The following is a 226,241-nucleotide window of genomic DNA, read 5'->3' as shown; positions in this document are numbered from 1 at the left end:
GAGAACGGGTCGTCGAGCCCGAGCTCGCGCGCCGCCCAGACCGGCCAGTGCGGGTTGGCCAGGGCCGGGCGTCCGAGCAGCACGACGTCCAGGGCGCCGGAGCGCACGGCGTCGTCGGCGGTGGCCGGGATCCCGAGGTTCCAGCTGGCCGCCACCGGGATGCCGACCTCCCGCTTGAGCCGCGCCGCGCGCTCCACCCACGCGGCCTCGTCGCCGTGGATGCCGTCGCGCACGTCGGGGGTGTTGCCGCCGAAGCTGATGTCGGCCAGGTCCAGGCCGTGCTCGCGCATCCAGCCGATCGCGGTGACCGCCTCGTCGAAGTGCGTGCCGTCGGGGTGGAAGTCGTCCGAGCCCAGGCGCATCGTCAGCGGCAGGTCGTCGGGCCAGACCTCGCGGACGGCGTCGATCGCCTCCAGCAGGAACCGTGCCCGGTTCTCCAGGCTGCCGCCGTAGGCGTCGGTGCGGCGGTTGGCCAGCGGTGAGAAGAAGCTCGCCCCGAGGTAGCCGTGCGCGAAGTGCAGCTCCAGCCACCGGTACCCGGCCTCGGCGGAGCGGCGCGCGGCGTCGGCGTAGGCACGGTGCAGGCCGTGGATCTCGTCGACGGTCAGCTCCCGCACCGGGTACGGGTGCTTGCCGTCGTCGAAGGAGACCTCCGACGGCCCGACGACCTGCCAGCCGTCGGGGTCGTCCGGGGCGATCTGCGCCTTGCCCTCCCACGGCCGCAGCTCGCTGCCCTTGCGCCCGGTGTGCCCGAGCTGGATCGCGGCGACAGCACCCATGTCCTCGATCATCGACGTGACGCGGGCGTGCCCCTCGATCTGCGCGTCGTCGTAGATGCCGGCGCAGTGCGTGCTGGTCCGGCCCTCGGGGGCGATCGCGACCTGCTCCGGGAACACCAGCCCGAAGCCGCCCGCGGCCCGGGCACCGAGGTACATCTGGTGGTAGGCGTCCATCCTCCCGTCGACCGAGCGGTACATCGTCATCGGCGACATCGCGATGCGGTTGCGCAGGGTCACGCTCTTGAGCGTGTACGGGCTGAACAGGTGCGGCATGAGTCCGGTGTACCCGCTCCGGGCTCCGGATGATCACCCCCGGGAGGAGACCTCAGCCGCAGTGGTTCTCGTGACCCACGTGCGCTCCGTGCTCGACCTGCAACGTGCTGTGCGCCAGGCCGAACCGCTCGCGCAGCAGGTCACCGGCGCGGTCCAGCACCGAGGCGTCGCCACAGTGGGTCTCGGAGGCCTCGTCGACGACCAGGTGCGCCGACATCGCCGGGGTGCGGTCGTTGATCGCCCACACGTGCAGGTCGTGCACCGCGTGCACGTCCGGGATCTCCAGCAGCGCCGCCTGCACGGCCTGCGGGTCGATGTCGCGCGGGGCACCTTCGAGCAGGACGTGCGCGACCTCGCGCAGCAGACCCACCGCCCGCGGCAGGATCAGCGCCACGATCAGCAGCGAGGCGATCGTGTCCGCGTACGGCCAGCCGGTGGTCAGCAGCACCACGGCCGCGGCGAGCACGCCGACCGAGCCGAGCGCGTCGCCGAGCACGTGCAGCATCGCGCCGCGCATGTTCATGTTCGCCCGGTCGCCGCCGGCGAGCACCACCAACGACACGACGTTGCCGACGAGCCCGAACGCACCGATCACCAGCAGCGGCAGGCCCGGGATCTCGGCCGGGTCGAACAGCCGGGACACGCCCTCGACCGCCACCCAGATCACGACCGCGACCAGCGTCAGCGCGTTGACCCCGGCGACGAGCACCTCGGCCCGGCCGAACCCGTAGGTGCGTCGCCAGCTGCTCGGACGCGCCGCGAGGTAGGACGCGAACACGGCGGCGGCCAGCGCCCCGGCGTCGGTGAGCAGGTGCCCGAGGTCGGCCAGCAGCGCCAGCGACCCGGTCAGCACCGCCCCCACCGCCCCGAGCACGGCGGTCGCCAGCGTGACCACGAGGGCGATCAGCAGCCGGCGGCGGTCCGCCCCCGCACCACCGTGCCCGTGACCCTGCCCGTGTCCGTGGCCCTGCCCCATGTGCCCTCCCGACGTCTCCTCGCATCGTACTCATGCGTACTTCTGCATGTCTAACGCGGCGACGCTTGACGCCGGACACCCTCCGGTGTCGACTGATCGCCGCCGGGACCGACCATCCCGGCGCGGACACGACCCGGGGGCGGGCATGGCGCAGGAGCCGCACGAGGTGACCACGCGGCCGGGACCTCCGCCTGACCAGGGCCCGCCGCCCGGACCGTCGCGCGGGTCGGGCGGGCAGTCGATGCGCGGGTTCGCCGTCCTCGCGACGGTGCTGGTCCTCGCCGTCGTGACCCTGGTCGTCGTGCTGGGGGTCGGTCTCGACGGGCTGATCCGCACCGTCGCCGCGGGTCCGCCGGAGGACCCCTCCCCCACCACGCAGCCCGCGGCCCCGTCGCCCGCCCCGGCGTCGCCCGGCGCGGTGTCTCCCGGTACGGCGTCTCCCAGCACGGCGGCACCGCTCCCGGCGGGCGCGGTGCGGGTCGGCCCCGGACCGGTCGACGTCGAGGGCGACGCCACCACGCTCTGGACCGCCGACCGCGCCGGCGCCTCGGTGACCCGGGTCCTGCCCGGGATCGGCGCGACCATCACGTTCCCGGTGGGCGGTGAACCGGCCCAGCTCGTCGTCGCCGACGGCCGGGTGTGGGTCTGGAACTACTCCTCGGCGATCACGCCGGTGGACGTGCGGACCGGGCGGGCCGGCGACCTGGTCCGCACCGAGCTCGGCATCTCCGCGATCGCCGCCGGCGACGGCGGCGTGTGGTTCACGGTGCCCTCGCGCGGTCTGCTCGGGCGGATCGACACCCGGACCGGGCGATTCGACCCACAGACCGTCCCCCTCGGCGGACGGCCCGACCATCTGGCCTACGACGCGGGCCGGCTCACCGTCCTGGACTCGGCCGCGCACACCGTGCGCACGGTCGACACCCGGACCCGCGCCGTCGGGGCCCCGCGCCCGGTGCCGGCCGAGGTCACCACCGTCGCGGCCGGTTCCGGGCGTCGCTACGTCGTGAGCGAGACGGCGCTGGCCCCGCTGGGCGACGGCCCGGTCCGCGACGACCAGCTGGTGCGCGTGGGGCCGATCGCCGCCTACGCGACGGCTCCCACCGGCGTCTGGGTCCTGGACACGGCCGGCGCGCTGCGCCGGTGGCCGGCGGACCTGCGCGACCCGGCCGTGCCGATCCGCGGGCAGGCCACCGGCGGCGACGTGCTGGCCCTGCCCGACGGCCGGGTCTGGGTCCTCGACACCGCCGCGGCCACCCTGCGGCCCGCCGCCACGCGGTGAGGGAAAGGCCCGGGGACGTCATGCCCCCGGGCCCCGTCTCCTCGGACCGCGCCTCAGACCGCGGCGGGCTCCGCGGCGCCGATCACCAGCTCGCCGTCGGCGGCGTCGACGCGGACGGTGCGCCCGGGCCCGATGTCCCCGCTGAGCAGCATCTGCGACAGCGGGTTGTCCAGCTCGCGGCGGATGGTGCGGCGCAGCGGGCGGGCCCCGAAGTCGGGCTGGAACCCGTGCTCGGCGAGCAGCTGCACCGCCGCCGGCGTCACCTCCAGGCCGATCTCGCGCTTCGCGAGACGGGCCCGGGTGTCGACCAGCAGCAGCTCGGTGATGCGGCCGAGCTGGTCGGTGTCCAGGCGCCGGAAGACGATGGTCTCGTCGATCCGGTTCAGGAACTCCGGCCGGAACACCTCGCGCAGGCGCGGCATCAGCCGCTCGCGCAGCACCGCGTCCTCGCGCTCCTCGGCGTTCGCAGTGTGCTCGGCCGCGGAGCCGAAGCCCAGCGTCAGGCCCCGTCCGGTGATCAGCTCCGACCCGACGTTGGACGTCATGATGATCACCGTGTTACGGAAGTCGACGGTGCGGCCCTGCCCGTCGGTGAGCCGGCCGTCGTCGAGCACCTGCAGCAGCGTGTTGAACACGTCCGGGTGCGCCTTCTCGATCTCGTCGAGCAGCAGCACCGAGTACGGACGACGGCGCACGGCCTCGGTCAGCTCGCCGGACTCGCCGTAGCCGACGTAGCCGGGAGGCGCCCCGACCATCCGGGCCACCGTGTGCTTCTCGCTGTACTCGCTCATGTCGAGCCGGACCATCCGGTCGGAGTCGCCGAACAGCGACACCGCCAGGGATCGGGCCAGCTCGGTCTTGCCGACGCCGGTCGGCCCGAGGAACAGGAAGCTGCCGACGGGGCGGTCCTCGTCACCCAGCCCGGAGCGCGACCGGCGGATGGCCTCGGCCACCGCCGTCACCGCGGCGTCCTGCCCGATGACGCGCTCGTGCAGCTCGTCCTCCAGGCGCAGCAGCCGGTCCCGCTCGGCCTCGGTGAGCTGCGAGACCGGAATGCCGGTGGAGCGCGACACGACGTCGGCGATCTCGGCCACCCCGACCTGCGGCGCCTTGCCGTTGGGCCCGCCGGTGTCGGTCAGCTCGGCCCGCGCGGCGCGCACCTCGTCGCGCAGCGCGCTGGCCTTCTCGTACTCCTCGTGCGCGACGGCCTGGTCCTTGTCCCGCTCGAGCCGCTCGATGCGCTGCTCCACCTCGCGGTGGTCCACCGACGGAGTGCGGGTGCGCAGGCGCACCCGTGCGCCGGCCTGGTCGAGCAGGTCGATCGCCTTGTCCGGGAGGAACCGGTCGGTGACGTAGCGGTCGGAGAGCTCGACGGCGGCGCGCAGCGCGTCCGGGGTGTAGCTGACCTGGTGGTGCGCCTCGTACCGGTCGGCGAGCCCGCGCAGGATCGCCACCGTGTCCTCGATGCTCGGCTCGGGCACCAGGACGGACTGGAACCGCCGGGCCAGGGCCGCGTCGGACTCGATGTGGCGGCGGTACTCGTCGAGCGTCGTCGCGCCGATGACGTGCAGCTCGCCGCGGGCCAGGGCCGGCTTGAGCATCTGGCCGGCGTCCATCGTGCCGCCGCTCTCGCCGCCACCGGACCCGGCGCCGACCATCGTGTGCAGCTCGTCGATGAACACGATCAGCTCGGTCGAGTGGTCGCGGATCTCGGCGATGATCGCGCGCATCCGCTCCTCGAAGTCGCCGCGGAACTTGGTACCGGCGACGACGCCGGCGAGGTCGAGCTGCACCAGCCGCCGCCCGCGCAGGGTGTCGGGCACGTCGCCGTCGGCGATGCGCTGGGCGATGCCCTCGACGACGGCGGTCTTGCCGACACCGGCCTCACCGATCAGCACCGGGTTGTTCTTGGTGCGGCGCGAGAGCACCTCGATCGTCTGCTCGATCTCGTCGTCGCGCCCGATCACCGGGTCGAGCCTCCCGCCGCGTGCGGCCGCGACGAGGTCCTGCCCGAACTGGTCCAGCGTCGGCGTCGCGCTCTCCGTCTCCTGCGCGGGCGCACCCGCCGGACCGGGGGCACCCTGCGGGCCGGGCGTCATCGACCCGGGGGTGAACCGGGAGCGGGCCAGCAGCCGTCCGGCCGCGGACTCCTCGTTCGCGGCCAGCGCCAGCAGCAGGTGCTCCGGGCCGATGTAGCTCGAGCCCAGCGACCGCGAGATCTGGTGCGAGTCCAGCAACGCCCGCTTCGCCGACGGCGTCAGCGCCGGGTGCCGCCCCTCGTCGGGCTCGTGGCGGGGCAGCCGCTCCTCGAGCGTCCGCACGATGACGTCCGGGTCCGATCCGGCGCGGGTGATCCATCCCCGGGTCGTCTCGGCCCGGGCGCACGCCAGCAGGATGTGCGCCGCGTCCAGATCGGTGTCACCCCGCGTCATCGCCTCCTGCGCGGCGCCGGACATGATCTCCCGTGCACCTGCGCTCATCAGGCGGCTCAGGTCGATCCGGTGCATGGGGCCGCGGGGGTCGCCGGGACCCGTCCGCGGGACGTCGCCGGGGCCACCCGGCCCGAAGAAGCCGGTCATCGCAGTACACACCTCTCGTCGGGAACAGCGCTGGAGGCGTTCCCGACGATCCGGGGCCCGAAACGGACGGCGGGCGGGCGGGTCCGGGCGGTGCGACGCCCCGCCGGAGGGAGGGTCAGCCGCGCATCGCCGTCAGGACGTCGGCGGTGACGTCGCGGCAGACCCCCCACCCGTAGGACTCGGGACGCTCCGCCGGGAAGCGGGTCATCACCGCGAGCGCGTAGTCGTCGAACGCCACGACGCAGTTGACGTTCCAGCCGGTGTCGGAGTGCAGCGTCCAGCCGTTCTTCTCCGCGACCGGGGTGTCGCCGCCGAGCAGCTCGCGGATGCCGAACGAGCCGCTCTCGTCGACGTTGCGCAGGTCGGCGACGAGCTCGGCCCCGCCCGGGTAGGACGGCGCGCGGTCCAGCACGCAGGTCAGGATCCGGGTGGCGTCGACGGCGGTGAGCTGGGCGTAGGACCAGTACCCGCGCCGAGACGTCGAGACGTCGACCCCGCACACCGGCTCCAGGTGCGCCAGCACCCGGTCTCCCCCGAGCCCGCGGTAGAGCCGCTCGGCGGCCTGGTCGTCGCTGCTGCGCACGGAGCGCCGGATCAGGTCGCGCTCGGACGCGCTGACCGTCCGCCCGGCGTCCCGGGCGACCCGCAGGTGGTCCGCGGCGATCCAGGCCTTGATCGCGGACTCGGCGTTCGTGCGCTCGGTCGCGGCGTTCGACGACCCGGTGCGACGGCCGGACGTGGTGTCGGTCAGCGACCAGGACAACCAGAGCCCGTCCTCGCCGTCACGCCCCACCGTCACCCCGTCCCGGAAGACGTCCGGCGTGACGACGGGCACGGCGGGGACGGCGGTGTCGGCCTCGGCGTGGCCCACCGGGACCGGCGCGGACGCACACCCCATCAGCGCCAGCAGGGCTCCGAGGAACACCAGACACCGTGCGACGAGCGGGCGACGCAGCACTCCAGTGGCCCCTCGGGCGGGCCGGTGACCGGCACCGGACGTGAAGAACGAACAGGACGAACCACGTCCGACGGTACGGACGTTCACCCGATCGCGCCCGTCACCGCGAAGGTGTTCACCTGGACATCACATGCCGGGGAGGGTCACGATTCGCCCTCGCCCGCGTGGAGGACGTGCGCACCACCGTGTCACGGCATAACGTGCGCCGATGGCGGTGACGCGGACGATCTCGGTCGAGCACGTTCTGGAACGCGGCGAGAAGAACGACCTCAAACGCACGTTGCGGGCCCGCGACCTCGTCGGGTTCGGCGTCGGCATCATCATCGGCACCGGGATCTTCACCCTGGCCGGGGTGGAGGCCAAGGAGCACGCCGGGCCCGCGGTCACGCTGTCGTTCCTGATCGGCGCCGTCGTCGCCGGGCTGGCCGCGCTCTGCTACGCCGAGCTCGCCTCGTCGGTCCCGACGGCCGGCTCGGCCTACACCTACGCGTTCGCCACGCTCGGTGAGATCTTCGCCTGGATCATCGGCTGGGACCTGCTGCTGGAGTTCGGGCTGGGGCTCGCCACCGTCGCCCGCAGCTGGTCGGGCTACCTGTCGAACCTGTTCGGGCTGCCGTCGAGCCTGTTCGGGGAGGACGCGACGGTGAACGTCGGCGCGGTGGTGATCATCGCCCTGCTGACGGTGGTCGCGGTCGCGGGCATCCAGCAGTCCTCGCGCCTGACGAACATCCTGGTCGCGGTCAAGCTCGCCGTCTGCGTGCTGATCCTGGTCGTCGGCTTCTTCTACATCGACACCGACAACCTGACGCCGTTCATCCCGCCGGCCCAGCCCGCCGAGGGCGGCGGTTCGGTGCTGACCCAGCCGGTCGTGTCCGGGGTGTTCGGGCTCGAACCGACCGTCTACGGCGTCGGCGGCATGCTCACCGCCGCCGCGATCGTGTTCTTCGCCTACACCGGCTTCGAGGCCCTGGCCAACCTCGGCGAGGAGACCAAGCGGCCCCCGCGCGACATGAAGATCGGCCTGCTCGGTGCTCTGGCGATCTGCGCGGTGCTCTACGTCGGGGTCTCGTTCGTGCTCACCGCGATGATCCCCTACACCCAGATCGACGTCGCCGCGCCGCTCGCCGCCGCGTTCACCGACGTCGGGGCCCGCTGGGTCGCGATCCTGATCGCGATCGGCGCCGTCACCGGCCTGACCTCGGTGATGATGGTCGAGCTGGTCACGATCGGCCGGATCGGCTACGCCATGGGACGCGACGGGCTGCTGCCGAAGCCGATCGGCACGGTGCACCCGAAGTGGGGCACCCCGCACCGGATGACGATCATCGGCGGCGTCGTGTGCGCGGTGATCGCCGCGTTCACCCCGATCACCGAGCTGGCCGACATGGTCTCGATCGGCGCGCTGGCCGCGATGATCGTCGTCGCGATCGCGGTGCCGGTGCTGCGCCGGACCCGCCCGGACCTCAAGCGTCCGTTCCGGGTACCGCTGTCGCCCATCGTCCCGGCGGTCACGGCCGTGGCCTGCCTCTACCTGATGCTCAACCTCGACCTGCTCACCTGGCTGCGGTTCCTGCTCTGGCTGGTGATCGGCGTCGTCGTCTACCTCTTCTACGGCCGCAAGCACTCGTTCCTGGCCAAGGGCAGCACGTCCGACGGGATGTGAGCCGCCGGGTCCGACGCCGCCGGGCCCGCGTCAGGCCGAGCCGGTGAGGAGCTGGGCGCGGGTGATCTCGCCGCGGCTCAGGGCGCGGCGGTAGCGCCGCGCGGAGGTCAGGCGGCGGCGCACCTGGCGGACCGGCTCGATCTGGGTGGCCCGGTGCAGCTGGTAGTGCAGCGGGCCCTGGTCGCCCCGGCGGTCGAGCAGCGACCAGGCGAAGCGCACCGGGTCGTCCTCGAGCCGGGCGTCGATGTCCTCGAACCACTCCATGCTGCGGCGCGCCATGTCCTGGATCGGGCGCATCACCGCGCGGCGGCGCGCGTCGTAGGCGGCCAGCGCGGACGGGAGGTCGGCCGCCGCCGGGACGTCGGCGCCGTCGCCGTAGAGCGCGTCGGCCAGGCCGATCGAGTCGGCGACGGCGAGCACCGTGCCGGAGCCGATCGCGAAGTGCGTGGTGTGCGCGGCGTCGCCCATCAGCACGACGTTGTCGCGGCGCCAGGTCGAGTTGCGGACCTCGCGGAACCGCAGCCACGGCGACGCGCCCATCCCGGGCGGGGCGATCAGGGTGTGGCCGTCCAGGGCGCGGGCGAAGCGGCGCTCCAGCATCTGCATCGCCTCGTCCGGGTCCATCCTGTCCAGGCCCAGGCCGGTCCACGTCTGCGGCGAGCACTCGACGATGCACGTGCTCACGCAGTCCGCGGCCGGGTAGGCGTGGAACCAGATCCAGCCGGCCTCGGTCGGCTCGAACGCGAACGTGAACGCGGTGAAGGCCTTCGACGTGCCGAACCAGACGTAGCGGTTGGTGCCGTGGCTGACGTCGGTGCCGAAGTGGTCGGTGTGCCGGTTCCGGATCGGGGAGTTGATCCCGTCCGCGGCGACCACGAGGTCGGCGTCGGCGGTCAGCGGGTCGACGGCCGGGTCGTCGGTCAGCTCGGTCTCGAACCGGACGTCCACGCCGACCTGCCGCGCCCGCTCGGTGAGCACCTCGAGCAGCCGCGCACGGCCGATCGAGTAGCCGTAGCGCCCGCCCAGGTGCACCGGCGAGGGGCCGACCTCGACGACCTGCTCACCCCACACGTGCGCGGCCGCGCGGACGGCGTGCGCGCCGACCGGGTCGGTCCGGAAGAGCCCGTCGAGGATGTCCTCGCCCAGGGTGACCGCGAAGCCCTGCGCGGTGCCGAAGCCGTTGCGCTCCAGGACGGTGACCTCGTCGCGGCCGCCCGACCGCAGCCGGGCCAGGATCGAGAAGTACAGCCCCGACGGCCCACCGCCCACGCACACGATCTTCACGAGCACATCCTCCCGGCCCGCCCCGACGGCCGGCGCCGGGCACAACGGTACGAGAGCGACTACTCCGAATGATCACGGGGAGTGCCCGCCCGGTGGATCAGCCGGTCGGCGCCGCCGAGTGGCCGCTCTCCCCGCGCCGCGCCGCCCTGCGCACCCGGCGAGCGGTCGTCGCCAGCGAGCGGGCCCGGCGCACCGGCCCGATCTGGGTGGCCCGGTGCAGGCCGTAGTGCACCTTTCCCATGTCCCCGCGCCGGTCGAGCAGCGCCCAGGCGAAGCGCACCGGGTCCTCGTCGGCGTCGAGTCGCTGCCCGGCCCGCTCGAACCACTCCATGTTGCGCCGGGCCATGTCCTGGATCGGGCCGAGCTCGGCGCGACGGCGGGCGTCGTAGGCGGCCAGTGCCGCGCGCCGGCCCTCCGCGCCGGACCTCTGCCCGGCCCGGTCGTAGAGCGCGTCGGCCAGGGCCACGGCGTCCTGCACCGCGAGCACGGTGCCGGAGCCGATGCCGAAGTGGGTGGTGTGCGCGGCGTCTCCGGCGAGCACCAGGTCGTCGTCGCGCCAGGTCCGGTTGCGCACCTCGCGGAAGCGCAGCCACGGCTGCTCCCCCAGGCCGCCCTGCGGTGTGAGGAACCGGTGACCGTCGAGGGCGTCGGCGAACACCGACTCCAGCAGCGCCAGCCCGTCGGCGGCCGGGAGCGTGTCCAGCCCGAGCCCGGACCACGTCTGCGGCGAGCACTCGACGATGCAGGTACTGGCCCCGTCGGCCGAGGGGTAGGCGTAGAACCACACCCACCCGGCCGGCGTGTGCTCGAACGCGAACGAGAACGAGTCCACGCAGCGCTCGGTGCCGAGCCAGACGTAGCGGTTGGCCCCCGGCTCGACGGTGGTCCCGAAGTGCTCGGCGCGCGCGGTGCGCAGACGGCTGCCCGCACCGTCCGCGGCCACGACGACGTCGGCGTCGATCTCCTCGCGGGAGGTCACCGCGGTGCCGTGGCGCACCCGCACCCCGACCTGCTCGGCCCGCCGCGTGAGCAGCTCGAGCATCGTGACCCGGCCCATGCTGTAGCCGTACTTGCCGCCCAGGTGCACCGGGCGCCGGTCGCCGATCCGCACGGTCTGCTCACACCACAGCCGGGACGCGGCGCGCAGCGCGGGCGCGCCCTCGGGGTCGGTGCGGAAGAGGTCGTCGAGCAGGTCCTCGCCGAAGGTGACGCCGAACCCGTGCGTGCGTCCGGGCGCGTTGCGCTCCAGGACCGTCACCTCGTCGCGGCCTCCGGACCGCAGCCGGGCCAGGATCGCCAGGTAGAGACCCGTCGGACCACCGCCGACGCAGACCATTCGCACGAGACGCCCCTCCGGTTCGGTCGTTCATCCGATCGGATGCACGGTAGACCAGCGGCGGAGACGTGGGACACCGGCCCACAAACGCGGCCGCGACCCGGGAGCCCCGGTGCCGGGCCGCCGGGATAGCGTCCTCGCCGTGTTCGCCCGCAGCGTTGCCGTCATCGGTACCGGGTACGTCGGTCTCACCACCGGGGCCTGTCTGGCGTCCCTCGGACACCGGGTGGTCTGTGCCGACATCGACGAGGCCAAGGTCGCCCGCCTGACCTCCGGCGAGGTCGACATCCGGGAACCCGGCCTGGCCGAACTCGTCCGCGAGGGGATCGCCGCCGGACGCCTGACGTTCGTCGTCGGCGCGGCCGCCGCGGTCGCCGAGTTCACCGCCCGCGACCAGCCCGCCGAGGTGATGTTCCTCTGCGTGCCGACCCCGATGGGTGTGGGCGGCACGGCCGACCTGGCCGCGGTGGAGTCGGTCGTCGAGGAGACCCGCGCGGTGCTCCCGTCCGGCTGCGTGGTCGTCAACAAGTCGACGGTCCCGGTCGGCACCGCGGACCGGACGTCGGAGCTGCTCGAACGCGCCGACGTCGCCGTCGTGTCCAATCCCGAGTTCCTCCGCGAGGGCTCGGCCGTGCACGACTTCCTCAACCCCGACCGGATCGTCGTCGGGTCCAACACCTCCCAGGACGCCGCCGAGCGCGTCGCGACGCTCTACGCCCGCCTCGGCGCGCCGACCGTGCTCACCGACGCGGCCAGCGCCGAGATGATCAAGTACGCGGCGAACTGCTTCCTGGCCATGAAGCTGTCCTACGTCAACGCCCTGGCCGAGCTGTGCGAGCGGCTCGACGCCGACGTCACCGACGTCACCGAGGGGATGGGCTACGACAAGCGGATCGGCCAGGCCTTCCTCAACCCCGGTCCCGGCTGGGGCGGCTCGTGCCTGCCCAAGGACGTGCACGCCCTGCTGCAGGTCGCCGACTCCGCGGACTTCGAGTTCCGGCTCCTGCGCGCCACGATCGACACCAACACCCGCCAGTTCCAGCGGATGGTGGACAAGATCCGGGTCGCGATCACCGGCAGCAAGCGTGGCTCGGTGACGCGCAAGCGGATCGCCCTGTTCGGCCTGACGTTCAAGGCCGGCACCGACGACCTGCGCGACTCCCCCGCCCTCGGCGTCGCGGCGCTGCTGCGCCAGGCCGGGGCCGAGCTCGTCGGCTACGACCCGGGCATCCCGGCCGCGACGACGCCGATCGAGTCCAACCTGCTCGAGACCGTCGACTCGCCGGAGAAGGCCGCCGAGGGCGCGGACGCGATCGTCGTCCTCACCGACTGGCCGGAGTTCCGCACCCTGGACTGGTCCGCACTGGCCGGTGTCGTGGCGCACCGGACGGTCGTCGACACCCGCAACCTGCTCGACCCCGCGGTCCTCGGCCGCGCCGGGTTCGACTGGACCGGCGTGGGCCGGGTGCTGCACGACGTCCCGGCCAACCTCCCGGCCACCCCCACCCCGTCGGCGCCGTGAGCCCCGCCGGGCCCGGGCTCTCCGCCACGGTCGCCGGGAAGGTCCGTGCACTGCGCACGGAGATGACCGTCCCGCTCTACCGCAACGCCTACGCCCTGATGCTGAACACCGTCGTCAACTCGGGGTTCGGGCTGCTCTACTGGATCTTCGCGGCGCGCACGTTCGACGCCGACGAGGTCGGCCGCGGCAGCGCACTCGTCTCGCTGATGATGCTGGTGTCGATCCTGACCCAGCTCAACTTCGGGCAGGCGCTGATCCGGTTCCTGCCGCGCGGCGGGATGTCCTCGGCGGCGCTGGTGCGGACCGCCTACGGGCTCTCGGCCGGGCTCGCGGTGCTCGGCGCGGCGCTGGTGATGGCCTACTGCCACTTCCTGCGCACCCCCGACGACCCGCTCTACGTCTCGGGCGGGTTCGCGGTCTGGTTCGTCGTCTCGACCGTCGCCTGGTCGATCTTCAACCTGCAGGACGCGGTGCTGACCGGGCTGCGCTCGGCGATGTGGATCGTGCTGGAGAACGGCGTCTACGGCGTCATCAAGCTGGTGCTGCTCATCGTCGTGGCCCAGACCTCGCTCGCCGACGGCGTGTTCACGTCCTGGACGCTGCCGGTGATCGCGCTGCTGGTCCCGTTCAGCATCCTGATCTTCCGGCGCCTGCTGCCGTGGCACGCCCGGGAGTCCGCGGCCGACGCCCGCGTCCCGGACCGCCGGACGCTGACGCAGTACATGGCCGGCGACTACGCCGGGCAGGTGTTCAACCAGGCCACGTCGTCGTTCCTGCCGGTCCTGATCGTGCACCTGCTCGGGCCGGCCCAGGCGGCGTTCCTGCTGCCCGCGCAGACCGTGTTCATCGCGATGAACCTGCTGCAGACCTCGATCACGTCCTCGCTGGTCGTGGAGGGGTCGCGGGACGAGGGTCGGGCGCACCGGTTCGCCGCGTCGATCCTGAAACGGATCGCGGTCACCGTGCTGCCCGGATCGGTGCTGGTCGCGCTCGCGTCGCCACTGCTGCTGCAGCTCTACGGCACCGAGTACCGGGAGAACGCCACCTGGCTGATGGTGCTGCTGATGGTCTCGATGTTCCCACGGGTGATCGTCACGCTGTACATGACGATGTCGCGCCTGCAGAACCGGACGCTCCCGCTGGCGGTGCTGCAGTTCGTGCACGCCGTGCTCATGCTCGGCGGCACGATCGCGCTGGCCTCGCCGCTCGGGCTCGACGCCGTCGGCTGGTCCTGGCTCGCGGCCGAGGTCGTCCTCGCCGTGGCGCTCGGCCCCAAGGTCCTGCGCTGGCTGCGACCGGAGCGCTCCGCCCCGGTCGCGGCCTGACCCCCCGGGGTCACGGCCTGGCCACACGGGTCGCGGACCGGCCGCCCGGTCTCAGCCGACCGGACGGCGGACGAAGCGCTCCGGGATCGGGGTGCCGAGACGCCACAGGTCACCCAGCGCGCGGTCGAACTCGCGCGGCTGCAGCCGGACCAGGCCGCCGCCGGGGTTGTGCGTGATCTCGCCGAAGTAGACGTGCCCGTCGACGTCGTAGAGGTCGATCCGGGCGAAGGTGAAGTCGGCGGCGAGCTTGCGCGCGATGTCGATCATCTCGTCGTAGGCGGCCGGCTTCTCCGGGAGCGCGACCTGGGCGAACCGCCCGGAGATCGCGTACTCGCACCAGTCCGGGTGCAGCATCGTCGACGTGTGGTCGGTGAACCGGTCCTGGTCGACCACGACCATTCCGGGCTCGCCGTGGAACATGAAGAACTTGTAGTCCGCGGGCGGCTTCGTCCCGTCCCCGATGAACCTCTCCACGACGACGCGGCGCGGCAGCCCGCGGTAGGGCGCCTCCCGCCAGCCGTGCTTGTAGAAGTCGGTGTCGAGCCAGCGGGCGACCGACGCCCGGATCGCGGCGTGGTCGGCCGAGGCCGGCTCCCGGACCAGGATCGTCATGTCGCAGCCGTGCGCACCCTTGACGACGTAGGGCTCGTGGAGGGACTCCAGGTCCAGGTCCTCGGCCCGGTCCACCACCTGCAGCAGCGGGATCAGGTGCTGCTCACCGATCCGTTCCGCGACGTGCGACCGCACGGCGTACTTGTCCGCCGTCCGGTGGACCAGCTCCGACTGTTCACCCAGATTCTTCTTGGCCGACAACTGTGAATACGTCCTGGGACGCCGAAAAGTCGTCAACTCACCCTGGAACAATGCGTGATGGGCCATCGCGAACAACGGCTGTGGCAGGAATCGCAGTCGTCGGGAGATCATGACCCGAGCCGGGAACGACATTCGGCGAAGGATAGTGCAGGCGCCCGGACGGGAGCCTCCGAGCCCTCCGGCGCCCATCGTGGACCCCCCACAGGTAGTCCGATCGGCGCAGCGTCGATCACTGTGCCGCGCACCGCCGGTGGTCGCACTCACCCGGACAGACCACTCGTGGTGCCGGGCAGCCCGTTTGACGCAACCGATCCCCCTCCCGGCCGTCCTGCGCAGGTCTGGTCATGCCACCCCAATGGTCGCTTGATAACGTCTCTGTCCGTGAGGGATGAATCCGCTCTCGTGACGGTGATCACGCCGGCCTACAACGTGGGTCCGTGGATCGGTGACGCCATTGATTCCGTTCTCGCGCAGACGGAATCCCGCTTCGAGTACCTCGTCGTCGACGACGGCTCGACCGATGACACCGCCGACGTCGTGCGGTCCCGTGCCGCGCTCGACCCCCGGGTCCGGCTCGTGTCGGCACCCAACGGCGGCTCCGGCGCGGCGCGCAACCTGGCGCTGGCGCAGAGCTCCGCCCCGTTCGTCGCGTTCCTCGACGGCGACGACCGCTGGCACCCCGAGTTCCTGCGCCACATGCTCACCGTCATGCACGACGCGCCCCGTGACGTCGGCATCGTCTACTGCCACACGCGGGTCATGCTCGAGAGCGGGCAGGTCGTGGCGCTGCGCTGGCAGCCGACGGGCCGCTGTGACCTCGACCGTCTGCTGGTCGAGAACAACCCCCCGCACAACGGCAGCTCGCTGCTGATCCGCCGCAGCTGTTTCGACGAGGTCGGGGTCTTCGACACCTCGCTGGCCAGCGCCGTCGACTTCGAGATGTGGCTGCGGATCGCGTCGGCGTCGACCACGCCGCTGCTCTGGGGCACCCGGCGCTACCTGCTCGACATGCGCCTGATGCGCACCGGGAGCATCAGCTCCAACCGCGGCGCGCGCTTCGAGTGCCTGGACAAGGTCATCGCCGACTACGCGCCGCTGATGACGCGCCTGCACCCGGGCATGGCCTGGATCCGGCCGGCCGTGTTCGCCTACCGCGACGGGTTCGACGAGATCGGCGACCGCTGGGCGATGGCGGCCCGCGAGGCCGGGCCGGCCGCGCTGGCCCGCGACCCCTGGGGACGCTCGCTGCTCGCCTGGAGCTCGGCCGGACGCACCCGGCGGGCACGGATCCGCGCGCTGCGCGACGGTGCGCGCTCGGGCGCCTACCAGGGCCTGTCCCGGGCCAAGCAGATCAGCGGCCGGATCAACGCCGCGCGCATCCGCTGACCGTCCGCAGCGCACGGCGCCGGCGCCCACTGCACCGGCCCGAGCGGGGCCGACCCACGCGGCGTCGACACGGCGTCCGCGGGTCGTGCATGCTTGTTCCGTGACGGAACAAACCACGTCGGCGACCGGGCCGGGGCGCACCGAACGACGGGCCCGGATCGGCGTCGCCCTGGTGTTCGGCACCAACGGCCTGGTGTTCGCGAACCTGCTCCCCCGCTACCCGCAGATCAAGGACTCGCTGGGGCTGTCGAACACCGCGATGGGCATCGCGGTCGCGGCGTTCCCGCTCGGCGCGCTGCTGGCCGGGCTCGCCGCGGGCGTGCTGGTGGCGCGGTTCCGGTCCTCGCGGGTGTCGACGTTCGGCATGGCCGGCATCGGGGTCGGTGTCGTCCTGGTCGCGGTGTCGCCGACGTGGGCGCTGCTCACCGCGGCGATGTTCCTGGCCGGGGCCGCGGACGCGATCGTCGACGTCGCCCAGAACGCGCACGGCCTGCGCGTGCAGCGCCGCTACGGACGCTCGATCCTGAACTCGTTCCACGCCGTGTGGAGCATCGGCGCCGTGCTCGGCGGGCTGATGGGCTCCGCCGCGGCGGGACTGGCGATCCCGCTGCCGGTGCACCTGGGGGTGTCGTCGGCGATCGCGGTGGTGGTCGCGCTGGCGGTCTACCCGTTGCTGCTGCCCGGGCCGGAGGATGGCGAGCGCACCGGGCCCGCCCCGGCGGGCCGCCGTCCGTGGTCCGGGCTGTCCCCCCGCGTGCTCGTGCTCATCCTGGCGTTCGGCCTGGTCGCGATCTGCGGCACGCTCGTCGAGGACTCCGGCCAGACGTGGGCGGCGATCTACCTGCAGGGCTCGCTCGGTGCGGCGGCCGCCGTCGCCGGGCTCGGGTTCGTGGCCCTGCAGGGGTGCCAGTTCGTCGGTCGCCTGCTCGGCGACCGGATGGTGGACCGGTTCGGCCAGCGCGCGATGGCCCGCACCGGCGGGGTGCTCGTCGCCGGCGGGATGGGCCTGGCGCTGGCGTTCCCGACCGTGCTCGGCACCATCGCCGGCTTCGGTGTCGCCGGCTTCGGCGTGGCCACCCTGGTGCCGGGCGCGATGACGGCCGCCGACGAGCTCCCCGGCCTGGCGCCGGGCACCGGGCTGACGCTGGTCACCTGGCTGATGCGGGTCGGGTTCCTGGTCTCCCCGCCGGTCGTGGGGATCGTCGCGGACGCCGTCGGCCTGCGCGTCGGGCTGCTGGTGGTGCCGCTGGCCGGGGTGGTCGTGTTCGTCCTGGCCGGGGTGCTGGCCCGGCGCCGACGGGCCGCCGCGGTCTGACCCGCCCTCCCCGACCGGACCGGCGAATCGCGCATATCGACACGAACCCGGCGTGACCCGTACCGTCGCGGCACCCCGGGCCGCACCGTCGCGGCGACCGCGCGCCGGCATCGTGGCCGTCGCCGCGGCCGGGCGAGAGGGGGACGCGTGTCCGAGACCGCCGCACCGGCCGCGAGGTCGTCCCGACGGGTGGCCGCGGCCAGCCTCGTCGGCACGACGATCGAGTGGTACGACTTCTTCCTGTTCGGCACCGCCTCCGCGCTGGTGTTCAACACCGTCTTCTTCCCCTCGTTCGACCCGCTGACCGGCACCCTCGCCGCGTTCGGGACGTTCGCCGTGGGCTTCATCGCGCGGCCGTTCGGCGGGGCGCTGTTCGCCCACTACGGCGACAAGATCGGCCGCAAGCCGATGCTGGTGTACTCGCTGCTGCTGATGGGCGCCGCGACGGTGCTGATGGGCGCCCTGCCCGGCTACGACACGCTCGGGGTCTGGGCCCCGATCCTGCTGGTGCTGCTGCGCTTCGCCCAGGGCTTCGGCGTCGGCGGGGAGTGGGGCGGTGCGGCGCTGATGGCCGTCGAGCACGCGCCGTCGCACCGTCGTGGGTTCTACGGCAGCTGGCCGCAGGTGGGCGTCCCGCTCGGTCTGGTGCTGGGCACGACGACGTTCGCGGTGCTCTCGGCGCTGCTCACCGACGAGCAGTTCCTGGCCTGGGGCTGGCGGCTGCCGTTCCTGGGCAGCGTCGTGCTGATCGGGGTCGGCATGTGGATCCGGCTGGGCCTGCACGAGAGCCCGGTGTTCCAGAAGACGCTCGACGAGAAGGCCGCGGCGCGGATGCCGGTGCTCGACGCGATCCGCACCTACCCGAAGGAGATCGCGCTCGCGGCGGGGTCGTTCCTGGCCACGAACTCGACGTTCTACGTCGGCTCGGTGTGGCTGGTCGCCTACGCCACCCAGGAGCTGGCCTACGAGCGCACGACGATTCTCACCGCGAACGCGTTCCTGTCGCTGTCCGACATCCCGATGATCCTGTTCTTCGGGCTGCTGTCGGACCGGCTCGGCCGCCGACCGCTGTTCCTGGCCGGGATGGGGCTGCTGGCGCTGTTCGCCGTGCCCTACTTCTGGCTGGTCAGCACGAGCAACGTCTGGCTGTTCATCCTGGGCGGACTCGTGGTGCAGGCGTGCCGCAGCGCCGTCTACGGGCCGCAGTCGGCCTTCTTCGCCGAGCAGTTCTCCACCCGGATGCGGTACTCGGGCAGCTCGCTGGCCTACCAGATCGCCTCGATCCTGGGCGGGCTCGCGCCGCTGACCTGCACCGCACTCGTCGCGGCGACCGGGAGCATCTACGCCGTGGCCGGGTTCGTGGTCGTGATCGCGCTGATCTCGCTGGGCTGCTCGTACGCGATGACCGAGACGCTGCGCTCGGGCCTGCGGGAGAACACGGACTCCCCCGGTGACGCCCCCGACATGGCGGAGTCCGACCGCACGCGGTGAACTGGGGATCATGACGACGACGCCCGAGCACGGAGCCCGCGGAGCTGCGCATCGATACCGCATCGCCCTGATTCCCGGCGACGGGATCGGCCGCGAGGTGATCCCGCCGGCGACCGCCGTCCTCGACGCCGTCGGCAGGCGCCACGGCGTGACGTTCGCCTACGACGGGTTCGACTGGTCGTGCGAGCGCTACGCCGCCGAGGGCTCGATGATGCCCGCCGACGGCCTGGACCGGATCCGGCGCCACGACGCGATCCTGCTCGGCGCCGTCGGCTGGCAGGGCGTGCCCGACCACGTGTCGCTGTGGCAGCTGCTGATCCCGATCCGCCGCGAGTTCGCCCAGTACGTCAACCTGCGCCCGATCACGGTGTTCGAGGGCGTGCCCGGGCCCCTGCGCGCGGCGCGGCCCGGCGACACCGACGGCGGCGTGGACCTGGTCGTGGTCCGGGAGAACTCCGAGGGCGAGTACTCCGAGGTCGGCGGCCGCTTCGGACGCGGGACGGCGGGCGAGCTGGCCCTGCAGGAGGCGGTGTTCACCCGCGCCGGGGTCTCCCGGATCGCCGACTACGCCTTCGACCTCGCGACCCGGCGGCGCGGGCACGTCACGTCGGCGACGAAGTCGAACGGGATCGTGCACACCATGCCGTTCTGGGACGAGGTCGTCGCCTCGCGCGCGGAGGCGTTCCCGGGTGTGCGCTGGCGCTCCGAGCACATCGACGCGCTCGCGGCCAAGGTCGTGCTCGACCCGTCGTCGTTCGACGTGATCGTGGCGTCGAACCTCATGGGCGACATCCTCTCGGACCTGGCCGCGGCCGTCGCCGGGTCGATCGGCATCGCCCCGTCCGGGAACCTCAACCCCGAGCGCGAGTACCCGTCGATGTTCGAGCCGGTGCACGGGTCGGCCCCCGACATCGCCGGGAAGGGCGTGGCGAACCCGCTGGGCGCTATCTGGTCGGCCGGGCTGATGCTCACCCACCTCGGCCACCCGGAGGCGGGCGACGAGGTGCTGGCCGCGATCCGCGACACCGTCCGCTCCGGCAAGACCCTCACCCGCGACCTGGGCGGCACGGCGGGCACCGACGAGCTCACCCGCGCCGTCCTCGAGCGCCTGTCGTGATGCCCTCCTGATCGAGCTCCTGAGCCGGCGACCGGCACTCTCGTCACGATCTTTGCGACGACGGTGCCGGTCGCTGCGGGTCGGTAGCTGCGGCCGGACCCGGGATCCGGCTTGACCTGAAGCCCGGTGCAGGGGGCAGAGTCACGGCAATGAACGACGCCGCCGGTCACCCGCCGTCGAGCACCCCTCCGTCGAGCGGCCCGCCCTCGAGTACGCAGCAGGTCGAGGCCGGGCGGTCCGAGCTCTGGGCCCGCAACCGCCGCGCGACGACCGTCGGGATGCTGCTGCTGATCAGCCTGACCGCGTTCGAGTCGATGGGTGTCGGGACGGCGATGCCGGCCGTCGTCGCCGACCTGGGCGGGGTCGCGCTGTACTCCTGGCCGTTCGTGGTCTTCATGGCCGCGGCGGTGTTCGGCACGGCGCTGGGCGGGTGGTGGTGCGACGCGCGCGGGCCGCGGGTGGCGCTCGTCGCGGCGCCGGCGTTGTTCGGGTTCGGGCTGATCGTCGCCGGCACCGCCGAGGGCATGGGACAGCTGTTGCTCGGGCGGCTGCTGCAGGGTCTGGGCGCCGGTGTGCAGGGCGTCGCGGTGTACGTGCTGATCGCCGCCGTCTACCCGGAACGGGCACGGCCGGCCGTGTTCGGCGCGGTGTCGTCGGCGTGGGTGGTCCCGTCGCTGGTCGGGCCGCCGCTGGCGGGCCTGGTCACCGACCGTCTGTCCTGGCACTGGGTGTTCCTCGGTCTGGTTCCGATCGTGTTCGTCGCCGTCGCGCTGGTGCTGCCGGCCGTGCGTGACCTGGGCCCGCCCGACCCGGACACCGCGGCCGCGCGCGGTGGCGCCGGGCTGGTGCTCGCCGCGTTCGGGGCGGCCGCGGGCGTGGCCGGGCTGAGCTGGGCGCTCGGGCGTCTCGGGCTCCTCGGCGGGATCGTCGGCGTCGTCGCGGTGGTCGTGCTGGTGCCGTCGCTGCGCCGGCTGCTCCCGTCCGGGGTGTTCCGGGCGCGGCGGGGCATCGCGGCGTCGGTCGCGGCCCGCGGGCTGGTGGCCGGGGCGTTCTTCACCGTCGGCTCGTTCCTGCCGCTGGTGCTCACCGCGACGCACGGCTGGTCGCTCACCGCGGCCGGGCTCCCGCTGATCGTCGCCTCGCTGGGCTGGTCCGGTGCCGCGGCGTGGCAGGGGCGACGTCCGGAGATCTCGCGGTCGGCGATGTTGCGGAACGGGTTCCTGCTGATCGCGGCCGGGATCGTCGGGCTGTGGGTGGTCGCCGCCGGGCTCGGGTACGGCTGGCTCGCGCTGCCGTTCTGGGGCGTGTCCGGCGTCGGGATGGGACTGGCGTTCTCGGCGATCTCCTACCTGGTCCTGGCGCACTCCCGGACCGCCGACGTCGGGTCGCACTCCTCGGCGGCGCAGTTGCTCGACCAGCTCTCGACGGCCGGGTTCATCGGCCTCGGCGGCGCTCTGCTGTCGCTGCTGGTCTCCCCCACCGTCGCGATGCCGGTGCTGCTGGTCGTTCTCGTGGTGCTGGCCCTGACGGGTGCGGCGACGGCCGGGCGGACGGCGGTCACGGCCTGAGAGCCGATCGACCGGAGCCGAGCCGACGCTCCTGCGTGCCGGGCATCAGAACGGCGGCGGGTCATCGTCCGCCGTCTCCGCAGCATCGTCCGGTACGGCGTCGCCCGATGCGGCGTCATCGACCAACTCGGTCGGTGGCTCCGGAGTCTCGACGTCCGGTCCGTCGGTGAAGGGTCGGTAGTCATAGGGTTCGCTGGTGTAGCGGTGTCCGGTCGGGGTGATCCAGGTCAGGGTGCCGTCGGGGTGGGCGAGGACGTTCCAGTCGCGGTGTTCCTTGAGCAGGTGGTGGACCGGACACAGGGCGTTGAGGTTGTCGTCGCCGGTGATGCCGTGGTGTTCGAAGCGGCGTAGGTGGTCCTGGTCGCTGTCGCGGGCGCGGCGGGTGCAGGTGGGGAAACGGCAGTACTGGTCGCGGGCGTCGACGTGGTCGGCCAGCGCGACGGGTGGCCGGTAGGTGGTACGGCCGTGGTCGAGCAGGTTCCCCGAGCGCGGGTCGGTGACCAGGCGTTTCCAGACGCCGTCGGCGGCCAGGGCGCGGGCGGTGGTGGCGGGGATGGGGCCGTGCCCGATCAGCTCGGCGGGGTTGTCGTCGGCGCCGATCAGGGTGTCGAGTCCGATCACGACCTGGATCAACGGCTTGCGCACGGTGTCGTGTACCTGCGGACGCAACGCGAGCGCCGCGGCGACGGCGTCGACGAGTGCCGCCTCCGGGATCGTGGTGTCGGGGTCCGTGGACCGGGTCCCCGATGATCCGGGCGGTGGCGGTGAGTCGTCCGGCTCCGGACACTCCGGCCTCGCATGTGCGGCGTCGGAGTCAGCGGATCCCGGGTCAGGCAGGTCCGGGTCGACGACGGGGAGAGCGGCGTCGGGATCGGCGGGTTCTGGGTCGACGGCATCGAGGGCCGAGGCCTCGACATCAGCGGCGGGAGCGTCGGCCCTGGGGGCGGCCCGTTGTTCCCTTGTGCCCGCGGCGTCGAAGCCATCGCCCCCGTCGGGACGGTCGACCCCGGCACCGGACTCGGCCCCCGTCTCGGACTTGGACTCGGCCCCGGTCTCGGACTCGGCCCCGGTCCCGGTCCCGGTCCCGGTCGTCGCATCGCCGGCCGGTCGATCCCGGTCGAGGTCGGCCGCCGTCGGTGTCGTCGTTGCCGCGTCGTCGGCCTGCGTCGTCGCCACTGCGGTGGCGACGTCGGCGAGGTCGGTCACCGTCAGGCGACCCTGCATGGTCTGCATGGCCAGATCGAAACGACGCTGATCCTTCGTCCGCGGATCCCCGGCACCCAGGCTCTCGGCCAGCCGGGTCAACATCGTGAACGAGGCCTCCACCTCGACACCGGGCCCGTGCAACCACATCGCCGACATCCCGTTCTCCCGCGGCTGCACACTCACCCGCCGCTCCACCCGCGCCTCCTTGTGACGCCGGAACTCCCCCTCGGGATCGACCCGGTGCACCGCCCGGTAGAGCCGCTCCCGGACCTGACGCACCGTCCGCCCCGGCGCGGCGGGCAGCACGATCGCCTCCACCCGACGCGCCATCTCCACCGGCAGCTGCAGGGTCGCGCTGCACACCGCCTCGGCGCGGCGCTCGTCGATCACACCGTTGCGCAACGCGAGCAGCGTGTCGGGCAACACCGTGGCCAGACGCACCGACTGCCCGATCAACGCCTTCGCGCTCAACCGCGTCAGATCCAGAGCCAGACCCAACTCGTCCGGAGCCCACCGCGACCCGAGCTCGACCCGGTCCGAACACACCAACGTCGCCTCGTCTCCCGGGCGGCGCCGCGCGAACTCCGCCACCAACTCGGCACGAGCCCCGGCGGCGAAACGGGCCAGACGCTCGGCGTCGATGATCCGATCGGTCAACGACACGTCCTCGACACCACGAACATCGGCCAGGGCATCACTGACCAGGGAGGCGACCGCGACGCCGTCGAGTCCACCGATCCCGTACTCCCCGACCGCCGGCTCATCGACCTCGGCATCAGCTCCGAGGGAGCTTCCGGCTCGCTCGGCGTCGGACGGGGAACACATCGTGAGGGCGGCAAGACGACGACGGGCGTGGCCGGGGCGGCGCAGCTCGGGGATCGGCTCCTCGGTCAGGACGGGGTTGCAGCGCCACACCCCGCCGCCGAGGTCGGTCCACACCGACCGGGCGAGGCTCGGCCTCTCGGCCGCCCTCACACCCGTCGTCGACGTAGCGAACATACGTTCGATTCTATCGCTGTGGCCAGCACCAATCCAGCCCTGATTCTGAGAACCTCTCAGTTGAACGAGACTGTGTGGACCTCGATCTTCGCTCACCGGCAGCGGAACACATGGACTCGATGAGCTCTCGTCGTCGCATACGAGGTATCCCGCCCCACCCTGCGGAGCGCATCGTTCCGACTGGCTATGGTCGTCGGGACGTTCCGGGGCCGCGGAGTGAGCACTCGGGTTCCTGGTTGCTCGGCGTGGTCTCGGGCCAGGACCGGCCGACGGGGAACGAGGCGAATGTTCGCCCGGACGTCATCGGTACGGACGACGGACCGTCCTACGCTCGACGGGTGAGATCCCGGATCGTCGCGGCCGCGCTGGTCGTCACCGTCGCAGCCGTGACCGCCGCGGCGGCACCGGCCACCGCCACGCCGACGTCCGCGGCCGCCGCCACAGGTCCCGGGCCGACGACCGCTGGCGGCGCATGTTCACCAGCGGTCCGGATGCTCGCCTTCTCCGACCGCCTGGACAAGACGACGTTCGACGGACGGGTCGTCGGCAACTTCTCCGCGCTCGCCACGCAGCGCGACGGCTCGGTCCTGGCGTTGTCCGACCGCTCGGTCCTGTTCACGCTCGACCGCTCCGCGGACCGTCCGCTCGCCGCGCAGCCCCTCGCCGACGGGGCCGGGGCGCCGCTGGACTCCGAGGCCCTGGTCGTCGACCGGGACCGGACGCGGTTCGTCACCTCGGAGACCGAGCCCTCGATCCGCCGCTTCGCCCCCGACGGCCGCGTGCTCGGTGAGCTCCCGGTACCGACCGAGCTGCGGGTCGCGCCCGCCGGCCGCGCGACGACCAACGCCACGTTCGAGGGCCTGGCCCTTCAGCCCGGCGGCCGCACGCTCGTCGCGTCGATGGAGGGACCGTTGACCGGCGACGATCCCGGCCTCGTGCGGTTCCCGACCTGGACCCGTCCGCGCCCGGGAGCCCCGTTCGTCCCGTCCGCCCAGTACGCGTTCCGCCCCGCGCCGGGACTGGGCGTGTCCGACATCGCCCCCACCGGCGACGGGCGGCTGCTCGTCCTCGAACGCAGCTTCACCGCCGGCGTCGGCAACACGGTGCGACTGGTCCTGACCGACCCGCGTGGCACGGCCGACGTCCGTGGCGTCGCCCGCCTCCCCGCCGATACCTCGACCATGACGACGGTCCCCCTCGCCGATCTCGGTGACTGCCCGACCCTGGGCGCCACCGCACGGCAGCCGCAGCGCAACCCGCTGCTCGACAACATCGAGGGGATGACGGTCACCGGCCGCGGCCCGCACGGGACCCTGCAGGTGCTGCTGATCAGCGACGACAACGAGAACGCGTCGCAGATCACCCGCACCTACCGCGCCGAGGTCACGCTCCCCCGCCGGTAGTCTCGCGGCCGGCCTCGTAGGCCAGGATCGCGAGCTGCACCCGGTTGGTCAGGTCCAGACGCGTCGTCGCCGAGGACAGCACGGCCTTCACGCTGGAGACCGACAGGTGCAGGCGGTCCGCGATCTCGGCGTTGGTCAGCCCGTCGGCCACCGCGGCGGCGACGTCGCGTTCACGGTCGCTGAGCTGCTCGAACCGCCGTACCGCCGCCGCCGTGCGCGAGGAGGTGCCGGGCTCGCGGGCGACCATGGTCATCAACCGGCGCGTGACGACGGGCGAGAGCACCGGGTCCCCGGCCGCCGCGCGACGCACCGCGTCGACGATCTCGGCCGGTGGGGTGTGCTTGACGAGGAACCCGGCCGCACCGGCGCGGAGCGCCGCGAGCACCGTCTCCCCCGCGTCGAACGTGGTCAGCACGACGACGGCGGGCACAGGCGCGTCGCCCGAGGTCCCCGCACCCGAGGTCAGGGCCCGTGTGGCGGCGATCCCGTCGAGCACCGGCATGCGGACGTCCATCAGCACGACGTGCGGCGCGGTCCGGGCGACCGCGTCGGCCACCTCGCCACCGTCGGAGACCTCGGCGACCACCTCGATGTCCCCGGCGCCCCCGAGCATCATCCGCAGACCCGTCCGGACCAGCGGGTCGTCGTCGGCGAGCAGGACCCGCACGGGCGGCGCGCTCACGCCGGCCACGGGATCCGGGCGACGAGCCGGAAGCGGCCCGCGTCGACGCCGTGGGTCAACGTCCCTCCGTGCAGGGTGACCCGCTCGGCGACGCCGGTCAGACCGGTCCCCGCGCCCGGGATCTCGCGCCCGGTCACCCCGACCGGCACCGCGTTGACGATCTCGACGACCAGCTCGTCGCCGTGCCCGCCGCCGACCCGGACCCGGACCTCCGCGCCCGGCGCGTGCTTGCGGGCGTTGGTCAGACCCTCCTGCACGATCCGGTACACCGAGCGCTGCAGCACCTCCGGCAGTTCGTGGACGGCGTCGGCGAGATCGTCGCGGACCGGCTGCCCGCCGGACCGGGCCTCCGCCAGCAGCGCCGGGAGACGGTCGGCCGACGGCGGCGGTGACCACGACTCGTCCCCCGACGCCGGGTCGCGCAGGACGTGCAGCACCTCCTGCAGGTCCTCCAGCGCCCGGTGTGCGTTGTCGCGGACGACGGCGGCGGCGTCGCGGAGCTCGCCGGGTGGCAGCGCCGCGGCGGTCCCGTCCGCGGCCGCGGCACTGCGGTACTCCAGCGCGCCGGCGTGCACCGACAGCAGCGAGATCCGGTGCGCGAGCACGTCGTGCATCTCGCGGGCGATCCGGGCCCGCTCGTCGCGGCGGGCGTCGGCGAGGTCGCGGACGTGGGTGCGGGCCAGGTTCTCGGCGTGCCGGCGCAGGCTCAGCACCAGCTCGCGGCGGGCCCGGACGGCCAGCCCGGCCGTCGCGACCAGCGCCAGCATCAGCCCGAGCAGCACCGTCCACAGCAGCGGGTCGCCGATCGTGCCCGGGAAGTAGAGCACCACGTACGGCACCGACAGCAGCCACGCCAGCGCGGTGACCGGCACCGCGTGCCTCCACCCCCGGTGCAGGGCCAGCGAGAACAGCAGCACCAGCGCCGCACCGAGAGCCAGGTTGGACACCGCCAGGAGACCGGCCGCGAGCAGGCCGAGCGCGGTCGGGAACCGGCGCCGCCACCACAGCGACAGGCAGGCCACGGCCGCGAGGAACGGCTCGGCCGTCCGGATCCACTCCGGCAGGCCGTAGTGGTCGGCGGCCACGGTGAGCGGGTACTCCGCGACCGCCACCGCGCAGGCGACGACGAACACGGCGACGTCCACACCCAGGTCCCGCGCGGTACGACGGCCGGGCGGGAGGAGCCCGGGCCCGCGCGTCGACGGCAGGGACCGCGCCGCCGGCACCACCCCCGGAGCGCTCGACATGGACGCCAGACTACGGAGGATCGTCCGTTTCGTCCCCGTCCGGACGGCCACGCACCGATGGCCGATCGGTCATCGGTCCCGGCCCGGAGTCGGCAGCGGTCCGGCCCCCGGACCAGCGAACCTCGCGGTCATGACCATCGATCGAACCCTCGCGCCACCGCGCACGGCCCTCCGGCTGGACGGCCTGACCAAGTCCTTCTCCGGCACCGTCGCCGCCGACCGGGTCACCCTGGACGTCCCGGCGGCGTCGGTCACCGGGCTCGTGGGGCCCAACGGTGCCGGCAAGACCACCTCGCTGGCCATGACCGTCGGGCTGCTGCGCCCGGACTCGGGCACCGCGTCCGTGCACGGCGTCGACGTGTGGGCCGACCCGGTGCGGGCGAAGACCCTTCTCGGTGTCCTGCCCGACGGGCTGGCCCTGCCGGAGCGGCTCACCGGCGGCGAGCTGCTGACTTACTGGGGCCTGCTGCGCGGGATGGACGCCCGCGTCGTCGCCGCCCGGGCCACCGAACTGCTGCGGATCCTGGAGCTCGACGACGCCGACGCCGACGGCCGCCTGGTCCTGGAGTACTCGACCGGCATGCGGAAGAAGATCGGTCTGGCCACGGCGCTGCTGCACGCCCCGCGGGTGCTGGTGCTCGACGAGCCCTTCGAGGCCGTCGACCCGGTGTCGGCGCGGGTGCTGCGCGCGATCCTGCGCCGGTTCGTCGCCGCCGGCGGGTCCGTGGTGATCTCCTCGCACGTGATGTCGCTGGTCGAGGACCTGTGCGACCGGGTCGCGGTGATCGCCGGGGGCACCGTGCTGACCGCCGGGACGCTGGCCGAGGTGCGCGGCGACACGACGCTCGAGGACACGTTCGTCCGGCTCGTCGGCGAGCGCCGGATCTCCGAGGAGGAGCTGTCGTGGTTGGCGACCTGATCCGTCTGACGTTCGCGGTCCGGCGGCACACGCCGAGCTGGAAGCGCTGGGCCGGGTTCGGCTTGGGTGTGGCGGCGGCGGCCGCCACCTGGGCCGCGACGCTGCTCGCCGACGCGCCCGTGCGGGCCGACGTCCTCGGGCTGCTGCTGGCCGTCTGGCTCGCCGGGTGGGTCGTCGGCCCGATCCTGGCCCCGGCCGCGGCGGTGCTGCGCCCGGAGTACTTCACGGTGCTGCCGCTGGGCCGGCGACGCCTCGGCGCCGGGCTGCTCGCGTCGGCGTTCGTCGGGGTCGGTGCGGTGGTGACGGCGGCGGCGCTGCTCGCCCTCGTCGGGTACGCCGCCGTGGGCGAGGGGCCGGTGGCGGCGTCGGTCGCCGTCGCGCTGACGTCCGCGGTGCTGCTGCTCGTGCTGGTGGTCGCCCTGGCCCGGACGGCGTACGCGCTGCTCGGGGCCGCGATGCGGACACGGGTGGGGGTCGAGATCGCGGCGATCCAGTACGGCTTCCTGATCTCGACGATGCTGGCGGGCTGGTTCGTGGTGTACCCCGTCGTCTCGGTCGTCCCGGTCTTCCTGCGCGACGGGCTGCCCGGCGCGGCGTCGTCGGTGGTGTCGTGGCTGCCCACGGCGTGGCCGATCCGGGCGGTGGACGCGGTCGCCGCCGGGGACCTGACGACGGCGCTGGCCTGGCTCGCCGTCGCCGCCGGCGTCGCCACGGCCGCCGCGACGGCACTGCTCACCCCGCACGTCGGCTCCCGCACGGCGCGGCGGAGGTCGCGCCCGATCGGGAGCCGCGCCCTGACCGGGACGCGGATCCTGCCGGCGACGCCGACCGGCGCCGTCCTCGGCAAGGAGCTGCGCGCCTGGTGGCGCGACCCGTGGCGGAGCCTGGAGGTGCGGACCGCCGTCTGGTTCGGGATCTTCGTCGCCGTCTGGGGAGCCGTCCTCGGCGTGCCGGAGGTGGGCGCCGCGGCGGGCATCGCGGTCGCGCTGATGGCCGCGTTGAGCGGGTCGAACCTCTACGGCCAGGACGGGACCGCGCTGTGGCTGCTCGTCGCGGGCCAGAGCCCGGAGGCGGTGCGGGCGGACGTCCGCGGGCGCCGGCTCGGTCTGGTGCTCGCGATGGGGCCGGCCGCGTTCGCGCTGTCCGCGGTGCTCGTGGCGCTGACCGGCGCGTGGGACCTCGCGGCCGGAGTCGCCGCGGTGATCGCCGCGACGCTCGGGGCGGGCAGCGGGGTCGCCGTCCTGATGTCGGTGCTCGGCGCGACGCCCGGCGTCGACCCGCACCGCCGGGTGAACGCCACCGACGCCGGGGAGAACCCCTTCGCGCTGCAGGTCTCCTTCTGGGCGACGCTGCTGCTCGTCGCCCCGACGGCTGCGTTCGCGGTGCCGGCCGTCCTCGGTGCGCCGTGGCCGCCGGGGTGGTTCGTGCTCGCGGTCGGGGTCGTCAACGGCGTGGTCGCCGGACACGTCCTGGGCCGTATCGCGCAGGACCGCCTCGCCGCGCGACTGCCCGAGACGTTCGCCCGCATCCGGTACCCCGGGTCGACCGGGGTCCGCACGGGCGACGGCCTGCTCGACCGGCTGACCGAGAAGGCCGACGAGGCGGCGGCCGCACGCACCCCGGCCTGATGAGCCGTGCGGCTACTCGTCGTCCTCCAGATCGCCCTCGGACTCCAGGTAGGCCTGGCGCAGGGCGGCCAGCGTCTCCGGCTCCGGGGCCTCCCAGAGTCCGCGGTCGACAGCCTCGAGGAGACGCTCGGCCATCCCGTGCAGGGCCCACGGGTTGGACTCGGTCAGGAACTTGCGGTTGTCCGGGTCGAGGACGTACTCGTCGGTCAGCTTCTCGTACTGCCAGTCCGCGACGACGCCGGTGGTGGCGTCCCAGCCGAAGAGGTAGTCGACCGTCGCGGCCATCTCGAAGGCGCCCTTGTAGCCGTGACGGCGCATCGCGGCGATCCAGCGCGGGTTGATCACCCGGGCGCGGAACACCCGGGCGGTCTCCTCGTGCAGGGTCCGGGTCCGGACGGCCTCGGGCATCGTCGAGTCGCCGACGTAGGCCTCCGGCGCGGTGCCCGTCAGCGCGCGGACCGTGGCGACCATGCCACCGTGGTACTGGTAGTAGTCGTCGGAGTCGGCGATGTCGTGCTCGCGGGTGTCGATGTTCTTCGCCGCGACCGTGATCCGCCGGTAGGCCTGCTCCATGTCGTCGCGGGCCGGGACGCCGTCGAGGCCGCGGCCGTAGGCGTAGCCGCCCCACGTCGTGTAGACCTCGGCGAGGTCGGCGTCGTCGCGCCAGTTGCGCGAGTCGACCAGCTGCAGCAGCCCGGCGCCGTAGGTGCCCGGTGCGGAGCCGAAGATCCGGGTACGGGCGCGGCGCTCGTCGCCGGTGCGCTCCCGGTCCGCCGCGACGTGGGTGCGCACGTAGTTCTGCTCGGGGGTCTCGTCGAGCTCGGAGACCATCTTGACAGCGTCGTCCAGCAGCCCGAGGACGTGCGGGAACGCGTCGCGGAAGAACCCGGAGATGCGGACGGTGACGTCGATCCGCGGGCGGCCCAGCTCGTCGAGGTCGATCACCTCGAGGTCGCGGACGCGACGGCTCGCCTCGTCCCACACCGGGCGGACGCCGAGCAGCGCGAACACCTCGGCGATGTCGTCACCGGAGTTGCGCATCGCCGACGTGCCCCACACCGACAACCCCACCGATCGCGGGTACTCGCCGTCGTGGTCGGCCCGGTAGCGGTCGACGAGCGACTCGGCCATCGACTGCCCGGTCTCCCAGGACAGCTTCGACGGCACGGCCTTCGGGTCGACGGAGTAGAAGTTCCGCCCGGTCGGCAGCACGTTGATCAGCCCGCGCAGCGGCGAGCCGGACGGCCCGGACGGGATGAACCCGCCGTCGAGGGCGTGCAGCACCCGGTCCAGCTCGTGGCTGGTCGCGTTCAGCCGGGGCACCACCTCGTCGGCGGCGAAACGCATGATCGTCTCCACCATCGCGGGGTCCACCCCCGGCGCACGAGAGGAGCTCCCGTCCTGCCCGGGCGCACGAACGGCGCTCTCGTCCAACGCCGACAGGCGGGCGGCGACGATGCGGGGGGCTGCTTCGGCGTCCCAGCCGGCGGCCTCCATGTCCTCGACGAGGCTGTGCGCCAGGTGCTCGATCTCGTCGGTGCGGGCCCCGGTCTCGGTGCCGCCCTCGACCAGACCGAGCGCCTCCCGCAGACCGGGGACGGTCTTCTCGCCGCCCCACATCTGACGGGCGCGCAGCATCGCCAGGACCAGCTCGACCCGCGGCCCGCCCTCCGGCGCGGCGGCGAGCACGTGCAGCCCGTCGCGGATCTGGACGTCCTTGATCTCGCAGAGCCAGCCGTCGACGTTGAGGAGGAAGTCGTCGAACTCGGCCTCGTGCGGGCGCTCCTCCAGGCCGAGGTCGTGGTCGAGCTTCGCCGCCTGCATCAGCGTCCAGATCTGCTGGCGGATCGCGGGCAGCTTCACCGGGTCGAGCGCGGAGATGTTCGCGTGCTCGTCGAGGAGCTGCTCGAGCCGGGAGATGTCGCCGTAGGCCTCGGCGCGGGCCATCGGCGGGATCAGGTGGTCGATCAGCGTGGCGTGCGCGCGACGCTTGGCCTGGGTGCCCTCGCCGGGGTCGTTGACCAGGAACGGGTAGATCAGCGGCAGGTCGCCGAGCGCGGCGTCGGTCCCGCAGGATGCGGACATGCCCAGCGTCTTGCCCGGCAGCCACTCCAGGTTGCCGTGCTTGCCGATGTGCACCACGGCGTCGGCGCCGAAGCCGCCGTCGGCGACGGGGGCGGCCAGCCAGCGGTAGGCGCCCAGGTAGTGGTGCGACGGCGCCAGGGCCGGGTCGTGGTAGATCGCGATCGGGTTCTCGCCGAACCCGCGCGGGGGCTGCACGATCAGCGTCACGTTGCCCGAACGCAGGGCCGCGACGACGATCTCGCCCTCGGGGTCGTGGCTGCGGTCGACGTACTGGTCGCCGGGAGCCGGGCCCCACGCCTCCTCGACGCCCGCGCGGAAGTCGTCGGGCAGCGTGTCGAACCAGCGCCGGTAGGACGCCGCGGAGATCCGGACCGGGTTGTGGGCCAGCTTCTGCTCGGTCAGCCAGTCCGGGTCCTGCCCGCCGGCCTCGATCAGCGCGTGCACCAGCGCGTCGCCGTCGCCGTTCTCGACGCCGGGGAAGTCGCCGATGTCGTAGCCGGCGGCGTCCATGGCGCGGAGCAGTGCGACGGTGCTGGCCGGGGTGTCGAGGCCGACCGCGTTGCCGATCCGCGCGTGCTTCGTCGGGTACGCAGAGAGCATCAGCACGATCTTCTTGTCCGCGTTCGGGATCCGCCGCAGGTTCGCGTGCCGCACGGCGATCCCGGCGACGCGGGCGGCGCGCTCGGGGTCGGGCACGTAGGTGGCGAGCCCGTCGGCGTCGATCTCCTTGAACGAGAACGGGACGGTGATCAGCCGGCCGTCGAACTCGGGCACCGCGACCTGGGTGGCGACGTCGAGCGGGGACAGGCCGTCATCGTTCTCCGACCACATCGCCCGCGACGACGTCAGGCACAGCCCCTGCAGGATCGGGACGTCGAGCGCGGCGAGCTCGGCGACGTCCCACTCCTCGTCGTCGCCTCCGGCCTGTGCGGCGGCGGGTCGGGTGCCGCCGGCCGCGAGCACGGTGACGACCATGGCGTCGGCCTCGCGCAGCCGCTCCAGCAGCGCGCCGGGGGCCTGGCGCAGCGACGCGCAGAAGATCGGCAGCGGGTTCGCGCCGGCGTTCTCGATCGCGTCGCACAGCGCGGCGACGTAGTGGGTGTTCCCGGCCAGCTGCTGGGCGCGGTAGTAGAGGACGGCGACGGTCGGCCCGTCCTGCCGGGTCGCCTCCCGCTCGAGGAGCCCCCACTGCGGCAGCTCCTCCGGCGGGGCGAAGCCCTCACCGGTGAGCAGCACGGTGTCGGAGAGGAACGCGTGCAGCTGGGCGAGGTTCGCCGGCCCGCCCTGCGCGAGGTAGGTGTGCGACTCCGCCGCGACGCCGGCCGGGACGCTGGAGAGCTCCATCATCTCCGCGTCCGGGGCCATCTCCCCGCCGAGCGCGACCAGCGGGGTGTCGAGCCCGCGGAGCATGTCCAGGCCCTGCTCGAAGTACCGGTAGCCGCCGAGCACCCGGATCACGACGACGTCGGCGTCGGTCGCCATCGTCCGCAGGTCGTCGAGCGGCACGAAGTTCGGGTTCTTGGGCAGGTAGTCCGCGCCGGAGGCCCGCGCCGAGAGGAGGTCGGTGTCCGAGGTCGAGAGCAGCAGGATCATGCGGCTGCTCCCCCGGTGACGGCAGGGCAGGACAGGGCGAGGCGCACGGCGGTGAGCCTTCCTCGGGATCCGCGTCCCGGGTCGGTCGGCCCGAGCGCAGGTGAGCGCACGGGCGGCGGGCAGGGCAGTGTCCTGGCTCCCGGATCGGCGCTCGCCCCGGCCTTCCGGACCCGTGGGTCCGTGGCCGTGAGGTGGGGTCCGCTCCCCGGTGACAGTGGCGGGACCGCGCCGGATTCGCACCGGCTTCCTGTTCCCGCCCGCCGTATGAAGGTGTGGCAACACTGTCCGCAACGCGGGCGCACCGCGTCAAGCGAGGGTGGGAGAGGTCGCCGTCGTCACGCGTTCGGTCGGGTGGTCCGTCTTGTCCGGATCGCTCGTGATCGCCGACGATCGGGGTCTCCCCCGCGAAGGACGTTCCGTGCTCCGATCTCTGCGTTCCGTGGCGTCCGTGCTGGCGCCGGCCCTGGCCCTGGCCCTGATCCCGGTGACGACCGCCGAGGCGTCCGTCCCGACGTCACCGCCGTCGTCCTCCACCGTCGTCGACGTCGCGGTGGCCACCGTCTGGACCTCGCCGGACTCCCCGCGCCCGGTCGACCGGCCCGCGCTGGCGAACCCGTCCGACGTACCGGGCTGGCTCGCCGCGATGACCACCGCCCAGAAGCTCGACCTGACGTCGTCGAACCGCACCCAGACCCAGGCGCTCTACGGCCGGCACGTCGAGGTGCTCGACCGCCGCGGCGGCTGGACGCAGGTCGCGGTGCCCGGCCAGCCCACCCCGAAGAACGCGGCCGGCTACCCCGGCTGGATCCCCGACGCCCAGCTCACCGACTCCGCCGGGTTCGCCGCGCTGACCGCGGACAGACCGACCGCCGTCGTGTCGGCGCCGCTCACCTGGCTCCACGAGGATCTTGCGCTGACCCGGCGGGCGACCGAGGTCAGCGCGAACACCCGCCTGCCCGTCCTCGACTCCCGGGACGGCGCGGTGCTCGTCGCGACGCCGTCGGACGGGGTGCGCTGGGTCGCCGCGAGCGCGGTGACGGTCGTCGCCGACGGCGAGGCCGCTCCGTCACCGACCGGCGCGGACCTGGTCGCCACCGCGCGCGGTTTCCTCGGACGGCCGTACCTGTGGGGCGGTCGCGCCGGGTACGGCCTGGACTGCTCCGGGCTCGCCGGCACCGTCTACGGCGTGCACGGGATCACCGTCCCGCGCGACGCCTCGGCCCAGGCCACCGGCGGGCGGACGGTGGAGAAGAACCGGCTCCAGCCCGGCGACCTGCTGTTCTACGGCCGCCAGGGTGGGAAGGGCGCGATCCACCACGTCGCGATGTACACCGGTGACGGAAAGATGATCGAGGCCTTCGACGCCGCGACGCCGGTCCGGATCACCGCCGCGCGTCTCGACGGCGAGTACGCGGGCGCCCGCCGCTACCTACCGTGAGCCGCGGTCTCGATCGCGCAACGTAGGCGCACGAGCCGTACCTCATGATCACTTCACCCGTTTGCCGCACATGCGCAACGGAGCGAAGACGAAGGCGGCGCTGATCGCGCCGAAGGGCCCGGCCACCTGCGTCGACGTCCGCGGCAACACCGCCGGGTTCCTCTACCCGCTCGAGGAGGGCAGCCGCCCCGCGCCGCTGGTCGGGCAGAACATCCTGATCACGGTCGTCGACGGCGGCCCGGGGGGCCAGGACGCCATCGGGTTCCTGCCGACCGGCATCGACCCGGGCAGCTGCGCCCCGAACGTCGCGACCCTGCCGCTGACCTAGGGCGACATCGTCGTCTCGGACGACTGACGCCGCTCCTGCGGACCGCGGCGGGCTCCCGTGTGACCGAGCCCGCCGCGTCCGGAACGGTCGGGGCGGCGCACCGTGTGCCTACAGTGACCCGGTGCCGACCCCCGTCCGTTCCCGCGCCGACGCCTGCCCGGGCGTGCTGTCGCCGCACGACGCCGCGGACGGTGCGCTGGCCCGGATCCGTCTGCCCGGCGGGGTGGTGACGGCCGCACAGCTGCACGCCGTCGCCGACGTCGCGGACTCTCTCGGCGACGGCGCGGTGCACCTGACCTCGCGCGGCAACCTGCAGCTCAGAGGTCTGGACCGGGACGACCCGGCGCTCGTCCGCGCGCTGGCCGGGGCCGGGCTGCTGCCCTCGTTCGCGCACGAGAAGGTACGCAACGTCCTGGCCTCCCCGGCGAGCGGGATCACCGGCGGGCTCGCCGACGTCCGCGGTCTGGCCGGTGCGCTGGACCGTGCGCTCTGCGCGCGACCCGGGCTCGCGCAGCTGCCCGGTCGGTTCCTCTTCGCGATCGACGACGGTCGCGGCGACGTCGCCGCCGAACGTCCGGACCTGTGCTGGGCCGCCACCGGCGCCGACGCCGGGTCGCTCGTCGTCGCCGGGACGGACACCGGCCTGCGCTGTGCCCCGGCGAACGCCCCCGGCCTGCTGCTCGACGCCGCCGAGGCGTTCCTGGACCTGCGCGCCGAGCACGCCGACGACCCGGGGACCCGCGCCTGGCGGACGGCCGAGCTCCCCGACGCCGCGGCCCGCATCGCCGCGGTGTTGCGGGACCGGTCGACCCACTCCCCGCGCGTGGAGCCGGTCGACCCGTCCACCGCGTCACTCCCGCGAACGTCACGACATGACGGGCCCCCCGACCAGAACGTGACGCCCGACGACGCGCCCGCCGGACTTCCGCGGCGAGCGTCACGAGATGGCGGGGCACACGACCGGAACGTGACGCCCGATGCGGCCCGGACCGGACCACTTCGGCGAGCGTCACGATGTGGCGGGTCACCCGATCCGAACGTGACGCCCGACGGCGACGCGGCGCGATGGGCGCGGGCCGGCGCGGGCCCGGGAGCGGTCGGCGCCCTGGGAGTGGGCGCGGTCGGTGCGGCTCCTGTTCTCGGTGAGCTCTCCGCCGCCGACGCGCGGCTGCTCGCCGACCTCGCACCGGATGCGGTCGTCACGCCGTGGCGCACGATCCTGCTCCCGGACCCCCACGACGCCGCCGACGCGCTCGACCGTCTGCGGACCGCCGGGCTCGTCGTCGACCCCGGCTCCCCCGCGCTGCGGGTCAGCGCCTGCGCCGGACGTCCGGGCTGCGCGAAGTCGCTCTCCGACGTCCGCACCCACGCCCGCGGCCTGGTCGCCGCCGGAGCGGTGGGGCCGGTGCACGTGGTCGGGTGCGACCGCCGCTGCGGCGCCCCGCACACCCCGCACGCCGACGCCGTGGCCGTCGACGACGCGCACTACACCGTCGACGGCGTCACGGTCCCCGTGTCGGCCCTCGCCGCGTCCCTGCACACCGACGATCTCGAGGAGAGCACCCGATGAGCCCCGCCGACGTCCTTCCCACCGCGGAGGCGGCATGACACACGGCCACGAGTACATCCGCGACGGGGCGGAGATCTACCGCCGCTCGTTCGCCACGATCCGGTCCGAGGCGGACCTGTCGCGGTTCGACGCGGACATGGCCGACGTCGCCGTGCGGATGATCCACGCCTGCGGGCAGGTCGACCTCGTCGACGACATCGCGGCCTCCGCCGGTGTCGTCGGCGCGGCCCGGACGGCCCTGCGCGGCGGCGCCCCGATCCTGTGCGACGCGATGATGGTCGCCTCCGGGGTCACCGCGGCCCGGCTACCGGCCGCCAACGACGTCGTCTGCACGCTGCGCGACGCCCAGGTCCCGCGCCTGGCCGACGAGCTCGGCACGACGCGCTCGGCCGCGGCGCTGGAGCTGTGGCGCGCGCGGATGGGCGGGGCCGTCGTCGCGATCGGCAACGCCCCGACCGCGCTGTTCCACCTGCTCGACATGCTCGACGCCGGCGCGCCCCGCCCGGCCGCGGTGATCGGGATCCCGGTCGGTTTCGTCGGGGCGATCGAGTCCAAGGAGGCTCTCGCGCAGCGTCACGACCTGGAGTTCCTCGTCGTGCACGGCCGCCGCGGCGGGTCCGCGATCACCGCCGCCGCCCTGAACGCGCTGGCCCACGAGCAGGAGATCATGGCGTGAGTTCCGGAGACGGCACGGGCACCCTGTACGGCGTCGGTCTCGGCCCCGGCGACCCGGAGCTGACCACGATCAAGGCCGCCCGCCTCGTCCGCGATGCGGACGTGATCGCGTACCACTCCGCCCGCCACGGACGCTCGATCGCGCGGCGGATCGCCGAGCCGCACCTGAGCGGCACCGCGATCGAGGAGGCGCTGGTCTACCCGGTCACCACCGAGACCACCGACCACCCCGGCGGCTACCAGGGAGCGATCGACGAGTTCTACGCCGAGGCCGCCGCCCGCCTGGCCGCACACCTCGACGCCGGGCGCGACGTCGTCCTCCTCGCCGAGGGCGACCCGCTGTTCTACGGCTCCTACATGCACATGCACAAGCGCCTGGCCGACCGCTACCGGACCGAGGTCGTACCGGGTGTGACCTCGATCAGCGCGGCGTCCGCGGCCCTGGGCGCGCCCCTGGTCGAGCGCGACGAGGTGCTCACCGTGCTGCCCGGGACGCTGCCCCGGGAGGAGCTGGCGCGCCGACTGTCCGACACGGACTCCGCGGCGGTGATGAAGCTGGGGCGCACGTTCTCCGCCGTCCGCGGGGCGATGGCCGACGCAGGCCGTCTCGACGACGCGCGCTACGTCGAGCGGGCCACGATGGACGGTCAGCGCGTCGGCGCGCTGTCCGACGTGGACCCGGACTCGGTGCCCTACTTCGCGATCGCGCTGGCCCCCGGAGCCCTCGCCTCCTCGGGCCGCGCCGCACCCACCACGGCGGGCGCACGACCGGAGCTCTCGTCCGGCGAAGCCGCACGGGCGGAGCTCTCGTCCAGCGGGACGGGGACGGGCGGCGAGGTGGTGGTGGTCGGGACCGGGCCGGCCGGGCGGGACTGGCTGACCCCGCAGGTCGCCGCGGCACTGTCCACGTCGGACGATCTCGTCGGCTACGGGCCCTACCTGGACCGGGTGCCGCCGAACCCGCGCCAGACCCGGCACGCCTCGGACAACCGCGTCGAGGCCGAGCGGGCCGCGCACGCGCTGGACCTGGCCGCGTCCGGACGCCGGGTCGCCGTCGTCTCGGCCGGGGACCCGGGCGTGTTCGCGATGGCGGCCGCCGTCCTGGAGGTGGCCTCGGAGCCGAAGTACCGCGACGTCCCGGTGCGGATCCTGCCCGGGCTCTCGGCGGCGCAGGCCGTGTCGGCGTCGGTGGGTGCCCCACTCGGGCACGACCACGCGATGATCTCGCTGTCGGACCGGCTCAAGCCGTGGGACGTCGTCGCCGGGCGCCTCGCCGCCGCGGCCGCGGCCGACCTGGCGATCGCGATCTACAACCCGCGCTCGAAGGCCCGTCCGTGGCAGGTCGGCGCGGCCCGCGACGTACTGCTCGAGCACCGAGCGCCGGAGACGCCGGTCGTCCTCGGGCGCGACGTCGGCGGGTCCGGCGAGCGGGTCACGGTGACGACGCTGGGCGAGCTGGACCCGGAGCAGGTCGACATGCGCACACTGGTGATCGTCGGGTCGTCGACGACGCGGGTCGTCGAGCGCGCGGGCGGCACGACGGTGTTCACCCCGCGGCACTACCGGCGCGAGGACACCTGAGCCTCGCCCGGGCTCACCGGCCCGTTCCGGGCTCACCCGGGACGGTCGAGGAACCGGGCGAGGTCGCCGAGGTCTCCCAGGCGCAGGTCGCCGTCGAGACCGCGCAGGGCGGCGGTGGCCATCCCGGCCGCGCGCCCGGCGTCGAGCCCGGCCGGGGCGTCCTCGACGACCAGGCAGTCCCGCGGGGCGACACCCAGCCGGGACGCGCCCAGCAGGAACGGCTCCGGGTCGGGTTTGCCGTGCGTGACGTCCTCCACCGTGACCAGCTCCGGCGGGTCGATCCCGGCCGCACCGAGCCGTGCCGCCGCGAGCCTCCGGTCGGCGCTGGTCACGACGGCCCACGGGATCTTCCGGCGACCGAGGACGGCGAGGAGCTCGTCCGCGCCGCGGGCCGCGACGACGTCGGACAGGTCGGTGTACTGCAGCTCCAGCTGGCGGTCCGCGGCGACGGCGACCGCGGCCTCGTCGAGGTCGGGGCGCAGGATCCGGACGGTGCCGTCGGCCGGGCGCCCGTGCGCGACGGCGTCCGCGTCGCGCGGGTCGACGCCGTACTCGTGTGACCAGGTCGTCCAGGCCCGGTCGACGGCGGCGTCGGAGTCCACCAGCGTGCCGTCCATGTCCAGCAGTACCGCGGCGACCGCGCGCATCCGTCCACCCCCCGTGTCGTGATCCCCGGGCGAGGATAGGCACGATCGTCGCGTGAGCGCCGCGCCCGACACCCCGTTCCTCGCCGTCGACCCCGACGTCCTGGAACGCAACCTCACCGCGAGCGCGACCCGCGCCGCGGAGCGCGGCCTGGCCTGGCGCCCGCACGCGAAGACCCACAAGTGCGTCGAGATCGCGCGCCGCCAGCTCGCCCACGGCGCCGCCGGACTCACGGTGGCGACGGTCGGCGAGGCGGAGACCTTCGCCGACGCCGGGTGCACGGACCTGTTCGTCGCCTACCCGGTGTGGGCGTCCGGGGCCCGGGCGGCGCGGATCCGGGCGCTGGCGCAGCGGACCGCGCTGCGGATCGGGGTCACCTCGGTCGAGGGCGTCCGTGCCCTGGCCACGGCCCTGGACGGGGTCCCGGCGCAGGTGCTCGTCGAGGTCGACAGCGGGCACCACCGCACCGGGGTCGCCCCGGCGGACGCGGGTGCGCTCGCCCGCGGCGCCGCCGACGCGGGGCTCGACGTGATCGGGATCTTCACGTTCCCCGGCCACTCCTACGGGCCCGGCAGACGGGAGGCGGTCACGGCCGAGGAGTCGGCGGCGCTCGCCGAGGCGGCGGAGTCGCTGCGGGCGGCGGGCCTGGACCCGGTGGTGCGGAGCGGAGGTTCGACGCCGACCGAGGCGCTGTCGGACGGGCCGGGGAAGGCGACCGGGTCCACGGCCACCGGGCCGGGTGTCACCGCACCGGGCGACATCGCACCGGGCGACACTGCACCGGGCGGCGCCGGGCCGGCGACCCCCGCCACACCTGCGCTCACCGAGATCCGGCCCGGAGTGTCGGTGTTCCACGACGCGCAGCAGGTCGAGCTCGGCGTGGCCGGGTTCGGCGACGTCGCGCTCACCGCCGTCGCCACCGTCGTGCACCGCGACGGCGACCGCATCGTGCTCGACGCCGGCAGCAAGACCCTCGGCGCCGACCAGCCGGGGTGGATCAGCGGCGGCGGGCGCCTGCCCGGGCACCCCGACGCCCGGATCGTCGCGCTGTCCGAGCACCACGCGACGGCGGTGCTCCCCGCGGGCTCCGCGGTCCCGGCTCCCGGCGAGCGGGTCGGGGTGGTGCCCAACCACGTCTGCGCCGCCGTCAACCTCGCCGACGAGCTGATCGTCGTCTCCGGCGGTGAGGTCGTCGACCTCTGGCCGGTCGCCGCCCGCGGCGCCAACACCTGACCCCGGAGGAACCATGCGTGCGGTCCTGATCGAGTCCTTCGGCGTGACGCCGGTCGTCACCGACGTCCCGGAGCCGACGCCGACCCGGGACGGCGTCGTCGTGCGGGTGCAGGCGACCGGCCTGTGCCGCAGCGACTTCCACGCCTTCTCCGGGCACGACGACGGCGTCACGCTGCCGCACGTCCCCGGGCACGAGCTGGTCGGCGTCGTCACCGAGGTCGGCCCCGACGTCCGGCGGGTCCGCGTCGGGGACCGGATCACGACACCGTTCGTCTGCGGCTGCGGCGCCTGCGACGAGTGCCGCGCCGGCAACGCGCAGGTCTGCCCGAACCAGGAACAGCCCGGGTTCACCCACGCCGGGTCGTTCGCCGAGCTGGTCGAGGTGCGCCACGCCGACGTCAACGCCGTGACGGTGCCGGGCTCCGCCGACGCCGCCGGGGCGGCACTGCTCGGGTGCCGGCTGGCCACGTCGTTCCGCGCGCTCGCCCAGGCCGGGACCGGCCCGGGCGACACGGTGCTGGTGATCGGCTGCGGCGGGGTGGGCCTCTCCGCCGTGATGATCGCCCGCGCGCTCGGTGCCGAGGTGGTCGCCGTCGACCTCGACGCCGCGGCCCTGCGCCGGGCCACCGAGCTGGGCGCCGGTCACGCGGTCGGCATCGCCGGCCTGTCCCCCGACGACGCCCGCGACGCCGTCCGGGCGGCCACCGGCGGCGACGGGGCGTCGGTCGCGGTGGAGGGGATCGGGAACGAGTCCGCGCTCGCGCTGGGCCTCCGGTCGCTGCGACGCCGGGGCACCCTGGTGCAGGTCGGGCTGTTCGCCGCCGAGCCGCGGGTACCGGTCCCGGACATGATCGCCCGCGAGCTGCGCCTGATCGGCAGCCACGGGATGGCCGCCGCGGACTACCCCGCGATGATGGCGATGGTCGCCGACGGGCGCCTGCACCCCGAGCGCCTGGTGTCCCGGCGGATCACCCTGGACGAGGCCCCGGCCGCGCTCGCCGGTCTCGACGGGCACGCCGCGGACGGCGTCGCCGTCATCACGTTCTGAGGCCCGGGCCCGCCGACCGGCCGAGGCCGTCCAGCCGGTGCACCGCGTCCGCCACCGTCGCGACCGGCGTGACGCCGCCGGGCAGGGGCGGGCGGTCGATCATCACGACCGGCACGCCCAGGGTGCGGGCGGCGGTCAGCTTGGCCGCGGTCGCGTCGCCGCCGCTGTCCTTGGTCACCAGCACCCGGGCGTCGAAGCCGCGCATCACCGCGAGCTCGTCGTCGAGGGTGAACGGGCCGCGGTCGAGCAGGATCTCGCGCTCCCGCGGCAGCGGCGGGTCGGGCGCGTCGACCGAGCGGATCAGGAAAGCGGCGTCGACGTGCGCGAACGCGGCCAGGTCGCCGCGCCCGGTCGTCAGGAACACCCGGTCCCCCAGCATCGGCGCGAGCGCGGCGGCTCCGGCGGCGGAGGCGACGCGGTGCCAGCGGTCACCGGGCCCCGCGGTCCAGCCCGGGCGGCGCAGCACGACCAGCTCCACGCCGGCGTCGGCGCAGGCGGTCGCGGCGTTCGCCGTCATCGCGGAGGCGAACGGATGCGTGGCGTCCACGACGACGTCGACCCGCTCGTCGCGCAGCCACTGCGCCAGGCCCGCCGCTCCGCCGAACCCGCCGATCCGCACCTGCCCCGACGGCAGCGACGGGTTCCCGACCCGTCCGGCCAGCGACGACACGACCCGCAGACCGGTGCGCCCGTCCAGCGCCGCGGCGACGGCACGGCCCTCCGTCGTCCCCCCGAGCACCAGCACCACCGTCACGGGAGACGACCCTAGGCGTCGCGGGAGCAAGCCCCGGGTCAGACCGCCCCCAGCACCGGCTCGAACGCCAGCTCCGCGGCCCCGACGAGCTTGCCGTCGCGGCCCAGCGGGGAGACCTCCATCCGGGTCCCGCCGACCGCGCGGCTGACCAGGCTGCGCCGCTGCACCTCGTCACGGACCCGGGCGACGACCGACGGCGGCAGCGCCGCGAACAGGTCACCGAGCACGACCAGCTCCGGGGCCAGCATGTTCACCACCGTGACCAGGCCGGCCACCATCCACCCGGCGTAGTCGTCGAGCAGCAGGTCGGCCCGCCCCGGCACGGCCGCGAGCGAGCGCAGCTCGGCGACCAGCACCCCGCGCGGGGTGTCCTCGGCCAGCCCGAGCGCCCGGCACAGCGCGGGCTCGCCGACCTCGGTCTCCCAGCAACCCTGCGCGCCGCAGAAGCAGTCCCGCCCGTCCGGGCGCACCAGCAGGTGACCGAGCTCGCCGACGTAGCCGCCGGTCCCCCGCAGCGGACGACCGCCGGCGATCACGCCACCGCCGACGCCGACGTCGGCGGAGAGGTAGACCAGGTCGGAGGCGTCGCGGGCGACCCCGCGCAGGTGCTCGGCCAGCGCGCCCAGCTCGGCGTCGTTGCCGACCTGGGCCTGCTTGCCCAGCACGGCAGTCAGCCGCGAGCCGAGCGCGACCTCGCGCCAGCCGAGGTTCGGCGCCTCGTGCACCAGTCCGTCGCGACGGCGGACCACGCCGGGCACCGACACCCCGACACCCTGCTCGACGACGCCCAGCTCCTCGCGCAGCAGCTGCGCGGACTCCGCGACGTGGGTGATCACCTCGCCGGGCAGGCGCGTCGTGCGGTGCAGGTTCCAGCTGTGGCGGCCCAGGATCTGCCCGCCGATCCCGACCATCGCCATGCCCACCTGGTCCACCCGGATGTCCACGGCGAGCACCACCGCCGATTGCGGCTCCGGCAGCACCAGCAGCGACGGCCGCCCCGCCCCGGAACGCCGGGTCGGGACGGCCTCGGTCACCACACCCGCCTCGGCCAGCCCGTCGACGACCGCCTTGATCGTGGAGCGGTTGAGGCCGAGCTCGGTGGCCAGGGTCGCGCGGGTGCACGGCCCGTCGACGTGCAAGCGGCGCAGCAGGGCCGCGCGGTTGTGCCGCCGGGCGTCGTCCGGGCGGGTGCCCGAGGTGGGTGCGGTCACCGGCCGGTGGCCGCCGAGCGCCGCCGCGACAGCACGTCCACCGCGGCGGCCAGGAGCAGCACCAGCCCGGTCACCACGAACACCACCGCCGCCGGCTGCTTGAGCAGTCCCAGCCCGTTCTGCACGGTGGCCAGCACCGTGCCACCGATCACCGCGTTGCTGATCCGGCCACGCCCGCCGAACAGCGACGTCCCGCCGATCACCGCCGCGCCGACGGCGAACAGCAGCGTGTTGCCGCCACCGGCCGCCGGGTTCACCGACCCGATCTTCGACGAGTAGACGATCGCGCCGACCGCCGCGAACGCCGACGCGATCACGAACACCGACGCCCGGATCCGCACGACGTCGATACCGGCCCGGCGCGCGGCCTCCCGGTTGCCGCCGACGGCGTAGACGTGACGGCCGAACCGGGTCCGGTCCAGCACGTAGGTCCCGAGCACGAGCAGCACCAGCACGACCGGCACCACGTAGGGCACCCCGGAGATCGCGATCACGCCGGGCGAGCGGTCCTGCACCAGCGCGAACGTCGCCAGCGCCCCGAGCACCACCACCGCGCCGATCTTGATCAGGACGAGCCCGGTCGGCTGGGCGACCAGCCCGGTGCTCAGGCGCCGGCGCTGCCGGAGCAGCAGCACCGCCGCGTACCCGCCCGCCGCCAGGACGAACAGGGCCCACGAACCGAGCGTGGACAGGTTGCCGTTGGCCACGGCGTTGATCACCGGGTCGCGCAGGGCGAGCGTGCCGCCGTCGCCGATCAGCTGCAGGATCACGCCCTGCCAGGTGATGAACAGGGCCAGGGTGACGACGAACGAGGGCATCCCGACCCGCGCGACCAGGAACCCGGTCAGGCAGCCGATCACCACGCCGACGCCGACCGCGAGCAGCATCTCCAGCCAGGGGTTCGCCGGGACGCCGACCACCAGCACCACGGCGGTGAGCACGCTGACGACGGCGCCGGCCCACACCCGGACCAGCGCCGCGAGCCCCGCCGCGACGAGCATCACGACGACCAGGATGACGAACACGACCGAGCCGGTCGCACCCAGCATGTTCCCGCCGCTGGTCAGATGCAGCGCCATCAGCGCGGCGGCCAGCCCGGACGCGGTGCCCGCGGCCAGGTCGATCTCGCCGGTGAGCAGGACGAACACCAGGCCCATCGCGATGATGGTCGGGCCGGCACCCTGCTGGAGGAGGTTCGCCAGGTTCAGCAGGCTGGGGAACGTGCCGCCCGAGTCCAGGACCGTGAACAGCACGAACAGCGCCGCCAGGCCGAGCAGCGCGGGCAGCGACCCGAGCTCGCCGGAGCGCAGGCCGCGCAGGTAGCCGCGGACCGCCTCGCCGGTCGTGCGCGCGGTGGTGTCGATGCCGAAGTCGGCGGCGCGGTTGCCGGGGTTCGCCCGTTCCGCCGCGCTGGTGGGGGCACCCCCGGGAGCCGGGGGCTGCGGCTCGTGGTCGGGCCGGGCCGGAGCCGTCCCGGCGGGTCGACGCTCGGTCACGGTCTCTCCTTCGGTGGATGCGGTCGTGGCGTTCCGGTCGGAACCGAGGTGGCGGGCCATCTAGACCCCCGCCGACTCGGGCCGGGCCAGGCCGAGGTCGCCGGAACGCCCCGCGGTGATCAGCTCGACGACCTGGCCGTGGGTGACGTCGCGGGTCGGCACCTCGGCCACCATCCGGCCCAGGTAGAGCGTGGCGATCCGGTCCGACACCTCGAACACGTCGGACATGTTGTGGCTGATCAGCACGACGGCCAGGCCCTGCTCGGCGAGGCGGCGCACCAGGTCGAGCACCTGCCGGGTCTGGGCCACGCCCAGCGCCGCGGTCGGCTCGTCCAGCAGCACGACCCGCGAGTCCCACAGCACCGCCTTCGCGATGGCCACGGTCTGTCGCTGACCTCCCGACAGCGACGCGACCGGGGCCCGCACCGACGTCACGGTGCGTACCGACAGCGACGCGAGGGTGCGCCGCGCGGCCTGCTCCATGTCCGACTCGTCGAGCATCCACGGCCGTCCGCGCTCGCGGCCGAGGAACATGTTCTGCACGATGTCGAGGTTGTCGGCCAGCGCGAGATCCTGGTAGACGACCTCGATGCCCAGCCGCGCGGCGTCGGCCGGGCTGTTCAGCGCGACCGGCTCCCCCTCGAAGGCGATCTCCCCGCCGTCGATGGGGTGGATGCCGGCGACGCACTTGACCAGCGTCGACTTGCCGGCGCCGTTGTCGCCGACGAGCGCGGTGACCTCGCCCGCGCGCACGGTCAGGTCCACGTCGTGCAGGACCTGCACGGCGCCGAAGCTCTTGGTGATCTTGCGCAGGGACAGGATCGGTTCGGACATGGGGCTCCCGCCGGTCACGGTGCGCGGCGGTCGGCCCGATACCGAAGGGACCGGCCGCCGCGCACCGGGGTTCACTTGATGCCGAGCTGACCGCAGGTCGCGGCGTTGGCGCCGGTGCAGATCTCCGAGGCCTTGATGTAGCCGGCGTCGGTCACCGTCTTCACGTTGTCCTTGGTGATCAGCTGCGGCTGCAGCAGGACCGACTTGACCTTGCGGTTGCCCTTCGGGTCGTCGACGGTCTGGGTCGCGACCGCATCGGCCCCGGCGGTGTCGCCCTTGGCGAGGGCTCCGGCGAGCTTCGCCGCGGCGTCGGCCTCCTCCTGGATGGGCTTGAACACCGTCATGTACATGTCGCCGCGCAGGATGGCCGCGAGGCCGTCCGCGGTCGCGTCCTGGCCGGTGACCGGCACCTTGCCGTTGAGGCCGTACTTGGTCAGGACGGTGACGACGGAGCCCGCCATCCCGTCGTTGGCGACCGCGACGCCGTCGACCTTGCCGCCGTTGCCGGTGAGGATCTGCTCGAACGTGGTGCCGGCGACCTGGTTGTCCCACTTGTCGATCGCCTGGTTCTGCACCAGCTTGTAGGCGCCCGAGTCGTACTTGGGCTGCAGCACCGAGAGCTGCCCGTTGGTGTAGAGCGTGGCGTTGTTGTCGGTCGGCGCGCCCTCGATCTGGATGATCTGCGCGCCCGGCTTGTTCCCGACGCCCTGCACGAGGCCCTGCCCCTGCAGCGCGCCGACCTTCTCGTTGTCGAACGAGACGTAGTAGTCGCTCGTGCCGCCGAGGTTGAGCCGGTCGTAGTCGATCACCGGGATGCCCTGGGCCTTGGCCTTCGCCGCCACCGAGCTGCCGCCGTCACCGCTGATCGAGGCGATGACCAGCGCCTTGACGCCGCTGGAGATCATGCCGTCGGCCAGGGTGGAGAACTTCTGCTCGTCGCCCTGGGCGTTCTGGATGTCCGGGTCGAGCCCCTGTGCCCGCATCGCCTTGTCCAGCATGGGCTTGTCGAAGCCCTCCCAGCGGGCCGAGGTGTCGGTCTCGGGAAGGATCACGCCGACCTTGATCCCGCCCGCCGCCTGGCCGGACCCGCCGGCCTGCTCCCCGCCGCCGGCACTGTTCTGCCCGCAGGCCGACAGCGCGAGCACCATGCCCAGGCTCGCCGCCATCCCGGCGCGCACTACCGCTCTCCGCGTTCGCATCGGATGTCCCCTCCACGTCACTGTGGATCTGTCGCTGTGGATCGCACCGGCAGACTCACCGGACGCGTGAATGTTGCGAGCGACAACGTATGGCGTGACATACGTCCTTCAGAAGGCTGCTGGATCGATCAACCTCGATGTCGATCATCACAATTCGGTCACGGAGACCGATGTTTGTTGTTCCCGGTTCGATTCCGCGACCGTTCTCGACACCGCCTCAGGGAGCGGCCGGGACGGCGTCCTTCTCGTCGTAGCCGGACACCACGCGGGCCTGCATCGGGAACCGCACCGGGGTGTCGCCGAAGAGCCGCCGACCGGCCGTCGCCGCGGCGGCGTGCACGGTCTCGGCGGCGTCGTCGGCCACCTCGGCGGGGACGTGCAGCAGCACCTCGTCGTGCTGGAAGAACACCAGCTGTGCCGGGCTCTGCTTGCGGCGCAACGCATGTCGGAGCTCGGCGAGCAGCACGAGCGCCCATTCCGCAGCCGTGGCCTGGACGACGAAGTTGCGGGTGAACCGGCCGCGGGCGCGGGCCGGGACGTCCGCCTCGTCGCCGGGACGCGCCGGTGGGCAGGTCCGGCCGAGGTGCGACCGGACGAGGCGTCCCTCCTCCCCCGCCCGCGCCGCGTCCTCCAGCAAAGCCATCGCCGACGGGAACCGGCGCCGCAGCGTCGCCAGCGCCGGTGCCGCGCCACCCGAGGTCTGCCCGTACATCGCCCCGAGCAGGCCCAGCTTGGCCTTCGCGCGGTCGCCGCCGAACTCGGCCGCGGCGAGCGCGGAGTACAGGTCGTCGACGTCCGGGGCCAGGGCCGGCTCGCGGGCCATCGCGGCCAGCACGCGGGGCTCGAGCTGCGCGGCGTCGGCGACGACCAGCCGCCACCCCGGATCCGCGCGCACGGCCGCCCGCACCGCCCGCGGGATCTGCAGCGCGCCGCCGCCGCGGGTGGCCCACCGCCCGGACACCACGCCGCCGACGACGTACTCGGGGTGGAACCGGTTCCCGCGCACCCAGGTGTCGAGCCACGACCAGCCGTGCGCGGCGTGCAGCCGGGCCAGCTCCTTGTAGGCCAGCAACGGCGCGACCGCCGGGTGGTCGACCTTGCGGATCTCCCACGCGCGGGTGGTGCGCAGCTCGTACCCGGCCCGGGCGAACGCACGCAGCAGGTCGGCCGGGGAGTCCGGGTTCACCGCCCGCCCGCCGAACGCGTCGGTGATCTCCCGGGCCAGCCCGGCCAGGCGCGGCGGCCGCCCGCCGAGCACCGGGCGCGGGCCGAGGACGTCGGTGAGCAGCCGGTCGTGCACGTCGGCGCGCCAGGGCAGGCCGTCGCGGCGCATCTCCTCCGCGACCAGCGCCCCGGTCGACTCGGCCGCGACCAGCATCCGCATCCCCGCCGGACCGGCCGCGAGCCGCCGCTGCTGGGCGGCGTGCACGGCGACGACGTCGGCCAGCTCCTCGGAGCGTGAGCCGTTCCCGAACACCCCGGCGCCGGACGAGGCCGCGGAGTCCGGGCCCGCGCCCGCCGGCCCCGGGGCGAGCGGGCCGGCATCGAACAGGCCGGGGTCGAACAGGCCGGGCGGGCCGTCGTCCACCGGTGACGGGTCCGGCCGGGGCCGCCTCCCGTCCAGGCGGGCCACCGCGGCGGCGAGGCCGTGCGGCTCGCCGAACCCGCCGTCCGCGCCGACCAGCAGCCCCTCGGTCAGCTCGACGTCGTGCGCGCGGCCGAGCGGGACCCCGGCGTCGAGCAGGCGGCGGTAGGAGCGGGACCGCGCCAGTACCCAGCGGGGCGACAGCTCGCGTTCCAGCGCGACGACCGCGTCCGGGCCGGGCAGGGCCTCGGCCTCCCCCAGGGGCGCACCGTCCTCGGCGAGCCGCCGGACCCGGATCGGGGCGCCGTCGGAGCCGGGGTCGAGCGCAACCCGCGGCGTCGCGTCCGGTCCCGTCCCCACGCCGCGAGTCTAGGTTCGCCCCCTGACAGTTCCCCTCGCCGCGGCACGGACCCGGTCTCACGGCCGTCCTGCCCGCCGGACGGGCCGGTGTGCGCGGCGGTACGGGTTCGCGGACTCGGGCCGCGGAGTCGGGGTGATCACCGATAGCGTCGCTCCCGCAGCACCACCGACCCCGGGAGGTACCGATGGCCGACGTGACCACCGTCGTGTTCGACGTCAACGAGACGCTCTCGGACATGACGCCGATGGCGCGGCGCTTCTCCGACCTGGGCGCCCCGGAGTCGCTGGGCCCGCTGTGGTTCGCCGCGACCCTGCGCGAGGGCATCGGCCTGGCCGCGTCCGGGGACTCCCGCACGTTCGCCGAGATCGGCCGGGAGACCGCGAAGGCGGTGCTGCGCGGCCACCCGATCGACCGCTCGCCCGACGACGCCGCCACCCACGTCCTGGACGGGTTCCTCGGACTCCCGCTGCATCCGGACGTCGCCGACGGCATCCGCACCCTGCGCCGGGCCGGGCTGCGCCTGATCACCCTGAGCAACGGCGGGGTGCCGGTGGCCGAGAAGCTGCTCGGCGACGCCGGTCTTCGCGACGAGGTCGAGCACGTCCTGTCGGTCGACGACGCCGGGATCTGGAAGCCCGCGACCGCCGCCTACACCTACGCGGCGCGGGTCTGCGGGACGTCGCCGGAGGAGATGGTGATGGTCGCGGTGCACCCCTGGGACCTGCACGGCGCGCACCGGGCCGGCCTGCGCACCGCGTTCGTCAACCGCGACGGCGCCACCTACCCGACCCACCTCACCCCGCCGGACCACACCGTCACCGCGCTCCCCGACCTGGCGCCCCTGCTCCGCTGACACTCGTGCGTCACGACGTGCGTCCAGCGCTCGTCGTGGTTCACGAGTCCGCTGTCGAGCTCCCGAGGAGCAGCGAGACCCACCGGTCGTGCGCGGATATCGTCGCCATGGCAGCGTTTTCCGCGCACGGGTCAGGTGGGGGCTCGCAGGGTGGCCAGGAGCTCCGCCTCGGCGGCGGCGAAGCGGGGGTCGGTGATCACCGCGGCGTCGCGGGGGCGGGGCAGGTCGATCGTCACCTCGGCCACGATCCGGCCCGGGCGCGGGGAGAGCACGAGGACCCGGTCCGAGAGGAACACGGCCTCCCGGACGTCGTGGGTGATCAGCAGCGCGGTCCAGCCGTAGCGGGCGCGAACGCCCTCCAGCCACTCCTGCATCCCGGTCCGGGTGAGCGCGTCGAGCGCGCCGAACGGCTCGTCGAGCAGCAGCACCTCCCGCCCCGCGACGACGGTGCGCAGCAGCGCGGCACGCTGGCGCATGCCCCCGGACAGCTCGGCCGGCCGGGCCCCCTCGAACCCGGCCAGGCCGAACGGTGCGAACAGCGGACGCGCCCGCTCCCGCGCCTCCCGTCGTGGCGTGCCCGCGACCTCGAGGCCGAGCGTGGTGTTGTCGAGCACCGTGCGCCACGGGAACAGCAGGTCCTTCTGCGGCATGTAGCCGAACGTCGTGTCACCGGCGGGCCGGCCGTCGACGGTCACCTGCCCGCGGTCGGGCTCGACGAGCCCCGCCAGGGCGTTGAACAGCGTGGACTTGCCGCTGCCGGACGGCCCGATCACCGACACGAACTCCCCCGGCGCGACGGCGAGCGAGACGTCGTCGAGCACCGCGAGGTCGCCGAAGGAGACCGACAGCCCGGAGACGCCGACCTTCGCCGCCGTCACGAGGTGCCCCGGTCCGGGCGGTACCAGGGCACGAGCACCCGTTGCACGAGGTAGGTCAGGCCGAACAACGCGACCGACAACAGGGCCGTCACGAGCACCGCGGCCAGGACGAGGTCGGTGCGGAACGAGTTCTTCTGCAGCTGCATGAAGATCCCCAGCCCGGACCTCGCACCCACGTACTCGGCGAAGATCGCACCGGTGACGGCGTAGGTGATCCCGATCCGCAGCGCCGTGAAGAACGACGGCATCGCCCCGGGCAGCCGCACGTAGCGGAACTGCTGCCAGCGGCTCGCGCCCATGCTGCGCAGCAACGACGTCGCGTCCCGGTCGGTGGCGGCGAACCCCTCGATCAGCCCGACCGCGATCGGGAAGAACGTCACCAGCGCGATCACCAGCACCTTGGGCAGCAGCCCGAACCCGAACCAGATGATCAACAACGGTGCGATCGCGATGATCGGCAACGTCTGCGACGCCACCAGCAGCGGCACCAGGGCCCGGCGCAGCCACGGCGAGAAGTCGACGACGACCGCCAGCGTCCACGCCACCGCCAGCGACACCGCGAACCCGACGGCGGTGACCTGCACGGTCGGCACCGTGTTCGTCCACAGCGCGTCGCGGAACGCCCATCCCTGCTCCAGCACCCGCAGCGGCGACGGCAGGACCTGCGGCTGCGTCCCCAGCACGGTGACGGCCACCTGCCACACCACCAGCAGCGCGAGCACGATCACCGCCGCCGGCACCACCCGCCCGAGCACCGACGCCGCTCCCACCGAGCCCCCGCGACCCGACCCCGGCGCCACCACCACGGTGTCCCGGGGGGTCCCTTCGCGCCGCGGAGCGTCCCCGAGGATCCCCTCGGGACCCCGGGCGTCGCCCAGCGAGGTGTCGCGGGACGTCGCTTCCGGGGGCGAGCCTCCTCGGGACACGGTCAGGCCGCCGGGGTCAGGTAGTCGTTGGTGAACCAGGTGGAGAAGTCCGGCCGCGTGGTGACCGGCGCGCCGTCCTGGCCGACGACGGAGCCGGAGTCGTAGACGAACCCGGAGAACCCGGCCCACTGCGCGAGCGTCTGCGGACCGACCCTCCCCTGCGCGTCCTTCAGGTACCGCTCGGCGAGCATCTGCTGGCTGCGGTCGACGAGAGCGGGCTCGGTGAACGCGCCCGGGTTGGCGTCCTTCAGCAGCTGCGCGCCCTTCGCCGGGTCGTCGGCGCCGAGCTTATAGCCGCGCTGGGCGGCCTGGACGAACCTCCGGGCCTGGTCGGGGTGGTCACGCAGCCACGTGGAGTTGCCCATGAGCAGGACGTTGTAGGCGTCCGGGAAGCCGTAGTCGGTGTAGGCGAAGGTCTTGAGCGGCTCGCCGCGCAGCTGGGCCTCGATCCCCTCCCACGCCACGAACGGCTCGGTGAAGTCGGCCTGCCCGGCGTAGAGCGCCTCGTAGGCCGACGTGCCGAGCGTGACGGTGGAGAAGTCCCCACGTCCCCCCGCGCCCCGGATGATCGCGCGCATCTTCTCCTGCTCGCCCGGCCCGCCGAACCCGGCGTAGGTCTTGCCGTCGAGGTCCTTCGGGGAGGTGATGTCGGCCCGGTCGGCCTTCACCGCGACCTCGGTGGCCCAGTGCTGCAGCACCGCCATCACCGAGGTGATGTCCGCCCCGGAGCCCTTGGAGTAGGTGAAGGAGTCCTGGAAGCTGACGCCGAACTCGGCCGCGCCCGACCCGACGAGCGTGTCCGGCGACGTCTGGTTGTAGGGCAGCAGCTCGACGTTCAGGCCCGCGTCGCGGAACCAGCCCATCTGCTGTGCCACGAAGAGCCCGGTGTGGTTCGTGTTCGGGGTCCAGTCGAGCGCGACCCGGATCGTGGCCGGGTCCCCGGAACCGCCGGCCCCGCCGCCGGACCCCGAGGACGCCCCGCACCCGGCGAGGACGAGGGACAGCGCACCCAGCACCGCCACCATCACGGTGGAACGCGAGGAACGGGCTGAGAACAGGTGACGACGCACGTCGGCCTCCCTACGCCGGTGTGACCCGGATCAGGTTCGAACGGTCGACGGCCGCCTGCCGCCCTCTCAGCCTCGGTACGTGGGCTCCCGCGGTACGACACCGACCCTACGTCGCCCCCGGCACCCCGGCCAGCGAGGACGCGCCCGTCCCGATCGCCGGGCGTGATCATGGGCCGGGGCCCTCTGCCACGTTCGGCCTAGCCGCTGTGCGGTCGAACCGGCGAGTTCGTTATCGTCCGCCGCAACGCGACGACGCTCGGTGATGGGCTGTGCGTCAAGGGCCGGCCCGTCTCGGGCCGGTGGGAAGGACGACGATGGCGGCATCGCTGATGACCTCGGGATCGCTCGGGCGAGGAGATCCGTCGGGTGCCCTGATCCGGATCGCCCTGCAGCTCGGGGCCACCTCGGTGGCCCACGTCGACGTCGCGGCCATGCTGTCCGGGGTGTGCGTGGCGCTGCCGCCCGCGGCCGGCGTCTCCGGTGCGGTCCTGATGCTCGACGACCCGGCCGACCCCCGTGACCCCGACGAGCAGCGGATCTTCACCTCCGACACCGCCGCCGACCGGATGGCCCTGATCCAGCGGCGCGCCGGGAACGGCCCGGTCCCGGCCGCCGTCCGCGGCGACCGCACGCTCGTCACCCCCGACCTGACCCGCAACGGTCCGCCCGAGCTCGCCGCCGCCGCGGCCGACTGCGGGCTGGTGCGCTCGCTCGTCGTCCCCGTCCCGATCGCCGGACGCACGGCGGGCGGGCTGCAGCTGCTGGGCCGCGCCGACGCGGTCCTCGACGAGAACCTGGCGACGCTGCTGCGGCCGGTCGTGACGATGCTGGCCGCCCGTCTGGCCGACGTCCGCGAGCTGGCCCGGCTGGAGTCGCTCGTGACGGCCCGGGCCGAGGAGCCCCCGGCCGCGGCGTCACCGCCCGTACAGGCCGAGCACCCCGCGCCACCGACCGACGACGCCGAGCCGCACACGACGGCGATCCCCCGGATCCCCTCACCTCACGGGGAGGCTCGGCACATCCCGTCGCCGCAGGCGCCCACGCAGCGGATCCCGGGGCTGACGGTCCCGGCGCCGCGCGCCGAGGTCCGGATGCCCCCGCCCGGCGCCCCGCCGCAGGGCCCGCTGCGCCGGCCGCGGCACCGCCGCGACGAGGACTGATCCCGCACCGCGGGACCGGACACGCGAAACGGGCGGGAACCCGCAGGTTCCCGCCCGTTCGTCTAGCAAAGTCTGAGTCGGCGTGTCACTCGCCGCCCTGCTGCACCTCCACGCCGGACTCACGCAGCTTCTCTGCGTGGGCGCGGCCGTGGTGGCCACAGAACAGAAGCTCCCCACCGGAGGGAAGGACAGCTCGGACCTTGGCCGCCGCACCGCAGCGGTCGCAGCGGTCGGCGAGAGTCAACTCGGGCCGGGTCAGCGTTTCTGGCTGCATAGCGGTCTCCCTCCGTCTCGGCTCCGGGGCCGCCCCCGGTGCCGCATCACTGTGACGACCGCTCTCGCGTGTCGTCCACACTCTTACAGACGCTTCGAGCCCCTGCACGTGTTCCCGGGGCGAGTCGCGACACGCATCACGTTTGATCTCCAAGCGTCGATGCGGTGACGTCGCGATGTACCCGCGGTGACCGGATTCGTATGAAGTTGACTACGGATGAATCATGCGGGGCGGGTGGTCACCCGTGCAACCTCAGGCCTGTTAACTCGGCGTGTCGCGACTACGGTCAGCAACCATGGGGCACACACCGGGATCACCCTCGATCGCCGATCGCATCCCCGCTCCGGTGCTGTTCCTGCTCGGCGGGACGTCGATGTACGTCGGCGCGGCGCTGGCCGTCGGCCTGTTCGACCGGCTCGCCCCATCCGCGGTCGCCGAGCTGCGGCTGATCGGCGCGGCGCTGGTGCTGCTGGCCTGGCGACGCCCCGGACGGGCCGCGTGGGCACCCCGGCGCCTGCTGCGCTCGGCCGCGTTCGGCCTGGCCACGGCGCTGATGAACGTCGCCTACTACGAGGCGATCGCCCGTCTCCCGCTCGGCACCGCGGTGGCGATCGAGTTCTGCGGCCCGGTCGCGGTGGCGGCGCTGGCCTCGCGGCGGCCGCGCGACGTCGCGGCGGTCGTCCTGGCCGCCGCCGGGGTGCTGCTCATCGCCGATGTGCGCTGGTCGGGCAGCCCGTCGGGGGTGGCGTGGGCGCTCGCCGCGGCGGCGATGTGGGCGCTCTACATCGTGCTCGGCAAGCGGGTCGCGCGCGGCGGGAACGGCATCGACGACCTGGCCGTCGGGTTCGCCGCGGCGGCCGTCGTGCTCTCCCCGCTGCTGCTGACCGCCGGGAGCGGCGGCGGGCCCGAGGCCGGCACGCGGGACGGCCTGGTGGCGCTGGCCGAGCCGGGGATCCTGCTGCTCGCGGTCGGCCTGGGCGTGCTGTCCTCGGTCGTGCCCTACGTGCTCGACCAGGTCGTGCTGCGACGGGTCGGGCAGGCCCGTTTCGCGGTCCTCCTGGCGCTGTTGCCGGCCACCGCGACGCTGGTCGGACTGATCGGCCTCGGACAGCGTCCGGGGCTGCTGGAGGCGGTCGGGATCGCCGCCGTCATCGTCGCCGTGACGCTCCGCTCGCGTGACGGAGACGAACCGCCGTCCGGGCCCGGTTCGTCACGCAGCGTCACCGAGAGCCGTTCGGCGCAGGACCGATCGAGTGGATGGGACGTGGCTCACGAACCACCCGGAACGACCAGTGCGCCACGCACCGATCCGTCGTGATCGACGGCGTCCACCCGTTCCGGTGACGTCAGCGCCAGGACCGAAGGGTGGCGATCCGTTCCTCCAACTGGTCCATGTTGGCCATGGCGGTCGGCGGACCACCGCAGTGCCGGCGCAGCTCGTTGTGGATCACGCCGTGCGGCTTGTTCGTCTTGTGGTTGTGCAGCGCGACGAGGGTGTTGAGCTCCTTGCGCAGGGTCTGCAACCGCTCCCGGGTGCTCTGCGGGGCGCGTTCGGCGGGCGGCGGCGGGGTCGGCTCGGTGGCCGGGGTGGCGCGGGCCTGGGCGCCGGTGCGCGGTGAGCCCTTGGCGATCCAGTCCTGCTGGCGCTTGGACAGCAGCGTGCGCACCTGGTCGGGCTCGAGCAGGCCGGGCAGTCCGAGGTAGTCCTCCTCGTCGGCGGAGAACGACGTGCCCTCGTAGATCAGCTGGTCGAGCTCGGCGTCGGCACCGAGCGAGGTGAACGCCTTCTCCTGCTCGCCGGGCTCGTCCTTCTGTTTGTTCGCGTCGTTGAGCTCCTCGTCGTTCCACACCTCCTCGGCCTTGTGCGGCTTGCCGAGGACGTGGTCGCGCTGCGCCTCCAGCTCGCTGGCCAGCGCGAGCAGCACCGGCACGCTGGGCACGAACACCGACGCCGTCTCGCCGGGCCGCCGCGACCGCACGAACCGGCCGATGGCCTGGGCGAAGTAGAGCGGCGTGGACGCCGACGTCGCATAGACCCCGACGGCCAGCCGCGGCACGTCGACGCCCTCGGAGACCATCCGGACCGCGACCATCCAGCGCTCCTCCGAGCGGGAGAAGTCCGCGATCCGGTCCGAGGAGCCGGCCTCGTCGGAGAGCACGACCGTGGGCATTACGCCGGTGACGGTGCGCAGGATCGCCGCGTACGACCTCGCCGCCGCCTGGTCGGAGGCGATCACCAGCCCGCCGGCGTCGGGCATGCCGCCGTCGCGGTGGCTCTGCAGGCGACGGTCCGCGGCGGCGAGCACCGCGGGCATCCACTCCCCGGCCGGGTCCAGCGCGGTGCGCCAGGCCATGCCGGTCTGCTCCTTCGTCATCGGCTCGCCGAGGCGCGCCGAGATCTCCTCGCCCGCGCTGGTGCGCCAGTTCGACGTGCCGGAGTAGGCGAGGAAGACCACGGGCCGGACCACGTTGTCGGCGAGCGCCTCGGCGTAGCCGTACTGGTGGTCGGCACGGCTGCGCGGCGCGCCCTCGGCGTCGGGGACGTACTCGACGAACGGGATCGGGTTGTCGTCGGAGCGGAACGGGGTCCCGGTCAGCGCCAGGCGCCGGACGGCCGGGTCGAACGCCTCGGACACCGCCTCGCCCCAGGACCGGGCGTCGCCGGCGTGGTGGATCTCGTCGAGGATGACGAGCATCCGGCGGTTCTCCGACCGGGCCCGGTGCAGCATCGGGTGCGCCGCGACACCGGCGTAGGTGACGGCGATGCCGTGGTAGTCGCTCGACGTGCCGCCCGCGGAGTTGCGGAACTCCGGGTCGATCGCGATCCCGGCGTAGGTGGCCGACTCGGCCCACTGGTACTTCAGGTGCTCGGTCGGCGTGACGACCGTGACCGCGTCGATCGTCCGGTCCGCGAGCAGCTCACCGGCCACCCGCAGCGCGAACGTCGTCTTGCCGGCGCCGGGCGTCGCGACCGCCAGGAAGTCCTTCGGCTGCGTGGCCAGATAGCGCGCCAGCGCACTGCGCTGCCACGCGCGCAGCGGCCGGGTCTCCGGCGAGGCGAGTTGGGCCTGCGACACACGTCTCCCCTGGTCCGCGGTCTCTTCCGCCCCGTCCGAACGCCTGCGCGGGGAGGAACCGTACGTCCCGGCGACGCTGCCGGGCGGGTGGAGATCGACTTCCACCCCGCCCCGCCGAGTGGACCGGCGAACCGGCTTCCGGGGCGTCGATCAGGGTAGCCGCGCGCCCGGCGCCCGCCGGTCGTGGCCCACCGCCTGGGGGCGTCGTGCCAGGTAGACCAGGGCCGGGGGCAGGTTGGGCCAGATCGTCCGGCTCGCCACGACCTCCTCGAACGCGTCGTGCAGCCAGCGGTGCTGACGGCGGGCCGGCGGCGCCCACCGCGACCAGACGTAGGTGAACTGGGTGAAGGCACCGTCCGGGCGCAGCGACCCGGCGATCAGGTCGGTCAGGCGGGGGCCGGTGGTCGGGTAGGCCGCCCACGGCAGTCCGGAGACCACCACGTCCGCACCGCCCAGTCCCCGCTGCGCCAGCAGGGCCGGCAGCTCCGCGGCCCCGGCGACCGCCACGTCGATCGCGGGGTGACGGCGGCGCAGCATCCCGGCCAGCCGCGGGTTCAGCTCGACGGCCAGGTGGTGCCCGCGCCCGCCCAGGCGCTCCTGCACGAGGTCGCTGAACGCCCCCGTCCCCGGCCCGAGCTCGACGACGACCGGGTCCCCGGTGCCCGGCACCGGCGCGCAGACGACCTCGGCCAGTGCCCGCGAGCTCGGCGCCGGGGCCGCCGTGCGGGCCGGGTCGCGCAGGAACTCGCCGAGGAACCGCGCCCGCTCCGCCGTGCCGCCACCGCGGTCGGTCCTGGTCGCCATGATCCACCTCTCGCCGGGTCGCCGGGGTGTCCGGCGAGGTCACGTCGCCGCCACGATGTCCGACCCGGCTGACCGCGCGCGGGCCGCGGGGTGAACGGCGCCCGTCGCGACCGGGGAGGGAAGATGGACCGGTCGCGGGTGGTCGCGGCGACGGGCAGGGTGGGGACGTGGGCGGGATGACCCTCCACGGGAGGGATCGTCGATGAGCGGGCGGGACGACACGGGCTCGACGGGTGGCCTGCGCCGCCTCCTCGCCCCGCGCGCCACGGCACGGCTCGCCGTGAGCATGGCCGGGCGCCCGCTGTCGGTGCTCCGCCGCGGCGCCGGCCTGGTGGCCGACCTCGGGGCCGTCGGGCTCGGCACGTCGACGGTCGCCCCGCACCGCGCCGACGAGCGGTTCGCCGAACCGGGCTGGCTCACCGACCCGATGCGGCGCCGGGCGATGCAGACCTACCTGGTCACCGCCGGAGCGCTCGCCGGGCTGCTCGACGACGCCACCGCACGGGACGACGGCGCGGGAGCCTGCACCCCGGGCCTGGGCGCCGACGACGAGGCCCGCATGCGGGAGATCCTCACGATCGTCTCGGACCTGATCTGCCCGGCCCGTCCGGCGGAGGCACCCGCCCCGGCGCCGCCACCGGCCGTCGACGCTCCGGTGTTCACCCCACCGGACCCGGCCGGGCCGTCCACCCCGTTCGACACCGGCACCCGGCGCCACGACGTCGCCGGCCCCGTCCCCGGCCGCGACATCGCCGCCACCCCGGGCGCGGTCGTGCTGCGCACGCCGATGTGCGAGCTGCTGCAGTACCTGCCGCAGACCGATCAGGTGCACGACGTGGCCGTCCTCGTCGTCCCACCGCTCGTGCACCGCTACTACCTGGCCGACCTCGCGCCGCGGCACTCGCTCGTCGAGCACCTGGTCAGGTCGCGGCACCAGGTGTTCGCGCTGTCCTGGCCCGACCCCGGCCCGGCCGAGCGTGGGCGCGACCTCGACGCCTACGTCGCGGCCGTGCTCGACGCCGTCGACGCCTGCACCCGGATCACCCGGCGTCCGCGGATCGCGCTGCTCGGCGTCCGCACCGGAGGTCTGCTCGCCGCGGCCGTGCAGTCGCACCTGACCGCGATCGGGTCCGACGACCGGATCGCCGCGTCGGTGTACCTGGCCACGGTGCTCGACCAGTCCGCGGCGCTGCCCGGTTTCCGGCTCGACCCGGGAGCGACCCGCGCCGCCACCGACCTCGCCGCCCGCGACGGCGTGCTGGAGGGCCCGGTCGCGGCCCGTTCCTGGACCTGGCGCAACGGCGGCGAGCAGGTCCGGCCCTACGAGGTCACCCCCGCCTGCGCCCACGGCCAGATCTCGGAGTCCGCGCGTGGGGCGCTGCAACACTGGTCGGCGGACCTGCTGCGGATGCCCGCGGCTCTGCACGCCGACCTCGTCGCGCTCGCCTCCGCCGACGCCGACCACCCGGGCACGACGGTCCTGGGCACGCCGGTCGAGCCGCGCCTGCTGACCCGCGACGCCTACCTCGTCGCCGCCGCGGACGACCCGGTGCAGCGCTGGACGGCCGGCTACCGCACCGCGGAGCTGCTCGGCGGCCCCTGCCGGATGGTGCTGGCCGGCGGTGACCAGGCGGGCGCACTGCTCGTCCCGCCGGACCGCGCGTCCGCGGCGTCCTTCCGGGTCGGCACCGAGCCGGTCACCACCGGCGCGTACTCCGGGCCGGACGACTGGCTCGAGCGCAGCCGCGAGCGGCCCGGCTCCTGGTGGGACGACCTCACCGAATGGCTGGGCGCCCGATCCGGCACCCTGCGCGACGCGCCTCCGGAGCTCGGCGGACGACGGCTGCACCCCCTGTTCCCGGCCCCCGGGACGTACCTGACCCGCTGAGCGACGCCCCGTCCGAATGTGGGCGGATGCACGTGCACGCGTCCGCGCCGCTGGTCACCACGCCGCCACCGCGACGTCTCCGGCGGATCTCCGATCGCCCCCGCTGTCCCCGCCGCGGATCGCGACCTACCCTCCTCCTCGATGGCTTCTCCGCTCGAGCACCGACCCGCCGCGCCCCGCCACGTCGAGAAGCACGACGTCGTGGTGGGCGGGCGCAGCCTGCGTGTCGTCGTCCGGCCGGCGTCCGGGCCCGGGCCGCGCCGCACGCCGCTGCTGATCTGCAACGGCATCGGGGCGGCGACCGACGTCCTGGACCCCCTGGTCCACGAGCTGCCGGCGAACCTGGACGTGATCCGCTTCGACCCGCCGGGGATCGGCGGCTCGGCGATGCCGTCGCTGCCCTACCACCTGACGTGGATGGCGCACCGCCTCGGCCAGGTCCTGACCCGGCTGGGTGTGCGCGAGGTCGACGTCATGGGGTTCTCCTGGGGCGGCATGCTCGCCCAGCAGTTCGCCCTGTCCCGCCGACGCCGGCTGCGCCGTCTGGTGCTGGCCGCGACCGGCACCGGTGCGCTGATGATCCCGGCCTCGCCGCGGGTGATGAGCGCGATGTCGACGCCGCGCCGGCACCAGGACCCCGGCTACGTCGACGCCGTCGCGTCCACGATCTACGGCGGCACCATGCGCGAGCACCCGGAGCTGGCCTCGCAGGTACTGGGCTCCGGAGCGCGCCGCGGGCCGATGCGCGGCTACTACTACCAGCTGCTCGCGCTCTACGGCTGGACGAGCCTGCCGCTGCTCGGCTCGATCCGCGCGCCCACGCTGATCCTGGCCGGCGACGACGACCCGATCGTCCCGAACGGCAACGCGAAGCTGCTGTCGCGCGGCATCCGCGACTCCCGGCTGGAGACCTACCGCGGCGGTCACCTGGAGCTGCTGGTCTCCCCGGAGCGCTTCGCCCCGATCATCGACGGCTTCCTGACCGGATGACCGGCCCGGTCCCGGAGGTGGTCCTGCGCCGCACCGGGGCCGGCGACCTGGACCGGGTGCTGGAGATCGAGACGGCGCCGGACACGGCCGTGTGGCTCGGCGAGTCCTCGCGGCACTGGCACGCGGGCGCGCTCGAGGACCCGGACCGGGAGCACCTGGTCGTCGTGGACAGAGGTGCGGTGGGCGGGGGCGTCGTCGCCGGGTTCGTCGTGCTGGCCGCCCCGCGCGGGACCGAGTACGGCGTCGAGCTGCGACGGATCGTGGTCGCGCCGGAGCACCGGGGCCGCGGTCTGGGCCGGGCGGCGCTGCGGGCGGCCGTCGACCGGGCGTTCGCCATGGCCGGACGGGTGTGGCTCGACGTCAAGCCGGGCAACACGAGGGCCCTCGCCCTCTACGCGAGCGAGGGCTTCGTGCGCGAGCAGGAACTCCCGGCGTCGCCCGGGAACCCGGACGGCGCCGTCGCGCTCGTCATCCTCGCCCGGCACCGCGGCTGACGGCGCCGGGCCGGGTGCTCACTCGCCCGGCGGTTCCTTGGGCAGGCCCTCGAAGATCTCCTTGCACTCCGGGCAGACCGGGGAGCCGGGCTTCGGGGACTTGGTGACCGGGAACGTCTCGCCGCACAGCGCCACCACCATGTTGCCCAGGACCGCGCTCTCGGCGATCTTGGACTTCTGGACGTAGTGGAACATCTTCGGCGTGTCGTCGCCGGTGCTCTCGGTCTCCTCCGGCCGGGTGAGGACCTCGGGCAGCGTCTGGGTGGACATGTCCCCATGATGCCCCATCGGACCGGTGCGGGCGCCGGACATGCCGCGGGCCCGGCCGGTGGGTACCGGCCGGGCCCGTGACGTGCGGTTCCGGGGAGTCTCAGCTCTCGATGACCGGGTGCTCTTTCGCCTCGAGCTCCTTGTGCTCGCCGCGGTAGCGGTTGACCTTCTCCGACTTGCGCGGCAGACGGTCGTTCGCGATGAGCACGGCGATCCACGGCAGCGGGATCGAGATGATCAACAGGGTGACCGCCACCCACGGGATCTGGTAGAAGACCACGGCCAGGATCATGCAGGGGATGCGCATCCCCATCATGACCTTGTACCGCCGCTTGCGGACCGCCAGTTCCTCTTCGTAGGACATCGGCGCGTCCGTGATCAGAACGGGGTCCGGCTCTCGCCGTGGGTCGGTCACGGATCCATCGTGTCATCCCGGGACCGGAGGCGCGCCCCGACCTGGGACCCGGAGGCGATGCGCTCAGGGCGAATCGGGCGTGGCACCGAGCAACGGCTCGTCGGACGAGCGGAGGTCGTGCCCCGGTAGCCCGCCCGGGTGCTCGCGGCGCACCCGGTCCAGCGCCTCCAGCGCGATCCCGAGGTGACGGCGCTTGCTGGCCTCGTAGAAGTCCCGAGCCCCGCCGGCCAGCTTCGGTGCCGCGTGCAACGGCTTGTCCGACACGCACAGCAGGGTCGCGTTCGGGATCCGGTACCGGAAGCCGTTGGCTGCGATCGTCGCCGACTCCATGTCCACCGCGACGCTGCGCGAGGCCTCCATCCGCGCCAGCGTCCTCGTCTGGTTGAGCTCCCAGTTGCGGTTGTCGGTGGTGTGCACGACGCCGAGCCGGTAGCTCGACCCGCTCTGCTCCAGCGCGTCGAGCAGGTAGGTGTTGAGGCGGTGGTTCGGGATCACCGGGACGTCGGCGGGCAGCACCTCGTCGAGCACGTGGTCGGCGCGCTGGTAGGCGGTGGCGAGCACGAAGTCGCCCAGCTCCTGGCGGTTCCGCAGGCCCCCGCAGTGCCCGATCATGATCATCGTGTCCGGCCGCAGGACGGCCAGGTGGTCGGTGACCGTCTTCGCGTTCGCCGGTCCGACGCCGATGTTGACCAGGCTCACGCCGTCGCCGTCGGGGCGCCGGTGGTGCCACGCCGGCATCTGCACGCCGTCGCGGTCCGGGCCGTCGGCGTCCGGGAAGCGCTCCCGGAACGACTCGACGTGCATCGCGTAGTTGGTGAACAGCACGTGCCGCTCGAACGACTCGGCGGGCGTGCCGGTGTAGTGCGAGAGCCGGTCCAGCGAGAGCGCCATCCGCTCCGGGCCGAACAGGAACAGTTTCTTCACCCGCAGGTCGAAGCGGTCCTCGTCGAGGGCGGCGAAGAAGTCCGGGTCGTCGAACGCGACCGCGGGACGCGACGCGCGGACGGTGACCGTCGCCCCGGCCCGGATCAGGGCCACGAGCTCGCGCTGCAGGTAGCGGCGGACAGCGCACGGCCGGGCGAACTCGCCGCTGATCCGCGGGTTGTGCCGTGACCAGGGCCGCAGCACGTCGACAGCGGGGTACCAGCCGTCGGCGTAGACGGCGTCGAGCCCGTCGAGCAGGCGCGCCACGGCCTCGTCGACGTCACCCCCGGTCAAGGTCCCCGGGGCCTGCTCGACGACCGAGCCGCCCGCCGGGCCGACGAGTCGCTGCTCGGTCATGACGCCACCGGCGCGGGAGAGGACACGCGGGCGGTCACGACGCCGCCTTCACGAGGTCAAGCACGTCGGCGGTCACGCGTCGGGGGCGTCGTCGTGCCCGTGCACGTGCAGCGAGCCCGCGGACACCGCCTCGGCGGAGACGACCTCCAGCAGCCGCTGCCCGAGCCCGCCCGCCACGCGGTAGCGCACGAGACGGCCCTCGCGGTGCGCGGTGACCATGCCGTGCGCGCGCAGGAGCCGCAGCGCGTGCGAGACGGCGCTGTCGCTCATCCCGACGGCGACGGCCAGGTCGGAGACGCACAGGTCCCCGGCGTGCTGCAGCGAGAGCAGGATGGAGAGCCGGTTGGCCTCCCCCAGCACGTCGAGGATCGTCGCGGCGTGGGCGACCTTGTCGACGTCGGACAGCACCGCGACGGCGTCGCAGACCTGGTCCGGGTCGATGACGCGCGCCCCACTGAGGGCCTCCGGGACCTTGTGCACGACACCGATGCTAGCCCTGTCGTGCGGGATCTAGCCGGAGGAGGCGGCCTTCGCCTCCGCCTTCTTGGCCTTCTTGGTGTTGCGGACCTCGATCAACGACGTCGCGTCGACGACGTCCGCGGCCGAGAGCCGGGTGTTCTCCTTGCCGTAGTCCCCCGCCGCCTTGCGCCAGCCGTAGGGCTTGACGTCGCGCTGCTTGCCCAGCAGGGCCAGGAAGATCTTCGCCTTCTGCTCGCCGTAGCCGGGCAGGGCCTTGAGCCGCTTGAGCACCTCGGCGCCGGTCGGCTTGTCGCGGGTCCAGATCGCCTCGACGTCGCCGTCGTACTCCTCGACGAGGTACTGGCACAGCGCCTGGACGCGCTTGGCCATCGACCCGCCGTAGCGATGGATCGCCGGCGGCGTGGTGGCCAGCGTCGCGAACTCGTCGGGGTCGTAGTCGGCGATCACCCGGACGTCCAGGCCGCCGAGGCGCTCGTAGAGCTTCTGCGGGCCCTTGAACGCGATCTCCATCTGGATCTGCTGGTCGAGCAGCATCCCGAGCAGCAACGCCAGGGGCTCGCGCTCGAGCAGGGCGTCGGCATCGGGGTCCTGGGCGATGCACAGGCTGGTCATGGTGAACAGGATGGCACAGCCTCCTCTCACCTTCCGCTCAGCTCAGGAGGGCAGTATCTGACGAAACGGAGAGGAACCCGATCATGGTCGCTTCCCTGCTCGGCCTGCTGCTGGTGCTGTTCCAGTTCGTCCTGATCGCCCGCGTGGTCGTCGACTGGATCGAGGTCCTGGGGTCCGGTCGCGGCGGCACCGCGCTGGTCACCGCGCGGCGCGTCACGCACACCCTCACCGAACCCGTCGTGGCCCCGGTCCGCCGGGTGATGGGGACGGTGCGGATGGGCAACGTCGGCCTCGACCTCTCGGTCGTGGTCGTCTTCCTGATCATCCTGGTCCTGCGCGTGGTCGTCGTGCCGCTCATCCCGTTCTGAGGTCGGGCGGTCCTTCTCGTGGCCCCTCATCGCGGGCCGTGTCCAGCGCCCCGCATCACGGGCCGTGTCCCGCGCCCCGCACAACGGGCCATGTCCCGCGCCCCGCATCACGGGCCGAGTCCCGCGCCCCGCACAACAGGCGCCCCGCACGCAGTGCGCGGCGCCACGGGGCGGCGGCCCGCACCATGGGGCCGCGGCCCCTCGGCTCCAGCTCGATCGAACGGACCGTTCGTACAGACCCGACGCACGAACGGTCCATTCGTCCAGTACGCGCAAGGTGATCGAGGAGAGCACGGACCGTCCCGGCAGGCCGGGCCGTGCCGGGGTGCGGCGTGATCGTCTCGGACGTGGTGCGGGACGGATGAGGTGCACCGCTCGGATCCGTGTCGCTCTCCGCTGAGCCGGCAACCGCCCCACAGACGGCTCGATTTCCTGCCGGATCGCCTAGATCTGCCCAGCACAGTGCGGTATTATCGAACGTATGTTCGCAGTCGTCGAGGATCCCCCCACGGTCGAGGACCCGTGTCCGCACGGCATCCCCGCCTGGCTCTGCGGCGACCTGTGCCCCGAGAACGAAACCCTCGACGACGACCCCGCCACCGCGGTGGTCGACCTCGAACAGATACCGGGGGCGCGGCTGGCGTTGCAATGCCAGTCCGCCGGATCCGTGCCCGAGCTCCTCTCCGACGGCGAGGTCCTCGACGTCGTGCAGGCACCGACGCCATCCTGCGATGGGCAGCCGGACTCCGGACGCGAATGCTCGCGACCTTCGCCGACCGCCACCCCGCCGGCACCACCGCCGCCCCACCCGGAGCGGACCCCGTCCTCGGCCTCGCCCCGGTGCAGCGGTGGCTACCCGACGAGGTCGGACTCACCCTGAGCATCCCGCGCCTCGAAGCCTCCTCGGAGATCGCCCGCGCCCGACGGTTCACCCACGTCCTGTCCGACACCCTCTCCGCCCTCGAACAGGGCCGCATCGACGAACGCCGCGCCGACGCCATCGCCCGCGCCACCGCCGTCCTACCCGACGACAAAGCCCGCGAGGTCGAAGCCGCGGTCCTGCCCAAGGCCTCCGATGCGACCCTGCGCCAACTCCGCGACCGGATCCGCCGCGCGATCGCGAAGATCGACCCCGACGGGGAGTACCGCCGCCACACGACCGCGAACACCGAACGACGGGTGTCGATCCGGTCCCTCGACGAGGGTATGGCGTCGCTGTGGTTCTACGGCTCCGCCGAGCAGATCGAAGCGGCATGGCAGATGGCTGACCGCCTCGCCCGCGCTCTGGGCCCCGAGGATCCGCGCACCCTCGACCAGCGCCGTTTCGACCTGGCCATGCAGGTCCTGCAGGGCCGGCTCACCGTCACCGACCTCGCCGACGTCGACACCGCGGTCACCGACATCCTCACCACCGAGAACGACAGCGGCACCGGCGACGACGGCGGCGGTGGCGGTGGTGGTGCCGGTGGCGACAGCGGAACCGACGAAGGCTGCACCGGCGGTGGCGGTGGCACCGGTAGTGGCGGTGCCACCGGCGGTGGCGCAATGACCGGCCACCAGGACGACACCCACGACCCGGAGGCCGGTGTCGGCTCCAGCGGCGCCGACACACGTCCCGAACCCGGAGCCGATCCCGCCGATCCCGCTGACCGGCCCGCGACCCCGTCGCGGCACGACCCACCCGCCGACCCGACCGCCGACCGACCACCGGCCGGACCACAGGTCGACCCCGCAACACTTGCCAACGCCGTAGCCCAAGCCCTCACCCGACGCCCCGACCTGAACGCCACCGTGCGCACACCACTGATTCACGTCGTAGTCGGCCTCGACACCCTCCTACTCGGCAGCGACGGACCCGCCGAACTCGTCGGTCACGGCCCGATCGACGCCGACGCCGCACGAGCCCTGGCCGCGGACGGACTCTGGAAACGCCTGATCACCGACCCGCTCTCGGGCACCCTGCTCGATCTGGGCCGCACCACCTACACCCCGTCGGCCGGACTACGTGATCACGTCCTGGCCCGCGACCAGATCTGCCGCGGACCCCACTGTGGACGCCGCATCCGGGACCTCGACCACCACCAAGAATGGACCGCCCAACACGGCCCCACCGCCGAACACAACCTCTACGGCTACTGCCAACACCACCACCAGCTCAAGGACGCACCCGGCTGGCAGGTCATCGCCCACCCCGACCGGTCACTGACCTGGATCAGCCCCACCGGCCGCCGACACACCACCGAGCCCTGCGACTACCGGCCCTTCACCGATAGACCGACAACCGACGGACTACCGGACGGCGGGCCGCCGACGCCGACCGTGGCCGAGCCGACCGGTCCGCCCTCCACCGACGTCGATCAGGACGCTCCCCCGCCGTTCTGACGGCGGTACGAACCGACGCGCTCGTGAACCGGCAGGAGGTGGGCCGGGCGGCGTGATCGTGTGGGTACCCGGGCGTGGGGGTTCACGGTGATGCCCCCGCGCCGACATCCGAGGCGATCGCTGCGCACGAGACCGTCGAGTTCGTCGTCGGCACCGGCGTGCCGCACTCCTCGACCCGCCCTGGGCTCCACATGATTCGATCATGGTCTTCGGGGCCTGCTGTCTCCTGCCGGAGGCAGCGAACCGTCCAACGGGAAGAGGGCAGATGAGCACGATCGCCGTCGTCGGAGCGGGACCACAGCTGGGACGGGCGATCGCGTGGCGGTTCGCCCGCGAAGGCTATGACGTCGCCCTCGTCGCCAGAGACCGGGAGCGGCTCGCCGACATGGCCGCCGAGCTCGGCACGTCCGGGGTGTCCGCGGCGGCGTTCCCGGCCGACGTGACCGACCGTGCGGGCCTCCGGGCGGCACTGGCCGCCGCCGAGGAGCACTTCGGCTCGATCGACGTCCTCGAGTTCTCACCCGGCCCCACGGCGTCGGACTTCGCCGAGCGGCCGGCGGTCGACGCGTCGGTGTTGACCGTGGAGTCGATCGTCCCCGAGATCGAGATGACCCTCTACGGCGGAGTGACCGCCATCGGGCAGGTGCTGCCGGGGATGCTGGAGCGGGGATCGGGCACGATCCTGGTCTCGGCGGGCTCCGGAGCCGGACCGATGGTCATCCCCGGTGTGGCGAACTACAACGTGGCCACGGCGGGGCTGCGCAACCTCGTGCTCGGCCTGAACGCGTCCGTCGCCGCCCGCGGGGTGTACGCCGCGCACGTCAGCATCGCCGCCTTCATCGGCCAGGGCCGGCCCGGCTCGGAGCCCGACGTGATCGCCGACGCCTACTGGCGGTTGCACACCGAACGCACCGAACCCGAGCTGTTCTACAACGACCTGCCCGAGGACTTCGTGTTCGAGAAGGTCTCGACGCAGTTCACCGACAGCTGACGACACGACACGCGCCGGTCACGCCGGGACGAGGGTCGAGAGGGCAACGCCGGATGTGAGCCGGCCCCGGTAGCGTCGGGCCGGTGCCCGCGTCTCACGGTGCGCGGACGTCGAGGAGGCCGGTGATGCGACGCATGATCGCCGCGGGACTGGCCCTCGTCCTGCTCTCGGGCTGTGGCGCCCCCGCCGCACCGCCGGCCGGCGACCCCACGGCGGCGGCCGAGGTCCTGGCGCAGGTCAACGCCCACAACGACGCCGACGTGACGTACGTCCGGGACATGATCGGCCACCACGCGCAGGGGGTGGAGCTGGCCGACCTCGTCCCGGCCCGGACCGCGACCCCGGCCGTCCGCGACGTCGCCGCACTGATCGACCGGCAGCAGGGCGTCGAGATCGACCAGCTCCGCGGGCAGCTGAGGAGCTGGAACCTCGAACCGGCGGGATCCACGATGAGCGCGGGCATGGCGGGCATGGCCTCGCCGGACACACTGGCCCGGCTGCGCGACACCCGCGGCGCGGCGTTCGACCGGCTCTGGCTCCAGGCGATGATCACGCACCACGAGGGCGCCGTGGCGATGGCCCGGACCGAGCTCGACGCCGGTGTCCAGCGCGGGGCCCGGAACTCGGCCCAGAACGTGATCGCGGTCCAGCAGGCCCAGATCGACACCATGAACGGCCTCCTGCGCGCTCCCTGACGGCGGCCCGGATCCGGGTGCCGCGAGAATGGACCGGTGCTCCCCCACCTGTCACCCGCACACGCGTCCGCGCTGCGCGACCGCTTCCGCGAGACCGGCTACACCCCCGACGGCGTCCGGGCGCTGCTCGGCGGCTCCGCCCACGACGCCCTGACCCGCGGCGAGCCCGAGCCCGCGGCCCGGGCCACCCGCGACGGCGGTGAGCTGGGCACGCTCGTGCGCCTGCTGCTGCTCGAGAGCACCGAGCCGGAGACGGCGGTGGAGGCCGCGCTCGGCGACCTCGGCCCGCTCGTCGACGGTGGCCTGCTGACCCGCACCCCGGACGGCGTCCGCGCCGCCCTGGACATCCGCCCCTACGGCGAGTCCGACGGGGAGGACGGTCCGGGCGCGGACTGGTGGGTCGTCTCCGACCTCGACACCCCGGCCGCACGGCAGGACCGCGACCACGTCACCGGCGTCGGCGGGGCGTCGCTGAGCCTGGCCGCGGCGATGGTGCGGCGCCCGACGGGCTCGGTGCTCGACCTCGGCACCGGCTGCGGGGTGCAGGCGCTGCACGCCTCCCGGTACGCACGGCACGTCGTCGCGACCGACCTGGCGCCGCGTGCGCTGGCGCTGGCCCGGATGTCGTGCTTGATCTCGGGCGTCGAGGTGGACCTGCGCGAGGGACCGTGGTTCTCCCCCGTCGCCGGAGAGCGGTTCGACCAGATCGTGTCGAACCCACCGTTCGTGCCCGGCCCCGCACGCGTCGACTACGTTTACCGCGACTCCGGCCAGGCCGGCGACACCGCGCTCGCCGCCCTGCTCGCCGACCTGCCGGACCTGCTCAACCCGGGCGGCATCGCGCAGATGCTCGGGTCGTGGTTACACGTGCGCGGCCAGGACTGGCCGGACCGGGTGCGCGCCTGGGTCCCGCCCGGCTGCGACGCGTGGATCCTGCAGCGCGAGACCGTCGACCCGGCCATGCACGTCGGGACCTGGCAGCGCGACGCCGGACTCGTCCCCTCCTCCCCCGAGGCCCGTGCGCAGGCGACGGCGTGGCTGGACTGGATGGAGTCGGAGGACGTCGAGGGCGTCGGCTTCGGGTTCCTTCTGCTGCGCCGCCACGACCGTCCCGGCCTGACGCCGACCGTCGTCGTCGAGGACCTGCCCGGCGAGCTGACCGACGGCCTCGGCGCGGAGATGGCCGGCTGGCTCGACCGCACCGCCTGGCTGCGCGACAACCCCGGCGACGACGACCTGCTGGGCACGCGCCTGCGCCTGGCCCCCGAGGCGCTGCTGGAGCGGGCGTCGGTGGCGAACGACCCGGACGTCGACGGCTGGGCGGCCATCCAGACGACCGTGCGGCGCTGGGGCACGCCGTCCTGGGAGCACGACGTGGACGACGTCGCGGCGTCCCTGCTCGCCGGATGCCGCGGGGACCTGCCGCTCTCCGAGCTGGTCGCGCTGATCTCGTTCGCCCACGACCTCCCGGAGAACGCGCTGGTCACCGCTATGCTCCCGGCCGTGCGCGAGCTGATCCGGCACGGTCTCCTGCTCCCCGTCGACGGCTGGGCGGCCGCAGCGGGTCCCGTCGGATGAGAGCGGTGGTCGCGCGCGTCCGCCGCGCGTCGGTGACCGTGGAACGCACCGACGGCACGTCGGAGGTGGCCGGCGAGATCGGCGCCGGGCTCCTGGTCCTGCTCGGCGTGCACGCCGACGACGTCACCGACCCGGCGGAGACCGCGCGCCGCGTCGACACGATGGCGCGCAAGCTCCACGAGCTGCGGCTGCTGCGCGACGAGCGTTCCTGCGCCGAGACCGGTGACCCGCTGCTGGTCGTCAGCCAGTTCACGCTCTACGGCGACACCCGCAAGGGACGCCGCCCGTCGTGGTCCGCCGCCGCACGCCCGGAGGCCGCGGCACCCGTCGTCGACGCGGTGGTGGCCGGGCTGCGCGGGCGTGGCGCGACCGTGGGCACCGGCGAGTTCGGCGCGATGATGGCCGTCGAGTCGGTCAACGACGGCCCGTTCACCGTCCTGGTCGAGGTCCCGTCGACCTGACGCCGAGGCGGGTCGAGGTCGCCCGCGACACGACGACGGCCCCGGCCGGACGTGGTGTCCGGACGGGGCCGTGGGTGGTGCGGTGCGTTCCTACTTGCTCGCCGCACGGGTGGAGCGGGCGGCGCCGGCGGCCTTCTCGGCCGCGTCCTTCGTCGCCTGGTCGGCGGTCCCGGCGGCGTGCGAGACGTGCTCGGTGACCGACTCGGCGGCCTTCGCGGCCTGCTCGGTCATGGTCTCGACGGCGTTCCGGCTCGCGCCGACGACCGTCTTGGTCAGCTCACGCTGCTGCGCGAGCATCTGCTCGGCGAAGTCGAACACGCGGTCCACGGCGACGGTGGTGTCGGGCAGCTGCGGGCGGGTGCCGCCGGTGAACTGGCCGGCGAAGCCCTGCACGGTCTCGGTCCAGGTGCGCAGCGAGTCCGTCACGGCCTCCTGCGAACGCTTGGCGATGTCGACGAACTGGTCGGTGGAGGCGGTCATCGGCCATCCCCTTTCGGAAGTCTCCCGGCGACGGACGGTGGTCCGCGCCGCTTGACTGAAAAACTACGCACGACTGATAAGTATGTCAAGCAAGCGGCCGGTGGGCCGCCTCACGCACGGTCGACGAAGCTGCGGTACACCCCGATCAACGCGGTCCGCTGCTCCTCGGACAGTCGCGGATCGGCACGGATCACGGCTTCGGTGTCCACAGCGGACGACGAGGTGGCCGGCTCCACGTCTTCCTCGGACTCGTCGTCGGCGGTGGACCAGCCCGCCTGCCTCAACATCTGGTCGGTGTTGAGGTGCAGGGCGTCCGCGATCGACCGCAGGACCTTCAGCGACGGCTGGTGCAGCCCCCGCTCGACCTGGCTCAGGTAGGCGTTCGACACGCTCGTCATCGCGGCCATCTCGCGCAGCGACAGCTTGGCCATCTGCCGCTGCGCGCGGATGAACCCGCCCAGCGCGTTGACCTGGGCGTTCCAGGCCTGCTCGGCCGCCCCGCGCGCACCACCCCGCGGCGGCTCGTCCTCGGTGCCGCCGCCGGGGCCCGCGCCGTTGCGGGTCGACGTGCTCATGACCGGCGGCCCGAGATCGACCGGACACGCGTGCGAGTGCTCATGGAGCCGCATTGTCCTGCCCCGGGCAAGTCCGTGCCGGACAGGTGGTCCCTCGTGCGCGGGTATCGCCGCCGGAGCAGCGATGCCGCGCACGAGCCCGAAGGGCCTAGTCGTTACGGACGTAGCGCCCCGGCGACGGCTCGAGCGGCGGGTTCGCGGTGCTGCCGAGCTGCTTCGGCGGGGCGATCTTCTTGCCCGCGTGCTCCTCGATCCACGGCGACCAGTCCTCCCACCAGCTGGCCTTGTGCTCGCCGGCGTCGTCGCGCCAGTCCTCGGCGTTCGCCGGGAGCTCCTCGGCCTCGCCGAACCAGTGCCGCGACTTGGGCGAGGGCGGGTTCACCACGCCGGCGATGTGGCCGGAGTTCGAGAGCACGAACCGCACCTTCCCACCGAGCTTGGCGGCGCCGGTGTAGACGCCCTTCCACGGCGCGATGTGGTCGGACTCGGCGGTGATGACGTAGGCGTCCTGGCGGACGTCGGAGATGTCGAGCCGCTCGCCGGCCAGCTCCAGCTTGCCCTCGGAGAACTTGTTCTCCAGGTAGAGGTCACGCAGGTACTCGACCTGCATGGCCGCGGGCATCCGCGTGGAGTCGGCGTTCCAGCTGAGCATGTCGAACGGCTTGGGGTCCTCGCCGAGCATCCAGTCGTTGACGACGTAGTTCCACACCAGGTCGGTAGCGCGCAGCAGGTCGAACGTGGTCTTCATGCTCGAGGCCGGCAGGTAGCCGTCCTTGCGCATGGAGCGCTCCATCCGGTTCACCGTCTTCTCGTCGGTGAACACCCCGAGCTGGCCGGGGCCGGTGAAGTCGAGCAGCGTGTTCATCAGCGTCAGCGAGTTGACCCGGGTGTCGCCGCGGGCCGTGAGCCAGGCCGTCGTCGCGGCGGCGAGCGTGCCACCCAGGCACAGCCCGGCGAGGTTGACCTTCTCCGCGCCGGTGATCTCCTGCACGGTGTCGAGCGCCGCGAGCGGGCCCTCCTGCAGGTAGTCGCTCATCGTGACGTCGCGCAGCGACGAGTCCGGGTTGCGGTAGCTCATCATGAAGACCGTGTGGCCGTGCTGCACGGCCCACTCCACCAGCGACTTCTGCGGCGCGAGGTCCATGATGTAGTACTTGTTGATCCACGGCGGCGACATCAGCAGCGGGATCTCGTGGACCTTCTCGGTCTGCGGCTCGTACTGGATGAGCTCGATCAGACGGTTCCGGTAGACCACCTGGCCCGGCGTGATGCCCAGGTCCTTGCCGACGACGTACTGCCCCGGCGTGGTCTGGCGCGGCATCCCCCGGTTCTGCACCGTGTCCCGCAGCGCGTTGCGCGCCCCACGCACGACGTTCAGCCCGCCGGTCTCGACGATCTTCTTCGCCCATGCCGGGTTGGTCAGCATGGTGTTCGTCGGGGCCAGCGCCTCGGTGACCTGCTTGACGAGGAAGTCGAGCTTGCGACGCGCGACCGGCGAGACCTTGGCCGCGGCCGAGAGCTCCTCGAGGCGGTCGGCGACGAGACGGTGCTCCTGGCGGCACAGGTAGTACCAGGCGTTGCTCTCCCAGGCCGGGTCGGCGTAGCGCTTGTCGTTCTCCGGCAGGGAGGCCGGTCCGGCCGTGGTGCCGCCGACGGCGCGCGAGGCGGCGGCCAGCACGGCTCGGGCGGAGTCGACACCGAGGCCGAGGCCGCTGCGCAGCACCGAGCCGGGACTGGAGACCAGCGCCCGCGCGGCTTCGCCGAGGGCGTCGCCGAAGCCGACCGGGTCCACCTTCGCACCGACGCCGGCGGGGCTGGCCAGCTCCCGCAGGTCGGCGACGAGACTCAGGGCCTGGCGGCGCAGGGTCTCGGTCGCCTGGGCCGGATCGAGGGACGGGGTGGTCGGGGTGGGCTCGCTGGACACTGTCGGAACTCTCCTGATGTCGGCCGGTCGGTTGTCCGTGCCTGGCGGCGGGGCCCGGTCCGGGCGCACGCCGCGCGTGGTTCACCCATCGTGACGGTGTACTCGCCGGTAGGCAGCGTCTGAAGGAGTTCGGTCTCTGTAAGCCCTCTCACCTGCGCTTGGTCGAGCAAGCACTACTCGTGGGTAGGACCGAGGTTGCTTGACATACCGAACAGCGCTTACCGTTCGGTAACCGGGTCGTTCCGGTGCATCAACGTCGATGGGAGTACGGCTATGAGTACGGCGATCGGCTCGAGCCCCAGTACCGGTTCCACCCGCGGCCCCCGTGCCGTGGACGCCCCGGCCACCACCACGGAGACGCCCCAGGCCCAGCCGGACCCGCTGCGCTACCTGCTCTCCTACAACGCACGCAACATCGGCAAGGTCGTCTCCGAGGTCGGACGCGCGACCCGCACCGCGTGGATCGACTCGATCCAGCGGATCGCCAGCCCCGCGGACGCCGCCCGTCGCAACCTGCTGTGGTGGTCGACGATGGCCGACCGCCGCGAGCCGGCCTGGCACCTGAAGAACGAGGTCGTCCTCTCGACGCCGTTCGCGGCACTGCGCGACTTCACCGAGGACGGCCACCGCGACGACGACGTCATCCCGACGATCGTGCTGCCGCCGCAGGCCGGGCACTCGTCGACGGTGATCGACTACTCGCCACAGCAGAGCCAGCTGGCGATGATCCGCGCGGCCGGGCTGACCCGGGTCTACGCGCTGGAGTGGAAGCCGGCGACGTCGGCGACCCGCAACGTCTCGATCGAGGACTACCTCACCGTCATCGACCGCTCGATCCGACGCATGGGCGGCAAGGCGAACGTGGTCGGCGACTGCCAGGGCGGCTGGCTGGCCACCATCTTCGCCGCGCTGTACCCGGAGCGGGTGAACACGCTCACGCTGGCCGGGGCCCCGATCGACTTCCACGCCGGCGAGTCGGTGATCTCGGCGTCGACGAAGCTGATGGCCGGGACGATGGGGCTCGCGCCGTACAAGGCGCTCGTCGCGATGGGTGGCGGGAACATGCCCGGCCGCGCGGTGCTGAGCAACTTCATCTCGATCCAGCCGCAGTCGGAGGTCTCGCGGCAGCTGCAGCTGCTGGAGAACATCGACGACCCGATGCACGTCGAGCGCTACCGCGTGTTCGAGGACTGGTTCAAGCACACCCAGGACATCCCGGGTGCCTTCTACCTGTGGCTGGTGGAGAACCTGTTCTGGAAGAACAAGCTCATCGCCGGTGACCTGGAGATCGGCGGCCGGAAGGTCGACATGGCCGAGATCACCTGCCCGCTGCTGCTGCTGGCCGGCTCCACCGACCACATCACGCCGCCGCCGCAGCTGTTCGCGGCCGCGGACGCCGTCGGCACGCCGGAGCGCGACATCACCCGGCGCGTGGCCACCGGCGGTCACCTCGGCCTGTTCATGGGCCGCGACGCCCTGCGCCAGGACTGGCCGCCGCTGATGGAGGAGGTCTACGCGCACTCCACCCCGAAGCCGGCCGGCAAGTCGTCCGGGCGTCGTCGCAGCACCGTGCGCGCGGTGGCCGACCCGGCCGGGACCCCGCGGGTGCCCGCGCCCTGACCGTTCCCCGGTCACCTCGACGTGACCGACGTCACCCCCTCCGGCCGTGGCCCGACGCCGGTCGGAGGGGGTAGGCGGGAACGATCGCCGACTCCGAGGCGTTGACCCCTCAGTAGGGCACGGCGAACGGCACGCAACTGGTGCCGCTCGCGCCCGAGTAGGGGAGGAACGCAGATGACGGTGACCATGACCGCCCCGGCCGATACCCAGGCCGACACCCCGACCACCGACGTGGCCGCGGCGACCCGGGCCATCCCCGGACCGCGGGCGACGACCGAACGCTCCCGCCGCGCAGCCGCAGCGTCCGGGGACTCGGAGGGCTTCGAGACCACCGTACCGGGTGCGCTCGCGGCGGTGGCGGAAGATCTCGACGCCCAGAGCCCGGCCGCGGACCTGGTCCGGGTCTACCTCAACGGCATCGGGAAGCGCGCGCTGCTGACCGCCGCCGAGGAGGTCGAGCTGGCCAAGCGCATCGAGGCCGGCGTCTTCGCGCAGCACCGCCTGGACACCGCGGACGCCGAGGGCACGAAGCTGGAGCCCGACTACCGCCGCGACCTGCGTGCGGTCGTACGGGACGGTGCGCGGGCCAAGAACCACCTGCTGGAGGCGAACCTCCGCCTGGTGGTCTCGCTGGCCAAGCGCTACACCGGACGCGGGATGCCGCTGCTGGACCTGATCCAGGAGGGCAACCTGGGTCTGATCCGCGCGGTCGAGAAGTTCGACTACGCCAAGGGCTTCAAGTTCTCCACCTACGCCACGTGGTGGATCCGGCAGGCGATCACGCGCGGGATGGCCGACCAGGCCCGCACGATCCGCCTCCCCGTCCACCTGGTGGAGCAGGTCAACAAGCTGGCCCGGATCAAGCGCGACCTGCACCAGCGTCTGGGCCGCGAGCCCGTCGACGCCGAGCTGGCCGAGGAGTCGGGCATCCCGGAGCACAAGATCTCCGACCTGCTCGACCACGCGCGTGACCCGGTGAGCCTGGACATGCCGGTCGGCTCCGAGGAGGAGGCCCCGCTCGGGGACTTCATCGAGGACGCCGAGGCGACCGACGCCGAGAACACGGTGATCTCGCACCTGCTGCACGACGACCTGCGCCGGGTCCTGGGCACGCTGGAGGACCGCGAGCAGGCGGTGATCCGGATGCGCTTCGGTCTCGACGACGGGCAGCCGCGCACGCTGGACCAGATCGGCAAGCGCTTCGGGCTCTCCCGCGAGCGGGTGCGCCAGATCGAGCGCGAGGTGATGGCGAAGCTGCGGGTCGGCGAGCGTGCCGACAAGCTGCGCGCCTACGCCAGCTGACGCCGGCGCCTCCCCACCGCAGGGCCAGGGCCGTGCGGGGTGACCATCGGGTCACTCCGCACGGCCCTGTTCTCGTCCCGGGGCTCCCCACGAGTTCGGGACGCGTTGCGCAGATGAGTTCCTACCGGATCACGGTCCGGTCACCGCGCTGCGACGCGCCGCCGGCGGCGTGTCGTGCGCCGTCCGGTCGCCCGGGCAGGTCACCGGGAGAGGGCGGACACGTCCCACCCTGTGATCTCCCATGGCCCGTATCGCGTTCGATGCCTAGGGTCGGGACATGACCGGTTCCACCGCGCACACCGACGCCCCGTTCGGCCCGGTCACCCCGCAGACGATGCGCGAGGTGCTCGGGCAGTTCGCCACCGGGGTGGTCGTCATCACCGCGATCGGGCCGGACGGCCCCGTCGGTTTCACCTGTCAGTCGTTCTCCTCGTTGTCGCTGGAGCCGCCGCTGGTGTCGTTCTCGCCCAGCCGGACGTCGTCGACGTGGCCGAAGATCCGCGACATCGGCACCTTCGTCGTGAACGTGCTGGCCGAGGACCACGAGCACCACAGCAACGGGTTCGCCCGCTCCGGCGTGGACAAGTTCGCCGGCGTCGACTGGTCCCCCTCGCGCTCGGGCGCCCCGGTGCTGCCGGGCGTCAGCGCGTGGATCGACTGCACGCTCTGGGAGGAGTACGACGGCGGCGACCACACGATCGTCGCGGCGCGGGTGAACGACCTCGGTGCGGACGCCGAGCGCCTGCCGTTGCTGTTCCACCGCGGCCGTTACGGACGCACCTCTCCCCCCACGCAGGAGTCCGCATGAGCACGCTGACCGTCGTCGGGATCGTCGCCGGGCCGGAGGCCGGTGGCCGCACCGCGACCGCCGTCGCCGGGGTGCTGGAGGGCACCGGCGCCACGACGTCGCTGCTGGAGCTGAGCCAGACCTCCGAGGCCGACGTCGTCGCCGCGATCGAGGCCGCCGACGCCGTCGTGTTCGGCAGCCCGGTCTACCGGGCGTCGCACACCGCGTCGCTGAAGGCCCTGCTGGAGGGCACCGAGCGCGGCAAGTGGGGCGAGAAGACCGCACCACTGCAGGGCAAGGCGGCCGCGACCGTCCTGACCGGCGCGAGCGGGCACCACTTCCTCGCCCAGAACGAGCTCCGCGCGGTGCTGTCCGGGTTCTTCGCCGTGCAGGTCCTCTCCCCCGGCCTGTACTTCGACCACGGTGGCTACGTCGACCGCAACACCCTCACCGAGACCTCGACGGCCCTGGCCCGCTCGCACGGCGCGGCCCTGGCCGACCTGACCACGGCCGTCCGCGGTTCGAAGGCCCTCCGGGATCTCACCCCGATCGTCTGACAGGACGGCCGGTCTCGGCGATCCGTGGGGTGCGCCCGCCGGTCGCCGTTCAGGTCCGGTGCACCCCGATCTCGCCGAGCAGGTGCTCGTCGTGGCTCGCGACGACCAGCGCTCCGCGGTAGCCCGAGAGGGCGTCGACCAGGGCGGTGATGCTGTCCAGGTCGAGGTTGTTCGTCGGCTCGTCGAGCAGGAGCAGCTGCGGGGCCGGGTCGGCGAGCAGCACGCACGCCAGGTGCAGGCGGAACCGTTCCCCGCCGGACAGGCTCCCGGCCGCACGGGCGACCTCGTCGCCGCGGAGCAGGAAGCGCGCCAACCCGGCCCGGACCGCCTGCGGGTCGGCCGACGGCGCCGCGGCGCGCACGGTGTCGAGCACCGACCTCTCCGGCCGCGCGAGTACGAGACGCTGCGGCAGGTACCCGACCGGGACGGGTCCACGCACCACGCGCGGTCCCTGTTCCGTCCGACCGGGGTCCGGCGCACCGGCGATCGCCCGGAGCAGGGTCGTCTTGCCGGAACCGTTGCGGCCGACGAGCGCGATCCGTTCCGGGCCGCGGACCGTCAGCCCGTCGCCGGGCAGCTCCAGCACCGTCCGCCCGGCCGGGACCTCGGTGTCGGGCAGGTCGATCCGGATCCGGTCGTCGTCACGCACCCGCTCCTCGGCCGCGGACAGGGCGTCGCGGGCGTCGGAGAGCCTGCCCTCGTGCAGGAGGCGGTGCTTGCCGGCCGAGACCTGGGCCTCCTGCCGGCGCATGTTCATGACGATCTTCGGCCTCCGCTTGTTCGCATGGTCGTTCGCGGCGTAGCGCTCGCGGCGGGCGAGCTTCGTGCGGGCCTCGACGAGCTGGCGCTTCTCCCGTCGCAGGTCCTCCTCGGCGACCCGCACGCCGCGCTCGGCCGCCTCCTGCTCCGCGGCCAGCACCCGGGCGAACTCGCTCCAGCCCCCGCCCACGGTGCGCATCCTCCCCTCACGGAGCTCGGCGATCCGGTCGACGTGCTCGAGCAGCTCACGGTCGTGGCTGACCAGGACCAGGACGCCCGGCCAGGCGTCGACGGCGTCGTACAACCGCTGCCGGGCGTAGCGGTCGAGGTTGTTGGTCGGCTCGTCGAGCAGGGCGACGTCCGGCGGGTCGACCAGCAGCGCGGCCAGCGCGGTGAGCACGGCCTCGCCGCCGGAGAGGGTCTCGACGGTCCGGTCGAGGTCGGCCGGCAGGCCGAGCCTGTCGAGCTGGGCGCGGGCCCGGTCCTCGACGTCCCAGTCGTCGGCCAGGGCCGTCCAGTCGTCGGGACCGGCGGTGCCACCCTCGACCGCGGCGAGCGCGGTCCGCCGCGCGGTGATGCCCAGCAGGTCGGCGACCGTGTTGATGCTCGTTCCGCATCCGCTGCTCTCGGTGTCGCCGGTGCGCAACGCCAGGTCCTGGCGCAGCAGCACCGGGGTCCCGGCGACGGAGACCGTCCCCGCGTCGGGCGTCAGCTCCCCGGCGATGAGCCGGAGCAGCGTGGACTTGCCGCAGCCGTTGGCGCCGACGAGCCCGGTCCGCCCGGGCCCGAACGCGGCGTCGAGGTCGTGCAGCACCGGTGTGCCGTCCGGCCAGGAGAAGCTCAGCCCGGCCGCGGTGACGGCGTGGGTGGGGTTCGCTGATGACAAGGAGACCTCCCGCGGGGTTCGGCGATGCCCCGGCGGGAAGCGAAGAACGACAGGATCCGGCCGCGGGCGCTGGTGGGGGCGAGGCTCGCGGGCGAGATACACCGGTGGAGCGGCGTCGCGGCGAGCGTGCTCAGCGGCGGATCAGCATGATGCGGGGAGGATAGCCCCGTCCGGGGCCCGCAGCGCCAGCGATTAACCGGAGAACCCCCCTGACGGGTTCAGGCGGGACGGATCAGGCGGGGCGGGATCGGGCAGGACCGGTCGCGATGCGGGCGAAGGCGCGGGCGGTGGCGCTGGGCTGGACCGTGCGGGAACGGGCCAGGACGATGCCCAGTGGCGCCGGGTCGTCGGCCAGGTCGATCTCGACGACGCGGTCCCCCGCCGCCGTCCGCGTACCGGGGGCCCGCTGGGCCAGCACGGTGTAGCCCAGACCGGCCCCGACCAGCGACCGCGTCAGTTCCACGGTGGCCGTCCGGTGCGCGACCGACGGCGAGACCCCGGCCGCACGGCACACCGTCATCAGGTGGTCCGAGGCCGGCGGCAGGTCGAACAGCACCATCGGCTCGTCCGCGACCTCGCGCAGGTGCACCGACGACCGTCCGGCCAGCCGGTGCCCGGACGGCAGCACGAGATACGGCGTGTTCGACGACAGCGGGGCGAGCTCCAGACCGGGGTCGAGGCCGTGGTCGTAGAGCAGGGCCAGGTCCAGCTCCCCGTCGCGGAGGCGCCGGGACAGCACGTCCTGCGGCCCCTCGGCGAACTCCACCCGGGCCCGCGGGTGCGCGGCGGCGAACCGGGCCAGCAGCGCGGGCAGCTCGGCCGGCGCCAGCGTCGGGTAGCAGCCGAGCAGGACAGTCCCCGCGACGTCGCCACCGGCGCCGTCGGTCGCCGCGGCCAGCTCCCCGGCGTCGCGCAGCAGGCGACGGGCCCGGCGCAGGGTGTCGGTACCGGCCGCGGTCAGCCGGACGCCGTGGGCGCGACGCCGCACCGTGAGCTGGACGCCCAGGGTGCGCTCGAGCTCGTCGAGGGCCAGCGACAACGCCGACGCGGAGACGTGCAGCCGCACCGCGGCACCGGCGAACGTCCCTGCCTCGGCGACCGCGACGAAGTAGGACAGCTGACGCAGCGAGAAGCCGGGCATCTCATGAGTCGAGCTCACGATGAACACGATATACGTGAACTTTACAAGGGAATGATCGCGGCCCACGCTGGAGCGCGTGACCACCACCACAGACTCTCCGCGCGCCGTCGACGTCGCCGGGTCCGACGAGATACCCGAACGCGGCCGGTTGGTCGTGGAGATCGGGAACACCACGCTGGGAATCTTCCGGTTCCGCGGCGAGCTGCGCGCCTACGAGAACGTGTGCGCCCACCAGGGCGGACCGGCGTGCCAGGGCCGGATCGTGCAGCGGGTGCGCGAGAAGCTCGACGCGTCGCGCCGCAGCCAGGGCCTGGTGTTCGACGAGGACTCGATGCACGTCGTGTGCCCGTGGCACGGGTTCGAGTACGAGGTCGCGACCGGCCGTCACCCGGGGCGTCCGGACTACGCGCTGCGCTCGTTCCCGGTCGAGGAGAGCGGGGGCCGGATCCGTGTCACCGTCTGAGCGCGAAGCTCGCGGAGCGCGCATCCACACGGAGCGGGCACGCCGGATCGAGGCGCTCGTCGCCGAGCTGGCCACCGAGGTCGACGCCGGACTCGGCGACGGCGCGATCGCCGCCCTGGCCCCGGACACCGCACGGTCGCTGGTGGCCACCGCCGGGCGTCTCTACGCGGTCGCCGCGGAGGAGGGCGCGCAGGCCCCGACCGGTACCGACATGACCCCGACCGACGCCGTCGTGCTGGCCACCGCCGCACTGCGCGCGCACGACCTGAACCCGTTCGACCTGGCACTGTGGTTCTCGAGGAGCAGCTCATGACCGCGACCGACCCTGCACCGACTCCCCCGGCGGTCCGCCGTCTGCCGACGCAGGAGATCACCACCCGCACGGACAGCCGGGAGATCCTGGCCAACGCCCGTCGCGACACCGAGCGCTACGGCCTCGACGACTACTTCATCGTCGACGTCGACTCCCACCACGTGGAGCTCGACTCCTGGCCGGAGATCCTGACCTACCTGGACTCGCCGGTCATGCGCGACACCGCCGAGCAGATGATGCGCAACTGGCCCAACGCCGCGCGGCTGGCCCTGCACAACCACTCCCCCGGCCTGACCATGCAGGACGTCTCCGGGCGGATCCCGCACCAGGCGTCACTGGCCGAGGACACCCCGGACACGACGTCCGGCGCGCACCGCGACGTCACGCTCGTGCAGCGGGCGATGAACGCGATGAGCATCGACGTCCAGGTCGTGTTCCCGCAGCCGATGCTCGAGACCGGGCTGCATCCGCAGCCGGAGGTCGCGACCGCGCTGCTGCAGGCCTACAACCGCTGGTTCGCCGCCGAGGTCCTGCCCCGCGAGCCGCGGATCAAGACGATGCTCGGGCTGCCGTTCGAGAACCCGGACGCCTGCCTGGAGACGATCCGCGAGTTCGCCGACCACCCGGGCGTCATCGGGTTCCTGGTCACCAGCCAGCGCCACGCCGGGGTGCACCGCAACGCCTACATGCCGGTCTACAGGGAGCTCGAGGACCGCGGGCTGCCGATCGGGTTCCACGCCGGGCCGAACCAGTCCGACACGATGACGTCGACGATGAACAAGTTCCTCTCGGCGCACGCGATGAGCTTCGTGACCTGCAACATGACGCACATGACGAACTGGGTGATCAACGGGATCCCGGAGCGTTTCCCCGGCCTGAAGACCATCTGGATCGAGTCCGGCCTGGCCTGGGTGCCGTTCATGATGCAGCGCCTCGACCACGAGTACTACATGCGCCAGTCCGACGCCCCGCTGCTGACGAAGCCGCCGTCGCACTACATGCGGGAGATGTACTACACCTCGCAGCCGATGGAGTGGACCGACGACGCGCTGCTGGAGTCGACGCTGCGCGCGATCGACGCGCCGAACACGCTGATGTACTCCTCGGACTGGCCGCACTGGGACTTCGACGTCCCGGGCCGGATCGCGTCGCTGCCGTTCCTCGACTCCCACGCCAAGCGCAACATCCTCGGCGAGACCGCCCGCAAGGTCTTCAACCTGGGCTGACCCCCACGTGCACGGGTCAGGAGGGCAGGCCGAGCAGGGCGGGGAGGTCGGTGACGGAGTCGATGACGGCGTCGGCGCCGGCCGCGCGCAGGCGGGGTTCGGAGTGGGCTCCGCCGCGGACCCCGACGGCGAGCGCGGCCCCGGCGCGGACGGCGCCCTCGATGTCGGCGGTCGAGTCCCCGGCCACGGCGACCTGCTCGGCCGGGACGTCGCAGATCCGCGCCGCCGCGTGCACGACGGCCGGGTCGGGCAGCCCCTGGCCGGCGACGTCGGCCGGCGAGAGCACGACGTCGACGCGCTCGCGCCAGTCGAGCGCGTCGACCAACCGGTCCCGCAGCGACGGGCCGAACCCGCAGATCAGCGCCACCGCCAGCCCGGCGTCACGGATGGCGCTCATCGCCGCGCCCGCCCCCGGTATCTCGCGGACGCGCCCGTTGCGGACCGCCTCGCAGACACACTCCTCGAACGCGTCGTTCGCGCGCCGGGCCCGGTACATGTCGCCGTCGAGCAGCTCGCCGAACACCGTGATCGTGGAGCGGTCCATGGTCGCGCGGGCCTGGCGGTCCAGCGCCGGGTAGCGCGGCCCGTCGACGCTCACGCGGGCCGCGCGCAGCCCGGTACGGACCGCGTCGAGGACCAGACCGTCGTCGGCCATCGTCGTACCGGCGAGATCGAGAACGGCCAATCGCACAGGGAGCAGCACAGTGCGTCCGGATGGCCGAAGGGCGACGGGCGGGCGACGGGCGGGTGAACCCGTCCGGTCACTCCGGGGTCGTGACCACCAACCCCCGGTGGACGGCCTCGCACGGAGGGATCACCACACGTCGCCGTCACGCCAGTCGCAGGTCAGGTCACCGTCGAGGTCCAGTGGGACGTCGAGCGGCAGCACGTGGATGCCGCCGCGCTCGTCCGGGGTCTCGACGATCCCGGACGGGGTGAGCGCGAACAGCGGCCCGCGCCAGAGCCGCCAGCCGCGGGCGGCGTAGAACGACAGCGCCATCTCGCTGGACCCGAGCGCACCGACGTCGTACCCGCCGCGGGCCAGGCGTTCCACCGGGTCCATCACGGCTCCCGCGATCCCCCGGCGCCGGTGCTCCGGGTGCACGGCGACGGCCTCGACGTACCCGGCCCGCAGCGCCCGGCCCCCGTGCAGCAGGTGCCGGGCGACGAGCGCCGCGTGCCCGACGAGCGTGCCGTCGTCGTCGCGGGCCAGGGCGTGCATTCCACCGAGCGCGTGCTCCCAGTCCGCGGGCTCGAAGTCCCCGGCGTAGGAGAGGTCGAGCAGGTCGCGGAGCTCCCCACGTCCGTCCGGTCCGAGATCGGCGGTGTGCACGACGGTCACGTCCATGCCGGGCAGTCTGCCCCGCGCCACCCGCCCGCGCCGGGAAGCCCCAGGACACGGGCGGCCTCGACATGGCCTGCGGCGCAGGCCCGGACGGGATCGGCGCCGGCCAGGACGGCCGCGAGGTGGCCGCCGGCGAACGCGTCGCCCGCGCCGGTGGTGTCGCGGACCCCGGGCACCGGCGCGACCGCGACGTCCACCGGTGCCGCCCCGGGGACGTGGACCCGGGCCGGACGGGCGCCGTCCTTGACCACGACGGTGCATCCGGGCGGGACGCCCGCCGGGAGCCCCAGCAGGTCGGACTCGTCCCGGTTGGCCAGCAGGTGCGACGGCCGGAGATCCCCGAGGAGGGAGCGGAACCGCGGGACGCCGAACCCGCTCAGCGCCCCGGTGGACGACGCGTCGACCGACACGCTCCCGCCGCCCCGGACCACCGTGTCCGCCGCCGCCCGCGCCGCCGTCCCGATCGGCTCGGCGACCAGCGAGTACGCGGGCAGGTGCAGCAGGGTCACGCCGTCGAGCCAGAACGGATCGAGGCCGGTCAGCTCCGCGGCGGAGCCCCGGTCGGGGAGCATCGTGCGTTCGCCGTCCGGATCGACCAGCACCACGACCGCGCCGGTGGTCCCGGACCGCTGCACCCGGACGTCGACGCCGCACGCAGCCAGCGCATCGGTGAGCGCACGTCCCGCGGCGTCGTCGCCGACGCGTCCGAGGAACCGCACCGGTCCGTGCCGCGCGGCCGCCACGGCGACGTTCGCGGCGCTGCCCCCGCGGCGGCGGAACACCCGCGACGCGGTGTCGGTCCGCGGGCGGATCGGGCCCGACGGCCAGACCACGACGTCCTCGACGAGGTCGCCGAGCACCGCCAGCATCTAGCGGCCGGCGATCGCGGCGGCGATCTTCACGCCGAGGGCGACGTTGTTGCGGTAGACCGCGACGTTGACCTCCAGACTCGCCCCGCCGGTGGCGTCGCGGATGAACTCCAGCAGGAACGGCGTCGCGTCCTGCCCGCCGATACCGCGTTCGACGAGCGCCGCGGTCGCCCGGGCCAGGGCGTCGTCGTGCACGTCCGGGGGCAGCTGCTCGTCGGCCGGGACCGGGTTCGCGACCAGCAGCGCCGCGTCGAGACCGAGGTCGTCGGCGGCCGCGCGGGCGAGCGCGACCTGCTCCGGCGAGTCGACGGCGTGGGTGACCCGGTACCCGGAGTCGGCGACGTAGAAGCCGGGGAACGCGAGCGTCCGGTAGCCGAGCACTCCGATCCCGAGCGTCTCCAGCCGCTCCAGGGTGGCCGGGACGTCGAGCACCGACTTCACCCCGGCCGAGACGACGACGATCGGCAGCCGCGCCAGCGCCGGCAGGTCCGCGGACTCGTCGAACGTCCCCGACGCGCCGCGGTGCACCCCGCCGAGACCGCCGGTGGAGAACACGCGGATCCCGGCCCGGTGCGCCAGATGCGCCGTCGCGGCCACGGTGGTGCCACCGGAGACACCGGTGGCCGCGGCGACCGGCAGGTCGCGGGAGCTGAGCTTGACCACGTCCGGGTCCGACGCCAGGCGCTCCAGCTCGTCGCCGGAGAGCCCGACGCGGGCGACGCCGTCGAGCACCCCGATCGTCGCCGGGACCGCGCCCGCCGCCCGGACCTGCGCCTCGGCGTCGCGGGCGACGTCGAGGTTGCGCGGGCGCGGCAGGCCGTGGGTCAGGATCGTCGACTCCAGCGCCAGCACCGGGACGCCGGCCGCCAGCGCGTCGGCGACCTCGGGCGCGATCCTCACCGGCACGGTCCGTTCTCGATCACCCGCAGGACGGTACGCGGGACCGGCGCCGGGGACGACCGTGCCGGTGCCCCACGCGGGTCGCCGGAAACCGGGCAGAACCGCTGTTACGGTGCGCCGATGGAGTCCGAGGCCGCCCGGCCGCTGCGCGCCGACGCCGCGCGCAACCACCGCCGGATCCTCGACGCCGCGGCCGCGGCGTTCGAGGAGGACGGCCCGGAGTCGTCGTTGGAGGAGATCGCGGCCCGGGCCGGGGTCGGGGTCGCCACCCTCTACCGCCGCTTCCGCACGCGCGAGCAGCTGATCCGCGCGGTGTTCGAGGACGTCTTCAGCGCCGAGATCGAGCCGACGGCCTGGTCCGCCGGTGACGACCCGTGGGCCGACCTGACCGGCGCCCTGGCCCGGGCGATCGACGCGATCAGCGCGCGGCAGGTGATCCTCGGGCTGGCCCGGGAGACCTCGGCCTATGACGTGGAGACCGTGCACCGGTACGGGCGCGCCCTGGAACGCCTGCTGGACCGGGCCCGCGACGCCGGGGTCGTGCGGCCCGAGCTGACCGTGCGCGACCTGTCCGCGGTGCTGGTGATGGTGATGGCCACCGTGCACGCGGGCGACCCGGCCGGCGACGACCGTCGCCGGTACCTGGCCCTGGTCCTCGACGGGCTGCGTCCGGGACGGGAACGGCTCCCGGCCGGGTCGGTGACGGAGCCGGCCGCGGACTCCGCTTAACCAATAGGTCACTGCCACTTCGGTGGTACCGTCGATCATCGAGGCCCGCGACGCGAGGAGTCCCGATGACCGACACCCAGGCCCGTCCCGACGCCCCGGTGATGCCGCTGCACATGCAGCGCAACCGGTTCGACCCGAACCCGGAGATCTCGCGCTACCGCGAGGACGGCGAGGTCCCCTACCTGAACGCGGCGTTCGGCCTGGACGCCTTCGTCGTCACGCACTACGACGACGTCCGCGAGGTCCTCGGCGACGCGGCCACGTTCGGCAACACCGCCGACATCGCCCGCCGCCGCGGCGACACCGTCCACATGAGCGAGGAGGAGGCGGCCCGGATGCGGGCCGGTCAGCTCCTCGCCCAGGACCCGCCGGAGCACACGCGGCTGCGCCGGATGCTCACCCGCGAGTTCACCCAGGCCCGGATGCGGCGCCTGCAGCCCCGCATCGACGAGATCGTCGAGTCGCACCTCGACGCGATGGAGGCGGCCGGCCCGCCCGCCGACCTGGTCGCCGACTTCGCGCTGCCGATCCCGTCGCTGGTGATCTGCGAGCTGCTCGGTGTGCCCTACGCCGACCGCGCCGAGTTCCAGACCCGCTCCAACCGGCTGCTCGACATGACGCTCGAGCCGAAGGAGCGGATGGAGGTCGCGCGGGAGAACCGCGCGTACATGTCGAAGCTGGTCACCGGCGCGCAGGCCGACCCGGGCGAGGACATCCTCGGGATGCTGGTGCGCGACCACGGCGACGAGCTGACCCACGACGAGCTCACCGGCATCGCGAGCCTGCTGCTGATCGCCGGGCACGAGACGACGTCGAACATGCTCGGCCTGGGCACGCTGGCCCTGCTGGAGAACCCGGAGCAGCTGGCGCTGGTCCGCGACGAGCCGGACCTGGCCCGGGCGAGCGTGGAGGAGCTGCTGCGGTGGCTGTCCATCGTGCACTCCGGGGTCCCGCGCCTGGTGATGGCCGACACCGAGATCCGTGGCGTCGCGATCCCGGAGGGCTCGCTGGTCGTCTGCTCGCTGCCGGCGGCGAACCGGGACAGTGCCCAGATCGAGGACCCGGACCGGCTCGACGTCCGCCGCGGCGCGGCCGGGCACGTCGCGTTCGGGCACGGCATCCACCACTGCCTGGGCGCGCCGCTGGCCCGGATGGAGATGGAGACCGCGTTCCCGGCCCTGCTGCGCCGGTTCCCGACGCTGGCCCGCGCCGAGACGACCGAGGAGGTCCCGTTCCGGGCCTACAGCTTCATCTACGGCCTGGCCGCGCTGCCCGTCACCTGGTGACCCTCGGCCGTCGAAACCTCAGCGCGCGACCCGGACGACCTTCAGCTCGACGAGGTCGCTGACGTAGCGGCCGCCCTTGACGTCCCCCGGGACGACGAGGCGCGGCCGTTCCAGCGGCTTCCCGTCCTCGCTGGTGGCGATCATGGTGCCGCGGTCGCCGAAGTCCGGTGAGTACTCCCCGTAGGCGACGAGCGCGGTGTAGCCGTCGGCCCCGACCCCGAGGACGGCGAAGGACAGCGCCGGGTTCTTCCCCGGTGCCTCGGCGAACGCCGTGGCCGGGACCGCGTCGGCCAGCAGCACCCCGGTCTCGGTGCGCTTCTCGGGCCCCTTGCCCGTCCGGTAGCCCACCGTCACGGTGCGCTGCGGGAGACGGGCGAGCGACGCCGTCGTCAGCTCCCCCGGCGCCCGGAGGTCACCGGTCAGCGCGACCGTCCCCGGAGCGGGCAGCGCGGGGGCGCTCGACGACGCGGCGGCCGGTTCCGGTGGGGCCGTCGCCGGTGCTCCGGCTCCGCACCCGGCCAGAAGACCGCAGAGCAGGATCGACGACGCGATATTACGACGCAGGTGCGGCATGTCGGCATCCTGGCCCGGGCGACGGAGCGTTATCAAGGCTTGCGTCTCATTCACCCGAAAGCTGTTCGAGCGCACGGATTCCGGTTACGTTCTGCGGCAACCGTCGTGGCAATGGAGCCGCGACGGCCCGGACGGAGGCCTGCCCATGACCGACCTCGGCACGGAAGTCGACGACAACCCCGCATCGGAGTCCACGCTGCGCCGGGTCGCGGTGGCCGCACTGTCGGCCAGCACCCTGGAGTGGTTCGACTTCTACATCTACGGCACCGCGGCCGCGCTGGTGTTCAACGAGGTGTTCTTCCCCGAGGTCGACCCGACCGTCGGCACGCTGGCCGCGTTCGCCACGTTCGGCGTCGGGTTCATGTTCCGGCCCGTCGGCGGCATCCTGTTCGGCCACTTCGGTGACCGGCTCGGCCGCAAGAAGCTGCTGGTCATCGCCATGGTGATGATGGGCGCGGCGACCGCGCTGATCGGCGCGCTGCCCACCTACGCCCAGGTCGGCATCCTGGCGCCGATCCTGCTGGTGGTGCTGCGCAGCGTCCAGGGCATCGCGGTCGGCGGGCAGTACGGCGGCGCGATGCTGATGGTCACCGAGAACGCGCCACCACACCGTCGCGGCTTCTACGGCAGCTTCGCCCAGATCGGGCCGACGCTGGCGGTCATCCTGTCGAACCTGACGTTCCTGATCCTGGTCGCGGTGATGCCGTCGGAGTCGTTCGCCTCGTGGGGCTGGCGGATCCCGTTCCTGCTCAGCGTGATCGTGATCGCCCTGGGTCTGTGGGTCCAGGTCAAGCTCGAGGACACCCCGGCGTTCAAGGCGCTCGAGCAGAAGGCCGCCGCCCAGGCGAGCGGCCCGGTCGTGAAGAAGCGCTCCCCGATCCTCGAGGCGATCCGCACGCACCCGGGGCCGATCCTGAAGTCGGCCGGGATCCTGCTGGTCATCCAGGTGTACTTCTACACCCAGATCGTGTTCATGGTGTCCTACATGCCCACGCTCGGGGTGCCACGCACGACCATCCTGACGATCATCATGATCTCCAGCGCGGTCGTGGTGTTCGCGTTCCCGGTCTTCGCGGGACTCTCGGACAGGCTGGGCCGCAAGAAGGTGGTCCTCCCGGCCGCGATCGCGACCCTCGTCTCGGTCTTCCCGTTCTTCCTGCTGATGGAGACGGCGACGATCCCCGGGATGATGGCCGCCGCCCTGATCGGCGGCCTGGTGCTCGGGGCGCTCTACGGACCGCTCGCCGCCTACATGACGGAGATGTTCTCGGCCGAGATCCGCTACTCCGGCGCCTCGATCGGCTACCAGCTCGCGGCCGTCGTCGGCGGCGGGTTCGCCCCCCTGATCGCGGCGTCGCTGCTGGCCGCGACCGGGACGATCCTCTCCGTCGCCGCCTACATCACCGTGGCCGCCGTCATCACCCTGGTCGCGGTGCTGGTCACGAAGGAGACCTACCGCCCGGGGCACGTCACGAAGATCTGACCGGTGCTGCACCCGGGGCGACTCAGAACCGCTCCGGGTGCAGCTGCCGGGCCAGGTTCTCCAGCGCGTCGGCGTTGCGCACGCCGGGGGTGACCTCGGCGAACGTCGACGGGTAGACCCGTCCGTCACGTACCGCCGGAACCTGGGCCAGGGCCGGGTTCGCGCGCAGCTCGTCGATCAGCTCCCGCGCCCCCTCCGGCCCGATGTCCGCACCGCAGCACGCCGGCACGACGATCACGTCCGGACGCGCGGTGACCAGCCCCTCCAGCGAGATGCGCCGCTGCCGCCCGTCGAGCTCGGGGAAGGCCTGTACGCCGCCGGCCGCCTCGATCAGCGTCGTGGCCATGTCGCCGGTGCCGAACACCCGCAGCTCGCCCGCACCGCCCGGCCTGTTGATCATCGCCACCCGGGGACGCGTGGTCACGCCGTCGAGCCTCGCCCGGGTCCCGTCGATGCTCGTGCGCATCCGGTCCACCAGCGCCTGGGCACGGTCCGGCGCGCCGAGCAGCCGGCCGAGGTCGGTGAGGTCGGCGTAGACTCCGTCGAAGGAGACGTCGTTGACGGCCAGTGACGTCTGCCCCGCTCCGTCGGAGCTCGGGCAGTACTGCCGGAACAGGTACGTCCCGGTCCCGGCCCGCGCCAGCTCGGCCCGGGTGCCCAGGCCCTCGCGGGTGAACGCGCCGGTGAACCCGGAGACGACGAGGTCGGGCGCCAGCCGCAGCACCTCCTCGCGGCTCGGGTACTCCTCCGGGAAGTAGACCGGCCGCTGCTGCTCCGGCCGGAACTGCGCCGTGACCTCGGGGATCGGCACGTTGTCCAGGTACGCCGCGCCGACGACCCGGTCGCCCGCGCCGAGCGCGTAGACCGCCTCGATCCCGTTCTGGAACGCCGCGAAGATCTTCGTCGGAGTCCTCAGCGGGACGTCGACGCCGCAGTTCTCCAGACCCGCCGCGGCGGGTGCCGGCGCCTCCGCCGCACCCCCGCATCCGGCCAGCAGGGCGGTCGCCGCCACCAGCGCGGCGGCGACACGGACGGGACGTCGGGGTCCGGGCACGGGCGGTCTCCAGTTCTGCACGGGCACGCCCGTACGCACCCGGGACGGCCCCGTCCTGCGGGGTGATCGACTCGGGAGAAACCTACGGCAGACATACCCGACGAGCCACCATATGTTCAGTCGCTCATATTTCTGCGCAAGAGCCAGTGCGCGGATATCGCTGCCAGGGCGGCGATATCCGCGCACGACCCACCTACAGCGTGCGCTCCAACCGTCCGGCCAGGAGCGAGACGAAGCGCGACGGGTCGGACAGCTCCCCGCCCTCGGCCAGCAGGGCCATGCCGTAGAGCAGCTCCGCGGTCTCGCCCAGACCCGCGTCGTCCGGCGTCTCCGACTGCTTGGACTTCAGCCCGGCGACCAGCGGGTGCGACGGGTTGAGCTCCAGGATGCGCTTGACCGTCGGCATCTCCTGGCCCATCGCCCGGTACATCTTCTCCAGGGTCGGGCTCATGTCGTTCTCGTCGTTGACCAGGCACGCCGCCGAGGTGGTCAGCCGCGAGGACAGGCGGACCTCCTTGACGTCGTCGGCCAGCGTGGTGCCCATCCAGTCCAGCAACCCGGCGAACTCCTCGCGCTGCTCACCGGCCTTCTCCTTCTGCTCCTCGGTCTCCAGGTCCACCTGGCCCTTGGCGATCGAGCGCAGCTCCTTGTCGTCGAAGCCGGGCACCTGGTCGACCCAGACCTCGTCGATCGGGTCGGTCAGCAGCAGGACCTCGTAGCCGCGGTCACGCAACGCCTCCATGTGCGGCGAGGACTCGATCGACGACCGGGAGTCGCCGGTCATGTAGTAGATGTGCTCCTGGCCGTCCTTCATCCGCTCGACGTACTGCGCCAGCGTCGTGGGCTTCTCCGCGTCGTGGGTGGAGGCGAAGGAGCTGATCTCCAGGATCGCGTCGAGGTTGTCGTGGTCGGAGATCAGGCCTTCCTTGACCGCGCGCCCGAACTGGTCCCAGAACGTCGTGTACTTCTCCGGCTCCTCGGTCATCATCGTCCTGACCGTGGACAGCACCTTCTTGACCAGACGACGGCGGATCGCCGAGATCTGACGGTCCTGCTGCAGGATCTCGCGCGACACGTTGAGCGAGAGGTCCGCGGCGTCGACGACGCCCTTGACGAACCGCAGGTACTCCGGGACCAGCGCCTCGCAGTCGTCCATGATGAACACGCGCCGGACGTAGAGCTGCACGCCGCGGCGGGAGTCGCGCATGTAGAGGTCCATCGGTGCGACCTGCGGCAGGAACAGCAGCGCCTGGTACTCGAAGGTGCCCTCGGCGGCGAGCCGGATCGTCTCCAGCGGCTCCTGCCAGTCGTGCGAGACGTGCCGGTAGAACTCGTTGTATTCCTCGGGCGTGACGTCCTTCTGGGCCCGCGCCCAGAGCGCCTTCATCGAGTTGACGGTCTCCGGCTGCGGCTCCGCGGGCTCCTCGCCCTCCTCGGTCGCCGCGGCCTTCTCCGGGGTCATCCGGATCGGCCAGGTGATGAAGTCGGAGTACTTCTTGACGATGCGACGGACGGTGGCCGGGTTCGCGTAGTCGTGCAGGCTGTCCTCGGCGTCCTCCGCCTTGAGCGCCAGCGTGACGGCGGTGCCCTGCGGCGCGTCGTCGACGGGCTCGATCGTGTACGAGCCCTCGCCCGCGGACTCCCAGCGCACGCCCGCGCTCTCACCGGCCTTGCGCGTCACCAGCGTGACCGTGTCGGCGACCATGAAGCTGGAGTAGAAGCCGACGCCGAACTGGCCGATCAGCTCCTGCGACGCCGCCGGGTCGGTCTCCTTGAGCTTGGCCAGCAGCTCGGCGGTGCCGGACTTGGCGATCGTGCCGATGAGGTCGACGACCTCGTCGCGGCTCATGCCGATGCCGTTGTCCCGCACGGTCAGGGTGCGGTTCTCCTTGTCGATGACCAGCTCGAGGTGCAGGTCGGACGTGTCGACGTCCAGGTCCTTGTCCTGCAGGCTCTCGAGCCGGAGCTTGTCCAGCGCGTCGGAGGCGTTGGAGATCAGCTCGCGCAGGAAGATGTCCTTGTTCGAGTAGATCGAGTGGATCATCAGCTGCAGCAGCTGTCGGGACTCGGCCTGGAACTCGATCGTCTCGGTCGCGGTGCTCACGTCACTCCTTCTCTCACAGATGCCACTCACCCGGTGTCGTCACGGGCAACGCCGCGATTCTGCCGCAACGCCCCGACACCGATTCGCCCCGTGCGTCCGTTCGGCTCGTTGACGCCGCCACACCGGTGGGTGAGGCTCCTCACAGGCGAACGACTCGACGAGGAGTGTGCGCATGAGCACCGACACCGCCCCCGACGCATCCGTCACGCACCGGCCCCCGGGCCGGCTCGGCGACCCCGCGCTGACGATGGCCGACGACCCGCGCTGCGACCCGCGGATGATGGCGGTGTTCAACGCGCTGGGTCTGGGCCCGCACGCCGACGGCGCCCCGATGGGCCCGGACGCCGGCCGGGAGGCACTCCTGGAGTTCACCACGGCCGTCGAGGTCGGGTTCGAGGGTCTGTTCACCGCTCTGGCCGACGGCGCTCCCCGCGTCGACGGCGTGAGCCACGAGGCACGGACGATCGACGGCCCGGACGGCAACGAGATCACGCTGCACGTCCACCGGCCGACCGGTGTCGACGGCCCGTTGCCCTGCATCTACCAGGTGCACGGCGGCGGCATGGTGATGCTCTCGACCGAGGGCCCGATCTACCGGAACTGGCGCGAGGAGCTCGCCGCGGCGGGCGCGGTCGTCGTCGGCGTGCAGTACCGCAACGGCGGCGGCGTTCTCGGCCCCCACCCGTTCCCGGCCGGAATCGACGACTGCGCCGCCGGTCTGAAGTGGGTGCACGCGCACCGCGACGAGCTCGGGGTCACCGGGACCACCGTCGTCACCGGGGACTCCGGCGGGGCCAACCTCGCCGTCGCGTTGCCGATCAAGGCCAAGCGCGAGGGCTGGCTGGACGCGATCTCCGGCGTGTACGCCCAGTGCCCCTACATCCTCGGCGACGGCTGGGCCGAGGGGCGCCCCGAACTGCCGTCGCTGCACGAGAACAACCAGTACTGGCTCAACCGCAGCCTGTTCCCGCTGCTCGCCGAGGTCTACGACCCGGGTGCCGCCAACGCGAACGACCCCACCTGCTGGCCCTACCGCGCCACCGACGCCGACCTGCAGGGACTTCCCCCGCACGTGATCTCCGTCGACGAGGTCGACCCGCTGCGCGACGAGGGTCTGCAGTACCACCGCAAGCTCCTCGCCGCGGGCGTCCCGTCGGTCGGGAAGGTCAACCTGGGCCTGTGCCACGTCGGGGAGATCCTGTTCCGCTCCGCGATGCCGGACGTCTACGCCAACGCCGTCCGCGACGTCACCGGCTTCGCCCGCTCGCTGGCCTGACCCGCACCCCGGGCGCGTCCTACGAGGGCGTGCCCGGGGTCGCGCGGCCCCGATCCAGCGCCCGCTCCCGCAGCAGGAGGAACAGCGGGAAGGCGAACGCGAACGCGACCAGCAGCCCGACCACCGGGAACACCCAGGCCAGGCGCATGCCGACCCGTCGCCCCTCGGCCACCATGAACACCGCACCCGCGACGAACGCGACGATCAGGTCCACCGCCGCCGACGAGGACGCGGCGGTGGTGAACCAGTCCGGGACGTAGGTGGAGAGGTCGCTGCCGTGGGCCAGGTTGAAGTACCAGGTGCCGACCAGACCGACGACGGCGAGGACCCCGTAGACGATCTGTCGCAGGTCGGTGGGTCGCACGCTTCTTCCCTTCTCGAGGCCCCGGGCCTGCCGTGACCTGCGTCGCCGAGGATGTGCGACGGCCCGGGGCGGGGTACTTTCGACGGACGCTGTCCTCGGACGGCAACGACGCCCTGGACCGGACGGCTACGCCCGGCCCCAGGGAGAGATCATGAACCGTCCGCACACCATCGCCGTCGTCCGGTCCTTCACCTGCACGTGCTGCTCGCGACGCGGGGCCCGGACCATGATCCGCCTGGGCGAGGTGGACCGGCCGAACTTCATCGCCGTCTGCCCGGCCTGCGACACGCGCCCGAGCGACATCACCGCCGAGGACGTGACCGGCGCCGACGCGGGCTGACCGGTCCCCCGGCACGTCAGGACACGTCCGCACTGCCCTCGCGGTAGATCGTCGCCGACCGGATCCGGCCGTCCTGGAGCTCGTAGAACCCGGCGATCGCGTAGGTCCGCTCAGTGCCGTCGACGCGCAGGGTCTCGACCATCTGGGCCGCCACGCGGTCGGCGTCGGCCACGAGGTCCTGGATCGTCAGGGTCGGGAGCAGCTCGGACATCGCCGCGGAGAACAGGTCGCGCAGCGCGTCCCGTCCGTGGACGGTGTCCGACCCGGTGCTCCACACCGGGTCCTCGGTGAACCCGGCCATCAGCTCGTCGACGTCACGGGCGTTGAAGGCGACGACGTGGCGTCGAAGAATCTGTCCGGCATCCGACTCGGTCACGGGTCGATCCTGGCCGTCGCCCGCCGTCGGCGCGCCCTCCGGTCGCCGGTCGGTGCCGCCGCTACGCCGTGCGGCGACGGCGCAGGAACGGGTCGGACAGGGCCGGCGGGACGTACCCCTCGTCGTTCCGGGTGATGGTCACGCCGGGCGGGACGATCTCGTCGACGGCGTCGAGCTTGGCCTGGTTGCCCGGCAGCGACATGTCGGACCGTCCGCGCGTGGACATCGACTGCCGGCGGTGCGAGACGGGCAGCTCGGCGTCCTTGCGGTAACGACCGGTCAGCCAGCCCCCGCCCAGCGGGCTCCACGGCAGCACGCCCATCCCGTAGCGCTCGGCGACCGGCAGGAGGTCGTGCTCGACGCCACGGGTGAGCAGCGAGTAAGGCGGCTGCTCGGCGACGAACCGGCCCAGGCCCCGTCGCTCGGAGACCCACTGAGCCTCGACGACCTCGTGCGCCGGGAACGTCGAGCACCCGAACGCGCGGATCTTGCCCTGGCGCTGCAGGTCGGTCAGGGCGGACAGCGTCTCCTCGACGTCGGTGTCCCGCTCGGGGCGGTGCACCTGGTAGAGGTCGATCCAGTCGGTCTGCAGCCGGCGCAGGCTGTTCTCGACCTCCGTCACGATCCAGCGGCGGGAGTTACCACGCTGGTTCGGGTCCCCGCCCTGCTCCCCCTTGGCGACGTCCATCGGCGCGTGGAACTTCGTGGCCAGGACGACGTCGTCGCGTCGCCCGCCGGCCAGCGCCTTCCCGACGATGGTCTCCGACTCGCCCTGGCTGTAGACGTCGGCGGTGTCGATGAAGTTGATGCCCGCGTCGAGGGCGTGGTGGATGATCCCGACCGAGGTGTCGTGGTCGGACTCGCCCCACGCGCCGAACATCATGGCCCCAGGCGGAGCGGGCTGACCTGCATGCCGGTGCGTCCGAGACTGCGATACTCCATGCCGTCGACGCGAGGCGCGATCCGCGGAGCCCGCCCGGTCGTCGACGCCCGTTCGACAGGGAGGCGGCAGGCGCAGGTGCGACTCAACCCCACGATCGTCCGCGGCATCGACTCCCCGATGGGTGCCGCGCAGGCGTTGCTCGCATTGCGCGACGACGACCGGCCGGTCCTGAACCTCTCCCAGGCCGCCCCGGTCTACCCGCCCGCGCCCGCCGTCGTCGAGCGGGTCGTGGAGGTCGCCCGGGACCCCGACGGCGGGACGTACGCGCCGGTGCCCGGCGTCCCCGCCCTGCGTCAGGCCTTCGCCGAGGAACTGACACGGGACTACGCCGGTTCTGTGGACGCGTCCGACGTCGTCGTCACGGCGGGGTGCAACCAGGCGTTCAGCCTGGTCGCGACCGCCCTCGCCGGGCCGGGCGACGAGATGATCACGCCGCTGCCCTCCTACTTCAACCACGACATGTGGCTGCGGATGCACGGCGTCGCGCCAAAATACCTGGAGCCCGGCCCGGACCTCGTGCCCCGCGCCGCGGACGCCGAGGCCCTGATCGGCCCGCGCACCCGCGCGATCGTGCTGATCACACCGGGCAACCCGAGCGGCGTGACGATCCCGCCCGCGGAGATCGAGGCCTTCGCTCACCTGGCCCGCCGCCACGACCTGCCGCTGATCCTCGACGAGACCTACCGCTCGTTCCGGGACGACATCACCACGCCCGCGCATCGCCTGTTCGCCGACCCGGACTGGCGTCGGACCGTCATCAGCCTGCACTCGTTCTCGAAGGAGCTGGCGATTCCCGGCTACCGCGTCGGCGCGGTCGTCGGGACGCCGGAGCTGACCCGTGAGGTGCTCAAGCTGATGGACTGCGTCGCGATCTGCGCGCCGCGGATCGGTCAGGAGGCGGCATGGGCCGGCCTGACCCGGGCCGGGGAGTGGCGAGCCGAGCGGGTCGCCGAGATCGCACAGCGACGGGCGTGGCTGGGCGACGCGCTGGCGTCGCGTCCGGGCGGGTTCGAGGTCGTGACGCTCGGCGGGTTCTTCGCCTGGGTCCGGCACCCGTTCACCGACCGCACCTGCGACGACGTCGTGCGCGAGCTGCTGTTCACCCACGACACGCTCGTGCTGCCCGGCACGGCGTTCCTGCCCGAGGACCGCCGGATGCTGCGGATCAGCGTCGGTCGCGTCGACGCCGACGCGGCCGCGTTGCTGGCCGAACGCCTCACCGCGTTCGGCCGCTGACCCGGGAACGGGGCGGACGAGCCGGTCTGTAAGCCGGATCCTGTTCCCGGACGTCTCACGACGTTCCGTTCGGCGACCATCCATCTCGGCCTGCCGTCGCCGGCAGGCTCTTGCGGTCTACCCGCAGGCTCGGGCGGGCCGCCCTCGAACACCTGCGCAGCCACACTCTCGTGCGACCTCTTGACCTTGCTCCGGGTGGGGTTTACCTAGCCACCCCGGTCACCCGGGGTGCTGGTGGTCTCTTACACCACCGTTTCACCCTTACCCCCGGTCCCGGGAAAACCCGAGGCCGAAGGCGGTCTGTTCTCTGTGGCACTGTCCCGCGGGTCGCCCCGGGTTGCCGTTGACAACCACCCTGCCCTGTGGAGTCCGGACTTTCCTCGACGGGACCCGAGGATCCCGACGCGGTCGCCCGACCGACTCGTCCGCACGCGCAGTGTAGCGACGCCGCTCCGGTCAGAGGATCTCCAGGGCCTGCTTGCGCTGCGGCGGCGGGAACGCCCGGTCCAGCTCGGCCCGCTGGGCGTCGGTGAGCCGCAGCCCGACCGCGTCCCGGTTCTCCTCGACGTGGTCGAGGCTGCTCGCCTTCGGGATCGCCAGGACGTCGCCGGCGTCGAGCACCCAGGCCAGCGCGATCTGGGCGACGGTGGCGTCGTGCTCGGCGGCGACCGCGGCCAGTGCGGGATGGCCGAGAAGGCGTCCCTGCTCGATCGGCGAGTACGCCATGATCGGCAGGCCGCGCCCGCGCAGCCACGGCAGCAGGTCCCACTCCGGGCCGCGGCGGGTCGGGTTGTAGAGCACCTGGTCGGTGACGAGCCCGTCGGAGGCGCCGAGCTCGACCAGCTCGTCCAGGTCGTCGACGTCGAGGTTGCTGACGCCCCAGTGCCGGATCTTCCCCTGGTCCTGCAGCTCCCGGAACGCCTCGACGGTGTCGGCGAGCGGGTGCCGGCCGCGCCAGTGCAGCAGGTAGAGGTCGATCCGGTCGGTGCCCAACCGGCGCAGAGCGCGTTCTGCGGCCTCGACCGTGCCCCGCCGGGACGCGTCCCCGGGGAGGACCTTGTCGACCAGGAACACCTCGTCGCGACGGCCGGCGATCGCCTCCCCGACCAGAGTCTGGGCGTCGCCGTCGGCGTACATCTCGGCGGTGTCGATCACGGTCATGCCCAGGTCGAGCCCGTGCCGCAGAGTGGCGATCTCGTCGGCGCGACGGGCCGGATCCTCGGCCATCCCCCACGTGCCCTGGCCCAGCGCCACGACCTTCTCGCCGCCCGGGAGCGTCACGGTGGGTATCTCGGTTCGGGTCATACGCAGGGGTTGTCCGCTCAGCGCCGCGCCGAAACAGCCGGAGGCTCGCCGACGGCCCCGGACGCGCGCTCACCACCCTCCCGCGCGCCGGGTGTCGCGACGCGACCGCGGCCGCGAGCGCGGAGCGAAGCCGAGCCCGCGGGAGAACGGCCACCACGCGCAGGGCTGACCCCAGGAGGGCCCCGGGCCGGCCGGCCGCGCACCGGATCAGTGGACGCGCACCGAGCCGGCCGACGCGACCTCCGCGGAGTGCGCGTTCACCGGCTCGGCGCGCGGCTACCGGTCCGATGCGCGTCCCGGTCCGTGTGCGTCTGCCGGTCGGGTGCGTGTCGGTCGGGAACGCGCGTCCGGCGTCGTCACGCGGGTGCGGGCGCACGCGCGGAGCGACGACGAGCGCGCGAGGGAGGGCGACCCGCGGTGCGGCGGACGGTCGGGCCGGGTGGGGAACGGGGTGGCGGGGTTAGGGTCCCGTCGTGATCGACACGTCGCGGCCGTGGGCGCTGGTGTTCCTGCTCGTGGCGGGCTTGTTCGCCGGGGCGATCAACGCGATCGCCGGTGGCGGTTCGTTGCTGGTGTTCCCGGCGTTGCTGGCGGTCGGGTTCCCGCCGCTGGCGGCGAACGTCACGAACTCGGTCGCGCAGTGGCCCGGCTACGTCGGGCTCGTGATCGGCGCGCGGAAGGACCTGCCCGGGCAGGGGCGGCGGATCCTGCTGACGTCGATCGTCGCGGTCCTCGGGTCCGGGATCGGGTCGGTCCTGCTGCTGATCCTGCCCGGGCAGGTGTTCGACGCGATCGTGCCGATCCTGGTGATCCTGGCCAGCCTCACGATGGCGGTCGGGCCGTGGATCAAGCGCAAGATCGGCACCCCGGGCGGGGGCGAGGCGCGGGACCGGACCCCGCTGCTGCTGACGGCGGTGTTCCTGGCCGCGATCTACGGCGGCTACTTCGGCGGCGCGCTCGGCGTCATCCTGATCTCCACGCTGAGCCTGTTCGCGCACGACTCGCTGCGCCGGCTCAACGCGCTCAAGGGCGTCCTGTCGCTGACCGTCGCCTCGGTCACGGTGGTCGTCTTCGCGATCGGGGCTCCGGTCGACTGGCTGGCGGTCGCCCTGCTCGCCCCGACCACCCTGGTCGGCGGACTGCTCGGGGCGAAGATCGCCCAGCGGATGCCGGAGAAGGCGCTGCGCTGGGCCGTCGTCGTACTGGGTCTCGCGGTCGGCATCTACCTGTTCTTCGAATGATCCCCCTGCTGGCGGCCGTGGGGCTGCTCGTGGTGGTGCTCCTCGCGGCGACGCTGCGCCCGTTCGGTCTCGCCGAGGCCGTGACGGCGGTCCCCGCGGCCGCGATCGCCGTCGTCACCGGGTTGATCTCCCCCGCCGCCGCGTGGCGGGAGATCGTCGAGCTCGGGCCGACCGTCGGGTTCCTGGCCGCGATCCTCCTGCTCGGGCACCTAGCCGACGTCGAGGGCGTGTTCTCCTGGCTCGGCGGGCGCCTGGCCGGGGCGTCGCGCGGGAGTTCTCAGCGGCTGCTCGGACTGGTGTTCGTCACCGCCGCCGGCACGACCGCGGTGCTCAGCCTGGACGCGACGGTCGTGCTGCTGACGCCGGTCGTTTTGCTCACCGCGGCCCGTCTGCGACTCCCGGCACGGCCGCACAGCTACGCGTGCGCGCACCTGTCGAACTCCGCGTCCGGTCTGCTGCCGGTGTCGAACCTGACCAACCTGCTCGCGTTCTCCGCGTCCGGGCTGACGTTCCTCGGCTTCGCCGGGCTGATGGTGGCGCCGTGGCTCGTGGTCATCGCGGTCGAGTACGTGGTCATGCGGAGGTTCTTCGCCACCGACCTCGCCTCCCCGCTCGTCCGCCCCGGCCCCGGGGCGGTGGCGACCACGGGGTCCGACCCGGTCGTGAGCGGAAATCACTGCCAGGGCGACGATATCCGCGCACGGCCGGACTTCGCGCTGGCCGTCCTGGCGCTGACGCTGGTCGGGTTCGGGGCGTCGTCGGCGATCGGGGTGGAGCCGGCGTGGGTCGCGGCGGGCGGGGCGGTGGTGCTCGCGGTGCGGGTGATGGTCCGCCGCGAGATCGGGCCGGTCGGGATCGTGCGGGCGTTGTCGCTGCCGTTCTGCCTGTTCGTGCTGGCGCTGGGCGTCGTCGTGGCGGCGGTGAGCTCGCGCGGGCTCGCCGACGGCCTGGCCGCCCTCCTGCCCTCGACGCCGTCGCTGCTCGGACTGCTCGCGGTGGCCGGGATCGCGGCGGTGCTGGCGAACCTGGTGAACAACCTGCCCGCGACGCTGGTGCTGCTCACCGCCGTCGGCGCGACGGCACACCCGGCGATCGTGCTGGCGGTGCTGCTCGGGGTGAACATCGGCCCGAACCTGACCTACACCGGGTCACTGGCCACCCTGCTGTGGCGACGGGTGGCCGGCGACCGCGGGGAACCACCCCGGCTCGGGACGTTCCTCGCCCTCGGAGCCCTGACGGTCCCGCTCGGCCTGGCCGCCGCGACGGTCGCGCTCTGGGCCGTCGTCACCCTGACCGGGGTGTCCTGAGAGCACCGGGACACGAACGAGCGGCACGGTCGTCGGAAAGGTTCCGACGACCGTGCCGCTCGCTGGGAAGGGTGAGGGGGTTACAGCTCGTGGGCCTGGTCGTGGCCGAAGTCGGTGTCGGGGTCCAGGTCGCGCTTGGCCAGGCCCCGGATGACCGGACGGGACGTGCCGCGGCGCTGCTGCGGCATCCTCGCGATGGTCTTCATCTCGTGCGCCATGTCGTATCCGTAGTCATGGATGTGCTCGATCGACATCGTTGTCCCACCGCTCCCCGCGAACGCCCGGCTGTGCCCGATCTCAACGCTCCGTGACCGGAACCCTCCGGACGGTGCACGAGAATCATCGCCCGTGCGGGGACGGACGGACAAGGGTCGTCCACCGTCCGGAGTCACACCGACCCCGGACGGGTAATAGAAGATCGATTCAGAGACCCGCGAGATAGGACGTGTCGTTGACGAGCCGGACCGACGCTCCGCCATCCGGGTAGAACTCGGCCACGTTCACCGACGCCAGGTCCAGGTGCAGCCGGTAGAGGATGGACGGCCCGGCACCCAGCGCGTCGCGCAGCAGCATCTTGATCGGGGTCACGTGGGAGACCAGAACGACGGTCTGCCCGGGGAACTCGGTGAGGATCGCGTCCTTCTCCGCGAGCACCCGTTCCCCCACCGCGGTGAAGCTCTCCCCGCCGGGCGGCTCGACGTCGGAGCTGCTCAGCCAGCGCGCGTGCAGCTCCGGATCCCGCTCGCGCGCCTCGGAGAACGTGAGGCCCTCCCAGCCGCCGAAGTCGGTCTCGATCAGCCGGTCCCGGACCTCCAGCTCCGCCGACGTCGTCTCCGCGAGCGCGGCCGCGGTCTGGCGGGCCCGGCGCAGCGGCGAGGACAGGATCGCCGCGATCTCGATCTCCTGGGCGGCGAAGCGCTCGGCCAGCGCGCGGGCGGCCGCGGCGGCCTGGGCCTGGCCCAGCTCGGTCAGCTCGGGGTCGCCGTGCCCGGAGTAGCGCCGGTGCACCGAGAGCTCGGTCTGGCCGTGGCGCAGCAGGATCAGCCGGGTCGGCACGCCGACCTGGCCGGTCCACGCCGTCGCCGCGACGTCGGCCGACGCCGTGGTGGGCGCGACCGCGGGCCCGGCCACCGCCTCGACGACGTCGGCGCGCGAGATCGCCTCGGTCGTGGCCCCCGTCGGGTCGGCGCGCTCGGAGGCGCCGCCCAGTGGAGCCGAGGCCACGGTCGGGCTCGACCCGCCGTCCATCGCCTTGTTCGCCAGCGCGTCGGCACGGGAGTTGCGCGCCCGCGGGATCCATTCGTAGTCGACGCGGTCGAAGTCCGAGGCCAGGTCACGGGCACGCTCGGCGAGCGGCTGCATCGCCGGGTGCTTGACCTTCCAGCGCCCGCACATCTGCTCGACGACGAGCTTGGAGTCCATCCGGACGTCGACCTCGGTCGCACCCAGCTCGAGCGCCGCGGACAGCCCGGCGATCAGTCCGTTGTACTCGGCGACGTTGTTCGTGGCCCGACCCAGCCCGTCGAAGACCTCGGCCAGGACGGTCTCCCCGTCGGCGTCGAGCACCACCGCGCCGTACCCGGCCGGACCGGGGTTGCCGCGCGAGCCGCCGTCCGCCTCGATGACCAGCTTCACAGTGCCATCCTCACAGGCCCGACTCCTTGGTGCGCACCAGGATCGCGCCGCACTCCTCGCAGTGCACGACCTCGTCGGCGGGCTTGCCGCGGACCTGGGACAGGAACGTGCGGTCCAGCTCGAGACGGCACGCCCCGCAGCGGGCCTCGCGCAGCAGGCCGGCGCCGACCTTGCCGCCCTCGCGGCGGCGCTGGTAGTCGGCCAGCAGGTCCTCGGGCACCATCGGCAGCAGGCCCTCGCGGGCCCGGTCGCGCCCGGCACGGGCGGCGTCGAGGTCGGCGACGGCGGTGTCGCGGCGCTCGGTGACGGCGGCGACGGCCCCCTCGGCCTCGTCCAGGGTGCGCTGGGCGTGCTGCAGGTCCATGCCGACCGCCTCGCGCTGCTCCATGATGTCGAGCTGCTCGTCCTCCAGGACGCCCTGACGGCGGGCGAGGGTGTCGAGCTCGTGCTGCAGCTCACTGGCCTGCCTGGCGCCGATCCCGGACCCGGCGAGCAGCGCCTGGTCCTTCTCGGTGCGGGCGCGCACACCCTCGACGTCGCGCTCGATCCGGCGGATGTCGCGGTCGAGGTCACCGGCCTGTGTCTCGGCCTTCACGACGGCGTCCTTCGCGGACTGCACGCTCTTCTCGGCCTCGGCCAGCTCAGCGTGCTCGGGCAGGGTGCGCCGCTGGTGGTCCAGGCGCCCGATCTCGGCGTCGACCCCGGCCAGCTCCAGCAGCCGGGTCTGCGCTGCGACGTCGGCCTTCACAGGATCGCCACCTTCGTCTTCATGATCGGGTCTGCCTCGTTCTCGTCAGTCGTGCGGCGGGGAGGCCGCGGTCGTCGTCGCAGTGGGGGCGGTGGGGGCGGAAGGGTGCGCGGCGGTCGTCCACGGGTCGGTGCGGATCCGGGAGACGCGGACCTCGACGCTACCGCCGAGTGCTCCTGCGACGACATCCGCGGCCTGCGCGCACCACGGCCACTCCGAGGCCCAGTGCGCGACGTCGACCAGCGCCGGCGTCGTCGTGCCCGGGCCGGTCCCGGCCAGCACGTGCTCCGAGGCCGGGTGGTGGCGCAGGTCGGCGGTGACGTAGGCGTCCACACCGGCGGCGATCGCGGAGTCCATCGCGGAGTCGCCCGCTCCACCGCAGACCGCGACCCGGCGGATCTCCCGGTCCGGGTCGCCCGCGCCGCGCACGCCCCAGACGGTGGCCGGCAGCCCGGCCGCGACCCGCTCGGTGAACGCCGCGAACGACTCCGGGTGCTCCAGCTCGCCGACCCGACCGAGGCCGCACGCCGAGGGCAGCTCGGCCATCTCCAGGACGTCGAACGCGGGCTCCTCGTAGGGGTGCGCGGCCCGCAGCGCCTCGACGACGGCGCGCCGCCTGGCGCGCGGGAGCACCATCTCGATCCGCGTCTCGGCGACCCGTTCCAGCTTCCCGACCTCGCCGATCGCCGGGTTCGCGCCGGGGTGCGGCAGGAACTGCCCGGTCCCGGCGGTGGCGAACGAGCAGTGGCTGTAGTCGCCGACCTGCCCGGCACCGGCCGCCGACAGCGCCGCGTGCACCGCGCTGATCGCGGGCCCCACCGGCACGAACGTGACGATCTTGTCCAGCGGCGGGGCCGGAGCGGGCTGCAACGGCCCGTCGACCCTCACCCCGATCGCCGCGGCGAGGGCGTCGGACACGCCGGGGTCGGCCGAGTCGGCGTTGGTGTGCGCGGTGAACAGGCCCGCGCCACCGCGGATCAGGCGGTGCAGGAGCGTGCCCTTGGGGGTGTCCGCGCCGACCCCGTGCACCCCGCGCAGCAGCAGCGGGTGGTGGGTGACGAGCAGCTGGGACTCCCCCGTCAGCGTCTCCTCGACCGTCTCGACGACGGGGTCGACGGCGAAGAGCACCCGGGAGACCTTGTCGTCGGGGTCGCCGCAGACCAGCCCGACGGCGTCCCAGTCGTGCGCGAGCCCGGGCGGGTACGCCGCCTCCAGCGCCTCGACGACGTCGCGGAGCCGGGCGGTCATGACTGCGCCTCCGCGGGAGGGAGTACGTCGGCGCTCACGCGGCCACCGCCAGATCCCGCAACGCGGTGTCGAGGGCCTCGACGAGGACGCGGGCCGTGCGCGGCGGGCGGACCGCCACCCGCAGGTGATCGGGCCCCAGACCGGGGAACGTGTCGCAGCGGCGCACCGCGATGCCCTCGGCGCGCAGGCGGGCCCGGACGGCCTCGCCCCGGCCGTCGGGCAGGTGCAGCAGCAGGTAGGGCGCCGACCCGGGCAGCACCTCGATGCCCTCGATCCCGGCCAGCGCGGCGGCCTGCTCGACGCGGTGCCCGGCCAGCTCGCGGGCGCGCTGGTCGGCCGCGGACAGCGCCGCCGGCTCACAACACGCCACGATCGCCTCCAGCGCGAGCGTCGAGACCGGCCAGTGCGGGCGCGGCGCGGCGAGACGGGCGAGCAGGACCGGGTCGCCGAGGGCGTAGCCGGCGCGCAGCCCGGCCAGGGCCCAGGTCTTGGTCAGCGAGCGGAACACGAGCAGCCCCGGCAGCGACGCGTCGCCCGCGACCGACTCCGGCTCCCCGGGGACGGCGTCGGCGAAGGCCTCGTCGACCAGCAGGACGCGACCGGGCCGGGCCAGCGACCGGATCGTCTCGGCGGGGTGCAGCACCCCGGTCGGGTTCGTCGGGTTCCCGACGACGACCAGGTCGGCCTCGGCCGGGACGGCGGCCGGATCGAGCGCGTGGCCCTCCCGGGCGTCGGTGAGCACCCGGGTGACGTCGATCCCGGCGTCGCGCAGCGCGGCCTCGGGCTCGGTGAACCCCGGGTGCACGACGACGGCGCGGCGCGGGGCCAGCCACGGCAGCAGCGCGAAGCCCTCGGCGCTTCCGGCCAGGGTCAGGACCTGCTCCGGCGGGCGTCCGTGCCGGGCCCCGGCGGCGGCCCTGGCCTGCGCGTCGTGCGCGGCCCCGGGGTAGCGGCCGAGGTCGTCGAGGGTCGCGGCGAGCCGGTCGCGCAGCCACCGCGGCGGACCGTCACCCTGCACGTTGACCGCGAAGTCGACCAGCCCCTCGGCCGCGTCGACGTCGCCGTGGTGGTGCAGGTCGTGCCCGGGCGGTCCTGCCGTTCCGCCGGACGGAGGTCCGAACGCCATCGCACCACCCTACGACCGGGCGGAACCGGCCACGACCGGGCCGTCACGGCGGACCGTGCGGCACCCGGCCGCACAGCCCGCATACGGTATGGACGTGCATGTCTCCTTCGTCTGTAGTGGCAACATCTGTCGGTCCCCGATCGCGGAGAAGGTGCTGGCCGCCGAGGTGGAGGCACTCGGACTCTCCGACCGCGTGCGCGTGACCAGCGCCGGGACCGGGAACTGGCACGTCGGCTCGCCGATGGACGAGCGCTCGGCGCAGATCCTGGCCGAGCACGGGTTCGACACCGCCCACTCCGCCCGCCAGGTCGACTCCGAGATCCTGTCGGCGGACCTGCTCGTCGCCCTGGACGAGGGGCACCTGCGGTCGCTGCAGTGCTCGGCACCGGAGCCGGAGCGGGTGCGCCTGCTCCGCTCGTTCGACCCGGGCGCCGGCAGCGGCGCCGAGGTGCCGGATCCGTACTACGGCGGCCCGGACGGGTTCTCCGAGGTCCTGGACATGATCCGGGCCGCGATGCCCGGCCTGGTCGAGCACGTCAAGCGCAACGCGTGAGCCGTCCCGCCCAGGTCGTCGAGCGCCTCACCGGGGCCCGGGTGCGGCGCGAGCGGGGCGCGTCCCGCTTCGAGCTCGACGACGGGCGGGTCGCGGTCCTCAAGAACGGCGCGTCCGACCCCGGGTCGGTCGCGGCCGAGGCGGCCGGGCTGGCCTGGATCGCCGTCCCGGGCGGTCCGCCGGTGCCCGACGTGCTCGGCGCCGACGACGAGTGGCTGGTCACGACGCTGGTCGAGACCGGTCGTCCGACGCGGGAGCACGCCGCCGAGCTGGGCCGGCGCCTGGCCGTCCTGCACGACACCGGCGCGGACGGGTTCGGTGCCGCACCGCCCGGCGGACCGGAGCTCGCCTGGATCGGGCACACCCGGATGCGCAACGGCGCGGACGCGGCGAGCTGGCCGCAGTGGTACGCCGAACACCGGGTCGAGCCCTACGTCCGCGCCGCCCGCGACGCCGGCGACCTCGACGACACGACGGTGTTCGAGCAGGTCTTCGCCCGTCTGCCGGAGCTGGCCGGCCCGCCCGAGCCGCCGGCGCGCCTGCACGGGGACCTGTGGTCGGGCAACGTCCTGTGGGGCCCGCACTACGCCTGGCTGATCGACCCGGCCGCGCACGGCGGGCACCGTGAGACCGATCTCGCCATGCTCGACCTGTTCGGCCTCCCCCACCTCGACGCCGTGCGCGACGGGTACCGGGAGACCTCGCCGCTCGCGGACGGCTGGGAGGCGCGGATCCCGTTGCACCAGCTGTTCCCGCTGCTCGTGCACACGGTGCTGTTCGGCGGCGGCTACGCCGGTCAGGCCGTCGCGGCCGCCCGGGCGGCACTGCGCGTCTGACGGCCCCGGGCGTCACCCGGGAGAAAGATCGTGCCGTCCTGAACGGCGCCGCCCCGCCCGACGTAGGCATAGTGGATGGTCACCGCAACGCTCCGGACAGCACCACGGCGATGCACCGTTCACGCGCCCGGCCACTCCCGCACGGGAACGGCCGGGACGAAGGGGGAGACCGGGTTGGACGAACGTTCTCCGACCGTGCTCGACGGGCGGACCGACCTGCGCCGGGAGTCCGATCTGGAAGCGGCCTACCGGGCGCACGGCGCGGAGCTGCACCGGTTCGCCGCCCGGGCGCTGCGCGACGACGGCGCCGCCGGGGACGTGGTGCAGGAGGTGTTCGTCCGGGCCTGGCGCAACGCCGAGCGCTACGACCCGTCGATCGCCTCGATGCGGGTGTGGCTGTTCGGCATCGCCCGCAACGCCGTGATCGACCACGTCCGCCGCGCCCGCAGCCGTCCCGGTGACCGGTCGCCCACCGACCCCGGTGACCTCGCCGAGCTGGCCGACAACGCGGGCGCCGGGCACGCGGGGAACGCGTTCGACGACAGCCTGGTCACCACCTGGCTGCTCGAGGACGCCCTGGGCCGGCTCGGGCACGAACAGCGCAGCGCGGTCGTCGAGACCCATCTGCGCGGGCGGCCCTACGCCGAGGTCGCGACGGAGCAGTCGGTGCCCGTCGGAACGCTGCGGAGCCGGGTGTTCTACGGCCTGAAGAACCTGCGGCAGATCATGGACGACATGGGAGCAGCGCTGTGAACACCCCGATCCCGGACGAGCTCCACCGCGAGCTCCGTGAACGGCTCGGCGCCTATGTCCTCGACGCCCTCGACGCCGACGAGCGGGCCGAGGTCGACGCGCACCTCGCGGTGTGCCCGGAGTGCCGCACCGAGGTCGACGACCTGCTCCCGCTGGTGGGCCCGTTGTCCGCCGTCGACGCGGACGCCGTCGGCCCGGACTCCGCCGAAGCGGAGTCGTCGCCCGCCGCGACCGGCGGGTTCGCGGCGATCCTCGACCGCATCCGCGCGGAGGAGGCAGGCGGGGACAGGAGGAACGGCACCGGGCCGACGGTCGGGGACGCCGGGACCGGGGACGCTCCCCCGCCCGACAACGTCCGCCCGCTGCGGCGTACGCGGTCGTCGTCGGTGCGCCTGGCCGCGGCGGCCGCGGTGATCGCCCTGGCCGGGATCGGCATCGGGACGGTCCTCGCACCCGGGGAGTCCGACGGCCCGCTGGAGAGCGTGGGCGTGCAGGCCCTGCGCCCGGGCATCGACGCCGAGGCCGGCGTCGTCCCGCACACCTGGGGCGTGGAGGTGAAGCTGACCGCCAGCGGCTTCGACGCCGGGCGGACCTACCGCGCGGCCGTCCTGGACTCGACGGGCCGCCCGGTCGGCGCCGGCGAGTTCGTCGGCACCGGTGGCGACGAGATGGTGTGCAACCTCAACTCGTCGGTGCTGCGGGACCGGGCCACCGGCTTCGTCGTCACCGACGCCGCCGGCAACCCGGTCCTCGTGTCGGACTTCAGCACGTAGGAGGGCTCGGTACGGGGAAGGGCTCAGTACGGGGAAGGGGTCAGTACGCCCCGTGCTCGCCGCGCAGCGGGAACGCCGACGACCCGTTGTCGCCCAGCTTCACACCCAGCACCTGGTGGAGCTGGATGTTGTCCAGGTCGAACCCGAGACGGCAGGCCGCCATGTAGAGCCGCCACACCCGGGCCCGGCCGAGCCCGACCTCGGCGACGCCGTCGTTCCAGTTGCGCTCGAGGTTCGCGCCCCAGTCGCGCAGCGTCATGGCGTAGTGCTCGCGCAGGTTCTCCGAGTGCCGGATCTCGAACCCGGCGTCGTTCATGGCGGTGACCAGGTTGCCGATCGTCGTCAGCTCGCCGTCCGGGAAGACGTAGCGGCTGATGAACGGGTCGGTGTGACGCTTGGTCGGCCGGTGCGGCTGGGTGATGCAGTGGTTGAGCATCCGGCCCTCGGGGCGGAGCTTGGCGTACATCGAGGAGAAGTAGGAGTCGATGTTCGCCTTGCCGATGTGCTCGGTGAGCCCGATCGAGCTGACGGCGTCGTAGACGCCGTCCGGCACGTCGCGGTAGTCGAGGTGGCGGACCTCGGCCAGGTGCGACAGGCCACGCTTCGCGATCGCCTCCTGCGCCCAGGCGGCCTGCTCGCGGGACAGCGTCACGCCGAGGCCGCGCACCCCGTGCTCGGCCGCGGCGTGCATGACCATGCCGCCCCAGCCGCACCCGACGTCGAGCAGGCGCATCCCCGGCTTCAGCGCGAGCTTGGCCGAGACCAGCTCGTACTTGGCGGCCTGGGCCTCCTCCAGCGTGGAGTCCACGTCCGGGTAGGCCGCGCAGGTGTAGGTCATCGACGGGCCGAGGACGTACTCGTAGAACGTGTTCGACACGTCGTAGTGGTGCGAGATCGCCTGGGAGTCACGGCGCTTGGAGTGCAGCAGGCCCTTCGGCTTGGCCTCCAGGTCCGGCGGCGGGACGTGGTGCTCGCGCCAGTAGGGCAGCAGCTGGCGCGCGAGGCGGAGCTGCTCGCGTCGCGGGATCGAGTGCAGCGTGACCTCCGACAGCGCGTGCAGCGCCGCGTAGAGGTCGCCGTCGACGTCGATGTCGGAGGTGACGTAGGCCCGGGCGAGCCCGAGCGACCCCGGCGCCGAGGCCAGCCGCGCCAGCGCCCGCGGGGTGCGGACGTGCAGCGTGATGTCGGCGTCCGGCGGCCCCGTCGTCGAGCCGTCGAAGGCCTCCACCCGGATGGGCGAGTTCGGCCCGAGCACGCTGGTCAGTAGTTCGGCCACCGGCGCCGACGTCGCCTGTGTCCGTTCGATCAACCCTGTCATCGTCGAAACGCCCCCACTCCTCGTGTGCGGATCCCGGTCCGGGTCAGCGGCCGGTCACCTTGCTGAACAGGTCCTTGGCGCGCCCGGCCGGGTCGTAGCGGTCCTTGACCGCCCGGTAGGCCGGGCCGTTGTAGCGCGCCCAGAACTCGTCCTCGTCGTAATGAACAGTCGAGTACAGCGACTTGTGCCCGCCGAGCTCCGCGACGAGATCCTCGACGAGCCGGTTGTGCGCGTCGGGCTTCCCGGGCACCCGGGGAACCGACGACCAGAATCCGACGTTGACGTAGAGCTCGCCGGGGTCCATCGGGTACAGCGGCCACGTCCGCTGCCCGCGCAGCCGCACCGGACACAACCAGACCGGCTCGATCCGCACGTCGCGGTGGAACACCTTCAGGAACTCCGGGATCCGTGCCACCGGGATCTCGACGTCCTGGACGACCATCTCCTCCTCCGGCGCACCGAATGCACGACGGACATGGTTGCTGGCCTGATAGCGCTGGTCCAGAGCCACGAGCCTGCGGTACACGTCCGAGCGGCGCAGGTGACGGGGCCAGAAACGCCGCACCCACGGCTGCTGGACCCCGAATGCCCGCGAGCACCAGAACCAGTCCGGATCCCAGCGCCAGATGTAGTCGTGCACCGAGAGGTGGTCCACCGGCCGGCGCTGCAGCGACCGGTAGAAGACCTCCTGGCCGGTGTAGTCGGAGACCCGCGCGCCGGGCATCGGCTCGTCGACGAACTCCCCCACCGTCAGGTACTGCTCCCCCGGCGAGAACACCGTCCCGTCCAGGAAGTCGACGTGCCCGGGACGCGAGAGGTCGCAGAAGTCGACGATCGCCGCCGTCGCGGCCTTCGCGTCCGGGTAGCGGTGATGCGTCAGCTTCACGTACGGCTTGACCGGCATCAGCTCGATGACCAGGCGCAACGCGTAGCCCAGCGTCCCGTAGGAGTTCGGGAACGCGTGGAACAGGTCCGCGTACTCGCCCTCAGGGGTCACCGTGAGCAGCTCGCCGGAGGGGGTGAGGACGTCCATCTCCAGCACCGACTCGTGCGGCAGGCCGTGGCGGAACGACGTCGACTCGATGCCCAGCCCGGTCACCGCCCCGCCCAGGGTGATCGTCTTGAGCTGCGGGACGACCAGCGGCATCAGCCCGTGCGCCAGCGTGGCGTCGACGAGCGTCTCGTAGGTGGTCATGCCCTGGACCTCGGCGGTCCGCGCGACCGGGTCGACGCCGATCACACCGTTCAGGGCGGAGGTGTCCAGCCGCACGACGGTCGGGGCCGGCCGGTCGCGGTCACCGAAGCGGAACAGGTTCGACGTCCGCTTGCCCAGCTGCACCGACGGCCCGGACGCGGCGCGGGCCCGTCTCAGGTCGGCGACCGCCGCGTCGTGCGCGGCGCGGGAACCGGACACGTCCAAGGTGGTCATGGGGGCAGACGGTAATCCCCGGTCGTTGGTAACGCTAACTCTTTTCGTCCGAAGGGGACGTCTCGCCGGTCACACCTGCGGCGACGCCCCGCAGCCGTCGGGCGGGCGTGGTGCGACCGTGATCTGATCGGGAGCGATGTCCGATCACAGCAACGAGAACCCGATCCAGAACGTCACGTTCCCGAGCAACGGCGGGACCGCGCACGGCTACCTCAAGCTCCCCGAGTCCGGTTCCGGGCCCGGCGTCGTCGTGATCCAGGAGTGGTGGGGTCTGACCGACCACATCGCCGACGTCACGAACCGCCTCGCCGCGCAGGGCTTCGTCGCCCTGGCCCCCGACCTCTACGGCGGGCGCACCACGCACGACTCCGACGAGGCCGGTGAGCTGATGAGCAAGCTCCCGGTGAACGACGCCGCCACCGACCTGGGCGGGGCCGTCGACTTCCTGCTCGGCCACGACGCCGTCACCTCGTCCACCGTCGGGGCCGTCGGCTTCTGCATGGGCGGCGGGTTCGTGCTGGTCCTGGCCGCACAGCAGGGCGACAAGATCGGCGCCGCGGTGCCGTTCTACGGCGTGCTGAAGGAGGACTACCCGAGCTTCGCCGGCCTGACCGCGCCGCTGCAGGGCCACTTCGGCCGCGACGACACGATGGCCGACCCGGACGCCGTCGCCGCCCTGGCGAAGCGGATCGAGTCCGAGTCCGGCGTCCACCCGGAGTTCCACCAGTACCCCGCAGGGCACGCGTTCTTCAACGACGAGAACCTGATGGGCACCTACGACCCCGAGCAGGCCGAGATCGCCTGGGACCGCACCCTGCAGTTCCTGCGCGCGAACCTCACCTGATCCCCGCAGCGCACGACGACGCCCGCCCCGGATCCCGGAGCGGGCGTCGTCGCACGTCGGGAGCTACCGGCCGAGCTTGTCCGCGACCAGGCGGGGCAGGGCCGGGATGCCGGTGCGCGGGCGGTAGGCCTGCGCGGCGGCGGTGAGCCCGGCGTGCTCGCCGTCGGTCAGCGTGATGTCGGCGGCCGCGGCGTTGCTCTCCACCTGCCGGACGCTCGACGCGCCCGGGATCGCCACCACGTTCGGGAAGTGCAGCACCCAGGCCAGCGCGATCTGGGCCGGTGACGCGTCGTGGGCCGAGGCGACGTCGCGCAGCGTGTCGAGCAGGGGGCGCGCCGCGTCGAGGTTCTCCGGCAGCCACACCGAGGTCTGGCGCACCGTGTTCGACGGCCGGTGGTCGGCGTCGTAACGCCCGGTCAGCAGGCCCTGCGCCAGCGGGCTCCAGGCCATCACCAGGTGCCCGGTGCGCTGGGCCCACGGGATCAGCTCGTCCATCGGCTCCCGGGCGACGAGGCTGAACTGCACCTGGTTCGACAGCAGCCGAGAGCCCAGCGCGGTCTCCGCGGCCCGCCAGCGGTCGGGCGAGTAGTTCGACACCCCGACCTCGTCGACGATCCCGACGTCGCGCAGTGCACGCATGCCGCGCATGGTCGTGGCGTCACCGACGAGCGGGTTCGGCTGGTGCACCTGGTAGAGGTCGATCGTCCGGACGCCCAGGCGCTGGGCCGAGGCGACGCCGCGCTGCTGCACGACCGGGGCCGTGGGCAGGATCGGGAAGATCTTCGAGGCGACGACCGTGTCGCCGGTCCCGCCGGTGGAGGCGAGCGCGTCGCCCAGGATCCGCTCGCTGCGCCCGAAGCCGTAGGCCTCGGCCGTGTCGAACACCGTGATGCCCAGCTCGCGCGCCCGCGCGACGATCTTCGCCGACTCCCCTCCGGCGTAGTCGTCGCCGTATCCCCACTCCTTCGAGCCGAACTGCCAGGTTCCGAGGCCGATGACCGAGTACCGCTTGGCCGTGCCGAGTTGCTCGAGGTAACGCATGGCCCCCATTGTGCCGAGAGCACCGCCGCCGCGCCGCGAGCCCGCTCCCCTGCCCCAGCCCGCGCCGCCGCCCAGGCAAGCCCCGAGGGCTCCCCTCGAGACCTCCGGCGTCCCGAAGGCTCCCCTCGGGACCCTCCCGGGACGGGGCGCCGCCGGGTCCATCCGGACCACGGCCTGTCCCACGGGGTCCCCTCGGGGCGCGTGACGTCCTGAAGGATTCCCTCGGGACGTGGGCCCGGGGCCGCGCCGGGCCACCCGGGCCGCAGCGAGTCCCGTGGGGCCCCCTCGAGACGTGGGCCCGGGTGGGGCGGTGCGCGTCGATGAGCGGCGGGCGCCCCGTGCGCGGGGCCAGGGCGCCGGAGGCTCGGTCAGGCGCCGGAGGCCGCCGCGTCGGTGGAACCGGCGTGGTCGTCGAGCATCCGGTCGATCTCCGACCAGGTGGTGTCGCGGGCGCGGCGGCCGGTGAGCACGCCGAGATGCCCGCCCGGGGCGGTGACGAACCGGACCTCCGGCGAGCCGGTGAGCAGGTCCACCGTGCGGCGGACCGAGCGCATCGGCGCGATCACGTCGTCCTCGCCCGCCACCACCAGCACCGGGACGTCGATCGCGGCCAGCTCGACCCGCCGTCCGGCCAGCGTGAGCCCTCCGCCGGCGAGGTCGTTGCCGCGCACGAGCAGGTGGAACAGCTGCCCGAAGGCCCGGCCGGGGTAGCCGTGCATGTTGTTCATCAGGTGGTCGACGGCCTCGATCTGGGCCAGGCAGTCCCGGTCGTCGAGGCGTGAGGCGATCGCCAGCGGCCGGGTGATCAGCTTGTCGACCGCGGTCAGGTGGAACGCCCAGCTCACCACGGGCGCCGGGAAGCTGCCGATCACGTGGTAGATCGAGGAGACCAGCCGTCCGCCGGTGATCTGGGCCAGGGGCCGGATCGGGGCGACGAGCGGGACCTTGGAGATGTCCACCGGGGTGGCGATCGCGGTCACCGTGCTCACCGGGAGCGGCTCGCCGTCCTGGGCCGCGGAGGCCACCGCGAGCAGCGCGAAGATCCCGCCGAGCGACCACGCCATCAGCGCGACGTCCTCGCCGGTCTCCGCCGCGACCTCGCGGACCATCCGGGGCACCAGGTCGTCGACCCAGTCCTCGATGCCCAGGCCCCGGTCGTCGAACGACATCGGGCCGTAGTCGACGAGGTACACCGTCCGGCCGGCGTGCAGCAGGTGCTGCACCAGCGAGCAGCCGCGGCGCAGGTCGTAGGCGAAGTCCGGGGCGCCCAGCGGCGGGACCAGCAGCACCGGCGGTCCGCCGACCTGGTCGACGCCCGAACGCGGCAGGTAGCGGTAGAGGATCCCCGAGGGTGAGCCGACGACGGCCTCGCGCGGCATCCGGTGCAGGTTCGCCACGTGCCCGGTCACCGTCTTGTCCCAGACGTTCGCCGCGGCATCCAGAAGGTTCATGCGCCCCGCCCCATGCGGGCACCCTATAGGCCCGGGCGGGTCATCGACGGCCCGCGGGACCGGCTGAAGTTACCGATGGGTATGTGACACTGCTTTCCATGCAGCGCGACATCTTCACCGACGAACACGACGCGTTCCGTGACCTGTGCCGGACGTTCATGGCCAAGGAGGTCATGCCCTTCCACGAGCAGTGGGAGTCCGACGGTCAGGTCAGCCGCGAGGTCTGGAAGGCCGCCGGCGCGGCCGGGCTGCTGGGCATGGCCGTGCCCGAGGAGTACGGCGGTGGCGGGGTCGACGACTTCCGCTACAACGCGATCCTCACCGAGGAGATCTCCTCGGCCGGCGCGAGCGGCATCGGCTTCCCGCTGCAGAACGACGTCGTCGCGCCCTATCTCCTGCGCCTGGGCACCGACGAGCAGAAGAAGCGCTGGCTGCCCGGCTTCTGCTCCGGCGAGATCATCACCGCGATCGCGATGACCGAGCCCGGCACCGGGTCGGACCTGCAGGGCATCGCCACCAACGCCCGCCGCGACGGTGACGACTGGATCCTCAACGGCTCCAAGACCTTCATCACCAACGGGATCATGGCCGACCTCGTGATCGTGGTCGCCAAGACCGACCCCGAGGCCAAGCACCAGGGCTTCTCGCTGCTCGTCGTCGAGAGCGGGATGGAGGGCTTCGAGCGCGGGCGCCGCCTGAAGAAGGTCGGCATGAAGGCCCAGGACACCGCCGAGCTGTCGTTCACCGACGTCCGGGTGCCGGCCGCGAACGTGCTCGGCGAGCTGGGGCAGGGCTTCATCTACCTGATGCAGAACCTGGCCCAGGAGCGCCTGTCGATCGCCGTCGGCTCCGCGGCCGGTGCGGCCACCGCGCTGCACCAGACCCTGGAGTACACCAAGGACCGCAAGGCGTTCGGCCGTCCGGTGTCGAACTTCCAGAACACCCGCTTCGAGCTGGCCGAGATGGACACCGAGGTCACGATCGCGCAGGTGTTCGTGGACCGGTGCATCCGCGAGCACGTCGAGGGCGAGCTGTCGGTGCCCGACGCCGCCAAGGCCAAGTGGTGGACCTCGGACCTGCTCAAGCGCGTCGTCGACCGTTGCGTGCAGCTGCACGGCGGCTACGGCTACATGCTGGAGTACCCGATCGCCAAGGCGTTCGTGGACTCGCGGGTGCAGGCCATCTACGGCGGCACCAACGAGATCATGAAGGAGATCATCGGGCGGTCGTTGATCGGCTGACCCGGCCACCGCGGTGGATCACCCACCGTGTACGAACGGCGCATGGCCTTCCGGTTGACGCCACATGAACGCGGGTTCTACCCGCTGTTCACCCGTGCGGCGGAGAACATCGTCGTCGCCGCGGACGAGCTCGCGAAGCTCGTCGCGGCCGAGCCGGGGGCCCGCCCGGAGATCGCGAGGCGGGTCAAGGACGCCGAGAACGCCGGCGACGAGCTGACCCACGAGATCATGGTCAAGCTCAACAAGGTGTTCGTGACCCCGTTCGACCGGGAGGACATCTACCGGCTGGCCTCCTCCCTCGACGACGTCTGCGACGCGATCGAGGAGGCGGCCGACCGGATCGTGCTCTACCGGCTCGGACCGCTGCCCCCGGGCGTCGACGCGCAGGTCGACGTCCTGCAGCGGGCCGCCGCACGGACCGTGCTCGCGATGCCGGGGCTGGAGAAGATGGCCCAGCTCCAGGAGTACTGGATCGACGTCAACTCCCTGGAGAACGAGGCCGACGAGATCTACCACCGGGTGCTCGCCGGGATCCTCTCCCCCGCCGAGCCGATCACCGACCCGGCGGCGGTGCTGGAGGCGATCAAGCTCAAGGAGGTCGTCGACACCCTCGAGGAGGCGGCGGACGCGTTCGAGACGGTGGCCAACACCGTCGAGTCGATCGCGGTCAAGGAAGCCTGAGTGGAGATCGCCGTCGTCCTGGTGATCCTCGTGGCCCTGGGCTTCGACTACACCAACGGCTTCCACGACGCCGCGAACGCGATCGCGACCTCGGTGGCCACCCGCGCGCTCACCCCGCGGGTCGCGCTGGCGATGGCCGCGCTGATGAACCTGCTCGGCGCGTTCCTGGGCACCGAGGTGGCCTCGACCGTCGGCAGCGGCATCATCGACGCGCCGCAGGGCATCTCCGGGCTGATGGTGGTGCTCTCCGCGCTGATCGGGGCGATCGTCTGGAACCTGGTCACCTGGTGGTTCGGGCTGCCGTCGTCGTCGTCGCACGCGCTGATCGGCGGACTGGTCGGGGCCGCGCTCGCCTCGTCCGGCGGGGTGCAGTGGTCCGGCGTGCTGGAGAAGGTGATCATCCCGATGGTCGTCTCCCCGATCGTCGGGTTCGTGCTGGCCGGCCTGCTGATGATCGCCATCCTGTGGATCTTCCGGCGCGGCCGCCCGTCGAAGCTGACCCGCGGGTTCCGGCACGCCCAGACCGTCTCGGCCGCGGCGATGGCGCTCGGCCACGGGCTGCAGGACGCCCAGAAGACGATGGGCGTGATCGTGCTCGCGCTCGTCGTGGGTGGCTTCCACCAGGGCTTCGACGTCCCGTGGTGGGTCGTGCTGATCTCCGCCGGTGCGCTGTCGGCGGGTACCTACGCCGGCGGCTGGCGGATCATGCGCACGCTCGGCCGTCGCATGATCGACCTCGACCCGCCGCGCGGGTTCGCCGCCGAGGCGACGGCGTCGGCGGTGCTCTACACCTCGGCGTTCGTGTTCGCGGCGCCGATCTCGACGACCCAGACGATCACGTCGTCGATCCTCGGGGTGGGCGCGACGAAGCGTCTGAGTGCGGTGCGCTGGGGTGTGGCCGGCAACATCGCGGTGGCCTGGGTGCTGACCATCCCGGCGGCCGCGCTGAGCGCCGCGTGCGCGTTCTGGCTGATCCACCCGCTGGTGAGCTGAGTCCTAGCGCGGGAGCACCGCGTCCAGCGCCTGTGACAGGTCGGTGACGAGGTCGCGCGGGTCCTCCAGGCCGACCGACAGGCGCAGGTGCCCGTAGCGGCGGAACGGCTCCGGGAAGTGCGCCGCCCGGCCCTTCTCCCCCGCCGCGACGTGCACGATCAGCGTCTCGTCGTGGCCCAGCGACACCGCCGAGACGACGATCCGCAGCGCGGCGACGAAGCGGTTCTGCAGGTCGGTGTCCCCGTCCAGGGCGAACGCCAGCATGCCGCCGAAACCGCCGTCGAGCGTCCGGGCGGCCAGCTCGTGCTGCGGGTGCGAGGCCAGACCCGGGTAGGCGACGTAGGCGATCCGAGGGTCGGACTCCAGGAACTCGGCCACGACCTGGGCGCCTCCGCAGTGGGCGCGCATCCGCATCGGCAGCGTCACCGCGCCGCGCATGATCAGCCAGGCGTTGAACGGGCTGATCACGCCGCCGACGTCGACCATCGCGTCCGCGCGGATCCGCTCGACGAGCCCGGTGCGCCCGAGCACGGCGCCGCCCATCGCGTCGCCGTGGCCGTTGACGTACTTGGTCAGCGAGTGCACCACCAGGTCCGCCCCCAGCTCCAGCGGCCGTTGCAGGACCGGTGTGGCGAACGTGGCGTCCACCGAGCACAGGGCCCCGGCCTCCCGGGCGATCGCGGCGACGGCGGCGACGTCGGTGATCCGGGTGGTCGGGTTCGCCGGGGTCTCGACGTGCACGAGCCGGGTCTCCGGGCGGATCGCGGCCCGCACGGCCCCGGGGTCGGAGGAGTCGACGAGGGTGGCCGTGATGCCGTAGCGGTCCGGAAGGAGCTCGGTCAGCAGCCGGTGGGTGGCGACGTAGGTGACGTCGGAGGAGACGACGTGGTCGCCGGAGCGCAGGAACGTGAAGAACACCGCGTGCAGCGCCGCCACACCGGAGGCGAGCGCCACCGCCGCGGTGTCGGTGCCGGCGGGGTCCTCCAGGGCGACGAGCTTGCGCTCCAGCCAGCGCTGGTTGGACCCTCCGTTGCGGGTGTAGAGCGCGGTGCCGGTGCCCGACCAGTCCAGCTCCGAGGGGTCCTCGGGCAGCGCGTAGGAGTTGGCCGTGACCAGAGGACGCCGGATCGCGCCGGTGCCGGGGTCGATGTCGTTGCCGGCGTGCACGGCCCGGGTCGCGAGGTGGTCCACGGGGGTAGTTCTACCCCGCCGCTGCTACCCCGCCGCGCGGCCGCCGATCGGGACGACCATCGGGGTGCCGGTGACCGGGTCCGGGATGACGTGGGCGCGCAGGCCGAACACGTCGGCCAGCATCGGCGCGGTGATCACGTCCGACGGGTCGCCCGCGGCGACGATCCTCCCGTCGCGCATGGCGACGAGGTGGTCGGCGTAGCGCGCGGCCAGGTTCAGGTCGTGCAGCACCATCACCACGGTCCGCCCGGCCTCGGTGTGCAGCCGCCGGACGAGCTCGAGGACGTCGACCTGGTGGGCCAGGTCGAGGAACGTGGTCGGCTCGTCGAGCAACAGCAGGTCGGTGCCCTGGGCCAGCGCCATCGAGATCCACGCGCGCTGGCGCTGCCCGCCGGAGAGCTCGTCGACCGGGCGGTCGGCGAGGTCGCCGATCCCGGTCCAGTCCAGGGCCTCCGCCACGGCCTCCTCGTCGTCGGAGGACCACTGCCGGTACCAGGCCTGGTGCGGGTGACGCCCGCGCGAGACCAGGTCGCCGACGGTCAGTCCCTCCGGCGCGAGCGGGGACTGCGGCAGGATCCCCAGCACCTTCGCGACCTCGCGGGTCGGGGTCTTGTCGATCCGCTTGCCGTCGAGCAGGACCTGGCCCGAGAGCGGCGAGAGCAGGCGGCCCAGCGCGCGCAGCAGGGTCGACTTGCCGCAGCCGTTCGGGCCGATCACCGCGGTCACCGTGCCGGGCAGGACGTCGAAGTCCAGCCCGTCGACGACGACGTGGTCGCCGTAGCCGAGCCGGACGTCCTCGGCACGCAGCCGGACCGGTGCCGCGTGCGCGGAGCCGGTCAGCAGGTCGGCGCCCTGGGCGCTCTGGAGGGTCATGAACGTGCCTCCCGGCGGTGACGTGCGAGCAGGAACATCAGGTAGGGGGCCCCGAGGACGGCCGTGACGATGCCGACCGGCAGCTCGGTGCCGCCGAACGCGGTCCGGGCGATCACGTCCGAGACCACGACGAGTGCGGCCCCGAGGACCAGCGACACCCCGAGCGGCGGCGACGGCGTCCGGCACAGGCGCTGGGCGAGCTGCGGGCTGACCAGCGCGACGAAGGCGATCGGCCCGGCCGCGGCGGTGGCCACCGACGCCAGTCCGACCGAGACCAGCAGCAGCGCGGTCCGCGCGCCGTTGACCCGGATCCCCAGGCCGCGGGCGGTGTCGTCGCCGTACTGCAGACCGCCGAGGACGAACGCCAGGATCATCGCCAGCGGCACCAGGACGACCAGCGCGATCGAGACCGGGATGACGTCGTCCCAGCTCCGGGCGTTGAGGCTGCCGTTGAGCCAGACCTGGGCCTGGGCGGCCTGGTAGATCTGCGCGACGGTCAGCAGCCAGTTCACGGCCGCGACGAGGACCGCGTTGATCCCGATCCCGACCAGCACGAGCCGGTAGCCCTGGACGCCGCGGCGCCAGGCCAGCGCGTAGATCGCGGTGGCGCTGACGAGCCCGCCGGCCAGGGCCGCGATCGGGAGGCCGACCGCGGCGAAGCTGCCGCCGACGGCGCTGACGCCGCCGCCGAGCACGATCACGAACACGGCCGCGGCGCTCGCGCCCCACGAGATGCCGATGATGTCGGGGCTGGCCAGCGGGTTGCGGGCGATCGACTGCAGGATCGCGCCGGACACGGCCAGCGCGCCGCCGACCAGCGCCCCGGTCAGGGACCGGGGCAGCCGCAGCTCCAGGACGATGAACTGCTGCGACGGGTCGCCGGCTCCGAACAGGGTCGCGAGCACGTCGCCCAGCCCGATCGGGAAGTCGCCGCGGCCCAGGTTCACCGCCGAGGCGAACAGCAGCACGGCCGCGCAGGCCAGCAGCACGAGCAGGGTCCGCGGGCGGCGGACACCGGAGAAGACGCGGAACCGCCACGGGACCCGTCCGGGGACGAGCGGTGCGGCCGCCGTCGTCGGACGGTCTTCGGTCGTCGTCATACCTGGGCCAGCTTCTTCCGGCGGATCAGTGCGATGAAGAACGGCGCCCCGATCAGGGCGACCACGATGCCGACCTGCAGCTCACCGGGGCGGGCCACGACTCGGCCGATCACGTCGGCCCCCAGCAGCAGGACGGCCCCGGACAGCGCCGAGGCGGGCAGCAGCCAGCGGTAGTCGGGCCCGGTGAACGCACGCACCACGTGCGGCACGATCAGGCCGAGGAAGACGATCGGCCCGCAGGCGGCGGTGGCCGCGCCGGCGAGCAGGGTGATCGCCAGGATGCCGACCGTCCGGGTCCGGCGCACCGAGTGTCCGAGCGACGCGGCGACGTCCTCACCGAGGGACAGGGCGTTGAGCGCCGGGGCGCTGAACAACGCGAGCAGGGCGCCGACCACGATGAACCAGACGACCTGCCCGGCCACCGCGGCGTCGCGCCCGGCCAGCGACCCGACGTTCCAGAACCGGTAGGCGTCCAGCGTCGCGGAGTCGATCAGGATGATCGACGACGTCAGCGCGCCGAGCAGGAAGGCGACCGCGGCGCCGGAGAGCGCCAGCGTCACCGGGGTGGCGCCGCCGCGGCCCCGGGCACCGAGCGAGAACACGACCACGCTGGCCACCAGCGCACCGGCGAAGGCGAACCAGACGTAGCCCAGCAGGCTGGTCACGCCGAAGATGTAGATGCCGACGACGACGAAGAACGCGGCCCCGGCGTTCACCCCGAGCAGGCCCGGGTCGCCCAGCGGGTTCCGGGTGAAGCCCTGCACCAGCGCGCCGGCCAGACCCAGCGCGGCCCCGACGAGCACGCCGAGCACGGTCCGCGGGATCCGCAGCGAGTTGACGACGATGTCGTTCTCGGTGCCGGTGGGCGAGAACAGCGCGCTCCAGACCTCGCCGAACGGGATCACCTTGGTACCGATGGCGATGCTGGCCAGCACGGCCAGGACGAGCGAGGCGAACAGCGCGGCCAGGCCGACCAGCCGTCGCCGCCGCATCGTCGGGCGCGGACGGCCCGACGGGGGTACATCGGTCGACGCCGGTCCGGACGCCGGATCCGCCGTCGCGGTCACGTGCCCGTCCTCATGCGCCCGGTCCCATGCGTCTCCCTCGGTCGTGGTCTCCCAGACCTCACCATAAGTGAGGCAACCCTGTCGGAACACCACCCGGTCCTCCCCGATCGACTCCGCGCCGCCGGCACCCGGGCGGCGTGCTGGGATGCGCGGTGTGCGCGACCTGACCCCCACCCCCCGGACCGGCCCGTCGACACCCGACGACGGGTCCGACGCCTGGCTCGTCGCCCGGTACCCCGACCCGTCCCCGGCGGACACGCGGGAGCGGCCGTGGGTCCGCGCGAACATGGTGAGCTCGCTGGACGGGGCGGTGGAGGTCGACGGTGTCTCCGACGGGCTCGCCTCGACCGGTGACCGTCGCGTGTTCGGCCTGCTGCGCCGGCGCGCCGACGTGATCCTGGTCGGGGCCGGGACCGCCCGCGCCGAGGACTACCGGGGTGCCCGCCGGGGCCGGTCCGACCGAAGCGGGGGTGACGGTCCGCCGCCGGTCGCCGTCGTCACCGGGTCCGCGGACCTCGACCCCGGCGCACGGCTGTTCACCGACACCCGCACTGCTCCGATCGTGATCACCACCGCCGGCGCGTCGCCCGACCGGCGCAGCGCCCTGACCAGGGCCGGGGCCGACGTCGCGGTCCTGGCCGACCTGCGTCCGGAGACCCTGCTCGCCGAGCTCGGACGCCGGGGGCTGCGCCGGGTGCTCTGCGAGGGCGGGCCGACCCTGCTCGGCGCGCTGGTCGCCGCGGACGTCCTGGACGAGCTCTGCCTGACGCTGAGCCCGCTGCTCGCGGCCGGACGGGCCGGGCGCACGGCCGTCTCCGATCCGGGCCCTCCGCGGGCGATGGACCTCGTCGGAGCACTCGAGGAGAAGGGCTCACTCCTGCTGCGATACACCCGTCGGAGTGACAGATCGGGCGTCGAGCCTCCGAACGGGTGAACATGCGTGAGGAAACCGCCGCATCGGGCATCACACCCCTGTACGCCCCGAATACGAAGGAGAAGGAGCGGGACATGACCTCCAGCACCTCCAGCACCACCCCGGCGACCTCGGGCGGGGCCTCCCCGGCCCGCCTCGGCGACGACACCACCCAGGGCAAGACCAGCATCGCCGCCTCGGTCGTCCAGAAGATCAGCGGCATCGCCGCGCGTGAGGTCTCCGGCGTCTACTCCATGGGCAGCGGCGCCTCGCGCGCGTTCGGCGCCATCCGTGAGCGCATCCCCGGCGGCAGCTCGACCGGCGCGTCCAGCGTCGCGGGCGTGCAGGTCGAGGTCGGCGAGAAGCAGGCCGCGATCGACCTCGACGTGGTCGTCGAGTACGGCGCCTCGATCGTCGAGCTGGCCCGCGCGGTCCGTCGCAACGTGATCGGCGCCGTCGAGCGGATGACCGGTCTCGAGGTCATCGAGGTCAACATCTCGGTGAACGACATCCACTTCGCCGAGGACGACGACGACGCCCAGGAGACCCCGGCGCCCGCCTCCACGGCCCGCGTCGAGTGACCGGACCGAACACGGTGACCGTCACGCCCACTCCCCCGGTCGCACCGGCCGCGGACCCGGCCGAGCTCGCGCAGCTCGTCGCGGACGCGGTCACCGCGCACCCGGCGGTGGCCAGGCTCGACGGCGGCGCGTTCGGTGCGGTGGCCACCTTCCTGCCCGGTCGGCGACTGGTCGGAGTGCACGTCGGGCGGCCGGGCGAACCGGTCGAGCTCGCCGTCGTCCTCCGGCTGGACCGTCCGATCCCCGGCGTCGTCGCGACGCTGAGGACGACCGTCTCGGCACTCTGCGGCGGGGCACCGGTGGACATCACCGTCTCCGACGTCGAGGTTCCCGGCCAGGAGTCGGACGACCCCGCCGACCCGGAGGGCACCGCACCGCCGGCGCCTCCCGGCACCGCGGGGGTCCGCCGACCGGCCGGGATCACCCCCGGTACGTCGGTCGAGATCGGGCCCTGAGCCGGACACCGGCACGACCACGGGGCGACCCAGCACGGAACGGCCGGTCCGGCGCCGCCCACACGGGCGGCGCGGGACCGGAAATCGGTGGAGGCGGATGAACGAGCAGGCGAACGGCGCGGCCGGCGGGCCGGGAGGCCCGCGGGGCCTGACCCCCGAGCAGCGCGCTGCGTACCGCTCGTTCGTCCGCACCCACCATCCCGACCGTGGCGGTGACCCCGAGGTCTTCGTCGCCGGTCTCGCGCACTACCGCGACCTCGCCGCCGGAGCGTCACGTCCGGCCCCCGACGCGGGGCCGGACCGCTACGACGCCCCGGTCGAGATCGTCCGGGACCTGCCGCTGCCGACCCGGGTCCTCGTCGCCCTCATCCGCACCATCCACCGCCGCCGCCACCCGCGGGTCGAGTAGACCCGCGCGGCCCGGCACCCCATCGCAGGTCCCACGTGGGACCCCTCTTCTCTAGGAGAACCAGATGAACGCCACCCAGACCGGCCTGCTGGCAGGTCTCCTGCTCGGCGTCGCCGGCGCCTCCGGCGGATTCGTCGCCTTCATCATCGCGCTCGTGCTCGGCGCCATCGGCGTCGTCGTCGGCCGCGTGCTCGACGGCGAGCTCGACGTCAGCGGCGTGCTCGGCCGGGGCAAGGACCGATGAGCAGCGAGCTCGCCGACGCCGGCGAGCGCGGGACGCTCGACATCGACCAGTCGGTGTTGCGCAAGATCGTCGAGCACGCCGCGGATCAGGCGCCGGGCACCCGGCACCGGTCGCGCACCGTGGCCGGCCTGGGTGTCGGCGGCGACGCCGGTCCCAGCGCCAAGATCAGCTCCGGGTCCGGTGGGCTCGATGTCCGCCTGAATCTCGCGCTCAGCTACCCCTCCCCGATCCGCTCGACCGTCGCCGACGTGCGTGAGCGGATCACCCGGGACCTGGACCGGCTCACCGGTCAGCAGGTCCGCTCCCTCTCGGTCGACGTCGACGCCCTGCAGGGCGACCGCGTCCCCGACTCCCCGCGCGTGCAGTAGCACCCACACCAACCCCTACGGAGGAATGCGATGCGGGTCCTGCTCCGCGTACTCGCGCCACTGCTCAGCCTCGTGGTGGCTGCGCTCGGCGTGCTCGTCGTCGTCGAGGTCGTCGCGGCGTGGGTCAACCCCGCGTCCACCGGCCTGCTCGTCCCCTGGTCGACCTGGCGCCAGACGCTGGAGACCACGCTCTGGTCGGCCGGCCCGGTGCTCTGGATCGCGATCGGCGTCGCCGTCGTCGGTCTGATCCTGCTGCTGGTCGGGCTGCTCGCCCGCCGGCACGACATCACGCTCCGTTCGCCGTCGGAGGGCATCACCGTCACCACCGCCCCCCGGGTGCTCGCCCGGCTCGTCGGCCGGCGGGTCCGCGCCGCCGACTCGGTCGCCGGCGCCACCGTCACGGCGTCCGCCCGCAAGGTCACGGTCCGGGCCCAGACCCGGGACACGGGTGGCGACGCCCGCTCGGAGGTCCGCTCGCGGGTCGACGAGGTGCTGGGCGAGCTGCCCCTGACCCGGACCCCGCGGGTGTCCGTGTCCACCACCGGATCGAAGGGACCCCAGTGAGCACCCCAGTGAGCGCCACGACCGGGAGCACCGCTGCCGACGCCCCCACCGAGAACCTCCCGCCGCGGTCCGGCCCCGCTCCGCGCAAGGCGGGCAAGACCGCCCAGCGCGCGGTCGCCCGCTCCGCCGGCGGCAGCCGCTGGGGTCTGACCCTGCTCGGGCTGGTCCTGCTGGCCGCGGGCGTGCTGACGATCCTGCTGATCCTCGGCGTGTTCGGGCAGAACCGCCCGGAGCGCCCGATCCTGGACCCGATGGTGCTCGGGGTGCTCAACTCCCAGCTGCTGATCGCCCGGATCGTCGCGATCGTCGTCGGCGTCCTGCTCGTCGTGTTCGGCCTGATCTGGACGGTCCGGGCCCTGCGCCCGGAGAGCAAGCCCGACCTGGTCATCGACGGCGGCCCGGGCACCGACATCCGGGTCAGCTCCTCGGCGGCGGCCAACGCCGTCGCGGACGGCGCCTCGGCCCTGCCGGGTGTGGGCCGCGCCCGCGCCCGGATGGTCGGCTCCTCCACGGCCCCGGCCGTGCGGGCCACGGTCTGGGTCACCGACGAGGCCGACGTGGCGGAGATCTGCCGCCGCCTCGACTCCGAGGTGCTCACCGAGGTGCGCGACTCGCTGGGGCTGCGCGCCCTGCCGGTCGCGGTGCGCCTGGAGCTGGAGTCGTCGGGGAAGACCTCGCGGGTCTCCTGAGCACTCCCCACCGCAGTACGTCCCGGGCCGGGCACCTCACGAGGTGCCCGGCCCGACGTGTGTCCGACGGATCCCGCACACGGCGCTGCGACCCGCGTCACAGTCCGATCACCGCGGGCCGCCGCGTAGCGTCGCGGCCATGAGCGATCGGTCGACCGGACCCCTGGCAGGACGTACCGCACTGGTGACCGGGGCGGGCAGCGGCATCGGCGCCGCGGTGACCCGCCGCCTGGCCGCGGACGGCGCCGAGGTGCACGCCGTCGACATCGACCTCGACCGGGTCAAGGCCCTGGCCGACGAGCACCCGGGCGTCTCCCCCGTGCAGTGCGACCTGTCCGACCTCGCCGCGGTCGACACCCTGCCCGCCGACGTCGACGTCCTGGTCAACAACGCCGGCCGCCAGCACGTCAGCCCGCTGCCGGACTTCGACCCGGAGATCTTCTCCCAGATCCTGCGGATCATGCTCGAGGCCCCGTTCCGGCTGATCCGGCGCTCGCTGCCGCACATGTACGACCGCGGCTGGGGCCGGGTCATCAACATCTCCAGCGCGCACGGCCTGCGCGCCAGCCCGTTCAAGTCGGCCTACGTCAGCGCCAAGCACGGTCTGGAGGGGCTGTCCAAGGTGACCGCCCTGGAGGGCGCCGCCCACGGCGTCACCAGCAACTGCATCAACCCGGCCTACGTCCGCACGCCGCTGGTGGAGAAGCAGCTCGCCGACCAGGCCCGCACCCACGGCATCAGCGAGGACGAGGTCATCGAGAAGATCATGCTGACCCCGGTCGCGGTGAAGCGCCTGATCGAGCCGGACGAGGTGGCCGAGCTCGCCGCGCTGCTCTACGGCCCGGCCTCGGCCTCGATCACCGGCAGCTCGCTCACCCAGGACGGCGGCTGGTCGGCGCACTAGACGCCGCCCGGCTCACCGGGTCCTCACTCCCTGCCGTGCACACTCTTCCGGTGTCCGTGTCACCGGCGGGCGGTGACGAAGGGACGTCTGGCGTGGCCCGAGGAACGCGGCGGGCCCGGATGCTGTCCGCGGTCGCGATGCTGGCCGCGTCGGCCGTGCTCGCCGGGTGCAGTGTCGGGCCGTCCGAGCGTCCCCCGGTGGCGGTGCGCGGCGACGCGCTCTCCGCGCCGGCACCTCCCCCGGCGGCGGCCGAACCGCCCGCGGACCCGAACGCCCTGCCGGACCCGGAGCCCGCGTCGTCGGCACTGTCGTTCACCGACTGCACCGCGGACACGACGGCCGAGCTGGCCGCCCAGGGCACACCGCCCCGGGCGGGCCGGACGCTGAGCATCGGCTGCGGGCAGCTCCCGGTCCCGATCGACGTGGCCCAGCCCGACCTCGGGCCCACCCGTCTCGGGCTGACCCGCGCCACCACCCCCGGCGCCCCGGAGGACCGCCCGCCGCTGCTGGTGGTCGGCGACCTCGGGACCGACGGGTCCGCGCGGCACGCCGCCGCGCTGGCCGGCCAGGTCTCCGACCGGGTCCTCGCGACGTACCAGCTGATCGGCATGGACCGGCGCGGCAGCGGGGCCAACCTGCTCGGGTGCGCGCCCGCCGACGCCCGCGCCGCCCTGATCGACGCGGACCCGGCGCGCACCGACGAGGCCGGTCTCTCGGCCCTGCTGGAGCGCTCGCGGGCGATCGTGCAGGACTGCTACCTGCTGCTCTCCGGTGCCGTGAGCAGCTACCGCGCGGCCGCGACCGCGGACGACGTCGAGGCCGCGCGGGTGGCGCTGGGCGTGACCCGGCTGAACGTGATCGGCGTCGGCGACGGCGCGGACGCGGTCGCGCTGTGGGCCGGCGCGCACCCCCGGTCGGTCGGCCGGGTGCTGCTCGACGGCCCCGCCGACCCGGCCCTGGACGAGCCGGCCCGGTCCGAGGCCGCGACCCGCGCGGCCGAGGCCACCTTCGACGCGTACGCGACCGCCTGCCGGTCCGGACCCGCCTGCCCGCTCGGCGCGGACCCCCGGGCCACGGTCACGTCCCTGCTCGCCCGGATCGCGAGCCGGCCGCTGCCGACGCCGGACGGCGACCGGGTGACCGCCGGTGCCGCGACCCTGGCGGTGCGCACCGCACTCGCCCAGCCACGCCTGTGGCCGGCGCTGACCGCGGCCCTGACCACGGCCGGCACCGGCAACCCGGCCGGCCTGGTGGCGCTGCTGCTCCCGGTCGCCGGGCCCCAGGGACGCGCCGATGCCGTGCTCGCCACACGGTGCAACGACAGCCGGGCCCGGCTCACGCCGCCGGAGGTCTCCCAGCTGGCGCAGCGCTGGCGCACCGACTATCCGCTCTTCGGCGCCGCGGCGGCCCAGCAGCTGATCACCTGCGCGCCGTGGCCCGCGACCGGCGGGGGGCCGGGCGCCACCGCGCTCGGGCCGGAGGCGCCGCCGGTGCTCGTCCTGGGCACCGCGAAGGACCCCCGCACGCCGCCGGCCGGGGCCCAGCGGACGGCGGAGCTGCTCGGTGACGCCCGGCTGGTCCGCTGGGAGGGTTCGGGCACCGGGGCCTACCCGGGTACCCCGTGCGTCTCGTCGGTCGTCGACCGGGCCCTCACCGGAGGAACCGCGCCGTCCCAGGATGTGGTCTGCCCACCCTGAGCCCACCGCCGGACACCCATCGTGATCAAACCCCTGGGCCGATCGGATCAAGCGGCTGGGCCATACAGGTGGCCAGGTCGAATCGTGACCATCGGAAAAGGTCACGATTCCGTCTCCACTCCGATGTGACGATTCCGTGAAGGGGCAGCCGAAACCCCTCTGAGCTGCGGATACGGACACAATTATGGGATCCGGAATGGACTCTCGACCGGACATTCGCCGAACTGTGGACCTCCACGAGCCTTAACATCGCGAACGTCCACGGCTAGGCTCCGTTCGGCGATTCGGACGATCCTCGTCGACTCCGGTTCACCCGGCCGGGCACGGTCCGGGTGTAACGCGGGGACCGGCATCCGACGAGGAACGTCCGGCGGGGAGGTCGTTCGGAGGCCGCTGCGCAGCAACGTTGTCCGAGCGGGGGAGCACGTGGGTTTCCAGTCAAGATCGATCCACGGTTTCCCGTGCGATTGTTCGGCGATCCCCGGCTCATTCCGCGGCCACGAATCCGGAGACCTCCGGATCTCGCGGATGCGGTACCCCGGCACCCAGAATCAGACACCACGGGGGGTAGTCCGTCCCGGGACCACCCGGGACTCCCCCGGTACGACACGAGTGGTCGCGGCCGGAGCACGAACCGGCCACGACGGTGCGGGACGTCATCCCGGCACTGATCGGCCCCAGGCCGATCGCCACGACAGGAGGAACATCGTGATGCGGTTCGAACCCGCCGGACGCGGCACGCACAACGACGGGGGGCTCCGATGACGGAGGCCCACAGCCAGCGCCCCGGCGTCGAGATCGAGTTCCGCTCGGTCACGAAGAAGTACCCCGGGCAGGACACACCGGCGATCGACAACCTGTCGCTGACCGTCCCGGCCGGCGACATCTGCTGCCTGGTCGGCCCGTCCGGCGGCGGCAAGACGACCGCGATGAAGCTGATCAACCGGCTGATCGACTTCAACGAGGGCGAGATCCTGATCGGCGGCAACGGCGTCCGCGACGTCGACATCACCACGCTGCGCCGCGACATCGGCTACGTCATCCAGCAGGTGGGCCTGTTCCCGCACATGACGATCGAGTCGAACATCGGCGTCGTCCCCCGCCTGCTCGGCTGGTCGGCCGACCGCATCAAGGCCCGCGCCGTCGAGCTCCTCGACCTCGTGCGGCTGGACCAGAACTTCGCCAAGCGCTACCCGTCGCAGCTCTCCGGCGGCCAGCAGCAGCGCGTCGGGCTCGCCCGTGCGCTCGCGGTCGACCCGCCCGTCATGCTGATGGACGAGCCGTTCGGCGCCCTGGACCCGATCACGCGCAACGAGATCCAGGACGAGTTCCTCAAGCTCCAGAGCGAGATCGCCAAGACCGTCATCTTCGTCACCCACGACATCGACGAGGCGATCAAGATGGGCGACAAGATCGCGGTGCTGCGCCAGGGCGGCGTGCTCGCCCAGTACGGCACGGCCGACGAGCTCCTCGGCTCCCCCGCCGACGAGTACGTCGCCGACTTCGTCGGCGCCGACCGCGGCCTCAAGCGCCTGTCGCTGCGCCTGATGCGGGACCTGGTCGAGGTCACCGGCACCGACAACGCCCCGTCCGACGCCCCGACGGTCAAGGGCAGCGCCACGCTGCGGACCGGGCTGTCGGTGCTGTTCGCCTCCGGCTCGCGGATCCTGAAGGTGACCCACGACGACGACACGGCCACCGTGATCGGCACCGTCACCCTGGACCAGCTGCAGGACGCGGTCTACGAGACCTCGCCGAAGGCACCGACCGACGTCGTCGTCGCGGGCGAGGCGTGATGTCGGTACCCACCCAGGTCATCCCCAACTTCTCCGGGCCGAACTGCGCCGGGCAGTTCTTCTGCTGGGACTGGGTCGGCGCGAACTGGAGCAGCGTCCTGGCGCCCGCCCTGATCCAGCACATCTGGATCAGTGCGCTCGCCGTGCTGTTCGGCCTCGTGATCTCGATCGCGGCAGCGCTGTACGCGGTGCGCAACAGCTGGTTCGAGAAGGGGTTCTCGGCGTTCGCGACGTTCCTCTACACGGTGCCGGCGCTGGCGTTCTTCCTGCTGATGGTGCCGATCACCGGCCTGAACGTGGGCACGGTGCTGATCGGCCTCACCGGCTACACGCTGCTGCTGCTCTTCGCCAACGCGGTGACCGGCCTGCGCGCCGCGCCGCCGGAGACCATCGCGGCCGCCGACGGGATGGGCCTGACCCGCAACCAGGTGCTGTTCAAGGTCCAGCTGCCGCTGGCCCTGCCGTCGATCATGGCCGGGGTCCGGATCGCCGTGGTCACCGTGATCTCGCTGGAGACGGTCGCCGCCCAGGTGGTCCAGGCCGGCCTCGGCACCCCGCTGTTCAACGCCCAGCGCAACGTGTTCACGACCGGCCTGATCACGACCGGTCTGCTCGCGATCGCCCTGGCCCTGGTGGCCGACGCCCTGGTCGTGCAGCTGCAGAAGCTGGTCACGCCGTGGGCCCGGGCCAGTCGATGAGGGAGAGGCGATAACCATGTTCCAGTACCTCAGCGACAACTTCACCCGCCTGCTGACGCTCACGCTCGGGCACCTCCTGCTGTCCCTGGTCGCGCTCGTCATCTCGGTCCTCATCGGCGTCTCGATCGGGGCCTACGTCGGCCACCTGCACAAGTACTCGTTCCTGGCCATCAACCTGGGCAACGTGCTGCGCGCGCTGCCGACCCTGGCGCTGATCGCGGTCATGATCGCGCTGATCGGGTTCGGCTTCGTCAACATCACGATCGCCCTGGTGGTGCTCGCCCTGCCGCTGATCCTGACCAACGCCTACACGGCCGTGGCCGGGGTGGACCGCGGGATGGTCGAGGCCGCCCGCGGGATGGGCATGACCGACTCGCAGATCCTGTTCCGGGTCGAGCTGCCCAACGCCATCCCGCTGATCATGACCGGCGTGCGGACCGCCTGGGTCTACACGGTCGCGACGGCCTACCTGGCGATCTTCGCCGGGTACGCCACGCGGCCGGGCCAGATCGGGACCCTGGGCGACATCATCGGCAACCCCTCCGGGGAGAGCACCCCCGGCATCCTCGTGGCGGCCGCCTTCGCGATCGTCCTCGCGTTCGTCGGCGCAGGCCTGCTCTCGCTCGCCGAGCGCGCCGTGACCCCGGCCGGGATCAAGCTCGCCCGTTCCGCAGCGATGGCTCCGGCGTGAGTCCGGCCTCCGCTCCCACCACGTTCGAAGCACGTCTGGAAGAAAGGGAAGTACCCATGGGCAAGTCGTCATCCACCAGGACCGTGAGGTCCTGGACGCGCCGGGGAGCCCTCGGGGGCTTCCTCGCCGCCACACTCCTCGCGGCCGCCTGTGGTGGCGGCGGTGGCGGAGAGGCCGCGGCCCCGTCCTCGGGCGGCGGCGCACCCGCGGCCGAGGGCATCCCGGCCGACGCCGTCTCGATCACCGCGACCCCGCAGAACAGCCCGCTCCCCCAGGGCACCCCGGGCCAGGGCAAGCCGGCCATCGTCATCGGGTCGAAGAACTTCGCCGAGCAGACCGTGCTCGGCGAGCTCTACACCCAGGCGCTCAAGGCCAAGGGCTACAACGCCACGCTCAAGGCGAGCATCGGCGGCTCCGAGCTGATCGACAAGTCGCTCGAGTCGAACCAGATCCAGATGTTCCCCGAGTACCTCGGTGAGACCGTCACCAGTGTCGCGAAGCTGCCGGCCCCGACCTCGGCCTCGGACACCTACAACAAGGCCAAGGCCTGGCTCGAGGCCAACCGCGGCTCGACGGTCCTGCTGCAGACCGCGTTCGAGGACACCGACGGCATCGTCGTTTCGACCCAGTACGCGCAGGAGAAGGGCCTGGAGACCATCTCCGACCTGAGCAAGGTCGGCCCCGGCGGCCAGGGCGTCACCGTCTCCGGCCCGCCGGAGTTCCAGAACCGGGAGACCGGTCTGGTCGGCATGAAGAAGACCTACAACCTGCCGAACGTCGGCTACCTGCCCGCCCCGGCCGGTAGCCAGTACACCGCCGTGGACCAGGGCGCCGCACAGGCGGCCAACGCGTTCACGACCGACTACCAGCTCACCACCGGCAAGTACAAGCTGCTGACCGACCCCGAGGCGGTCTTCGGTTACCAGTACGTCGCGCCGATCGTGAAGCAGGACGTCGTCGCGGCCCAGGGCCCGGAGTTCACCGCGACCCTGAACTGGGTGAGCGGTCTGCTCAGCAACGAGGCCATCCAGGCCCTCAACCAGCAGGTACAGGGCAACAACCAGCCGGCCGGCCAGGTCGCGCAGCAGTTCCTGGCGGCCAACGGCCTGAAGTAGGTCCGTCGGCACCACCGGTTCCACCCACCCGGGGCAGGGCGAGGATTCCTCGTCCTGCCCCGAGTGGTATCACCACCCTCGTACCACCGACTCGGAGACGACGAACGGGAGGACCGTGCAGCCGTCCGGCCGCCCCGCGGGGCGCGACCCGCACAACCGCCGGCCGACCGTGATCGCCGTGGCGGTCGCGCTCGTGGTCGTCGTGGCGGCCCTGGCCGTGGTGTTCGTGCTCGACCCCGGCTCCGGCGACGCGCGGTCCCGGCCGCCGCTCTCGGCCGCGGCCGACCTGAGCGGCCGGACCTACACCGTCGGCGGCAAGGACATCTCCGAGGAGCAGAGCATCCTCTGCGAGATCACCGCCGCGGCGCTGCGGGAGGCCCGCGCCACCGTGACGAGCCGGTGCGACATCGGCGGCACCGAGGCCACCCGTCAGGCACTGCTCGACGGGGAGATCGACGTCTACTGGGAGTACACCGGCACGGCCTGGGAGGTCTTCCTGCGCCAGTCGCAGAAGATCCTCGACGCGGGCCGGCTCCACGATCTGGTGAGGCAGCGCGACCTGCAGGAGAACGACGTCGTCTGGACCGACCGCGCCGACGTCGACGACACCTACGCGTTCGCGACGGCCGGCGGCGCCCTGCCCGGTGTCGGCACGCTGTCGGAGATGGCCGCCCACGTCCGTTCCGGGGCTCCCGGCGACGTCTGTGTGGAGCGCGAGTACGCGACCCGCCCGGACGGGCTGGTGAACCTGCAGCGCGCCTACGGCTTCACGGTCCCGCGCGACCGGCTCCGGGTCCTCGACGGCGGCGACATCTACCAGGCCACCGCCCGCGGTGACTGCCTGTTCGGCGAGGTCTACTCCACCGACGGCCGGATCCCCGGCCTGGGCCTGCGCGTCCTGACCGACGACAAGACGTTCCACACGATCTACAACCCGGCGCCGACCATCCGGAGGACCACGTTCGACCACGCACCGGACGTGGCGAAGGTGCTGGACCCGATCGCCGGTGCGCTCGACCAGGCGACCATGGTCGCGCTCAACCGCCAGGTCTCCGGACAGGGACGCGACCCGCGCGACGTCGCCGCGGCGTGGCTCGCCGACGAGGGTTTCGTCCCCGCCGCTCGCTGACCGGGATCAGCGCGTCTGCTCGGTCGGCCGGATCAGGATCTCGTTGACCGCGACGCGGGCCGGGCGGGTGACCGCGTAGACGATCGCGTCGGCGATGTCGGAGGCCTCCATCACGGCGTAGCCGTTGTCACGGATCTCCGCGGTGCCCGACGTCGGGTCCTGCGTCAGCTCGGTGCGCACCAGCCCGGGCTCGACGAGCCCGACCCGCACGTGCTGCTCCGCGAGCTCCTGGCGCAGGCCCTCGCTGAACGCGCCCACGGCGTGCTTGGTCGCGGCGTAGACGTTGGTGCCCTTGACGACCTTGCGCCCGGCCACCGAGCTCACGGTGATCATGTCGGCGACGCCGCGCGGGCCGTCGGCGGCCTTGACCAGGTGCGGGACGGCGGCCATCGCCGCGGCGAACACGCCGAGCACGTTGACGTCGACCATGGTCCGCCAGTTCGACCACTCGGCGTCGGCGACCGGTTCGATCTTGCCGTACCCGGCGTTGTTGACCAGCACGTCGATGCCGCCGTGGGCCGCGACGACGGCCTCCAGCGACGCCCGGACGGCGGCCTCGTCGGCGACGTCGGTCTCGTGCACCGAGGTGCGCTCCCCCAGCTCGGCGGCCAGCTCCTCGAGCCGGTCGCGGCGGCGCGCCAGCAGCGCCACGGTGGCGCCCTCGGCGGCCAGGGCGCGCGCGGTGGCGGCACCGATCCCGCTCGATGCGCCGGTCACCACGGCGGTCGTGCCGTCCAGTCGTCCCGTCACCGGGTCCTCCTCGGGTCGTCGGTCGTTCGATCACCGGATACCCGCGCGGCCCGGTCCGGACGCGTCGTCCCGATCACCCCGCGCGCCCGCACCCCGCGTCTGCGGCACAGTGATCACCCATGAGGATCGGACTGGTCGGTGGCGCGTTCCCGGACGTGCGCCGGATGCTGCGCGACGCCCTGCCCGGCGCCGAGCTGATCGAGATCGCCGAGGACGGGAACGACGCCCCCGCGGTGGACGTGCTGGTCCCGCTCGGGGCCCGGGTGGACGCCACGCTCCTGGACGCCACCGGAGCGCGGATGGTGCAGCAGTTCGGCGTCGGCGTGCAGGGCGTCGACCTCGACGCCGCGCGCGAGCGCGGGATCCCGGTGACGAACGTCCCCGGCTCGCAGGGCAACGCCGTCGCCGTCGCGGAGCTGGCCGTGTTCCACCTGCTCGCCCTGCGGCGGCGCTACCCGCAGGCCCGGGCGGCGGTGGCGGAGCGGCACGTCGGCGGCCCGATCGGGCGGACGCTGTCCGGGTCGACGGTGACCGTGCTCGGGGTCGGCGCGAGCGGAACGGCGCTGGTCGAGCGGCTGCACGCGTTCCGTGTCGACGTCTGGGGCGCCGGTCGGCGGGACCGCGCCGACTACCCCGACGCCGACGCCCTCCTCGCGCCCGGCCGCTACGTCCCCGTCGCCCGGCTGCACGAGGCGCTGGCGCACTCCGACGCGCTGGTGGTGTGCGTACCGCTGACCGACGACACCCTCGGCCTGGTCGGCACCGACGTCCTGGCCGCGATGCCGGCGGGCGGCCTGCTGGTCAACGTCGGGCGGGGCCCGGTCGTCGACCGCGACGCGCTGCTCACCGCCCTGCGCTCCGGGCACCTGGCCGGCGCCGGGCTCGACGTCGCCTGGACCGAGCCGATCGACCCCGCCGACGAGCTCTTCGACCACGACGTCGTCGTCACCCCGCACGTCGCGGGCGTCACCGAGGACTCCTACCGGACGATGGCCGACACGTTCGCCGCCAACGTGCACCGTCTGGAGCGGGGCGAGCCCCTCGAGAACGTGGTCACCTGACCCCCTCCTCCACGCCGGACGGGAGCTCCGCTCGTCCAGCAGGGGTGGACGGGAGCTCCGTTCGTGCGGTGCCACCGGGCCCCGCGGGTGGTAGAAGTGCGCGATGAGCAGGCGCGGAGTCGACGACGTCCGGGACGGCGTCGAGCTGACCAACCTCGACCAGCCGGTGTTCGACGGTGCGGAGGCGACCAAGCGGGACCTCGTCGACTACCTCGACGCCGTCGCCGGCCGGATCCTCCCCGGTCTCGCCGGCCGTCCGCTGTCGGTGATCCGAGCACGGCCGGGCGCGGCGCCGTTCATGCAGAAGAACCTGCCCAAGCACGCCCCGGACTGGATCGCCTCCACCGCGTCCTGGGCCGAGACGTCGCAGCGCGAGGTCCGCTACGCGCTCTGCGACGACCGTCGCACCCTGCTGTGGTTCGCCAACCAGCGGGCGATCGAGTACCACCCGACGCTGATCCCCGACGGCGCCACGCGGAGCACCGAGCTGATCCTGGACCTCGACCCGCCCGAGGACGGCCCGTTCTCCCAGGTCGTCGCCGCGGCGCACCTCGTCCGGGAGGCGCTGGCCGCGGCCGGGCTGCAGGCCGCGGTGAAGACGAGCGGGGCGAAGGGGCTGCACCTGTTCGTGCCGCTGGACGAGCCGGTCGAGATCGTCGACGCGTTCGCCGCCACCCGCGCGCTCGCCGCCCGCGCCGCGGCGCTCGGCCCGGACGTCGCGACGACGGCGTTCATCCGCGCCGACCGCGGCGAGCGGGTGTTCCTGGACCCGACCCGCGCCGGCGGCGCCACCCTCGTCGCGGCCTACAGCCCGCGCGCCCGGCCGGGGCTGCCGGTGTCGTTCCCGGTCTCCTGGGACGAGCTCGACACCGTCGCGCCGGGCGACTTCACGGTGCGCACCGCGCCGGAGCGCCTCGGCGACGCCGACCCGTGGCGGGAGCGGATGCCCGAGCCCCGCCCGATGCCCGGCGGCCTGGTCGAGGAGGGCCACACCATCCCGGTCCCCCGGGTGCAGGCCATGCACGAGGGCAAACGCCGCAAGCGCGCCGCGGCGAAGGCGGAGAAGGACGCCGGCGCCTAGGACCCGGGTCGTGCCCTGCGGTAGATCCACCACTCGTCGTTCTGGTGCGGGCCCAGCAGCAGGTAGGTGACGGGCCCGAACTCCGGCGCCGCGGGATCGGCGAGCTCGATCTCCCGGGGCGGGGCACCGCCCCGCTCGGCCGTGATCCGCAACGTCTCGCCCTTGTGCGGGCCGTCGTCCAGGAACGCGTACACAGGCGGTGAGTCTGCCACCGCTCCGGGGGCGGGTGGACCCGTCGATGCGGCGATCATCCGGGACAGCGGCTCGTTGGGCCGTTCGGCCGTACCCACTTCTGGGGATCCGGCGCGACAGGTGCAACGGACGTGACCCGGACCACCGACACAGAGCACATGACCGCTCCGAGGAACCTCCGCCGCACCGCCCGCCGTCGAAACACCGTGGCCCGCCTGATCGTCGCGGCGACCGTCGTCGCCGCAGCCGGCGCGGGCGTGCTGAGCGGGTCGGCGGGCGCCGACGACGTCCCGCGCCCGGCCGTTCTGGTCGGCCCGGCCGTCTCCCGCTGAGGCGCTACCCGCCGTCGGTGTTCCGCGCCCGCGAGGGCTGCACCCGCATCGGCTCGCCGGGCATCTTCGGGTACTCCGGCGGGTAGGGCATCTCCCCCAGGCCGTGGTCGCGCTCGTCGGCGGCGTACCACTCCAGGGCCGTCTCGCAGCCTCCGACGGCGTCGTCCATCGCCTCGTGCGGGTCACCGCGCTCGGCCAGCAGCCCGGGCACGGTGCGCAGGGTGAAGTCGTCGGGCTCCACGTCGGGTACGGCGTCCCAGGTCAGGGGCATCGACACCGTCGCCGACGGCAGGCCGCGCACCGACCACGCCGAGGCGATCGTGCGGTCCCGCGCGGCCTGGTTGAAGTCGAGGAAGACGCGTTCGCCGCGCTCCTCCTTCCACCAGTCCACCGTCGCCCGGTCCGGGATCCGGGCCGCGACCCGTCGCGCGATCGCGATCACCGCGTGCCGCACCTCGATGAAGTCCCACTCCGGCCGGATCCGCGCGAACACGTGCAGACCGCGCCCGCCGGACGTCTTCGGCCAGCCCACGAGACCGGCCTCGTCGAGGACCTCGCGCAGCACCATGGCCACGGCCGCGGCGTCGGCGAAGTCAGTACCGGGCTGCGGGTCGAGGTCGATGCGCAGCTCGTCGGGGTGGTCGGTGTCCGGGCAGCGGACGGGCCAGGGGTGGAAGTCGAGCGTGTTCAGGTTCGCGGCCCAGGCGATCGTGGCCGGCTCGCTGATCGACACCGACTGCGCGGTGCGGCCGCTGGGAAACGTCACGGTGCACGTCCGCACCCAGTCCGGAGCACCCTTGGGCACCCGCTTGACGAAGAACGGCTCGCCGTCGACGCCGTCATTGAACCGCTTGAGGTTGGTGGGACGGTCGCGCAGCGCGCGGGCCATCGGCTCGCCGACGGCGAGGTAGTACTCGACCACCTCGCGCTTGGTGATCCCGAGCGCCGGGAACGCGACCTTGTCCGGGCTGGTCAGCCGGACGTCGCGGTCCCCGTCGGGTCCCGGCACCTGCAGTATCACGACATCCTTGCTGGCCACGGCGGAACGGTATTCCCCTCCCCCGATCCGCGTCACCCCGACACACGTCGGTCACCTGCGCGGGGCGCCGGAGCGGATATCCTCTCCCCATGTCCGCAGGCATCCCCGGGGTCCCGGACCGCTCCCCGCGGTTCGACGACGACCTGATCGGACTCGACCCCGACGACCCGGAGGCCCGGGCGTTCGCCGCCCACCTCGACAAGATGGAACGCGTGACGACCTGCACCGTCGAGGGCTACCTGCAGAGCGTCGGCGACTTCGCCGACTCCGCGAACCGGGCGGAGGGCGCACGCCGCCTCGCCGCGGTCCTGGTGGTGAGCGCGCTCCTGCTCGGAGCGGCGTGGATCATCTGGGACGTCCTGGTCCTGGTGCTCACGACCTGGATCTGACCCCGGCCGACGTCACGGCGGGAGGGCACGCAGCTCGGCGGCACGGGCGCCCGGAACGGGTTAGCGTGGACGCATGGGATTGTTCAGCCGAGGTAGCGGCTCCGAAAACTCCACCGACACCGAGCCCGCCCCCACCGTCGTCAAGACCGACGACGAGTGGCGCGCGCAGCTGAACCCGGCCGAGTACCAGGTCCTGCGCAAGGCGGGCACCGAGCGCCCGTTCACCGGTGAGTACACCGACACGAAGACCACCGGCGTCTACCGGTGCCGGGCGTGCGACGCCGAGCTGTTCCGCAGCGACTCCAAGTTCGAGTCGCACTGCGGGTGGCCGTCGTTCTTCACCCCGCTCGCCGGCGAGGCGGTCATCGAGCGGGTCGACAGCTCGATGGGCATGCGCCGGGTCGAGGTGCTGTGCGCGACCTGCCACAGCCACCTCGGGCACGTGTTCGAGGGCGAGGGCTACGGCACCCCGACCGACCTGCGCTACTGCATCAACTCGGTCTCGCTCAAGCTGGAGCCGGCCGAGAGCTGACGCCCACGCACGACGACGGCGCCGGTCCCCGTGGTGGGGACCGGCGCCGTTCTCGTCGTGGCGGAGCGCTCAGGGCAGGGTCGCGACCAGGTCGCCGACCTGGACCTGCGGCCCGGTGTAGAACGGGACCTCCTCGCGCACGTGCAGGCGCGCCTCGGTGGCCCGCAGGTGACGCATCAGGTCGACGATCCGGTACAGCTCGTCGGCCTCGAACGCGAGGATCCACTCGTAGTCGCCGAGTGCGAACGCCGGCACGGTGTTGGCGCGCACGTCGGCGTAGCCGCGGGCCTCCTTGCCGTGGTCGGCGAGCATCTTGCGGCGCTCGTCGTCGGGCAGCAGGTACCACTCGTAGGACCGGACGAACGGGTAGACGCACACGTAGCGCTTGGGCTCCTCGCCGGCCATGAACGCCGGCACGTGGCTCTTGTTGAACTCCGCCGGGCGGTGCAGCGCGGTCTGGCTCCACACCGGGACCGACGCCCGGCCGAGCGCGGTGGTGCGGCGCAGGTCGGAGTAGGCGGCCTGCAGGGCCTCGATGTTGTCCGCGTGCCACCAGATCATGTAGTCGGCGTCGGCGCGGACACCGGCCAGGTCGTACACGCCGCGGACGATGACGCCCTTGTTGTCGAGCGAGTCCAGGAACTCCGACGCCTGCTGCGCGGCCGAGGAACGGTCGTCCCCGAGGCGTCCGGGTTCGACCCGGAACACCGACCACATGGTGTAGCGGATGGAGTCGTTGATGGCGTGGTAGTCGACGCGGGCCATGGCTCCATGTTGCCACGTCGTGTCCCACCCCTCCCCGCTCAGTCCGGCCGCGTACGGGTGTGCGGCCCCACACGGGTCGGAGAAGCTCGGTGCCGCGACCGGGGCCGTCGACCCGCTCCCTTGCGGCCTCGTGCCACGGCTCGTGCCCCCGACACCCGCGGCCGGTCGCCCCGGGGACGTGATCGCGAGACGGGTCCCGATCGGCGCCACCGGTGGCCTCGACCGGGACCGGGCCGACGATCACCGCGCCGGTGGGGCCGGTCCGTCGCCGCGGGGACGCCCGGTCACGGTCGCGCAGCGGTGCCCGTCGCCGTCAGCCCGGCCGCGATCCGCTCCGCCGCCGAGCGGGCCGTGCCCACGCACGCCGGGACGCCGACCCCGTGCAGGGCCGACCCGGCCACCGCGAGCCCCGGCACCCCGGCGACGGCGGACTCCAGCGCGGCGACCCGGTCCAGGTGCCCGACGCCGTACTGCGGCAGTCCCCCACCCCAGCGCTGCACGTGCACCGCGACCGGTTCGGCGTCGATCCCGTCGAGGATCCTCAGGTCGGCGCGGGCGCGGCGGACGAGCTCGTCGTCGTCGACCTGCAGCGTCGCGGCCTCGCCGAAGCGGCCCATCGACACCCGCAGGCGGACGAGGTCGTCGGTCGCGTCCGGGGCGAGGTGGCCCCACTTCGTCGACGAGTGGGTGACGCCCTTGACCGACAGCGGCTCGTCGGCCGCGATCAGGCACCCCGACGTCGGCGGCATCGCGGTGACGTCCGCGGCGCGGTAGGCCAGCGCGACGACGACCGAGGACGCCAGCTCGACCCCCGCCACCGCCGACGCCCCGGCCGGGACGACCGGTTCCAGCAGCCGCCGCAGCGCCGGCGCCGGGACGGCGAGCACGACGGCGTCGGCGTCGAGCACCTCCGGCTCCGGGACGGGCCCGAGCACCAGGCGCCAGCCGTCCGGACGTCGTTCCAGCGAGCGCACGGTCGTACCCGGGCGGATCTCGGCACCCGCGGCGTCGGCCAGGGCGGAGAGCAGCACCCGGTACCCGCCGCGCACGGCGCCGAACACCGGCCCGGCGGCGACCTGCGGCGGAGCGGCACCGCCGGAGACACGGCCGGGCGGGCCGTCCGGCGATGTCAGGCTCGGCGGCACGCCGTCGGCCGGGGTCCCCGCCGGTGGCCGGGGCGGGGCGGGCGTGGCGTCCGCACCGGCGGTGGCCGCGGCCGTGAGCGACTCCGCGCCGGCGTCCAGGGCGGCGGCCAGAGCAGGCACGGTCGCGCGCAGGCCGAGCGTGTCCACCCGGCCCGCGTAGACGCCGCCCAGGAGCGGGTCGGCGACGCGGTCGGCCACCTCGTCGCCGAAGCGCTCGCGCAGCAGTCCCCCGAGGGCGACGTCGGACCCGGGCTCCCAGCGCAGCGCACGGGAGGGTTCGGCGCGGACCGCGTCGAGACCGGTGGCGGACAGGACGTCGTCGAGGCGGGCACGGGAGGTCGGGACGCCGAGCAGCGTCCCGGCCGGCAGCCCGACGGTGCGGCCACCGGCGCGGATCGTGGCCGTCGCCCGGCCCGGGTGCACGCGCAGGCCGGCCAGGCCCAGCTCGTCGAGCAGGGCCGGGACCTCGGGGCGGCGGGCCAGGAACGCCTCGGCCCCGACGTCGAACGGCGTCCCCGCCAGGTCGACCGTGCGCAACACCCCGCCGAGACGGTCGCGCTGCTCGAGCACGGTGATCCGCGCGGACGGCCCGAGCAGCGTGCGCAGGCGGTGTGCCGCGGCGAGCCCGGAGACCCCGCCGCCGACGACCGCGACGTGCGGCGCGCGACGGTCCGGAGAGCTCACCGGACGGGCTGCGCGTGCACCGTCTCGACGGTCCGGGTGATCACGTCCGGATCGGTGTCGGGCAGCACGCCGTGCCCGAGGTTGAACACGTGCCCCGGGGTGCGCGTCCCCTCGCCCGCGATCCGGACGACCTCGGCGTCGATCGCGTCCTGGCCGGCGAACAGCACGGCGGGGTCGAGGTTGCCCTGGACCGGGTGCGTCCCCCCGGCCCGCGCCGCGGCGACGTCGAGCGGCGTGCGCCAGTCCACCCCGACGACGTCGGCACCGGCCTCGGCCATCGCGCCGAAGAGCTCGGCGGTGCCGACCCCGAAGTGGATCCGTGGGACGCCCGCCCCGGCCAGCGACGACAGCACCGCCGACGAGTGCGGCAGCACGAACTCGCGGTAGTCCCGCTCGGACAGCGCCCCGGCCCAGGAGTCGAACAGCTGCACCGCGTCCACCCCGGCCGCGGCCTGGCGGCGCAGGAACAGCCCGGTCAGATCGGACAGCCGCCCCATCAGGCGGTGCCACACCTCGGGCTGCGAGCGCATCAGCGCCTTGGTCTTCTCGTGGTTGCGGCTCGGGCCGCCCTCGATCAGGTAGGACGCCAGCGTGAACGGCGCGCCGGCGAAGCCGATCAGCGGCGTGTCCCCCAGCTCCGGGAGCAGCAGCGCGATCGCGTCGGTGACCGGGTCGACCTGCCCGGGCTCGAGCATCGGCATCCGCTCGACGTCGGCGGCGGTCCGGATCGGGTGCCCGACCACCGGCCCGGTGCCGGGCACGATGTCCACACCGATGCCGGCGAGGTAGAGCGGCACCACGATGTCGGAGAACAGGATCGCCGCGTCGACGCCGTGCCGGCGGATGGGCTGCAGCGTGATCTCGCAGGTCAGGTCCGGGGTCAGGCAGGCCTGCAGCATCCCGGACCCCGACCGCAGGGCCCGGTACTCGGGCAGCGACCGGCCGGCCTGGCGCATGAACCAGACGGGCAGGTGCGCCGGACGGCGGCCGTGCGCGGCCTCCAGGAACGGGGCGCCGGCCAGGTCCCGGCGCGACGGCGACGGGAGCTCGTCGCCACGTGAGGGCGCGGGGATGCCGGGCGCGGGTGCGGAGATGCCGTTCGCGGAAGTCATGAGGACCGGATTCTCCCACGGCACATGCGGCCCGTGCTCACCACCTGCGCGATCATCACGGCGCGCCTGACGGCCGGGGCACCGGAAGCCGCCTAGAGTCCCGGCCCGTGCCGGAAGCGATCATCACACCCCCGCTGTTCCGCCGCGCGGCGGCCTCGCTCGCCGCCGTCCGGCCCCGGCCCGAGCTCGTGGTCCGGGACCTGGACGCGCCGCCGAGGCTCGCGTCCTACAGCTGGGCGACCAGCGTCGAGGCCGACATCGTGCACCGCGGCGACGGCACCGACGACCTCGACGAGCCCGACACGTCGGGACGGCTGATCCTGCTGCACGACCCCGAGGGGCAGGAGAAGTGGGAGGGCACGTTCCGCCTCGTCTGCTTCGTCCAGGCGCGGATGGAGCCCGAGCAGCTCGGCGACGAGATGCTGCCGCAGGTCGGGTGGTCGTGGCTGACGGACGCGTTCGCCGAGTCCGGCGCGGAGTTCACCGCACTGGGCGGGACCGTGACCCAGACGTCGTCGGTGCGCTTCGGCGGCATGGAGGCGGCCCCCCGGGAGGACGACGTGGAGCTGCGGGCCTCCTGGTCCCCTACGGAGAGCGACGGCGACTTCGCGCGACACGCCGCCGCGTTCTGCGCCCTCGTCGCTTCGGCTGCGGGGCTGCCGCCACTCGGCGTACGGGCGCTGAGCCGAACGTCCGGCTAGTTGTCGCTGGTCACAGCGCTGTGCGATAAAAGTGTCACCCACCGGAGTGGGACCCACGCCACAAGGCTGTAACTTTGAACAGCACAAGTTCGATTGGATACAGGACGTTAGGCCGCATGGAGGGATACCATCTCCCGCATGACACCCCCCCGGGCGGTTGAGCGCCACTCTCCGTCCGCCGGGAACCGGTGTTGGTCGGGGGCAAGCGACCGACTCCATGGAAGGTTGACGACGTGGCTGTTGTAGGCCAGGGCGCTCCAGTACAAGGTCCCGCACACGGGGCAGTGCTGTCGCCCTCGATGGTTCCGCATCCTCGGGAAGAGCTCTTCACCGTGATGGTGGTCGACGACCACCCGCTGTTGCGCGAGGCCATCGCCGGACGGCTGCGTGCGATGGGGGCAGGCACGGTGCACGAGGCGGCTTCGGTCACCGAGGCACGTGCTCGCGCCCACGCGGCAGGCCCGTGTGATCTCGCGATTCTCGATCTGACGCTGCCCGACGGCAGCGGGCTGGATCTGGTCAGCGAGCTCCGCTCGCTCGGCTGGAACCGGCTCGTCGTGCTCGCCTCCTCGGACGACCCGTACGCGGTGCGGTCGGCGTTCCAGGCCGGTGCGCAGGCGTACCTGCTCAAGTCCGCCTCCCCGTCGGTGGTCACCGACGGCGTGAAGCGGGTGCTCGACGGCGGCGTCTACGCCGACCCGACGGTCGCCCCGCTGCTCGCCACCGGGAGCCGGGTGCCGGGCACCGACAACACGCCGCGCGAGCTCTCCGCCCGCGAGGTCGAGGTGCTGCAGCTCGTCGCCGACGGGCAGTCCAACAAGGAGATCGGCGAGGCCCTGAGCCTGTCCGCGCTCACCGTCAAGAGCCACCTCTCCCGGATCGGGCGCAAGCTCGGCACCGGTGACCGTGCCCAGATGGTGGCGCTCGCCATGCGCGCAGGGGTCATTCGCTGAGCTCGAGCACTGGAGGCGCCGGCCGATCGAGCTCCGGCGCCGCGACGAGAGCCGGCGGGACCGCGACGACGCGGCCGTCGGATCCGTCGACCCCGGGGGACGGCGCCGAGGCCGATGCCGGTCCGGTCGCCACTCCCCTGCTCCACCCCGCGGACGGGCTGCCGGACGTCGTGACGACCCGGCAGGCGTTGCTCGACGTCGCCGAGGCGTTCGCGGGTGGTTCCGGCCCGGTCGCCGTCGACGCCGAACGGGCGTCGGGTTTCCGCTACTCGCAGCGCGCCTACCTGGTGCAGCTGCGCCGCGAGGGATCCGGGACGGCCCTGGTCGACCCGATCCCGTTGCGGTCGGGTTCCGACACCTCCGCGCTCGAGCCGCTGGCCCGGGCACTGGACGGCCCCGAGTGGGTACTGCACGCGGCGTCGCAGGACCTGGCGTGCCTCGACGAGATCGGGCTGCGCCCGGCGTCGCTGTTCGACACCGAGCTGGCCGGCCGCCTGGCCGGGCTGCCCCGGGTCGGGCTCGGCCCGATGGTGGAGAACCTGCTCGGGCTGGCGCTGGAGAAGGGCCACGGCGCCGCCGACTGGTCGCGGCGCCCGCTGCCCGAGGACTGGCTGGTCTACGCCGCGCTCGACGTCGAGGTGCTGGTCGAGCTGCGTGACGTGCTGACCGGGATGCTCACCGAGCAGGGCAAGATCGACTGGGCGTACCAGGAGTTCGAGGCCGTCCGCACCGCGCCGCCGTCCGCACCGCGGGCCGAGCCGTGGCGCCGGACGTCCGGGATCCACAAGGTCCGCAAGCCCCGTCCCCTGGCCGGGGTGCGCGCGTTGTGGCAGGCCCGCGACCAGCTGGCCGCCGAACGCGACATCGCCCCCGGGCGGGTGCTGCCGGACTCCGCCATCGTCGACGCCGCCGTGCGCAACCCGGACTCGGTCGAGGCTCTCGCCGGGCTGCCGGTGTTCCGCGGGCGCTCGCAGCGACGCCTGGGCCGCTACTGGTTCGACGCGCTGGCCTCGGCCGCCGCGCTGCCCGCCGACGAGCTGCCGCGGGCCTCCGCCCCGACCGACGGGCCTCCCCCGGTCGCGCGCTGGGCGGACCGCGACCCGGACGCCGCGGCGCGGCTGTCCGCGGCCCGCACCGGGATCGCCGCCGTCTCCGAGCAGTGGGACGTCCCGGCCGAGAACCTCCTGCAGCCCGACCTGATGCGCCGGATCTGCTGGACCCCGCCCGCCGACGGCGACGTCGCGGGCGCCCTGCGCGCCGGCGGGGCCCGCCCGTGGCAGGCCGAGCTGCTCAGCCCGGTCCTGGAACGTGCGCTGGCAGCGACGCCGGACTCGGTCCCTGACTCACCGCCGGACCCGGCGCCGACACCGCCGAGCTGAACCGCACCCGTACCTTCAGGCCGCCGCCCGGCACCGGGATCGCGTCCACGGTCGCGCCGTGCGCGACGGCCACCGCCCGCACGATCGACAGCCCCAGACCGGAGCCGCGCGTCCGTGCGGTGCGGGCGACGGGGCCCCGGCGGAACGGCTCGAACAGCTCTCCCACCTGGTCGGCGGCCAGCTCCGGGCCGGACGAGGAGACGACCAGCTCGACCACGTCCGCGTCGCCCCCGGCACGGGTCGCGGTGGACGCCTCGATCCACCCGCCGTCGCGGTTGTGCCGGACGGCGTTCTCCACCAGGTTCCCGACGAGCCGGCGCAGCAGGACCTCGTCGCCGCGGGTGCGGGCCGGGACCGGGTCCGCACGCACCGACAGGCAGTGCTCCACCGCCGCCCCCGCGACGTCGTCGAGCTCGGAGACCAGCAGGTCGGCCAGGTTCACCGTCGCCAGGTCGGGCTCCCCCAGCGGCCCGGTCGCCTCGGTCCGGGCCAGGAGCAGCAGACCGGCCACCAGCTCGTCGCAGCGCCGGCCCGCGTCACGGACGACGTGGCCCATCCGTCGCAGCTCGGCGACGTCGGCGTCCGGGTCCTGCAGGGTCACGTCGATCTCGGTGCGCAGCACGGCCAGCGGGGTGCGCAGCTCGTGCCCGGCGTTCGCGACGAACCGGCGTTGCGCCTCGAACGCGGCCTGCAGGCGGTCGAGCATCGCGTCGAACCCGGCGGCCAGCTCGGCGACCTCGCCGCGGGCCCGCTGCAGCGCCACCCGCTCCCCCAGCGACGACGCCGAGAGCCGCCGCGACGCCGCGATCACCTGGTGCAGCGGCGCCAGCACCCGCCCGACCAGCATCCACGACACCAGCGCGGCCGCGACCACCACCAGCGGGAACGCGATCAGCCCGGCGCGCAGCACCTCGGAGCGGGCGGCGGCGGCCACCGCGGCCCGGGCCGACTCGGCCGGCACCTCGACCCCGCCGATCCGCACCGTCCCGCCGGTGGGGAACGCCGTCGTCGTCGCGACGACGGTGCCGACCAGGACCCAGCCCAGCCACAGCAGCAGGGCACTGACCAGGGCGACGAGCCCGGTGGCCAGCAGGGTCAGGCGGGGGCGCAGACCGGCGGCGCGGCCCCACCCCGCGGCGCCGTCCCACCTCGCGGCCCGCGCCACGGTTCAGCCCGCGTCCGGGACCCGGTAGCCGGCGCCGACCACGGTCTCGATCACCCCGGGGTCGCCCAGCTTCTTGCGCAGTGTCATCACGGTGACCCGCACGGTGGTGGTGAAGGGATCGGCGTTCTCGTCCCACACCCGCTCGAGCAGCTCCTCGCTGCTGACGACGGCACCGCCCGCGCCGAGCAGCACCTCCAGCACGCCGAACTCCTTGCGGGTCAGCTCCACCGGCGTCCCCGAGCGGTGCACGGTGCGCTTCGCCGGGTCCAGCCGGACGTCCCCGGCGACCAGCGTCGGCGGGACGGCCGGGCTCGCCCGGCGGCCCAGGGCCCGGACGCGCGCGACCAGCTCCGGGAAGTCGAACGGCTTGGCCAGGTAGTCGTCGGCGCCGCGGGAGAGCCCCTCGACCTTGTCGGCCAGGGTCGCGCTCGCGGTCAGCATCAGCACCCGCGTGGTGCCGCCCGCGGCGAGCACCTCGTCGCACAGCTCGTCGCCGGAGCGCCCCGGGAGGTCCCGGTCGAGCACCGCGACGTCGTAGCGGGTGAACGACAGCTTCTCCGAACCGGAGTCACCGTCGTAGGCGACGTCGACGGCCATCCCGTCCCGGCGCAGCCCGCGGGCGACGGCGTCGGCCATCGCGTGCTCGTCCTCCACCACGATGACCCGCATCAGCGCGACTGCTCCGGGTGGTCGACCCGGGCCTCCACCGGGGTCGCGACGCCGGGGACAGCGGCCGCGGCCCACTCGGTGACCCGCCGCGCCACGTCCTGCACGGTCAGCCCGGTGCGGGAGAGCACGTCGTCGCGGCTGCCGTGCTCGAGGTAGGACTGCGGCAGTGCGAGGTCGCGCTGCCGGACGTCGATCTCGTCGGCGCGCAGTGCGTCGGACAGGGCGGAGCCGAAGCCGCCGTGGGTGCCGCAGTCGGACACGGTCACGACCAGGTCGTGCTCGCGGGCCATCGCGTGCAGCGCGCGGGGCACCGGCAGCACCCACCGCGGGTCGACGACGGTGACGTCGACACCCTGCTTGGCCAGCCGCTGTGCCGCGGCCACACCCACCTCACCGAACGCCCCGACGCAGACCATCAGCACCGAGGACCGCCCCTCGGACGGCTCGTGGAGCACGTCCACCCCGCCGACCCGGCGCAGTGCCGGGACCGACGGGATCACCGAGCCCTTCGGGTAGCGCAGCGCGGTCGGCCCGTCGGCGACGGCGAGCGCCTCGGCCAGCTCCTCGCGCAGTGTCGGCTCGTCGCGCGGCGCGGCGACCCGCATGCCGGGCACGACGCCGAGGATCGACAGGTCCCACATCCCGTTGTGCGACGGGCCGTCGCTGCCGGTCACGCCGGAGCGGTCGAGCACCAGCGTCACGGCCTCGCGGTGCAGCCCGACGTCCATCATGAGCTGGTCGAACGCCCGGTTGAGGAACGTGGAGTACAGCGCGACGACCGGGTGCATCCCGGCCCGGGCGAGCCCGGCGGCCGCGGTCAGCGCGTGCTGCTCGGCGATGCCGGTGTCGATCAGGCGGTCCGGGTGCGCGCGGGAGAACGGCTCCAGCCCGACCGGGCCCAGCATCGCCGCGGTGATCGCGACGACGTCGGTGCGGCGGTGCCCGAGCTCGACCATCTCCTGGGCGAACACGTCGGTCCAGCCGGTGCTCGGCGCGCCGGTCGGGGCGCCGGTCTCCGGGTCGAACGCGGCCGGTGAGTGCATCTGCTCGGCCTCGTCGTTCTCGGCCGGCGGGTAGCCGTTGCCCTTGCGGGTCACCGCGTGCACGATCACCGGTCCGCCGAAGCGCTTGGCCCGGCTCAGCGCGGACTCCATCGCGGCGACGTCGTGGCCGTCGACCGGTCCGAAGTACTTCAGGCCCAGGTCGGAGAACAGCTCCTGCGGGCTGACCGCGTCCTTCACCCCGGCCTTGAGCGCGTGCAGCCCGGCGTAGAGCGCGGGCCCGACGACGGGGGTGCCGCGCAGCGTCTGCTTGCCGGCCTCGAGCATCCGCTCGTAGCCGGGCTGCAGGCGCAGCGACGCGAGCCGGTCGGCGAGCCCGCCGATCGTCGGGGAGTAGGAACGGCCGTTGTCGTTGACGACGATCACGACGTTGCGGTCGGCACCCGCGGCGATGTTGTTCAGCGCCTCCCAGGCCATGCCCCCGGTCAGCGCTCCGTCCCCGATCACGGCGACGACGTGCCGGTCGAGGCCGGCGAGCTGCTGGGCGCGGGCGATCCCGTCGGCCCAGGACAGCGACGACGACGCGTGGCTGGACTCCACGACGTCGTGCTCGCTCTCGGTGCGGCTCGGGTAGCCGGACAGACCGCCGGTCTTCTTCAGCCGGTCCCAGCCGACGTGCCGGCCGGTGAGGAGCTTGTGGACGTAGGCCTGGTGCCCGGTGTCCCAGACGATCGTGTCGCGCGGGGAGTCGAAGACCCGGTGCAGCGCGATCGTCAGCTCGACGACGCCGAGGTTCGGGCCGAGGTGCCCGCCGGTGCGCGAGACCGCCTTGATCAGGAAGCCGCGGATCTCCGCAGCGAGGTGCTCCAGCTGCGCGGCGTCGAGACCGCGCAGGTCGGCCGGTCGCCGGATCGCCGCCAGACCAGGGTTCGCCGGACCTCGCGTGTCAGACACCTACTGCCTCCTCGGCGGCCGCCACGGCCGGTGCCGGGGGCCGCGCCGTCTCGCTCCATGGGCCGACCCCCACTCTACGGAGGACCGGCGCGGACGACCGTCCGGACCGCACGAGTCCACGGTCACCGGCACGCGGCGCCGGGCGTCGCCGGACCGCCCCCGACGGGCCGCGGAGAACGGTCGTCTGCCCGCGCGGACACGAGAACGGCCTCGTTTCCGGTGACGCTGTGCGTTCACATCTTCACTCTTTCGGCCGTATCGATCCGGGAAACCCCAGGAGCTCGGACACCTGGCCGTCACCCTCCGCCATCACTGCCGCTATCATCGACCCACCCCGACGGACGACCCGACACGGCAGGAGCGAAGGGAGTGCCACCCGTGCCCTCCGTTCACTCCCCCGCCCTCCGGACGCCCCGATCGTCGATCCGGTCACTCCCGGCCGCCGTCGTCGTCGTGGTGCTCGCCGTCGTGGCCACCGCGGCCGCCGTCGTCGTCGCCGACCTGCTGCGCGGCGCGGCACCGCCGTCCCCCGCCGAGGCCGCCACCGGCGCGGTCCTGCTCGCGGCGGGGGTCCTGCACCACGAGATCGCCCTGGGCGTGGACCGGCTGCGCCGACGCACCCCCGGCGTCCATCACGTCGACCTTAACTCGGTGTGGACGTTCGCGGTCGCGATCCTGCTGCCGCCGGTCGCCGCCTCGGCCGTCGTCGTCGGCCTGTACCTCTACCTGCACCTGCGGACCCGGCGACCGCTGCGGGCACCGGTCCACCGGCACGTCTACTCGACCGCCACCATCGTGCTCGCGGTGCACGCCGCGGCGGCGGTGATCGCGCTCCCCGGGTTCGGGCGGCTCGGATCGTTCGCCCTCCCGGTCGCCGTGGCCGCGGGCCTGCTCGCCTACACCGCAGTCAACACCGGGCTGGTGCTCGGCGTCGTGGCCCTGGCCGGGCCCGGCGTGCGGGTGCTGCGGGTGCCCGGCACCGGTCACGAGATGGCGCTCGAGCTGGCCACGCTCTGCCTGGGTGCGCTGGCCGCCGGGATGCTGGCGTCGTCGACACCGTTCGTGCTGCTCCTGGTGATCCCGCCGATCCTGGTCCTGCACCGCACGATGCCGCTGCGCGACCTCGAGGAACAGGCCGACACCGACGCCAAGACCGGCCTGCTCAACGCGGCCGGCTGGCACACCCGGGCCGGTCGGGCGTTGGACGCGGTCGCCCGGGAACGCGGGACGGCCGGGCTGCTGGTGCTCGACCTGGACATGTTCAAGACCGTCAACGACCGGCACGGACACCTCGCCGGGGACGAGGTGCTCGGCGCGATCGCGAGGACGCTGCGGGCCGAGGTCCGGGGCCACGACCTGGTCGGCCGGTTCGGAGGCGAGGAGTTCGTGGTTCTGCTCCCCCGCCTGTCCGGCTCCGCCGACCACGCCGAGGTCCGCCGGATCGCCGACCGGATCCGGCGCCGCGTCGGCGAGGTCCGGGTCGAGGTCTCCGGACCGCACGGCCCGCGCACCATCGAGGCGGTCACCGTCTCCGTCGGCGGCGCCGTGTTCCCGCACGACGGCGACGGCCTCACCGCACTGGTGGAGACGGCCGACTCGGCGCTCTACGCGGCGAAACGGGCCGGGCGCGACACGGTCCGGACCGGAGCACACGGCTTCGGGCCCCGTGGCCCCCGCCGTCCGCGCAGCTGACGCTCAGCCGTCGTCGGCGGTGCGCCGGGCCATCCCGTCGGGACGGCCGAGGCGGACCTGGTTGCGCCCGCCACGCTTGGCCGCGTAGAGCGCGTAGTCCGCGATCTGCATGAGGTCGTCGATCGTGTTCCCGTCCACGTCGGACAGGGCCGCCCCCACCGACACCGACAGGTCGGAGATCACCACCGGCGCGTCCGGGGTGCCGACGTCGACGGCGAGGGTGCGGACGGTGCGCCGGATGCGCTCGGCCGCGGCGTGCGACTGGACGCGTCCGGCCTCGGCCACCGGCAGGCCGGAGAGCAGCACCACGAACTCCTCGCCGCCGAACCGGCCGACCAGGTCGCCGTCGCGGACCTCGCGGAGCAGGGTGCTGGCCACGGCGCCGAGCACCTCGTCACCGGCGATGTGGCCGTAGGTGTCGTTGACGGTCTTGAAGTGGTCCAGGTCCAGGATCAGTACCGCGACCGCGGTCCGGTTGCGCCGGGCGCGCAGCAGCGACCGGGTCGCCCGCCCCCGCCACGCCGAGGACGTCAGCAGGCCGGTCTTCGCGTCGGTGTTGGCACGCTCCTCGAGCTGGCGGATCAGCACCGCGCGGTGCAGCACCAGCAGCGGCGGCAGGACCAGCAGCACGAGCAGCGGCTGACGCAGCACCGCGACCGAGGCCAGCACGGCCAGGCACAGCGTCGCGCCCTCCAGGACGTGGTCGTCCCAGTCGCCGACCAGGTCCCGCCAGCTGAGCCTGCGCTCGGCGGACAGGCTCATCGCCAGGCCCACCAGCACCTGGTTGACCAGGACGTAGAGGACCATCGCGGCGATCAGCGCCGGATAGCTGACGAGCGGGTCGACCGGCCCGGCCCCGAACGTCTCCGGCGTCAGCAGACGGCCCGCCACCTGGACGGCGAGCACCACCGTCGCCGTCGTGTAGAGGTGGCGGAACAGCGGTGCCCCGGCCGGGCGCCAGACCCGGAACCACAGGTGCGCGTAGACGGCCAGGACGACCGTTCCGGCCAGTGGTGCGGGCAGCAGCAACGCCGCGGCGAACGTCCACACGGAACTGAGGTCGAAGTAGGAGCTGTGCGCGACCCGTCGCCGCACGCGCTCGATGCCGGTCGCCAGCTCGGTGTGCACGATGCCCAGCACGGCCAGCCCGACGGCTCCGAGCACCTCGGTCCTGCCCGGAGGGAACAGGACGAGCCCCGCCGAGACCAGGCCGGCCGCGGCCAGGTCCACGAGGAGGAGTAGGACCAGCATCCGGGGCCGCAGCGCCCACACCGGCCACCGGCGGACGTCGAGCCGGCGCGTCGTCGCCGTCACGTCGACGTCCGCGTCCGGGACGTGTGTCCTGCCGTTCCCATCGCGTTGCGACACCCTCCACGCCCGGCCCGGTGCGTCGTGCGACGCCCCCTCCCGGTCCGGCCGATCTACTGAGGGTAGGTAAACCGGCGGGGTACGTCCTGCCCACCCGACCGTCGGCCGGTCAGTGGCCGATCGTGCGCGACGAGTGGGCCGGAGACGGGACGACGGGTCCACGGAGCGGGCCGAACGGTTCCCGATCGGGTGATCCGTTCGGGCCTTCGCGGCCGGATCAGAGCAGGTCGGCGACGTGCGCGACCTCATTGACCGTTCGCACGCGGCGCCGTCCGCCGCGTGCGCAGATGACGCGGCTGACCCCGACGTAGTCCAGCGGGAACGGCAGCGGGCGCGGGATCTCCAGCACCGACGCCAGGTAGGCGTTGATCACCCCGGCGTGCGCGACCACGACCGCGGTGGCCTTGCCGGGGTGCGCCGCGACGACGTCCTCGACCGCCCGCACGACCCGCGAGGAGAACGCCTCGACGTCGACGTGGGTGGGCAGCAGACCGGACCGCATCCGCTCCCAGACGTCCGGATCGGCGTCGGCCATCTCGGCGATCGGGGTGTAGGCGCGGCCCTCGGCGTCGTACTCGCGCAGGTCCGCGGAGACGGTCGGCTCGGCGCCCAGGGCGGCGGCCAGCGGCGCCGCCGTCTCCAGCGCGCGGTGCATCGGGCTGGACCACAGGGCGTCGACCCGGTCGTCGCGCAGGGCGGCGACCAGACGTCCGGCCTGCGCCTCGCCCTCCGGCGTCAGCGAGGGGTCGGCCGTGGACCCGTCGTCGTGGGCGACGCGGTCGGGCAGGGCGTGCCGGACGAGGATGAGCTGCACGGGTACGGGTCAGGCGCCGGCGACGTGGTCGCCGTGCCCGGCCGCGCGCAGGGTCTCCCGCAGCGTCTCGGCGTACCCGTCCTGCTCGGCCGCGTCCACCGTGGCCGCCGCGTTGGCGAAGTCGAACGCCGCCATGTCCCAGGCCGGGAACACGTGCACGTGCAGGTGCGGCACCTCGAAGCCGGCGACCAGCAGCCCGACCCGCGGCGGCGACCAGATCTCGCGCACGGCCACGCCGATCACGCGCGAGACCTCGGTCAGGTGCGCGATCAGGGCGGGGTCGGCGTCGACCCACTGGTCGACCTCCTGCCGCGGCACGACCAGCGTGTGGCCCGGGCCGAGGGGGTTGATCGAGAGGAACCCGACGCAGTGCTCGTCGGACCAGACGAACCGGCCCGGTAGCTCACCGTCGATGATCTTGGAGAAGATGGTGGTCATCGCGTGCGACCCTAGCGCGACCCGGCACACCACGGGCGTCCCTCCTAGGCTCGTGGGCATGCCTCGCACGATTGCCACCACGACCCGGGTCGAACGCGACGAGCTCCTCGAGTTCGTGACGCCGCGCCACAAGATGATCCTGCTGACCACCCGCTCCGACGGCGGGGTTCAGGGCTCCCCGGTCACCGGCGGGGTCGACGAGCAGGGCCGGATCGTGATCGCGACCTACCCCGAGCGCGCGAAGTCGAACAACGTCGCCCGCGCCGGCCGGGCCTCGGTCGTGGTCCTCTCCGAGGAGTTCAACGCCGCCTGGGTGCAGGTCGACGGTGACGCCGAACTCATCACACTCCCGGACGCGGTGGAGCCGCTCGTCGACTACTTCCGCGCCGTCTCCGGCGAGCACTCGGACTGGGACGAGTACCGCCAGGCCATGCGTGACCAGGGCAAAGCACTCATCCGGATCACCCCGACGTACTGGAGCCCGATCGCCACCGGCGGGTTCCCTCCCCGGTTCGCCGAGGACTAGGACCGCGTCCGACGCCCCCGTCACCGGCGCCGGGACGGCACGGTTGTCGGGGGGCTCGGCTAGGTTGAACGCCTGGACGACGGCTCGGGCCCGTCCCCGGGCCGTCGCCGCCCCGGACCCCGGCGTGCACGCCTGTGCCCCGCGCACCTCGCCCCGACCACGACGAGCCGTCCGCACGACGAGCACCCAGCACGAGCACCCAGCACCGCGAGCACCCAGCACCCAGCACCACGAGCCTTCGCACGACGACCGACCGGCCGCGGCCGGCACCACCACGGCCGCGGCCGGGAAGTAAGGGGACACACATGCAGCCCTGGCCGGGCCACGCGTACCCGCTCGGCGCCAGCTACGACGGCGCCGGCACCAACTTCGCGATCTTCTCCGAGGTCGCGGACTCCGTCGAGCTGAGCCTGTTCGGGCTCGACCCGACCGAGCCCGACGTCGAGACCCGGATCAGGCTGACCGAGGTCGACGGCTTCGTCTGGCACTGCTACCTGCCCGGGGTCGAGCCGGGGCAGCGCTACGGCTTCCGCGTCGGCGGTCCCTACGACGTCGCGCAGGGGCAGCGCTGCAACCCGAACAAGCTGTTGATCGACCCCTACGCCAAGGCCCTCGACGGCCCGGTGGCCTGGGACGAGGCCGTGTTCGGCTACAACTTCGGGGACCCGGACAGCCGCAACGACACCGACTCGGCGCCGTTCGTGCCGAAGTCGGTCGTGGTCAACCCCTACTTCGACTGGGGCTCGGATCGCCCGCCGAAGATCCCGTACAACGAGACCGTCGTCTACGAGGCGCACGTGCGCGGGCTGACGGTGCAGCACCCGGAGATCCCCGAGGAGATGCGCGGGACCTACTCCGGGATCGCGCACCCGGCGATGATCGAGCACCTGCAGCGCCTGGGCATCACCGCGATCGAGCTGATGCCGGTGCACGAGTTCATCACCGACCACCACCTCGAGCAGAACGGCCTCGCGAACTACTGGGGCTACAACACCATCGGCTTCCTCGCGCCGCACCACGCCTACGCCGCGGCGCCCCGCCGCCCGGGCTCGCAGGTGCCGGAGTTCAAGGCGATGGTGCGCGACCTGCACGACGCGGGCATCGAGGTGATCCTCGACGTCGTCTACAACCACACCGCCGAGGGCTCGGACATGGGCCCGACGCTGTCCATGCGCGGGATCGACAACGCCGCGTACTACCGCCTCGTCGAGGGCGACGAGCGGTACTACATGGACTACACCGGCACCGGCAACTCGCTCAACGTGCGCAACCCGCACACGCTGCAGATGATCATGGACTCGCTGCGCTACTGGGTCACCGAGATGCACGTCGACGGGTTCCGGTTCGACCTCGCGTCCACCCTGGCCCGGGAGTTCTACGACGTCGACCGGCTCTCGACGTTCTTCGACCTCGTCCAGCAGGACCCGGTGATCAGCCAGGTCAAGCTGATCGCCGAGCCGTGGGACGTCGGTCCCGGCGGCTACCAGGTCGGCAACTTCCCGCCCCTGTGGACGGAGTGGAACGGCAAGTACCGCGACACCGTGCGCGACTTCTGGCGCGGCGAGGCGGGCACGCTCGGTGAGTTCGCGTCCCGGATCACCGGCAGCTCGGACCTCTACCAGGCCGACGGCCGCCGCCCGTACGCCTCGATCAACTTCGTGACCGCGCATGACGGTTTCACCCTGGCCGACCTGACGTCCTACAACGACAAGCACAACGACGCCAACGGCGAGGACGGCAACGACGGCGAGAGCCACAACCGTTCCTGGAACTGCGGCGTCGAGGGCCCGACCGACGACGCGACCGTGCTCGCGCTGCGGGCCAAGCAGCAGCGCAACTTCCTGGCCACGCTGATGTTCAGCCAGGGCACGCCGATGCTGCTGCACGGCGACGAGCTGGGCCGCACCCAGGGCGGCAACAACAACGTCTACTGCCAGGACAACGAGATCGCCTGGCAGGACTGGTCGCTCGCGGGCAAGAACTCGGACCTGATCACGTTCACGTCCGGGATCTCGGCGATCCGCGCCGCGCACCCGGTCTTCCGCCGCCGCCGCTTCTTCGAGGGCCGCCCGATCGGCCGCCGGCGCAAGGGCGCGATCGCCGACATCGCCTGGTTCACCCCCACCGGTCAGGAGATGACCGAGGAGGACTGGGACAACGACCTGGGCCGCTGCGTCGGGGTGTTCCTCAACGGCGAGGCCCTGGCCGACGTGGACAACCGCGGCGAGCGCGTCACCGACGACTCGTTCCTGCTGTACTTCAACAGCTACTGGGAGGACATCGACGCCACGGTGCCGCCGGCCGAGTTCGGGTCGGCGTGGGAGACCGTGGTCGACTCCGCCACCGGCGAGGTGCACCCGCCGACCACGAACGCCAACGGGCCCGACATCGACCCGGTCGCCGCCGGCTCGGTGATGACGGTGCCCGCCCGTTCCCTGCTCGTCCTGCGACGGAAGGGCTGATCCGCCCGTTATGACTGCGCGTTCGCTGCCCGGCTCGACCTACCGGCTGCAGTTCTCGAAGGACCGGACGTTCGACGACGCCGCGGCGATCGTCGGCTACCTGGACCGGCTCGGCGTCGGGGCGCTCTACGCCTCGCCGCTGCTGGCCTCGGGCACCGGTTCGAACCACGGCTACGACGTCGTCGACCCGACACGGGTCTCCGCCGAACGGGGCGGCGAGGACGGTCGGGTGGCGCTCCTCGCGGCCCTGCGCGCGGCCGGGCTGAGCATGCTGCTCGACATCGTCCCGAACCACCTCGGCGTCGCGGTGCCGAAGGACAACCCGTGGTGGTGGGACGTGCTCACGCACGGCGAGTCGTCGCGCGTCGCGCACCACTTCGACATCGACTGGGGCGCCGGACCGGTGCTGCTGCCGGTCCTCGACGCCGACGCCGAGACCGCGCTGGGCAAGCTCGAGCTCTCCGACGACCGCTCCGAGCTGCGCTACTACGAGCACGTCCTCCCGGTCGCCCCGGGCACGGGTGACGAGGGCACGCCCCAGGAGGTGCACGAGCGCCAGCACTACCGGCTCGTGTCCTGGCGCCGCGGGGCGGCGGAGCTGACCTACCGCCGGTTCTTCGACGTCTCCGACCTGGCCGCGGTGCGCGTCGAGGACCCGGAGGTCTTCGCCGACACCCACCGCGAGGTGCTGCGCTGGCTCGCCGAGGACCCGACGATCGTCGGCCTGCGGATCGACCACCCGGACGGGCTGTCCGACCCGGGGGCGTACCTGCGCCGGCTGCGCGCCGAGATCGGCCCGGACCGCTGGCTGCTGGTGGAGAAGATCCTCGGCGTCGGTGAGACGCTGCCGGTGTCCTGGCCGATCGACGGCACCACCGGCTACGAGGCACTACGCGAGATCTGCGGCGTGTTCGTCGACCCCGACGGCGCCGGGCTGCTCACCCAGTTCGCCGCCGAGCACACCGGCGAGAAGCCGCACGCGCACACCGTCGAGAACGACGGCCGGCACCTCGTCGCCGACGAGCTACTGGTCGCCGAGGTGCGCCGGATCGCCGACGCCTACCACTCCGGCCCGGGTGCCGGCACCGACCCGGCCGTCTCGGCCCAGGACCTGTGCGACGCGGTGGCCGAGCTGCTCTGCGGCTTCCCGGTCTACCGCAGCTACCTGTCCGAGGGCCGCGCCGACGCCGACGCCGCCGTCGCGGTGGCCCGCACCCGCCGTCCCGACCTGGGCCCGGTGCTCGCCGACCTGCACGCCGCGCTGCTGGCCGAGCCGCACGGCGAGTTCGCCACCCGGGTCCAGCAGACGTCGGGCATGGTGATGGCCAAGGGCGTCGAGGACACCGCGTTCTATCGCTACAACCGGTTCGTCGCGCTCAACGAGGTCGGCGGCGACCCGGCGCGGTTCGGGGTCTCCCCCGCCGAGTTCCACACGGGCGCGGCGACGCGCGAGGCGTCCACACCGCACACGATGACGTCGCTGTCCACGCACGACACCAAGCGCTCCGAGGACGTCCGGGCCCGCCTGGCCGTGCTCGCCGAGCGCCCCGGGGACTGGGCGTCCCGGGTCCGGGAGTGGTCGGTGCGCCACCCGCTGCCGGACCGGTCGCTGGAGCTGCTGGCCTGGCAGAGCCTCGTCGGCGCGTGGCCGATCGACGCCGAGCGTCTGGCCGGGTACCTGGGCAAGGCGTCGAAGGAGGCCAAGCTCGTCACCAGCCACGTGAACGGCGTCCCCGACGTCGACGCCGCGATCGCGGAGTGGCCGGCGGCCGTCCTCGGCGACACCGAGCTGAGCGCGGAGATCGCGGCGTTCGTCGACGAGATCGCCGGGCCGGGGTGGTCGAACTCGCTGGGCCAGAAGCTGCTGCAGATGGCCGGGCCGGGCGTGCCCGACGTCTACCAGGGCACCGAGCTGTTCGAGTACTCCCTGGTGGACCCGGACAACCGGCGCCCGGTCGACATCGGTGCCCGGGAGGCCATGCTGGCCCGGATCGACGAGGGCCACCTGCCCCCGGTCGACACGCACGGCGCGGCGAAGCTCCTCGTCACCGCGGCGTGCGCCCGGCTGCGCCGGTCCCGCCCGGAGCTGTTCACCGGATACGTCCCGGTACCGGCCCAGGGCCCCGCCGCCGACCACGCCGTCGCGTTCACCCGCGGGGGCGGACAGCTCGTCGCGGTCGCCACGCGGCTGCCGGAGGGCCTGGCCGCGCGCGGGGGCTGGGGTGAGACGGTGCTGCCGCTGCCCGGCGGCGCCACCGACTTCCACGACGTCGTCAGCGGCAAGGCCGTGGACGGCCCGGCCCCGCTGCTGTCCACCCTGCTCGCCGACTACCCGGTCGCTCTCCTCGTCCGCCCGGCCCGACCTACGGTGACCCCGTGACGGAAGGATGTCCCTCGTGACCGACTACGCCGTGTGGGCACCCGACCGTCGGCAGGTCACCGCGCTCGTCGACGGCGACCGGTACCGCCTCGACCGCGGTGAGGACGGCTGGTGGCGCGCCGAGATCGAGGACAACGGCCCCAGCACGACGTATGCGTTCCTCGTCGACGACGACCCGACGCCGTTGCCCGACCCGCGCTCGCTGTCGCAGCCCGAGGGCGTGCACGGGCCGTCGCGGCGCTACGACCAGGACGCGTTCTGGTGGACCGACGACAAGTGGACCGGGCGGGCGCTCGCCGGCGCGGTGCTCTACGAGTGCCACATCGGCACGTTCACCGACGAGGGCACGTTCGACGCCGCGATCGGGCGCCTCGACCACCTGGTCGCGCTCGGCATCGACCTGGTCGAGGTGCTCCCCGTCAACGCTGTCGACGGCCCGCGGAACTGGGGCTACGACGGCGTGGGCTGGTACGCCGTCACCGAGAACTACGGCGGCCCGGACGCGTTCAAGCGTTTCGTCGACGCCGCGCATGCCCGCGGGATCGGCGTCGTTCTCGACGTCGTCTACAACCACCTCGGTCCCTCCGGCGCCTACCTGGACCGCTTCGGTCCCTACTTCGCCGGGCGCAACATCTGGGGCCCTTCGCTGAACCTGGACGGGCCGCACTCCGACGAGGTCCGCCGCTACGTCATCGACAACGCCCTGATGTGGCTGCGCGACTTCCACGTCGACGGCCTGCGGATCGACGCCGTGCACGCGCTGCGCGACACCCGCGCCCAGCACGTCCTGGAGCAGCTGGCAGTCGAGGTGACGGCCCTGGAGGCGCACACCGGCCGTCCGCTGTCGCTGATCGCCGAGTCCGACCTCAACGACCCCAAGCTGATCACTTCCCGCGAGGGCGGCGGCTACGGTCTCGACGCGCAGTGGACCGACGACATCCACCACTGCCTGCACGCGGTGCTCACCGGCGAGTCGCAGGGGTACTACGCCGACTTCGCCGAGGCCGGTCTGAACGGGCTCGCGCAGGTGCTGACCCGCGGGTTCCTGCACGAGGGCACCTGGTCGACGTTCCGGATGCGCAGCCACGGGGCCCCGGTCGACACCGGGAAGATCCCGGGCACCCGGTTCGTGACCTACCTGCAGAACCACGACCAGATCGGCAACCGCGCCACCGGCGACCGGCTCACCGAGACCCTGTCCCCCGGCCTGATGGCGTGCGGGGCGGCGCTGCTGTTCACCTCCGGCTTCACCCCGATGCTGTTCATGGGCGAGGAGTGGGGTGCGCGGACGCCGTGGCAGTTCTTCTCCTGCTTCCCGGACCCGAAGCTGCGCGAGGCCGTCCGCACCGGGCGTACCGCGGAGTTCGCCGACCACGGCTGGGCGGCCACCGCGGGCGGGCAGGAGGTCCCGGACCCGAACGCGGAGAACACGTTCCTGGACTCGAAGCTCGACTGGGCCGAGTCCGAGCAGGAGCCGCACACGACCCTGCTGCGGATGCACCAGGAGCTGATCCGGCTGCGCAAGACGTGGCCGGAGCTCTCGGACCCGTGGCTGGACTCGATCGGCGTCGACGTGCACGAGCAGGCCCGCACGCTGGTGGTCAACCGCGGCCGTCTGCGGGTGGTGGTCAACCTCGGCCCCGAGCCGGTGACGCTCTCTCTCGGCGCGGTGATCACCCGGATCCTGCTCGCGTCCGAACCGACGCAGAGCCGTGAGGACAGCTTCACCGTCCCCGGCGAGGCCTTCGCCATCGCTCAGATCGACGCCTGAGACAAGATCGGCGCCCGAGACCAGGTCGGCGCCTGAGCCCGGGTCGACCCTCAGACCAGCCCGCGGGCGACCTCCAGTGGCTCTGATCGTCGTCGCCGCGGGCGTGGGCGATCCGGGGCAGCGCCCCGGTCGGCGCCGAGCCGGAGACGATGATCGCCGTCCGAGCGCAGCTCACCCGAACGCCCCTCTGGGACCTGGAGGGGCGTTCGGTGTTCCGATGAGCAGCTTCCGTCGTGGCGACAAACGGCCTCCTACCTGCGATGACAGGTCTTGATACGAACATGCGTTCGAGTATGATGGAGGCATGTCCACCGGCCGGGTCGCCGCAGCGCACGACCGCCTCATCGAGGCCGTCGAAGAACTCCGCGCCGCCACCCTGGGCGCGAGTGACACCGAGCAGATCAACGTGCTCATCGCCTGCGAAGCCGCGCGGCGGCGCCTCGATAACCTCTCTGTCGGGGTCCTCGCCGGTGCCGAGCGGCGGGATGTGTTCACCTCGCGCGGTTACAAGAACAGCGCTTCTGCGTTGTCCGATCTTCTCGGCTGGGAGCGGTTCGAGGCCCGCCGCCATGTGATGGCCGCGGAGAACGTGGTGGGCAGGACCGCTCTGGACGGCACCGTCCTACCTCCGCGGCTGCCCGCCACCGCCGAGGTGTTCGACGCCGGTCGCACGAGCCTGCGTCATGTCGAGGTCGTGGCGAAGGTCCTGGCGACCCGCGCCGCGGAGCGGCTCACGCCCGAGGTGTGGTCCGCCGCGGAAGCGCAGATCGGCGCCAAGTCCTGCGAGTACACGCCGAACGAGCTGCAGGTGTGGGGCACTGCGCTGGTCGAGAAGCTGGACCAGGACGGTCCCGAGCCCGATGACGACCGGCCGGAGCCGGAGGTCAACGAGCTGCGGATCGTGCGGCACCGCAACCGGCCGGGCGGGAAGATCACCGGGCGTTTCGACGACGCGGCCATGTTCGACACCATCGCCACGGTGATCGACGCCAAGTCCAAGCCGACGTCGTCAGACGAGACCCGCGAGCCCGCGCAGCGCCAGGCCGAGGCCCTGGCCGAGGTGTGCGCTTACGCGTTATCGCACGGTCCCGCGGGGCTGGTTCCCGAGACGGGTGGGCGTCGCCCGCAGATCTCGGTGATCATCTCCCTGGAGGATCTGGAGAAGCGCGCCAAGACCGGGATGCTGGACTTCGGTGGGCGCACCTCCGCGGAAACGTTGCGGATGATGGCGTGTGACTCCGCGGTCATCCCCATCGTGTTTGACGGGAAGGGTCAGCCCCTCGACGTGGGCCGGGCGACCCGGACAATCCCCGACGGTCTCCGCCGCGCGGTCATCGCCCGGGACCGCGGCTGCGCCCACCCGGGCTGCGACCGGCCGCCGTCGTGGTGCGAGGTCCACCACGTCATCCCGTGGGAAGAACACGGCGAAACGAAGATCGACAACCTCGTGATGCTCTGCCGACAACATCACCGGCTGATCCACCACCCCGGGTGGGACGTCCGCATCCGCGACGGGCTACCCGAGTTCCTCCCACCGGCGTGGATCGACCCCAGCCGGACACCACGCCGACAGCCCGCGATGATCAGCATTCCGGGTCAGCGGCGGGAGACGCCGTCCGATGCGACGAGGTCGGAGCCTGCGCGCAGGTCCGGCGGCGTCCGCGTCGCGAACCTCGACGACCTCTTCGGCCTGCAACGTCGGTGAACGGGCCGTCTCCGGTTCGGCTGCACCACGTTCAGCCCCTGCCCGGCACGGCACGTCCCCGGCTATGCGCCGTCCTTCTCGGCGAGCCCGGAACCGGGTTCCCCCGGGAGCTGTGGGATCTCGTCGGCGGACAGCGGCGGCGGGTCCTCGTCGACCAGATCCGGGATCTCTCCGTGTGCGGCGATCACCGGGTCCGTTCGTCCGCGCCCCCGGTCCGCGCCCCCGGTCCGCGCCGACGGCCGGGCCGTCGTCTCCTGGGCCACCACCACTGACGGAGATCCGGCAGGAACCCGGCGCCCGCAACGGCGAGATGGCCGACGACCCACCGGCACACAGACCGAAGGGCCCCTCCCGGCGCGGGAGAGGCCCATCGGTGGAAGTGCTCGGATCAGAGGAGGCCCAGCTTCTGCACGGCCTCGCGCTCCTCGGTGAGCTCGGCGACGCTGGCGTCGATCTTCTCGCGGGAGAAGGCGTCGATCTCCAGGCCCTGGACGATCTCCCACTTGCCGTTCTTCGAAGTGACCGGGAACGAGGAGATGATCCCCTCGGCCACGCCGTAGGACCCGTCGGACGGGATCGCGGCGGAGGTCCAGTCGCCGTCGGGGGTGCCGTTGACCCAGTCGTGGACGTGGTCGATGGCGGCGTTCGCGGCCGAGGCGGCCGAGGACGCGCCCCGGGCCTCGATGATCGCGGCGCCGCGCTTGGCGACGGTCGGGATGAACTCGTCCTTGAGCCAGGTCTCGTCGACCTGCTCGGCGGCGATCTTCCCGTTGACCTCGGTGTGGAAGAGGTCGGGGTACTGGGTGGCCGAGTGGTTGCCCCAGATCGTGAGCTTCCTGATCTCGTCCAGCGACACGTCGAGCTTCTTGGCCAGCTGGGCCAGAGCGCGGTTGTGGTCGAGACGGGTCATCGCGGTGAAGCGCTCGGCCGGGACGTCCGGCGCGGCGGCCTGGGCGATCAGGGCGTTGGTGTTGGCCGGGTTGCCGACGGCCAGGACGCGGATGTCGTCCGCGGCGCCGTCGTTGATGGCCTTGCCCTGCGGGCCGAAGATGCCGCCGTTCGCCTCGAGCAGGTCGCCGCGCTCCATGCCCTTGGTGCGGGGGCGGGCGCCGACGAGCAGGGCGACGTTGGCTCCGGAGAACGCCTGGCCGGCGTCGTCGAAGATGTCGATGCCGCGCAGCAGCGGGAACGCGCAGTCGTCGAGCTCCATCGCGGTGCCCTCGGCGGCCTTGACGGCCTGCGGGATCTCCAGGAGGTTCAGCTTGACCGGGGTGTCGGGCCCCAGCAGCTGGCCGGAGGCGATCCGGAAGAGCAGCGCGTAACCGATCTGGCCAGCGGCTCCGGTGACAGTGACGGTAACGGGGGTAGCAGACACGACGCGGACCATAGCCGGGTCGGCCCCGACCCGCCGCGACGGGGAGCACACACGGGCGCAGGCGTGGTCAGTGCCACATCGCCGCGTCCGGAACGAGTGGCTCGTCCGGCCGTCGCGGATAGCCTGGTGCCATGACCGCCGCCGGCCCCACCCCGGCAGCGGACCGCGCTCCCGCGCCCGACCTCGCCCGCGGCGCGATGCTCCTGCTGATCGCCCTGGCCAACGTGCATCGCTACGTGTTCGGGATCGTGCCGGGGCAGCTGAGCATGCCGGACCGGGTGGTGGTCTGGGTCGAGACGCTGTTCGTCGACGGGCGCGCCTATCCCCTGTTCGGCCTGCTCTTCGGCTACGGCGTCGTGCAGCTCGCGCGACGGCGCGACGGGGACGCGGCCGTGGCGCTGGTCCGCCGCCGCGGCGTCGCGATGGTCGCGATCGGGCTGGCGCACGGGGTGCTGCTGTGGTCCGGGGAGATCGTCGGCGCCTACGGGCTGCTCGCCGTCGTGCTGGCGGGGCTGGTGGTGCGCGGCCCGGCGACGTCGCTGGCCGTCGTCGCCGTCGGCGGGCTGGTCCTGGCCGGGGCGCTGACCGCCGGGGTGCCGCCGGTCCCGGGCAGCCCGCCCGGGTCGTTCCTGTCGATCATGATGACGGACCCGGTGGCCGCGCTCGTCGCGCGTGCGGGCGAGTGGGTCCTGGCCGGCCTGCTCGGACAGCTGGTCGCCGTCGCCGGTGCGGTCGCGGTCGGTGGGCTCGCCGCGCGGGCACGGCTGCTCGACGAACCGGGACGACACCGCGCCCTGCTCGTCCGCGTCGCCGTCGTGGGTGGGGCCGGTGCGGTGGCCGGCGGGCTCCCCCAGGCCCTGCTGCTGACCGGGACCTGGAACGCGGCACCGGAGCTCGCCTCGCTGTCCGGCTCGGTGAACACGGTCGCCGGCTACGCGGGTGCGGCGGGTTACGCGGCGCTGTTCGGCCTGCTCGCGGTCCGGACGGCCGGGCGTCGCTCCCGGGCCGTCGACGCGCTGCGGGCGGCCGGGCAGCGGTCGCTGTCCTGCTACCTCGCCCAGTCCGTGGTGTTCGCGGCGCTGTTCCCGGCGTGGGCGCTCGGACTCGGCGCGACGACGCCGCTGTGGGGTGCGGCGCTGGTCGGGATCGGGACGTGGCTGATCACGGTCCTCCTGGCCGTCGCGAGTGCGCGGACCGGCCGGCGTGGCCCGGCCGAGGCCCTCCTGCGACGGCTCACCTACGGCTCGCGGAACCCGGTGGCCGAACCCGGCCCGGACCCAGGCCGACGATCCTGACCCGGTGACCGTGATCGTCTCCCTGACCCGGTGACCGTGATCGTCTACGGTCGGTCCATGGTCACGATCCGGCCCGCGGAACCCGCCGACGTCGACCGGGCCCGGCGCCTGGCGCACGACGCCTACCGGCACTACACCGAGCGGATCGGCCGTCCGCCGGCGCCGATGGAGGCCGACTACGCCGCCGTCGTCGACGCCGGCACGATGTGGGTCGCCGAGGACGACGGCCGGATGGTCGGCTTCATCGTCCTCCTCGACACCGACGACCACCTGCTGCTCGACAACGTGGCGGTCGACCCGCTCGCCCAGGGCCGTGGTGTCGGCGCACGGCTTCTGGCACTGGCCGAGGAGCAGGCGGTGGCCCGCGGCCACGACCGGATCGAGCTCTACACCAACGAGGCCATGACCGAGAACCTCGACTACTACCCCCGCAAGGGCTACGTCGAGACCCGCCGGGCCGAGCAGGACGGCTACCGCCGCGTCTTCTTCGCCAAGTCCCTCGAGGGCCGATCCTCGTAGGGACGCGGATGTCGAGCCGACGTCGCTCCGCTCCCGCGCGCGACGGTCGGGGCGTGGCTAGGGTCGTCACCGTGGCCGACGAGGACCGGGCTCAGCGCCCCACGGGCTCCCGCAGGACGTCCGGTACGGGGAGCACGCACACCGGGACCGACGGTGCGGCGCAGGAGGACCTGAGTCAGCCGAAGTTCTCCTGGCAGGGCGCGCCGGGCTACTCGCCCTTCGACCCGCAGCGCTTCCCGCCGCACGCGCCGATGCCCGGCGCGCCGCCGTACCCGGCCGCACTCGAGCACGAGCGGCCGCCGATCTCGGCGGGCCGGCGCGAGACGTTCCTGCCCCGCTGCCTGGTCGCGGCCGGGGTGTGGGCGGTGGTCGCGGTCGTGCTCGCCCTGGTGACCGGGGTCGGCGCGGGCTGGGGCCTGCGGTCGGCGGCGATCACGCTGCCGTTCCTGCTCACGGTGGGCGTGCTGTTCCTCCCGGCGCGACGCAACCGGATCGGGGTCGGCCTCCTGGTGCTGGTGGCCTTCCCCGTGTTCTGGGTGCTCTACGCCGTCGCCGTCGCCCTGCTCGGGTAACGCTGCTCGGGTAGCGCTGCTCGGGTAGGCCTCAGCCGTCCCGGCGGCGCGAGGAGATCACCCCGGTGTCGAAGCCGGCCAGGTGCAGGCCGCCGTGGAAGCGGGCGTGCTCGACCTTGAGGCAGCGGTCCATCACGACCTCCAGCCCGGCCTTCTCCGCACGCCGGGCCAACCCCTCGTCGAACAGCCCGAACTGCAGCCAGAACGTGGACGGGTGCGGGTCCAGCGCGAGCACCTCGTCCAGCACCCCGGACAGGTCCGCGGGCTTGCGGAACACGTCCACCAGGTCCGGGACGACCGGCAGCGCGTCCAGCGAGGCGTACACCGGACGTCCGAGGATCTCGGTGGCGTTCGGGTTGACGAAGTAGACGTCGAAGCCGGTCGAGGCCAGCAGGTAGGTCGCGACGAAGTTGCTGGCCCGGGCCGCGTTCGCGGACGCACCGACCACCGCGACGGTGCGGGTGTCACGCAGGATCTGCTGGCGGCGGATCGCGGGCGGGTTCGTCCAGGTCGGTGTCGTCTCCTGGGTCGTGGTCATCTCACGCCTCCTTCGACGCCGCGGTCAGGGCCTGGTCCAGGTCCCAGATGATGTCCTCGGGGTCCTCCAGTCCAACGCTGATCCGGATCAGATCTTCCGGGACGCCGGCCTCGTCGAGCTGGGACTGCGTCAGCTGCTGGTGCGTCGTCGAGCCCGGGTGCAGGACGAGGGTGCGCACGTCGCCGACGTTGGCCAGGTGGCTGCACAGCTGCACCGACTCGATGAACCGCGCCCCGGCCGCACGGCCACCGGCCACACCGAACGCGAACACCGCGCCGGGCCCCTGCGGGAGGTACTTCTTCGCCCGCTCGTGGTGGGGGTGGCTCGGCAGGCCGGAGTAGCGCACGTAGCCCACCCGCGGGTCGGCCTCGAGCCACTCCGCGACCTTCTGAGCGTTCGCCACGTGCTGGTCCATCCGCTGCGGCAGCGTCTCCACGCCCTGCAGCAGCAGGAACGCCGAGTGCGCCGACAGCGTCGCGCCGACGTCGCGCAGCTGCTCGGCCCGCAGCTTGGTCAGGAAGCCGAGCTCCTGGAAGTTGCCCCACCAGCTCAGGCCGCCGTAGGACGGGACCGGCTCGGTCATGACCGGGAAGTTGCCGTTGCCCCAGTCGAACGTCCCGGCCTCGACGACGACGCCGCCGAGCGTGGTGCCGTGCCCGCCGAGGAACTTCGTCACCGAGTGGATCACGATGTCGGCGCCGTGCTCGATCGGGCGGCACAGGTACGGGGTGCCGAGCGTGTTGTCGATGACGAGCGGGATGCCGCGGGCGTGCGCGACCTCGGCCAGACCGGCGATGTCGGAGACCTCGCCGCCGGGGTTGGACACGACCTCGGCGAAGATCAGCTTCGTCTTCTCGGTGATCGCGGCGGCGTAGTCGGCCGGGTCGGTGCCGGGGACGAACGTGGTGTCGATGCCGAAACGGCGCAGCGTCACGTCGAGCTGGGTGATCGTGCCGCCGTAGAGCGCCGACGCCGACACGATGTGGTCCCCGGCCCCGGCGAGCGCGGCGAAGGTCAGGAACTCCGCGGACTGGCCGCTGGCCGTCGCCACCGCGCCGATGCCGCCGTCGAGGCTCGCCAGGCGCTCCTCGAGCACGGCGACGGTCGGGTTCGCGATCCGGCTGTAGATCAGCCCGTACTTCTGCAGCGCGAACAGGCTCGCCGCGTCCTGGGTGTCGTTGAAGACGTAGCTCGTCGTCTGGTAGATCGGCACCGCGCGCGACCCGGTCTCGGAGTCGGGCACCGCCCCGGCGTGGACGGCCCGGGTCCGGAAACCCCAGGACCGGTCCTGCTGCTGATCGCTCATGGTCTCCATCCTGCCCCGTTGACCGGCGGCCCGTGTGGAGGGCAACCTCACCGGGGTGAAGATCGACGCACGGCTGCGTGACGGGCTCGGCACCAGCGGCGGCGACGCCGCCTCGGCCGAGGAGATCGGCTACGACGGCGCCTGGAACGCCGAGAACAGCGTGGGCGACCCGTTCCCCGGCCTCGCCCTGGCCGCGGAACACTCGTCGCGGATCGAGATCGGCCCGTCGGTGGCGATCGCGTTCGCCCGCACCCCGATGACGGTCGCGTACGCGGCCTGGGAGCTGCAGCGCTACTCCGGTGGACGGCTGGTGCTCGGTCTGGGCAGCCAGGTCCGCCCGCACATCCAGCGCCGGTTCTCGATGCCGTGGTCGAAGCCCGCGGCGCGGATGCACGAGTTCGTGACGGCACTGCGCGCGATCTGGCACGCCTGGGAGACCGGCGAGAAGCTCACCCACCGCGGCGAGTTCTACGACCACTCGCTGATGACGCCGAACTTCAGCCCGCCGCCGAACCCGCACGGCGCGCCGAAGGTGTTCCTGGCCGCCGTCGGGCCGCACATGCTGCGCACGGCGGCGCAGGTCGCGGACGGGCTGTTCGCGCACCCGTTCCTCACCGAGCGCTACCTGCGGGAGGTGATCGTCCCGGAGATCGAGGCCCACCGGCCCGCCGGCGCCGGGGCGTTCGAGCTGTCGGTCTCCCCGTTCGTCGCCCTCGACGAGCGTGACGTCGAGGCCGTCCGCAAGCAGATCTCGTTCTACGGCTCCACGCCCGCCTACCGCCCGGTGCTGGAGCTGCACGGCTGGGGCGACCTGCAGGACGAGCTCAACCGGCTGTCCAAACAGGGCCGCTGGGACGACATGGTCCCGCTGGTCACCGATGACATCCTGCACGAGATGTGCGCCGTCGGATCCGAGACCGAGATCGCGGCGACGCTGCGGGCGCGCTTCGGCGACGTCGCGCACCGCCTGCGGTTCAACATCCCCGGCGACACCCCTCCCCCGTCCCGCTTCACCGCCCTCGTCGAGGCGATGCGCTGACCAGTACCTCTCAGAGGTGCTCGCGGAAGAACGTCAGGACGCGGTTCATGGCGTCGGTGGCGCTGGCCTCGTGGTACTCGGCGTGCATCGGCGTCCGGGACGCGATCGCGCCGGAGACGCCCTCGGTGCGGGTCATGAACGAGTGGCCGGCCTCGGGGTAGGTCTTGACGTCGTGCGGGACGCCGTTGCGCGTCAGATCGGCTTCGAGCTCGTCCCCGTAGTCCCCGATGAACCCGTCCCGGCCGCCGTAGCTGCCGACCACCGGGCAGGCGCGCTCCAGCGGCAGCGGGGCGCGGCCGTAGAACGGGGCGCTGACCTTGTAGAGACCGGTGTCGGCCAGCAGCAGCGCGAACCCGCCGCCCATGCAGAAGCCGATCGTGCCGATCCGGTCGCCGTCGACGGTCGGCTGACCGACGAGCCAGCGGCGGGCGGACTCCAGGTCCCCGAGGGCCGCGCCCTTGCCGGTGTTCATGGCGTTCATCGTCGCGGCCACGCACAGCGCCCGGATCTTCCCGCGGGCGAACAGGTCCGGCACCAGGACGGTGTAGCCCTCCGCGGCGAGCTCGCGGGCGATCCGGCGCATCTCGGCGGTCATGCCGAACGCCTCGTAGATCATCAGCAGCGCCGGGTGCGGTGCGCTGCCCGCGGTGTCCTCCGGGCGGACCAGGAAACCGGGCAGCGTCCCGCCGTTGAGGCTGGGGATCGAGACGTCGGACTCGACGGTCATGAGGGCTTCTCTCCGGAGGGCAGGCGGACCAGCCCCTCCTGCATCGTGCTGGCGATCAGACGACCGTCGGCGGTGTAGAAGCGGCCGGTGGCCAGCCCACGCCCGCCGGACGCGGACGGCGAGTAGCAGGTGTAGAGCAGCCACTCGTCGGCGCGGAACGGCTCGTGGAACCACATCGCGTGGTCCAGGCTCGCCATCTGGACCTGCGAGGACGCCACGTCGTGGCGGGCCAGGACGGAGCCCAGCAGCGTCAGGTCGCTGGCGTAGGTGAGCAGGCAGACGTGCAGGAGTTGGTGGTCGGGCAGCCGGCCGTCGGCGCGCATCCAGACCCGCATCGGGCCGTCCGAGGCACCGGTGCGCCGCGCCGACCAGACCGGCTCCTCGACCAGGCGGATGTCCAGCGGCCGCGGGGTGTCGGTCAGCCAGCTGCTGTCGCCCTGGCTCGCCCGGGTCCCGAGGTCGGGCAACGACTCCGGGTCGGGGGCGTCGACCGCCAGCGGCTCGGTGTGCTCGAGACCGTGCTGGGGCACCTGGAACGACGCGGACAGCGAGAAGATCGCCTCGCCGTGCTGGATGCCGAGTACCCGCCGCGTGGTGAACGACCGGCCGTCGCGGACCCGCTCGGTCTCGTAGACGATCGGGACGCTCGGGTCGCCCGGCCGGATGAAGTAGGCGTGCAACGAGTGGACGTGCCGGTCGTCGGGCACCGTACGACCCGCCGCGACGAGCGCCTGTCCCGCGACCTGACCGCCGAACACCCGCGGCAACGAGTGCGGCGGGCTGACGCCGCGGAAGAGGTTCTCCTCCAGCCGCTCCAGGTCCAGGAGCCCGACGAGGTCGTCGAGCACGGCCTGGCCGCGGGGCCTGCCGTCGGCGGCGACCTCGGGTGCGGGGCCGGACGTGTCCGAGTCGGGGATGCTCACGTCCGGGGAGTCTGCCAGGCCGGTCGTGTCGCCCTCGTGCGCGGACATCGTCGCTCCGGCAGTGCCCCGTCCTCCAGGAGGCACCGCCGCGCACGGGGTCGGGTCAGGCGTGGTCGTCCTCGCCGAGGCGGTGCACGCGGATCAGGTTCGTCGAGCCGACGGTCGCGGGCGGCGAGCCGGCGACGATGACCACCAGGTCACCCGGCTTGAACCGGCCGATCGAGAGGATCGCGTGGTCGACCTGGCGGACCATGGCGTCGGTCGACTCGACCCGGTCGACCAGGAACGTCTCCACGCCCCAGGTCATCGCGAGCTGGCTGCGCACCGCGGGCTCCGGGGTGAACGCCAGCAGCGGGAGACGGGTGTGCAGCCGCGACAGGCGCCGCACGGTGTCCCCGGACTGCGAGAACGCCACCAGCGCGCGGGCGGAGAGCCGCTCGCCGATGTCGCGGGCGGCGTAGGAGAGCACCCCGCGCTTGGTGCGCGGGACGTGGTTGAGCGGCGGCACGTCGGCCGGGCCGGCCTCGACGGCCTCCACGATCTGCGACATCGTGCGCACCGTCTTGATCGGGTAGCGCCCGACGCTCGTCTCGCCGGAGAGCATCACCGCGTCGCTGCCGTCGAGCACCGCGTTCGCGACGTCCGAGGCCTCGGCCCGGGTCGGGCGCGAGTTGGTGATCATCGAGTCGAGCATCTGGGTGGCCACGATCACCGGCTTGGCGTTCTCCCGGGCGATCTGGATCGCCCGCTTCTGCACCAGCGGCACGTTCTCCAGCGGCAGCTCCACGCCGAGGTCGCCGCGGGCGACCATCACGCCGTCGAAGGCCAGCACGATGGCCTCGAGGTTGTCGACGGCCTCGGGCTTCTCCAGCTTGGCCACCACCGGCAGGCGTCCGCCCCCGGCGTTGTCCATGATCTTGTGCACGAGGTCGACGTCGGCCGGGCTGCGCACGAACGACAGCGCGACGACGTCGACGCGCAGCTTGAGCGCGAACTCCAGGTCGGAGATGTCCTTCTCCGACATCGCCGGCACCGTGATGTTCATGCCGGGCAGGTTCAGGCCCTTGTTGTCGCTGACCGGTCCGCCCTCGGTGACGCGGCAGACGACGTCGTTGCCGTCGATCGCAACGACGCGCAGGCCGACCTTGCCGTCGTCGACGAGCAGGCGGTCGTCCACCCGGGCGTCGGTGGCCAGGCCCTTGTAGGTGGTGGAGACGCGGTCGTGGGTGCCGGGCACGTCGTCGACGGTGATCCGCACCTCCTCACCGGTCTGCCACTCGGTGGGCCCGTCGGCGAACCGGCCGAGGCGGATCTTGGGGCCCTGCAGGTCGGCGAGGATGCCGACGGCGCGGCCCGCGTCGTCCGCGGCCTGGCGGATCATCGTGTAGACGTTCTTGTGGTCGGCGCGGTCGCCGTGGCTGAAGTTGAGCCGCGCGACGTCCATCCCGGCATCGACCAGATCCCGGATACGGTCCGGCGTCGCGGTGGCCGGTCCGATGGTGCAGACGATCTTCGTACGGCGAGTCACGCGTCCCAGCTTAACGCCTGTCTGAAACGATCAGGTTGCTGGACGGAAGACGGCAGGAGACGGAGTCGAGCGGTGGGCGGAACACGAGGATTGCGCCGGTTCGCGCCGCTGGGCGCCGCGATCGTGCTGAGCCTGGTCGTGTTCTTCACCCCGGCGTCCGGGGTCCCGACCGCTCCGCCGGGCACCGACAAGGTCATCCACCTGCTGGTGTTCGCGCTGCTCGCGGTGACCGGCCGGTGGGCCGGGCTGCGCGCCGGCCCGCTGCTCGCGGGTCTCGTGCTCTACGCCGGGGTGTCGGAGGTGCTGCAGTCCGTGCTCCCGATCGGACGCGACGGCGACGTCCTGGACGCTCTGACCGACCTGGCCGGTGCACTCCTCGGCCTGCTCGCGTTCCACCTCGTCCACCGCACCCGCCGGACGACCACACCCCGCACACGCTGACCCCGCCACCGACCCGGCCGCCCCCTCCCGCCCGGGCCGGCTCCGTGGGCCGCATCCGCACCCCTGCCTGCCATCCGCACCTCCTGCAGCGGGTGCGGATCGACGGGAGGGGTGCGGATACGGTCGGCCACCCGGCGGGGCCGGTCACCGGGCCGGGCCGGTCAGCGGCGGGGCTGCTCGCTCGGTCCGACGTGGTCGGCGAGCCACTCCGACAGCGGGCGCGCGGCGCGCCAGACCTTCCGCACCCGGTCGCGGGCCCCGGGCCCGTGCAGGACGTCGTCCGGCGGCCAGCGGCGCGAGACGTGCAGGCCCTTGTGCCGCATCAGCTCCAGGCGCGGGTGGCCGGGGTCGACGCCGCGCGGACGGGTCTTGAGCCGCTCCCCGCCGACGGTCAGGCCCGTCGCCTCCGCCTCCTGCAGGCGGGCGCGCAGGTCCTCGCCGCGGCGCTCGTCGTCGACGGCGGCGCGGTAGCGGGCGACCTGGTCGGGGGCCATGCCGTAGTAGCCGCCGGCCGCCATCAGCCCCTCGGTGGAGACCTCCACGTAGAACGGCGAGGCGTACCCGCCGCAGTGGGTCTTGTACGGCGTCTTGTCGTGGGAGAACCGCACGTCGCGGTACGGGCGGAACACCTTGCCGGCGCCGAACTCCGGTTCCAGGTCGGCCAGCAGCGCGGTCATCGGGCCGCGGACGTCGCGCTCGTAGGTCTCGCGCTGGTCGGTCCAGTAGGCCTTCGAGTTGTCGGCGACGAGCCCGTCGTAGAACTCGACGGCGTACTCGCCGAACCCGGCGAACGCGCTCACGACGTGCGGTCGGCCGGTTCGGGATCGGCCTCGTCGGGGTCGGTCTCGCGCGGCGCGATCTCCTCGCGGCCCCGCTTGGCGAACGCGACGTAGGCCGCAGCACCGAGGAACACCACGCCCGAGACGACCACGTTGATCCGGATGTCGCCGAACACCCGGGTCGCCGGGTCGGTGCGCATCAGCTCGATGAAGAACCGGCCCAGCGTGTAGCCGGCCACGTACACGGCGAACGCCCGGCCGTGCCCGAGCCGGAAGCGGCGGTCGGCCCAGACCACGATCGCGGCCACGACGAGGTTCCACAGCAGCTCGTAGAGGAACGTCGGCGTGACGACCGCGATCGGCGTCGGGTCGAGCGCGACACCGCCGAGCGGGTCCTCGGCGCCGGTCGCCGGGTCCACCCGGCGGTAGATCTCCAGGCCCCACGGCAGCGTCGTCGGGGCGCCGTAGAGCTCCTGGTTGAACCAGTTGCCCAGCCGCCCGATCGCCTGCGCGGCCACGATCCCGGGCGCGACGGCGTCGGCGAAGATCGGCAACGGCAGCCCGCGACGGCGGCAGGCGATCCAGGCCCCGACCCCGCCGAGCGCGATCGCGCCCCAGATGCCGAGCCCGCCGTTCCAGATCTTCAGCGCGTCCAGCGGCTGTCCGCCGGGGCCGAAGTAGGTCGGCCAGTCGGTCGCCACGTGGTAGAGCCGCCCACCGACGAGACCGAACGGGACGGCCCACACCGCGACGTCGAGCACCGTGCCGGGCTCACCGCCGCGGGCGACCAGGCGCTTCTCGCCCCACCACAGGGCCACCGCGATGCCGGCGATGATGCACAGCGCGTACGCCCGGATCGGGACGGGGCCGAGGTGCCAGACGCCGCGGTCCGGGCTCGGGATCGCGGCCAGCACGGTCGGGGCCAGGTCCAGCGCAGCACTCACCCGGCCACGGTATAACGACGCCCCGCACGCCCGGCGGGGCCTGCCCGGCTAGAACACCACGTCTAGCGCGCGGTGCGGCTGCACGACGGGTGGAAACCGGCCGCGACCAGACCCCGCACGGCACCGGCGGGGTCACCGCTGGTCACCAGTCCCTCGCCGACGAGCACGGCGTCCGCGCCCCACCCGGCGTAGGTCAGCAGGTCGCCCGGGCCGCGGACGCCGGACTCGGCGACGCGCAGCACGTCGCTGGGCAGGCCGGGGGCGATCTCGCCGAAGACCGACCGGTTCACCTCGAGCGTGTGCAGGTTGCGCGAGTTCACCCCGATCAGCTTCGCCCCGGCCTCGAGCGCCCGGTCGCACTCCTCCTCGGTGTGCACCTCGACCAGCGGCGTCATCCCGAGCGACTGCACCCGGTCCAGCAGCGAGTCCAGGACGTTCTGCTCCAGTGCCGCGACGATCAGCAGCACCAGGTCCGCGCCGTGCGCCCGCGCCTCGTGCACCTGGTAGGGCGTGACGACGAAGTCCTTGCGCAGCACCGGCACGTCGACGGCGGCGCGCACCGCGTCGAGGTCGGCCAGCGAGCCGCCGAAGCGCCGCTGCTCGGTGAGCACGCTGATCACCCGGGCGCCGTTCTCGGCGTAGGCCGAGGCGAGCACCGCCGGGTCCGGGATGTCGGCCAGCGCCCCCTTGGAGGGGCTCGCGCGCTTCACCTCGGCGATCAGGCCGACGCCCGGCTCGCGCAGCGCGGCCATCGCGTCGCGCGGCCCCGCCGCCGCGGCGGCCCGTCGTTTGATCTCGGTGAAGTCGACGGCGGCCTCGCGCACCGCCAGGTCGGCCCGCACCCCGGCCACGATGGACTCGAGGACACTGGCCCCGTTCCGGCTGGTCCCGTTCTGCTCGCCCACCGTGCCGCCTCCCCCTTCGGATCCGCGCTCCCGATCGCCTGCGGACATGCTAGAGGTCCTTCCCGATCGTGGGATCACGGCCGTCGTCGAGCTGTTCCCAGGCGGCCCGGTCCGGGTCCGCCGGGGTGTCGGTCGGCGTGCCGGGAGCGGCGTAGCGGGCGCCCAGCCGGGCCATCCGGCGCTCCCGCACGACCAGCAGTCCCCCGGCCACGACGGCCACCACGGCGCCGAGCACGGCCAGCCACGGCCACACCGACGCCGTCACCGCCGACGTGCCGATCGGCTGGCCGCCGGTGGACAGACCCTCGCGCGCCGAGACGAGCTGCGCCGGCGTCGGCGGGGTGACCACCTCGGCGATCGTCGACCACGCCGCGGCGACGCCGGCCAGGACGACCAGCACCCCCAGCAGGCGGCGGGCGATCCCGGACAGGGCCACCGTCGCGGCCACCGCGGCGAGCAGCAGCGCGGCGACGGCGGTGATCGCCGGCTGCAGCTGCGCCCCCGTCGCGGTGGTGGTCAGCTCGCCGCGGGTGGCGGTCGGCACCGTCACCGAGAACCAGGTCAGCGACCCGGAGACGTAGAGGATCCCGGCCCCGGCCAGCAGCAGCAGGCAGGCCAGGCCGAGTCCGCGCCGGTCGTCGCGGGGACGGTCGGTCGCCGCCGCCCCGGCTGCGCCCGACGCGTCACGCGGGCCGGACGTGTCCGCCGCGGCGCCGTCACCGCTCATGGACGGTCCCCGCCGACGTCCGGGGCGCGCAGCGAGGACGCCGCGGCGATCGCGGACAGCACCGCGCGGGCCTTGTTCAGCGTCTCGGTGTCCTCGGCCTCCGGATCGGAGTCGGCGACGATCCCGCCGCCGGCCTGCACGTACGCCCTCCCGGAGCGGATCAGCCCGGTCCGGATCGCGATCGCGGTGTCGGCGTTGCCGGCGAAGTCGAGGTAGCCGACGATCCCGCCGTAGAGCCCGCGCCGGGTCGGCTCCAGGCGGTCGATCACCTGCATCGCCCGCACCTTCGGCGCCCCGGACAGGGTGCCGGCCGGGAAGCAGGCGACGACGGCGTCGAACGCGGAGCGGTCCCCGCGCAGCAGCCCGGTCACCGTCGACACCAGGTGCATCACGTGGCTGTAGCGCTCGACGGCGAAGAAGTTGTGCACCTTCACCGTGCCCGGCGCGCAGACCCGGCCCAGGTCGTTGCGGCCGAGGTCGACGAGCATCAGGTGCTCGGCGCGCTCCTTCTCGTCGGAGCGCAGGTCCTTCTCGAGCTGGCGGTCCTCCTCGTCGGTGACCCCGCGCCAGCGGGTCCCGGCGATCGGGTGCGTCGTCGCGCGCCCGTCCTGCACCGTGACCAGCGCCTCGGGGCTGGAGCCGACGATCGAGAACGGCTCGCCGCCGGAGGCGTCGGCCAGGTGCAGCAGGTACATGTACGGGCTCGGGTTCGTCGCGCGCAGCACCCGGTAGACCTCGAGCGGGTCGGCGTCGCACTCCATCTCGAAGCGCTGCGAGACGACGATCTGGAACGCCTCGCCGGCCCGGATCTCCTCCTTGGCCGCCTCGATCGCCGCGTGGTGCTCGGCCGGGCTGCGCCGGCGCACGAACTCCGGGCTGCCGGGCCGGTAGACCGCCACCGAGGACGGCGAGTCGACGGCCAGCTCCCCGGTCATCCGGTCCAGCCGCGCCACGGCGTCGTCGTAGGCCTCCTCGACCCGGGCGTCGGAGGCGTCCCAGTTGATCGCGTTCGCGATGAGGGTGACGGTGCCCTCGTGGTGGTCGAGCGCGGCCAGGTCGGTGGCCAGCAGCATCACCAGCTCGGGGATGGCCAGGTCGTCGACGGCCGGGTCGTCCGGGTCGGCGATGCGCTCGACCCGGCGCACGACGTCGTAGCCGAGGTAGCCGACCATCCCGCCGGTCAGCGGGGGCAGGCCGGGCAGCGGCTCGGAGGCCAGCTCGGTGACGACGGTGCGCAGCGCCTCCAGCGGGTCGCCGCTCGTCGGGAGCCCCTCGGGGACGTCGCCGGTCCAGCGCAGCTCTGAGTCGACGGCCGTCAGCGCGGCGGCGCTGCGGGCCCCGACGAACGACCATCGTGACCAGGAGCGCCCGTTCTCGGCGGACTCGAGCAGGAAGGTCCCGGTCTGGTCTCCGGCCAGTTTGCGGTACACCCCGACCGGCGTCTCGTCGTCGGCGAGCAGGCGCCGGGTCACCGGGATCACCCGGTGCGCCTTCGCCAGCTCGCGGAACTCCTCGCGGGTCGGGGTGACCGCCCCCAGCGTCGCCGACGTCGCGGTGCTGATCACGGTCATCGCTCCATTGTCCCCGCCCGCCCCGGACGGGACCGGCCCGGGGGAAGATGGGGTCGTGAGCGAGCGCGCGGACCCGGGTTCCCGCAGGGCGGACGCAGCTCCGCGCCGGCGCGGACGGCGCGCCGGCGGGCAGGACACCCGCGCGGTGCTGCTCGACGCCGCCCGCTCCGAGTTCGCCGAGCGCGGGTTCGAGGGGGCGACCGTGCGCCGGATCGCCGAGCGGGCCGGCGTCGACGCGGCGATGGTCAACCACTGGTTCGGCGGCAAGGAGTCGCTGTTCACGGCGTCGCTGGACATCCCGCTGGACCCGGCGATGATCCGCGACGAGGTGGTCCCCGGCGACCCCGGGCAGCTCGGTCACCGGATCGTGCACCGGTTCCTGACGATCTGGGACGGCGCCGACGGAACCGGTGCCGGCCCGCTGCTCGCGTTGCTGCGCAGCGTCACCGCGCATCCCGCGGCGGCCCGGATGCTGCGCGAGTTCGTCACCCGGGCGATCATCGGCCCGGTCGTGTCCCGGGCCGCGCCGGACCGCCACGCCGAGCGCGGGTCGCTGGTGGCCTCGCAGCTGGTCGGGCTGGCCATGGTCCGCTACGTGGTGCGCCTGGAGCCGCTGGCCTCGGCGAGCCACGACGAGGTCGCCACCGCGCTGGCCCCGACCCTGCAGCGCTACCTGACCGGCGACATCGGTCCCGACGGCGGCTCCGGCGACGCGACCGGGGCGGCGCTCAGTCCTCCGGCGGACGACGCGGGTCGATGAACCCGGACTCGTAGGCCCGCACCACCGCCTGCGTCCGGTCCCGCGCGCCGAGCTTGGCCAGCACGTTCCCCACGTGGGTCTTCACCGTCTCCACCCCGAGCACCAGCTCCGCGGCGATCTCGGCGTTGGACAGCCCGCGCGCGACGAGGCGCAGCACCCCGGCCTCCCGGTCGGTGAGCCCGGCCGAGGCCAGCCCGTCGCCGGTGTGCGCGCCGAACCCGGCGACGAGCTCGCGGACCGCGGCCGGGAACAGCAGCGACTCCCCCTGGGCGACGGTCCGCACGGCCCGCACGATCTCGGCCGGAGGGGTGCGCTTGAGGAGGAAGCCGTTCGCCCCGGCGCGCAGGGCGTCGTAGACGTGGCCGTCGTTGCCGAACGTCGTCAGCACCAGGACCCCTGGCGGGTCCGGTCGGCGCACCAGGTCCCGGGTGGCGGTGATGCCGTCGACGGCCGGCATCCGGACGTCCATCAGCACGACGTCCGGGCGCAGCCGCGCGACCAGGCCGGGGACCTCCGCGCCGTCCGCGGCCTCGCCGAGGACGTGCAGGTCGGGGGCGGCGTCGAGCACGGCGCGCAGCCCGGCGCGGACGAGCTCCTCGTCGTCGACGATCAGGAGGCCGGTACTCACGACACCGCCGCCCCCGGCAGGCGCGCGGCCAGGTGCCAGACGTCGCCGCGCGGGCCGGCGGTGAGCTCGCCGCCGAGCAGTGCCGCACGTTCGGTCATCCCGCGCAGGCCGGTCCCGCCGCCGTCGCGGGAGCGGGAGCGCCGCGCGGGCAGCGGGTTGTCGACGGCCAGGGCGACCCCCGCGCCGTCGACGCTCAGCCGCACCGACACCGGGACCGGCCCGGCGTGGCGCAGCGCGTTCGTCAGTGCCTCCTGCACGAGCCGGTAGGCCTCCCGCGACACCGCGGACGGCAGGGCCTCCGGGTCCCCGTCCACGTCGACCGCGACCTCGACGCCGGCCGAGCGCGCCCCCGTCACCAGCGTCTCCAGCGAGCGCAGGTCCCGGACGGGGGCCCGGGTGCCGGCGGCTCCGCCGTCCTCGCGCAGCAGGCCGAGGACGTGGTCGAGGTCGTCCAGGGCGGCGCGGCCGGTCTCCGCGATCGCGTCCAGCGCGCGGCGGGCGAACTCGCGGTCGGTGTCGAGCACCTGCGCGGCGGCGCCGGCCTGCAGCGTGGTGACGGTGAGCGCGTGACCCACCGAGTCGTGCAGCTCGCGGGCGAGACGAGCCCGTTCGGCCAGCGCGGCGGCGCGGCGTTCGGCGGCGGCGAGCTCGGCGGCCAGGCGTTCGGCGGGCGCCGGCCCGAGCAGCCGCGGCGCGAGCCGGGCCAGCCCCCCCCCCGCCGCCGCGAGCAGCAGCAGCGCGACGACCGGGAGCACCAGCCCGAGCGGCACCGTCCACCACGCCGCGCCCCGGCGGCGGGCGGGCCACGCCTGCCCGGCCCCCGGCGCCGGATCGGGCAGCACGACGTCGAGCAGCGCCCGCGCCGCGGTGATCTCCAGTGCCCGCACCCCCGGCATCAGGGCGATCGCCGTCCCCGCCGCGGCGGCCACGAGCGCGAGCGCGACGATCGCGAGGTCCGGCCCGCCGCCGGCCGCGGAGACGATCAGCGCCACCACCGCGAGGTAGGCCAGCAGCACCACCGCGCCGAGCAGAAGGTGCACGACACGGCGGTAGGTCCGACCGTCACGCAGGGCCCGGTACGACATCCGGGGCAGCTGCCGCAACACGGTCACGGAGCCGATCGTGGCAGATCGGACCGGCACTCCGGCTCCCTCGCGCGGGGGACACGCTCCACGCTGGCGCGGGAGGGTTCGCCGCCCACCCGGCGACAGGCTTCTCCCATGACGACGACGAGCCTCCCCCTCCCCTCTCCCACGACCTCCCGGCTGCCGGTGGTGCGCCGTCTGGTGGCCGGAGCCGCGATCGCCGGCACGCTGCCCTACCTGGGTCTCAAGGCCGTGTGGCTGTCCGGGCATCCGGTCGGGGTCATCGATCCGGCGGTCATGGAGTCGACGTCGATGACCGTCCTCAACGGCGTCACCGTCGCGATGGACCTCTGTGTGATCGCGCTGGCGGTGGCGCTGACCGCCGCGTGGGGACGGCGGCTGCCCGCGGCCGCGGTCCTGCTGCCCGGCTGGGTGGCCAGCGGGCTGCTGCTCCCGATCGCGGTGTCCGTGCTGCCGGCGACGCTGCTGACCGGCAGCGGCGGCGACGGGGACGGGCTCGCGGGCTGGGTGCGGCCGCTGGTCTACGGCGGGTTCGCCTGGCAGGGGGCGTTCCTGCTGGTCGCGTTCGCGTTCTACGCCCGGCAGCGCTGGTCGGAGACCCTGCGCGACGCCGGCCCGGCACCGGAGGCCGTGCGGCCACTGATGGCGGCCACCGTCGCCGGTGGCACCGTGATGGCCGCGCTGAGCGCGGTGCTGCAGGTCCTGTACGGCGCGACGTCCGGTGGCGGCGCGGCCGGGATGATCGTCGCCGTCGGAGGCGCGGCGTTCGCCGCCGCCGGGGCGGCCGGTGTCCTCGCCCTGTCCCGCGGCACCCGGACGACGGCGACGGTCGTCGCGGGCTGGTCGGGCAGCGCGGCGATGTTCGCCTGGGGGCTGTGGAGCGCGGCCACCACGATGGGCGCCTCGGACCTGAGCGCCGCCGGGCACCCGGCCTACGGCCTGGCCCAGCTCACCGGGCTGCTCGGCGGGTTCGCCCTGGCCGTCGCGGGACTCCTGGCCCTGTCCGGCCGGACGACCGCGGCCCACGAGCGGCCCCGGGGCGCCGGCCGGGTCTGATCGTCCGGGCCGTCGGCCATGATCGGGGTCCTGGCAGCGGAACGCATCGGATGTGGTGCGTTCCGCTGCCATCACGACGATCACCGCCCTCGACGCCCCGGGGTCGGGTGGCCGGGCCGGTCGGACCGACGCATGATGGAGATGTGGTGGGTGTGTCGGGATCGGGGCTGATGAACGGCGTGGCCGAGCTGCGCACACGGATCGGGTCGGCGGTGTTCACGAAGGTCGCCGGGCCGGAGGGCTCGGGACGGCGCGACCGCATCCACTCCACCCCGGGCCCGCGCTGGTTCGGCGAGGACCGCCCGATCCGCCGCGTGCACGGCGACGCGTCGATGTTCGTCGGCGGGCTGCGCGCCCTGCTGCTGCAGTCGCTGCACCCGCTGGCCATGGCCGGGGTGGCCGGGCACTCCGGGTTCCGCGGCGACCCGTGGGGCCGTCTGCAGCGCACCAGCTACTTCCTGGCCGTCACCACGTTCGGGCCCGCCGAGCTCGCCGACGAGACCATCGCGAAGATCAAGAAGGTGCACACCCACGTCAACGGCACCGCCCCCGACGGGCGTCCGTACTCGGCGTCGGACCCGCACCTGCTGCGCTGGGTGCACATCGCCGAGATCGACAGCTTCCTGCGCTCGCACCAGCGCTACGGGCGCGAGCCGCTCGACCAGGCCGGGCGCGACGGCTACGTCGCCGACACCGCCCGCGTCGCCCGCGAGCTCGACGTCGTCGACCCGCCGGAGACCGAGGCCGAGCTCGCCGCGCAGATCGAGGAGTACCGCCCGGAGCTGACCGGCAGCCCGGAGGCCCGCGCCACCGCCCGGTTCCTGCTGTTCAACCCGCCGCTGCCGATCCCGGCGAGGATCCCGTACGCGGTCCTCGGGGCGGCGTCGGTGGAGATGCTGCCGCGCTGGGCAAGGCTGCCGCTGCGGCTGCCCTACCTGCCGGTGGCGGAGTCGACGGTCGTGCGGGCCGGCGGGCAGCTGGTCACCACCGGCATCCGGTGGGCCATGTCCACCCCGTCCCCGCCGATGCCGAACGAGGCCTGAGGCCCCGGGCCCGCTCGACGCGGGTCAGAGGTCGATCCGCAGCCGCGGACAGCCCCGCTCGGCGCGCGAGACGCAGACCATCATCGTGCTCTGCTCCTGCTTCTCCTCCTCGGTCAGGACCGCGTCCCGGTGCTCGGCACGGCCGCTGAGCAACGAGACCTCGCAGCTGCCGCAGGTGCCCTCCCGGCACGACCAGTCGGCCATGATCCCCGCGCTCTCGGCGACGGACAGGATGGAGACCCCGGCGGGCACGGTCGCGGTGACGACGCTGGTCGCGAACTCCACCTCGAACGCCTCCTCGGCCCCGGCCGGGTCGGGCGCGAGCGGGGTGAAGCGCTCGACACGGAGCGAGCCCGCCGGCCATCCCCCGGTGCGGGCGGCGACGGCGTCGAGCATCGGCGCCGGTCCGCAGGCGTAGACGAGCGTGCCCGGACGCGGCGTGCCCAGCGGACCGTCGAGGTCGAGCAGGCCCACCTCGTCCTGGGGGGCGATCGTGACGCGGTCGCCGTACCGGGCGAGCTCGTCGAGGAACGCCATCGAGGACCGCGTGCGACCGCCGTAGAGCAGGGACCACGACGCGCCGGCCCGTGCCGCCGCGGCGACCATCGGCAGGATCGGGGTGATCCCGATGCCGCCGGCGACGAAGACGTAGGCCGGTGCGGGCTCGAGCACGAAGTGGTTGCGGGGCTCGCCGACCTCGACCGTGTCCCCGCCGTGCAGCTTGCCGAACACGTACTCCGACCCGCCGCGCCCGCCCGGCTCGCGCAGGACCCCGATCCGCCACGTCCGCAGGTCGTGCGGGTCCGAGCACAGCGAGTACTGGCGGGTGATCCCGTTGTCCAGCATGACGTCGACGTGGGCGCCCGGGTCCCAGGCGGGCAGCGTCGCGCCGTCGGCGCGCGCGAGGGTCAGGGTGACGACGCCGTCGGCGGCGTCGCGGCGCTCCTCGATGATCATGCGCATGACGGGTCCGGGAACATGCGCACCAGTGTGTCCTCATCCCCTGCGGGAACGCGCTCGATACCGACCATCTTGTCGGCGATCATGTTCTGGAACCGGTGCAGCGGCTCCTCGAACCGGAAGCACATCCGGCCGCCCTCGTACGCCGGGTTCTCGATGCCCTCCTGCACCCGCTCGACGATCTCGAGGTCCTGGCGGTTGACCAGGTCCCAGAACGCCGCCAGCTGCTCGAGGCCGGACTCCGCGCCCGGATCCTCGAGGGACTCCGGGTGGGCGAGCAGGACGGCGGTCTCGACCGTGCGGTTCGCCGCGACCGGGCGGTTGAGCAGGACGAACGCGTGGTTGGGCAGCACGACCAGCGCGGTGTTCGGGAACAGCCAGACGAACCGTCCGCTGTCGGCGTCGTCGGAGCCGAGCGTGCTCAGGGCCTTCAGCCCGTCCCAGCCGCCCGCGTCGGTGTTGCGCGACACCGGCGTCGTGCACATGCCCGTGTACATCCCGGGTCCCTGCCATCGGTAGTGGTCGGAGAACTTGGAGACCTGGTTGAGCTCGGGGTGCACCCAGGGCAGGTGGTAGTACTCCATGAAGTTCTCGCCGACGAGCTTGTAGTTCGCGGCGACGTCGTAGGTGCTGCGCCGCTGCGGGGCCCACTCCTCGAGCCGGTGCCCGGCGAAGCGCTGCGGCAGGTCACCGAGCTGCGCCGCCAGTGGAGCGGGGTCGCGGGCGAGGTTGACGAACAGGAGGAAGCCCCAGGTGTCGACCGACACCGGGAGAAGGCCGTGATCGGCGCGGTCGAAGCCCCGCGCACCGGAGGTGTCGAAGATCGCCTCCTGGCCGGCGGGCACGTCGGAGCCCTCGAACAGCGGGGTGCCCAGGCACGCGCCGTCGGTGTCGTAGGTCCAGTTGTGGTACGGGCAGCGGATGCGTCCGCGGTGCCCGACCTCGCGGGCGTCGGCGTCGAGCAGCTTCGTGGCGCGGTGACGGCAGACGTTGTGGAACCCGCGCAGCTCACCGAGCCGGTTGCGGGTGACGATGATCGACCGTCCGGCGACCTCGACCACCACGCACCGGCCCGGCCGGTCGACGTCGCCGGCGAACCCGACCGCGACCCAGCCGGTGGTGAACACCTTCTCCCGCTCCAGGGCGAAGAACTCCGGCGAGGTGTAGGCGTCCGGGATCAGGGTCGAGGCCAGGTCGACCGGCAGCCGGGTGCGCCGGTAGGTGCCGGGCTCGGTGAACCGGGCCGGATCCAGGGGACGCGCCGGCAGGGCGGGGTGGGGGTCGCCGGTGAGCGCGGCCGGGAGGGCTTCGGTGCGCACCGCGGGGACGTCGATCGTCATGGCTCGGTTCTCCTCTCGAAGAGTGGGGCGGGTGCTCAGGTGTGGAAGCTGCGCGGGAACGACGGGTCGGTCAGGGCCGGGCGGGTGATCGAGAAGGCGTCGATCGGGTGCGCCGGCGCGCGGTCCTGCGCCAGGTCGGCCAGCAGTCCCCCGATCAGCGCCGCGAACTTGTAGGCGTGCCCGGCGCCGATCGCGACGGAGATCTGCGGGTGCCCGGGCAGGGTGTCGAGCACGAAGTTCTGGTCCGGCGGCACGGTGTAGAGGCAGGTCTTCGAGTAGAGCTCCGGACCGCCGAAGCGCGGGAGGTGCTCGTCGACGAACGCGGCGTAGCGGTCGCGGCGCACCGGGTCCGGGTCGAACGTCCGCTCGTCGGCGGTGGTCTCCTCGCCGCCCATGTGCTGGCCGAGCTTCGTGGCGACCTCGCCGTAGACGGGGAAGCCGTAGAAGTTGTGCCGCCCGTGCCACATGAACACCGGGAACCGCGACGGCGCGAACTCCGCGAGGTGCGGGGTGGCGTAGTAGGTGACCTGCTCGCGCAGGACGGTCAGCGGCAGCGTCGTCCCCGTCCCGGCGAGGACCCGGTTGGTCCAGGCGTCGGCGGCCACCACGACGCGGTCGGCATGCAGGACGCCGTCGTCGGTGACCACCGCGACGCCGTCGCCGTCGGGGCGCACCGCCCGCACCGGGGTGGAGGTCCGGACCTCGGCGCCGTGGGCACGGGCCAGCGCGACGTGCACGGCGTTCGCTCGCGCGGCGTCGACGATGCCGGACTCGGCCTGGTAGAGGGCCTGCTCGCCGCCGTCGAGGCGGAACTGCGGCCAGCGGGCGGTGAGCTCGTCGGCGTCGAGCAGCTCGTAGGCGACGCCGTGGCGGTCGAACACGTCGGTGTAGCCCTCGATGTTGCGGGTGCCGGTCGCGGCGCCCCGGCGCGCGACCCGGTCCTCGATCACCAGTCCCCCGGTGCGGGTGACGATCTGCTGGCCGGACTCGGACTCGACCTCGTCCCACGCCTTGTAGGCCGGCGCGGCGAGGGCCGCGTACTCGGACTGGTGCTGGGCGAGGCGGATGATCCGGGAGTGGTCCTGGGACGCGCCGCGGTGGTGGCCGAGCTCGAACTGCTCGATCCCCAGCACGCCCGGGCCGAGGTCGGCGGCGAGCCGGTACAGGGCCGCCGAGCCCAGCCCGCCGAGGCCGACGACGATCGCGCGGTAGGACGTCATCTTCGCTGCTCCTGAGCATGGGTGGGAGACGCCGGGACCGGTGGTGGAACCGCCTTGCGGCGGTGTCACGGGGCGTCGGGGGAAGTGTCGACTCCCGGGACCGTTCGCGTCCATCGAAGAATCCGACCAGGGATCTTGTACGGTTCGTACATGATCGACCGGCGCCTGAAGGTGCTCGCCGCGCTCGCGCGGCACGGCACCGTGACCGCCGCCGCCGAGGTCTGCCGGATGACCCCGTCCGCGGCCTCGCACCAGATCCAGGCGCTGGCCCGCGAGCTCGACACAGCGCTGATCGAACCGGTCGGGCGCGGGGTGCGCCTCACCCCGGCCGCGCGGACGCTGCTCGCCCACGGCGAGATCCTCACCGCCCAGTGGGAGCAGGCCCGGGCCGACCTCGCCGCGCTACGGACCGGTGGCGTGGGCGGGACCCTGCGCTTCTGCGCGTTCTCCACCGCCGCCGCGGCCGTGGTGCCGCAGGCCCTGGCCGAGCTGCGCCGCGACCACCCCACGCTGCGCCTGCACCTGCGCGAGACCGAGCCGGCCCGCTCGTTCGACCTGCTTGCCGCGGACGACTCCGACATCGCCGTCGTCGTCGCGACGCCGAGCATCCCGCCGGCGACCGACGTCGCCTTCACCCAGCAGGCCCTCTACGACGAGCCGCTGGACATGCTCGTCGGGCCCGACCACCCGCTGGCCGGACGCGACGGCGTCGGGCTGGCCGAGTTCGCCTCCGACCCGTGGGTCGGCAGCAACCCCGGGCGCGCCTACTTCCAGCTCGTCGCGCTCGCCTGCGCCAGCGCCGGCTTCGCCCCCGACGTCGCCCACTACGCCGACGAGTGGGACACCGGCGCCGCGCTGGTCGCCCGCGGGTTCGGGGTCGCGCTCGTCCCGCGCCTGGCCGAGCTGCCCTACCGGCACGACACCCGCCGGATCCCGATCACGACGGCGCCGGTCCCGACCCGCCGGGTGATCACCGCCGTCCGCGCCGGATCGGGCACCCAGCCCACCGTCGCCGCCGGGCTCGCCGCCGTCCGGGCCCGGGCGGCCGCCCTGTCCCCCGCCGTCGTGCCCAGCGGTGTGGAGGACTAGGTGTTCTGCCCAGTGAGGTTGGGGACGCGGCTGGCGGGTGGGAGGCCCTGGAGGGCGGTGTGTCCGCGGTGGTGATTGTAGTGATGCAGCCAGCCGGCGAGGTCTGCTCGCCGGTCGGATTCGCGCTGGTAGGGGCGGGCGTAGGCCCATTCGTCGAGCAGGGTCCGGTTGAACCGCTCCACCTTCCCGTTCGTCTGAGGACGGTAGGGCCGGGTCCGTTTGTGGACGATGTCGTTGTCGCGCAATAGATCGCGCCACGGGTGGGACCGGTAGCAGGCGCCGTTGTCGGTCAGCACCCGGGACACGCTGATCCCTGAGGCGGTGAAGAACGCCTGGGCGCGGGCCCAGAACGCAACCGCGGTCTCGGCCCGTTCGTCGGGCAGGACCTCGGTGTAGGCCAGGCGGGAGTGGTCGTCAACGGCGTTGTGCAGGTAGCTGTAGCCGACCCCGCGGGTCCGGATCCGTTTGCCGCGGGCTCGGCCCAGAACCCGGTGCCCGCCGCCGTCGGGGATGTTGCCCAGCTTCTTGATGTCGACGTGCACCAGGTCCCCGGGCGCGTCGTGCTCGTAGCGGCGGGGCCGGCGGGTGCGGATCGGGCGCCCGGTGGCGCGATCGAGATCGGCCAGGCGCGGGACCCGGTAGCGGGCCAGGACCCGATGCACCGTCGACGGGGCGATCCCGAGCCGGTAGCCGATCCGGGCCGGGCCCCACCGCCTGCTCACCCGCATCGACACGATCCGCCGTTCCCGCCGCGTCGCGGTCCGCGACGGGCTGTAATGCGGGCGGCTCGACCGGTCCGCCATCGCCGCCGCACCGCCGATGCGGTAACGCTGTGACCAGCGGGCGGCGGTGTTCACAGCGACCTGGAACCGCTCCGCGGCCCGGCGCAGCGGCCAGCCCTCATCGACCACACAACGGGCCAGACGTAGCCGGCCGGTCGGGGACAGCGGGGCGTTACCGTGGACCACGAGGGCCTCCTGGGTCGAGGTGTAGATGTCGCAATCCACACCGGACCCGGAGGCCCTCCCTCACGTCAACATCAAACCGCCAGTCCGGATGTACTCAACCTCCGTGGGCAGTACAACTAGGAGTCGGCCAGCAGTACGTCGGCGTCGAAGCAGGTCCGGGTGCCCGTGTGGCACGCCGGGCCCTCCTGGTCGACGGTGAGGAGAATCGCGTCGCCGTCGCAGTCCAGGCGCACCTCGTGCACGTGCTGGACGTGCCCGGACGTGTCGCCCTTGACCCAGTACTCGCGGCGCGAGCGCGACCAGTAGGTCCCGCGGCCGGTGGTCAGGGTGCGGTGCAGCGCCTCGTCGTCCATCCAGCCGACCATCAGCACCTCGCCCGCCCGCGACTGGACGACGGCGCAGACCAGACCGTCGGCGTCGCGCTTGAGGCGGGCGGCGATCGTCGGGTCGAGCTCCGAGTTCTGCACGCGCGTGCTCATCGGACCTCCACCGCGGCCCCGCGCAGGGCGTCCTTCACCTCGGAGATCCGCAACGTGCCGAAGTGGAAGACGCTGGCCGCGAGCACCGCGTCCGCGCCCGCGGCCACCGCCGGCGGGAAGTGGTCCACCGAACCGGCGCCGCCGGAGGCGATCACCGGCACGTCGACGACGGCGCGCACCTGCTCGATCATCTCCAGGTCGAAACCGGCGCGGGTGCCGTCGGCGTCCATGGAGTTGAGCAGGATCTCCCCGACACCGAGCTCCTGGCCGCGACGGGCCCACTCGACCGCGTCGACGCCGGCGCTGCGGCGCCCGCCGTGCGTGGTCACCTCGTAGCCCGAGGGCTGCGGCTTCTCCCCCTCGGGCACCCGGCGGGCGTCGACCGAGAGCACGATGCACTGCGACCCGAAACGGCGCGACATCTCGTGCAGCAGCTCGGGGCGGGCGATCGCGGCGGTGTTCACGCTGACCTTGTCCGCGCCGGCGCGCAGCATCGCGTCCACGTCGTCGGGGGTGCGGATGCCGCCGCCGACGGTGAGCGGGATGAACACCTGCTCGGCGGTGCGGCGGACCACGTCCATCATGGTGCCGCGCTCCGACGACGACGCCGTGACGTCGAGGAACGTCAGCTCGTCGGCGCCCTCGGCGTCGTAGACCCGGGCCATCTCGACCGGGTCGCCGGCGTCGCGCAGCTCGCGGAAGTTGACGCCCTTGACCACGCGCCCGGCGTCGACGTCCAGGCACGGGATGACACGGACCGCCACACCCATCAGGAGACCTCACGGACGGCGGCGAGCGCCTCGGGCAGCGTGAAGCGCTGCGCGTAGAGCGCCTTGCCGACGATCGAGCCCTCGATGTTCGCGCCGTCCGCGGCCGCCCGGGCGAGCGAGACCAGGTCGGACACCTCGGCGATGCCGCCGGACGCGATCACCGGCGCGGGCGTCGCCTCGGACACCCGCCGCAGCAGCTCGACGTTCGGGCCCTGCAGCGTGCCGTCCTTGCTGACGTCGGTGACGACGTAGCGCGAGACGCCGTCGCGGTCCATCCGGGCGAGGGTCTCCCAGAGATCGCCGCCGTCGGTGGTCCAGCCGCGCGCGGCCAGCCGGTGCTGCCCGTCGATGATCTTGACGTCGAGCCCGACCGCGATCCGGTCGCCGTACCTCGCCACCGCCGCGGCGCACCACTGCGGGTTCTCCAGCGCGGCGGTGCCCAGGTTGACGCGGCGGCAGCCGGTGGCCAGGGCGCGCTCCAGCGACGCGTCGTCGCGGATGCCCCCCGACAGCTCGACGTCGACGTCGAGCTTGCCCACGACCTCCGCCAGCAGCTCGGCGTTCGAGCCCCGCCCGAACGCGGCGTCGAGGTCCACCAGATGGATCCACTCGGCGCCGTCACGCTGCCAGGTCAGGGCGGCCTCGAGGGGCTCGCCGTAGCCGGTCTCGGTGCCGGCCTCACCCTGGACCAGGCGGACGGCCTGGCCGTCGGCGACGTCAACGGCGGGTAGCAGCGTGAAACTCACCGGACGAGCCTACCGACGTAGCCTCGGCGTCCATGGCCGAGGGCGACAGCATCGCCCGGCTCGCCGCGCGTCTGCACGAGCGGAGCGCCGGGGCACCGATCGTGCGCAGTGACGTGCGGCATCCCCGGTTCGCCCTCGTCGACCTCGCCGGGCAGACGATCACCGGCTGGCACCCCCGGGGCAAGCATCTGCTGATGCGCACCGACGCCGGCGTGACGGTGCACTCGCACCTGCGGATGTCCGGGCGCTGGTCGGTGCTCGGGGCCGGGAAGCGCCTGCCCCGTACGGTCGCCGCGGACCTGCGGATCGCCCTGCACCTCGGCGACGGCCGCACGCTGGCCGGCATCGGTCTCCCGGTTCTGGCCGTGCTGGCCACCCGCGACGAGCACCGCGTCGTCGGGCACCTCGGCCCGGACCTGCTCGGGGAGACCTTCGACGCCTCCGCGGCCGCGGCGCGGCTGCAGGCGTCGGCGGAGCGGGCGGTGCTGCCCGCCCTGCTCGACCAGCGCTGCGTGGCCGGGCTGGGCAACATGTGGGCCCAGGAGCTGCTGTTCCTGGGCCACGTGAACCCGTGGCGTCCGGTCGGGGAGGTCGACCCGCTCCCGCTGCTCGACCGCGCCCGGACCCTGCTGCGCAACGCCGTGACCTCGAACCCGGGGCAGAACACGACCGGGCGGGCCCGCCCGCCGCATTGGGTCTACGGCCGCAAGGGACGGCCCTGCCTGCGCTGCACCACCTCCGTCGCCTTCGCCCCTCCCGAGCGGACCCCGCACGGCCGCGAGACCTGGTGGTGCCCCCGGTGCCAGCCGGCCGGTGCTCACCGCGCGGGACCGGAGCGTGCGACCTAGCGTCGGACACATGGACATCTCCGGAGCCCGCACACTGGTCGTCGGCGCGACGGGGGTGCTCGGCAGCGCGATCGCGACGGCCCTGCAGTCCGAGGGGGCGAAGCTGGCGCTGGCCGGGCGCTCCGGCGACTTCGGCGACCTCGCCGGGACCGACACCCCGACGTTCACCTTCGACGCCCTTGACCTGGAGCGCTGCGCGAACCTCGTGGGCGAGGCCGCGGACGCGCTCGGCGGGCTCGACCTGCTCGTCGTCGCCGTCGGGGTGGCCGGGTTCGGCGAGGAGTCGGAGAACGACGTCATCACCGAGCAGCTCTTCACGATCAACACGATGGCCCCGATGGCGTTCGCCCGCGCCGCCCTGCCCCGCCTGGAGGGCGAGGGCACGATCGCGGTGATCTCGGCGATCCTGGCCGACGTGCCGACGCCGGGGATGGCCACCTACTCGGCCAGCAAGGCGGGCCTCTCGGCGTGGCTGACGGCGGTGCGCGGCGAGCAGCGCAAGAAGGGCGTGACGGTGTTCGACATCCGCCCGCCGCACATCGACACCGGCCTCGCCGACCGTCCGGTCGCCGGGAAGGCCCTGGAGATGAAGGCCGCCGCGACCGTCGACGACCTGGTGCCGCTCGTGCTGCAGGGGATCACGGAGAACAAGCGCTCCCTGTCCTTCGACCTCAAGACCGCGGAGTTCGCGCTGCGCTGATCCCGCCGGGAACGACCGGCCGCGGCGCCGTGCCGGCGCTCAGCACGGCGGCGACGACCGCGATCCCGGCCAGCACCGCGAACACCGGCGGGTACCCGCCGAGCAGCCCGGCCAGGGCGCTGCCGGCCCACGGCCCGACCGCGATCGCGATCATCACCGGCGCCGAGAGCACCCCGCCGAGGCGGCCGTAGAACCCGGTGGGCCAGCGGTCGGACAGCACGGTGGCCTGCAGCAGCGTCATCACCCCGCGCGCGGCGCCGGTCGCCATCGCGACGACGACGAGCAGGAACGCGGGCCCGGGCAGCACCCCGAGCAGTCCGGTCGTCGCCGCCAGCAGGCCGAGGACGATCCCGGCGCGCCCGCGCGGTCCGGTGCGGGAGGCCAGACGGGCGTAGCCGAGCCGTCCCAGCACCTGCCCGATGCCGCTGAGCCCCAGCGCCCACGCCGCGGCGTCCGTCGACAGCCCGCGCTCGATCAGCAGCGGGACCTGGTTCACCGGCACCGCGAACGAGACGAACGCGCCCAGGCTGACCATGGCCACGACCAGCACGAACGCCCGGCTGCGCGCCACCTGGGCGGCCGTGCGGTCGTCGGCCGTGCCGTCGTCGGCCGGCGGCGCGGGCTCGGGCTCCGGCCACGCCCCGCGCAGGCCGACCAGGTGCAGCGGGATCGTCACCACCGCCAGCACCACGGCCAGCACCAGGTAGGTCCCGCGCCAGTCCGTCACCCCGAGCAGGGCCGCGGCGGTGGGTGCGAACACGGTGCTGGCCAGGCCGGCGACCATCGTCAGCACGGTCAGTGCCCGGACCCGGTCGGTGCCCCACCAGCGGGTCAGGGCGGCGAACGCAGGCGGGTAGAGCGTCGCCGACTGCGCCAGCCCGGCCAGCAGCCACCCGGCGACGAACACCGGCAGCGTGCGCGCCGTCGCGACCAGCACGACGGCGGGGACGGCGAGCACCGACCCGGCCGTCATCACCCAGCGCGGCCCGTGGCGGTCCAGTACCCGCCCGACGCCGATACCGGCCACCGCGGACACGATCAGACCGCCCGAGAACGCCGCGGTGACGGTGCTGACCGGCCAGCCGGTGTCGGCCGCGATCGACGGCGCGAGCACCGGGAACGCGTAGTACAGGACGCCCCAGCTGGTGATCTCGGTGATGCACAGGACCACCAGCACCCGCCAGAGTCCGTGCCCCGTCACGCCGAAGACGTTAGCCCACGGCAACTACCAGCTCTACGCGACGACGTCGCGCAACCAGTTCTGCAGCACCGCCGCACCGGCGTCGCCGGACTTCTCCGGATGGAACTGGGTCGCGGCCAGCGCACCGTTCTCCACCGCGGCGACGACGTCCTCGCCGTGGTGGGTCCAGGTGACCAGCGGTGGGCGGATCGCGTGCGAGTCCTCGAGCTCCCAGCGCCGCACGCCGAAGGAGTGCACGAAGTAGAAGCGGGTGTCGGCGTCCAGACCCGCGAACAGCGTGCTCCCGGGGGGCGTCGTGACGGTGTTCCAGCCCATGTGCGGGAGCACGTCGGCCTTGATCCGCTCGACGGTGCCCGGCCACTCGCCGCAGCCCCGGGTGTCCTCGTCGAACTCGACGCCCCGGTCGAAGAGCACCTGCATCCCCACGCAGATGCCGAGCACCGGGCGTCCCCCGGCGAGACGGCGCCCGATGATGCGCGGCCCGCGGACCTCGTTGAGCCCCTTCATGCAGGCGGCGAACGCGCCCACGCCGGGAACGACGAGCCCGTCGGCGTTCAGTGCGGTGTCGAAGTCGGAGGTGACGGTGACGTCCGCGCCCACCCGCTCCAGCGCCCGCTCCGCGGAGCGGAGGTTTCCCGATCCGTAGTCCAGTACGACGATCCGTGTCACCGGGACCAGAGTACGGGCCGCCCCGGACCGGGACCGGACCTCGCCCCGGCGCCTCGCCCGGAGCGTCACACTCCCTGCGGCACATCACCCGTGCGATGAACGGTCGAACCACGCCATGGAGCGGGACGAACACCGTCGGTATACCTTTACAGCGCTTCGCGCCGGTGGGCACGGGGTGTGACACGCCGCGGCACCGGAGGGGCGAACGATGCCACGCACGATCTCCGACCTCGATCTGGTCGGGCACACCTGTCTCATGCCGGACAGCGACGAGCACGCCTGGGAGGCCACCGCCGCGTGGATCGCGGGCGGTCTGGTCGCGGGCGAGCGGGTGGTCTACTTCGAGGACTGCACGGCCGACCGGCTCCTCGAACGTCTCGACGACGACCGCGTCCCGGTCGAGTCGGCGATCGCGGACGGGCAGTTCCAGATCGTGCCCACCGAGCAGACCCGCGCGATGGTGTCCGTGCCGATGGACCAGGTCGAGACGGTGACCGAACAGGTCATCGGCGAGACCACCGCGCAGGGATGGCCGGGGATGCGGCTCATCGGCGAGGCCGCGCGCGGCCGGATGGGCATGGGTCTCGACGAGCTCGTCGCCTACGAGACGGGGATCGACAACGTCCTGAGCAGGAACCCGACCGCGCGGCTGCTGTGCCTCTACGACCGTCAGCAGTTCGACGACGAGGCCGTCGCCGCGATGCGCTCGGTGCACGGCACGGAGTACGCGGCCCCGCCCTCCTACGACGACGGGCTGCTGCGCGTCACCCGGCCGGTCGCCTCGACCCTGCGCCTGGCCGGCGAGATCGACCACAGCAACCGCAGCGTCCTGCGCCGGATGATCGACGGCGCGCTCGAGCAGACGCTGCGCGAGGTCGACGTCCCGGTCGACGTGACGCTGGACCTGGCGTCGCTGCGGTTCCTCGACGTCGCGGGGGCCGTCGAGCTGCTCCGCGGCGCCCAGCAGTTCCCCGCCGAGCAGCGGGTCGTCCTGCGCGGGCCCCGCGCGAGGGTGATGCGGGCACTGAGACGGTGCGGCGCCGAGTCGATCGCGCAGCTGGTCGTCGAGCCGCGGACGCAGACCGACGCGGGTTCGCACCGATGAGCGCCCCGGACGCCACGGGCACCCCGCCGGCCGGCGATCTCCTGCAGCACGCCGTCGGTTTCCACGACTCGCCGGACGACCTGGTCGGACAGATCCTGGCGCTGGTGCGCGAGAGCCGCATGCGGGGCGACGCCGTGGTGCTCGCCCTCGCCCCGGCGACCACCGCCACGGTGCGGGAGCGGCTGGACGCGGCCGAGGACATCGCCATCTGTCTCGACCGGCCGGAGGGTCCCGCGGGACTGTGCGGCCAGTCGCTCGCCGTGCGGTGGTCGCGGCGGCTCGAGGTGCTCTCCGCGGACGGCCCGGTGACCGTGATCGGCCAGCACGACCCCGACTACGACGGCCCGGACGGGCGCTTCTGGACCGACCTCGACGCCGCGGTGCACGTGTCGATGGCGCACCTGCCGATCCGGCTGGTCTGCTTCTACCCGCGGATGCCGCTGCACCAGGTCGTCCTGGACGGCGCGTACTGGCTGCACCCGCTGGTGTGCGTGGACGGCCGGTTGGAGCCCAACCCCGAGCACCGCCCGGTGCGGGAGGTGCTCAGCGCCATCCCGGCCCCGGCGCCCGAGCTGCTCGGCGCACCGCACCACGAGATGGAGCTCGGGGTCGACGAGCTGCCGCGCATCCGGACCCTGGTCGAGACCGTGCTGCGCGAGCGGGACTGCCCCGACGACCGGCTCGACGACGCGATCCTGGCGATCAACGAGGTCGCCACGAACGCCGTCGAGCACGGGCGCGGGCCGGCGCGGCTCACGCTCTGGGCCGAGCCGGAGGGCTGCGTGGCCGAGGTGCACGACCGGGGCGAGCTCGACGACCCGCTGCTCGGGCTCGTCGCGCCGGGCCCCGGCCAGGACCGCGGCTGGGGCCTGTGGGTCGCCCGCCAGGCCAGCGACTACCTGCGGGTCTGGCTGGACGAGGCGGGCACCCACGTCCGGATCCACGTCACGGTCTGAGCGCGGGTCCGTTCTAGAGCGCGCCCTTGGTGGACGGGACGCCGGTGATCCGGGCGTCCGGCTCGGTCGCGGCGCGCAGGGCACGGGCGACGGCCTTGAACTCGGCCTCGGTGATGTGGTGCGGGTCGCGGCCGTCGAGCACCCGCACGTGCAGCGCCAGGTGCCCGTGGAAGGCCAGCGACTCGAACACGTGCTTGTTCAGCACCGTCGGGTAGTGCCCGCCGACGACGAAGCCGCGCATCATCTCCGGCTCGCCGGTGCACACCGTGTACGGCCGGCCGGAGACGTCGACGACGGCCTGGGCCAGCGCCTCGTCCATCGGGATCCAGGCGTCGCCGAAGCGGCGGATGCCCTTCTTGTCCCCCAGCGCCTCGCGGATCGCCTGGCCGAGCACGATCGCGACGTCCTCGACGGTGTGGTGCGAGTCGATCTCGATGTCGCCCTCGGCGTGCACGCTCAGGTCGAACGCGCCGTGCTTGCCGAACGCGTCGAGCATGTGGTCGAAGAACGGGACCTTGGTGTCGATGTCGGTCTTCCCGGTGCCGTCGAGGTCGATCTCGACGACGATCCGGGTCTCCTTGGTGACGCGCTCGATGCGCCCGATGCGGCTCATGAAAGCTCCTTGGTGGCGAGATCGCCTGCGACCTGCAGGAAGGTGTCGTTCTCCTCCGGCGTGCCGATCGTGACGCGCAGGCGCTCGGCGATACCCACGTCGCGGATCAGGACGCCCTGGTCGAGGAAGGAGCTCCAGGCCCGCGGGGCGTCGGCGAAGCGGCCGAACAGCACGAAGTTGGCGTCGCTGGGCACGACGTCGTAGCCGGCGGCGGCCAGTTCGGCCATCACGCGGTCGCGCTCGGCCGAGAGCAGCGCGACCGAGCCCAGCGTGGCCCCGGCGTGGCGCAGCGCGGCCCGCGCGGCGGCCTGCGAGAGCACCGACAGGTGGTACGGCAGCCGGACGAGCTGCAGCGCGTCGACGACGGCGGGCGCGGCGGCGAGGTAGCCCAGCCGCCCACCGGCGAACGCGAACGCCTTGCTCATCGTCCGGGACACCACCAGCTTGTGCCCGTGCGTGCCCAGCAGCGTGGTCGCGCTCGGGAACGCCGAGAACTCCGCGTAGGCCTCGTCGACCACGACGACGCCGGGTGCGGCGTCGACCAGCGCGGCCAGGTCGTCGGGGTCGATCGACTGCCCGGTCGGGTTGTTCGGGCTGGTCAGGAACGTGATGTCCGGGGCGCGCTCGGTCAGTACGCGACGTGCGGCGTCGACGTCGATGCCGAAGTCGTCGCGGCGCGGGGCCGGGATCCAGTCGGTCTGCGTACCCGAGGAGATGATCGGGTGCATCGAGTAGCTGGGCACGAACCCGAGCGCGGTGCGTCCCGGTCCGCCGAAGGCCTGCAGCAGCTGCTGCAGGATCTCGTTCGACCCGTTGGCCGCCCACAGGTTGGCCGCCGTCAGAGACGTGCCGGTCTGGGCGCTCAGGTAGGCGGCCAGGTCGGTGCGCAGCGCGACGGCGTCGCGGTCGGGGTAGCGGTGCAGCTCGCGGGCCGCCTCTCCCACGGCGGCGGTGACGTCGGCGACGAGCTCCGGCGGCGGCGGGTACGGGTTCTCGTTCGTGTTGAGCCGCACCGCGACGTCGAGCTGCGGGGCGCCGTAGGGCGACTTCCCGCGCAGGTCGTCGCGCAGCGGCAGGCTCTCGAGCTCGACCTCGGCTCCGACCGGCGCGCTCATCGGGCGGCACCGCCGAAGCGGGCGGTGACGGCCTGGCCGTGCGCGGGCAGGTCCTCGGCGTTCGCGAGCGTGACGACCTGGTCCGCGACGTCGCGCAGTGCCGCCTCGGTGTACTCCACGACGTGCACGCCGCGCAGGAACGTCGCCGTGGACAGGCCGCCGGAGTGCCGGGCGCAGCCGCCGGTGGGCAGCACGTGGTTCGACCCGGCGCAGTAGTCGCCGAGCGAGACCGGGGCGTACGGACCGATGAAGATCGCGCCGGCGTTGCGGACGCGGGCGGCGTCCGCGCGGGCGTCCGCGGTCTGGATCTCCAGGTGCTCGGCGGCGTAGGCGTCGACGACCGCGATCCCGTCGTCGGTCGAGGAGACCAGGATGGTCCCGGACTGCGGCCCGGACAGGGCGGTGCGGACCCGCTCGGTGTGCTTGGTCGCGCCGACCTGGTGCTCCAGCTCGGCGTCGACCGCGGCGGCCAGCTCCTCGGACGTGGTGACCAGCACCGACGCGGCGTTCGGGTCGTGCTCGGCCTGTGAGATCAGGTCCGCGGCGACGTGCACGGGGTCGGCGCCGGAGTCGGCCAGGATCGCGATCTCGGTGGTGCCGGCCTCGGCGTCGATGCCGACCAGGCCGCGCAGCATCCGCTTCGCGGCGGTGACGAAGATGTTGCCCGGCCCGGTGACCATGTCGACCGGCTCCAGCTCGCCGCCGTCGGTGTCGGTGCCGCCGTAGGCCAGCAGCGCGACGCACTGCGCGCCGCCCACGGCCCACACCTCGTCCACCCCGAGCAGGGCGGCCGCGGCCAGGATCGTCGGGTGCGGCAGGCCGCCGAACTCGGCCTGCGGCGGCGAGGCCACGACCAGGGAGTCCACGCCCGCGGCCTGCGCCGGGACCACGTTCATGATCACGCTGGAGGGGTAGACGGCCAGCCCGCCCGGCGCGTAGAGCCCGACCCGGCGCACCGGCACGAACCGCTCGGTCACGGTCCCGCCGGGCACCACCTGCGTGACGACGTCCGCGCGGCGCTGCTCCTCGTGGACCTTCCGGGCGCGCTCGATGGAGGTCTCCAGGGCGGCACGGATGTCCGGGTCGAGGTCGCGCAGCGCGTTCGTCACCGTCTCGCCGGGCACCCGGATCGACGCCGGGCGCACCTTGTCGAACCTCTCGGTGGCCTCGAGGACGGCCTCGGTCCCCCGGTCCCGCACGGCATGCACGATCGGCGTGACGGCCGCGAGCGCGGCGTCGACGTCGACCTCGGCCCGCGGCAGCATCCCGCGCAGGGTCGCCGGGCGGGGAAGGGGACTGGAACGCAGGTCGAGACGGCGGAGCATGCCCCCAGGGTACGGCCGGGGACCGACAAGATCGTCTCCGGCGGTGGGAGGTCACCCCGGCGATACCCGAGCCGGGAGAAACTGTCGGTGGGTGCGCCGATGCTGTCACCAGGGTGCTGGCACGCTGTCGGCCGTGGCGACACCTCACATCGACGGCGTGCAGCGGCGCCACCGGCTCGTCACCCGCCACCGGCTCGCCGCCGCGCACCGCACCGACGACGTCCTGCGGATCGCCGACGACCTGGTCGCCCTGCACTCCACCGACCCGGTGAGCGTCTACCTGTCCGCCGCGGCGCGGATGGCGACGCCGTCGCTGGACGCGCTCGACACGGCGCTCTACACCGACCGCTCGCTGCTGCGCCACCACGCGATGCGCCGGACGTTGTGGGTGTTCGGCCACGCACACACGCGCCTGGCCCACCACGCCGCGACCGTCGACGTCGCGGCGGTGCAGCACCGCAACCTGCTCGCCCAGCTCGCCGCAGGGGGCATCACCGACCCGGCGGGATGGCTGGCCGGTGCCCGCGCGCAGGTGCACGAGCTGCTCGTGGCGCAGGGCCCGATGCCGGCCCGCCAGGTGGGCCTGGCGCTGCCGGAGCTCGCCGCGACGTCGATCCCGATCGGGCCGGGCGTCTACCCCGGGCATGCGCGGACGCTGCTGGTGATGGGGTTCGAGGGCGAGGTCCTGCGCGCCCGCCCGACCGGGACCTGGATCAACGGCCAGTACCGCTGGGCCGCGGCACGGGACTGGGTGCCCGGCGGCGTCGGCGAACCCCTGGACCGGCGCGTCGCCGCGGCCGGGCTGGCCCGGGCCTACCTGCGGGCGTACGGCCCGGCGACCCGCGACGACCTGAAGTGGTGGGCCGGGTGGACGGTCGCCGTCACGAAGGCCGCGCTGGCCGACGTCGGCGCCGTCGAGGTCACGGTCGAGGACGGCACCGGGTACGTCCTGCCCGACGATGTCGGGGAGGTGGACGATCCCGGTCCGTCGGTGGCACTGCTCCCCGGTCTGGACCCGGCGACGATGGGATGGAAGGCCCGCGCCTTCCACCTCGACCCGGGGATCGTCGGCGAGATGTTCGACCGCAACGGCAACGGCGGGCCGGCCGTCTGGGTGGACGGCCGGATCGCCGGCGGCTGGGTGCAGCGCCGCGACGGCGAGATCGCGGTCCGGATGCTCGCCGACGTCGGGACCGAGGCCCGCGACGCCGTCGACGCCGCCGCGCACGCGCTCCGGGAGCTGCTCGGCGACGTCCGGTTCAGCGTCCGCTTCCCCGCGCCGATGCAGGCCGGTCTCCTGGCGTGAGCCGGTGAGGTCGCGGCCCACGGCCCGACGGATGAGAGTGGAGCCGTGACCGTCACCCACCCGGCAGAGCTGGCCGGGCACGACCTGCACGGGAGCTGGACCGCCGCACCCGGGCCCGGGCCCCGCTTCGACCCGTTCTCCTTCGCGCAGCGGATGGGGGCCTACCGGTCGCTGATCGAGGCGACGAACGACGGCGGGCGCTTCGGTGCCGACAACCGGGGCAACCCGCTCTGGGGCCTGATGTTCCAGCACCAGTGGCAGTTCCGGACCGGACGGCTCGGACCCACCTCACGCGACGACGGACGGATCGACCCGGCCGCGCCGTGGGGCTACGGCAACTACGTGCTGTGCGTGGTGCCCTGGCTGGGCGCGGTCGCGGCCGGGACGGTGCCGGACGCACGACTCGCCGGCCCGGACGGACCCACCCCGTTCGACCACGCCCGCGGCGGCCCGGGTGGATCCCGGTACGTCCCGGCGGCCCTGCACCCGGGGGTGGCGGACTGGCGCGCCTACTTCGAGCTGGTCGCCGCGACCCCGCCCGGCGGCGACGACGAGCCGCTGCGCTCGGCGCTGTGGAAGGCGCACAAGACGTGCCTCGACGTCGTGGCCGCGCAGCTCACCCGCGACGACGTCGCCGCCTTCCACACGCCGCAGGAGACGGAGTTCCTGCGCGGGTGGTGCCGGATGGTCGACTTCCTGTGGGCCGCGGCGTGGCGGACCGACTTCGACTCGATGACCGACCACGGCCTCGACGTGCTCCCCGAGCGGATGCTGGGTCCCGGCGACGTCCCGGGTGCGCAGTCCGACCTGCCGGGGAAGGTCCGCCGCAACGTGCGCAGCGTGCTCGGCCTGGCCCGGACCACGGACCGCCGCTACGCGGTGAACCTGTGGCTGTGGCGGCGGATCATGCGCACCCGCGAGGCCCGCGACGACGTCCTGCCGCTGCTCGACGCGGTGTTCGACCGCCGTCGCGACAACCGCGCACAGCAGCTCCGCCTGATCCGCCACCTGCTGCGACCGTGAGGGGTACCGGGCTCAGAGCTCGCCGGTCAGGAACTGGGCGCGGCCGTGGCCGAACGACCAGTCCTCGTCGGTGTTCTCGGTGATCGTGACCAGCAGGTCCTCGGGCCGCAGGCCGCACTCGCGCTGCAGGGACGCGGCGAGCCCGCTGTAGAACGTCTCCTTCGCCTCCCGGCCGCGGGGGCGCGACGTCACCTGCACGACGAGCACGTCGTCGGTCCGCTCGAACCCGAGACCGGTGTCCTGCACGACGAGGTGCTCACGCGGGTGCTCGTGCACCACCTGGTAGCGGTCGCGCTGCGGCGTACCGAACGCCGACACCATCTCGGCGTGCACGGTGTCGAGCAGCGTCGTGAGCTGCTCGGGGGTGCGACGACCGGCGACGGCGTCGATGCGGATGAGGGGCACGGGGACTCCCGGGGCTGGCTGGATACGGACCCCGCGGCACTACCCGCTCCGGTGCCGGCCCACCCGTCATCGCGGCGCACCTCACGCGCGGGGCACGGTCACACCCCGGACGCGGTGAGCTCCCCCAGCAGTCGCAGGGTTCGCTCCCGCTCGGCCGCGGTGCCCACGAGGCTGACGTTGACGTCGGTCGCGCCGATCTCCGCGTAGCGGGCCAGGCCGTCGGCGATCGCCTGCTCGTCGCCGGTCACGGCCATGCCGCCGGCGTCGTCGAAGCCGTCACGGTCGAGGGTGGCGCGGTACGACGGCAGTGCCGCCAGGGCCGCGTACTCGGCCGCGATGTCGCGGCGGACCCGGCCGGGGTCGTCGCTGACCGCGACCGGGATCCCGACGACGACCCGGGGCGCGGGGCGACCGGCGCCGGTCGCCGCCGCGGTCAGCGCCGGGACGACGTGGTCACCGATCGTCCGCGGGCCGGCCAGGAACGTGATCGTGCCCCCGGACCGCTCCCCGGCCAGGCGCAGCATCACCGGCCCGAGCGCGCCGAGGATCGTCGGTACCGGGAGCGTCGCGCCCGGAACGGTCGTCGACGCCGCGTCCGAGCCGACCCCGTGCGAGCCCGGCACGGACCGTCCCTCCAGGATCGGCAGCAGGACGTCGAGGTGCGCGCGCAGGGCGGCGACCGGCTTCGAGAACGGGATGTCGTAGACCTCGATCAGCCCGGGGTGGCTGACGCCCAGACCCAGCGTGAGACGCCCGTGCGTCGCGGCCTGCACGGTCTGGGCCTGCGCGGCGAGCACCCGCGGGTGCCGCGGCTGCACCACGACGACCGACGCGCCGAGCTCGATGCCGGGCACCTCGCGGCCGATCGTGGCGTAGGCGGTGAGGGTGTCGAGGCCGTAGTTCTGCGGCATCCAGACCGTCGGCAGGCCCGCCGCGGCGACGGCCTGCGCCCGCGTCACGAGCTCGTCGACCACGTTGTACCCGTGCCCCTGAGAACCGGGACCCGGGGAATCCGGCAGCCCCGCGGCGATGTTGACTCCGATACCGATCATGGAGCCAGACTGCGGGATCGCCCCGCACCGGACCAGGAGCGTGTTCATGGTGGTGTCAGAGGTGACAGGCTCGCTCGGGGCGGCCCGGCGGCGCGAGCTCGGGGCGTGCCTGCGCTCCTACCGTCGCCTCCTCGGGCCCGAGTCGGTCGGCCTGCCGTCGACGTCGCGGCGGCGCACGCCGGGCCTGCGGCGCGAGGAGGTCGCGGCGCTGTCCGGCGTCGGCCTGTCCTGGTACACGTGGCTCGAGCAGGGCCGGGTGAGCGCGTCCGACCACGTCCTGGACTCGGTGGGGCGGGTACTCGGCCTCGACGACGTCGGCCGCGGGCACCTGCGGGCGCTCTCACGGCCCCGGTTCGACGAGCCGGACCCGGACGCGCCCGCGTCGCTGCGTCCGTTGCTCGACAGCTGGCCCTCGAGCCCCGCGGTGCTGCTCGACCACCGTCTCGACATGGTCGACGCCAACGACGCGTGGGCCCGGATCTGGGGGCACCCCGGCGAGCGCGCACCGAGCCACCGCAACGTGGTCCGGCAGCTCGCCGTCGAACCGGGCCCCGCGGTCGGGGACCCGACACGGCTGGTCATGTCCGTGGCGCGGCAGCTCCGGATGGCGTCGGACCTGCACGCCGGGGACCGGCGGATCGCCGAGGTGCGCGACATGCTCCGCGAGGACGCGCCCGAGCTGGGCCCGGTCTGGGACTGCCGGGGCGTCGGTGCGTTCGACGCCCCGGCGCTGACGCTGCAGGGCCGCCCCGTCCGGGCGCACCTGCTGCGCCCGACGGGCGGGCCGGACGCGTCGATCCTCGTCCTGGTGCCCGTGGGGTGATCACCGCGACCGGCGGGAACGCGACAGATGTGTCGCGTTCCCGCCGGTCGTGACGATCACGGACGCAGGTCCAGCCCCAGGTCCAGCGCCGTCACCGAGTGCGTCAGCCCGCCGACCGAGATGAAGTCCACCCCGGTCGCGGCGTACTCGGCGGCGTTGCCGAGGACCAGCCCGCCGGAGGACTCCAGCAACGTCCGGGCACTGCCCCGGCGGCGCACCGCCTCCGCGGTGTCGGCCGGGCTGAAGTTGTCCAGCAGCACCAGCTCCGCGTCGAGCGCCAGCACCTCGTCGAGCTGGTCCAGCGAGTCGACCTCGACCTCGCACGGCAGGTCCGGGGCCAGCTCCCGGGCCGCGGCCAGCGCCGCGGACACCGACCCGGCGGCCGCGACGTGGTTGTCCTTGATCAGCACGGCGTCGCCGAGCCCGAGCCGGTGGTTGACCCCGCCGCCGCAGCGCACCGCGTACTTCTCCAGCAGCCGCAGCCCCGGCAGCGTCTTGCGGGTGTCACGGATGGCCGCGGGCGTCCCGGCGACGGCGTCCACCCAGGCCCGGGTCGCGGTGGCGACGCCGGAGAGGTGGCACAGCAGGTTCAGCGCGGTCCGCTCGGCGGTCAGCAGCCCGCGGACCGGGGCCCGCACCGCCAGCGCAGGCGCACCCGGGACCAGCGCGGACCCGTCGGAGAGTGCGGTCAGGACCTCGTAACCGCCGGCGCCGAGCACCTCGTCGAGCACCGCCGTCGCGACCGGGATGCCGGCCAGGACGCCCGCGGCGCGCGGGGTGAACTCGCCGACCGCGACCGCGTCGGCGGGCACGGTGGCCGCGGTCGTCGCGTCCGGCCCGTAACGCAGGTCCTCGTCCAGCGCGGTGCGCACGACGCGGGCCAGGTCGTCGGGGTCGGGGACGCCGATCTCGGAGACGCCGCCCACCCCGGCCGCAACCCGAGCGGTACTCATGTCTCCTCCGCGGGACCGAGTGCGTCGTCGGTACTCACGCCACACCCGCCATCGCGTCGCGGCCGACGACCGGCAGCCCGGCCTCGTCCAGGGTGATCACCAGGCTCTCCCGCTGCCACACGTCGTCGCGGCCGGGGAAGTCGGTGCGGACGTGGCAGCCCCGGCTCTCCCGGCGTGTCCCGGCGGCGGCGAGGACTCCTTGCGCGAGCAGCGTCAGCGCCGCGTCCTCGACGCCGGCCCGGTCGATCGGGACGGCCGTCGACGTGGCCTGCTCCACCGCGTCCGAGGCGGCGGCGAGCCCGGTGGCGTCGCGCCCGATCGCGGCGCAGGTGCTCATCGCACGCTGCACCACACCGCGGTCGGCGATCGCGACGGCCGGGGCAGGCGAGATCAACTGCGGCGACGCCGGACGCGGCAGCGCGCGGTCCTCCAGCACCGCGCGGACCACCCGCTCCCCCACGACGAGCCCTTCGAGCAAGCTGTTCGACGCGAGGCGGTTGGCCCCGTGCAGGCCGGTGCGGGCCACCTCACCGGCGGCGTAGAGCCCCGGCACCCGGGTCCGGCCGTCGGTGCCGGCGACGACGCCGCCGCACGCGTAGTGCGCGGCCGGGGTCACCGGGATCGGGTCGGTGCGCGGGTCGATCCCCACCTCGGCGCACGAGGCGGACACCGTCGGGAAGCGCGCGGCGAAACCCTCCAGGCCGGTCGCGTCGAGGTACATGCAGTCCGCACCGGTCTCGGCCATCCGCCGCGTGATCGCGGCCGCGACGACGTCGCGCGGGGCCAGGTCGGCGAGCGGGTGCACGCCGGTCATGAACGCGTGCCCGGTCCGGTCGCGCAGGATCGCGCCCTCGCCGCGCACCGCCTCGGTGACGAGCGGACGGCGGCCCACCGCGGGTCCGGTGTAGAGGACCGTCGGGTGGAACTGGACGAACTCCAGGTCCGACGCCGACGCCCCGGCCCGCAGCGCGAGCGCGACCCCGTCGCCGGTGGAGGTCTCCGGGTTCGTGGTGCTGGAGTAGAGCTGCCCGTACCCGCCGCTGGCCAGCAGCACCGCCGGCGCGCGCAGCAGGCCGGGACGACCGGCGTCGTCGAGCACCGACAGTCCCCCGACCCGCCCGCTCGCGTCCCGCAGGGCGTCGACGGCGACGCACCCGGTCAGGACGGTGATCTCCGAGTTCACCGCGGCGGCGACCAGGGCGCGCTCGATCTCCGCGCCGGTCGCGTCACCGCCGGCGTGCACGACCCGGAACGCCGAGTGCCCGCCCTCGCGGGTCCTCTCCAGCCTCGTGCCGCGCGCGTCGAAGAGGGTGCCGCGCTCGCGCAGCCGCCGGACCGCACCCGGCCCGGCACCGATGATCTCGGCGACGGCGGTCTCGTCGTTCAGCCCGCCGCCGGCGGCCATCGTGTCCGCGACGTGCGCGCCCACCGAGTCGCCGGCGATGTCACCGAGGACGACGGCGACGCCACCCTGCGCCCACCGGGTGCTGCCGGCGTCGATCGCGTCCTTGGTGACCACGACGACCCGCAGCCCCGCCCGCACTCCGTCGAGCGCCGCGGTCAGCCCGGCCACACCGGACCCGACGACCACGAGGTCCGCGCTCGCCTCCCAGACGGTCGTACTCATTCCCCACCACCTCCGGGCTGACCGATCTCGATCATGCGCTGCACGGCGGCCCGTCCGCGCTCGGCCAGCTCGGGCGCCACGTGCACCTCGTCGGTGCCGTCACGCACCGACCGCAGCAGCGCCTCCGGGGTGATCATCTTCATGTAAGTGCAGGACGCGCGCTCGTTCACCGCGCGGAAGTCGACGTCCGGTGCGGCCTTGCGGAGCTGGTGCAGCATCCCGATCTCGGTGGCCACCAGGACCGACTTGGCGCCGGTCGCGCGGGCGGCGTCCAGCATGCCGCCGGTGGAGAGGATCTTGACCCGGTCCGCGGGCACCGCGCCGGTCCCGGCCAGGTAGAGCGCCGAGGTGGCGCAGCCGCACTCCGGGTGCACGAACAGCTCGGCGTCCGGGTCGGCCTCGGCCTGCGCGGTGAGCTGCGTGCCGCTGATGCCGGCGTGCACGTGGCACTCACCGGCCCAGACCTGCATGTTCTCGCGGCCGAGCTCCCGGCGGACGTGCGCGCCGAGGAACTGGTCGGGCAGGAACAGGACCTCCTTCTCGCGCGGGATCGAGTCGACGACCTCCACCGCGTTCGAGGAGGTGCAGCAGATGTCGGTCTCGGCCTTCACCGCGGCGGTGGTGTTCACGTAGGACACGACGACGGCGCCGGGGTGCTCGGCCTTCCACTCACGCAGCTGGTCGGCGGTGATCGAGTCGGCCAGCGAACAGCCGGCGCGCTCGTCCGGGATCAGCACCGTCTTCTCCGGGGCGAGGATCTTCGCGGTCTCGGCCATGAAGTGCACGCCGCAGAACACGATCGTCGACGCGTCCGACGAGGCCGCGATCCGGGACAGGGCCAGCGAGTCCCCGACGTGGTCGGCGACGTCCTGCACCTCGGGCACCTGGTAGTTGTGCGCCAGGATCACGGCGTCGCGCTTCCGGGCCAGGGCGCGCACCTCCTCCGCCCACTCCGAATCCGGTCCGTGGAGCCCCGTGTCCGGAATGTCCACCGTGGCCTGCGTCGTCAGCGTGCTCGCGCTCATCGTCGTCCTCCCGGGACGTCGTCGGGTTTTCGCCTACTGAGCGGAAACTAGTCGGATCGTAGCACCGGCGAACGGCTGCCGACACCGTTCGCGTGTTCCGCGCCTCACTTCGGCGTAACCCGGACGACACCCGCCCGGCGGCGGCGGGCCCCGGCCGCGGCGCCTCTACGCTCGCGCCATGCCCACCCGCCCGACCGAGCACGAGGTGCTCGCGGCCGTCCTGCAGATCCGCTCCGAGCGGCTGCGCGTGCTGGCCTGGCAGCGGGCGATGGAGCCGGACGCGGGACGGTGGGCGCTGCCGGGCGGGCGGCTGGGCGACGACGAGGACGTCGAGTCCTCGGTGCGCCGCCAGCTCGCGGAGAAGGTCGACGTCCGCGAGGTCGCCCACGTCGAGCAGCTCTCGGTGTTCTCCGACCCGCTGCGCACCGGCACCGGGGCACGCCTGATCGCGACCGCGTTCCTGGGGCTGGTGCCCTCCGACGCCGACCCGGCCGTGCCGCCCGACACCGCCTGGCACGACGTCGACGACCTGCCGCGGACCGCGTTCGACCACGCCGGGATCGTCGACGTCGCCCGGGACCGTCTGCGCGCGAAGCTCTCCTACACCAACCTGGGGTTCGCCCTGGCCCCGGCGGAGTTCAGCATCTCGGCGCTGCGCGAGCTCTACGCGACGGCGCTGGGACACCCGGTGTCGGCGACCAACCTGCAACGGGTGCTGACCCGGCGCGACCTGCTGTCCCCGACCGGGGCGGTGGCTCCCCCGGGACGGGCCGGGGGCCGCCCGGCGGCGCTGTTCCGGTTCACCGACCGCACGCTGCGGGTCACCGACGCGTTCGCCGTGCTCAGACCGCCGGGCGTCGCGGCCCGCCCCGTACTACCGTGACCGGCGTGGCCGCGACGATTCCGCTGTTCCCGCTGGGAACGGTGCTGATGCCGGGGGCGGCTCTGCCCCTGCACATCTTCGAACCGCGGTACCGGCAGCTCACCGTCGACCTGATCACCGGCGAGGTGCTGGACAAGGAGTTCGGCGTGATCGCGGTCCGCGAGGGCCACTCCCCCGACGCCGACGGCATCGACGGCCTCTACCCCGTCGGCTGCACCGCCGCGCTGCTCGACGCCCGCCGGCTCCCGGACGGGCGCTACGACGTCGTCACCCGCGGCGCCCGGCGTTTCCGGCTGATCGACCTCGACACCGACTCCAAGCCGTACCTGACCGGGTCGGTGGAGTTCCTGCCCGACGTCACCGTGGACGAGCCGGACGACCGTCTGGTCGCGATGCTCGACGCCGCGGCCCGCGCCGCGCACCGCCGCTACTGCGGCACGGCCTGGCGCAACGACGACTGGACCGAGCCGAAGGACGACACCCCGTTCGACCAGCTCGCCCACCTGCTGGCCGCGGACTGCCTGCTGCCGATGGACGACCGGCAGGCGCTGCTGGAGCAGACCAGCCCGGTGCAGCGCGTGCGCGCGATCCGCATGCTGCTCGCCCGCGAGACCGGCCTGCTGCAGCGGCTGCACGCCGTCCCGGCCCCGCTGGGCACGTTCTCCGACGAGCACAGCTCCAACTAGGACGCCCGGCGCCGGCCGTCCGGTGGGCTCAGCGCCAGCCGTACCGTCCGCGCAGCTCACCCGCGACGACGTCGAACTTGTCCCGCGCCAGGATCGCGCCCTCGCGGCGGATGCCGTTCTCCTCGACCTCGAGCACCCGGTCCAGGCGGATGTAGGACGGCCGTCCCTCGCGGTCCCACGACCCGGAGCCGATGCCGACCCAGTTCGCGTCGTCGGCGCGGTGGCCCTGGCTCGACAGCATCAGGCCGAGCAGGTCCTGCCCGGCCCGTCCGACCACCAGCAGCGGACGGTCCTTGCCCTGGGAGGCGTCCTCCTCGAACGGCACCCAGGTCCAGACGATCTCGCCGGGGTCGGCGTTGCCGTCCATGTCGGGTGCGTAGACGATCTCGCGGGCCCGGTCACCGGACGGTGCGGTCCGCACCCCGGAGTGCCCGGCGGGTGCCGGAGCACCACCCGAGGGCCTCCCCTGGCCCTGTCCCTGCCCCTGGGGAGCACGGTCGTTCTTCTTCGAGTCGTCCAGCAGCGTCATCACGACGTCCGCGGCCCTGCGCAGGATCGCGCCCCAGTTCGCCATGGGGGACAGCATGCCGGTCGTGCCCCGCGCCGGTTGGGACGGCCCCGCGCGGGGAACCCCGAACCCATAGACGCGGCCCGTGACCCCGGCGGGCGATCGCTCTCACACCACCGTGTGCGCATACGACGACGTGGCGCCGGGTAATCGGTCCGTGAGTATTCAACGACTACGGAGGACCGCTCATCATGCGCGCCACCCTGATCCACGGACCCGGCGACATCCGCGTCTCCGAGGTGCCCGACCCCAAGCTCCGCGACGCGACCGACGCCATCGTGCGCGTCGTGCGCTCCTGCATCTGCGGCAGCGACCTGTGGCCCTACCAGAGCGCCGAGAAGTCCGACGTTGGCAGCCGGATCGGCCACGAGTTCCTCGGCGTCGTCGAGGAGGTCGGCTCGGGCGTCGAGACGACGAAGAAGGGCGACCTCGTCGTCGCCCCGTTCGTCTGGGCTGACAACACCTGCGACTTCTGCCGGCAGGGCCTGCAGACCTCCTGCCGTCACGGCGGCGGCTGGGGCTCCGACGAGACCGACGGCGGCCAGGGCGAGTACGTCCGGGTGCCGTTCGCCGACGGCACGCTCGTCGGCCTGCCCGGTGAGCCGGACGACAAGCTGCTCGCCTCGCTGCTGACGCTGTCCGACGTGTTCCCGACCGGGCACCACGCCGCGGTCAGCGCGGGCGTGAGCAAGGGCGACACGGTCGCCGTCGTCGGTGACGGCGCGGTCGGCCTGTCCGCCGTGCTCGCCGCGACCCGCCTGGGCGCCGAGCGGGTCATCCTGCTCGGCCGCCACACCGACCGCACCGACCTCGGCCGCGAGTTCGGGGCCACCGACGTCGTTGCCGAGCGCGGCGACGAGGCGATCGAGAAGGTCCGCGAGCTGACCGGCGGCGACGGCGTGCACGCGGCGCTGGAGTGCGTCGGCTACGAGCAGGCCGTGCACACTGCGATCGGCGTCACCCGCGACGGCGGAACCGTCGGCCGGGTCGGCGTCTCGCAGTACGAGAGCGTCCCGCTCGACGCCGGCACGTTCATGCGCAACATCAAGATGGCCGGTGGCGTCGCCCCGGCCCGGAACTACATCGAGGACCTCCTCCCCGACGTGCTCGAGGGGAAGATCCAGCCGGGCAAGGTCTTCGACCGCACCATCGGCATGGACGAGATCCCCGACGGCTACCGCGCGATGATGGACCGCGAGGCCCTCAAGGTGCTCATCGCGCCCTGATCGGTGCTTCCGCGGGCGAGACCCCGCCGAACGGGCGCGGCTTCCGTTGCGTACGACGCGACGGAAGCCGCGCTCGTCCTGTCTGTGGCGGGCCTCAGCTCGTGCGTTCTCCGTGGCGGCTGCACCGTGCGGTCCAGCCGACCGGGTCGACCTGCACGACCATCCTGCGTGCGCAGTCGGGGCAGAACCTCGGGGGTTCGAGCTCCCGGCGGGCGGTGCAGCGGGGGTGATCCGGATCGGCGTCGGGTCTCCCGCACTGGTCGCAGTACGGGCCGCCGGACTCGCGGGAGGAGTCCGTCGGCACGTCGACCGCGCCCACCGTCTCGCTCACAGGGTCTCGTTCAGGGCCTTGATCGGCATCTGCAGCTCGCCGAGCAGGTCGATGTCGGACTCGGCGGGGCGGCCCAGCGTCGTCAGGTAGTTGCCGACGATCACCGCGTTGATGCCGCCGAGCAGGCCGCGGCGCGCACCCAGGTCGCCCAGGGTGATCTCGCGGCCGCCGGCGAAGCGCAGGATCGTGCGCGGCAGGGCCAGCCGGAACGCGGCCACCGTGCGCAGCGCGTCCGGGCCGGACAGCGGCTCCAGGTCGCCGAACGGGGTGCCGGGGCGCGGGTTGAGGAAGTTCAGCGGGACCTCGTCGGGCTCCAGCGAGGCCAGCTCGGAGGCGAACTCGGCGCGCTGGTCGAGCGACTCCCCCATCCCGACGATGCCGCCGCAGCAGACCTCCATGCCGGCCTTGCGCACCATCGACAGCGTCTCCCAGCGCTCCTCCCAGGTGTGGGTGGTGACCACGTTCGGGAAATGCGAGCGGGCGGTCTCGAGGTTGTGGTTGTAGCGGTGCACGCCCATCTCGGACAGCTCGTCGACCTGCTCCTGGGTCAGCATGCCGAGCGAGCAGGCAATGTTGATGTCGACGGCGTCGCGGATCGCGGTGATGCCGGCCTTGACCTGGCTCATCAGCCGCGCGTCCGGCCCGCGGACGGCCGCGACGATGCAGAACTCGGTCGCCCCGGTCTTCGCGGTCTGCTTCGCGGCCTCGACCAGCATCGGGATGTCGAGCCACGCCGAGCGCACCGGCGAGGCGAACAGGCCGGACTGGGAGCAGAAGTGGCAGTCCTCGGGGCAGCCGCCGGTCTTGAGCGAGATGATCCCCTCGACCTCGACGTCCGGGCCGCACCAGCGCATCCGCACCTCGTGCGCGAGCTCGAGCAGGTCGTCCAGGGCGTCGTCGGGCAGGTCGAGGATCTCGCGCGTCTGCTCCCGGTCGAGGCCGATCCCCTTCTCGAGAACCTGGTCGCGGGCGTGGGCGAGGACGTCGGTCCGGGCGGTCGTCATGATCAGGGAGTGTGCCATCGCCCGCCGAGAGCGGGGCCCAGACCGTGACGTGCGACATCGTCGAACGCCTCCGGACCCAGCCCTCCGGCGCCCTCCGGCAGCGCGCCGACCAGCCGGGCACCCGTCGCCGCGGGCAGGTCCTCGAGATTGCAGCGGGCGGCCAGGTCGGGCGTGTCCGGCCAGGACCCGATGACGACGCCGGGCGAGCGCAGGCCGCGGGCGCGCAGCGCCTCGACGGTGAGCGCCGTGTGGTTCAGGGTGCCCAGCCCGGCCGCGGCCACCACCAGGACCGGCGCCGGGAGCTGCGCGGCGACGTCGGCGAGACCGCCGCCGCCCTCGTCGAAGTGCACCAGCAGACCGCCCGCGCCCTCGATCAGCACCAGCTCGTGCGTCGCCGACAGCTCGCGGACCGCGTCGACGACGGCCGCCGGGGAGACGGTCGCCGTCCCGGCACGGCGCGCGGCGGTGGCCGGCGCGAGCGGGTCCGGGTAACGGGCCAGCTCCTGGACGGTCACGCCGGGCGCGAGGCGAGCGATCTCGTCGACGTCACCGGGCTCGCCGGGCGCGACGCCGGTCTGGGCCGGCTTGAGCACCGCGACCCGCTCCCCCGAGGCCAGAGCCAGCGCGGCGAGCGCCGCGGTGACGACGGTCTTGCCGACCCCGGTTCCGGTGCCGGTCACGACCAGGAGGCGGCTCATCGGACGGTCCCTCTCGGCCGTGTAGCGGAAGCGGCGGGAGGCACGGCGGGTCCTCCCACCTCGGACAGCACCCGGCGCAGGGCGTCGCAGGCCCGTTCCAGCTCGTCGTCGCGCAGGTCGGCGCGGGCGGTCAGGCGCAGTCGCGACGTGCCCGCCGGCACCGACGGCGGCCGGAAGCAGCCGACCCGCAGCCCCGCCTCCAGGCAGCGTGCCGCGGCCGCGACGGCGACGCCCGCGTCGCCGAGCACGACCGGCACCACAGCCGACTCCGGCGTCGGGACCCCGGTCGCGGCGGCGAGCACGCCGGCCACCCGCAGCACCTCGGCGGCCCGCCACGGCTCGGCGGCCAGCACCCGCAGCGCGGCCAGCGCGGAGCCGGTGGCGGCCGGGTTCAGGCCGGTGTCGAAGATGAACGAGCGCGCCGCGTCGACCAGGTGCGCGGTGACGCCGGGCGGGGCCAGCACGGCACCACCCTGGCTGCCCAGCGCCTTGGACAGCGTGACCGTGGCCAGCACGTCGTCCGCCCCGGCCAGGCCGTGCTCGGCGAGCAGGCCGCGCCCGCCCGGCCCGCGGACGCCGAGACCGTGCGCCTCGTCGACGAGCAGGACCGCGCCGTGCGCCCGGCAGACCCGGTGCAGCTCAGCCAGCGGGGCGAGGTCGCCGTCGGCGCTGCCGACGGAGTCGGTGACGACCAGCGCGCGCTCCTCGGACCGGGCCGCGAGCGCCGCGCCGACGGCGGCGGGGTCGTTGTGCGCCACCACCTGCACCCGCGCCCGGGACAGCCGGCAGGCGTCGACCAGGGAGGCGTGCGCCGCCGCGTCGGAGACGACGAGAGCCCCCGGCCCGGACAGCGCCGTCACCGCACCGAGGTTCGCGGTGTAGCCGGAGGAGAAGACCAGCGCGTCGCCGAACCCGCAGAACGCGGCGAGCTCACGCTCGAGGTCGGCGTGCAGCGTGGTGCTGCCGGTGACCAGCCGGGAACCGGTGGACCCGGCGCCCCAGACGTGCAGCGCGTCGACGCCGCCCGCGACCACCCGCGGGTCGGTGGACAGGCCCAGGTAGTCGTTGCCGGCCAGGTCGATCGGTCCGGCGCCGGGTGCGCGCGGCCGCAGCTCCCGGCGGAGTCCGGCCTCGCGGCGTGCGTCAGCCCGGTCGTCGAGCCAGGCGAGGGGGTGGGTCATCGCAGCGGAGCCTATCCGTCGCGGACCGTCACCCCCGCCGGCCGTCTCCGCCGGGCCCGGCGGGGAGCCTCAGAGCATGTCCGCCCGCTGCCGCTCGGTGAGCTCCATGTCCACGACGGGGATGCCCCCGGGCACCGTGTCCGGGCCGAGCACCCCCGGTCCGTAGAGCGCCTCCACCCAGTTCGTCTGGTAGACGGTGTCGAGGTAGCGCTCACCGAGGTCGGGGGCGATCGCGACGGCGGTCAGGCTCCCGTCGTCGTGGTGGTCGAGCCATGCCTGCGCCCCGCTGACGACGGTCCCGGTGGACCCGCCGAACAGGAAACCGCGCCGCGCCAGCCGGTGGCACGACCGCACCGTGTCCGCCTCGTCGACCATGACGACCTCGTCGAGGTAGGACTCGTCGAGCATCGCCGGGCGGAACCCGCTGCCCAGACCCGGGATCATCCGCCGCGACGGCTCACCGCCGAAGCTCACCGAACCCACGCTGTCGACGGCCACGATCCGCGCCGGGTGGCCCTGGTCGCGGAACCATCGCGCGCAGCCCATCAACGTGCCGGTCGTCCCGGCCCCGACGAACAGCACGTCGAGGTCGGGGAACTGCGCGGCGACGACCGGCGCCGTCCGGCGGTAGTGGGCGCGCTGGTTCCCGTGGTTGGCGTACTGGTCGAGCCAGACGTAACGGTCGTCGGAGGCGCACAGCGCACGCACGTAGCTGATCCGCGCACCGAGCAGACCGCCGTCGGGGGTCGGCTCGGACACCACGTGCACCCGGCTGCCCAGCGCCTCCATCATCCGGCGGGTGGAGAGGTTGCAGCGGTGGTCGGTGACGCAGAGGAACCCGTAGCCCTTGTTCGCCGCGAGCATGCTCAGCGCGACACCGAGGTTGCCCGAGGAGGACTCGACCAGGATCGAGCCCGGGCGCAGCACCCCCTCCCGCTCGGCGGCCTCCACCATCTCGGTGGCGGCTTTGAGCTTGATCGAACCGGCGAAGTTGAACCCCTCGCACTTCAGGGCGAGGCGGTGGCCGAGGACCGGCTGCAGGTCGACGAACAGGGAGTCCTCGTTGAAGTCCTGGGGATCGGTGATGACAGGCACTTGCGCCTCCTCGGTGTCGCGTGGTGCGCGGTTCCCGGGGGTCGCCGTGGTCATGGCTCCCCCTCGACGTCGGCGAGCCAGAAGCAGTCGCCGCCGCAGGGCTCGGTGGTGGTGGGTGTGGGCGTCTCCGGGTGCCGGCGACCGGCCCGGGGGTAGGGCACCGGTGGCCAGGGACGGTCCGGCCGGTCGGGACCGTGATGCGTGGGCTCGGGACGGGTGGGCTCGGGACGGGTGGGCTCGGGACGGGTGGGCTCGGGACGGGGCGGGCCCGGGCGGAGCGTCCCGGGCCGGGTGACGACCGGCAGTCGCGCCGTCGCCGGGTCGCCCCTCGGCACCGAGACGACGGGCATCCGCGTCGTCCGGGGGTCCGGCCACGCCGCGCCGACGCGCCGGACCGGCGCCGTCGGCGGGTCGGTGACCGTCGCGGTCCGCGGGAACGGGCTCGGCCGGGGCACCCGCACGGGAGCCGGCCGGAGGGCGGGCGCCGCGGGCCCCGGCCGGAGCGGGCGGACGGGCACGGGCCGCGGGACGAGCGGGGACGGCGGGACCGGAACGGGCACCGGCGGCGGTCGCAGGGTCGTGGCGGGGGCCGCGGTGGCGGTGAGGGCGGCGGCGGTGAGCGTGGCGGCGGCGGTGGTCGTCGCCGCGACCGGCTCCGCGGTGTGCTCCTGGGCCGGGTTCCCCGCCCAGTGCGCGCCGGCCGGGATCTCCTCGCCCTTCATCAGGAACGAGTCGGCCTCGAGGAGCACGCCGTCGCCGATCGTGACGCCGTAGTGCACGAACGCCCCGACCCCCAGCGTGACGTCGTCGCCGAGGACGGTGCGGTCGGACTTGAAGGCTCCGTCCTCCTGGGAGTGGCACTGGATGACCGTGCCCGCGTTCAGGGTGGCGCCGTCACCGATCGAGACCAGCGTGCGCTCGGGCACCGCGCAGCCGTCGTCGAACACCCGGGCACCGACCCGGGTGCCGAGCGCACGGGAGAGCACGTTCTTGAACGGCGTCCCGACCAGCGTCCGGTCCAGTCCCTGCAGCACCAGCTTCCAGAAGCGTTCGTGCCGCCAGAACCGCTCGTCGTAGATCGAGCAGAACAGCGGCTGCAGCGGCCGGAAGCCGGTCGAGGCGCGCTCCACCAGCACGAAGAACACGAGGCTGAACAGCACCAGGGCGAGCATCTGCGCCGCGACGGCCAGGACGCCGAAGGAGCGGAAGAGGTCGGCCGCGGCCATCGCCAGCATCACCACCCCGAACAGGTGCAGCCACCGGACGCCCAGGGCCAGGGCGATCGTGCGCCGGTTGTGCCGGTTCTTCGCGGCCAGGCGGCGGGCGAGGCCGTCCCCGGACGGGGTGTCCACGTCGGCGTCGCGGGCGACCGTGCGGGGGATCTCGAACGGGGGCGATCCGAGCAGCCCGACACCGGACCGCACGGGCCCGTCCACCGGGATCATGACTTTCGTCGCCAGCAGGCAGTCGTCCCCCGTCCGGCCGCCCGCCGGATAGGTGATGCGGTTGCCCAGGAAGTTCGCCCCGCCGATGGACGTACGGCGCAGGCGAAAGGACGAACTCGAGTACTCCGCATTCATCAACGACAGACCGTCGGCGACCATCGTGCCGCTTCCGACCGACGCCAGGAACGGTGTCTCGTGGACGACGGCGGTGCCGAAATTCGACCCTGTCTGCTCGACCCGGCCGAGATCGTAACCGATGTACTTCAGGTAGCCGACGATGTATGAACTGTCACCGAAGAGAAAGGTGAAGAACTTGACGTTCGTCAGCCGGACGACCCACCGGTGGACCGAGAAATGGAATCCGTAGAGCGGATAGATCTTTTCCGGTGTGATCAGCCGATTCAGCATCGCCGGGACGACCTTGACGACGACGAGCCCGACCAGCAGGCCGCCGAACAGCAGGCCGGACGTGGTCGCCGCCGCCTCGGCCCAGAACACCCAGCCGGTCGGGTCCGGGGCGGCGTTGAACAGCGGGATGCCGGTCCGCGGCAGGTCCGCCAGCAGCAGGTCCAGGCCGCCGGTCAGCAGCGGGACGAAGAACAGCAGCGCCCACAGCATCTGCCCGGCGGCGTAGAGGCCGCGCCGCAGCGATCCGCACCGCACCGGAGCCACCGTCCGGTAGTCGACGTCGGCACGGCGGGCCGGGGAGCCGTGCCACGTCTGCCCGGCCGGCACGTCCTGACCGGTGTGCAGCGACGAGGAGTGCCCGAGCGCGGCGCCGTCGCCCATCGACGTCCCGATGTCGACGACGGTGGTCTCGCCGATGAACACGTCCCGCCCGAGCGTGACCGGGCCGATCTCGATCCGGCCGACGTGCGCCCGGTAGCCGCTGAGCAGGACGCTCTTACGGATGACGGTGCCGGCGCCGATCGTCAGCAGGTCGGTGGCCACCGGGACGCTGCGGGTGAGCAGGGTGACCCCGGGACCGATCCGCGCACCGAGAGCACGCAGGTAGAGCACCTGCAGCGCCGAACCACCGGCCACCAGCACCAGCGGGTTGGCCCGTACGAGCGTCTTGACCAGCCAGAACCGCAGGTATGTCAGGCCCCACACCGGGAAGCTGCGGGCTTTCCACCGTCCGATCAGCACCCACTTCGCCACGATCGGCAGCAGGCACAGCGCGAGCAGCCCTACCCCTCCGGCGGCGACGGCACGCAGGTAGAGGTCGAGCATGCCGGCGCCGGCGGCGACCCACCCGTACACCCGGGTCGTGACCACGGCGACGCCGCAGAGGTACCCGAGAAAGATCAGCAACTGGGCGGCCCCGCAGAGCACGTAGCGGGCGCGCCCGGCGGTGGGCACCGTCGCCGCGGGCTCCGGCCCGCCGGCATCCGGGACCGGCGACGCGTCCGGGGCGGCCCCCTCCGGGGCAGGGCCGTCCGGGGCGGGCCCATCGATCTCCGAAGGAGGGGCGTCCGGGGCGGGTAAAGCCGGGGCGACGGCTCCGGCCAGCCCGCGCACCGTGGGATGGGCGTAGACGTCGCGCATCGACGGCGACGGCAGGTCCTCGCGCTTGCGCAGGCGAGCACAGAACCGGGCCAGCACCATCGAGTCGGCGCCCAGGTCGTCGAAGAAGTGCGCGTCGGCGGGGACGTGGTCGAGATCGAGGATCTCGGCGAGCACCGCGCCGAGCGCGCGTTCCGTTTCCGACCCGGTGTCGGCACCGACGTCCCGATCGATCTCCGGACGCGGAACGGGAGGCGCACTCATCCGCCCGATCCGTTCGGCCACAGCGCGGTACGGGTGTGGTGATACCGATCACGGACGGCACGGGACCAGGCGGCGATCAGCGAATAAGATCGTCGCGAATCACGATATGACACCGCGTCCATGTGCACCCCACCCCGATCGGCAGCATTGCCGTGCAAGCTTTCTCGTCCTTCGGAAGCCCTCCGTTTCGAAGGATGACGGACACCACTCGAAAGGACTAGCGAATTTCGCGCGGCATTGTGCTGTGAAAGCAGGGGGAGATCAACGGCGAACGATGTACCCGGACACGACGACGGCCCCGCCACCCCCGATGCGGGGGAGGCGGGGCCGTGGGTCGTGCTGCGATCAGGCGGTCGGGTTCTCCCCGGCCTCCTGCTGGCGCTCCTGCTCGGCGACGGCGGCCTTGACCTCGTCCATGTCGACGGCCTTCACCTGGCCGATCAGGTCCTCCAGGGCCTCGGCCGGGAGTGCGCCGGGCTGCGAGTAGACGACGACGCCGTCCCGGACCGCCATCACGGTCGGGATCGAGGAGATCCCGAACGCTCCGGCCAGCTCCTGCTGCGCCTCGGTGTCGACCTTCGCGAAGGTCACGTCGGAGTGCTTCTCCGACGCCGCGTCGTACACCGGTGCGAACTGCTTGCAGGGGCCGCACCAGGACGCCCAGAAGTCCACGAGGACGGTCGCGCCGGGAGCGCCGACGACGTCGTTGAAGTTGTCGGTGGTCAGTTCCACGGTGGCCATGGGTCCCTCAACGCACCGTGGGCGCGACATGTTCCCGGGCCGCCGCGGGCTGCTCCCCGGCGGCGCCGTGCCCGTGCCCGGCCGCGAGCCGGCCCAGGGTCGCGACCTCCGACGACGTCGCGTCCTCGACGCGCGGCGGCACGAAACGCAGGGTCTCGCCGTCGAGGACGAGCACCCGTGCCGTCGCGATGTCGTAGAACAGGCCCATCAGCTCGGCCCCGGTGTCCTTGGCGCGCAGCATCTCCAGCTGCATCGCCACGTTCACCATCGCCAGCTGGTCGACCGGGGAGAACCCGTCCGCGGCCGCGGCGGCACCCACCGGGTGACCCTGCTCCCAGGCGCGCAGCACCGGCCGCGCGTCCAGCAGCCACGTGCCCAGTTCCCCCTCCTGGCCTGCCACGCCCTGGCTCAGGCCGTTCATGGCCCCGCAGCCGGAGTGCCCGCAGACCGCGATCAGCGGCACGCCGAGGACTCCGGTGGCGTACTCGACGGCGGCCATCGTCCCCTGGCCGCCGGCCAGGTTCCCGACGTTCTGCACCGTGAACACGTCGCCGGGCCCGCTGTGGGTGATCATGTGCGGCATCACCCGGGAGTCGGCGCAGGTGACCATCATCGCCGAGGGCGACTGGCCCGAGGCCAGCTCCGACATCGTCGGACGGATCTCCTCGGCGGTCCGCTCGTGGTAGGCGGCGAGACCGGCCAGCATCGGCGACTCGGCCGTGCGGCCCTCGGCGCCGGTGGCCTGCCAGTGCGACCACGACGCGAACCGCGGCGTGCCGTCGAGGCTGTTGCTCGTGGTGCGGGTGGTGGTCTCGGGCTCGAGGACCTCCACGGTCGCGCCGGTCGAGCGGTGACGCTCGGTCCAGGCCTGCAGGTGGTCGTAGGCGGCGTGGTCGAGGTAGTCGGTGACCAGGTCGATCCGCACGTCGCGACCGGCCGGGATCTCCCCGAGCTGGCGCGACAGGCGCGGCACCGCGAGGAAGCTCAGCGAGCCCTCGACGCGCAGCACCATCGGGCCGTCGGCGTTCTCGCCGTCGGCGCCGTCGAAGTGCGGGCGCGAGCGGACGGCCTTGACCAGCAGCAGCACCCCGGCCAGGACCAGGCCCAGGGCGACGCCCTCGAGCAGGTTCAGCATCAGGACACCGAGGACGGTGACGACGTAGATCGCCAGCTCGCCGTGGTTGCGCGCGGTGCGGATGTCGGCCGGCTTCACCAGCTGCAGGCCGACCACGACCAGCAGACCGGCCAGGCCCGCCATCGGGATCATCTCGACGACCCCGACGAGCAGGATCGCGAACACCGCGATCCACACCCCGTGCAGGACGGCCGAGGCCCGCGTCCGGGCACCGGCCCGGACGTTGGCCGAGCTGCGCACGATCACACCGGTGATCGGCAGCCCGCCGACCAGGCCGGACACGGTGTTGGCCGCGCCCTGGCCGAGGAGCTCGCGGTCGGCGTCGGTACGGGTACCCGGCTTCATCCGCTCCACGGCCACGGCCGAGAGCAGGCTCTCCACGCTGGCGATCAGCGCGATGGTCAGCATGCCGCCGATCACGCCGGCCCAGTTGCCCTCCGGCAGGACCGGGAGCGCGATGGCGTCGAGCAGCGAGCCGCCGAGCTCGACCCGGGGGACCTCGGGGAACGCGAGCGCGACGACGGTGGCGAGCACCACGGCGACCAGCGCACCGGGGACGACCCGGGCGCGGGCGGGCAGCTTCGGCCACGTGAGCATCACGGCGATCACCAGCGCGCCGACCAGCAGGGTGGGCCAGGCCAGACCGGCGATGCTGCCGGGCAGGGCGGTGAGGCTGTCCAGGGCGGCGGTCTGCGACTGGCCACCGAAGACGACGTTGAGCTGGGCGAGGGCGATCGTGAGACCGATGCCGCCGAGCATCCCGTGTACGACCGAGGGCGGGATCGCCTGGGCGAAGCGGGCCAGCCGGGTCAGGCCGAAGACGATCTGGATGAGACCCGCACCGGCGGTGATCAGGCAGGTGACCTGCCAGCCGAACCGGTTGATCATCTCGGCGACCACGACCGTGAGACCGGCGGCCGGGCCGCTGACCTGCAGCGGGGATCCGCCGAGGAGGCCGGCGACGATCGCGCCGACGACGGCGGCGACGAGCCCGGCGAGGATGGGGGCGCCCGAGGCGACGGCGATGCCGAGCGAGAGCGGGACGGCGACGAGGAAGACGACGAGCGAGGCGGACAGGTCCGCCCGGGCGTGCGGGAACCAGGAGCGCAGGCCGGTCGGGGGCGGCGAGTGCTCACCCCGGCCCGACTCGGTCGGAGAGTGCTCGTCCTGGTGGGTCCGGGTCGACGCGGGGGTCTGCGCCGAGGTCCCGGTAATCGATTTTCTCGAGGGATGCACTGGGGGTGTCCTCCGTGACGGACGGTCGTGGGGGGTCGAACGCGACAGTGCGGTCGTTGATCTTCACGGAACCCGATAAGGATGAGAGCGCTTCTCATCGTTCGGCCCGCCTGCGCGGTAACCGCCGGTCAGCGTCGTTCACCCACCGGAAACGTGATCGACGTCACGTTGCCGATCACACGTCCGAGTGCAGAGGGTCACGCGGGACCGCCCCGGATCACCCGGCGAGGGCAGCCGCCCGCATACCCGCGGTGATCATCGCGACGTCCTCGCGCGTGCACACGAACGGCGGCATCGCGTAGACGAGGTTGCGGAACGGGCGCAGCCACACCCCCGCCACGACGGCCGCCGACGTCGCCGCGGCGATGTCCACCTCGTGGTCGAGCTCGATCACGCCGATCGCCCCGAGGATCCGGACCTCGCGCACGCCGGGCAGCGCACGGGCCGGGGTCAGCCCCGCCCGCAGGGCGGCCGCGATCTGCTTCACCTCGCGCTGCCAGTCCCGTTCGAGCAGCAGCGACACCGACGAGTGCGCCACGGCCGCGGCCATCGGGTTGCCCATGAACGTGGGCCCGTGCATGAGGACGCCCGCCTGCCCGTCGGTGATGCCCGCGGCCACCCGGGAGCTGCACAGCGTCGCGGCCATCGTCAGGTAGCCGCCGGTCAGCGCCTTGCCCACGCACATCACGTCCGGGCTGATCCCGGCGTGGTCGGCGCCGAACAGCTCGCCGGTGCGGCCGAAGCCGGTGGCGATCTCGTCGAAGACCAGCAGCACGTCGTGGGCGTGGCAGAGCTCGCGGAGCACGTGCAGGTAGCGCGGGTCGTGGAAGCGCATGCCCCCGGCGCCCTGCACGACCGGTTCGACGATCACCGCGGCCAGCTCGTCGGCGTGGGTCTCCACGAGCTCGGCCAGGTGCGCGACGTAGTCGTGCTCGAAGCAGTTCGGCGGCGGGTCGGCGAAGACCTGCTGCGGCAGCACGTCGCTCCACAGCGAGTGCATGCCGCCGTCGGGGTCGCAGACGCTCATCGCACCGAACGTGTCCCCGTGGTAGCCGCCGCGCCAGGTCATCAGCCGGTGCTTGCCCGGCCGCCCGCGCGAGCGCCAGTACTGCAGGCACATCTTGATCGCGACCTCGACCGACACCGACCCGGAGTCGGCCAGGAAGACGTGCTGCAGCTCCTCGGGGGTGACCTCGACCAGCAGCTGCGCGAGGTCCACCGCCGGCCCGTGGGTCAGCCCGCCGAACATCACGTGGCTCATCCGGCCGAGCTGGCCGCGCACGGCCGCGTCGAGGACCGGGTGCTGGTAGCCGTGGATTGCCGACCACCACGACGACATGCCGTCGACGAGCTCGCGGCCGTCCGCGGTGCGCAGCCGGACCCCGGACGCGGACTCGACGACGATCGGGCGCGAGGTCCCGGGCATCGGCGCGTACGGGTGCCAGACGTGGTCGCGGTCGACGGCCAGCACCTCGCGGGTGCGGTCCGACGCCGATCCGGCCGGCGATTCCGCCTGCACCGCAGGAACCCGGGCCGGACCGGACCGCTCGGAGGGATCCCGGGTGTCCACGGGTACTCACAGTAGTGGTCACCGCGGAGGTGGTGCACCGAGAGGGACCGATCGGAGGGACGCGCACGTCCCCGCCCCGGGCGCGCCGGGGCGCGCACGGGCCGCAAGCCTCTACGCTGATCCGGCCATGCCCCCGCACACCACCCCGGCGACCCGCGCGGACCCGGACACCCCCGCGCTGCGGCGCCGCGAGCTCGGGCAGACCAGTGCCCGCTCGCTGCTGCTGACCGTGCTCGGCGAGTTCGTCCTGCCCGAGCGCGAGCCCGTCTGGACCCAGGTGCTGCTCGACGTGCTCGGCGACCTCGGGGTCGAGCCGAAGTCGGCCCGCCAGGCGCTGGCCCGGACCGCCGCCGAGGGGCTGCTCGACTCCGACCGGTCGGGACGCCGCGTGCGCTGGTCGCTGACCGCCCGCGGACGGCGGCTGCTCTCCGAGGGCGCGGCGCGGATCTACGGTTTCGGCACCCCGGCCCCGGAGTGGGACGGCCGCTGGCTGGTGCTGCTGGCCAGCGTGCCGGAGTCGCGCCGCCAGCTGCGGCACCGGCTGCGCACTCGCCTGGCCTGGGCCGGGCTCGGCTCGCCCGCCCCCGGGGTATGGGTCTCCCCCGACCCGGCGAAGGAGACCGAGGTGACCCGGGTCCTCGACGACCTCGACCTCGGCGGGGTGACCAGCTCGTTCGTCGGGCACTTCGGCGCGATCGGGCGGCCCTCCGACGTCGTCGCGCAGGCCTGGGACCTCGACCGCGTCGAGCACGCCTACGAGGAGTTCCTCGCCGGGTTCACCCCCTACGCCGACGCCCCGCCGCCGGCGGACGTGCTGACCCGGCAGGTGCTGCTGGTGCACGCCTGGCGCCGGTTCCCGTTCCTGGACCCGGAGCTGCCCTCGGCCCTGCTGCCCGACCACTGGGCCGGCACCCGGGCCGCGACACTGTTCGCCGCGCTGCACGCACGCTGGGACGAACCCGCCCGGACGTGCTGGCACGACCTCGTCGGCCGGGCCGGCTGACGCACGCGTAACCCGGTTGCACCCCGTGGTCGGCTGAGGTCGTGTTCGACATCGCGCAGGTCCCCGCCGTCGTCCGGGAGAAGCTCGCCCTTCTCGGCGCCCGGGACTGGCTCCGGGACCTCCCCGACCTTGTCGCCGGGCTGGAGGCCGACTGGGCGGTCACCGTCGGCACCGTCTACCCCGACGGCACCGACGCGGTCGTCTGCGAGGCCCTCGACGACCACGGTCGCCCGTCCGTGCTCAAGCTGCTGGTCCCGCGCTCCGACGGCATCCCGGTCGCCGACGAGATCGCCGTGCTCCGGCGGACCTCCGGCGGGACGTGCGTCACGCTGCTGCGCTCCGACGACGCGCGGGGCGCGCTGCTGATGGAGCGTCTCGGCCCGTCGCTGGCCGCGCTCGGGGTCGGCTTCGGGCGGAGGCTGGAGATCCTCACCGCGCTGGCCGCCGGGTTCTGGACCCCGGCCCCGGACGCCGGGCTGATGACCGGCGCGGAGAAGGGGCGGTGGCTCGCCGGCTCGGTCACGCGGATCTGGGACGAGCTCGACCGTCCCTGCCCGGAGGCGGCCGTGGAACACGCCCTGACCTGCGCCGGACGCCGGGCCGCGGCGCACGACGACGAACGCGCCGTCCTGGTGCACGGCGACGTGCACGCCTGGAACGCCCTGCGCCGCCTCGCCCCTGGTGAGACCTCCGCCGACGGGACCGCTGTGTCCGCCGACGGGACCGGCCCCGGCCGGACCGGCGGGTTCGTCCTCGTCGACCCGGACGGGCTGTTCGCCGAACCCGAGTACGACCTCGGGGTGCTGATGCGCGAGGACCCCGTGGAACTGATGGCGCAGGGCCCGCACCGGCGGGCCCACGACCTCGCCCGCGCCACCGGGTGCGACCCGGTGGCGGTCTGGGAGTGGGGTGTGGCCGAGCGGGTCGCGACCGGCCTGGTCGCCACCGCGATCGGCCTGCAACCGGTCGGGGCGCAGATGCTCGACGCGGCCGCGACGATCGCCGCCGGGCCCGACCGGGACCTCTGACGCCGGTCCCCCGGCGCCGCCCGCTCCCCCGGCGCCGGCAGCGGACGGGCAGGCCGGCGGACCCGCGGGCTCAGCCCAGGCAGCCCGGGCCGAGCAGGGCCTTCAGGTCGCCCATCAGCGCCGAGGTGTTGGTGACCTTGAGCCGGTCGTCGAGCTTGAGCATCGTGGTCTTGGTGCCGTAGACCAGCGCCAGGTGCACCTCGGAGGTGCCCGGGTGGTGGGTCAGCAC

The 226,241-nt window shown here is 73.5% G+C and carries 216 protein-coding genes, 1 other RNA gene and 1 riboswitch (2 of these 218 cut by a window edge); of the genes, 104 read left to right on the top strand and 113 right to left on the bottom strand.

Annotated elements, in window-relative coordinates; genetic code table 11:
* On the bottom strand, positions 1–1,052 hold the 5' portion of the coding sequence (locus tag EV383_RS11310) for an NADH:flavin oxidoreductase/NADH oxidase (protein WP_130289880.1). Its footprint begins 106 nt before the window's first position; 1,052 of the gene's 1,158 nt are visible here — the first part of the coding sequence; the start codon lies at positions 1,050–1,052; its stop codon lies beyond the left edge, outside the window.
* 52 nt (positions 1,053–1,104) lie between these two features.
* On the bottom strand, positions 1,105–2,028 hold the full coding sequence (locus tag EV383_RS11305; RefSeq protein ID WP_130289879.1) for a cation diffusion facilitator family transporter: 924 nt from the start codon (positions 2,026–2,028) through the stop codon (positions 1,105–1,107).
* Between the two features lie 166 nt (positions 2,029–2,194).
* On the opposite strand from EV383_RS11305, the gene EV383_RS11300 reads away from it, so the two are divergent.
* Positions 2,195–3,310: an NHL repeat-containing protein gene (locus tag EV383_RS11300; RefSeq protein ID WP_130289878.1), complete on the top strand. Its 1,116-nt coding sequence runs from the start codon at positions 2,195–2,197 to the stop codon at positions 3,308–3,310.
* 53 nt (positions 3,311–3,363) lie between these two features.
* On the opposite strand, the gene EV383_RS11295 is transcribed toward EV383_RS11300, so the two are convergent.
* A complete protein-coding gene (locus EV383_RS11295; protein WP_130289877.1) occupies positions 3,364–5,889 on the bottom strand; it encodes an ATP-dependent Clp protease ATP-binding subunit in 2,526 nt (841 codons plus the stop codon).
* A gap of 115 nt (positions 5,890–6,004) precedes the next feature.
* Positions 6,005–6,814, bottom strand: coding sequence for a serine hydrolase (locus EV383_RS11290; RefSeq protein WP_130289876.1), 810 nt, complete (start codon positions 6,812–6,814; stop codon positions 6,005–6,007).
* 241 nt (positions 6,815–7,055) lie between these two features.
* Here EV383_RS11290 and EV383_RS11285 point away from each other — a divergent pair, with 241 nt between their 5' ends.
* A complete protein-coding gene (locus tag EV383_RS11285; RefSeq protein WP_130289875.1) occupies positions 7,056–8,510 on the top strand; it encodes an APC family permease in 1,455 nt (484 codons plus the stop codon).
* 30 nt (positions 8,511–8,540) lie between these two features.
* On the opposite strand, the gene EV383_RS11280 is transcribed toward EV383_RS11285, so the two are convergent.
* Both EV383_RS11280 and EV383_RS11275 read right to left on the bottom strand, forming a co-directional pair.
* On the bottom strand, positions 8,541–9,794 hold the full coding sequence (locus tag EV383_RS11280; RefSeq protein WP_130289874.1) for an FAD-dependent monooxygenase: 1,254 nt from the start codon (positions 9,792–9,794) through the stop codon (positions 8,541–8,543).
* Between the two features lie 97 nt (positions 9,795–9,891).
* The gene (locus EV383_RS11275) at positions 9,892–11,130 is read right to left on the bottom strand and encodes an FAD-dependent monooxygenase (RefSeq protein WP_242623442.1); all 1,239 of its coding nucleotides are present in this window, start codon (positions 11,128–11,130) and stop codon (positions 9,892–9,894) included.
* A gap of 142 nt (positions 11,131–11,272) precedes the next feature.
* Between EV383_RS11275 and EV383_RS11270 the strand changes: the two genes are divergently transcribed.
* Together EV383_RS11270 and EV383_RS11265 are read left to right on the top strand one after the other, a co-directional pair.
* Entirely contained in the window at positions 11,273–12,652 is a 1,380-nt protein-coding gene (locus tag EV383_RS11270) for a UDP-glucose dehydrogenase family protein (RefSeq protein WP_130289872.1), read from the top strand.
* Positions 12,649–13,977 carry a lipopolysaccharide biosynthesis protein gene (locus tag EV383_RS11265; protein ID WP_130289871.1) on the top strand — a complete coding sequence of 443 codons (1,329 nt, stop codon included), beginning with the start codon at positions 12,649–12,651 and terminating at the stop codon, positions 13,975–13,977. The genes EV383_RS11270 and EV383_RS11265 overlap by 4 nt, the downstream gene beginning before the upstream one ends.
* A 51-nt stretch (positions 13,978–14,028) precedes the next feature.
* Here the strand turns inward: EV383_RS11265 and EV383_RS11260 are convergent, their stop codons facing one another.
* A complete protein-coding gene (locus EV383_RS11260) occupies positions 14,029–14,790 on the bottom strand; it encodes an ATP-grasp fold amidoligase family protein (protein ID WP_165438307.1) in 762 nt (253 codons plus the stop codon).
* A 381-nt stretch (positions 14,791–15,171) separates the two neighbouring features.
* Between EV383_RS11260 and EV383_RS11255 the strand changes: the two genes are divergently transcribed.
* From EV383_RS11255 to EV383_RS11235, 5 genes are all read left to right on the top strand, one after another.
* On the top strand, positions 15,172–16,176 hold the full coding sequence (locus EV383_RS11255) for a glycosyltransferase family 2 protein (protein WP_165438306.1): 1,005 nt from the start codon (positions 15,172–15,174) through the stop codon (positions 16,174–16,176).
* 100 nt (positions 16,177–16,276) lie between these two features.
* A complete protein-coding gene (locus tag EV383_RS11250; RefSeq protein ID WP_130289868.1) occupies positions 16,277–17,491 on the top strand; it encodes an MFS transporter in 1,215 nt (404 codons plus the stop codon).
* Positions 17,492–17,638: 147 nt separating this feature from the next.
* Entirely contained in the window at positions 17,639–18,982 is a 1,344-nt protein-coding gene (locus EV383_RS11245; RefSeq protein WP_242623024.1) for an MFS transporter, read from the top strand.
* A 10-nt stretch (positions 18,983–18,992) separates the two neighbouring features.
* Positions 18,993–20,099, top strand: coding sequence for a tartrate dehydrogenase (locus tag EV383_RS11240; protein ID WP_130289867.1), 1,107 nt, complete (start codon positions 18,993–18,995; stop codon positions 20,097–20,099).
* A gap of 149 nt (positions 20,100–20,248) precedes the next feature.
* Positions 20,249–21,667 carry an MFS transporter gene (locus EV383_RS11235; RefSeq protein WP_130289866.1) on the top strand — a complete coding sequence of 473 codons (1,419 nt, stop codon included), beginning with the start codon at positions 20,249–20,251 and terminating at the stop codon, positions 21,665–21,667.
* A gap of 45 nt (positions 21,668–21,712) precedes the next feature.
* Here the strand turns inward: EV383_RS11235 and EV383_RS11230 are convergent, their stop codons facing one another.
* Positions 21,713–23,872 (bottom strand): HNH endonuclease signature motif containing protein, encoded by a 2,160-nt coding sequence (locus EV383_RS11230; RefSeq protein WP_130289865.1) that lies wholly within the window; start codon positions 23,870–23,872, stop codon positions 21,713–21,715.
* A 338-nt stretch (positions 23,873–24,210) separates the two neighbouring features.
* Between EV383_RS11230 and EV383_RS11225 the strand changes: the two genes are divergently transcribed.
* A complete protein-coding gene (locus EV383_RS11225) occupies positions 24,211–25,275 on the top strand; it encodes an esterase-like activity of phytase family protein (RefSeq protein ID WP_207223489.1) in 1,065 nt (354 codons plus the stop codon).
* On the opposite strand, the gene EV383_RS11220 is transcribed toward EV383_RS11225, so the two are convergent.
* Together EV383_RS11220 and EV383_RS11215 are read right to left on the bottom strand one after the other, a co-directional pair.
* Positions 25,256–25,957, bottom strand: coding sequence for a response regulator (locus EV383_RS11220; RefSeq protein WP_341273718.1), 702 nt, complete (start codon positions 25,955–25,957; stop codon positions 25,256–25,258). The genes EV383_RS11225 and EV383_RS11220 overlap by 20 nt on opposite strands.
* Complete coding sequence (locus tag EV383_RS11215) at positions 25,954–27,204, bottom strand: sensor histidine kinase (protein ID WP_130289862.1); 1,251 nt, start codon at positions 27,202–27,204, stop codon at positions 25,954–25,956. Before EV383_RS11215 ends, EV383_RS11220 begins: the two co-directional genes overlap by 4 nt.
* A 130-nt stretch (positions 27,205–27,334) precedes the next feature.
* Between EV383_RS11215 and EV383_RS11210 the strand changes: the two genes are divergently transcribed.
* Both EV383_RS11210 and EV383_RS11205 read left to right on the top strand, forming a co-directional pair.
* A complete protein-coding gene (locus EV383_RS11210) occupies positions 27,335–28,123 on the top strand; it encodes an ABC transporter ATP-binding protein (RefSeq protein ID WP_130289861.1) in 789 nt (262 codons plus the stop codon).
* Positions 28,108–29,751 carry a hypothetical protein gene (locus tag EV383_RS11205; RefSeq protein WP_130289860.1) on the top strand — a complete coding sequence of 548 codons (1,644 nt, stop codon included), beginning with the start codon at positions 28,108–28,110 and terminating at the stop codon, positions 29,749–29,751. The genes EV383_RS11210 and EV383_RS11205 overlap by 16 nt, the downstream gene beginning before the upstream one ends.
* A 12-nt stretch (positions 29,752–29,763) precedes the next feature.
* Here EV383_RS11205 and cobN read toward each other — a convergent pair whose 3' ends face one another.
* Positions 29,764–33,429, bottom strand: coding sequence for a cobaltochelatase subunit CobN (gene cobN, locus EV383_RS11200; protein ID WP_130289859.1), 3,666 nt, complete (start codon positions 33,427–33,429; stop codon positions 29,764–29,766).
* A gap of 123 nt (positions 33,430–33,552) precedes the next feature.
* A riboswitch (cobalamin riboswitch) is annotated at positions 33,553–33,732 on the bottom strand.
* 115 nt (positions 33,733–33,847) lie between these two features.
* On the opposite strand from cobN, the gene EV383_RS11195 reads away from it, so the two are divergent.
* The 5 genes from EV383_RS11195 (at position 33,848) to EV383_RS11175 (ending at position 39,021) form a co-directional block, all read left to right on the top strand.
* On the top strand, positions 33,848–34,867 hold the full coding sequence (locus EV383_RS11195) for a C40 family peptidase (RefSeq protein WP_130289858.1): 1,020 nt from the start codon (positions 33,848–33,850) through the stop codon (positions 34,865–34,867).
* Between the two features lie 70 nt (positions 34,868–34,937).
* Positions 34,938–35,195: a hypothetical protein gene (locus tag EV383_RS11190; RefSeq protein WP_130289857.1), complete on the top strand. Its 258-nt coding sequence runs from the start codon at positions 34,938–34,940 to the stop codon at positions 35,193–35,195.
* 121 nt (positions 35,196–35,316) lie between these two features.
* Positions 35,317–36,765 carry a precorrin-3B synthase gene (locus EV383_RS32870; protein WP_341273717.1) on the top strand — a complete coding sequence of 483 codons (1,449 nt, stop codon included), beginning with the start codon at positions 35,317–35,319 and terminating at the stop codon, positions 36,763–36,765.
* A gap of 34 nt (positions 36,766–36,799) precedes the next feature.
* Positions 36,800–37,441, top strand: coding sequence for a precorrin-8X methylmutase (locus EV383_RS11180; RefSeq protein WP_130289856.1), 642 nt, complete (start codon positions 36,800–36,802; stop codon positions 37,439–37,441).
* Complete coding sequence (locus EV383_RS11175; protein WP_130289855.1) at positions 37,438–39,021, top strand: precorrin-2 C(20)-methyltransferase; 1,584 nt, start codon at positions 37,438–37,440, stop codon at positions 39,019–39,021. The genes EV383_RS11180 and EV383_RS11175 overlap by 4 nt, the downstream gene beginning before the upstream one ends.
* 32 nt (positions 39,022–39,053) lie before the next feature.
* Here the strand turns inward: EV383_RS11175 and EV383_RS11170 are convergent, their stop codons facing one another.
* Positions 39,054–39,668: an HAD-IA family hydrolase gene (locus EV383_RS11170; protein ID WP_130289854.1), complete on the bottom strand. Its 615-nt coding sequence runs from the start codon at positions 39,666–39,668 to the stop codon at positions 39,054–39,056.
* A 52-nt stretch (positions 39,669–39,720) separates the two neighbouring features.
* Here EV383_RS11170 and EV383_RS11165 point away from each other — a divergent pair, with 52 nt between their 5' ends.
* Positions 39,721–40,899 (top strand): alanine racemase, encoded by a 1,179-nt coding sequence (locus tag EV383_RS11165; RefSeq protein WP_130289853.1) that lies wholly within the window; start codon positions 39,721–39,723, stop codon positions 40,897–40,899.
* A gap of 13 nt (positions 40,900–40,912) precedes the next feature.
* Entirely contained in the window at positions 40,913–41,947 is a 1,035-nt protein-coding gene (locus EV383_RS11160; protein WP_130289852.1) for a zinc-binding dehydrogenase, read from the top strand.
* Here EV383_RS11160 and EV383_RS11155 read toward each other — a convergent pair.
* From EV383_RS11155 to EV383_RS11130, 6 genes are all read right to left on the bottom strand, one after another.
* Entirely contained in the window at positions 41,937–42,701 is a 765-nt protein-coding gene (locus EV383_RS11155; protein ID WP_130289851.1) for a cobalt-precorrin-6A reductase, read from the bottom strand. The genes EV383_RS11160 and EV383_RS11155 overlap by 11 nt on opposite strands.
* Positions 42,702–42,739: 38 nt before the next feature.
* Positions 42,740–43,912 carry an ROK family protein gene (locus EV383_RS11150; RefSeq protein ID WP_130289850.1) on the bottom strand — a complete coding sequence of 391 codons (1,173 nt, stop codon included), beginning with the start codon at positions 43,910–43,912 and terminating at the stop codon, positions 42,740–42,742.
* The gene (locus tag EV383_RS11145; protein ID WP_423213641.1) at positions 43,909–45,408 is read right to left on the bottom strand and encodes a sugar ABC transporter permease; all 1,500 of its coding nucleotides are present in this window, start codon (positions 45,406–45,408) and stop codon (positions 43,909–43,911) included. Before EV383_RS11145 ends, EV383_RS11150 begins: the two co-directional genes overlap by 4 nt.
* Before the next feature lie 60 nt (positions 45,409–45,468).
* On the bottom strand, positions 45,469–46,242 hold the full coding sequence (locus EV383_RS11140; protein ID WP_130289848.1) for an ATP-binding cassette domain-containing protein: 774 nt from the start codon (positions 46,240–46,242) through the stop codon (positions 45,469–45,471).
* A 71-nt stretch (positions 46,243–46,313) separates the two neighbouring features.
* Complete coding sequence (locus EV383_RS11135; RefSeq protein WP_130289847.1) at positions 46,314–47,441, bottom strand: sugar ABC transporter substrate-binding protein; 1,128 nt, start codon at positions 47,439–47,441, stop codon at positions 46,314–46,316.
* 217 nt (positions 47,442–47,658) lie between these two features.
* Positions 47,659–49,386, bottom strand: coding sequence for a bifunctional 3'-5' exonuclease/DNA polymerase (locus tag EV383_RS11130; RefSeq protein ID WP_130289846.1), 1,728 nt, complete (start codon positions 49,384–49,386; stop codon positions 47,659–47,661).
* Positions 49,387–49,571: 185 nt separating this feature from the next.
* Here EV383_RS11130 and EV383_RS11125 point away from each other — a divergent pair, with 185 nt between their 5' ends.
* Positions 49,572–50,240, top strand: coding sequence for a haloacid dehalogenase type II (locus tag EV383_RS11125; RefSeq protein WP_130289845.1), 669 nt, complete (start codon positions 49,572–49,574; stop codon positions 50,238–50,240).
* A 131-nt stretch (positions 50,241–50,371) separates the two neighbouring features.
* Here EV383_RS11125 and EV383_RS11120 read toward each other — a convergent pair whose 3' ends face one another.
* From EV383_RS11120 to EV383_RS11110, 3 genes are all read right to left on the bottom strand, one after another.
* Complete coding sequence (locus EV383_RS11120; RefSeq protein WP_207223488.1) at positions 50,372–51,118, bottom strand: ABC transporter ATP-binding protein; 747 nt, start codon at positions 51,116–51,118, stop codon at positions 50,372–50,374.
* Positions 51,115–51,888, bottom strand: a complete 774-nt coding sequence (locus tag EV383_RS11115) for an ABC transporter permease (RefSeq protein WP_242623023.1) — start codon at positions 51,886–51,888, stop codon at positions 51,115–51,117. The genes EV383_RS11120 and EV383_RS11115 overlap by 4 nt, the downstream gene beginning before the upstream one ends.
* 158 nt (positions 51,889–52,046) lie before the next feature.
* Positions 52,047–53,114, bottom strand: a complete 1,068-nt coding sequence (locus tag EV383_RS11110) for an ABC transporter substrate-binding protein (RefSeq protein ID WP_242623022.1) — start codon at positions 53,112–53,114, stop codon at positions 52,047–52,049.
* A 314-nt stretch (positions 53,115–53,428) separates the two neighbouring features.
* Here EV383_RS11110 and EV383_RS11105 point away from each other — a divergent pair, with 314 nt between their 5' ends.
* Entirely contained in the window at positions 53,429–54,274 is an 846-nt protein-coding gene (locus EV383_RS11105) for a GAF domain-containing protein (protein ID WP_130289843.1), read from the top strand.
* 85 nt (positions 54,275–54,359) lie between these two features.
* On the opposite strand, the gene EV383_RS11100 is transcribed toward EV383_RS11105, so the two are convergent.
* Positions 54,360–54,548: a DUF7455 domain-containing protein gene (locus tag EV383_RS11100; RefSeq protein WP_130289842.1), complete on the bottom strand. Its 189-nt coding sequence runs from the start codon at positions 54,546–54,548 to the stop codon at positions 54,360–54,362.
* A gap of 295 nt (positions 54,549–54,843) precedes the next feature.
* On the opposite strand from EV383_RS11100, the gene EV383_RS11095 reads away from it, so the two are divergent.
* Positions 54,844–55,866: an EamA family transporter gene (locus EV383_RS11095; RefSeq protein ID WP_242623021.1), complete on the top strand. Its 1,023-nt coding sequence runs from the start codon at positions 54,844–54,846 to the stop codon at positions 55,864–55,866.
* A 28-nt stretch (positions 55,867–55,894) separates the two neighbouring features.
* Here EV383_RS11095 and EV383_RS11090 read toward each other — a convergent pair whose 3' ends face one another.
* Both EV383_RS11090 and EV383_RS11085 read right to left on the bottom strand, forming a co-directional pair.
* Complete coding sequence (locus EV383_RS11090; RefSeq protein WP_130289841.1) at positions 55,895–57,625, bottom strand: DEAD/DEAH box helicase; 1,731 nt, start codon at positions 57,623–57,625, stop codon at positions 55,895–55,897.
* A 150-nt stretch (positions 57,626–57,775) separates the two neighbouring features.
* Positions 57,776–58,429: a class I SAM-dependent methyltransferase gene (locus EV383_RS11085; RefSeq protein WP_130289840.1), complete on the bottom strand. Its 654-nt coding sequence runs from the start codon at positions 58,427–58,429 to the stop codon at positions 57,776–57,778.
* A 202-nt stretch (positions 58,430–58,631) separates the two neighbouring features.
* Between EV383_RS11085 and EV383_RS11080 the strand changes: the two genes are divergently transcribed.
* The 3 genes from EV383_RS11080 to EV383_RS11070 all read left to right on the top strand — a co-directional run bounded on the left by EV383_RS11080 (position 58,632) and on the right by EV383_RS11070 (position 61,801).
* Complete coding sequence (locus tag EV383_RS11080) at positions 58,632–60,317, top strand: hypothetical protein (protein ID WP_130289839.1); 1,686 nt, start codon at positions 58,632–58,634, stop codon at positions 60,315–60,317.
* A gap of 141 nt (positions 60,318–60,458) precedes the next feature.
* The gene (locus EV383_RS11075; protein ID WP_130289838.1) at positions 60,459–61,307 is read left to right on the top strand and encodes an alpha/beta fold hydrolase; all 849 of its coding nucleotides are present in this window, start codon (positions 60,459–60,461) and stop codon (positions 61,305–61,307) included.
* Complete coding sequence (locus tag EV383_RS11070) at positions 61,304–61,801, top strand: GNAT family N-acetyltransferase (RefSeq protein WP_130289837.1); 498 nt, start codon at positions 61,304–61,306, stop codon at positions 61,799–61,801. The genes EV383_RS11075 and EV383_RS11070 overlap by 4 nt, the downstream gene beginning before the upstream one ends.
* Before the next feature lie 18 nt (positions 61,802–61,819).
* On the opposite strand, the gene EV383_RS11065 is transcribed toward EV383_RS11070, so the two are convergent.
* The 5 genes from EV383_RS11065 to EV383_RS11045 form a co-directional block, all read right to left on the bottom strand.
* Positions 61,820–62,071, bottom strand: a complete 252-nt coding sequence (locus EV383_RS11065) for a DUF3039 domain-containing protein (protein ID WP_130289836.1) — start codon at positions 62,069–62,071, stop codon at positions 61,820–61,822.
* 100 nt (positions 62,072–62,171) lie between these two features.
* On the bottom strand, positions 62,172–62,486 hold the full coding sequence (locus EV383_RS11060) for a DUF3099 domain-containing protein (protein ID WP_130289835.1): 315 nt from the start codon (positions 62,484–62,486) through the stop codon (positions 62,172–62,174).
* Between the two features lie 63 nt (positions 62,487–62,549).
* Entirely contained in the window at positions 62,550–63,767 is a 1,218-nt protein-coding gene (locus EV383_RS11055; RefSeq protein ID WP_130289834.1) for a phosphorylase family protein, read from the bottom strand.
* Positions 63,768–63,839: 72 nt separating this feature from the next.
* Complete coding sequence (locus tag EV383_RS11050) at positions 63,840–64,247, bottom strand: ArsR/SmtB family transcription factor (protein WP_130289833.1); 408 nt, start codon at positions 64,245–64,247, stop codon at positions 63,840–63,842.
* A 30-nt stretch (positions 64,248–64,277) separates the two neighbouring features.
* Entirely contained in the window at positions 64,278–64,859 is a 582-nt protein-coding gene (locus EV383_RS11045; protein WP_130289832.1) for an HhH-GPD-type base excision DNA repair protein, read from the bottom strand.
* An 83-nt stretch (positions 64,860–64,942) separates the two neighbouring features.
* On the opposite strand from EV383_RS11045, the gene EV383_RS11040 reads away from it, so the two are divergent.
* The 6 genes from EV383_RS11040 (at position 64,943) to dtd (ending at position 71,334) form a co-directional block, all read left to right on the top strand.
* Positions 64,943–65,227 carry a YggT family protein gene (locus tag EV383_RS11040; RefSeq protein WP_242623020.1) on the top strand — a complete coding sequence of 95 codons (285 nt, stop codon included), beginning with the start codon at positions 64,943–64,945 and terminating at the stop codon, positions 65,225–65,227.
* 756 nt (positions 65,228–65,983) lie between these two features.
* On the top strand, positions 65,984–67,609 hold the full coding sequence (locus EV383_RS11035; RefSeq protein WP_165438305.1) for a DUF222 domain-containing protein: 1,626 nt from the start codon (positions 65,984–65,986) through the stop codon (positions 67,607–67,609).
* Between the two features lie 265 nt (positions 67,610–67,874).
* Positions 67,875–68,600, top strand: coding sequence for an SDR family NAD(P)-dependent oxidoreductase (locus tag EV383_RS11030; protein ID WP_130289830.1), 726 nt, complete (start codon positions 67,875–67,877; stop codon positions 68,598–68,600).
* Between the two features lie 125 nt (positions 68,601–68,725).
* The gene (locus tag EV383_RS11025; RefSeq protein WP_130289829.1) at positions 68,726–69,295 is read left to right on the top strand and encodes a DUF305 domain-containing protein; all 570 of its coding nucleotides are present in this window, start codon (positions 68,726–68,728) and stop codon (positions 69,293–69,295) included.
* A 36-nt stretch (positions 69,296–69,331) separates the two neighbouring features.
* Positions 69,332–70,873, top strand: coding sequence for a DUF7782 domain-containing protein (locus EV383_RS11020; protein ID WP_130289828.1), 1,542 nt, complete (start codon positions 69,332–69,334; stop codon positions 70,871–70,873).
* The gene (dtd, locus tag EV383_RS11015) at positions 70,870–71,334 is read left to right on the top strand and encodes a D-aminoacyl-tRNA deacylase (protein ID WP_130289827.1); all 465 of its coding nucleotides are present in this window, start codon (positions 70,870–70,872) and stop codon (positions 71,332–71,334) included. Before EV383_RS11020 ends, dtd begins: the two co-directional genes overlap by 4 nt.
* A gap of 90 nt (positions 71,335–71,424) precedes the next feature.
* On the opposite strand, the gene EV383_RS11010 is transcribed toward dtd, so the two are convergent.
* The 3 genes from EV383_RS11010 to EV383_RS11000 form a co-directional block, all read right to left on the bottom strand.
* Positions 71,425–71,814 carry a hypothetical protein gene (locus EV383_RS11010; RefSeq protein WP_130289826.1) on the bottom strand — a complete coding sequence of 130 codons (390 nt, stop codon included), beginning with the start codon at positions 71,812–71,814 and terminating at the stop codon, positions 71,425–71,427.
* Positions 71,815–71,924: 110 nt separating this feature from the next.
* On the bottom strand, positions 71,925–72,389 hold the full coding sequence (locus EV383_RS11005) for a helix-turn-helix domain-containing protein (RefSeq protein ID WP_130289825.1): 465 nt from the start codon (positions 72,387–72,389) through the stop codon (positions 71,925–71,927).
* A gap of 148 nt (positions 72,390–72,537) precedes the next feature.
* Positions 72,538–74,313, bottom strand: a complete 1,776-nt coding sequence (locus EV383_RS11000; RefSeq protein WP_242623019.1) for a PHA/PHB synthase family protein — start codon at positions 74,311–74,313, stop codon at positions 72,538–72,540.
* A gap of 273 nt (positions 74,314–74,586) precedes the next feature.
* On the opposite strand from EV383_RS11000, the gene EV383_RS10995 reads away from it, so the two are divergent.
* The 4 genes from EV383_RS10995 to EV383_RS10980 all read left to right on the top strand — a co-directional run bounded on the left by EV383_RS10995 (position 74,587) and on the right by EV383_RS10980 (position 78,579).
* Positions 74,587–75,933 carry a DUF3141 domain-containing protein gene (locus EV383_RS10995; RefSeq protein WP_130289824.1) on the top strand — a complete coding sequence of 449 codons (1,347 nt, stop codon included), beginning with the start codon at positions 74,587–74,589 and terminating at the stop codon, positions 75,931–75,933.
* A gap of 174 nt (positions 75,934–76,107) precedes the next feature.
* A complete protein-coding gene (locus EV383_RS10990) occupies positions 76,108–77,235 on the top strand; it encodes a sigma-70 family RNA polymerase sigma factor (RefSeq protein ID WP_242623018.1) in 1,128 nt (375 codons plus the stop codon).
* 277 nt (positions 77,236–77,512) lie between these two features.
* A complete protein-coding gene (locus EV383_RS10985; RefSeq protein ID WP_130289823.1) occupies positions 77,513–78,043 on the top strand; it encodes a flavin reductase family protein in 531 nt (176 codons plus the stop codon).
* Entirely contained in the window at positions 78,040–78,579 is a 540-nt protein-coding gene (locus EV383_RS10980) for an NAD(P)H-dependent oxidoreductase (protein WP_130289822.1), read from the top strand. Before EV383_RS10985 ends, EV383_RS10980 begins: the two co-directional genes overlap by 4 nt.
* Positions 78,580–78,628: 49 nt before the next feature.
* Here the strand turns inward: EV383_RS10980 and EV383_RS10975 are convergent, their stop codons facing one another.
* Complete coding sequence (locus EV383_RS10975; RefSeq protein WP_130289821.1) at positions 78,629–80,224, bottom strand: ABC-F family ATP-binding cassette domain-containing protein; 1,596 nt, start codon at positions 80,222–80,224, stop codon at positions 78,629–78,631.
* Between the two features lie 232 nt (positions 80,225–80,456).
* Positions 80,457–81,383, bottom strand: a complete 927-nt coding sequence (locus EV383_RS10970) for a LysR family transcriptional regulator (RefSeq protein WP_207223487.1) — start codon at positions 81,381–81,383, stop codon at positions 80,457–80,459.
* 58 nt (positions 81,384–81,441) lie between these two features.
* Between EV383_RS10970 and EV383_RS10965 the strand changes: the two genes are divergently transcribed.
* From EV383_RS10965 to EV383_RS10955, 3 genes are read left to right on the top strand one after another with little or no spacing between them, the layout of a single operon-like run.
* Entirely contained in the window at positions 81,442–81,828 is a 387-nt protein-coding gene (locus EV383_RS10965; RefSeq protein ID WP_130289820.1) for a Rieske (2Fe-2S) protein, read from the top strand.
* Positions 81,815–82,141 carry a hypothetical protein gene (locus EV383_RS10960; protein WP_130289819.1) on the top strand — a complete coding sequence of 109 codons (327 nt, stop codon included), beginning with the start codon at positions 81,815–81,817 and terminating at the stop codon, positions 82,139–82,141. The genes EV383_RS10965 and EV383_RS10960 overlap by 14 nt, the downstream gene beginning before the upstream one ends.
* A complete protein-coding gene (locus EV383_RS10955; RefSeq protein WP_130289818.1) occupies positions 82,138–83,367 on the top strand; it encodes an amidohydrolase family protein in 1,230 nt (409 codons plus the stop codon). The genes EV383_RS10960 and EV383_RS10955 overlap by 4 nt, the downstream gene beginning before the upstream one ends.
* Before the next feature lie 16 nt (positions 83,368–83,383).
* Here EV383_RS10955 and EV383_RS10950 read toward each other — a convergent pair whose 3' ends face one another.
* From EV383_RS10950 to EV383_RS10935, 4 genes are all read right to left on the bottom strand, one after another.
* Positions 83,384–84,052: an HAD family hydrolase gene (locus EV383_RS10950; protein ID WP_130289817.1), complete on the bottom strand. Its 669-nt coding sequence runs from the start codon at positions 84,050–84,052 to the stop codon at positions 83,384–83,386.
* Between the two features lie 129 nt (positions 84,053–84,181).
* Entirely contained in the window at positions 84,182–84,715 is a 534-nt protein-coding gene (locus EV383_RS10945; RefSeq protein ID WP_130289816.1) for a GNAT family N-acetyltransferase, read from the bottom strand.
* Positions 84,706–85,581: a carbohydrate kinase family protein gene (locus tag EV383_RS10940; protein ID WP_130289815.1), complete on the bottom strand. Its 876-nt coding sequence runs from the start codon at positions 85,579–85,581 to the stop codon at positions 84,706–84,708. The genes EV383_RS10945 and EV383_RS10940 overlap by 10 nt, the downstream gene beginning before the upstream one ends.
* Entirely contained in the window at positions 85,582–86,481 is a 900-nt protein-coding gene (locus EV383_RS10935; RefSeq protein ID WP_130289814.1) for a pseudouridine-5'-phosphate glycosidase, read from the bottom strand.
* A gap of 120 nt (positions 86,482–86,601) precedes the next feature.
* Between EV383_RS10935 and EV383_RS10930 the strand changes: the two genes are divergently transcribed.
* Together EV383_RS10930 and EV383_RS10925 are read left to right on the top strand one after the other, a co-directional pair.
* Positions 86,602–87,210 (top strand): TetR/AcrR family transcriptional regulator, encoded by a 609-nt coding sequence (locus EV383_RS10930; protein ID WP_130289813.1) that lies wholly within the window; start codon positions 86,602–86,604, stop codon positions 87,208–87,210.
* Between the two features lie 65 nt (positions 87,211–87,275).
* A complete protein-coding gene (locus EV383_RS10925) occupies positions 87,276–88,496 on the top strand; it encodes a cytochrome P450 (protein WP_130289812.1) in 1,221 nt (406 codons plus the stop codon).
* Between the two features lie 18 nt (positions 88,497–88,514).
* Here EV383_RS10925 and EV383_RS10920 read toward each other — a convergent pair whose 3' ends face one another.
* A complete protein-coding gene (locus tag EV383_RS10920; protein WP_130289811.1) occupies positions 88,515–89,069 on the bottom strand; it encodes a molybdopterin-binding protein in 555 nt (184 codons plus the stop codon).
* A gap of 145 nt (positions 89,070–89,214) precedes the next feature.
* Between EV383_RS10920 and EV383_RS10915 the strand changes: the two genes are divergently transcribed.
* The gene (locus tag EV383_RS10915) at positions 89,215–90,552 is read left to right on the top strand and encodes an MFS transporter (RefSeq protein ID WP_130289810.1); all 1,338 of its coding nucleotides are present in this window, start codon (positions 89,215–89,217) and stop codon (positions 90,550–90,552) included.
* A gap of 22 nt (positions 90,553–90,574) precedes the next feature.
* On the opposite strand, the gene EV383_RS10910 is transcribed toward EV383_RS10915, so the two are convergent.
* Positions 90,575–91,606, bottom strand: coding sequence for an ABC transporter substrate-binding protein (locus EV383_RS10910; protein WP_130289809.1), 1,032 nt, complete (start codon positions 91,604–91,606; stop codon positions 90,575–90,577).
* A 193-nt stretch (positions 91,607–91,799) separates the two neighbouring features.
* A complete protein-coding gene (gene htpG / locus EV383_RS10905) occupies positions 91,800–93,710 on the bottom strand; it encodes a molecular chaperone HtpG (RefSeq protein WP_130289808.1) in 1,911 nt (636 codons plus the stop codon).
* A gap of 172 nt (positions 93,711–93,882) precedes the next feature.
* Here htpG and EV383_RS10900 point away from each other — a divergent pair, with 172 nt between their 5' ends.
* Entirely contained in the window at positions 93,883–94,986 is a 1,104-nt protein-coding gene (locus tag EV383_RS10900; protein WP_130289807.1) for an alpha/beta hydrolase fold domain-containing protein, read from the top strand.
* A 19-nt stretch (positions 94,987–95,005) separates the two neighbouring features.
* Here EV383_RS10900 and EV383_RS10895 read toward each other — a convergent pair whose 3' ends face one another.
* Positions 95,006–95,350 carry a DUF2834 domain-containing protein gene (locus EV383_RS10895; RefSeq protein WP_130289806.1) on the bottom strand — a complete coding sequence of 115 codons (345 nt, stop codon included), beginning with the start codon at positions 95,348–95,350 and terminating at the stop codon, positions 95,006–95,008.
* Positions 95,351–95,501: 151 nt separating this feature from the next.
* Between EV383_RS10895 and EV383_RS10890 the strand changes: the two genes are divergently transcribed.
* Positions 95,502–95,690: a hypothetical protein gene (locus EV383_RS10890; RefSeq protein ID WP_130289805.1), complete on the top strand. Its 189-nt coding sequence runs from the start codon at positions 95,502–95,504 to the stop codon at positions 95,688–95,690.
* 16 nt (positions 95,691–95,706) lie between these two features.
* Here the strand turns inward: EV383_RS10890 and EV383_RS10885 are convergent, their stop codons facing one another.
* Complete coding sequence (locus EV383_RS10885; RefSeq protein WP_130289804.1) at positions 95,707–96,066, bottom strand: nuclear transport factor 2 family protein; 360 nt, start codon at positions 96,064–96,066, stop codon at positions 95,707–95,709.
* Between the two features lie 61 nt (positions 96,067–96,127).
* Complete coding sequence (locus tag EV383_RS10880) at positions 96,128–96,949, bottom strand: aldo/keto reductase (protein ID WP_341273716.1); 822 nt, start codon at positions 96,947–96,949, stop codon at positions 96,128–96,130.
* 135 nt (positions 96,950–97,084) lie between these two features.
* On the opposite strand from EV383_RS10880, the gene EV383_RS10875 reads away from it, so the two are divergent.
* On the top strand, positions 97,085–98,245 hold the full coding sequence (locus EV383_RS10875) for an aminotransferase (protein WP_130289803.1): 1,161 nt from the start codon (positions 97,085–97,087) through the stop codon (positions 98,243–98,245).
* A gap of 13 nt (positions 98,246–98,258) precedes the next feature.
* On the opposite strand, the gene rnpB is transcribed toward EV383_RS10875, so the two are convergent.
* Both rnpB and EV383_RS10865 read right to left on the bottom strand, forming a co-directional pair.
* An RNA gene (gene rnpB, locus EV383_RS10870) (RNase P RNA component class A) lies at positions 98,259–98,669 on the bottom strand.
* 32 nt (positions 98,670–98,701) lie between these two features.
* Positions 98,702–99,550: an aldo/keto reductase gene (locus tag EV383_RS10865; RefSeq protein WP_130289802.1), complete on the bottom strand. Its 849-nt coding sequence runs from the start codon at positions 99,548–99,550 to the stop codon at positions 98,702–98,704.
* 473 nt (positions 99,551–100,023) lie between these two features.
* Between EV383_RS10865 and EV383_RS10860 the strand changes: the two genes are divergently transcribed.
* Both EV383_RS10860 and EV383_RS10855 read left to right on the top strand, forming a co-directional pair.
* Positions 100,024–100,791 (top strand): sulfite exporter TauE/SafE family protein, encoded by a 768-nt coding sequence (locus tag EV383_RS10860; protein WP_207223486.1) that lies wholly within the window; start codon positions 100,024–100,026, stop codon positions 100,789–100,791.
* Positions 100,788–102,098, top strand: a complete 1,311-nt coding sequence (locus tag EV383_RS10855; RefSeq protein ID WP_130289801.1) for an SLC13 family permease — start codon at positions 100,788–100,790, stop codon at positions 102,096–102,098. The genes EV383_RS10860 and EV383_RS10855 overlap by 4 nt, the downstream gene beginning before the upstream one ends.
* A gap of 80 nt (positions 102,099–102,178) precedes the next feature.
* Here EV383_RS10855 and EV383_RS31120 read toward each other — a convergent pair whose 3' ends face one another.
* The 5 genes from EV383_RS31120 to cobC form a co-directional block, all read right to left on the bottom strand.
* Positions 102,179–102,352 (bottom strand): hypothetical protein, encoded by a 174-nt coding sequence (locus EV383_RS31120; RefSeq protein ID WP_165438304.1) that lies wholly within the window; start codon positions 102,350–102,352, stop codon positions 102,179–102,181.
* A gap of 169 nt (positions 102,353–102,521) precedes the next feature.
* On the bottom strand, positions 102,522–103,727 hold the full coding sequence (locus EV383_RS10850) for a bifunctional RNase H/acid phosphatase (protein WP_130294227.1): 1,206 nt from the start codon (positions 103,725–103,727) through the stop codon (positions 102,522–102,524).
* Positions 103,728–103,743: 16 nt separating this feature from the next.
* Positions 103,744–104,481 (bottom strand): zinc ribbon domain-containing protein, encoded by a 738-nt coding sequence (locus EV383_RS10845; protein WP_130289800.1) that lies wholly within the window; start codon positions 104,479–104,481, stop codon positions 103,744–103,746.
* Between the two features lie 45 nt (positions 104,482–104,526).
* Entirely contained in the window at positions 104,527–105,729 is a 1,203-nt protein-coding gene (locus EV383_RS10840; RefSeq protein ID WP_130289799.1) for a Nif3-like dinuclear metal center hexameric protein, read from the bottom strand.
* 34 nt (positions 105,730–105,763) lie between these two features.
* On the bottom strand, positions 105,764–106,855 hold the full coding sequence (cobC, locus tag EV383_RS10835) for an Rv2231c family histidinol phosphate aminotransferase CobC (RefSeq protein ID WP_130289798.1): 1,092 nt from the start codon (positions 106,853–106,855) through the stop codon (positions 105,764–105,766).
* 88 nt (positions 106,856–106,943) lie between these two features.
* On the opposite strand from cobC, the gene EV383_RS10830 reads away from it, so the two are divergent.
* The 4 genes from EV383_RS10830 (at position 106,944) to EV383_RS10815 (ending at position 109,770) form a co-directional block, all read left to right on the top strand.
* Positions 106,944–107,408, top strand: coding sequence for a low molecular weight protein-tyrosine-phosphatase (locus EV383_RS10830; protein ID WP_130289797.1), 465 nt, complete (start codon positions 106,944–106,946; stop codon positions 107,406–107,408).
* Positions 107,405–108,244: a fructosamine kinase family protein gene (locus EV383_RS10825; RefSeq protein ID WP_130289796.1), complete on the top strand. Its 840-nt coding sequence runs from the start codon at positions 107,405–107,407 to the stop codon at positions 108,242–108,244. The genes EV383_RS10830 and EV383_RS10825 overlap by 4 nt, the downstream gene beginning before the upstream one ends.
* Before the next feature lie 174 nt (positions 108,245–108,418).
* Complete coding sequence (locus EV383_RS10820) at positions 108,419–108,997, top strand: sigma-70 family RNA polymerase sigma factor (protein ID WP_242623017.1); 579 nt, start codon at positions 108,419–108,421, stop codon at positions 108,995–108,997.
* Positions 108,994–109,770 carry an anti-sigma factor family protein gene (locus EV383_RS10815; RefSeq protein WP_130289794.1) on the top strand — a complete coding sequence of 259 codons (777 nt, stop codon included), beginning with the start codon at positions 108,994–108,996 and terminating at the stop codon, positions 109,768–109,770. Before EV383_RS10820 ends, EV383_RS10815 begins: the two co-directional genes overlap by 4 nt.
* Before the next feature lie 40 nt (positions 109,771–109,810).
* Here the strand turns inward: EV383_RS10815 and EV383_RS10810 are convergent, their stop codons facing one another.
* A complete protein-coding gene (locus EV383_RS10810; RefSeq protein ID WP_130289793.1) occupies positions 109,811–111,088 on the bottom strand; it encodes an SAM-dependent methyltransferase in 1,278 nt (425 codons plus the stop codon).
* 43 nt (positions 111,089–111,131) lie between these two features.
* Entirely contained in the window at positions 111,132–112,517 is a 1,386-nt protein-coding gene (locus tag EV383_RS10805) for an FAD-binding oxidoreductase (protein ID WP_130289792.1), read from the bottom strand.
* Positions 112,518–112,653: 136 nt separating this feature from the next.
* Here EV383_RS10805 and EV383_RS10800 point away from each other — a divergent pair, with 136 nt between their 5' ends.
* Positions 112,654–113,361, top strand: a complete 708-nt coding sequence (locus EV383_RS10800) for a dienelactone hydrolase family protein (protein WP_130289791.1) — start codon at positions 112,654–112,656, stop codon at positions 113,359–113,361.
* A gap of 63 nt (positions 113,362–113,424) precedes the next feature.
* Here the strand turns inward: EV383_RS10800 and EV383_RS10795 are convergent, their stop codons facing one another.
* Together EV383_RS10795 and EV383_RS10790 are read right to left on the bottom strand one after the other, a co-directional pair.
* Positions 113,425–114,402: an aldo/keto reductase gene (locus EV383_RS10795; RefSeq protein ID WP_130289790.1), complete on the bottom strand. Its 978-nt coding sequence runs from the start codon at positions 114,400–114,402 to the stop codon at positions 113,425–113,427.
* 368 nt (positions 114,403–114,770) lie between these two features.
* A complete protein-coding gene (locus EV383_RS10790) occupies positions 114,771–115,853 on the bottom strand; it encodes an alpha/beta fold hydrolase (RefSeq protein WP_130289789.1) in 1,083 nt (360 codons plus the stop codon).
* A gap of 98 nt (positions 115,854–115,951) precedes the next feature.
* Between EV383_RS10790 and EV383_RS10785 the strand changes: the two genes are divergently transcribed.
* From EV383_RS10785 to EV383_RS10775, 3 genes are read left to right on the top strand one after another with little or no spacing between them, the layout of a single operon-like run.
* Positions 115,952–117,094: an acyl-CoA dehydrogenase family protein gene (locus tag EV383_RS10785; protein WP_130289788.1), complete on the top strand. Its 1,143-nt coding sequence runs from the start codon at positions 115,952–115,954 to the stop codon at positions 117,092–117,094.
* 42 nt (positions 117,095–117,136) lie between these two features.
* Complete coding sequence (locus EV383_RS10780; protein WP_130289787.1) at positions 117,137–117,775, top strand: DUF47 domain-containing protein; 639 nt, start codon at positions 117,137–117,139, stop codon at positions 117,773–117,775.
* Positions 117,776–118,768: an inorganic phosphate transporter gene (locus EV383_RS10775; protein ID WP_130289786.1), complete on the top strand. Its 993-nt coding sequence runs from the start codon at positions 117,776–117,778 to the stop codon at positions 118,766–118,768.
* Between the two features lie 3 nt (positions 118,769–118,771).
* Here EV383_RS10775 and EV383_RS10770 read toward each other — a convergent pair whose 3' ends face one another.
* From EV383_RS10770 to EV383_RS10755, 4 genes are read right to left on the bottom strand one after another with little or no spacing between them, the layout of a single operon-like run.
* Entirely contained in the window at positions 118,772–119,959 is a 1,188-nt protein-coding gene (locus tag EV383_RS10770) for a trans-sulfuration enzyme family protein (protein WP_130289785.1), read from the bottom strand.
* A 24-nt stretch (positions 119,960–119,983) separates the two neighbouring features.
* Positions 119,984–120,832 carry an ABC transporter ATP-binding protein gene (locus EV383_RS10765; protein WP_130289784.1) on the bottom strand — a complete coding sequence of 283 codons (849 nt, stop codon included), beginning with the start codon at positions 120,830–120,832 and terminating at the stop codon, positions 119,984–119,986.
* Positions 120,829–121,932, bottom strand: coding sequence for a FecCD family ABC transporter permease (locus EV383_RS10760; RefSeq protein ID WP_130289783.1), 1,104 nt, complete (start codon positions 121,930–121,932; stop codon positions 120,829–120,831). Before EV383_RS10760 ends, EV383_RS10765 begins: the two co-directional genes overlap by 4 nt.
* On the bottom strand, positions 121,929–122,924 hold the full coding sequence (locus tag EV383_RS10755; RefSeq protein WP_130294225.1) for a FecCD family ABC transporter permease: 996 nt from the start codon (positions 122,922–122,924) through the stop codon (positions 121,929–121,931). The genes EV383_RS10760 and EV383_RS10755 overlap by 4 nt, the downstream gene beginning before the upstream one ends.
* A gap of 220 nt (positions 122,925–123,144) precedes the next feature.
* Between EV383_RS10755 and EV383_RS10750 the strand changes: the two genes are divergently transcribed.
* From EV383_RS10750 to EV383_RS10680, 15 genes are all read left to right on the top strand, one after another.
* Positions 123,145–123,933, top strand: a complete 789-nt coding sequence (locus EV383_RS10750; protein WP_130289782.1) for a pyrimidine reductase family protein — start codon at positions 123,145–123,147, stop codon at positions 123,931–123,933.
* Between the two features lie 74 nt (positions 123,934–124,007).
* Positions 124,008–124,493, top strand: coding sequence for an Asp23/Gls24 family envelope stress response protein (locus tag EV383_RS10745; protein WP_130289781.1), 486 nt, complete (start codon positions 124,008–124,010; stop codon positions 124,491–124,493).
* Between the two features lie 14 nt (positions 124,494–124,507).
* A complete protein-coding gene (locus tag EV383_RS10740) occupies positions 124,508–124,948 on the top strand; it encodes a hypothetical protein (RefSeq protein ID WP_207223485.1) in 441 nt (146 codons plus the stop codon).
* 97 nt (positions 124,949–125,045) lie between these two features.
* Complete coding sequence (locus EV383_RS10735) at positions 125,046–125,357, top strand: hypothetical protein (RefSeq protein ID WP_242623013.1); 312 nt, start codon at positions 125,046–125,048, stop codon at positions 125,355–125,357.
* Between the two features lie 64 nt (positions 125,358–125,421).
* Positions 125,422–125,601 carry a hypothetical protein gene (locus tag EV383_RS10730; protein ID WP_130289780.1) on the top strand — a complete coding sequence of 60 codons (180 nt, stop codon included), beginning with the start codon at positions 125,422–125,424 and terminating at the stop codon, positions 125,599–125,601.
* Entirely contained in the window at positions 125,598–125,969 is a 372-nt protein-coding gene (locus EV383_RS10725; RefSeq protein ID WP_130289779.1) for an Asp23/Gls24 family envelope stress response protein, read from the top strand. Before EV383_RS10730 ends, EV383_RS10725 begins: the two co-directional genes overlap by 4 nt.
* 30 nt (positions 125,970–125,999) lie before the next feature.
* Positions 126,000–126,533 carry a DUF6286 domain-containing protein gene (locus EV383_RS10720; RefSeq protein WP_130289778.1) on the top strand — a complete coding sequence of 178 codons (534 nt, stop codon included), beginning with the start codon at positions 126,000–126,002 and terminating at the stop codon, positions 126,531–126,533.
* Between the two features lie 8 nt (positions 126,534–126,541).
* Positions 126,542–127,222, top strand: a complete 681-nt coding sequence (gene amaP / locus EV383_RS10715; protein WP_165438303.1) for an alkaline shock response membrane anchor protein AmaP — start codon at positions 126,542–126,544, stop codon at positions 127,220–127,222.
* Positions 127,223–127,361: 139 nt separating this feature from the next.
* On the top strand, positions 127,362–128,126 hold the full coding sequence (locus EV383_RS10710) for a 3-hydroxybutyrate dehydrogenase (protein WP_130289777.1): 765 nt from the start codon (positions 127,362–127,364) through the stop codon (positions 128,124–128,126).
* 92 nt (positions 128,127–128,218) lie between these two features.
* Positions 128,219–129,823 (top strand): alpha/beta hydrolase, encoded by a 1,605-nt coding sequence (locus tag EV383_RS10705; RefSeq protein WP_130289776.1) that lies wholly within the window; start codon positions 128,219–128,221, stop codon positions 129,821–129,823.
* A gap of 761 nt (positions 129,824–130,584) precedes the next feature.
* Positions 130,585–131,619 (top strand): ABC transporter ATP-binding protein, encoded by a 1,035-nt coding sequence (locus tag EV383_RS10700; RefSeq protein WP_130289775.1) that lies wholly within the window; start codon positions 130,585–130,587, stop codon positions 131,617–131,619.
* Positions 131,619–132,317 (top strand): ABC transporter permease, encoded by a 699-nt coding sequence (locus EV383_RS10695; RefSeq protein WP_242623012.1) that lies wholly within the window; start codon positions 131,619–131,621, stop codon positions 132,315–132,317. Before EV383_RS10700 ends, EV383_RS10695 begins: the two co-directional genes overlap by 1 nt.
* Before the next feature lie 16 nt (positions 132,318–132,333).
* On the top strand, positions 132,334–133,008 hold the full coding sequence (locus EV383_RS10690) for an ABC transporter permease (protein ID WP_130289773.1): 675 nt from the start codon (positions 132,334–132,336) through the stop codon (positions 133,006–133,008).
* 83 nt (positions 133,009–133,091) lie between these two features.
* Entirely contained in the window at positions 133,092–134,123 is a 1,032-nt protein-coding gene (locus EV383_RS10685; protein ID WP_165438302.1) for an ABC transporter substrate-binding protein, read from the top strand.
* A 178-nt stretch (positions 134,124–134,301) separates the two neighbouring features.
* On the top strand, positions 134,302–135,252 hold the full coding sequence (locus EV383_RS10680; RefSeq protein ID WP_165438301.1) for a glycine betaine ABC transporter substrate-binding protein: 951 nt from the start codon (positions 134,302–134,304) through the stop codon (positions 135,250–135,252).
* Between the two features lie 6 nt (positions 135,253–135,258).
* Here EV383_RS10680 and EV383_RS10675 read toward each other — a convergent pair whose 3' ends face one another.
* Entirely contained in the window at positions 135,259–136,002 is a 744-nt protein-coding gene (locus EV383_RS10675) for an SDR family oxidoreductase (protein ID WP_130289770.1), read from the bottom strand.
* Positions 136,003–136,121: 119 nt separating this feature from the next.
* On the opposite strand from EV383_RS10675, the gene EV383_RS10670 reads away from it, so the two are divergent.
* Both EV383_RS10670 and EV383_RS10665 read left to right on the top strand, forming a co-directional pair.
* Entirely contained in the window at positions 136,122–137,063 is a 942-nt protein-coding gene (locus tag EV383_RS10670; protein ID WP_130289769.1) for an NAD(P)-dependent oxidoreductase, read from the top strand.
* A gap of 103 nt (positions 137,064–137,166) precedes the next feature.
* A complete protein-coding gene (locus EV383_RS10665) occupies positions 137,167–138,144 on the top strand; it encodes a DNA polymerase domain-containing protein (protein ID WP_130289768.1) in 978 nt (325 codons plus the stop codon).
* Here EV383_RS10665 and EV383_RS10660 read toward each other — a convergent pair.
* Complete coding sequence (locus EV383_RS10660) at positions 138,141–138,338, bottom strand: hypothetical protein (RefSeq protein ID WP_130289767.1); 198 nt, start codon at positions 138,336–138,338, stop codon at positions 138,141–138,143. The genes EV383_RS10665 and EV383_RS10660 overlap by 4 nt on opposite strands.
* 156 nt (positions 138,339–138,494) lie before the next feature.
* Here EV383_RS10660 and EV383_RS31115 point away from each other — a divergent pair, with 156 nt between their 5' ends.
* Positions 138,495–138,668: a hypothetical protein gene (locus EV383_RS31115; RefSeq protein ID WP_165438300.1), complete on the top strand. Its 174-nt coding sequence runs from the start codon at positions 138,495–138,497 to the stop codon at positions 138,666–138,668.
* 4 nt (positions 138,669–138,672) lie between these two features.
* Here the strand turns inward: EV383_RS31115 and ligD are convergent, their stop codons facing one another.
* A complete protein-coding gene (ligD, locus tag EV383_RS10655; RefSeq protein WP_130289766.1) occupies positions 138,673–139,707 on the bottom strand; it encodes a non-homologous end-joining DNA ligase in 1,035 nt (344 codons plus the stop codon).
* Between the two features lie 89 nt (positions 139,708–139,796).
* Here ligD and EV383_RS10650 point away from each other — a divergent pair, with 89 nt between their 5' ends.
* Both EV383_RS10650 and msrB read left to right on the top strand, forming a co-directional pair.
* Complete coding sequence (locus EV383_RS10650) at positions 139,797–140,096, top strand: hypothetical protein (protein WP_130289765.1); 300 nt, start codon at positions 139,797–139,799, stop codon at positions 140,094–140,096.
* 73 nt (positions 140,097–140,169) lie between these two features.
* Complete coding sequence (msrB, locus tag EV383_RS10645; RefSeq protein WP_130289764.1) at positions 140,170–140,628, top strand: peptide-methionine (R)-S-oxide reductase MsrB; 459 nt, start codon at positions 140,170–140,172, stop codon at positions 140,626–140,628.
* A 69-nt stretch (positions 140,629–140,697) separates the two neighbouring features.
* Here msrB and hemQ read toward each other — a convergent pair whose 3' ends face one another.
* From hemQ to hemE, 3 genes are all read right to left on the bottom strand, one after another.
* A complete protein-coding gene (gene hemQ, locus EV383_RS10640; RefSeq protein ID WP_130289763.1) occupies positions 140,698–141,393 on the bottom strand; it encodes a hydrogen peroxide-dependent heme synthase in 696 nt (231 codons plus the stop codon).
* 284 nt (positions 141,394–141,677) lie between these two features.
* A complete protein-coding gene (gene hemG / locus EV383_RS10635) occupies positions 141,678–143,222 on the bottom strand; it encodes a protoporphyrinogen oxidase (RefSeq protein WP_130289762.1) in 1,545 nt (514 codons plus the stop codon).
* The gene (gene hemE, locus EV383_RS10630) at positions 143,219–144,334 is read right to left on the bottom strand and encodes a uroporphyrinogen decarboxylase (RefSeq protein WP_130289761.1); all 1,116 of its coding nucleotides are present in this window, start codon (positions 144,332–144,334) and stop codon (positions 143,219–143,221) included. The genes hemG and hemE overlap by 4 nt, the downstream gene beginning before the upstream one ends.
* 107 nt (positions 144,335–144,441) lie before the next feature.
* On the opposite strand from hemE, the gene EV383_RS10625 reads away from it, so the two are divergent.
* The 3 genes from EV383_RS10625 to EV383_RS10615 all read left to right on the top strand — a co-directional run bounded on the left by EV383_RS10625 (position 144,442) and on the right by EV383_RS10615 (position 147,367).
* A complete protein-coding gene (locus tag EV383_RS10625) occupies positions 144,442–145,035 on the top strand; it encodes a DUF3000 domain-containing protein (RefSeq protein WP_242623011.1) in 594 nt (197 codons plus the stop codon).
* Between the two features lie 299 nt (positions 145,036–145,334).
* Complete coding sequence (locus tag EV383_RS10620; protein ID WP_165438299.1) at positions 145,335–145,988, top strand: LuxR C-terminal-related transcriptional regulator; 654 nt, start codon at positions 145,335–145,337, stop codon at positions 145,986–145,988.
* 170 nt (positions 145,989–146,158) lie between these two features.
* Positions 146,159–147,367, top strand: a complete 1,209-nt coding sequence (locus EV383_RS10615) for an HRDC domain-containing protein (protein ID WP_423213640.1) — start codon at positions 146,159–146,161, stop codon at positions 147,365–147,367.
* On the opposite strand, the gene EV383_RS10610 is transcribed toward EV383_RS10615, so the two are convergent.
* The 3 genes from EV383_RS10610 to dxs are packed head-to-tail and all read right to left on the bottom strand — an operon-like array spanning position 147,279 to position 151,156.
* Positions 147,279–148,532, bottom strand: a complete 1,254-nt coding sequence (locus tag EV383_RS10610; RefSeq protein ID WP_242623010.1) for a sensor histidine kinase — start codon at positions 148,530–148,532, stop codon at positions 147,279–147,281. The two genes, EV383_RS10615 and EV383_RS10610, sit on opposite strands and share 89 nt — an antisense overlap.
* 3 nt (positions 148,533–148,535) lie before the next feature.
* Positions 148,536–149,201, bottom strand: a complete 666-nt coding sequence (locus tag EV383_RS10605; protein ID WP_130289759.1) for a response regulator transcription factor — start codon at positions 149,199–149,201, stop codon at positions 148,536–148,538.
* Positions 149,201–151,156: a 1-deoxy-D-xylulose-5-phosphate synthase gene (gene dxs / locus EV383_RS10600; RefSeq protein ID WP_242623009.1), complete on the bottom strand. Its 1,956-nt coding sequence runs from the start codon at positions 151,154–151,156 to the stop codon at positions 149,201–149,203. The genes EV383_RS10605 and dxs overlap by 1 nt, the downstream gene beginning before the upstream one ends.
* Positions 151,157–151,534: 378 nt before the next feature.
* Between dxs and EV383_RS10595 the strand changes: the two genes are divergently transcribed.
* Positions 151,535–152,848: a GGDEF domain-containing protein gene (locus EV383_RS10595; protein WP_130289758.1), complete on the top strand. Its 1,314-nt coding sequence runs from the start codon at positions 151,535–151,537 to the stop codon at positions 152,846–152,848.
* Positions 152,849–152,851: 3 nt separating this feature from the next.
* Here the strand turns inward: EV383_RS10595 and EV383_RS32610 are convergent, their stop codons facing one another.
* From EV383_RS32610 to EV383_RS10580, 3 genes are all read right to left on the bottom strand, one after another.
* Positions 152,852–154,162, bottom strand: coding sequence for a GGDEF domain-containing protein (locus EV383_RS32610; RefSeq protein ID WP_278044824.1), 1,311 nt, complete (start codon positions 154,160–154,162; stop codon positions 152,852–152,854).
* Positions 154,163–154,433: 271 nt separating this feature from the next.
* The gene (locus EV383_RS10585) at positions 154,434–155,030 is read right to left on the bottom strand and encodes a histidine phosphatase family protein (protein WP_130289757.1); all 597 of its coding nucleotides are present in this window, start codon (positions 155,028–155,030) and stop codon (positions 154,434–154,436) included.
* A gap of 9 nt (positions 155,031–155,039) precedes the next feature.
* Positions 155,040–155,468, bottom strand: a complete 429-nt coding sequence (locus EV383_RS10580) for an HIT family protein (RefSeq protein ID WP_130289756.1) — start codon at positions 155,466–155,468, stop codon at positions 155,040–155,042.
* 58 nt (positions 155,469–155,526) lie between these two features.
* Here EV383_RS10580 and EV383_RS10575 point away from each other — a divergent pair, with 58 nt between their 5' ends.
* The 5 genes from EV383_RS10575 to EV383_RS10555 all read left to right on the top strand — a co-directional run bounded on the left by EV383_RS10575 (position 155,527) and on the right by EV383_RS10555 (position 164,312).
* Positions 155,527–155,994, top strand: a complete 468-nt coding sequence (locus EV383_RS10575; protein WP_130289755.1) for a PPOX class F420-dependent oxidoreductase — start codon at positions 155,527–155,529, stop codon at positions 155,992–155,994.
* A gap of 305 nt (positions 155,995–156,299) precedes the next feature.
* Complete coding sequence (gene glgX / locus EV383_RS10570) at positions 156,300–158,456, top strand: glycogen debranching protein GlgX (protein ID WP_130289754.1); 2,157 nt, start codon at positions 156,300–156,302, stop codon at positions 158,454–158,456.
* Between the two features lie 10 nt (positions 158,457–158,466).
* Entirely contained in the window at positions 158,467–160,836 is a 2,370-nt protein-coding gene (gene treY, locus EV383_RS10565; RefSeq protein WP_130289753.1) for a malto-oligosyltrehalose synthase, read from the top strand.
* A 16-nt stretch (positions 160,837–160,852) separates the two neighbouring features.
* The gene (treZ, locus tag EV383_RS10560; RefSeq protein ID WP_165438298.1) at positions 160,853–162,607 is read left to right on the top strand and encodes a malto-oligosyltrehalose trehalohydrolase; all 1,755 of its coding nucleotides are present in this window, start codon (positions 160,853–160,855) and stop codon (positions 162,605–162,607) included.
* A 304-nt stretch (positions 162,608–162,911) separates the two neighbouring features.
* Positions 162,912–164,312, top strand: a complete 1,401-nt coding sequence (locus EV383_RS10555) for an HNH endonuclease signature motif containing protein (RefSeq protein WP_130289751.1) — start codon at positions 162,912–162,914, stop codon at positions 164,310–164,312.
* Between the two features lie 62 nt (positions 164,313–164,374).
* On the opposite strand, the gene EV383_RS32605 is transcribed toward EV383_RS10555, so the two are convergent.
* On the bottom strand, positions 164,375–164,500 hold the full coding sequence (locus EV383_RS32605; RefSeq protein WP_278044823.1) for a hypothetical protein: 126 nt from the start codon (positions 164,498–164,500) through the stop codon (positions 164,375–164,377).
* A 200-nt stretch (positions 164,501–164,700) separates the two neighbouring features.
* A complete protein-coding gene (locus EV383_RS10550; RefSeq protein WP_130289750.1) occupies positions 164,701–165,687 on the bottom strand; it encodes a malate dehydrogenase in 987 nt (328 codons plus the stop codon).
* A gap of 131 nt (positions 165,688–165,818) precedes the next feature.
* On the opposite strand from EV383_RS10550, the gene EV383_RS10545 reads away from it, so the two are divergent.
* The 3 genes from EV383_RS10545 to EV383_RS10535 all read left to right on the top strand — a co-directional run bounded on the left by EV383_RS10545 (position 165,819) and on the right by EV383_RS10535 (position 168,073).
* On the top strand, positions 165,819–166,982 hold the full coding sequence (locus tag EV383_RS10545) for a DUF418 domain-containing protein (protein WP_130289749.1): 1,164 nt from the start codon (positions 165,819–165,821) through the stop codon (positions 166,980–166,982).
* A 57-nt stretch (positions 166,983–167,039) separates the two neighbouring features.
* Entirely contained in the window at positions 167,040–167,501 is a 462-nt protein-coding gene (locus EV383_RS10540; protein ID WP_130289748.1) for a GNAT family N-acetyltransferase, read from the top strand.
* 71 nt (positions 167,502–167,572) lie between these two features.
* Positions 167,573–168,073, top strand: a complete 501-nt coding sequence (locus EV383_RS10535; protein WP_130289747.1) for a hypothetical protein — start codon at positions 167,573–167,575, stop codon at positions 168,071–168,073.
* A gap of 31 nt (positions 168,074–168,104) precedes the next feature.
* Here EV383_RS10535 and EV383_RS10530 read toward each other — a convergent pair whose 3' ends face one another.
* Both EV383_RS10530 and EV383_RS10525 read right to left on the bottom strand, forming a co-directional pair.
* Entirely contained in the window at positions 168,105–168,611 is a 507-nt protein-coding gene (locus EV383_RS10530) for a CoA-binding protein (protein WP_130289746.1), read from the bottom strand.
* 1 nt (position 168,612) lies between these two features.
* A complete protein-coding gene (locus EV383_RS10525) occupies positions 168,613–169,926 on the bottom strand; it encodes an O-acetylhomoserine aminocarboxypropyltransferase/cysteine synthase family protein (protein WP_130289745.1) in 1,314 nt (437 codons plus the stop codon).
* 46 nt (positions 169,927–169,972) lie between these two features.
* Here EV383_RS10525 and EV383_RS10520 point away from each other — a divergent pair, with 46 nt between their 5' ends.
* On the top strand, positions 169,973–170,956 hold the full coding sequence (locus EV383_RS10520; protein ID WP_130289744.1) for a TIGR03617 family F420-dependent LLM class oxidoreductase: 984 nt from the start codon (positions 169,973–169,975) through the stop codon (positions 170,954–170,956).
* Positions 170,957–170,966: 10 nt separating this feature from the next.
* Here EV383_RS10520 and EV383_RS10515 read toward each other — a convergent pair whose 3' ends face one another.
* The 3 genes from EV383_RS10515 to pyk are packed head-to-tail and all read right to left on the bottom strand — an operon-like array spanning position 170,967 to position 174,134.
* Complete coding sequence (locus EV383_RS10515; protein WP_130289743.1) at positions 170,967–171,683, bottom strand: dienelactone hydrolase family protein; 717 nt, start codon at positions 171,681–171,683, stop codon at positions 170,967–170,969.
* The gene (locus EV383_RS10510) at positions 171,680–172,654 is read right to left on the bottom strand and encodes an acyl-CoA thioesterase (RefSeq protein WP_130289742.1); all 975 of its coding nucleotides are present in this window, start codon (positions 172,652–172,654) and stop codon (positions 171,680–171,682) included. Before EV383_RS10510 ends, EV383_RS10515 begins: the two co-directional genes overlap by 4 nt.
* Positions 172,655–172,709: 55 nt before the next feature.
* A complete protein-coding gene (gene pyk / locus EV383_RS10505) occupies positions 172,710–174,134 on the bottom strand; it encodes a pyruvate kinase (protein WP_130289741.1) in 1,425 nt (474 codons plus the stop codon).
* Positions 174,135–174,206: 72 nt separating this feature from the next.
* Between pyk and EV383_RS10500 the strand changes: the two genes are divergently transcribed.
* Positions 174,207–174,575, top strand: coding sequence for a VanZ family protein (locus EV383_RS10500; RefSeq protein ID WP_242623008.1), 369 nt, complete (start codon positions 174,207–174,209; stop codon positions 174,573–174,575).
* A gap of 161 nt (positions 174,576–174,736) precedes the next feature.
* On the opposite strand, the gene EV383_RS10495 is transcribed toward EV383_RS10500, so the two are convergent.
* From EV383_RS10495 to EV383_RS10475, 5 genes are all read right to left on the bottom strand, one after another.
* Positions 174,737–175,375, bottom strand: a complete 639-nt coding sequence (locus EV383_RS10495; protein ID WP_130289740.1) for a DUF2461 domain-containing protein — start codon at positions 175,373–175,375, stop codon at positions 174,737–174,739.
* On the bottom strand, positions 175,372–176,298 hold the full coding sequence (gene lgt / locus EV383_RS10490; RefSeq protein ID WP_130289739.1) for a prolipoprotein diacylglyceryl transferase: 927 nt from the start codon (positions 176,296–176,298) through the stop codon (positions 175,372–175,374). Before lgt ends, EV383_RS10495 begins: the two co-directional genes overlap by 4 nt.
* A 62-nt stretch (positions 176,299–176,360) precedes the next feature.
* On the bottom strand, positions 176,361–177,251 hold the full coding sequence (gene trpC / locus EV383_RS10485; protein ID WP_130289738.1) for an indole-3-glycerol phosphate synthase TrpC: 891 nt from the start codon (positions 177,249–177,251) through the stop codon (positions 176,361–176,363).
* Between the two features lies 1 nt (position 177,252).
* Positions 177,253–177,930 carry a Trp biosynthesis-associated membrane protein gene (locus EV383_RS10480; RefSeq protein ID WP_130289737.1) on the bottom strand — a complete coding sequence of 226 codons (678 nt, stop codon included), beginning with the start codon at positions 177,928–177,930 and terminating at the stop codon, positions 177,253–177,255.
* Complete coding sequence (locus EV383_RS10475) at positions 177,927–179,501, bottom strand: anthranilate synthase component I (protein ID WP_130289736.1); 1,575 nt, start codon at positions 179,499–179,501, stop codon at positions 177,927–177,929. The genes EV383_RS10480 and EV383_RS10475 overlap by 4 nt, the downstream gene beginning before the upstream one ends.
* A 55-nt stretch (positions 179,502–179,556) precedes the next feature.
* Here EV383_RS10475 and EV383_RS10470 point away from each other — a divergent pair, with 55 nt between their 5' ends.
* Positions 179,557–180,261: a TetR/AcrR family transcriptional regulator gene (locus EV383_RS10470; protein ID WP_130289735.1), complete on the top strand. Its 705-nt coding sequence runs from the start codon at positions 179,557–179,559 to the stop codon at positions 180,259–180,261.
* On the opposite strand, the gene EV383_RS10465 is transcribed toward EV383_RS10470, so the two are convergent.
* Together EV383_RS10465 and EV383_RS10460 are read right to left on the bottom strand one after the other, a co-directional pair.
* On the bottom strand, positions 180,230–180,889 hold the full coding sequence (locus tag EV383_RS10465) for a response regulator transcription factor (RefSeq protein WP_130289734.1): 660 nt from the start codon (positions 180,887–180,889) through the stop codon (positions 180,230–180,232). The two genes, EV383_RS10470 and EV383_RS10465, sit on opposite strands and share 32 nt — an antisense overlap.
* Complete coding sequence (locus EV383_RS10460) at positions 180,886–182,001, bottom strand: sensor histidine kinase (protein WP_242623007.1); 1,116 nt, start codon at positions 181,999–182,001, stop codon at positions 180,886–180,888. Before EV383_RS10460 ends, EV383_RS10465 begins: the two co-directional genes overlap by 4 nt.
* Before the next feature lie 108 nt (positions 182,002–182,109).
* Here EV383_RS10460 and EV383_RS10455 point away from each other — a divergent pair, with 108 nt between their 5' ends.
* Together EV383_RS10455 and EV383_RS10450 are read left to right on the top strand one after the other, a co-directional pair.
* The gene (locus EV383_RS10455) at positions 182,110–183,051 is read left to right on the top strand and encodes a hypothetical protein (protein WP_130289733.1); all 942 of its coding nucleotides are present in this window, start codon (positions 182,110–182,112) and stop codon (positions 183,049–183,051) included.
* A 146-nt stretch (positions 183,052–183,197) separates the two neighbouring features.
* Entirely contained in the window at positions 183,198–184,094 is an 897-nt protein-coding gene (locus EV383_RS10450; protein WP_242623006.1) for an oxygenase MpaB family protein, read from the top strand.
* 24 nt (positions 184,095–184,118) lie between these two features.
* Here the strand turns inward: EV383_RS10450 and EV383_RS10445 are convergent, their stop codons facing one another.
* From EV383_RS10445 to solA, 3 genes are read right to left on the bottom strand one after another with little or no spacing between them, the layout of a single operon-like run.
* The gene (locus EV383_RS10445; RefSeq protein ID WP_130289732.1) at positions 184,119–185,057 is read right to left on the bottom strand and encodes a PDR/VanB family oxidoreductase; all 939 of its coding nucleotides are present in this window, start codon (positions 185,055–185,057) and stop codon (positions 184,119–184,121) included.
* Positions 185,048–186,394, bottom strand: coding sequence for an aromatic ring-hydroxylating oxygenase subunit alpha (locus EV383_RS10440; RefSeq protein ID WP_130289731.1), 1,347 nt, complete (start codon positions 186,392–186,394; stop codon positions 185,048–185,050). Before EV383_RS10440 ends, EV383_RS10445 begins: the two co-directional genes overlap by 10 nt.
* 35 nt (positions 186,395–186,429) lie before the next feature.
* Positions 186,430–187,614: an N-methyl-L-tryptophan oxidase gene (gene solA, locus EV383_RS10435; RefSeq protein WP_130289730.1), complete on the bottom strand. Its 1,185-nt coding sequence runs from the start codon at positions 187,612–187,614 to the stop codon at positions 186,430–186,432.
* A gap of 150 nt (positions 187,615–187,764) precedes the next feature.
* Here solA and EV383_RS10430 point away from each other — a divergent pair, with 150 nt between their 5' ends.
* Positions 187,765–188,703: a LysR family transcriptional regulator gene (locus tag EV383_RS10430; RefSeq protein ID WP_130289729.1), complete on the top strand. Its 939-nt coding sequence runs from the start codon at positions 187,765–187,767 to the stop codon at positions 188,701–188,703.
* Here the strand turns inward: EV383_RS10430 and EV383_RS10425 are convergent.
* The 4 genes from EV383_RS10425 to priA all read right to left on the bottom strand — a co-directional run bounded on the left by EV383_RS10425 (position 188,700) and on the right by priA (position 191,666).
* A complete protein-coding gene (locus EV383_RS10425) occupies positions 188,700–189,671 on the bottom strand; it encodes an IS481 family transposase (RefSeq protein ID WP_130289728.1) in 972 nt (323 codons plus the stop codon). The two genes, EV383_RS10430 and EV383_RS10425, sit on opposite strands and share 4 nt — an antisense overlap.
* Before the next feature lie 116 nt (positions 189,672–189,787).
* On the bottom strand, positions 189,788–190,150 hold the full coding sequence (gene hisI, locus EV383_RS10420) for a phosphoribosyl-AMP cyclohydrolase (RefSeq protein ID WP_130289727.1): 363 nt from the start codon (positions 190,148–190,150) through the stop codon (positions 189,788–189,790).
* Positions 190,147–190,920 (bottom strand): imidazole glycerol phosphate synthase subunit HisF, encoded by a 774-nt coding sequence (gene hisF, locus EV383_RS10415; protein ID WP_130289726.1) that lies wholly within the window; start codon positions 190,918–190,920, stop codon positions 190,147–190,149. Before hisF ends, hisI begins: the two co-directional genes overlap by 4 nt.
* Entirely contained in the window at positions 190,920–191,666 is a 747-nt protein-coding gene (gene priA, locus EV383_RS10410; protein ID WP_130289725.1) for a bifunctional 1-(5-phosphoribosyl)-5-((5-phosphoribosylamino)methylideneamino)imidazole-4-carboxamide isomerase/phosphoribosylanthranilate isomerase PriA, read from the bottom strand. The genes hisF and priA overlap by 1 nt, the downstream gene beginning before the upstream one ends.
* A gap of 32 nt (positions 191,667–191,698) precedes the next feature.
* Between priA and EV383_RS10405 the strand changes: the two genes are divergently transcribed.
* Entirely contained in the window at positions 191,699–192,514 is an 816-nt protein-coding gene (locus EV383_RS10405) for a DNA-formamidopyrimidine glycosylase family protein (RefSeq protein ID WP_130289724.1), read from the top strand.
* A gap of 10 nt (positions 192,515–192,524) precedes the next feature.
* Complete coding sequence (locus EV383_RS10400) at positions 192,525–193,214, top strand: SDR family NAD(P)-dependent oxidoreductase (protein ID WP_130289723.1); 690 nt, start codon at positions 192,525–192,527, stop codon at positions 193,212–193,214.
* Here the strand turns inward: EV383_RS10400 and EV383_RS10395 are convergent.
* Both EV383_RS10395 and hisH read right to left on the bottom strand, forming a co-directional pair.
* Positions 193,186–194,415 carry an MFS transporter gene (locus tag EV383_RS10395; RefSeq protein ID WP_242623005.1) on the bottom strand — a complete coding sequence of 410 codons (1,230 nt, stop codon included), beginning with the start codon at positions 194,413–194,415 and terminating at the stop codon, positions 193,186–193,188. The two genes, EV383_RS10400 and EV383_RS10395, sit on opposite strands and share 29 nt — an antisense overlap.
* Positions 194,416–194,448: 33 nt before the next feature.
* Positions 194,449–195,084 (bottom strand): imidazole glycerol phosphate synthase subunit HisH, encoded by a 636-nt coding sequence (hisH, locus tag EV383_RS10390; RefSeq protein ID WP_130289722.1) that lies wholly within the window; start codon positions 195,082–195,084, stop codon positions 194,449–194,451.
* Between the two features lie 208 nt (positions 195,085–195,292).
* Here hisH and EV383_RS10385 point away from each other — a divergent pair, with 208 nt between their 5' ends.
* Both EV383_RS10385 and EV383_RS10380 read left to right on the top strand, forming a co-directional pair.
* Entirely contained in the window at positions 195,293–196,189 is an 897-nt protein-coding gene (locus EV383_RS10385) for an MEDS domain-containing protein (protein ID WP_130289721.1), read from the top strand.
* Positions 196,186–197,145, top strand: a complete 960-nt coding sequence (locus tag EV383_RS10380; RefSeq protein ID WP_130289720.1) for an ATP-binding protein — start codon at positions 196,186–196,188, stop codon at positions 197,143–197,145. Before EV383_RS10385 ends, EV383_RS10380 begins: the two co-directional genes overlap by 4 nt.
* 13 nt (positions 197,146–197,158) lie before the next feature.
* On the opposite strand, the gene hisB is transcribed toward EV383_RS10380, so the two are convergent.
* The 3 genes from hisB to hisD are packed head-to-tail and all read right to left on the bottom strand — an operon-like array spanning position 197,159 to position 200,198.
* Entirely contained in the window at positions 197,159–197,758 is a 600-nt protein-coding gene (gene hisB / locus EV383_RS10375; protein WP_130289719.1) for an imidazoleglycerol-phosphate dehydratase HisB, read from the bottom strand.
* On the bottom strand, positions 197,755–198,873 hold the full coding sequence (locus EV383_RS10370) for a histidinol-phosphate transaminase (protein WP_130289718.1): 1,119 nt from the start codon (positions 198,871–198,873) through the stop codon (positions 197,755–197,757). The genes hisB and EV383_RS10370 overlap by 4 nt, the downstream gene beginning before the upstream one ends.
* Positions 198,870–200,198 (bottom strand): histidinol dehydrogenase, encoded by a 1,329-nt coding sequence (gene hisD, locus EV383_RS10365; RefSeq protein ID WP_130289717.1) that lies wholly within the window; start codon positions 200,196–200,198, stop codon positions 198,870–198,872. Before hisD ends, EV383_RS10370 begins: the two co-directional genes overlap by 4 nt.
* A 133-nt stretch (positions 200,199–200,331) precedes the next feature.
* Between hisD and EV383_RS10360 the strand changes: the two genes are divergently transcribed.
* Positions 200,332–201,504, top strand: coding sequence for a winged helix DNA-binding domain-containing protein (locus tag EV383_RS10360; protein WP_165438297.1), 1,173 nt, complete (start codon positions 200,332–200,334; stop codon positions 201,502–201,504).
* A 45-nt stretch (positions 201,505–201,549) separates the two neighbouring features.
* Positions 201,550–202,527 (top strand): Leg1-related protein, encoded by a 978-nt coding sequence (locus EV383_RS10355; protein ID WP_130289715.1) that lies wholly within the window; start codon positions 201,550–201,552, stop codon positions 202,525–202,527.
* Between the two features lie 12 nt (positions 202,528–202,539).
* On the opposite strand, the gene EV383_RS10350 is transcribed toward EV383_RS10355, so the two are convergent.
* Together EV383_RS10350 and EV383_RS10345 are read right to left on the bottom strand one after the other, a co-directional pair.
* Positions 202,540–202,932 carry a tautomerase family protein gene (locus EV383_RS10350; protein ID WP_130289714.1) on the bottom strand — a complete coding sequence of 131 codons (393 nt, stop codon included), beginning with the start codon at positions 202,930–202,932 and terminating at the stop codon, positions 202,540–202,542.
* 98 nt (positions 202,933–203,030) lie between these two features.
* Positions 203,031–203,984, bottom strand: coding sequence for a TIGR03564 family F420-dependent LLM class oxidoreductase (locus EV383_RS10345; protein ID WP_130289713.1), 954 nt, complete (start codon positions 203,982–203,984; stop codon positions 203,031–203,033).
* Positions 203,985–204,030: 46 nt separating this feature from the next.
* On the opposite strand from EV383_RS10345, the gene EV383_RS10340 reads away from it, so the two are divergent.
* Complete coding sequence (locus tag EV383_RS10340) at positions 204,031–204,807, top strand: helix-turn-helix domain-containing protein (RefSeq protein WP_207223484.1); 777 nt, start codon at positions 204,031–204,033, stop codon at positions 204,805–204,807.
* A gap of 56 nt (positions 204,808–204,863) precedes the next feature.
* Here EV383_RS10340 and nadC read toward each other — a convergent pair whose 3' ends face one another.
* Genes nadC through nadA form a run of 3 tightly spaced genes read right to left on the bottom strand, consistent with a single transcriptional unit; the run spans position 204,864 to position 208,412 of the window.
* Positions 204,864–205,760: a carboxylating nicotinate-nucleotide diphosphorylase gene (nadC, locus tag EV383_RS10335; protein WP_130289711.1), complete on the bottom strand. Its 897-nt coding sequence runs from the start codon at positions 205,758–205,760 to the stop codon at positions 204,864–204,866.
* A gap of 34 nt (positions 205,761–205,794) precedes the next feature.
* Positions 205,795–207,387, bottom strand: coding sequence for an L-aspartate oxidase (locus EV383_RS10330; protein WP_130289710.1), 1,593 nt, complete (start codon positions 207,385–207,387; stop codon positions 205,795–205,797).
* On the bottom strand, positions 207,384–208,412 hold the full coding sequence (nadA, locus tag EV383_RS10325) for a quinolinate synthase NadA (RefSeq protein WP_130289709.1): 1,029 nt from the start codon (positions 208,410–208,412) through the stop codon (positions 207,384–207,386). The genes EV383_RS10330 and nadA overlap by 4 nt, the downstream gene beginning before the upstream one ends.
* A 178-nt stretch (positions 208,413–208,590) precedes the next feature.
* Between nadA and EV383_RS10320 the strand changes: the two genes are divergently transcribed.
* Positions 208,591–209,295, top strand: a complete 705-nt coding sequence (locus EV383_RS10320) for an NUDIX hydrolase (protein WP_130289708.1) — start codon at positions 208,591–208,593, stop codon at positions 209,293–209,295.
* Between the two features lie 5 nt (positions 209,296–209,300).
* On the top strand, positions 209,301–209,981 hold the full coding sequence (locus EV383_RS10315) for an LON peptidase substrate-binding domain-containing protein (RefSeq protein WP_130289707.1): 681 nt from the start codon (positions 209,301–209,303) through the stop codon (positions 209,979–209,981).
* A 28-nt stretch (positions 209,982–210,009) separates the two neighbouring features.
* Here EV383_RS10315 and EV383_RS10310 read toward each other — a convergent pair whose 3' ends face one another.
* On the bottom strand, positions 210,010–210,555 hold the full coding sequence (locus tag EV383_RS10310; protein ID WP_130289706.1) for a type II toxin-antitoxin system PemK/MazF family toxin: 546 nt from the start codon (positions 210,553–210,555) through the stop codon (positions 210,010–210,012).
* Between the two features lie 185 nt (positions 210,556–210,740).
* On the opposite strand from EV383_RS10310, the gene EV383_RS10305 reads away from it, so the two are divergent.
* Positions 210,741–211,775 (top strand): zinc-dependent alcohol dehydrogenase family protein, encoded by a 1,035-nt coding sequence (locus tag EV383_RS10305; RefSeq protein WP_130289705.1) that lies wholly within the window; start codon positions 210,741–210,743, stop codon positions 211,773–211,775.
* Positions 211,776–211,869: 94 nt separating this feature from the next.
* Here EV383_RS10305 and bsaP read toward each other — a convergent pair whose 3' ends face one another.
* From bsaP to EV383_RS10260, 9 genes are all read right to left on the bottom strand, one after another.
* The gene (gene bsaP, locus EV383_RS32075) at positions 211,870–212,079 is read right to left on the bottom strand and encodes a biotin synthase auxiliary protein BsaP (protein ID WP_130294201.1); all 210 of its coding nucleotides are present in this window, start codon (positions 212,077–212,079) and stop codon (positions 211,870–211,872) included.
* Between the two features lie 23 nt (positions 212,080–212,102).
* Positions 212,103–213,110, bottom strand: a complete 1,008-nt coding sequence (gene bioB / locus EV383_RS10295) for a biotin synthase BioB (protein WP_130289704.1) — start codon at positions 213,108–213,110, stop codon at positions 212,103–212,105.
* Positions 213,111–213,112: 2 nt separating this feature from the next.
* Entirely contained in the window at positions 213,113–213,808 is a 696-nt protein-coding gene (bioD, locus tag EV383_RS10290) for a dethiobiotin synthase (protein WP_130289703.1), read from the bottom strand.
* Positions 213,805–214,989, bottom strand: a complete 1,185-nt coding sequence (locus tag EV383_RS10285) for an 8-amino-7-oxononanoate synthase (RefSeq protein ID WP_130289702.1) — start codon at positions 214,987–214,989, stop codon at positions 213,805–213,807. Before EV383_RS10285 ends, bioD begins: the two co-directional genes overlap by 4 nt.
* Before the next feature lie 69 nt (positions 214,990–215,058).
* Positions 215,059–216,084, bottom strand: coding sequence for a 2,3-diaminopropionate biosynthesis protein SbnA (gene sbnA / locus EV383_RS10280; RefSeq protein ID WP_130289701.1), 1,026 nt, complete (start codon positions 216,082–216,084; stop codon positions 215,059–215,061).
* Between the two features lie 50 nt (positions 216,085–216,134).
* Positions 216,135–219,299, bottom strand: coding sequence for a Pls/PosA family non-ribosomal peptide synthetase (locus EV383_RS10275; RefSeq protein ID WP_207223483.1), 3,165 nt, complete (start codon positions 219,297–219,299; stop codon positions 216,135–216,137).
* A gap of 345 nt (positions 219,300–219,644) precedes the next feature.
* The gene (gene trxA, locus EV383_RS10270) at positions 219,645–220,040 is read right to left on the bottom strand and encodes a thioredoxin (protein ID WP_130289700.1); all 396 of its coding nucleotides are present in this window, start codon (positions 220,038–220,040) and stop codon (positions 219,645–219,647) included.
* A gap of 7 nt (positions 220,041–220,047) precedes the next feature.
* Positions 220,048–222,411, bottom strand: a complete 2,364-nt coding sequence (locus EV383_RS10265; protein WP_242623004.1) for a SulP family inorganic anion transporter — start codon at positions 222,409–222,411, stop codon at positions 220,048–220,050.
* Positions 222,412–222,628: 217 nt separating this feature from the next.
* The gene (locus tag EV383_RS10260) at positions 222,629–223,930 is read right to left on the bottom strand and encodes an adenosylmethionine--8-amino-7-oxononanoate transaminase (protein WP_130294197.1); all 1,302 of its coding nucleotides are present in this window, start codon (positions 223,928–223,930) and stop codon (positions 222,629–222,631) included.
* Between the two features lie 178 nt (positions 223,931–224,108).
* Here EV383_RS10260 and EV383_RS10255 point away from each other — a divergent pair, with 178 nt between their 5' ends.
* On the top strand, positions 224,109–224,984 hold the full coding sequence (locus tag EV383_RS10255; RefSeq protein WP_130289699.1) for a PaaX family transcriptional regulator: 876 nt from the start codon (positions 224,109–224,111) through the stop codon (positions 224,982–224,984).
* A gap of 41 nt (positions 224,985–225,025) precedes the next feature.
* Complete coding sequence (locus tag EV383_RS10250) at positions 225,026–226,012, top strand: aminoglycoside phosphotransferase family protein (RefSeq protein ID WP_207223482.1); 987 nt, start codon at positions 225,026–225,028, stop codon at positions 226,010–226,012.
* Between the two features lie 70 nt (positions 226,013–226,082).
* Here EV383_RS10250 and dnaE read toward each other — a convergent pair whose 3' ends face one another.
* Positions 226,083–226,241, bottom strand: the final stretch of a protein-coding gene (gene dnaE, locus EV383_RS10245) for a DNA polymerase III subunit alpha (protein ID WP_130289698.1). Its footprint extends 3,399 nt past the window's final position; the window shows 159 of its 3,558 coding nt (coding positions 3,400–3,558); the start codon falls outside the window, past its right edge; the stop codon is at positions 226,083–226,085.

It is taken from the genome of Pseudonocardia sediminis, assembly GCF_004217185.1.
GTDB lineage: Bacteria > Actinomycetota > Actinomycetes > Mycobacteriales > Pseudonocardiaceae > Pseudonocardia > Pseudonocardia sediminis.
Note: the sequence above shows the minus strand (reverse complement) of the source record. Positions and strands in the feature narration are given on the sequence as shown.

Coding starts and splice junctions, on each gene's coding strand:
- EV383_RS11010 (WP_130289826.1), bottom strand. CDS start 71,814: ATGACCGCCTCCACCGACCAGTTCGTCGACATCGCCAAGCGTTCGCAG.
- EV383_RS10750 (WP_130289782.1), top strand. CDS start 123,145: ATGCGCGGTGTGCGCGACCTGACCCCCACCCCCCGGACCGGCCCGTCG.
- EV383_RS10690 (WP_130289773.1), top strand. CDS start 132,334: ATGTTCCAGTACCTCAGCGACAACTTCACCCGCCTGCTGACGCTCACG.
- EV383_RS10855 (WP_130289801.1), top strand. CDS start 100,788: ATGATCCCCCTGCTGGCGGCCGTGGGGCTGCTCGTGGTGGTGCTCCTC.
- EV383_RS10385 (WP_130289721.1), top strand. CDS start 195,293: ATGCCACGCACGATCTCCGACCTCGATCTGGTCGGGCACACCTGTCTC.
- EV383_RS11230 (WP_130289865.1), bottom strand. CDS start 23,872: ATGTTCGCTACGTCGACGACGGGTGTGAGGGCGGCCGAGAGGCCGAGC.
- EV383_RS10330 (WP_130289710.1), bottom strand. CDS start 207,387: ATGAGTACGACCGTCTGGGAGGCGAGCGCGGACCTCGTGGTCGTCGGG.
- EV383_RS10925 (WP_130289812.1), top strand. CDS start 87,276: ATGACCGACACCCAGGCCCGTCCCGACGCCCCGGTGATGCCGCTGCAC.
- EV383_RS10720 (WP_130289778.1), top strand. CDS start 126,000: ATGCGGGTCCTGCTCCGCGTACTCGCGCCACTGCTCAGCCTCGTGGTG.
- EV383_RS11170 (WP_130289854.1), bottom strand. CDS start 39,668: ATGCGCGCGGTCGCCGCGGTACTGCTGGACATGGACGGCACGCTGGTG.
- EV383_RS11135 (WP_130289847.1), bottom strand. CDS start 47,441: ATGCGAACGCGGAGAGCGGTAGTGCGCGCCGGGATGGCGGCGAGCCTG.
- EV383_RS10890 (WP_130289805.1), top strand. CDS start 95,502: ATGAACCGTCCGCACACCATCGCCGTCGTCCGGTCCTTCACCTGCACG.
- EV383_RS10665 (WP_130289768.1), top strand. CDS start 137,167: ATGAGCAGGCGCGGAGTCGACGACGTCCGGGACGGCGTCGAGCTGACC.
- EV383_RS10795 (WP_130289790.1), bottom strand. CDS start 114,402: ATGCGTTACCTCGAGCAACTCGGCACGGCCAAGCGGTACTCGGTCATC.
- EV383_RS10765 (WP_130289784.1), bottom strand. CDS start 120,832: ATGACCCTCCAGAGCGCCCAGGGCGCCGACCTGCTGACCGGCTCCGCG.
- EV383_RS10985 (WP_130289823.1), top strand. CDS start 77,513: ATGACCGGTTCCACCGCGCACACCGACGCCCCGTTCGGCCCGGTCACC.
- hisD (WP_130289717.1), bottom strand. CDS start 200,198: ATGCTCCGCCGTCTCGACCTGCGTTCCAGTCCCCTTCCCCGCCCGGCG.
- hemE (WP_130289761.1), bottom strand. CDS start 144,334: ATGACTTCCGCGAACGGCATCTCCGCACCCGCGCCCGGCATCCCCGCG.
- EV383_RS11055 (WP_130289834.1), bottom strand. CDS start 63,767: ATGACCGAGCAGCGACTCGTCGGCCCGGCGGGCGGCTCGGTCGTCGAG.
- EV383_RS10700 (WP_130289775.1), top strand. CDS start 130,585: ATGACGGAGGCCCACAGCCAGCGCCCCGGCGTCGAGATCGAGTTCCGC.
- EV383_RS10650 (WP_130289765.1), top strand. CDS start 139,797: ATGTCCGCAGGCATCCCCGGGGTCCCGGACCGCTCCCCGCGGTTCGAC.
- EV383_RS10725 (WP_130289779.1), top strand. CDS start 125,598: ATGAGCAGCGAGCTCGCCGACGCCGGCGAGCGCGGGACGCTCGACATC.
- EV383_RS10930 (WP_130289813.1), top strand. CDS start 86,602: ATGGAGTCCGAGGCCGCCCGGCCGCTGCGCGCCGACGCCGCGCGCAAC.
- EV383_RS11100 (WP_130289842.1), bottom strand. CDS start 54,548: ATGCAGCCAGAAACGCTGACCCGGCCCGAGTTGACTCTCGCCGACCGC.
- EV383_RS10785 (WP_130289788.1), top strand. CDS start 115,952: ATGCAGCGCGACATCTTCACCGACGAACACGACGCGTTCCGTGACCTG.
- dtd (WP_130289827.1), top strand. CDS start 70,870: ATGAGAGCGGTGGTCGCGCGCGTCCGCCGCGCGTCGGTGACCGTGGAA.
- EV383_RS10920 (WP_130289811.1), bottom strand. CDS start 89,069: ATGCCGCACCTGCGTCGTAATATCGCGTCGTCGATCCTGCTCTGCGGT.
- EV383_RS10540 (WP_130289748.1), top strand. CDS start 167,040: ATGGTCACGATCCGGCCCGCGGAACCCGCCGACGTCGACCGGGCCCGG.
- EV383_RS11005 (WP_130289825.1), bottom strand. CDS start 72,389: ATGAGCACGTCGACCCGCAACGGCGCGGGCCCCGGCGGCGGCACCGAG.
- solA (WP_130289730.1), bottom strand. CDS start 187,614: ATGACGTCCTACCGCGCGATCGTCGTCGGCCTCGGCGGGCTGGGCTCG.
- EV383_RS10380 (WP_130289720.1), top strand. CDS start 196,186: ATGAGCGCCCCGGACGCCACGGGCACCCCGCCGGCCGGCGATCTCCTG.
- EV383_RS10305 (WP_130289705.1), top strand. CDS start 210,741: ATGCGCGCCACCCTGATCCACGGACCCGGCGACATCCGCGTCTCCGAG.
- EV383_RS11140 (WP_130289848.1), bottom strand. CDS start 46,242: ATGTCCGAACCGATCCTGTCCCTGCGCAAGATCACCAAGAGCTTCGGC.
- EV383_RS10955 (WP_130289818.1), top strand. CDS start 82,138: ATGACCGCGACCGACCCTGCACCGACTCCCCCGGCGGTCCGCCGTCTG.
- EV383_RS11180 (WP_130289856.1), top strand. CDS start 36,800: ATGACACACGGCCACGAGTACATCCGCGACGGGGCGGAGATCTACCGC.
- hisB (WP_130289719.1), bottom strand. CDS start 197,758: ATGAGCCGCATCGGGCGCATCGAGCGCGTCACCAAGGAGACCCGGATC.
- EV383_RS10840 (WP_130289799.1), bottom strand. CDS start 105,729: ATGACCGCCCGGCTCCGCGACGTCGTCGAGGCGCTGGAGGCGGCGTAC.
- EV383_RS10400 (WP_130289723.1), top strand. CDS start 192,525: ATGGACATCTCCGGAGCCCGCACACTGGTCGTCGGCGCGACGGGGGTG.
- EV383_RS11070 (WP_130289837.1), top strand. CDS start 61,304: ATGACCGGCCCGGTCCCGGAGGTGGTCCTGCGCCGCACCGGGGCCGGC.
- nadA (WP_130289709.1), bottom strand. CDS start 208,412: ATGAGCGCGAGCACGCTGACGACGCAGGCCACGGTGGACATTCCGGAC.
- EV383_RS10830 (WP_130289797.1), top strand. CDS start 106,944: ATGGACGTGCATGTCTCCTTCGTCTGTAGTGGCAACATCTGTCGGTCC.
- EV383_RS10455 (WP_130289733.1), top strand. CDS start 182,110: ATGACGACGACGAGCCTCCCCCTCCCCTCTCCCACGACCTCCCGGCTG.
- EV383_RS11210 (WP_130289861.1), top strand. CDS start 27,335: ATGACCATCGATCGAACCCTCGCGCCACCGCGCACGGCCCTCCGGCTG.
- EV383_RS10620 (WP_165438299.1), top strand. CDS start 145,335: ATGGTTCCGCATCCTCGGGAAGAGCTCTTCACCGTGATGGTGGTCGAC.
- EV383_RS10480 (WP_130289737.1), bottom strand. CDS start 177,930: ATGAGCGGTGACGGCGCCGCGGCGGACACGTCCGGCCCGCGTGACGCG.
- EV383_RS10670 (WP_130289769.1), top strand. CDS start 136,122: ATGAGGATCGGACTGGTCGGTGGCGCGTTCCCGGACGTGCGCCGGATG.
- cobN (WP_130289859.1), bottom strand. CDS start 33,429: ATGATCCTGCTGCTCTCGACCTCGGACACCGACCTCCTCTCGGCGCGG.
- EV383_RS10510 (WP_130289742.1), bottom strand. CDS start 172,654: ATGTCCGCGCACGAGGGCGACACGACCGGCCTGGCAGACTCCCCGGAC.
- EV383_RS10575 (WP_130289755.1), top strand. CDS start 155,527: ATGCCTCGCACGATTGCCACCACGACCCGGGTCGAACGCGACGAGCTC.
- EV383_RS10800 (WP_130289791.1), top strand. CDS start 112,654: ATGTCCGATCACAGCAACGAGAACCCGATCCAGAACGTCACGTTCCCG.
- EV383_RS10780 (WP_130289787.1), top strand. CDS start 117,137: ATGGCCTTCCGGTTGACGCCACATGAACGCGGGTTCTACCCGCTGTTC.
- EV383_RS11035 (WP_165438305.1), top strand. CDS start 65,984: ATGCTCGCGACCTTCGCCGACCGCCACCCCGCCGGCACCACCGCCGCC.
- EV383_RS10430 (WP_130289729.1), top strand. CDS start 187,765: ATGATCGACCGGCGCCTGAAGGTGCTCGCCGCGCTCGCGCGGCACGGC.
- EV383_RS10755 (WP_130294225.1), bottom strand. CDS start 122,924: ATGCGGCGGCGACGGCTGGTCGGCCTGGCCGCGCTGTTCGCCTCGCTC.
- EV383_RS10320 (WP_130289708.1), top strand. CDS start 208,591: ATGCCCACCCGCCCGACCGAGCACGAGGTGCTCGCGGCCGTCCTGCAG.
- bioD (WP_130289703.1), bottom strand. CDS start 213,808: ATGAGCCGCCTCCTGGTCGTGACCGGCACCGGAACCGGGGTCGGCAAG.
- EV383_RS11095 (WP_242623021.1), top strand. CDS start 54,844: ATGGGGCACACACCGGGATCACCCTCGATCGCCGATCGCATCCCCGCT.
- EV383_RS11160 (WP_130289852.1), top strand. CDS start 40,913: ATGCGTGCGGTCCTGATCGAGTCCTTCGGCGTGACGCCGGTCGTCACC.
- EV383_RS10545 (WP_130289749.1), top strand. CDS start 165,819: ATGACCGCCGCCGGCCCCACCCCGGCAGCGGACCGCGCTCCCGCGCCC.
- EV383_RS10915 (WP_130289810.1), top strand. CDS start 89,215: ATGACCGACCTCGGCACGGAAGTCGACGACAACCCCGCATCGGAGTCC.
- EV383_RS10810 (WP_130289793.1), bottom strand. CDS start 111,088: ATGACAGGGTTGATCGAACGGACACAGGCGACGTCGGCGCCGGTGGCC.
- EV383_RS10555 (WP_130289751.1), top strand. CDS start 162,912: ATGTCCACCGGCCGGGTCGCCGCAGCGCACGACCGCCTCATCGAGGCC.
- EV383_RS10255 (WP_130289699.1), top strand. CDS start 224,109: ATGCCCCCGCACACCACCCCGGCGACCCGCGCGGACCCGGACACCCCC.
- EV383_RS10695 (WP_242623012.1), top strand. CDS start 131,619: ATGTCGGTACCCACCCAGGTCATCCCCAACTTCTCCGGGCCGAACTGC.
- EV383_RS10710 (WP_130289777.1), top strand. CDS start 127,362: ATGAGCGATCGGTCGACCGGACCCCTGGCAGGACGTACCGCACTGGTG.
- EV383_RS10310 (WP_130289706.1), bottom strand. CDS start 210,555: ATGGCGAACTGGGGCGCGATCCTGCGCAGGGCCGCGGACGTCGTGATG.
- EV383_RS10525 (WP_130289745.1), bottom strand. CDS start 169,926: ATGGAGACCATGAGCGATCAGCAGCAGGACCGGTCCTGGGGTTTCCGG.
- EV383_RS10440 (WP_130289731.1), bottom strand. CDS start 186,394: ATGACGATCGACGTCCCCGCGGTGCGCACCGAAGCCCTCCCGGCCGCG.
- EV383_RS10995 (WP_130289824.1), top strand. CDS start 74,587: ATGAGTACGGCGATCGGCTCGAGCCCCAGTACCGGTTCCACCCGCGGC.
- EV383_RS10980 (WP_130289822.1), top strand. CDS start 78,040: ATGAGCACGCTGACCGTCGTCGGGATCGTCGCCGGGCCGGAGGCCGGT.
- EV383_RS11040 (WP_242623020.1), top strand. CDS start 64,943: ATGGTCGCTTCCCTGCTCGGCCTGCTGCTGGTGCTGTTCCAGTTCGTC.
- EV383_RS10865 (WP_130289802.1), bottom strand. CDS start 99,550: ATGACCCGAACCGAGATACCCACCGTGACGCTCCCGGGCGGCGAGAAG.
- EV383_RS10285 (WP_130289702.1), bottom strand. CDS start 214,989: ATGACCCACCCCCTCGCCTGGCTCGACGACCGGGCTGACGCACGCCGC.
- EV383_RS10805 (WP_130289792.1), bottom strand. CDS start 112,517: ATGACCACCTTGGACGTGTCCGGTTCCCGCGCCGCGCACGACGCGGCG.
- EV383_RS10940 (WP_130289815.1), bottom strand. CDS start 85,581: ATGCTGGCGGTGCTCGGCGACCTCGTCGAGGACGTCGTGGTCTGGCCG.
- EV383_RS11045 (WP_130289832.1), bottom strand. CDS start 64,859: ATGACCAGCCTGTGCATCGCCCAGGACCCCGATGCCGACGCCCTGCTC.
- EV383_RS10580 (WP_130289756.1), bottom strand. CDS start 155,468: ATGACCACCATCTTCTCCAAGATCATCGACGGTGAGCTACCGGGCCGG.
- hemQ (WP_130289763.1), bottom strand. CDS start 141,393: ATGGCCCGCGTCGACTACCACGCCATCAACGACTCCATCCGCTACACC.
- EV383_RS31120 (WP_165438304.1), bottom strand. CDS start 102,352: ATGTCGATCGAGCACATCCATGACTACGGATACGACATGGCGCACGAG.
- EV383_RS10945 (WP_130289816.1), bottom strand. CDS start 84,715: ATGGACGTGACCGTCGTGCACACCGCCGATCTCGGACCGGACGGACGT.
- EV383_RS10345 (WP_130289713.1), bottom strand. CDS start 203,984: ATGATCGGTATCGGAGTCAACATCGCCGCGGGGCTGCCGGATTCCCCG.
- EV383_RS11080 (WP_130289839.1), top strand. CDS start 58,632: ATGAGCGGGCGGGACGACACGGGCTCGACGGGTGGCCTGCGCCGCCTC.
- EV383_RS11085 (WP_130289840.1), bottom strand. CDS start 58,429: ATGGCGACCAGGACCGACCGCGGTGGCGGCACGGCGGAGCGGGCGCGG.
- hisI (WP_130289727.1), bottom strand. CDS start 190,150: ATGAGCACGCGCGTGCAGAACTCGGAGCTCGACCCGACGATCGCCGCC.
- EV383_RS11075 (WP_130289838.1), top strand. CDS start 60,459: ATGGCTTCTCCGCTCGAGCACCGACCCGCCGCGCCCCGCCACGTCGAG.
- EV383_RS10445 (WP_130289732.1), bottom strand. CDS start 185,057: ATGCGCATGATCATCGAGGAGCGCCGCGACGCCGCCGACGGCGTCGTC.
- EV383_RS10515 (WP_130289743.1), bottom strand. CDS start 171,683: ATGACCGTCGAGTCCGACGTCTCGATCCCCAGCCTCAACGGCGGGACG.
- trpC (WP_130289738.1), bottom strand. CDS start 177,251: ATGTCCGCAGGCGATCGGGAGCGCGGATCCGAAGGGGGAGGCGGCACG.
- EV383_RS10370 (WP_130289718.1), bottom strand. CDS start 198,873: ATGAGCGCGCCGGTCGGAGCCGAGGTCGAGCTCGAGAGCCTGCCGCTG.
- bioB (WP_130289704.1), bottom strand. CDS start 213,110: ATGACGACCGCCCGGACCGACGTCCTCGCCCACGCCCGCGACCAGGTT.
- EV383_RS10605 (WP_130289759.1), bottom strand. CDS start 149,201: ATGCGGGTCATCGTGGTGGAGGACGAGCACGCGATGGCCGACGCCGTC.
- msrB (WP_130289764.1), top strand. CDS start 140,170: ATGGGATTGTTCAGCCGAGGTAGCGGCTCCGAAAACTCCACCGACACC.
- EV383_RS11285 (WP_130289875.1), top strand. CDS start 7,056: ATGGCGGTGACGCGGACGATCTCGGTCGAGCACGTTCTGGAACGCGGC.
- EV383_RS11105 (WP_130289843.1), top strand. CDS start 53,429: ATGGCGGCATCGCTGATGACCTCGGGATCGCTCGGGCGAGGAGATCCG.
- EV383_RS10900 (WP_130289807.1), top strand. CDS start 93,883: ATGAGCACCGACACCGCCCCCGACGCATCCGTCACGCACCGGCCCCCG.
- EV383_RS10990 (WP_242623018.1), top strand. CDS start 76,108: ATGACGGTGACCATGACCGCCCCGGCCGATACCCAGGCCGACACCCCG.
- EV383_RS10790 (WP_130289789.1), bottom strand. CDS start 115,853: ATGAACCTTCTGGATGCCGCGGCGAACGTCTGGGACAAGACGGTGACC.
- EV383_RS11065 (WP_130289836.1), bottom strand. CDS start 62,071: ATGTCCACCCAGACGCTGCCCGAGGTCCTCACCCGGCCGGAGGAGACC.
- EV383_RS10340 (WP_207223484.1), top strand. CDS start 204,031: ATGGTGGTGTCAGAGGTGACAGGCTCGCTCGGGGCGGCCCGGCGGCGC.
- EV383_RS31115 (WP_165438300.1), top strand. CDS start 138,495: ATGACCGCTCCGAGGAACCTCCGCCGCACCGCCCGCCGTCGAAACACC.
- EV383_RS11275 (WP_242623442.1), bottom strand. CDS start 11,130: ATGGTCTGCGTCGGCGGTGGTCCGACGGGTCTCTACCTGGCGATCCTG.
- EV383_RS11215 (WP_130289862.1), bottom strand. CDS start 27,204: ATGTCGAGCGCTCCGGGGGTGGTGCCGGCGGCGCGGTCCCTGCCGTCG.
- EV383_RS10880 (WP_341273716.1), bottom strand. CDS start 96,949: ATGATGTTCGGCGCGTGGGGCGAGTCCGACCACGACACCTCGGTCGGG.
- EV383_RS10735 (WP_242623013.1), top strand. CDS start 125,046: ATGAACGAGCAGGCGAACGGCGCGGCCGGCGGGCCGGGAGGCCCGCGG.
- EV383_RS11025 (WP_130289829.1), top strand. CDS start 68,726: ATGCGACGCATGATCGCCGCGGGACTGGCCCTCGTCCTGCTCTCGGGC.
- EV383_RS11030 (WP_130289830.1), top strand. CDS start 67,875: ATGAGCACGATCGCCGTCGTCGGAGCGGGACCACAGCTGGGACGGGCG.
- EV383_RS11125 (WP_130289845.1), top strand. CDS start 49,572: ATGGCCGACGTGACCACCGTCGTGTTCGACGTCAACGAGACGCTCTCG.
- EV383_RS10760 (WP_130289783.1), bottom strand. CDS start 121,932: ATGACGACGACCGAAGACCGTCCGACGACGGCGGCCGCACCGCTCGTC.
- EV383_RS10475 (WP_130289736.1), bottom strand. CDS start 179,501: ATGACCGTGATCAGCACCGCGACGTCGGCGACGCTGGGGGCGGTCACC.
- EV383_RS11235 (WP_130289866.1), top strand. CDS start 20,249: ATGAACGACGCCGCCGGTCACCCGCCGTCGAGCACCCCTCCGTCGAGC.
- nadC (WP_130289711.1), bottom strand. CDS start 205,760: ATGAGTACCGCTCGGGTTGCGGCCGGGGTGGGCGGCGTCTCCGAGATC.
- trxA (WP_130289700.1), bottom strand. CDS start 220,040: ATGGCCACCGTGGAACTGACCACCGACAACTTCAACGACGTCGTCGGC.
- EV383_RS10275 (WP_207223483.1), bottom strand. CDS start 219,299: ATGAGTGCGCCTCCCGTTCCGCGTCCGGAGATCGATCGGGACGTCGGT.
- EV383_RS10530 (WP_130289746.1), bottom strand. CDS start 168,611: ATGACCACGACCCAGGAGACGACACCGACCTGGACGAACCCGCCCGCG.
- EV383_RS10405 (WP_130289724.1), top strand. CDS start 191,699: ATGGCCGAGGGCGACAGCATCGCCCGGCTCGCCGCGCGTCTGCACGAG.
- EV383_RS10745 (WP_130289781.1), top strand. CDS start 124,008: ATGACCTCCAGCACCTCCAGCACCACCCCGGCGACCTCGGGCGGGGCC.
- glgX (WP_130289754.1), top strand. CDS start 156,300: ATGCAGCCCTGGCCGGGCCACGCGTACCCGCTCGGCGCCAGCTACGAC.
- EV383_RS11295 (WP_130289877.1), bottom strand. CDS start 5,889: ATGACCGGCTTCTTCGGGCCGGGTGGCCCCGGCGACGTCCCGCGGACG.
- cobC (WP_130289798.1), bottom strand. CDS start 106,855: ATGGCGTTCGGACCTCCGTCCGGCGGAACGGCAGGACCGCCCGGGCAC.
- EV383_RS11305 (WP_130289879.1), bottom strand. CDS start 2,028: ATGGGGCAGGGCCACGGACACGGGCAGGGTCACGGGCACGGTGGTGCG.
- EV383_RS11240 (WP_130289867.1), top strand. CDS start 18,993: ATGACGACGACGCCCGAGCACGGAGCCCGCGGAGCTGCGCATCGATAC.
- treY (WP_130289753.1), top strand. CDS start 158,467: ATGACTGCGCGTTCGCTGCCCGGCTCGACCTACCGGCTGCAGTTCTCG.
- hisF (WP_130289726.1), bottom strand. CDS start 190,920: ATGGGTGTGGCGGTCCGTGTCATCCCGTGCCTGGACGTCGACGCCGGG.
- EV383_RS10730 (WP_130289780.1), top strand. CDS start 125,422: ATGAACGCCACCCAGACCGGCCTGCTGGCAGGTCTCCTGCTCGGCGTC.
- EV383_RS11190 (WP_130289857.1), top strand. CDS start 34,938: ATGCGCAACGGAGCGAAGACGAAGGCGGCGCTGATCGCGCCGAAGGGC.